General features: G+C 53.2%; 223 protein-coding genes, 7 tRNA genes, 1 other RNA gene and 1 riboswitch (1 of these 232 only partly in view). Of the genes, 151 read left to right on the top strand and 80 right to left on the bottom strand.

Features of this window, described 5'->3' with window-relative positions; all coding sequences use genetic code 11:
- The 16 genes from ELY33_RS09365 to ELY33_RS09290 form a co-directional block, all read left to right on the top strand.
- Positions 1-469 carry the 3' portion of a methyl-accepting chemotaxis protein gene (locus ELY33_RS09365; protein WP_244208594.1) on the top strand. The gene continues 848 nt to the left of window position 1, outside the view, so 469 of the gene's 1,317 nt are visible here — the last part of the coding sequence; the start codon falls outside the window, past its left edge; it ends in the stop codon at positions 467-469.
- Between the two features lie 58 nt (positions 470-527).
- Positions 528-2,690 carry a methyl-accepting chemotaxis protein gene (locus ELY33_RS09360; protein ID WP_126947115.1) on the top strand — a complete coding sequence of 721 codons (2,163 nt, stop codon included), beginning with the start codon at positions 528-530 and terminating at the stop codon, positions 2,688-2,690.
- Positions 2,687-3,559 (top strand): CheR family methyltransferase, encoded by an 873-nt coding sequence (locus ELY33_RS09355; RefSeq protein WP_126947113.1) that lies wholly within the window; start codon positions 2,687-2,689, stop codon positions 3,557-3,559. The genes ELY33_RS09360 and ELY33_RS09355 overlap by 4 nt, the downstream gene beginning before the upstream one ends.
- An 87-nt stretch (positions 3,560-3,646) precedes the next feature.
- On the top strand, positions 3,647-4,708 hold the full coding sequence (locus ELY33_RS09350) for a protein-glutamate methylesterase/protein-glutamine glutaminase (RefSeq protein ID WP_126947111.1): 1,062 nt from the start codon (positions 3,647-3,649) through the stop codon (positions 4,706-4,708).
- 43 nt (positions 4,709-4,751) lie between these two features.
- Complete coding sequence (locus tag ELY33_RS09345; protein ID WP_126947108.1) at positions 4,752-6,452, top strand: methyl-accepting chemotaxis protein; 1,701 nt, start codon at positions 4,752-4,754, stop codon at positions 6,450-6,452.
- Positions 6,453-6,525: 73 nt separating this feature from the next.
- On the top strand, positions 6,526-6,915 hold the full coding sequence (gene cheY / locus ELY33_RS09340; RefSeq protein WP_009097747.1) for a chemotaxis response regulator CheY: 390 nt from the start codon (positions 6,526-6,528) through the stop codon (positions 6,913-6,915).
- A 42-nt stretch (positions 6,916-6,957) separates the two neighbouring features.
- Positions 6,958-7,653 carry a protein phosphatase CheZ gene (gene cheZ, locus ELY33_RS09335; RefSeq protein ID WP_126947105.1) on the top strand — a complete coding sequence of 232 codons (696 nt, stop codon included), beginning with the start codon at positions 6,958-6,960 and terminating at the stop codon, positions 7,651-7,653.
- Between the two features lie 117 nt (positions 7,654-7,770).
- On the top strand, positions 7,771-8,937 hold the full coding sequence (flhB, locus tag ELY33_RS09330) for a flagellar biosynthesis protein FlhB (RefSeq protein WP_126947102.1): 1,167 nt from the start codon (positions 7,771-7,773) through the stop codon (positions 8,935-8,937).
- Positions 8,934-11,018, top strand: coding sequence for a flagellar biosynthesis protein FlhA (gene flhA, locus ELY33_RS09325; RefSeq protein ID WP_126947099.1), 2,085 nt, complete (start codon positions 8,934-8,936; stop codon positions 11,016-11,018). Before flhB ends, flhA begins: the two co-directional genes overlap by 4 nt.
- 52 nt (positions 11,019-11,070) lie before the next feature.
- Positions 11,071-13,281 carry a flagellar biosynthesis GTPase FlhF gene (gene flhF, locus ELY33_RS09320; protein WP_126947096.1) on the top strand — a complete coding sequence of 737 codons (2,211 nt, stop codon included), beginning with the start codon at positions 11,071-11,073 and terminating at the stop codon, positions 13,279-13,281.
- Positions 13,278-13,820, top strand: coding sequence for a hypothetical protein (locus tag ELY33_RS09315; protein WP_126947093.1), 543 nt, complete (start codon positions 13,278-13,280; stop codon positions 13,818-13,820). The genes flhF and ELY33_RS09315 overlap by 4 nt, the downstream gene beginning before the upstream one ends.
- Before the next feature lie 176 nt (positions 13,821-13,996).
- Positions 13,997-14,371, top strand: coding sequence for a flagellar protein FlhE (locus tag ELY33_RS09310; protein WP_244208591.1), 375 nt, complete (start codon positions 13,997-13,999; stop codon positions 14,369-14,371).
- Positions 14,372-14,414: 43 nt separating this feature from the next.
- Positions 14,415-15,116, top strand: coding sequence for an RNA polymerase sigma factor FliA (locus ELY33_RS09305; RefSeq protein ID WP_126947088.1), 702 nt, complete (start codon positions 14,415-14,417; stop codon positions 15,114-15,116).
- A gap of 40 nt (positions 15,117-15,156) precedes the next feature.
- Positions 15,157-15,972, top strand: a complete 816-nt coding sequence (locus ELY33_RS09300) for a motility protein A (RefSeq protein WP_126947085.1) — start codon at positions 15,157-15,159, stop codon at positions 15,970-15,972.
- Between the two features lie 4 nt (positions 15,973-15,976).
- A complete protein-coding gene (locus ELY33_RS09295; protein WP_126947082.1) occupies positions 15,977-16,648 on the top strand; it encodes an OmpA/MotB family protein in 672 nt (223 codons plus the stop codon).
- 23 nt (positions 16,649-16,671) lie between these two features.
- Positions 16,672-18,714, top strand: a complete 2,043-nt coding sequence (locus ELY33_RS09290) for a sensor domain-containing diguanylate cyclase (RefSeq protein ID WP_126947079.1) — start codon at positions 16,672-16,674, stop codon at positions 18,712-18,714.
- 9 nt (positions 18,715-18,723) lie between these two features.
- Here ELY33_RS09290 and ELY33_RS09285 read toward each other — a convergent pair whose 3' ends face one another.
- On the bottom strand, positions 18,724-19,293 hold the full coding sequence (locus ELY33_RS09285) for a hypothetical protein (RefSeq protein ID WP_126947076.1): 570 nt from the start codon (positions 19,291-19,293) through the stop codon (positions 18,724-18,726).
- 208 nt (positions 19,294-19,501) lie between these two features.
- On the opposite strand from ELY33_RS09285, the gene ELY33_RS09280 reads away from it, so the two are divergent.
- Positions 19,502-21,613, top strand: coding sequence for an adenosylcobalamin-dependent ribonucleoside-diphosphate reductase (locus ELY33_RS09280; RefSeq protein ID WP_126947073.1), 2,112 nt, complete (start codon positions 19,502-19,504; stop codon positions 21,611-21,613).
- Between the two features lie 55 nt (positions 21,614-21,668).
- Positions 21,669-22,463, top strand: a complete 795-nt coding sequence (locus tag ELY33_RS09275) for a ribonucleoside-diphosphate reductase (RefSeq protein WP_126947070.1) — start codon at positions 21,669-21,671, stop codon at positions 22,461-22,463.
- A 119-nt stretch (positions 22,464-22,582) separates the two neighbouring features.
- Here ELY33_RS09275 and ELY33_RS09270 read toward each other — a convergent pair whose 3' ends face one another.
- Together ELY33_RS09270 and uvrA are read right to left on the bottom strand one after the other, a co-directional pair.
- Complete coding sequence (locus ELY33_RS09270; protein WP_422822291.1) at positions 22,583-22,678, bottom strand: hypothetical protein; 96 nt, start codon at positions 22,676-22,678, stop codon at positions 22,583-22,585.
- Positions 22,679-22,729: 51 nt separating this feature from the next.
- Positions 22,730-25,579: an excinuclease ABC subunit UvrA gene (uvrA, locus tag ELY33_RS09265; protein WP_126947067.1), complete on the bottom strand. Its 2,850-nt coding sequence runs from the start codon at positions 25,577-25,579 to the stop codon at positions 22,730-22,732.
- Positions 25,580-25,750: 171 nt separating this feature from the next.
- Here uvrA and ELY33_RS09260 point away from each other — a divergent pair, with 171 nt between their 5' ends.
- From ELY33_RS09260 to ELY33_RS09245, 4 genes are all read left to right on the top strand, one after another.
- A complete protein-coding gene (locus ELY33_RS09260; protein WP_126947263.1) occupies positions 25,751-27,130 on the top strand; it encodes an MFS transporter in 1,380 nt (459 codons plus the stop codon).
- Between the two features lie 208 nt (positions 27,131-27,338).
- Positions 27,339-27,965 carry a single-stranded DNA-binding protein gene (locus ELY33_RS09255; RefSeq protein WP_126947064.1) on the top strand — a complete coding sequence of 209 codons (627 nt, stop codon included), beginning with the start codon at positions 27,339-27,341 and terminating at the stop codon, positions 27,963-27,965.
- A 55-nt stretch (positions 27,966-28,020) separates the two neighbouring features.
- Entirely contained in the window at positions 28,021-28,911 is an 891-nt protein-coding gene (locus ELY33_RS09250; RefSeq protein ID WP_126947061.1) for a sugar nucleotide-binding protein, read from the top strand.
- On the top strand, positions 28,908-29,663 hold the full coding sequence (locus tag ELY33_RS09245; RefSeq protein WP_126947059.1) for a lysophospholipid acyltransferase family protein: 756 nt from the start codon (positions 28,908-28,910) through the stop codon (positions 29,661-29,663). The genes ELY33_RS09250 and ELY33_RS09245 overlap by 4 nt, the downstream gene beginning before the upstream one ends.
- 94 nt (positions 29,664-29,757) lie before the next feature.
- Here the strand turns inward: ELY33_RS09245 and fabB are convergent, their stop codons facing one another.
- Together fabB and fabA are read right to left on the bottom strand one after the other, a co-directional pair.
- Positions 29,758-30,975, bottom strand: coding sequence for a beta-ketoacyl-ACP synthase I (gene fabB, locus ELY33_RS09240; protein WP_126947056.1), 1,218 nt, complete (start codon positions 30,973-30,975; stop codon positions 29,758-29,760).
- Positions 30,976-30,987: 12 nt separating this feature from the next.
- A complete protein-coding gene (gene fabA, locus ELY33_RS09235) occupies positions 30,988-31,503 on the bottom strand; it encodes a 3-hydroxyacyl-[acyl-carrier-protein] dehydratase FabA (protein WP_126947053.1) in 516 nt (171 codons plus the stop codon).
- 347 nt (positions 31,504-31,850) lie between these two features.
- On the opposite strand from fabA, the gene ELY33_RS09230 reads away from it, so the two are divergent.
- Positions 31,851-33,689 (top strand): putative bifunctional diguanylate cyclase/phosphodiesterase, encoded by a 1,839-nt coding sequence (locus ELY33_RS09230; protein WP_126947050.1) that lies wholly within the window; start codon positions 31,851-31,853, stop codon positions 33,687-33,689.
- Positions 33,690-33,709: 20 nt separating this feature from the next.
- Here the strand turns inward: ELY33_RS09230 and ELY33_RS09225 are convergent, their stop codons facing one another.
- From ELY33_RS09225 to ELY33_RS09185, 9 genes are all read right to left on the bottom strand, one after another.
- Positions 33,710-34,228 carry a DUF2878 family protein gene (locus tag ELY33_RS09225; RefSeq protein WP_126947047.1) on the bottom strand — a complete coding sequence of 173 codons (519 nt, stop codon included), beginning with the start codon at positions 34,226-34,228 and terminating at the stop codon, positions 33,710-33,712.
- Positions 34,229-35,497: an SAM-dependent methyltransferase gene (locus tag ELY33_RS09220; RefSeq protein ID WP_126947044.1), complete on the bottom strand. Its 1,269-nt coding sequence runs from the start codon at positions 35,495-35,497 to the stop codon at positions 34,229-34,231. It lies immediately after the preceding gene.
- Positions 35,494-36,258 (bottom strand): DUF1365 domain-containing protein, encoded by a 765-nt coding sequence (locus ELY33_RS09215; protein ID WP_126947041.1) that lies wholly within the window; start codon positions 36,256-36,258, stop codon positions 35,494-35,496. Before ELY33_RS09215 ends, ELY33_RS09220 begins: the two co-directional genes overlap by 4 nt.
- Entirely contained in the window at positions 36,255-37,622 is a 1,368-nt protein-coding gene (locus ELY33_RS09210) for an NAD(P)/FAD-dependent oxidoreductase (RefSeq protein ID WP_126947038.1), read from the bottom strand. Before ELY33_RS09210 ends, ELY33_RS09215 begins: the two co-directional genes overlap by 4 nt.
- Positions 37,619-38,404, bottom strand: a complete 786-nt coding sequence (locus tag ELY33_RS09205) for an SDR family NAD(P)-dependent oxidoreductase (RefSeq protein ID WP_126947035.1) — start codon at positions 38,402-38,404, stop codon at positions 37,619-37,621. The genes ELY33_RS09210 and ELY33_RS09205 overlap by 4 nt, the downstream gene beginning before the upstream one ends.
- A 61-nt stretch (positions 38,405-38,465) precedes the next feature.
- On the bottom strand, positions 38,466-38,897 hold the full coding sequence (locus ELY33_RS09200; RefSeq protein WP_126947032.1) for a nuclear transport factor 2 family protein: 432 nt from the start codon (positions 38,895-38,897) through the stop codon (positions 38,466-38,468).
- A gap of 104 nt (positions 38,898-39,001) precedes the next feature.
- A complete protein-coding gene (phrB, locus tag ELY33_RS09195) occupies positions 39,002-40,414 on the bottom strand; it encodes a deoxyribodipyrimidine photo-lyase (protein ID WP_126947029.1) in 1,413 nt (470 codons plus the stop codon).
- A gap of 114 nt (positions 40,415-40,528) precedes the next feature.
- On the bottom strand, positions 40,529-41,449 hold the full coding sequence (locus tag ELY33_RS09190; protein WP_208644220.1) for a MerR family transcriptional regulator: 921 nt from the start codon (positions 41,447-41,449) through the stop codon (positions 40,529-40,531).
- Between the two features lie 218 nt (positions 41,450-41,667).
- Positions 41,668-42,732 carry an NAD(P)/FAD-dependent oxidoreductase gene (locus ELY33_RS09185; RefSeq protein WP_126947023.1) on the bottom strand — a complete coding sequence of 355 codons (1,065 nt, stop codon included), beginning with the start codon at positions 42,730-42,732 and terminating at the stop codon, positions 41,668-41,670.
- A 188-nt stretch (positions 42,733-42,920) separates the two neighbouring features.
- On the opposite strand from ELY33_RS09185, the gene ELY33_RS09180 reads away from it, so the two are divergent.
- Positions 42,921-43,823 carry a TIGR01777 family oxidoreductase gene (locus tag ELY33_RS09180; RefSeq protein WP_126947020.1) on the top strand — a complete coding sequence of 301 codons (903 nt, stop codon included), beginning with the start codon at positions 42,921-42,923 and terminating at the stop codon, positions 43,821-43,823.
- A 10-nt stretch (positions 43,824-43,833) separates the two neighbouring features.
- Here ELY33_RS09180 and rapA read toward each other — a convergent pair whose 3' ends face one another.
- Entirely contained in the window at positions 43,834-46,779 is a 2,946-nt protein-coding gene (rapA, locus tag ELY33_RS09175) for an RNA polymerase-associated protein RapA (protein ID WP_126947017.1), read from the bottom strand.
- Between the two features lie 114 nt (positions 46,780-46,893).
- Complete coding sequence (locus ELY33_RS09170; protein WP_126947014.1) at positions 46,894-47,697, bottom strand: TlpA disulfide reductase family protein; 804 nt, start codon at positions 47,695-47,697, stop codon at positions 46,894-46,896.
- 66 nt (positions 47,698-47,763) lie between these two features.
- On the opposite strand from ELY33_RS09170, the gene ELY33_RS09165 reads away from it, so the two are divergent.
- Positions 47,764-48,009 carry a hypothetical protein gene (locus tag ELY33_RS09165; RefSeq protein WP_126947011.1) on the top strand — a complete coding sequence of 82 codons (246 nt, stop codon included), beginning with the start codon at positions 47,764-47,766 and terminating at the stop codon, positions 48,007-48,009.
- A gap of 97 nt (positions 48,010-48,106) precedes the next feature.
- The gene (locus ELY33_RS09160) at positions 48,107-49,315 is read left to right on the top strand and encodes an ABC transporter substrate-binding protein (RefSeq protein WP_126947008.1); all 1,209 of its coding nucleotides are present in this window, start codon (positions 48,107-48,109) and stop codon (positions 49,313-49,315) included.
- A 90-nt stretch (positions 49,316-49,405) separates the two neighbouring features.
- On the opposite strand, the gene ELY33_RS09155 is transcribed toward ELY33_RS09160, so the two are convergent.
- The 6 genes from ELY33_RS09155 to typA form a co-directional block, all read right to left on the bottom strand.
- Complete coding sequence (locus tag ELY33_RS09155) at positions 49,406-50,731, bottom strand: branched-chain amino acid ABC transporter permease (protein ID WP_126947005.1); 1,326 nt, start codon at positions 50,729-50,731, stop codon at positions 49,406-49,408.
- Positions 50,731-51,735 carry a branched-chain amino acid ABC transporter permease gene (locus tag ELY33_RS09150; RefSeq protein WP_089040020.1) on the bottom strand — a complete coding sequence of 335 codons (1,005 nt, stop codon included), beginning with the start codon at positions 51,733-51,735 and terminating at the stop codon, positions 50,731-50,733. Before ELY33_RS09150 ends, ELY33_RS09155 begins: the two co-directional genes overlap by 1 nt.
- Before the next feature lie 16 nt (positions 51,736-51,751).
- Positions 51,752-52,480, bottom strand: a complete 729-nt coding sequence (locus ELY33_RS09145; RefSeq protein ID WP_126947002.1) for an ABC transporter ATP-binding protein — start codon at positions 52,478-52,480, stop codon at positions 51,752-51,754.
- A gap of 85 nt (positions 52,481-52,565) precedes the next feature.
- Entirely contained in the window at positions 52,566-53,336 is a 771-nt protein-coding gene (locus ELY33_RS09140; protein ID WP_126946999.1) for an ABC transporter ATP-binding protein, read from the bottom strand.
- Positions 53,337-53,389: 53 nt separating this feature from the next.
- Positions 53,390-54,826, bottom strand: coding sequence for a sodium-dependent transporter (locus ELY33_RS09135; protein ID WP_126946996.1), 1,437 nt, complete (start codon positions 54,824-54,826; stop codon positions 53,390-53,392).
- Positions 54,827-55,121: 295 nt separating this feature from the next.
- Entirely contained in the window at positions 55,122-56,948 is a 1,827-nt protein-coding gene (gene typA, locus ELY33_RS09130) for a translational GTPase TypA (protein WP_126946993.1), read from the bottom strand.
- Positions 56,949-57,111: 163 nt separating this feature from the next.
- Here typA and ELY33_RS09125 point away from each other — a divergent pair, with 163 nt between their 5' ends.
- The 48 genes from ELY33_RS09125 (at position 57,112) to ELY33_RS08890 (ending at position 93,083) form a co-directional block, all read left to right on the top strand.
- Entirely contained in the window at positions 57,112-58,095 is a 984-nt protein-coding gene (locus tag ELY33_RS09125) for a biotin--[acetyl-CoA-carboxylase] ligase (protein ID WP_126946990.1), read from the top strand.
- Positions 58,092-58,931, top strand: a complete 840-nt coding sequence (locus tag ELY33_RS09120) for a type III pantothenate kinase (RefSeq protein ID WP_126946987.1) — start codon at positions 58,092-58,094, stop codon at positions 58,929-58,931. Before ELY33_RS09125 ends, ELY33_RS09120 begins: the two co-directional genes overlap by 4 nt.
- A 138-nt stretch (positions 58,932-59,069) precedes the next feature.
- Positions 59,070-59,153, top strand: a tRNA-Tyr gene (locus ELY33_RS09115).
- A gap of 106 nt (positions 59,154-59,259) precedes the next feature.
- Positions 59,260-59,333: transfer RNA gene (locus ELY33_RS09110), tRNA-Gly, on the top strand.
- A 14-nt stretch (positions 59,334-59,347) separates the two neighbouring features.
- Positions 59,348-59,422 (top strand) — tRNA-Thr (locus ELY33_RS09105).
- Between the two features lie 146 nt (positions 59,423-59,568).
- A tRNA-Trp gene (locus tag ELY33_RS09100) sits at positions 59,569-59,644 on the top strand.
- A gap of 72 nt (positions 59,645-59,716) precedes the next feature.
- Positions 59,717-60,100 carry a preprotein translocase subunit SecE gene (gene secE, locus ELY33_RS09095; RefSeq protein WP_126946984.1) on the top strand — a complete coding sequence of 128 codons (384 nt, stop codon included), beginning with the start codon at positions 59,717-59,719 and terminating at the stop codon, positions 60,098-60,100.
- Between the two features lie 8 nt (positions 60,101-60,108).
- On the top strand, positions 60,109-60,642 hold the full coding sequence (gene nusG, locus ELY33_RS09090) for a transcription termination/antitermination protein NusG (RefSeq protein ID WP_126946981.1): 534 nt from the start codon (positions 60,109-60,111) through the stop codon (positions 60,640-60,642).
- A gap of 122 nt (positions 60,643-60,764) precedes the next feature.
- Positions 60,765-61,196, top strand: coding sequence for a 50S ribosomal protein L11 (gene rplK, locus ELY33_RS09085; protein WP_009098963.1), 432 nt, complete (start codon positions 60,765-60,767; stop codon positions 61,194-61,196).
- Between the two features lie 2 nt (positions 61,197-61,198).
- On the top strand, positions 61,199-61,891 hold the full coding sequence (gene rplA / locus ELY33_RS09080) for a 50S ribosomal protein L1 (protein WP_126946978.1): 693 nt from the start codon (positions 61,199-61,201) through the stop codon (positions 61,889-61,891).
- A gap of 324 nt (positions 61,892-62,215) precedes the next feature.
- Positions 62,216-62,719, top strand: coding sequence for a 50S ribosomal protein L10 (gene rplJ / locus ELY33_RS09075; RefSeq protein ID WP_126946975.1), 504 nt, complete (start codon positions 62,216-62,218; stop codon positions 62,717-62,719).
- A 112-nt stretch (positions 62,720-62,831) separates the two neighbouring features.
- A complete protein-coding gene (gene rplL, locus ELY33_RS09070; protein WP_126946972.1) occupies positions 62,832-63,203 on the top strand; it encodes a 50S ribosomal protein L7/L12 in 372 nt (123 codons plus the stop codon).
- Positions 63,204-63,544: 341 nt separating this feature from the next.
- Positions 63,545-67,621 carry a DNA-directed RNA polymerase subunit beta gene (rpoB, locus tag ELY33_RS09065; protein WP_126946969.1) on the top strand — a complete coding sequence of 1,359 codons (4,077 nt, stop codon included), beginning with the start codon at positions 63,545-63,547 and terminating at the stop codon, positions 67,619-67,621.
- A gap of 10 nt (positions 67,622-67,631) precedes the next feature.
- On the top strand, positions 67,632-71,846 hold the full coding sequence (rpoC, locus tag ELY33_RS09060; RefSeq protein WP_126946966.1) for a DNA-directed RNA polymerase subunit beta': 4,215 nt from the start codon (positions 67,632-67,634) through the stop codon (positions 71,844-71,846).
- A 198-nt stretch (positions 71,847-72,044) separates the two neighbouring features.
- Positions 72,045-72,419 (top strand): 30S ribosomal protein S12, encoded by a 375-nt coding sequence (gene rpsL / locus ELY33_RS09055; RefSeq protein ID WP_009098973.1) that lies wholly within the window; start codon positions 72,045-72,047, stop codon positions 72,417-72,419.
- A gap of 138 nt (positions 72,420-72,557) precedes the next feature.
- Positions 72,558-73,028, top strand: a complete 471-nt coding sequence (gene rpsG / locus ELY33_RS09050) for a 30S ribosomal protein S7 (RefSeq protein WP_009098975.1) — start codon at positions 72,558-72,560, stop codon at positions 73,026-73,028.
- 167 nt (positions 73,029-73,195) lie between these two features.
- Positions 73,196-75,319, top strand: a complete 2,124-nt coding sequence (gene fusA, locus ELY33_RS09045; protein ID WP_126946963.1) for an elongation factor G — start codon at positions 73,196-73,198, stop codon at positions 75,317-75,319.
- A gap of 29 nt (positions 75,320-75,348) precedes the next feature.
- Positions 75,349-76,542, top strand: a complete 1,194-nt coding sequence (tuf, locus tag ELY33_RS09040; RefSeq protein ID WP_126946960.1) for an elongation factor Tu — start codon at positions 75,349-75,351, stop codon at positions 76,540-76,542.
- A 160-nt stretch (positions 76,543-76,702) separates the two neighbouring features.
- Positions 76,703-77,014: a 30S ribosomal protein S10 gene (rpsJ, locus tag ELY33_RS09035; protein ID WP_007112007.1), complete on the top strand. Its 312-nt coding sequence runs from the start codon at positions 76,703-76,705 to the stop codon at positions 77,012-77,014.
- Positions 77,015-77,166: 152 nt separating this feature from the next.
- The gene (gene rplC / locus ELY33_RS09030) at positions 77,167-77,805 is read left to right on the top strand and encodes a 50S ribosomal protein L3 (RefSeq protein WP_126946957.1); all 639 of its coding nucleotides are present in this window, start codon (positions 77,167-77,169) and stop codon (positions 77,803-77,805) included.
- A 15-nt stretch (positions 77,806-77,820) separates the two neighbouring features.
- On the top strand, positions 77,821-78,426 hold the full coding sequence (gene rplD, locus ELY33_RS09025; protein ID WP_126946954.1) for a 50S ribosomal protein L4: 606 nt from the start codon (positions 77,821-77,823) through the stop codon (positions 78,424-78,426).
- A complete protein-coding gene (gene rplW / locus ELY33_RS09020) occupies positions 78,423-78,719 on the top strand; it encodes a 50S ribosomal protein L23 (protein WP_009723902.1) in 297 nt (98 codons plus the stop codon). Before rplD ends, rplW begins: the two co-directional genes overlap by 4 nt.
- A gap of 17 nt (positions 78,720-78,736) precedes the next feature.
- Positions 78,737-79,567, top strand: coding sequence for a 50S ribosomal protein L2 (gene rplB, locus ELY33_RS09015; RefSeq protein ID WP_030074210.1), 831 nt, complete (start codon positions 78,737-78,739; stop codon positions 79,565-79,567).
- 33 nt (positions 79,568-79,600) lie between these two features.
- Positions 79,601-79,876, top strand: coding sequence for a 30S ribosomal protein S19 (gene rpsS / locus ELY33_RS09010; protein WP_009098993.1), 276 nt, complete (start codon positions 79,601-79,603; stop codon positions 79,874-79,876).
- Between the two features lie 18 nt (positions 79,877-79,894).
- On the top strand, positions 79,895-80,227 hold the full coding sequence (gene rplV, locus ELY33_RS09005; RefSeq protein WP_010626471.1) for a 50S ribosomal protein L22: 333 nt from the start codon (positions 79,895-79,897) through the stop codon (positions 80,225-80,227).
- 11 nt (positions 80,228-80,238) lie between these two features.
- Positions 80,239-80,940 carry a 30S ribosomal protein S3 gene (rpsC, locus tag ELY33_RS09000; protein WP_030074209.1) on the top strand — a complete coding sequence of 234 codons (702 nt, stop codon included), beginning with the start codon at positions 80,239-80,241 and terminating at the stop codon, positions 80,938-80,940.
- 15 nt (positions 80,941-80,955) lie between these two features.
- Positions 80,956-81,369 carry a 50S ribosomal protein L16 gene (gene rplP, locus ELY33_RS08995; protein ID WP_007112000.1) on the top strand — a complete coding sequence of 138 codons (414 nt, stop codon included), beginning with the start codon at positions 80,956-80,958 and terminating at the stop codon, positions 81,367-81,369.
- Positions 81,369-81,560, top strand: a complete 192-nt coding sequence (gene rpmC, locus ELY33_RS08990) for a 50S ribosomal protein L29 (RefSeq protein ID WP_126946952.1) — start codon at positions 81,369-81,371, stop codon at positions 81,558-81,560. Before rplP ends, rpmC begins: the two co-directional genes overlap by 1 nt.
- A gap of 1 nt (position 81,561) precedes the next feature.
- Entirely contained in the window at positions 81,562-81,822 is a 261-nt protein-coding gene (gene rpsQ / locus ELY33_RS08985; protein ID WP_009723897.1) for a 30S ribosomal protein S17, read from the top strand.
- 50 nt (positions 81,823-81,872) lie between these two features.
- Entirely contained in the window at positions 81,873-82,244 is a 372-nt protein-coding gene (gene rplN / locus ELY33_RS08980) for a 50S ribosomal protein L14 (protein WP_009723896.1), read from the top strand.
- A 14-nt stretch (positions 82,245-82,258) separates the two neighbouring features.
- The gene (rplX, locus tag ELY33_RS08975) at positions 82,259-82,573 is read left to right on the top strand and encodes a 50S ribosomal protein L24 (protein ID WP_009723895.1); all 315 of its coding nucleotides are present in this window, start codon (positions 82,259-82,261) and stop codon (positions 82,571-82,573) included.
- A gap of 18 nt (positions 82,574-82,591) precedes the next feature.
- Entirely contained in the window at positions 82,592-83,131 is a 540-nt protein-coding gene (rplE, locus tag ELY33_RS08970; protein WP_126946949.1) for a 50S ribosomal protein L5, read from the top strand.
- Between the two features lie 10 nt (positions 83,132-83,141).
- The gene (gene rpsN, locus ELY33_RS08965; RefSeq protein ID WP_009723893.1) at positions 83,142-83,447 is read left to right on the top strand and encodes a 30S ribosomal protein S14; all 306 of its coding nucleotides are present in this window, start codon (positions 83,142-83,144) and stop codon (positions 83,445-83,447) included.
- Positions 83,448-83,479: 32 nt separating this feature from the next.
- Positions 83,480-83,872: a 30S ribosomal protein S8 gene (gene rpsH, locus ELY33_RS08960; protein WP_009723892.1), complete on the top strand. Its 393-nt coding sequence runs from the start codon at positions 83,480-83,482 to the stop codon at positions 83,870-83,872.
- A 9-nt stretch (positions 83,873-83,881) separates the two neighbouring features.
- On the top strand, positions 83,882-84,412 hold the full coding sequence (gene rplF, locus ELY33_RS08955; RefSeq protein ID WP_126946946.1) for a 50S ribosomal protein L6: 531 nt from the start codon (positions 83,882-83,884) through the stop codon (positions 84,410-84,412).
- 9 nt (positions 84,413-84,421) lie between these two features.
- Complete coding sequence (gene rplR / locus ELY33_RS08950) at positions 84,422-84,772, top strand: 50S ribosomal protein L18 (RefSeq protein WP_008959159.1); 351 nt, start codon at positions 84,422-84,424, stop codon at positions 84,770-84,772.
- Positions 84,773-84,783: 11 nt separating this feature from the next.
- Positions 84,784-85,284, top strand: coding sequence for a 30S ribosomal protein S5 (gene rpsE / locus ELY33_RS08945; protein WP_007111990.1), 501 nt, complete (start codon positions 84,784-84,786; stop codon positions 85,282-85,284).
- Between the two features lie 6 nt (positions 85,285-85,290).
- On the top strand, positions 85,291-85,473 hold the full coding sequence (gene rpmD, locus ELY33_RS08940; RefSeq protein ID WP_126946943.1) for a 50S ribosomal protein L30: 183 nt from the start codon (positions 85,291-85,293) through the stop codon (positions 85,471-85,473).
- Positions 85,474-85,476: 3 nt separating this feature from the next.
- A complete protein-coding gene (gene rplO, locus ELY33_RS08935; RefSeq protein ID WP_126946940.1) occupies positions 85,477-85,911 on the top strand; it encodes a 50S ribosomal protein L15 in 435 nt (144 codons plus the stop codon).
- Positions 85,912-87,243 (top strand): preprotein translocase subunit SecY, encoded by a 1,332-nt coding sequence (gene secY, locus ELY33_RS08930; RefSeq protein WP_126946937.1) that lies wholly within the window; start codon positions 85,912-85,914, stop codon positions 87,241-87,243.
- A gap of 28 nt (positions 87,244-87,271) precedes the next feature.
- Positions 87,272-87,385 carry a 50S ribosomal protein L36 gene (rpmJ, locus tag ELY33_RS08925; RefSeq protein WP_031384759.1) on the top strand — a complete coding sequence of 38 codons (114 nt, stop codon included), beginning with the start codon at positions 87,272-87,274 and terminating at the stop codon, positions 87,383-87,385.
- Positions 87,386-87,508: 123 nt separating this feature from the next.
- Complete coding sequence (gene rpsM / locus ELY33_RS08920; RefSeq protein WP_096650776.1) at positions 87,509-87,865, top strand: 30S ribosomal protein S13; 357 nt, start codon at positions 87,509-87,511, stop codon at positions 87,863-87,865.
- A 52-nt stretch (positions 87,866-87,917) separates the two neighbouring features.
- Positions 87,918-88,304: a 30S ribosomal protein S11 gene (gene rpsK / locus ELY33_RS08915; protein ID WP_009723883.1), complete on the top strand. Its 387-nt coding sequence runs from the start codon at positions 87,918-87,920 to the stop codon at positions 88,302-88,304.
- A 12-nt stretch (positions 88,305-88,316) separates the two neighbouring features.
- Complete coding sequence (gene rpsD, locus ELY33_RS08910) at positions 88,317-88,937, top strand: 30S ribosomal protein S4 (RefSeq protein WP_009723882.1); 621 nt, start codon at positions 88,317-88,319, stop codon at positions 88,935-88,937.
- A gap of 125 nt (positions 88,938-89,062) precedes the next feature.
- Positions 89,063-90,058 carry a DNA-directed RNA polymerase subunit alpha gene (locus tag ELY33_RS08905; RefSeq protein ID WP_126946934.1) on the top strand — a complete coding sequence of 332 codons (996 nt, stop codon included), beginning with the start codon at positions 89,063-89,065 and terminating at the stop codon, positions 90,056-90,058.
- 39 nt (positions 90,059-90,097) lie between these two features.
- Positions 90,098-90,484 (top strand): 50S ribosomal protein L17, encoded by a 387-nt coding sequence (gene rplQ, locus ELY33_RS08900; RefSeq protein WP_030074204.1) that lies wholly within the window; start codon positions 90,098-90,100, stop codon positions 90,482-90,484.
- A gap of 202 nt (positions 90,485-90,686) precedes the next feature.
- On the top strand, positions 90,687-92,108 hold the full coding sequence (locus tag ELY33_RS08895) for a serine hydrolase (RefSeq protein ID WP_244208590.1): 1,422 nt from the start codon (positions 90,687-90,689) through the stop codon (positions 92,106-92,108).
- 99 nt (positions 92,109-92,207) lie between these two features.
- Entirely contained in the window at positions 92,208-93,083 is an 876-nt protein-coding gene (locus ELY33_RS08890; protein ID WP_244208589.1) for a DMT family transporter, read from the top strand.
- 130 nt (positions 93,084-93,213) lie between these two features.
- Here ELY33_RS08890 and thiE read toward each other — a convergent pair whose 3' ends face one another.
- The 4 genes from thiE to ELY33_RS08870 form a co-directional block, all read right to left on the bottom strand.
- Positions 93,214-93,822, bottom strand: coding sequence for a thiamine phosphate synthase (thiE, locus tag ELY33_RS08885; RefSeq protein ID WP_126946931.1), 609 nt, complete (start codon positions 93,820-93,822; stop codon positions 93,214-93,216).
- On the bottom strand, positions 93,812-94,621 hold the full coding sequence (thiM, locus tag ELY33_RS08880; protein ID WP_126946928.1) for a hydroxyethylthiazole kinase: 810 nt from the start codon (positions 94,619-94,621) through the stop codon (positions 93,812-93,814). The genes thiE and thiM overlap by 11 nt, the downstream gene beginning before the upstream one ends.
- A 24-nt stretch (positions 94,622-94,645) precedes the next feature.
- Positions 94,646-94,741: riboswitch (TPP riboswitch) on the bottom strand.
- Between the two features lie 55 nt (positions 94,742-94,796).
- The gene (locus tag ELY33_RS08875; protein WP_126946925.1) at positions 94,797-95,141 is read right to left on the bottom strand and encodes a hypothetical protein; all 345 of its coding nucleotides are present in this window, start codon (positions 95,139-95,141) and stop codon (positions 94,797-94,799) included.
- A 155-nt stretch (positions 95,142-95,296) separates the two neighbouring features.
- Complete coding sequence (locus ELY33_RS08870; RefSeq protein ID WP_126946922.1) at positions 95,297-95,671, bottom strand: DUF2237 family protein; 375 nt, start codon at positions 95,669-95,671, stop codon at positions 95,297-95,299.
- Positions 95,672-95,931: 260 nt separating this feature from the next.
- Here ELY33_RS08870 and gloA point away from each other — a divergent pair, with 260 nt between their 5' ends.
- Both gloA and ELY33_RS08860 read left to right on the top strand, forming a co-directional pair.
- The gene (gloA, locus tag ELY33_RS08865; protein WP_126946919.1) at positions 95,932-96,465 is read left to right on the top strand and encodes a lactoylglutathione lyase; all 534 of its coding nucleotides are present in this window, start codon (positions 95,932-95,934) and stop codon (positions 96,463-96,465) included.
- Between the two features lies 1 nt (position 96,466).
- Positions 96,467-96,832 (top strand): DUF6164 family protein, encoded by a 366-nt coding sequence (locus ELY33_RS08860; protein WP_126946916.1) that lies wholly within the window; start codon positions 96,467-96,469, stop codon positions 96,830-96,832.
- Here ELY33_RS08860 and ELY33_RS08855 read toward each other — a convergent pair.
- The 7 genes from ELY33_RS08855 to ELY33_RS08830 form a co-directional block, all read right to left on the bottom strand.
- On the bottom strand, positions 96,829-97,545 hold the full coding sequence (locus ELY33_RS08855) for a cupin domain-containing protein (protein WP_126946913.1): 717 nt from the start codon (positions 97,543-97,545) through the stop codon (positions 96,829-96,831). The two genes, ELY33_RS08860 and ELY33_RS08855, sit on opposite strands and share 4 nt — an antisense overlap.
- A 120-nt stretch (positions 97,546-97,665) precedes the next feature.
- Positions 97,666-98,721 (bottom strand): metal ABC transporter solute-binding protein, Zn/Mn family, encoded by a 1,056-nt coding sequence (locus ELY33_RS08850; RefSeq protein ID WP_126946910.1) that lies wholly within the window; start codon positions 98,719-98,721, stop codon positions 97,666-97,668.
- Positions 98,722-98,755: 34 nt separating this feature from the next.
- Complete coding sequence (locus tag ELY33_RS08845; RefSeq protein ID WP_126946907.1) at positions 98,756-99,646, bottom strand: metal ABC transporter permease; 891 nt, start codon at positions 99,644-99,646, stop codon at positions 98,756-98,758.
- The gene (locus ELY33_RS08840; RefSeq protein ID WP_126946904.1) at positions 99,630-100,364 is read right to left on the bottom strand and encodes a metal ABC transporter ATP-binding protein; all 735 of its coding nucleotides are present in this window, start codon (positions 100,362-100,364) and stop codon (positions 99,630-99,632) included. The genes ELY33_RS08845 and ELY33_RS08840 overlap by 17 nt, the downstream gene beginning before the upstream one ends.
- Positions 100,361-100,510 (bottom strand): hypothetical protein, encoded by a 150-nt coding sequence (locus tag ELY33_RS17865; RefSeq protein ID WP_167470068.1) that lies wholly within the window; start codon positions 100,508-100,510, stop codon positions 100,361-100,363. Before ELY33_RS17865 ends, ELY33_RS08840 begins: the two co-directional genes overlap by 4 nt.
- A 357-nt stretch (positions 100,511-100,867) precedes the next feature.
- A complete protein-coding gene (locus tag ELY33_RS08835; protein ID WP_126946901.1) occupies positions 100,868-101,182 on the bottom strand; it encodes a hypothetical protein in 315 nt (104 codons plus the stop codon).
- 277 nt (positions 101,183-101,459) lie between these two features.
- Positions 101,460-102,395: an alpha/beta hydrolase gene (locus tag ELY33_RS08830; RefSeq protein ID WP_126946898.1), complete on the bottom strand. Its 936-nt coding sequence runs from the start codon at positions 102,393-102,395 to the stop codon at positions 101,460-101,462.
- Between the two features lie 144 nt (positions 102,396-102,539).
- Here ELY33_RS08830 and ELY33_RS08825 point away from each other — a divergent pair, with 144 nt between their 5' ends.
- A complete protein-coding gene (locus tag ELY33_RS08825) occupies positions 102,540-103,565 on the top strand; it encodes an acyltransferase family protein (RefSeq protein WP_126946895.1) in 1,026 nt (341 codons plus the stop codon).
- Between the two features lie 62 nt (positions 103,566-103,627).
- On the opposite strand, the gene ELY33_RS08820 is transcribed toward ELY33_RS08825, so the two are convergent.
- The gene (locus ELY33_RS08820) at positions 103,628-104,218 is read right to left on the bottom strand and encodes a hypothetical protein (RefSeq protein WP_126946892.1); all 591 of its coding nucleotides are present in this window, start codon (positions 104,216-104,218) and stop codon (positions 103,628-103,630) included.
- A gap of 471 nt (positions 104,219-104,689) precedes the next feature.
- Between ELY33_RS08820 and glnA the strand changes: the two genes are divergently transcribed.
- The 4 genes from glnA (at position 104,690) to glnG (ending at position 109,431) form a co-directional block, all read left to right on the top strand.
- Complete coding sequence (glnA, locus tag ELY33_RS08815; protein WP_126946889.1) at positions 104,690-106,096, top strand: glutamate--ammonia ligase; 1,407 nt, start codon at positions 104,690-104,692, stop codon at positions 106,094-106,096.
- Positions 106,097-106,219: 123 nt separating this feature from the next.
- Complete coding sequence (locus ELY33_RS08810; protein ID WP_126946886.1) at positions 106,220-106,753, top strand: DUF4124 domain-containing protein; 534 nt, start codon at positions 106,220-106,222, stop codon at positions 106,751-106,753.
- 192 nt (positions 106,754-106,945) lie between these two features.
- Positions 106,946-108,004, top strand: coding sequence for a nitrogen regulation protein NR(II) (gene glnL / locus ELY33_RS08805; protein WP_126946883.1), 1,059 nt, complete (start codon positions 106,946-106,948; stop codon positions 108,002-108,004).
- Positions 108,001-109,431 (top strand): nitrogen regulation protein NR(I), encoded by a 1,431-nt coding sequence (glnG, locus tag ELY33_RS08800; protein WP_126946880.1) that lies wholly within the window; start codon positions 108,001-108,003, stop codon positions 109,429-109,431. Before glnL ends, glnG begins: the two co-directional genes overlap by 4 nt.
- Positions 109,432-109,465: 34 nt before the next feature.
- Here the strand turns inward: glnG and ELY33_RS08795 are convergent, their stop codons facing one another.
- From ELY33_RS08795 to ELY33_RS08770, 6 genes are all read right to left on the bottom strand, one after another.
- On the bottom strand, positions 109,466-110,311 hold the full coding sequence (locus tag ELY33_RS08795) for a ChaN family lipoprotein (RefSeq protein WP_126946877.1): 846 nt from the start codon (positions 110,309-110,311) through the stop codon (positions 109,466-109,468).
- A gap of 13 nt (positions 110,312-110,324) precedes the next feature.
- On the bottom strand, positions 110,325-110,501 hold the full coding sequence (locus ELY33_RS08790; protein WP_126946874.1) for a DUF6435 family protein: 177 nt from the start codon (positions 110,499-110,501) through the stop codon (positions 110,325-110,327).
- Positions 110,502-110,585: 84 nt separating this feature from the next.
- Positions 110,586-111,110, bottom strand: a complete 525-nt coding sequence (locus tag ELY33_RS08785) for a YqiA/YcfP family alpha/beta fold hydrolase (RefSeq protein ID WP_126946871.1) — start codon at positions 111,108-111,110, stop codon at positions 110,586-110,588.
- A gap of 5 nt (positions 111,111-111,115) precedes the next feature.
- Positions 111,116-111,394: an entericidin A/B family lipoprotein gene (locus tag ELY33_RS18310; protein WP_340148109.1), complete on the bottom strand. Its 279-nt coding sequence runs from the start codon at positions 111,392-111,394 to the stop codon at positions 111,116-111,118.
- 812 nt (positions 111,395-112,206) lie between these two features.
- On the bottom strand, positions 112,207-112,746 hold the full coding sequence (locus tag ELY33_RS08775) for a phosphatase PAP2 family protein (protein ID WP_126946868.1): 540 nt from the start codon (positions 112,744-112,746) through the stop codon (positions 112,207-112,209).
- Entirely contained in the window at positions 112,709-113,920 is a 1,212-nt protein-coding gene (locus ELY33_RS08770) for a glycosyltransferase family 4 protein (RefSeq protein WP_126946865.1), read from the bottom strand. Before ELY33_RS08770 ends, ELY33_RS08775 begins: the two co-directional genes overlap by 38 nt.
- A 184-nt stretch (positions 113,921-114,104) precedes the next feature.
- On the opposite strand from ELY33_RS08770, the gene ELY33_RS08765 reads away from it, so the two are divergent.
- Entirely contained in the window at positions 114,105-114,770 is a 666-nt protein-coding gene (locus ELY33_RS08765; protein ID WP_126946862.1) for an SDR family oxidoreductase, read from the top strand.
- 7 nt (positions 114,771-114,777) lie between these two features.
- On the opposite strand, the gene ELY33_RS17860 is transcribed toward ELY33_RS08765, so the two are convergent.
- The 5 genes from ELY33_RS17860 to ugpB all read right to left on the bottom strand — a co-directional run bounded on the left by ELY33_RS17860 (position 114,778) and on the right by ugpB (position 119,373).
- The gene (locus ELY33_RS17860) at positions 114,778-114,918 is read right to left on the bottom strand and encodes a hypothetical protein (RefSeq protein ID WP_167470067.1); all 141 of its coding nucleotides are present in this window, start codon (positions 114,916-114,918) and stop codon (positions 114,778-114,780) included.
- 215 nt (positions 114,919-115,133) lie between these two features.
- A complete protein-coding gene (locus tag ELY33_RS08760) occupies positions 115,134-116,186 on the bottom strand; it encodes a sn-glycerol-3-phosphate import ATP-binding protein UgpC (protein WP_126946859.1) in 1,053 nt (350 codons plus the stop codon).
- 2 nt (positions 116,187-116,188) lie between these two features.
- Positions 116,189-117,031 (bottom strand): sn-glycerol-3-phosphate ABC transporter permease UgpE, encoded by an 843-nt coding sequence (gene ugpE / locus ELY33_RS08755; RefSeq protein WP_126946856.1) that lies wholly within the window; start codon positions 117,029-117,031, stop codon positions 116,189-116,191.
- 31 nt (positions 117,032-117,062) lie between these two features.
- Positions 117,063-117,947, bottom strand: a complete 885-nt coding sequence (ugpA, locus tag ELY33_RS08750; RefSeq protein WP_126946853.1) for a sn-glycerol-3-phosphate ABC transporter permease UgpA — start codon at positions 117,945-117,947, stop codon at positions 117,063-117,065.
- A 100-nt stretch (positions 117,948-118,047) separates the two neighbouring features.
- A complete protein-coding gene (gene ugpB, locus ELY33_RS08745; protein ID WP_126946850.1) occupies positions 118,048-119,373 on the bottom strand; it encodes a sn-glycerol-3-phosphate ABC transporter substrate-binding protein UgpB in 1,326 nt (441 codons plus the stop codon).
- 216 nt (positions 119,374-119,589) lie between these two features.
- Between ugpB and argE the strand changes: the two genes are divergently transcribed.
- Complete coding sequence (gene argE, locus ELY33_RS08740) at positions 119,590-120,759, top strand: acetylornithine deacetylase (RefSeq protein ID WP_126946847.1); 1,170 nt, start codon at positions 119,590-119,592, stop codon at positions 120,757-120,759.
- A 125-nt stretch (positions 120,760-120,884) separates the two neighbouring features.
- Here argE and ELY33_RS08735 read toward each other — a convergent pair whose 3' ends face one another.
- Positions 120,885-121,196, bottom strand: a complete 312-nt coding sequence (locus ELY33_RS08735; protein WP_126946844.1) for a hypothetical protein — start codon at positions 121,194-121,196, stop codon at positions 120,885-120,887.
- Between the two features lie 154 nt (positions 121,197-121,350).
- Here ELY33_RS08735 and ELY33_RS08730 point away from each other — a divergent pair, with 154 nt between their 5' ends.
- From ELY33_RS08730 to ELY33_RS08705, 6 genes are all read left to right on the top strand, one after another.
- Positions 121,351-121,824, top strand: coding sequence for a YchJ family protein (locus tag ELY33_RS08730; RefSeq protein WP_126946841.1), 474 nt, complete (start codon positions 121,351-121,353; stop codon positions 121,822-121,824).
- Positions 121,817-122,086, top strand: coding sequence for a GIY-YIG nuclease family protein (locus tag ELY33_RS08725; protein ID WP_126946838.1), 270 nt, complete (start codon positions 121,817-121,819; stop codon positions 122,084-122,086). Before ELY33_RS08730 ends, ELY33_RS08725 begins: the two co-directional genes overlap by 8 nt.
- Positions 122,087-122,377: 291 nt before the next feature.
- Positions 122,378-122,722, top strand: coding sequence for a hypothetical protein (locus ELY33_RS08720; protein WP_126946835.1), 345 nt, complete (start codon positions 122,378-122,380; stop codon positions 122,720-122,722).
- Positions 122,723-122,754: 32 nt separating this feature from the next.
- Positions 122,755-124,455 carry a VRR-NUC domain-containing protein gene (locus tag ELY33_RS08715; protein ID WP_126946832.1) on the top strand — a complete coding sequence of 567 codons (1,701 nt, stop codon included), beginning with the start codon at positions 122,755-122,757 and terminating at the stop codon, positions 124,453-124,455.
- Positions 124,452-126,755, top strand: a complete 2,304-nt coding sequence (locus ELY33_RS08710; protein WP_126946829.1) for an ATP-dependent DNA helicase — start codon at positions 124,452-124,454, stop codon at positions 126,753-126,755. The genes ELY33_RS08715 and ELY33_RS08710 overlap by 4 nt, the downstream gene beginning before the upstream one ends.
- 16 nt (positions 126,756-126,771) lie before the next feature.
- Positions 126,772-127,554 (top strand): sulfite exporter TauE/SafE family protein, encoded by a 783-nt coding sequence (locus tag ELY33_RS08705; RefSeq protein ID WP_126946826.1) that lies wholly within the window; start codon positions 126,772-126,774, stop codon positions 127,552-127,554.
- A gap of 456 nt (positions 127,555-128,010) precedes the next feature.
- Here the strand turns inward: ELY33_RS08705 and ELY33_RS08700 are convergent, their stop codons facing one another.
- The 3 genes from ELY33_RS08700 to ispB form a co-directional block, all read right to left on the bottom strand.
- Entirely contained in the window at positions 128,011-128,919 is a 909-nt protein-coding gene (locus tag ELY33_RS08700; protein ID WP_126946823.1) for a homocysteine S-methyltransferase family protein, read from the bottom strand.
- 206 nt (positions 128,920-129,125) lie between these two features.
- Positions 129,126-129,202, bottom strand: a tRNA-Pro gene (locus ELY33_RS08695).
- A 111-nt stretch (positions 129,203-129,313) separates the two neighbouring features.
- Positions 129,314-130,318, bottom strand: a complete 1,005-nt coding sequence (gene ispB / locus ELY33_RS08690) for an octaprenyl diphosphate synthase (protein ID WP_126946820.1) — start codon at positions 130,316-130,318, stop codon at positions 129,314-129,316.
- Positions 130,319-130,604: 286 nt separating this feature from the next.
- On the opposite strand from ispB, the gene rplU reads away from it, so the two are divergent.
- The 4 genes from rplU to proB all read left to right on the top strand — a co-directional run bounded on the left by rplU (position 130,605) and on the right by proB (position 133,758).
- Entirely contained in the window at positions 130,605-130,916 is a 312-nt protein-coding gene (rplU, locus tag ELY33_RS08685; protein ID WP_030071396.1) for a 50S ribosomal protein L21, read from the top strand.
- 30 nt (positions 130,917-130,946) lie between these two features.
- Complete coding sequence (gene rpmA, locus ELY33_RS08680) at positions 130,947-131,204, top strand: 50S ribosomal protein L27 (RefSeq protein WP_009097313.1); 258 nt, start codon at positions 130,947-130,949, stop codon at positions 131,202-131,204.
- 141 nt (positions 131,205-131,345) lie between these two features.
- Complete coding sequence (gene cgtA / locus ELY33_RS08675; protein ID WP_126946817.1) at positions 131,346-132,536, top strand: Obg family GTPase CgtA; 1,191 nt, start codon at positions 131,346-131,348, stop codon at positions 132,534-132,536.
- A gap of 61 nt (positions 132,537-132,597) precedes the next feature.
- The gene (proB, locus tag ELY33_RS08670; protein ID WP_244208593.1) at positions 132,598-133,758 is read left to right on the top strand and encodes a glutamate 5-kinase; all 1,161 of its coding nucleotides are present in this window, start codon (positions 132,598-132,600) and stop codon (positions 133,756-133,758) included.
- Positions 133,759-133,773: 15 nt separating this feature from the next.
- Here the strand turns inward: proB and ELY33_RS08665 are convergent, their stop codons facing one another.
- Both ELY33_RS08665 and ELY33_RS08660 read right to left on the bottom strand, forming a co-directional pair.
- Positions 133,774-134,775 carry a DUF1853 family protein gene (locus ELY33_RS08665; RefSeq protein ID WP_244208588.1) on the bottom strand — a complete coding sequence of 334 codons (1,002 nt, stop codon included), beginning with the start codon at positions 134,773-134,775 and terminating at the stop codon, positions 133,774-133,776.
- A 208-nt stretch (positions 134,776-134,983) separates the two neighbouring features.
- The gene (locus tag ELY33_RS08660; RefSeq protein WP_126946811.1) at positions 134,984-135,463 is read right to left on the bottom strand and encodes a PepSY domain-containing protein; all 480 of its coding nucleotides are present in this window, start codon (positions 135,461-135,463) and stop codon (positions 134,984-134,986) included.
- A 135-nt stretch (positions 135,464-135,598) separates the two neighbouring features.
- Between ELY33_RS08660 and ELY33_RS08655 the strand changes: the two genes are divergently transcribed.
- From ELY33_RS08655 to ELY33_RS08615, 9 genes are all read left to right on the top strand, one after another.
- On the top strand, positions 135,599-135,973 hold the full coding sequence (locus tag ELY33_RS08655; protein WP_126947250.1) for a PepSY domain-containing protein: 375 nt from the start codon (positions 135,599-135,601) through the stop codon (positions 135,971-135,973).
- Positions 135,974-135,984: 11 nt separating this feature from the next.
- A complete protein-coding gene (locus ELY33_RS08650) occupies positions 135,985-136,659 on the top strand; it encodes a winged helix-turn-helix domain-containing protein (protein WP_126946808.1) in 675 nt (224 codons plus the stop codon).
- Entirely contained in the window at positions 136,656-138,020 is a 1,365-nt protein-coding gene (locus ELY33_RS08645) for a sensor histidine kinase (protein ID WP_126946805.1), read from the top strand. The genes ELY33_RS08650 and ELY33_RS08645 overlap by 4 nt, the downstream gene beginning before the upstream one ends.
- Before the next feature lie 8 nt (positions 138,021-138,028).
- The gene (locus ELY33_RS08640) at positions 138,029-139,972 is read left to right on the top strand and encodes a metallophosphoesterase family protein (RefSeq protein ID WP_244208587.1); all 1,944 of its coding nucleotides are present in this window, start codon (positions 138,029-138,031) and stop codon (positions 139,970-139,972) included.
- A 143-nt stretch (positions 139,973-140,115) separates the two neighbouring features.
- Entirely contained in the window at positions 140,116-141,093 is a 978-nt protein-coding gene (phnD, locus tag ELY33_RS08635) for a phosphate/phosphite/phosphonate ABC transporter substrate-binding protein (protein WP_126946802.1), read from the top strand.
- Between the two features lie 90 nt (positions 141,094-141,183).
- Complete coding sequence (gene phnC / locus ELY33_RS08630; RefSeq protein WP_126946799.1) at positions 141,184-142,053, top strand: phosphonate ABC transporter ATP-binding protein; 870 nt, start codon at positions 141,184-141,186, stop codon at positions 142,051-142,053.
- On the top strand, positions 142,050-142,877 hold the full coding sequence (gene phnE / locus ELY33_RS08625; RefSeq protein WP_126946796.1) for a phosphonate ABC transporter, permease protein PhnE: 828 nt from the start codon (positions 142,050-142,052) through the stop codon (positions 142,875-142,877). The genes phnC and phnE (ELY33_RS08625) overlap by 4 nt, the downstream gene beginning before the upstream one ends.
- A 31-nt stretch (positions 142,878-142,908) precedes the next feature.
- The gene (gene phnE, locus ELY33_RS08620; RefSeq protein WP_126946793.1) at positions 142,909-143,724 is read left to right on the top strand and encodes a phosphonate ABC transporter, permease protein PhnE; all 816 of its coding nucleotides are present in this window, start codon (positions 142,909-142,911) and stop codon (positions 143,722-143,724) included.
- A gap of 221 nt (positions 143,725-143,945) precedes the next feature.
- Entirely contained in the window at positions 143,946-144,425 is a 480-nt protein-coding gene (locus tag ELY33_RS08615) for a C40 family peptidase (RefSeq protein ID WP_126946788.1), read from the top strand.
- A gap of 51 nt (positions 144,426-144,476) precedes the next feature.
- Here ELY33_RS08615 and ELY33_RS08610 read toward each other — a convergent pair whose 3' ends face one another.
- Complete coding sequence (locus ELY33_RS08610; protein WP_126946785.1) at positions 144,477-145,097, bottom strand: putative metalloprotease CJM1_0395 family protein; 621 nt, start codon at positions 145,095-145,097, stop codon at positions 144,477-144,479.
- Between the two features lie 117 nt (positions 145,098-145,214).
- Here ELY33_RS08610 and ELY33_RS08605 point away from each other — a divergent pair, with 117 nt between their 5' ends.
- From ELY33_RS08605 to ELY33_RS08585, 5 genes are all read left to right on the top strand, one after another.
- Positions 145,215-145,442: a DUF2835 family protein gene (locus ELY33_RS08605; protein ID WP_126946783.1), complete on the top strand. Its 228-nt coding sequence runs from the start codon at positions 145,215-145,217 to the stop codon at positions 145,440-145,442.
- 8 nt (positions 145,443-145,450) lie between these two features.
- Complete coding sequence (locus ELY33_RS08600; protein ID WP_126946780.1) at positions 145,451-145,837, top strand: hypothetical protein; 387 nt, start codon at positions 145,451-145,453, stop codon at positions 145,835-145,837.
- Between the two features lie 126 nt (positions 145,838-145,963).
- Positions 145,964-146,542: a putative antibiotic biosynthesis monooxygenase gene (locus tag ELY33_RS08595; protein WP_126946777.1), complete on the top strand. Its 579-nt coding sequence runs from the start codon at positions 145,964-145,966 to the stop codon at positions 146,540-146,542.
- Between the two features lie 232 nt (positions 146,543-146,774).
- Positions 146,775-147,446: a glutathione S-transferase gene (locus tag ELY33_RS08590; RefSeq protein WP_126946774.1), complete on the top strand. Its 672-nt coding sequence runs from the start codon at positions 146,775-146,777 to the stop codon at positions 147,444-147,446.
- 86 nt (positions 147,447-147,532) lie between these two features.
- On the top strand, positions 147,533-150,061 hold the full coding sequence (locus tag ELY33_RS08585; RefSeq protein WP_126947245.1) for an EAL domain-containing protein: 2,529 nt from the start codon (positions 147,533-147,535) through the stop codon (positions 150,059-150,061).
- A 57-nt stretch (positions 150,062-150,118) separates the two neighbouring features.
- On the opposite strand, the gene nhaD is transcribed toward ELY33_RS08585, so the two are convergent.
- The gene (gene nhaD, locus ELY33_RS08580; RefSeq protein ID WP_126946771.1) at positions 150,119-151,597 is read right to left on the bottom strand and encodes a sodium:proton antiporter NhaD; all 1,479 of its coding nucleotides are present in this window, start codon (positions 151,595-151,597) and stop codon (positions 150,119-150,121) included.
- Positions 151,598-151,910: 313 nt separating this feature from the next.
- Between nhaD and ELY33_RS08575 the strand changes: the two genes are divergently transcribed.
- On the top strand, positions 151,911-152,888 hold the full coding sequence (locus ELY33_RS08575; RefSeq protein WP_126946768.1) for a TAXI family TRAP transporter solute-binding subunit: 978 nt from the start codon (positions 151,911-151,913) through the stop codon (positions 152,886-152,888).
- An 88-nt stretch (positions 152,889-152,976) separates the two neighbouring features.
- The gene (locus tag ELY33_RS08570) at positions 152,977-154,779 is read left to right on the top strand and encodes a TRAP transporter permease (RefSeq protein WP_126946765.1); all 1,803 of its coding nucleotides are present in this window, start codon (positions 152,977-152,979) and stop codon (positions 154,777-154,779) included.
- On the opposite strand, the gene ELY33_RS08565 is transcribed toward ELY33_RS08570, so the two are convergent.
- Positions 154,741-155,319 (bottom strand): hypothetical protein, encoded by a 579-nt coding sequence (locus tag ELY33_RS08565; RefSeq protein ID WP_126946762.1) that lies wholly within the window; start codon positions 155,317-155,319, stop codon positions 154,741-154,743. The two genes, ELY33_RS08570 and ELY33_RS08565, sit on opposite strands and share 39 nt — an antisense overlap.
- 166 nt (positions 155,320-155,485) lie before the next feature.
- A complete protein-coding gene (locus ELY33_RS08560) occupies positions 155,486-156,454 on the bottom strand; it encodes a LysR family transcriptional regulator (protein ID WP_126946759.1) in 969 nt (322 codons plus the stop codon).
- Positions 156,455-156,588: 134 nt separating this feature from the next.
- On the opposite strand from ELY33_RS08560, the gene ELY33_RS08555 reads away from it, so the two are divergent.
- The 3 genes from ELY33_RS08555 to ELY33_RS08545 all read left to right on the top strand — a co-directional run bounded on the left by ELY33_RS08555 (position 156,589) and on the right by ELY33_RS08545 (position 160,999).
- Entirely contained in the window at positions 156,589-157,530 is a 942-nt protein-coding gene (locus ELY33_RS08555) for a sodium-dependent bicarbonate transport family permease (protein ID WP_126946756.1), read from the top strand.
- A gap of 504 nt (positions 157,531-158,034) precedes the next feature.
- Complete coding sequence (gene nhaC, locus ELY33_RS08550) at positions 158,035-159,567, top strand: Na+/H+ antiporter NhaC (protein ID WP_126946753.1); 1,533 nt, start codon at positions 158,035-158,037, stop codon at positions 159,565-159,567.
- A gap of 169 nt (positions 159,568-159,736) precedes the next feature.
- Positions 159,737-160,999, top strand: a complete 1,263-nt coding sequence (locus ELY33_RS08545) for an NAD(P)/FAD-dependent oxidoreductase (RefSeq protein WP_126946750.1) — start codon at positions 159,737-159,739, stop codon at positions 160,997-160,999.
- A 667-nt stretch (positions 161,000-161,666) separates the two neighbouring features.
- Here the strand turns inward: ELY33_RS08545 and ELY33_RS18235 are convergent.
- On the bottom strand, positions 161,667-161,795 hold the full coding sequence (locus ELY33_RS18235) for a hypothetical protein (RefSeq protein ID WP_279629877.1): 129 nt from the start codon (positions 161,793-161,795) through the stop codon (positions 161,667-161,669).
- Here ELY33_RS18235 and ELY33_RS08540 point away from each other — a divergent pair.
- The 7 genes from ELY33_RS08540 (at position 161,794) to ELY33_RS08510 (ending at position 169,052) form a co-directional block, all read left to right on the top strand.
- Positions 161,794-162,909, top strand: a complete 1,116-nt coding sequence (locus tag ELY33_RS08540; RefSeq protein ID WP_126946747.1) for an endonuclease/exonuclease/phosphatase family protein — start codon at positions 161,794-161,796, stop codon at positions 162,907-162,909. The two genes, ELY33_RS18235 and ELY33_RS08540, sit on opposite strands and share 2 nt — an antisense overlap.
- A 347-nt stretch (positions 162,910-163,256) precedes the next feature.
- Entirely contained in the window at positions 163,257-164,552 is a 1,296-nt protein-coding gene (locus tag ELY33_RS08535) for a tyrosine-type recombinase/integrase (RefSeq protein WP_126946744.1), read from the top strand.
- A gap of 130 nt (positions 164,553-164,682) precedes the next feature.
- Entirely contained in the window at positions 164,683-165,444 is a 762-nt protein-coding gene (locus ELY33_RS08530) for a hypothetical protein (protein ID WP_126946742.1), read from the top strand.
- Positions 165,445-165,540: 96 nt separating this feature from the next.
- Complete coding sequence (locus ELY33_RS08525; RefSeq protein WP_126946739.1) at positions 165,541-165,732, top strand: helix-turn-helix transcriptional regulator; 192 nt, start codon at positions 165,541-165,543, stop codon at positions 165,730-165,732.
- Positions 165,732-166,664, top strand: a complete 933-nt coding sequence (locus ELY33_RS08520; RefSeq protein WP_126946736.1) for a toprim domain-containing protein — start codon at positions 165,732-165,734, stop codon at positions 166,662-166,664. Before ELY33_RS08525 ends, ELY33_RS08520 begins: the two co-directional genes overlap by 1 nt.
- Entirely contained in the window at positions 166,654-168,603 is a 1,950-nt protein-coding gene (locus ELY33_RS08515) for a DUF927 domain-containing protein (protein WP_126946733.1), read from the top strand. Before ELY33_RS08520 ends, ELY33_RS08515 begins: the two co-directional genes overlap by 11 nt.
- Positions 168,600-169,052, top strand: coding sequence for a hypothetical protein (locus ELY33_RS08510; protein ID WP_126946730.1), 453 nt, complete (start codon positions 168,600-168,602; stop codon positions 169,050-169,052). Before ELY33_RS08515 ends, ELY33_RS08510 begins: the two co-directional genes overlap by 4 nt.
- On the opposite strand, the gene ELY33_RS08505 is transcribed toward ELY33_RS08510, so the two are convergent.
- Positions 169,036-169,302, bottom strand: a complete 267-nt coding sequence (locus ELY33_RS08505; protein ID WP_126946727.1) for a hypothetical protein — start codon at positions 169,300-169,302, stop codon at positions 169,036-169,038. The two genes, ELY33_RS08510 and ELY33_RS08505, sit on opposite strands and share 17 nt — an antisense overlap.
- Before the next feature lie 315 nt (positions 169,303-169,617).
- On the opposite strand from ELY33_RS08505, the gene ELY33_RS08500 reads away from it, so the two are divergent.
- On the top strand, positions 169,618-171,312 hold the full coding sequence (locus ELY33_RS08500; RefSeq protein WP_126946724.1) for a DMT family transporter: 1,695 nt from the start codon (positions 169,618-169,620) through the stop codon (positions 171,310-171,312).
- Between the two features lie 753 nt (positions 171,313-172,065).
- Here ELY33_RS08500 and ssrA read toward each other — a convergent pair.
- Both ssrA and smpB read right to left on the bottom strand, forming a co-directional pair.
- Positions 172,066-172,445, bottom strand: a transfer-messenger RNA (tmRNA) gene (ssrA, locus tag ELY33_RS08490).
- 44 nt (positions 172,446-172,489) lie between these two features.
- Positions 172,490-172,981, bottom strand: a complete 492-nt coding sequence (gene smpB / locus ELY33_RS08485) for an SsrA-binding protein SmpB (protein WP_009723766.1) — start codon at positions 172,979-172,981, stop codon at positions 172,490-172,492.
- Between the two features lie 126 nt (positions 172,982-173,107).
- Between smpB and ELY33_RS08480 the strand changes: the two genes are divergently transcribed.
- Positions 173,108-173,542 carry a type II toxin-antitoxin system RatA family toxin gene (locus ELY33_RS08480; protein WP_126946718.1) on the top strand — a complete coding sequence of 145 codons (435 nt, stop codon included), beginning with the start codon at positions 173,108-173,110 and terminating at the stop codon, positions 173,540-173,542.
- Entirely contained in the window at positions 173,532-173,843 is a 312-nt protein-coding gene (locus ELY33_RS08475; RefSeq protein ID WP_126946715.1) for an RnfH family protein, read from the top strand. Before ELY33_RS08480 ends, ELY33_RS08475 begins: the two co-directional genes overlap by 11 nt.
- A 1-nt stretch (position 173,844) precedes the next feature.
- Here the strand turns inward: ELY33_RS08475 and ELY33_RS08470 are convergent, their stop codons facing one another.
- A complete protein-coding gene (locus tag ELY33_RS08470; protein WP_126947242.1) occupies positions 173,845-174,315 on the bottom strand; it encodes an outer membrane protein assembly factor BamE in 471 nt (156 codons plus the stop codon).
- Positions 174,316-174,387: 72 nt separating this feature from the next.
- Here ELY33_RS08470 and fur point away from each other — a divergent pair, with 72 nt between their 5' ends.
- A complete protein-coding gene (gene fur / locus ELY33_RS08465; RefSeq protein WP_126946712.1) occupies positions 174,388-174,840 on the top strand; it encodes a ferric iron uptake transcriptional regulator in 453 nt (150 codons plus the stop codon).
- A gap of 159 nt (positions 174,841-174,999) precedes the next feature.
- Here the strand turns inward: fur and recN are convergent, their stop codons facing one another.
- Positions 175,000-176,673 carry a DNA repair protein RecN gene (gene recN / locus ELY33_RS08460; RefSeq protein WP_126946710.1) on the bottom strand — a complete coding sequence of 558 codons (1,674 nt, stop codon included), beginning with the start codon at positions 176,671-176,673 and terminating at the stop codon, positions 175,000-175,002.
- 201 nt (positions 176,674-176,874) lie between these two features.
- On the opposite strand from recN, the gene grpE reads away from it, so the two are divergent.
- The 8 genes from grpE to greA all read left to right on the top strand — a co-directional run bounded on the left by grpE (position 176,875) and on the right by greA (position 187,627).
- Positions 176,875-177,504 carry a nucleotide exchange factor GrpE gene (gene grpE, locus ELY33_RS08455; protein ID WP_126946707.1) on the top strand — a complete coding sequence of 210 codons (630 nt, stop codon included), beginning with the start codon at positions 176,875-176,877 and terminating at the stop codon, positions 177,502-177,504.
- Between the two features lie 168 nt (positions 177,505-177,672).
- Positions 177,673-179,607, top strand: a complete 1,935-nt coding sequence (dnaK, locus tag ELY33_RS08450; RefSeq protein WP_126946704.1) for a molecular chaperone DnaK — start codon at positions 177,673-177,675, stop codon at positions 179,605-179,607.
- A gap of 110 nt (positions 179,608-179,717) precedes the next feature.
- Complete coding sequence (gene dnaJ / locus ELY33_RS08445; protein WP_126946701.1) at positions 179,718-180,872, top strand: molecular chaperone DnaJ; 1,155 nt, start codon at positions 179,718-179,720, stop codon at positions 180,870-180,872.
- A gap of 178 nt (positions 180,873-181,050) precedes the next feature.
- Positions 181,051-181,332 carry a DUF2218 domain-containing protein gene (locus ELY33_RS08440; RefSeq protein ID WP_126946698.1) on the top strand — a complete coding sequence of 94 codons (282 nt, stop codon included), beginning with the start codon at positions 181,051-181,053 and terminating at the stop codon, positions 181,330-181,332.
- Positions 181,333-181,464: 132 nt separating this feature from the next.
- Entirely contained in the window at positions 181,465-182,271 is an 807-nt protein-coding gene (gene dapB / locus ELY33_RS08435) for a 4-hydroxy-tetrahydrodipicolinate reductase (protein WP_126946695.1), read from the top strand.
- Positions 182,272-182,694: 423 nt separating this feature from the next.
- Entirely contained in the window at positions 182,695-183,852 is a 1,158-nt protein-coding gene (gene carA / locus ELY33_RS08430) for a glutamine-hydrolyzing carbamoyl-phosphate synthase small subunit (RefSeq protein WP_208644222.1), read from the top strand.
- Between the two features lie 71 nt (positions 183,853-183,923).
- A complete protein-coding gene (gene carB, locus ELY33_RS08425) occupies positions 183,924-187,154 on the top strand; it encodes a carbamoyl-phosphate synthase large subunit (protein WP_126946692.1) in 3,231 nt (1,076 codons plus the stop codon).
- Positions 187,151-187,627 carry a transcription elongation factor GreA gene (gene greA, locus ELY33_RS08420; protein WP_126946689.1) on the top strand — a complete coding sequence of 159 codons (477 nt, stop codon included), beginning with the start codon at positions 187,151-187,153 and terminating at the stop codon, positions 187,625-187,627. The genes carB and greA overlap by 4 nt, the downstream gene beginning before the upstream one ends.
- Before the next feature lie 133 nt (positions 187,628-187,760).
- Here the strand turns inward: greA and yhbY are convergent, their stop codons facing one another.
- Complete coding sequence (gene yhbY / locus ELY33_RS08415) at positions 187,761-188,087, bottom strand: ribosome assembly RNA-binding protein YhbY (protein WP_126946687.1); 327 nt, start codon at positions 188,085-188,087, stop codon at positions 187,761-187,763.
- Positions 188,088-188,201: 114 nt separating this feature from the next.
- On the opposite strand from yhbY, the gene rlmE reads away from it, so the two are divergent.
- From rlmE to ELY33_RS08335, 16 genes are all read left to right on the top strand, one after another.
- Positions 188,202-188,849 (top strand): 23S rRNA (uridine(2552)-2'-O)-methyltransferase RlmE, encoded by a 648-nt coding sequence (gene rlmE, locus ELY33_RS08410; protein ID WP_126947236.1) that lies wholly within the window; start codon positions 188,202-188,204, stop codon positions 188,847-188,849.
- Between the two features lie 241 nt (positions 188,850-189,090).
- Positions 189,091-191,100, top strand: coding sequence for an ATP-dependent zinc metalloprotease FtsH (gene ftsH / locus ELY33_RS08405; protein WP_126946684.1), 2,010 nt, complete (start codon positions 189,091-189,093; stop codon positions 191,098-191,100).
- Positions 191,101-191,206: 106 nt separating this feature from the next.
- Positions 191,207-192,121 (top strand): dihydropteroate synthase, encoded by a 915-nt coding sequence (gene folP, locus ELY33_RS08400; RefSeq protein WP_126946681.1) that lies wholly within the window; start codon positions 191,207-191,209, stop codon positions 192,119-192,121.
- Positions 192,121-193,470: a phosphoglucosamine mutase gene (gene glmM / locus ELY33_RS08395; RefSeq protein WP_126946678.1), complete on the top strand. Its 1,350-nt coding sequence runs from the start codon at positions 192,121-192,123 to the stop codon at positions 193,468-193,470. Before folP ends, glmM begins: the two co-directional genes overlap by 1 nt.
- Before the next feature lie 129 nt (positions 193,471-193,599).
- Entirely contained in the window at positions 193,600-194,349 is a 750-nt protein-coding gene (gene tpiA / locus ELY33_RS08390) for a triose-phosphate isomerase (RefSeq protein WP_126946675.1), read from the top strand.
- A 4-nt stretch (positions 194,350-194,353) separates the two neighbouring features.
- The gene (gene secG / locus ELY33_RS08385; RefSeq protein WP_126946673.1) at positions 194,354-194,713 is read left to right on the top strand and encodes a preprotein translocase subunit SecG; all 360 of its coding nucleotides are present in this window, start codon (positions 194,354-194,356) and stop codon (positions 194,711-194,713) included.
- A 33-nt stretch (positions 194,714-194,746) separates the two neighbouring features.
- A tRNA-Leu gene (locus ELY33_RS08380) sits at positions 194,747-194,833 on the top strand.
- A 191-nt stretch (positions 194,834-195,024) separates the two neighbouring features.
- Positions 195,025-195,101, top strand: a tRNA-Met gene (locus ELY33_RS08375).
- Between the two features lie 296 nt (positions 195,102-195,397).
- Positions 195,398-195,859, top strand: coding sequence for a ribosome maturation factor RimP (rimP, locus tag ELY33_RS08370; RefSeq protein ID WP_030074116.1), 462 nt, complete (start codon positions 195,398-195,400; stop codon positions 195,857-195,859).
- Between the two features lie 70 nt (positions 195,860-195,929).
- Positions 195,930-197,444, top strand: a complete 1,515-nt coding sequence (nusA, locus tag ELY33_RS08365) for a transcription termination factor NusA (protein WP_126946669.1) — start codon at positions 195,930-195,932, stop codon at positions 197,442-197,444.
- Positions 197,445-197,470: 26 nt separating this feature from the next.
- On the top strand, positions 197,471-200,062 hold the full coding sequence (gene infB, locus ELY33_RS08360) for a translation initiation factor IF-2 (RefSeq protein ID WP_126946667.1): 2,592 nt from the start codon (positions 197,471-197,473) through the stop codon (positions 200,060-200,062).
- Between the two features lie 17 nt (positions 200,063-200,079).
- On the top strand, positions 200,080-200,508 hold the full coding sequence (rbfA, locus tag ELY33_RS08355; RefSeq protein ID WP_126946665.1) for a 30S ribosome-binding factor RbfA: 429 nt from the start codon (positions 200,080-200,082) through the stop codon (positions 200,506-200,508).
- Positions 200,508-201,428 (top strand): tRNA pseudouridine(55) synthase TruB, encoded by a 921-nt coding sequence (gene truB, locus ELY33_RS08350; RefSeq protein ID WP_126946663.1) that lies wholly within the window; start codon positions 200,508-200,510, stop codon positions 201,426-201,428. Before rbfA ends, truB begins: the two co-directional genes overlap by 1 nt.
- Positions 201,429-201,547: 119 nt before the next feature.
- Positions 201,548-201,817, top strand: a complete 270-nt coding sequence (gene rpsO, locus ELY33_RS08345; RefSeq protein ID WP_009723734.1) for a 30S ribosomal protein S15 — start codon at positions 201,548-201,550, stop codon at positions 201,815-201,817.
- A gap of 136 nt (positions 201,818-201,953) precedes the next feature.
- On the top strand, positions 201,954-204,116 hold the full coding sequence (gene pnp, locus ELY33_RS08340) for a polyribonucleotide nucleotidyltransferase (protein ID WP_126946661.1): 2,163 nt from the start codon (positions 201,954-201,956) through the stop codon (positions 204,114-204,116).
- Between the two features lie 84 nt (positions 204,117-204,200).
- A complete protein-coding gene (locus tag ELY33_RS08335) occupies positions 204,201-205,370 on the top strand; it encodes an MFS transporter (RefSeq protein ID WP_126946659.1) in 1,170 nt (389 codons plus the stop codon).
- A 91-nt stretch (positions 205,371-205,461) separates the two neighbouring features.
- Here the strand turns inward: ELY33_RS08335 and ELY33_RS08330 are convergent, their stop codons facing one another.
- From ELY33_RS08330 to dksA, 11 genes are all read right to left on the bottom strand, one after another.
- The gene (locus ELY33_RS08330) at positions 205,462-206,640 is read right to left on the bottom strand and encodes an acetyl-CoA C-acetyltransferase (RefSeq protein ID WP_126946657.1); all 1,179 of its coding nucleotides are present in this window, start codon (positions 206,638-206,640) and stop codon (positions 205,462-205,464) included.
- A 208-nt stretch (positions 206,641-206,848) separates the two neighbouring features.
- Positions 206,849-207,229 carry an aspartate 1-decarboxylase gene (panD, locus tag ELY33_RS08325; protein WP_074397685.1) on the bottom strand — a complete coding sequence of 127 codons (381 nt, stop codon included), beginning with the start codon at positions 207,227-207,229 and terminating at the stop codon, positions 206,849-206,851.
- A gap of 26 nt (positions 207,230-207,255) precedes the next feature.
- Entirely contained in the window at positions 207,256-208,125 is an 870-nt protein-coding gene (gene panC / locus ELY33_RS08320; RefSeq protein WP_126946655.1) for a pantoate--beta-alanine ligase, read from the bottom strand.
- A gap of 55 nt (positions 208,126-208,180) precedes the next feature.
- The gene (panB, locus tag ELY33_RS08315) at positions 208,181-208,972 is read right to left on the bottom strand and encodes a 3-methyl-2-oxobutanoate hydroxymethyltransferase (protein ID WP_126946653.1); all 792 of its coding nucleotides are present in this window, start codon (positions 208,970-208,972) and stop codon (positions 208,181-208,183) included.
- 135 nt (positions 208,973-209,107) lie between these two features.
- Positions 209,108-209,629, bottom strand: coding sequence for a 2-amino-4-hydroxy-6-hydroxymethyldihydropteridine diphosphokinase (gene folK / locus ELY33_RS08310; RefSeq protein WP_126946651.1), 522 nt, complete (start codon positions 209,627-209,629; stop codon positions 209,108-209,110).
- 7 nt (positions 209,630-209,636) lie between these two features.
- Positions 209,637-211,022 carry a polynucleotide adenylyltransferase PcnB gene (gene pcnB / locus ELY33_RS08305; protein WP_126946649.1) on the bottom strand — a complete coding sequence of 462 codons (1,386 nt, stop codon included), beginning with the start codon at positions 211,020-211,022 and terminating at the stop codon, positions 209,637-209,639.
- An 884-nt stretch (positions 211,023-211,906) separates the two neighbouring features.
- Positions 211,907-213,295: a sigma-54-dependent transcriptional regulator gene (locus ELY33_RS08300; protein ID WP_126946647.1), complete on the bottom strand. Its 1,389-nt coding sequence runs from the start codon at positions 213,293-213,295 to the stop codon at positions 211,907-211,909.
- Positions 213,273-216,218, bottom strand: coding sequence for an ATP-binding protein (locus tag ELY33_RS08295; protein WP_126946645.1), 2,946 nt, complete (start codon positions 216,216-216,218; stop codon positions 213,273-213,275). Before ELY33_RS08295 ends, ELY33_RS08300 begins: the two co-directional genes overlap by 23 nt.
- Positions 216,208-216,384 (bottom strand): hypothetical protein, encoded by a 177-nt coding sequence (locus ELY33_RS17855; RefSeq protein WP_167470066.1) that lies wholly within the window; start codon positions 216,382-216,384, stop codon positions 216,208-216,210. The genes ELY33_RS08295 and ELY33_RS17855 overlap by 11 nt, the downstream gene beginning before the upstream one ends.
- A 1-nt stretch (position 216,385) precedes the next feature.
- Complete coding sequence (gluQRS, locus tag ELY33_RS08290; protein WP_126946643.1) at positions 216,386-217,285, bottom strand: tRNA glutamyl-Q(34) synthetase GluQRS; 900 nt, start codon at positions 217,283-217,285, stop codon at positions 216,386-216,388.
- 203 nt (positions 217,286-217,488) lie between these two features.
- On the bottom strand, positions 217,489-217,926 hold the full coding sequence (dksA, locus tag ELY33_RS08285; RefSeq protein WP_126946641.1) for an RNA polymerase-binding protein DksA: 438 nt from the start codon (positions 217,924-217,926) through the stop codon (positions 217,489-217,491).
- A 186-nt stretch (positions 217,927-218,112) separates the two neighbouring features.
- On the opposite strand from dksA, the gene ELY33_RS08280 reads away from it, so the two are divergent.
- A complete protein-coding gene (locus ELY33_RS08280; RefSeq protein ID WP_126946639.1) occupies positions 218,113-219,273 on the top strand; it encodes an aminotransferase class I/II-fold pyridoxal phosphate-dependent enzyme in 1,161 nt (386 codons plus the stop codon).
- A complete protein-coding gene (gene sfsA / locus ELY33_RS08275; RefSeq protein WP_126946637.1) occupies positions 219,270-219,998 on the top strand; it encodes a DNA/RNA nuclease SfsA in 729 nt (242 codons plus the stop codon). Before ELY33_RS08280 ends, sfsA begins: the two co-directional genes overlap by 4 nt.
- On the opposite strand, the gene ELY33_RS08270 is transcribed toward sfsA, so the two are convergent.
- The 6 genes from ELY33_RS08270 to ELY33_RS08245 all read right to left on the bottom strand — a co-directional run bounded on the left by ELY33_RS08270 (position 219,995) and on the right by ELY33_RS08245 (position 224,627).
- The gene (locus ELY33_RS08270; protein ID WP_126946635.1) at positions 219,995-220,456 is read right to left on the bottom strand and encodes a DUF4426 domain-containing protein; all 462 of its coding nucleotides are present in this window, start codon (positions 220,454-220,456) and stop codon (positions 219,995-219,997) included. The two genes, sfsA and ELY33_RS08270, sit on opposite strands and share 4 nt — an antisense overlap.
- 47 nt (positions 220,457-220,503) lie before the next feature.
- A complete protein-coding gene (gene metW, locus ELY33_RS08265) occupies positions 220,504-221,097 on the bottom strand; it encodes a methionine biosynthesis protein MetW (RefSeq protein ID WP_126946632.1) in 594 nt (197 codons plus the stop codon).
- The gene (gene metX / locus ELY33_RS08260; protein WP_126946629.1) at positions 221,097-222,308 is read right to left on the bottom strand and encodes a homoserine O-succinyltransferase MetX; all 1,212 of its coding nucleotides are present in this window, start codon (positions 222,306-222,308) and stop codon (positions 221,097-221,099) included. The genes metW and metX overlap by 1 nt, the downstream gene beginning before the upstream one ends.
- Positions 222,309-222,370: 62 nt before the next feature.
- On the bottom strand, positions 222,371-222,964 hold the full coding sequence (locus ELY33_RS08255) for a YggT family protein (protein WP_126946626.1): 594 nt from the start codon (positions 222,962-222,964) through the stop codon (positions 222,371-222,373).
- 29 nt (positions 222,965-222,993) lie between these two features.
- Positions 222,994-223,818, bottom strand: a complete 825-nt coding sequence (gene proC / locus ELY33_RS08250; protein WP_126946623.1) for a pyrroline-5-carboxylate reductase — start codon at positions 223,816-223,818, stop codon at positions 222,994-222,996.
- A gap of 104 nt (positions 223,819-223,922) precedes the next feature.
- Positions 223,923-224,627, bottom strand: a complete 705-nt coding sequence (locus ELY33_RS08245) for a YggS family pyridoxal phosphate-dependent enzyme (RefSeq protein ID WP_126946620.1) — start codon at positions 224,625-224,627, stop codon at positions 223,923-223,925.
- Positions 224,628-224,661: 34 nt separating this feature from the next.
- Between ELY33_RS08245 and ELY33_RS08240 the strand changes: the two genes are divergently transcribed.
- Positions 224,662-225,705, top strand: coding sequence for a type IV pilus twitching motility protein PilT (locus ELY33_RS08240; protein ID WP_126947233.1), 1,044 nt, complete (start codon positions 224,662-224,664; stop codon positions 225,703-225,705).
- A 29-nt stretch (positions 225,706-225,734) separates the two neighbouring features.
- Here the strand turns inward: ELY33_RS08240 and ELY33_RS08235 are convergent, their stop codons facing one another.
- On the bottom strand, positions 225,735-226,877 hold the full coding sequence (locus ELY33_RS08235) for an anhydro-N-acetylmuramic acid kinase (protein ID WP_126946617.1): 1,143 nt from the start codon (positions 226,875-226,877) through the stop codon (positions 225,735-225,737).
- A gap of 116 nt (positions 226,878-226,993) precedes the next feature.
- On the opposite strand from ELY33_RS08235, the gene tyrS reads away from it, so the two are divergent.
- Entirely contained in the window at positions 226,994-228,193 is a 1,200-nt protein-coding gene (tyrS, locus tag ELY33_RS08230; RefSeq protein WP_126946614.1) for a tyrosine--tRNA ligase, read from the top strand.
- The last annotated feature ends 241 nt before the right edge of the window (positions 228,194-228,434 follow it).

Here is a 228,434-nt window from a genome sequence, read left to right as displayed (position 1 = left end):
CAGTGCCAATGCCGCCAAAGAAATTCGCACCTTGATTAATGCATCGCTTGGCAAAGTGGACGCGGGCACCCAGCGAGTGAACCATGCGGGAAAAACCATGCAGGATCTTGTCGCTGCGGTGCAGCGGGTCAACGATATTATGGATGAGATTGCGGCTGCCTCTGAGGAGCAAAGCAACGGTATCGGACAAGTTAATCAAGCGGTTGCCCAGATGGATCAGGTCGTTCAACAAAATGCCCAGCTGGTTCAACAGGCGGCACGCAGCGCCAATGAATTAGAGAGCGAAGCGGCGCGCCTTAGAGAAGCAGTCGAGCGCTTTCATGTGATGCCTTCCCAGGAAACCGGGAAGACCGCGTCTGATTATGCTTTGCCGCCTCGCGCACTTCAGCAAGCATCTACCGCGTCAACGTCGTCAGCTAAGAAAACCCCCGCTCGCAACACGGCAGCAGATGAGTGGGAAGCGTTTTAATTCTTGCGGTTTAGGCTCATTACCTCCTCGGCTTCAACACGAAAAATAAGGCATGCGAATGCGTAATAACCAGCCAGTCACTCAGCGTGAAGTTGAACTCCAGAGTGATGATTTTCTCGTTTCGCGTACGGATCTTAAAGGGCGCATTACCTACGCAAACCCTGCGTTTATCCAGATAAGTGGTTTCCAGCACGAAGAGCTGATAGGCGCCCCCCATAATTTGATTCGCCACCCTGATATGCCGCCAGCAGCATTTGAAAACCTATGGCAGACCGTGAAAAACGGTGAGACATGGCAAGGACTGGTTAAAAACCGTTGTAAAAATGGCGACCACTACTGGGTAAGTGCCAGCGTGACGCCGATTGTCGAGGACGACCACGTGGTTGGTTACGCCTCTGTCAGGGTGCAGGCATCCAGAGAGGCGATTGCTCACGCGGAGCAAGCCTACGCGGAAATACGTGAAGGCCGTAACAAGCACCTTTATTTAGACAAGGGGCGGCTGCGCAAGAAAGGCCTAACGCAAGGCCTCAAACGGATACGGCTGGATACCATTCGCGCTAAGTTGGTTGGCATGATTGTGGTGGCTGGCGCGCTGCTGCTGCTGAGTGGTGGCCTTGGTTTGTATGGTCTTAATGTTGCGGGAGAGCGGTTAGCGGCGCTCAATAATGATGGCCTGCAAGATGTTATTCGTTTACAGCAAATTGATCAGACCATTGCGCAAACGCGTCAAGCGATGATTGAACCAGAGCGGATGGAGCTGATTCAACAGCGCTTTGAGATGGGGGACATGATTGCCACTAGTGCGGCAGGAATTGAGTCCGCTTGGCAGCAATACTACTCCCGAGACGTAAACTCGTCAGCACTTGCCACCTCCTTCAATGCCCAGCTGGAATCATTTTTAGATAATGGCATGTACCAGGCGGAAGCCGTCCTGAAAGCAGAAGACACGTATTTAGTGTTTACCGGCTTGGATGCCGTCATCAGTGTAATGAATAACCAAGGGCGCGAACTTTCTTCGATGGTGAATCAGCTCATCGCTCAAAAGCAAACCGCCGCCGAGGCAATGGCTGTCGATGCTGAGCAAGCTCAAGCCCGTATGCTCAGCGCTCAAGCTGCTGTTCTGGGCGTTGGTGTGCTGGCGCTTATCTTACTGGGAGTGATTACGCTGCGTTCCATCGTTCGGCCATTAAAAAGCGCCTCCCGTTTTACTTTGCAAATAGCAGGCGGAAATTTAGCCGCAAAAGTACCTCCCCACCAGCGTGATGAAGTTGGGATGCTGATGGAGTCGCTTAATACCATGCGGAAAAGCTTGAGCAGCATTATCAGCGATGTAAAAGGCGGTATTCATGTCGTCACCCCCGCCGCTCAGGATATCGCCAGTGGTAATGAAGCGCTATCGTCTCGTACTGAGCAACAGGCAGCATCGCTACAGCAAACGGCATCCAGCATGGAAGAAATGACAACGACCGTTCGTCAAAACAGCGATAACGCTCAAGAAGCGAGTCGCCTTGCCGATAATAATGCTAAGCAAGTGACTCAGACCGGAGAGCTCATGTCGCAGTTAGTCGAGAATATGCAGCGAATTACCCAAAGTTCGCAAAAAATGACTGACATTATCAATGTGATTGATTCGATTGCCTTCCAAACCAATATTTTGGCACTTAACGCATCGGTAGAAGCTGCCAGGGCAGGAGAGCATGGCCGCGGATTTGCCGTGGTGGCTGAGGAAGTGCGTAAGCTGGCAGGAAGAAGCGCAAGCGCTTCACAAGAGATTCGCGTGTTAATCGACGGCTCTAATCAAGAAATAACGGTTGGCGCTGGGCTGGTTAAAAAAGCCGAGGTAGCGATTAGTGACGTTGCCAACGCGGCGCGCAATGTTACGCAGCTCATGCACGATATTTCGTCGGCTTCGCAAGAACAGAGTCACGGCATCGCCGAAGTGAATGAAGCCGTTGCCGAAATGGATCAAGCGACACAGCAGAACGCCGTGCGCGTTCAGGAAACGGCCCGCGCCGCCGTAGCATTAGAGCAGCAAGCGAGTCTATTAGCCTTGTCTGTTGAAGCGTTTCGTTTAAATCAACAGGGCTCGCCAAACACTGCGCTTACCCCCCCACCTATTGGCAATCGGACGTATGCTCAGTTGCCAGACAGCCCAACTAAATCGCCTTCGTCGTCAACTACACGGCAGCTGGCCTCGGTAGAGGAGTGGGAAGAATTTTGATCGACCAACGCGAGCGGGGAGTTGACGTCGGCCAGTGGGCATCGGGCGGGCAGATCGAACGTGATCTGGTGTTAACCGATGCCGACTTTGCGCGCATACGGGAATTAATTTACTTGCGCGCCGGAATAGTACTTGCTGAACACAAACGTGAAATGGTCTATAGCCGCTTAGCGAAGCGACTGCGTCACCATGGTATTACGCGTTTCACCGACTACCTGTCGCGGCTAGAGCGTCAGCCGGACGCTAAAGAGTGGGAAGCGTTTACCAATGCGTTAACCACCAACCTCACTGCTTTCTTTCGTGAGGCACATCACTTTCCGCTACTCGCTGAGCACATCAATAAACAGCAAGGCCCTATTACTATTTGGTGTTCAGCCGCGTCCACAGGGGAAGAGCCCTACTCGATTGCCATGACGCTGTTAGAAACATTGGGGGCTAAAGCCAGCCAGGCCAAGGTTATTGCCACCGATATCGACACCGACGCACTAAGTAAAGCGCGCGCAGGCGTCTATCCGCTTGAACAGGTGCGTAAATTAGATGAAGGGCGTGTTAAACGGTTTTTTCAGAAAGGCACCGGTGGACATTCAGGTTTGGCGCGTGTAAGGCCCGAAGTGTCGGCACTGGTGGAGTTTTTACCGCTTAATTTGCTGGCGTCCCAGTGGTCGGTAAAAGGCCCTTTTGATGCCGTTTTTTGCCGCAACATTATGATTTATTTCGATAAAGATACCCAGGCTAAGATTTTAAAACGGTTTGCTCCGCTAATGAAGCCGGACGCGTTACTGTTTGCGGGACACTCGGAAAATTTTTCGTATATCAGCGATGCATTCAAGCTGCGCGGGCAAACGGTTTATACCCTCGCAAAAAAATAAATCGGTTACGTGTGTTTACTCCTGTTGGCAATCGGCCTACTGGAGTGGGTTAACACACAGATGGCTACCGTATAAAGGAGGCGTGCTTTGAGCGCAGCCAACATCAAAGTGTTGTGCGTCGATGATTCGGCGCTGATTCGTGACTTATTGACGGAAATAATCAACTCTCAACCAGACATGGACGTCGTCGCTGTCGCGCCAGACCCCATTGCCGCAAGGGATTTGATCAAACAACACAATCCTGATGTGCTGACACTGGACGTGGAAATGCCGCGGATGGATGGTCTTGATTTCCTTGAGCGGTTAATGCGGCTTCGCCCCATGCCGGTACTCATGGTGTCATCGCTAACCCAGAGTGGCTCAGAGATTACCCTGCGTGCGTTAGAGTTAGGCGCATTGGATTTTGTGGCCAAGCCCAGCTTGGGTATTCGTAGCGGCATGATGGAATACGCGACTGAAATTACCGACAAGATTCGCGCCGCTGCGCGCTCGCGTCCTCGTCAAGCCCGTCATAAAAATGCGCCGCCGCCCACGCAGCTAAAAGCGCCCATGGTGTCGAGTGAAAAGCTGATTATCATTGGCGCTTCTACTGGCGGCACAGAAGCGATCAGGTCGGTGCTTGAGCCACTTCCCGCGAATGCGCCTGCCATCTTGATTACCCAGCACATGCCGGGTGGCTTTACCCGCTCCTTTGCTGAGCGGCTAGATCGGCTGTGCCGAATTAGCGTAAAAGAAGCCACCGATGGCGAACGTGTTTTGCCAGGCCATGCCTACATTGCCCCAGGCGACCAACACCTAGAGCTTGGCCGCAGTGGTGCCAATTACGTCGTGCGCCTTAACGATGGCCCGCCGGTTAATCGACACCGTCCCTCTGTTGATGTGCTGTTTCACTCTGCTTCCAAGCATGCTGGTAAAAACGCCATTGGAGTGATTCTGACCGGCATGGGTAAAGATGGCGCCGCAGGGCTGCTAGAAATGCGCGACGCCGGCGCAGCCACCCTTGCGCAAAACGAAGAAAGCTGTGTGGTGTTCGGTATGCCAAGAGAAGCCATTGCAGTAGGCGGCGCAGTAGAGGTGGTTGCGTTAGACGATATTCCATCGCGTTTGATGGCCTTAATTGCCGCTTCAGGGCGTGCCCAGCGGGTATAACCACCCCACCCATTACGCTAATAAATAAGGGGAACCAAAAAACATGACACGCTCACTGCGTCACATCAGTATTCACGCTGCGGTTATTGTTGCGTTGGCAAGCTTTGTCACGCTGATAGTGGTGTTAGCCGGTATCAGCTTTATGGCAGACCGTAACGCACAGGCTAACCTATCAACCTTTAGCCAGATCAGTAATGATCAGCTCAACGAAATTAATCGCGCTGACTCGCTGCTCAACCAGGCGATGCTGGCGATGGAAACAGCCTCCAATTTCTTAATGGTAGGCCAAACCCAGCAATCCAATGCGCAGGTCGACATCGCCCTGAATCGAATAGAGCGCGCCGAAAGGCGTTTTGAACGTTTCGCTGCGACGCCTCGCACGACGCAGGGCGACGCTCTGGGAGAAGCATTAGCGTCAGATTTCCGTGCAGCAATGAGCTTAGTCAAGCAGCAGCATGCGACGTTTGAAACCATGGATATTAATACCTTCAATCGGCTTCGAGGGGAGCTGGCTGAACCATTGGAGAACTTATCCAACAGTGTCACGGCGTTTGTGCAATATGGTTTTCAGCGGGTGGAAACTATTCGCGACGAAGCTGAAGCACAAGGCGATGTGTTCATGTTGATCAATGCACTTGCCGTGGCGATTGCACTGCTGGTGACAGTGCTGATTTATATGGCGTTACGCCGCACCGTTATTGCGTCGCTAAATGACGCGGTAAGACGCCTAGACAAAATTTCCCAGGCTGATTTGACCGAGCCCGTTCCCGAATCAGGCAAAAATGAAGTGGGTCAGCTTTTTGCAGCGATGGGCATGATGCAGCAAAATCTGACGGCGATCGTGATGCGGGTACGTGAAGGCAGTAGTGAAATCCATCACGGCACCCGAGAGATAGCGAGTGGCAATGCGGATCTGTCGTCACGCACAGAGCAGCAGGCTGCGTCGATTGAGGAAACCGCAGCCAGCATGGAGCAAATGACGGCAACGGTTAAGCAAAATGCCGATAATGCACGTCAGGCAAGCACGCTGGCAGCAGACGCCTCCACTACCGCCGAGCAAGGAGGCCAAGTGGTCGAGCAGGTGGTGCAGACCATGCACGGTATCTCTACCAGCTCCCAGAGAGTGGCAGACATCACCAGTGTGATTGATTCCATCGCTTTTCAAACCAATATCTTGGCACTAAATGCTTCGGTAGAAGCGGCCCGCGCTGGTGAGCAAGGGCGTGGCTTTGCGGTCGTCGCGGGTGAGGTTCGCAACCTTGCCAGCCGCAGTGCTGATGCGGCGAAAGAGATCAAAACGCTGATTGATGCATCTGTTGCACAAATCAAGCAAGGCTCTACGCTGGTAGAACAAGCGGGCACCACCATGTCCGATGTTGTTACTGCCGTGCGTCGGGTGACCGATATTATGGATGAGATATCTGCTGCATCTCAGGAACAGAGCGATGGCATTGAGCAGGTAAGCCAAGCGGTCGGGCAGATGGATGAAGTGACTCAGCAGAATGCGGCACTGGTTCAGGAAGCCTCCGCAGCAGCAACGTCGCTTGAAGAACAAGCAAACAGGTTAGAAGAGGCGGTGGCTGTTTTTGCTTTGTTGAATAGCCAAGAGAGTACACCGCGTCGCGCATTGCCAGCGAGTAGCCTCGGGTCAAATGTGCCTGCTGCTGGGTCGCAGGCAGCCACTGCGCCCGGCAATCGCCGAACCCCAGCGCCTAGCCACCACGACGAGTGGGAGGCGTTCTAGGTTTTAAGAACTAGTTTTAAGAACCGTTTTTAAGCATCGTTTTTTAGCAATAATTTGATTGAGAGGATGACCAATGGCCGATAAGAACATGAGTTTTCTGGTAGTTGACGACTTTCCCACCATGCGTCGGATCGTTCGCAGCCTACTAAAAGAACTTGGCTTTACCAATGTCGATGAAGCGGAAGATGGCCAAGACGCCCTGAATAAGTTGCGTGCAGGTAACTTCGAGTTCGTCGTCTCTGATTGGAATATGCCCAATCTAGATGGCTTAGAAATGCTTAAAGAGATCCGCCAGGATGAGGCGCTGAAAGGGCTACCCGTACTGATGGTGACGGCAGAAGCCAAAAAAGAAAACATCATCGCGGCCGCCCAAGCGGGCGCAAACGGCTACGTCGTCAAGCCGTTTACTGCCGCTACGCTTGAAGAAAAACTGAATAAAATCTTCGACAAGATGGGTAAATGAAGCGGCTGCGCCTGAGTGCTCGGTTAACGAGGAGACAACACGATGAGTCAGCATGAGCAGGATAGCGCTAATCAGCTATCCGAAGAAGCCGCTGAAGACCTGATCTTTCGCATCGGCAAACTTACCCGCATGTTGCGCGACAATATGCGAGAACTGGGCCTGGATAAAGAGATCGAGAAAGCGGCGGAAGCAATTCCTGACGCGCGTGACCGGTTGCATTACGTCGCTACCATGACGGAGCAGGCAGCAGAACGTGCGTTGAACGCCATTGATCGCGCTCAGCCGTTGCAAGACCAGCTTTCTGACCGTGCTGAAGCGCTTGATAAGCGCTGGGCCGAGTGGTTTGAAGCGCCCAAAGAACTGGACGATGCCAAGGCCTTGGTACAAGAAACGCGTACCTACTTAAGTGACGTGCCAACCATAGCCGCAGCAACTAATAAAGAGCTGCTCGACATTATGATGGCTCAAGATTTTCAAGACCTTACCGGCCAAGTCATCAAGAAGATGATGGATGTCATCCGAGAAATTGAGCACCAGTTGGTGCAGGTGTTGATCGATAACGTGCCGGGTGCGCAGGTACGAGAGTCGATGCAGCGCAAGGCTGAAGACCAGTGGAAAAATGACAATGCGCGTCGCAACGAAGAGTTGCTGAATGGCCCACAGGTTAAGGAAAGTGCACCTGATATTGTTACTGGTCAGAATCAGGTAGACGACTTATTGGACGAATTGGGCTTTTAATGCGTTGTTATTAAGCCATTGTGAAAAGCAGTATCTGGCACTATAGACATTTGTTCAGCCGTCCCTAGGGGCGGCTGAATTTATGATACGCCACGCAAGATACCGCCGGATGGCCGCATGGCAGATAACGACAGCGATCAGGAAAAGACGGAAGAGGCCACGCCCCGACGCTTAGACAAAGCGCGGGAAGAGGGCCAAGTACCCCGCTCCCGAGAGCTGGCGACCTTTTTGCTGCTATTAGGTGGCGTTATTGGGTTATGGAGCATGGGGCAAATGCTCTATGACCAGTTGGGCATGGTGATGGAGCAAGCTTTCCTATTTGAGCGCCGTCATGCCATGGAAAGCACCCCAATGCTGGTCAATGCCCTTGATCTAGGGCAGCGCACGCTGTTTGCCATGATGCCGTTATTTTTGTTGCTGACGGTGATTGCCTTGGTGGCGCCCGCGTTATTGGGAGGTTGGTTAGTTTCGGCAAAATCAATGCAGCCCAAACTGTCAAAGCTCAACCCGATTAAAGGGTTAGCGCGTATTTTTTCGTCACAGGCATTGATTGAATTAACTAAAGCGATTGCTAAATCAATCCTGGTCGGTGGTATTGCCTCGGCGTTTTTGTATGCCAACCTTGGTAAGTTTATGGGGTTGATGAATCAGCCCGTGCAACAAGCACTGGCGACCGCATTGAATATGTCGGCGCTCGCCGCTGGCTTGATGGTCTTATCGTTAATTGTGGTTATCTTGATTGACGTGCCTTTTCAGCTTTGGAGCAATGCGAAAAAGCTGCGTATGAGCAAGGAAGAAGTTAAGCGAGAGCATAAAGAGTCGGAAGGCGACCCCCAGGTAAAAGGCCGTATTCGCCAGCAGCAGCAAGCAATGGCCAGGGGGCGAATGATGAGCAAAGTGCCAGACGCCGACGTCATTATCACTAACCCAACCCACTATGCAGTGGCCCTGTCGTATCAGGAAGGTAGCATGGGTGCCCCACGGCTGGTGGCCAAAGGAGCCGATGCAGTGGCCGCGCGCATCCGCGAAATAGGGTTAGATGCCGGTGTGCCGCGATTGGAGGCAGCGCCTTTGGCGCGCGCCCTATATCACCACGTGGATTTAGACGCTGAAGTGCCAGCAGAACTTTATACCGCGGTTGCTGAAGTGATGGCCTGGGCTTACCGCTTGAAGCAGGTTGCACAACAAGGAGGCGAGGTGCCCCCAACCCCTGATAATTTATCCGTTCCTCCCGATATGGAACGTTCCAGTCGAGATGCCGGTGGCAGTGAGGCGCAATCATGAAAGGCTTAAGCCAATTGATCAATCAGCGCGATTGGATGGGCGGTGTGCGCATGCAGTTGCTCGCAGGGCCGCTGCTGATTCTGATGATCTTGGGCATGATGATTCTGCCCTTGCCGCCTTTCGCGCTCGATTTACTGTTCACGTTTAATATCGCGTTGGCCATTATGGTGCTGTTGGTCAGCATGTTTGCGCAAAAGCCACTCGACTTTGCCGCTTTTCCTGCGGTGCTGTTATTTACCACGCTATTGCGACTATCACTCAATGTGGCCTCGACCCGTGTTGTGCTTATGGAAGGCCATCAAGGCGGAGATGCCGCCGGCAAAGTCATTGAGGCGTTTGGTACCTTTCTGGTCGGCGGTAATTTTGCTGTTGGCTTGGTGGTCTTTTTGATCCTTGTCATCATTAACTTCATGGTGATTACCAAGGGGGCTGGTCGTATTGCCGAAGTAGGTGCCCGCTTCATGTTGGATGCAATGCCTGGCAAGCAGATGGCGATTGATGCGGACTTAAACGCTGGCATGATTGGTGAAGAAGACGCTAAAAAACGGCGTGCTGAAGTCGCCCAGGAAGCAGATTTTTATGGCTCCATGGATGGTGCGAGTAAGTTTGTACGTGGCGATGCCATGGCTGGCCTGGTCATTATGGTGGTCAATATTATTGGTGGGTTGCTGATCGGTATGATGCAGCACGATATGGGCTTTTCTGACGCGGCCCGTACCTATACGTTGCTAACGATTGGCGATGGCCTGGTGGCTCAGATCCCCGCGCTGGTAATCTCAACCGCCGCTGGTGTCACTGTATCGCGGGTCAATACTGACCAAGATGTCGGTCAGCAAATGATTAGCCAACTGTTTATTAACCCTCAGGTCATGATCCTTTCTGCGATGGTGATGGGGTTGCTGGGCATGGTGCCAGGAATGCCCAATTTGGTGTTTCTGATTTTTACCGCGCTGTTGGCGGGCTTGGCTTGGTATTTGATCCGCCAGAAAGAGCAGGCGCTGGTAAAAGAGGAGATATCAGCAGCGCCGCTGCCCCAACAAGAGTCGCCAGAGGCCAGCTGGGAAGACGTGCAACTGGTAGATACGTTGGGGCTTGAGGTAGGGCATCGCCTTATTCCCCTGGTGGATTCCCGCCAAAAGGGCGAGTTGCTGGGGCGCATTAAAAGTGTGCGCAAGAAGTTTGCCCAAGAAGTTGGGTTTTTACCGCCCGTGGTGCACATACGCGACAACCTAGAGCTGCCTCCGAATACCTACGTACTTTCTATGAAGGGGGCGGAAATTGGTCGCGCTGAGGCTCAGCCGGGTAAATGGCTGGCAATCGACCCAGGTCAGGTATCGGGAGAATTACAGGGAACGCCAACCCAAGACCCCGCCTTTGGTTTGCCCGCTATCTGGATTGATGCCAACCAGCGTGAACATGCCCAGGTGTACGGTTATACCGTGGTGGATGCCAGCACGGTCATTGCAACGCACTTAAACCACCTGCTGCATCGCCACTCACCGGAAATGCTGGGGCGGCAAGAAGTACAAAAGCTGCTCGATAAGCTGGGTGAGGATCAAAAGTCACTAGTCGAAGAGGTGGTGCCGAAAGCAATTTCGCTCACCGTATTGCAGCGTATTCTGCAAAACCTGCTGGATGAAGATGTCTCGATACGTGATATGCGTTCGGTGCTGGATACCCTGGCAGAACATGCTGGGCAGCAGAAAGATGCCAACGAACTGACCGCACTAGTGCGCATGGCGTTGGGGCGTGCGATTACCCAGCAGTGGTTCGCTGGCCAGGAAACGCTCAATGTGATTGGGCTTGATGCCCAGTTAGAGCAAGTACTAATGCAGGCCATGAATGGTAACGGCGCCATGGAGCCAGGGCTTGCGGAGACGCTCATGACCCAGGCGCAAGAGGCCCTGGAGCGCCATGAAGGTAGCGGCGAAGCGCCGGTGCTGGTTGTGCAGCACTCACTGAGGGCGGTGCTGTCGCGCTTTTTGCGTCGGCGCATGCGTCATTTAGTGGTCATGTCCCAGGCAGAAATACCAGACGACCGTACCTTGCGAGTCACCACGGTAGTAGGAGGGCGGGCATGAAATTGACGAAAAATACCCGCTTCAAACCATCAAGCAAAGGCACAGGTAACGCATGAGCGTGAGACGATTTGTTGGAGCAAACAGCCGCGATGTGATGCGCCAAGTGCGCGAAGCATTAGGCGATGACGCTTTAATTGTCGCCAATCGCCGTACCGAGGGGGGGGTTGAAATACTGGCGATGGCGGATGAAGCGGTCGATCATTTTGAGCCTTCCCCCCCATCACCTCCACCATCGAGCCCTACTTCTGAAGTTGCTTTTCCAGCGCGAGATTCAGATCCGCTCCAGGAAATGAGTGAGCGCTTGCTGCGCGAGATGCAGGAAATGCGGGAACTGCTTTCCCAGCGGCAGTCAACTACCGATGCGCCCACCTCCGCAGCCGCTGACGATTCCTACTCCCGTTTGCGCCAGCAACTGCTCAGCGTTGGCTTCAGCCAAGAGCTAAGCGAGGAAGTGTTGGCAGAGCTGCCGACATCGTTGGCTCAGCCAGAGGCTGATAGCGCGCTCGTCATGGAGTGGCTTCGTGGACAGTTAATGGCCCGGTTACCCGTGCTGAAAGAAGAAACCGGCTTTTTTGATCAAGCGGGTATTGTGGCGCTGGTGGGGCCAACGGGAGTGGGAAAAACCACCACCACGGCGAAACTAGCCGCGCGTTTCGTGATGCGCCACGGCACGCGCCCTGTGGCCCTTGTCACTACCGATAGCTTTCGTATCGGTGCCCACGAACAGCTGCGAATTTATGCCCGGCTGCTTGATACCCCCATGTATGCCTTAGACGCCGAGCAGCCGATCGATGAACTCGTCGGACGACTGCAGGGTAAACAGTGGGTCATCATCGACACCGTCGGTATGAGCCAGCGTGACCAGCGTGTAATTGAGCAAATCGCCCATTTACAGGGTGGTCAAACGTCGGTGCGATTAGTGCTGCTGCTAAATGCTGCTAGCCAGCCTGAAACGCTCGAAGAAGTCGTGTTGCGGTATCGCCAAGCGGCACGGGCTGCGGGCGCTGAAATAAATGACTGCATTATTACCAAGCAAGACGAAGCCGGTCGTTTAGCCCCAGTGCTTGATATTGTTATGCGTCATGGCCTGCGTGTGTTATTTGGTTCATACGGGCAGCGTGTTCCCGAAGATATGGCGGTTGCCGACCCTGCCGCGCTGATTAATCAAGCCCTGAGTACTCCGTTAGGCCAAGAGCGAGATTCCGCCGCCGCTGGCCGCCCGCCCGGGGCTCACTCGGTGAGTTTGCCGCGCTGGTCCCGAGACGTGCTGGGCCAAGGACGTCGCCTTAGTTCTGTGCTAACACGGCTACGTGAAAGAATTGTCGGTTTTTCAGCGCTAGAGTCGGTATGGGATATCGCCTCTTTACCGGGGGTGCTGCACGATAAGCGCCTGGATGCACTACTGGCTAGCGAGCCCTGTGCGGGTAAGGGGCTGGGCATGGCATGGTATCCGCGCCGTAATGAGCGGGGCTGTGACTGGTCAATGCCCGATATTGGGTTAGATGTAGACGGCGGTTTGCTTGCGCTAACCAGCCTGCAGCACCGTCAACCCGCTGGCTGGCAATCCCGGCTGTTGCGTCAGGGTGAATCGATGGGGGCCGCTGTCCATCTGCTACCCGCGCTTCCCGACCCAGCCACGTTAGCGTGGTTAGAAGCTCAACACCTTACTTGGGTCACGCTAGTCGCTGCCAGTCAGCGGGTATATTGCCAGGGCGAGCGCTATGCCCTGCGTCAGCTGTTCACAGATAGCCCGCTCACTCATCACACCGACCTGCGTTTTCGCGGCCAAACAATGCAGCTATGGCACACCCATATGGCGGTGGAGGATGCCGCCGGTACCTCACTGTTGGCATGGTACGGCGAGGTTCGTGATCCTGAAAATAGCAAATGCATCGCACGTCGCTATTGGTTAACGCCTGCCCGATTAGGCGTAGACGTGCGTTCGCTTCTGGTTATCCAGCTCCAAAGTGAAGGGGTGTCTAGCCTTACCAAACGTGCTTGGCAGCAGTTGAAAGCTTCGGATGATGGCGAGGTAAGCACCGAGATACGCTTATTGATGGCTAGCGGTATCGCGGCAGTGGCGGTGCACTTAGACGTTGCTAATGATGCTGCTGCGATAGCGCTGCGCTCTGATTTGTTAAGGCTGTTGGGAACCACTCGCAAGCGGCGCGACACGGCAATGCTAGGTGCGCTTGTCCACGCGTTTATGGCCCGTGATGCTATTCGCCAACTTAGCAGCGTTAGCCGAGAGGGGCTGGTATGAGTGCCCACGATCAGGCAGCAGGCCTGCGTAAGTGGGCCGATTTACAGCGCCAACAGCATCAAACGCAATCAGCAGAAAGTGAGCCCGCGGAAGGCGTAGTAGCGGCTGAGCCACTGACAGCGCCGACCGATCCTTCGACGCTGTCCTCTGTGCCGCAAAAACCGCTGGTAGTGATTGGCATGCCCAACGGCGGAGATCTGCAGGTGGCTAGAGTAAAAGGGCGCTTAGCCCAGTGGTCAGCGTTGGGTCGGCGCTGGGCTGGCGATCCGGACGATTGGGAGATTCATATTGTCAGTGGCGATGCCGCTAATCTTGGCCAACTGAACGACCGCTTTTCGCGTTGGGCGCTATGGATTAATAGCGATGCCGATGCCTTTTCGCAGATGTATCGCTCGCTTCGGCAAATTAAGGAAAATGGCGGCCCTAGGCAGCTGTTAGCATTGCACGAACCTAACTTGCCGCGCCGAGGACTGCTCGATAACTTGCGGGAAGCCGCCAGTTATTATTTGGACATAGAGCTTTTACTGCTGGCGCGATGACGCTAGCCTGACGCAATATGGCTGTGTTTTAACAGAAGTTAATAAACGCTTCTATGAGGAACAACAATGTCGATGCCCGCTGGTTTCAAGACGCATTATTGCAACATGGTTGTTACCCAAAAAGTTTCAACATAATGGGCTGTTTCAAGGTCGGTAGGTTGCTTAAAAGCGCACTGATGGTCGCACTAAGCGCCATTACAATGAGTGCTTATGCGGCTACTGGCAGTTGGAGTACCGAGATGCCCAGCGTGCTGGTAGCGATGAGCGACCGAGCTGTTAGTAGTCAGCCCATTCACCCTCCGGCAGGGCTTCAAGTAGAGCATGCGGTGATAAAGCGTATTCATTGGCGCTTTCAAATGCCGGTCAACGCGCCGGTTAGTGCGTGGCTATGCCACCCGGAGCAGTGCGTGCTTTTGACCGCTATGCGAGGCTCAACCGCTGCGTTAGCCGGTAAACAGGTGAAGGGGCCGCTGCACTTTCGTTTTGCGTTAACGCCGGGCCAGCGTCCGGTGCGGGTGCAGGAATTACAAGTGATTGTGAACTATCAATGACCGTGAACTACCAGCGAACAGTGTTTAGCCGTGAGGCACGAGGATGTATACAGCACAAGGCAGAATTAAACAGAGCGAGCTGTTAACCCAATACATGCCACTGGTAAGACGTCAGGCCTTAACGCTGCAGGTAAGGTTACCCGCAAGTATTGAGTTAGATGATCTTATCCAAGCCGGCATGGTGGGTTTATTAGAAGCACTGGGGCGCTTTGATGCGACCCAGGGGGCAACGTTCGCTACTTTTGCAAGCCAGCGTATTCGCGGTGCCATGATGGATGAGCTGCGCACACGTGATTGGTTGCCTCGCAGTGTGCGCCGTTCCGCCAGAGCGGTAGATGATGCGGTGCGCCGCCTGGAGCAGCAACTGGGACGCCCGCCGGAAGAAAGTGAAATTGCACGCGACTTGGAGATGCCGCTCAGTGAGTATCAGCAATTACTTAATGATACGAACAGTGGTCAGTTGTTGCCCTTTGAAGAACTGGTGGCTGAAGGAGCTGAGCCGGCGAAAGAAGACGCCAGTACCCTGCCCTTTGATCAGTTGTTAGATCAACAGCAGCGCCAGTCGTTAATTGATGCGATTGATGCCTTACCTGAGCGTGAAAAGCTGCTGATGGCACTTTATTACCAAGAAGAGTTGAACCTTAAAGAAGTTGGGGCGGTGCTTGGCGTGACCGAGTCTCGTGTGTCCCAGCTACACAGCCAAGCGATTAGCAGGCTTCGCGCTCGCTTATATGACACTACCTAACCGCTACTATTAATCACGAATAACCGGCGAGGAGCCGTTGATGAACCCATCTACGCTGATTGGTATTTTTGCCAGCATGCTATTGCTGGTAAGCGTGCTGTTTTTTACTGCAGAGTCGCCAGAAAGCTTTATCAACTTGCCAGGGCTTGCCATCGTGGTTACCGGCACCTTGGCCGCTACCTTTATTAGTTATCCGTTGAAAGAAGTGCTACGCGTGGTACGCCTGGTGGGGTTGGTGTTTCGGCGTGAAAATACCTATGTACGTGACGATATTAACGAACTGGTCTCAATGTCGCGACTATGGTTTAAAGGCGATGTCAGGGCGGTTGAAAAGGCGTTAGAGCACACGCGTAACCCCTTTTTACGCACTGGGATTCAACTGGTGATTGCTAACACGAAAGAAGACGAAATTTTCGATATGTTGCGCTGGCGCATTGCGCGATTAAAAGCGCGGGAACATGCCGAAGCGCAGATATTTCGTACCATGGCCACTTACGCACCTGCGTTTGGTATGATCGGCACCTTGGTGGGGCTGGTCAATATGCTGGAAGTGATGGATGCCGGTGATCTTGACGTTATTGGTCCGCGCATGGCGGTGGCTCTGCTAACAACGTTTTACGGTATTTTGCTCGCCAATCTGGTGTTCAAACCGATTGCCGTCAAGTTAGAGCGGCGTACGGAAGAACGCTTGATTACTATGAACATGGTGCTGGAAGGTATTTCATTAATTACCAAGCGGCGCCTGCCTTCATTTATTGAAGAAACGCTAAATTCCTTTGTGGCTAATTATCATGATGAGATCCGCGATGCCTCTATAAAACCGCGGCCAACCGCTAGTTCTTCGGCAAAAGGGTAGCGTCATGCTAGATCGTGATTCACGCCACGTGCTGGAACTGCCCGCTGGGTCAGGCGAAGGCGATGAAGGCTGGCTAACGAGCTACTTAGACGTGTTAACGCTGCTAATCACGCTGTTTGTCCTACTGCTTGCGATGACGCCGCCGGGGGGTGGGGAAGCCGTTGACAGCGATAGAATGCGCTCGGCAAGCGCTATCACCTCGCTTCCGTTGGCCAGCTTGGCAACGGGTATTCATCCTCGACACAGTGGGCTGAAGCCGCGGATGGCTGAGCTTAATATCCCTGGGGTGAGTGTCTCTCAAGGAGAAGAAGGTGTTACGCTGCGCATCGACGACAGCTTGCTCTTCCCTAGTGGCGACGCCGTGCTAACGGCCGAGGGGCAAGATGTGTTGGAGAGCCTTTTGGCAGTGCTAGCGTCCTTTGAAGGTCAAATTTCAGTCGAGGGGCATACGGATAATATTCCCATTGCCACCTCACGCTTCCCCTCGAATTGGGAGCTCTCGACAGGACGCGCTATTGCAGTCGTCCGGCATCTTGAGCGCCAGGGAGTTGCTATTTCACGTATGCGGGCAGTCGGTTATGCCGATACCCAACCCATGGAAAGTAACGCGACGTCGGAAGGCCGGTCTGCCAACCGACGCGTCGAGCTGTTGCTAAGGCAACAGGCTGAGGGGTAAAGCAATTTCTTGAGGCTATCTTTGTGTCGAAGCATCACTCGCTACTACAGTCGTTCGGTGCATTACTGGTGCTCGATGCCGACAGCCGACGCATACAGGCAATGAGTAGTAACGTTGCTGTACTACTGGGTATAAGCCTTCCTAACGGGCGCCTCCCAACACTATCCAGCGTTCTAGGAAAGCGTTTAGGTCAGCGCGTGCGCTACGAGCTACAAGGTCAGCAGCGTTTGCCTGGGCCGCTCACTTTTAAATGTCCCGCTCGACCAAACCGCTTCCAACTACATGCTTACCGGGCAGGCTCGCATGTGTTGATCGAGATCGAACCTTTACACACGCTTGGTAAGCAGCGTTTGCTTGGCACAGTGAATGAACGCTTGATGCGTCTAGCGGAAGCGACACATCAAGAAGAATTGCTTGATTATCTGGTGATAGCAGTACAACAGTTGACGGGGCATGATCGAGTATCTGTGTGCCATTTCGATAGTGATTGGCATGGGATAATCGTGGCGGGGTCGTTAGCGACAGAGCGGGCTTTGCCGGGTGCCGAGTTGCCGGTAGGTCGTTTGCCTGACTTGTTAGGGCAGCGCTTTCCTGCTAAGGACTTTCCTATCGCACTTCGGCGCTCCTACGAGCGTCATCCGGTGCGGCTTATCCAAGACGTGATGGCACCTTGCGAGCACTTGCTGCCGAAGGAAGTGGCAGTTGATGTAAGCGATTGCTTCTTGCGTGCACCGGCCCCTGAACGGCAGCAGTATTTGCAACGCCTTGGAGTACGCGGTGCATTAAGCGTAGCCATGCAGGGAGATGCCGGCCTATGGGGACTACTATTTTGCCACTCGGCGTCGGCCCACCCGGTGACGCCGCCCGTGCGCGATGCGGTGCGTACCTTGGTACAAATGGCCACCCAGCGGCTTTTATTGTTGAGAGCTCGACAAGAAGCGCGTTATTTGCAGCGCGTGCAAGATAGCCTGGTGCTTTCAACCAATAACCGTTTGAAGCCTCAGGGCCCCTATCAGCTGTTTACTGAGCATGCCGATACATGGAGGTCTCTTTTCCGTGCTAATGGTGTTGCGTTATGGGTGAAAGGCAGTGTCTATCAATCAGGCAATACGCCCAAACCGGAAGTGATCAGTCAGTTAGTTACGCGGATTGAAAAAGCCCACGTCCATAGTGGGCCTTGGTGTACTCAGGAGACAGCCAAAGAGCCATTGACGTCTTCTTTAGATCTTTTGGAGCAGAGCGGTGTGCTGGCGGTGCCGTTACCTACTGACCCTACCCAGCGCGGCTGGCTGATGTTTTTCCGCCCTGAACAAGTCGAAACGCTCTACTGGGCAATGCAGCCTTCTTCAGTACCTTTGCCACCCATGATGATGTCGCCTTCTGACGCCTGGTGCGAAGAGGTCACAGGAAAAAGCGAAGCATGGCAACGGGTCGAGCGGCTAGCCGCAATGGATTTGGGGGAGGATTTAACGCTGGCCATTTCTGCTTATGAGATCAGCACGCTCAATATGCATCTGGAGCGCGAGCGCAAAGCCCTGGCAGAAGCGAATCAGCGGTTAAAACAGTTGGCACATTTTGACCCGCTCACTCAGGTGTGGAACCGCTACCGCATCGAGCAGGCCATTGATGCAGAGCTGGTAGCGGCAAAGCGTTATGGAGCCGCTTTTTCCGTGTTGTTATTCGATGTCGATCATTTTAAACAGATCAATGACACGCTCGGCCATAGCGTAGGTGATGATGTATTGATTTCGTTAGCCCGCCTGGTGGAAGGCTCACTGCGTGGTTGTGATCATTTAGGGCGCTGGGGAGGGGAAGAGTTTGTGGTATTGGCGACCCACTCCAATATGGAAGCTGCAGAAGGACTTGCTGAACGATTGCGTGGCCTAGTGGCCACGCTTGAGGTAAATGGCCTGGTTCAACCGATAACGGTCAGCATCGGCGTCACCGTATGGCAACCCGATGACAGTTGCAAAACCATCATCGCCCGAGCCGATGCAGCGATGTACCGAGCTAAACGTAATGGGCGTAATCGTGTTGAAATCACTAAAAAAGCGCTGCAGGAATAGCCTTCTTCGTTACCCGTCGTCGCGGTTACATAAGCGCTGCATTCTGTGAAGGGCGTTATCAGCACCGTCAAGGCTAAAGGTCATGTACCAAGGGTCGCTATCCTGTTGGTCGAAGCCGATAAACAGCTGTTCGCCCTGGCTCATTTGATCTATTAAGGCTTGTAGGTCGTTCAGGTAGAAGTGCGTATAAAATCCATCATCACCACGCTCGGTAATAAACTCTGCCATGGTATCGATGATTGGCCTGTCATCTACCCGGATTCGGGTGGGCACTAGGTTAACCGCGCGACTTTCGCCTTGCTGCTCAGCCAAGGTGACCCGCATTTCCAGCCACGGTAAGTCGCACACCCCCTTAGTTGCGTTCACGCTCAATGTGGCATCCGAATAACTGTGGGTTTCCACGGCGCGAAAGTGCCGCTCGTCGCCCAGCGTTAGCGCCATTGACTGCCAATGACGATGAGGCTGTGTGGCATCAATATTGAACGTTGCAGCCAAACTAGGCAGCGCGGCGCTGGACAGTACGGCGCTGGACAGTACGGCGCTGAAAGCCGCTAACGATAAACGCTTTAAAGTAGGCATATAAATAGCACCACACAAGAAAACCATTAGCCTATCGTTTGTTTAAGGTAAGCAAAAGGTAACGCGCTGATTTTTCTATATGTAGTAGTCTTTAACAAAGAAAATGCCGCATATAGTGTAAAGTCAAGTCTATACTTCATCACCGCAGGACGTATAATCGCTTCGATTTGAGCGCTATATTCACCCCGTTGTGAAGGAGTTTCGCGATATGAGCACCGCAGCAAAGGCTATGAAAACATCGAATGATGTCCCATTACAGGTTCCGTCAAAAGACATCTGGGATGCTAAATATCGGTTAAAAGATCGCCATAGCCAACCTGTGGATCAGGATGTGGGTGCCACCTTTGAGCGTGTCGCGCAGGCATTGGCGGCGGTCGAAGGCGACCACGCCAGTGAATGGCTGCCAAAATTTCGTTGGGCATTAGAAAATGGCGCCATTCCTGCTGGGCGAATTCTTTCCAACGCGGGCGCTGAGGCCTACAAACCCGCGGTCAGCCTGATCAACTGTACGGTCTCCCGCACTATTCGCGACTCTATGCGCGATATTCTCGATTCGGTCGTTGATGCAGGCATGACATTGAAGTCTGGCGCCGGCATTGGTTATGACTTTTCGACACTGCGCCATAAAGGCGCGTTTGTGTTTGGCGCTGGCGCCGGCACTAACGGGCCGTTGGCGTTTATGGATATCTACGACAAGATGTGCTTCACCGTGGCATCCGCAGGTGGCCGCCGAGGCGCCCAGATGGGTACCTTCGACGTCGGCCATCCAGATGTTCGTGAGTTTATTCAAGCGAAGCGTGAAGCCGGTCGTCTACGTCAGTTCAACCTGAGCCTGTTGATTACTGACGAATTTATGGAAGCAGTGAAGCATAACGCCGATTGGCCGCTGGCGTTCCCCTTACATCCTGGTGAAAAAGACGATGTAAAAGCGGGTGATTTGATTTACCGCGATTGGCCCGTCATTGAAGAGGGGTATACGGTAGATGACCAAGGCCGCGTAGCGTGTCGCGTCGTTGAAGTCATCAAAGCTCGCGAGCTATGGGACACCATAATGTCCTCGACTTACGACTATGCCGAACCTGGGTTTATTCTGATTGATCAGGTCAATCGCATGAACAATAACTGGTTCTGCGAAGATATCCGCGCGACCAACCCCTGTGGTGAGCAGCCGTTGCCGCCGGAAGGTGCCTGTTTGCTTGGATCGGTCAACCTGACCAAGTTTGTGATTGAGCCGTTCAGTGACAAGCCGCGCTTTGATTGGGAGCGCTATCGCAAGGTTGTGGCGATCTTTACCCGCATGCTGGATAACGTGGTGGAAATTGCTGGCTTGCCACTACCACAGCAGCAGCGTGAGATTGAAGCCAAGCGCCGCCATGGCATGGGCTTCTTGGGGCTTGGATCAACCATGACCATGCTTAAAATTCCCTATGGCTCACAAGCCTCGCTAGCCTTTACCGAAGAAGTCAGCCGCCACCTCGCGCTAGAAGGCTGGAAGCAAGCGCTAGAGCTGTCTAAAGAGAAAGGCATGGCACCTGTGCTTGAACAAGAGCACACGATTACGCCGAAGATGATGCGCGAGCGGCCCCAGCTAGCGGCTGATGGCTATGAAGTGGGTGATAAAGTGCCTGGGCGTATTCTTCATGCCCGCTATAGCCAATACATGGCGAAAGTAGCTGAGCTCGAGCCTGAGCTGGTAACACAGCTGGCTGAGCATGGTGCGCGTTTCACCCACCACAGCTCTATTGCGCCTACCGGTACGATTTCACTATCGATGGGTAATAATGCGTCAAACGGCATTGAGCCATCGTTCTCGCATCGTTATTTCCGCAATATCATTCAATCGGGTAAGAAAACCAAAGAGCAAGTTGAGGTTGTCTCGTTCGAGTTAGCCGCTTACCGTCACTTTATTGCCGCCGATGCGGTGGAAAGCGATTTGCCCGACTACTTTATTACCGCGGACTCGGTGACGCCTGAGCAGCATGTGGCCGTACAGGCGGCCGCTCAGCAGTGGATCGACTCAGCGATCTCTAAAACAGTTAACGTGCCAACAGAGTTCCCGTTTGAGAAATTCCAGGATCTCTATTTACAAGCGTATGAAAGCCGCTTGAAAGGCTGCACCACGTTCCGCTTCAATCCAGAAGCGTTCCAGGGGGTTCTGGTACGTGAAGATGATTTAAAAAACACCACCTACGTGTTTGAGCTGGAAAATGGCGAAACCTTAGAGCTGACCGGCGACGAAACGGTGGTCTACGACGGTGAAGAGCATAACGCCGCCAACTTGTTTGATGCCTTAAAAGAGGGCACCTACGGCAAATGGTAAGGGCTATGCCTTGCTAAGAACATCGCCCGACACCCTTTGCTAAGTGGAGAACACCATGGCTGTAGAAATTACCTCAAAAATCGTTGGTTACCGTATCAAGCAGCAGGAGCAGGCAGCGCCTGCCCCTGAACTTCCAGAAGAAGACCCGCTAACGGTCAGGATTCCCTCGCGTCCAGAAGGAACGCTAGAAGCGGTCTCCGAAAAGATCTCTTATGTGGGGGCAGAAGGCCGCAAAAAAGTCTACCTGCTGGTCTCTTTCATGCCGGTAGAAGGCGTGGTGGGTGGCCGGCGTGTGGTTATTGAGCGCCCGGTCGAGTTCTTTTTCCCGTCAGGGCAGCTGTCCAGCGAGCACCAGTGGATTACGGCTACCATGCGTAGTCTTTCCCTTGCTGCACGTGGGGGCTATGTAACCCAAGCGGTGGCTGACCTGCGTAAGGTCGCGTGGGATAAAGGGCTAGTGCGTTGTGGTATGAACCGCTGGAGCAAGCCGATGTTCCACGATTCTGAAGTGGCGGCGATTGCTTGGTCGATCCAGCAGATTCTTTATCGGCGCGGTTTCCTGGATCAGGATGGCAACCAAGTGCCGGTAGAAATGCTGGTAGAGCGCTATGCCCACCGCATGCAACATGGCCATGCCTGGCAACCTCCGGTCGACGAGCCAGACACTAGCTTGGCGACCGGCGCTGTAGAGCCGATTGGCGGTAACGCTGAGCAAGGAAGTGCCGCAAAAAAGCCTAAAGGCAGTGGCCCGGCAACCGTGGGTAACTGTCCTGAATGTCGTGGTGAACTGATCATGATGGATGGCTGCCCAACCTGTTACGCAGGTTGCGGCTGGTCTAAGTGCGGCTAAACTCGGCTGGCTAACCAGAGCCAACCAACAACGCCGCGTGGCCTGAATGGCCACGCGGCGTTGTTGGTTTTGGAAACGAAAATTCCGCCGTTGATTTAGGCGCTGAGTAACGACCTAGGTTATCGGTCAGGTAGCAGGCGTCGAACAATAATGACGTGATGGCAGTCGTGGAAGACCAAGCCACCTTCACTCAACGCACTAAAGGTGCGGCTCAGATGAAGAGGGCTTAAGCCTAAAATGTTCGCCAGCTGCTCCTGGGAGCAGCGTTAGGAAGGTTTTTTGGCACGATTGCCGCGCTTAAGCAACGGGGCAAGGAAGCGACCAGTATGAGATACGTCTTGCTTGGCAATCTGTTCTGGGGTGCCTTCGGCGATAATTTGCCCACCGCCAGAGCCCCCTTCTGGGCCAAGATCAATAACCCAGTCAGCCGTTTTGATCACATCCAGATTGTGCTCGATCACCACAATGGTATTGCCGTGGTCACGCAGGCGGTGGAGCACCGTGAGTAGCTGGCGGATATCCTCAAAATGCAGGCCGGTGGTTGGTTCATCCAGAATATAAAGCGTTTTTCCGGTGTCGCGCTTGGCTAGCTCTCGGGCTAATTTGACACGCTGCGCCTCGCCGCCGGAGAGGGTGGTGGCACTTTGCCCAAGGCGAATATAGGAAAGGCCCACATCCAACAGGGTTTGCAAACGACGGGCAATCGCCGGCACTGGGCTGAAGAATTCCAGGGCGTCCTCTACCGTCATGGCCAGCACTTCGTGGATCGTTTTGCCTTTATAGTGAATATCTAGCGTTTCGCGGTTATAGCGTTTGCCTTTACACACATCGCAGGGCACATAAATATCCGGCAGGAAGTGCATCTCTACCTTGATCATGCCTTCGCCCTGGCACGCTTCACAGCGGCCGCCTTTCACGTTAAAGCTAAAGCGGCCTGGCTTATAGCCCCGCGAACGCGCTTCTTGAGTGCCCGCAAACAACTCACGAATCGGCGTGAAAATGCCGGTATAAGTGGCTGGATTTGAGCGCGGTGTTCGGCCGATGGGGCTTTGATCGATATCGATTACTTTATCAAGCTGATCCAGCCCTTCAACTTTTTGATAAGGCGCGGGGGTGAGCGTGGTGGCTCGGTTTAACTCACGGGCGGCGATCGGCATCAACGTGCCATTAATCAGGGTTGATTTACCCGAGCCGGACACACCAGTGATCGCGATAAATAGCCCCAGCGGCAAGCTGATGGTGACGTTTTGCAGATTGTTACCTGTTGCGCCGCGTACCACCAACTGCTTATCGGGATTGCCAGGAATACGATAGGGGGGAACGGCGATTTCTCGTGTTCCCGATAAGTACTGGCCCGTCAGCGAATTAGGGTTGTCCATGACGTCTTGGGGAGTGCCCTGAGCGACGATTTCACCGCCATGTACACCCGCGCCTGGGCCGATATCCAGAACATGGTCAGCCGCACGAATCGCGTCTTCGTCATGCTCGACGACAATCACCGTATTGCCTAAATCTCGCAGGCGCTCCAAGGTTTTCAATAGGCGGTCGTTATCCCGCTGATGAAGGCCGATAGAGGGCTCGTCAAGAATATACATAACCCCCACCAGGCCCGCACCAATTTGACTGGCGAGGCGAATACGCTGTGCTTCACCGCCTGAGAGCGTATCAGCGCTACGTTCAAGGTTCAGGTAATTAAGCCCAACATTGACCAAAAACTCTAAACGGGCATGAATTTCACTAACGATCTTATCGGCAATTTCGCCTTTGCGCCCCGGTAGGGAAAGCTCGGCGAAGTAGCGCCACGCTTCACCGATAGGTAAATGCACAATGTCGGCAATGTTGTGGTCATCAACAAACACATGGCGCGACTCTTTGCGCAGCCGCGAGCCACCACAGGTAGCGCAGGGCTGCACAGCGATATATTTGGCCAAATCGTCACGCACCATGTTGGATTCGGTTTCCCGATAGCGACGCTGCATATTGGGCAGTACGCCTTCAAAGGCGTGCTCGCGGGTCACCTTGCGGCCACGGTCACCCACATACACAAAAGGAATCTGTTCGCGGCCACTGCCGTTTAAAATAATCTCACGCTCATGGTTTGCAAGCTCAATCCACGGCGTTTCAAGCTCAAATTGATAATGTTTGGCGAGCGCTTGCAGTTGGGTAAAGTAGTAAATGTTGCGACGATCCCAACCTTTAATGACGCCTTCTGCCAGCGATAGCTCTGGATGGCTAATCAACTTGTCGGGATCAAAATACTGCTGAACACCTAAGCCGTCACAGGTGGGGCAGGCGCCCGCGGGGTTGTTGAACGAAAACATCCGCGGTTCAAGCTCAGAAAGCGAATAGCCGCACACCGGACAGGCAAAACGCGATGAAAAGGCGAGGTCTTCCTGGTCGCCATCCATAAAGTGGATCATCGCCGTGCCGTCGGTGAGGTTGATCGCGGTTTCAAACGATTCTGCCAGGCGCTGGGCAATGTCATCGCGTACTTTAAAGCGGTCAACCACCACGCTGATATCGTGTTTTTTGCGTTTGTCCAAAGGGGCGATATCGTCAAGTTCTAGCACCTGACCATCAATCAGTACCCTGACGAAGCCTTGAGCCCGCAGCTCTGCCAGTAGCTGTAAATGCTCCCCTTTACGACCTTTTACCACTGGCGCCAAAAGCATCAATTTGGTGCCTTCGGCCAGGTTCATGACTTGGTCAACCATCTGGGAAATGGTTTGCGCTTCCAGTTCTTCACCGTGCTCTGGGCAACGGGGCGTTCCTGCCCGGGCAAACAGCAGACGCAGGTAATCGTAAATCTCAGTAATCGTGCCGACGGTAGAGCGGGGGTTGTGGGAAGTGGATTTCTGCTCAATAGAGATCGCAGGCGAAAGCCCTTCGATGTGATCCACATCGGGTTTTTCCATCATCGAAAGAAACTGACGCGCATAGGTGGAAAGCGACTCCACATAGCGGCGTTGCCCCTCAGCGTAGAGCGTATCGAACGCCAGCGACGACTTACCCGAACCGGAAAGGCCGGTAATAACGATAAGTTTGTCGCGGGGCAGCTCCACATCGATCTGCTTGAGGTTATGGGTGCGTGCACCCCTGACCAGAATGCTGTCCATCAACACCTCGAATCGCGTGGCAAAAGCGTAATTATACGTTTGCTGTACCCTTCCCGGCAAAACTCCATATTGAGATGGGGTCAGCGCTCGGCGTTTCCAGCGTGGGTACAAAGCGCTAGAATGAACGGTTATCTCGAGATGTTCAGCCTCTTTATTGACCACAAGGGTATTATGCGCAAGGTTTCCGCACTGCTGCTGGCCACTGAACGTCGTGCAATCAGCGGCTTAGCCGGGCTTTATGCATCTCGTATGCTGGGATTGTTTATGGTGCTGCCGGTGTTGGCGCTTTACGCCGACACCTTAAGTGGCGCTACTCCTCTGCTCATTGGTGTCGCACTGGGTATCTATGGGCTAACTCAGGCAACGCTGCAGATACCTTTTGGCCTGCTGTCAGACCGTATTGGTCGTAAACGTGTCATTGCCATGGGGTTACTGATTTTCGCTGCAGGTAGCGTGGTTGCAGCCATGGCAGATTCCATTAGTGGGGTTATTTTAGGCCGTGCGCTTCAAGGCTGTGGGGCCATTGCTGCCGCAATTATGGCACTGCTGGCCGACCAAACCCGTGAGCAGGTGCGGACGGCAGCAATGGCCACCATCGGCCTTTCCATTGGCGTATCGTTTGCCATTGCCATGGTTCTCGGCCCTTGGCTGGCAGCCTGGAAGGGGCTGGCGGGGGTTTTTTGGTTTACGGCGCTGTTAACGCTCGTTGGCTTGGTTGTGCTGTGGCGATGGGTGCCACCCGCGCCGCGCCGCTTGCGCCACCGAGATGTAGGGATGGATCGCCAGCAGTTTAAACGTATTATTATGCGGCCTGATTTATGGCGGTTAGATCTGTCGATCTTTTCGCTGCATTTGGTGCTAATGGCGATCTTTGTTGCTGTCCCGTTTCGGTTATTAAATGCAGGGGTCGCTATTGAGTATCACGGGCTGGCTTACTTGGCGATTATGGCGCTGTCGTTTATTGCCATGGTGCCGCTGGTGATCGTGGCTGAGAAACGCCAGCGCATGAGATTAATGTGCCTGCTGGCTATTGGCGCCATCGTGATCAGTTTGAGCAGCCTCAGCCTGCCATTCTCCCAGCAGAGCTGGCTGCTCGCATGGCTATTTGTTTTTTTTACAGGATTTAACTTGCTCGAAGCTACGCTGCCATCAATGCTCAGTAAGTTGGCGCCCGCGGGCGCTAAAGGTACTGCGATGGGCGTGTACTCTACCAGCCAGTTTTTGGGCGCTTTTTTAGGGGGTACGCTGGGTGGTTTGTTGTCGAATCTGTGGGGACTCGACGCGGTGTTTATCGGCTGTGCGGGGCTTGCCCTGCTGTGGTGGCTGGCGATGTGGCGCATGCCGTCGCCACCGCCTCTCTCCAGCGAAGTAGTGGCATTGCACGATACTCAGCCGGATGCATTAAATCTGTTGATGGAGCATCTTGCAGATGTGGTGGGTGTGGAAGACGTGATGGTGGTGCCAGAAGAGCGGTTGATGTACCTAAAAGTAAATCGTAAAGAGCTCGACCAGGCAGCACTGACGAGGTTGCTGTCACCACCCAAGACTTAACACGTCTGGGTCGTTCCCGTTCCTAACGACAGCAAACGTTCGAACATTTACATTCTGTTCAACATCTATATTTAGAACCTACGTTTAAAGCATACCGAAGCTGTAATACACATTTGCTGCATGGCATTCAGGCCTGGCAGACGTATCAGTGATACCCTTGACGGCACTGATATCGATATATATGACCGATTATTGAAAGGAGCGACCTATGGCGCGCGGTATTAACAAAGTCATCTTGATTGGTAACCTGGGCCAAGACCCGGAAGTACGCTTTACGCCCTCGGGAACGGCGGTAGCAAACCTGAACCTAGCGACATCCGACACATGGATGGACCGTCAGAGTGGACAGCGCCAAGAGCGTACCGAGTGGCACCGTATCGTGCTGTTCAATAAAACTGCCGAGATTGCCCAGCAGTACCTAAAAAAGGGCTCTAAAGTGTACATTGAAGGACGCCTGCAGACCCGAAAGTGGCAAGACCAAAACGGTCAGGATCGTTACAGCACGGAAATTGTCGCCAACGACATGCAGATGCTCGATAGCCGTGGTGGCGATTTCCAGGGTGGCGGTGCCCCTCAAGGTGGGTACGCGCAAAACAATCCTGCGCAAAGTGCTCCTGCCCAGCAGCAACCCGCGCCTCAGCACGCTGGCACGCCTCAGAACAATCAAGGCGGCGGTATGCCTCAGCAGGGGGGGTATCCTTCTCAAGGCGGTGCTCCTCAGCAGCCTGCGCGTGGCCCACAACAAAACCAGCCAGCCCCCGCCAATCAAAATAGCAATTATGGTGCCCCTGATCCTGGCAACTTCGATGATTTTGACGACGAAATTCCATTTTAAGTATGGGCTAAAAAAGTTGTCATATTCCTGGGGTTAGGTGAGAGAGGGGTCCGTCTTGAAGCTGCTGACATTAGATGCAGGGCACTGCTTAAGTTTGGCATTAGCCCGAGAGGCCAGTCGTCGAACGGATACTGAGCTAATTATTGGCCAAGGTAGTACGATTACCTCCGCTCAGCTCCAGGCGATAACACCCGATGCGGTGATTATCCCGCCGTTGGCGCACCCGCTTAGCATGGCACCTGCCGATGTAATGGCGCATGCTGATGCCGTTGATGCCTGTATGGATGCTTGTCAAACACAAGGTATCGCGTTGGTATGGTGTGTTTCAGACCAGCTTTACGAAGACGGTTTTGAGATCCCCATCGATGAACACGTAGTACCTGCCCCAAGGGATGAAAGCCTGCGTCGCTTAGTGCAAGCAGGTGATCGTGTTCGTGCTGAGTATCACCGGCATCTCATTGTCCGTTTAGGCCCCTTGTTTGCGCTGGAAGGCAGTCATGCGTGGCTAAACGAAATAATCGATAGCTTGATGATAGGAGAGCCTGCGCGTGCCGCTGAAGATGTCATTTTTTGCCCTACGTCTGCTGATGCTGTCGCCATGGCGTTAATTGGCATACTTCAGCAGCAGTCCTGTGGGGCAAACGCTTGGGGAGCTTACCACCTAGCGGGCACTGAGCCTGTTAGTGCGTTCACCTTTACCTCAATGGTGCGCACCCAACTGGCAACCCATTTGGAGGGGCGCGGTGAACGTGTGGCGCTTGGCATTGTGCAAGCACTCAATCATCACCATGACGCCAAGTTGCGGCGAGTCTTAAATTGCCGGCGTGTGCTGGATGTATTTGGTGTACATCAAAAGCCATGGCGGCTGGAGGTAGGGCGAATGCTGGATGCTTGGTGTGTGGCGCGGGAACAACAGCAGGGTAAAGGGACAGGAGAGTTGGCTTGATCAATTTGGTTCGCAGCTTGCTTTTTTATGCGGGTTATTTTTCTGCTATGCTGCTGATTGGTGTGCTTTTTTTGCCAATTGCACCGTTTCTACCGTTGGCTGCCCGTTATCGGTTGTTGAATCTTTATAACCATTTTTTAATGGTGTGGTTCAAGGTGGCATGTGGCGTTCGTTATGATATTCAGGGGCAAGAAAATATTCCGGCTGGCCCCTGCGTGATTCAGGCAAATCACCAGTGTGAGTGGGAAACGGTGTTTCTGCAGGTGATGAAGCCGCCAGTTTGCACGGTCTTAAAACAGGAGTTATTGCGTCTCCCTATTTTTGGTTGGGGGTTGCGTTTATTGCGACCGATCAGTCTAGATCGTTCTAAACCTGCCCGCGCCATGAAACAGGTGTTGAAGCAAGGTGTCGCGCGTCTGGGGACTGGGCTTTCAGTGCTTATTTTTCCAGAAGGAACACGTGTCGACCCAGGCATCCGTAAGCGCTACAACAAGAGTGGTAGCGTGGTGGCCTGCCGAGCAGGCGTACCCGTACTGCCAGTGGCGCACAATGCGGGTGAGCGCTGGCCTGGCCGTCATTGGGTCAAGCGCCCCGGTGTGTTGAGGGTCCGTATTGGTGCGCCGATAGAAACAGCAGGCCGCACCCCTGACGAAGTGCTGGTTGATGTTGAAGACTGGATTGAAGGACAGCTTCAAGAGATTTCAGACGTGCCAAGGCCAACCACTCGTTCAACAACCTCACGCTCACTATAAAAAACGGCGCCTCAAGGCGCCGTTTTTTACATCATATTGCAGCTACATCATATCGCAGCTACACCGTATTGTAGCTATGCCGCATTATCTGGCATCAGCCATTAAAGCGCTGAAAAACCAGGCAAGCGTTAGTGCCGCCAAAACCAAAACTATTGGAAAGCATACGGTCGATGGTCACGCCGTCACGTCGTTCTCTAACGATGTCGAAACCATCCGCCTGCTCATCGAGATGCTCGATATTGGCCGAGGCAGCAACAAAGTCGTGCTGCATCATTAGCAGCGAATAAATCGCCTCTTGAACGCCAGTTGCGCCTAACGAGTGGCCGGTAAGCGATTTGGTTGAGCTCATGGCAGGAGTCGTATTACCAAAGACTTCACGGATTGCTTTTAGCTCAGCAACATCCCCCACTGGTGTAGACGTGCCGTGGGTGTTGATGTAGTCAATATCACCCTGAACCGTCGCCATTGCCTGACGCATGCAGCGCGTCGCACCTTCACCGGAAGGGGCAACCATATCGTGACCGTCAGAGGTAGCGCCGTAGCCAACCAATTCGCCATATATCTTGGCACCCCGGGCTTTAGCGTGCTCCAGCTCTTCAAGTACTAACATGCCGCCACCGCCGGCGATAACAAACCCATCACGAGCTTGATCATAAGGGCGAGAGGCTTTTTCTGGCGTCTCGTTGTAATGGGTTGAAAGGGCACCCATCGCATCGAATAAGCAAGAAAGGGTCCAGTGCTCTTCTTCGCCACCACCGGCAAACACGATATCCTGTTTGCCTAGCTGGATTTGCTCCATTGCACTACCAATACAGTGAGCAGAGGTCGCACAGGCGGACGAGATAGAAAAGTTGACACCTTTGATCTTGAACGGCGTTGCCAAACATGCTGACACGGTGCTGCCCATTGTGCGGGTAACTCGGTACGGCCCCACACGGCGTAGGCCTTTTTCGCGCATGACATCCGCTGCTTCTACCTGATTTGCACTCGATGCCCCGCCAGACCCGGCAATCAACCCAGTCCGCTCGTTGGACACCTGCTCTTCAGAGAGCCCGGCATCTTCAATCGCCTGTGCCATAGACACATAGGCATAAGCGGCAGCGTCGCCCATAAACCGGCGAAGTTTGCGGTCAATGAGGGAATCAAGGTCGATGTCGACGCTGCCCGCTATCTGACTACGGAAGCCGCGTTCGGCGTACTCTTCCTTAAAACGAATACCGCTACGCCCGTTTTTAAGCGCGTCTAAGACCTGTTGCTGGTCGTTGCCTAAGCACGACACAATGCCAAGGCCGGTGACTACCACTCGTCGCATGGGAGCCTCCTGTCAGAAATTCGCAGTGGAGGTGAATAGGCCAACGCGCAGATCATTAGCCTGATATATATCGCGTCCGTCGACGGTTACAGTGCCGTCGGCGATGCCTAGAATAAGCCGACGAGTAATAATGCGTTTCACATTAATGTGATACGTCACTTTTTTCGCGTCGGGTAAAATTTGGCCGCTGAATTTAACTTCGCCACAGCCCAGGGCACGTCCACGACCTGGGTGACCAAGCCAACCCAAGTAGAAGCCCACAAGCTGCCACATGGCGTCTAGCCCTAAACAACCGGGCATAACCGGGTCACCGGGGAAGTGGCAATCAAAAAACCACAAGTCGGGGGTAATGTCCAGTTCGGCAATCAGCTCGCCTTTACCATGCTCACCACCTTCTTCGTGAATGTGGATGATGCGGTCAAGCATTAGCATGTTGGGGGCCGGAAGCTGTGCGTTTCCAGGGCCAAATAGCTCGCCGCGCGAGCAGGCCAGCAGTTCTTCGCGATCAAAGGAATGTTGCTTGGTCACTGAATAGTTCCGAGTATTAAAAGGATAATTGTGCCTAGTCTACTTCCCGAAACCTCTGAATGCACGTCGTCGGGCACTTATCGTATTTTTCTTCAGTTTTTTATCTACTTGCCGATAACAGTTATTATCATTTTGATGGTTCATGTGATGGTTCATGTGATGGTTCATGTGATGGTTCATGTGATGGCCATGTAATAGTTCATGTACTAGTTCAAATGTGCGATTTTGCACAATAAACGCCCTATTGACGTAGTATGTTGTATCCGTGTTTTTTTGTTAGGCGGCATGATGCTATATCTGTTATCCATGCCCCTGTTTGACTCATTTATTGGACACACTAAATCGCGATGTGGCTGCCTGTTTCTCTTAATCGTCCGCTGGTGTGGATGGCGTTAATAGCGCTACCCGCCTGTGTGTGGGTTCCTGACGCCGCGCTACGTATGGTGTCGGCCAGTTTGGTCGCATTTGGCTTGTGGGATGCCTGGAACCAAATACGTCAACAATACTTGCGGCTTCAGCTTACTCAAGATGCCATAAGGTTGGCGAGCGACGCCATTGTGATCAGCGATGTGCACAACCGTGTGTTGACGGCTAACCCTGCCTTTACCCAAATCACAGGCTACGAAAGCCAAGAAATGATTGGCCGAAAGCTCGAAACGTTAGCTGCTCAGCGTCACGATAAAGCGTTTTATCAGTCGTTTTGGAGTACGTTAAAGTCGACTGGCCGTTGGGAAGGTGAGATGTGGAATCGCCGCAAGCACGGTGATGAGTACCCTGAGTGGCTAAAAGTTCGTGCGGTTACCGACAGGCGCGGCAAGATTACTCATTTCATCAGTTTGTTTACCGATATTTCCTCCCAAAAAACACGCGAGCGTGATTTGCGTCGAATTGGCTATGAAGACCCGCTTACGGGACTGCCAAACCGGCGACGTTTACATGATCTGATGTCTTCTCGGTTGCGTCATTTGCGTGCAGGTGAAAGTTTGGATATGGCGTTGATTGATATCGATGGACTTAAATCGGTCAACGACAGCCTAGGGGTAGAACAGGGTGATCGTTTGCTAGCTCGCTTTGCTCAGCGGTTAACGGGTTATATGGCTGGCAGTGTAGTGGGCAGGCTTGGTGGCGATGAATTTATGGTAATTCGCACGACCACTTTTGATGATCATGATAAATGGGTGGCAACGCTTCGTGAGCACATGAGTCGCCCTTTCGAAATAAAAGATCAATCACTGCGCTTGGGGTTAACGATTGGCAGCAGCCGTGCCCCTGAAGATGGAAGTGATTCGGGTGTGCTTTTTCAGCGGCTGGAGTCTGCTTTATATAGCGCTAAGCGCTTGGGACGTAACCACAGCCAGCGGTTTCGCCCCGCGCTAGATAAACAAGATAACCCCCAGCTCGCCCTGGTGAATGATTTACGGGCTGCGCTGATATCCGGCGACCAACTAGAGCTGCACTACCAAACTCAGCATCATCCAGTAACTGGCGACTTGGTAGGCATGGAAGCGCTGCTACGCTGGCGACATCCTCAGGACGGCATGATTTCGCCGGGTGATTTTATTCCGCTGGCTGAACGCCACGGATTGATGTCTGAACTCGGTAGCTGGGTTATCGAGAAAGCCTGTGCTCAGCAAGCGCACTGGCAGAACAGCGGTATGCCAAATGTGACGGTGTGGATCAATATTTCCGCGTTGCAGCTTTTTCAGGGAGATCTCGAAACCCAGCTGTCTAGTTGTTTGGAACGTTATCAGCTTACACCGTCTCAAATTGGCCTCGAATTGACGGAGTCTGTCTTGTTGGACGAGCGTGCTGGGGATATGGGGCCTCGTCTGCAGGCGCTGCGTAACCAAGGCTATGCGATAGCAATTGATGATTTTGGTACCGGCTACTCATCGCTGGGTTATTTGAAACGACTGCCGGTAGACAAAATCAAGCTAGATCGTGCGTTTATTCGCGAACTGCCCCACGACCAAGCAGACGCGGCTATTGTAACGGCGGTATTAGCGATGGCAGAGGGTATGGGGCTAGACGTAGTCGCCGAAGGCGTAGAAACACAAGCGCAATGCCAGTTTCTAATCAACGCTGGCTGTACATTAGTGCAAGGGTTTTATTTTGCCAAGCCGCTATCTGCAGCGGAACTTGAGCAGCGATGGGCACCGCCGATACCGGCTGAAGAAGTGTCTTAGCGAACGCTAGAAACAGTGTCTTAGCTAACGCTAGAAACAGTGGCTTTGTGGTTGGCGTAACGACTGATGCCAAAACATAGCGCTGCCCAAATAAGGGCCTGTGCAGGCAGTAGCCAGGGTGCCATGCTAACGCCAGTGAGCGCAGCGCCGCCAACATAGGACAGCGGCCCGCTGATCGCACCACAAACTGCTGCAATGAGCGGATATCGCCACAGCCAAGCAAGCGAGTGAAACACCATCGTGGCAAACAGTGGCCACAGCATCCAGAGCCACAGTGGTAGCAGACCGGCCACCAAAGCTTGTTCCCCGAAGTTGAAACCTCCCACCACATGAAGGCCGCCGTCTAGCGCCAACCCGAGCAGTGCGAACACACCAATAAAGCGCCATTCGCCAGGCAACGCGCAGCGCCAAAAGTGCCAGCCGAGTAGTACACCCCCTGTAATAGCAGCTACCCACGAGCCGCCCAGGACGCACAACAACCAACCTGCTTCGAAGCGCAGTGCATTGAACAGCAAGCCTTGCCAGCGTGGGCTAGCCATTTAGAGTGCGCCTATTAACGGTTCGGGTTTTGCGGCGGGTTTCGCCAGCAATAAGTGGCACGTACCAATGGAGCGCTCAATAAAACCGCCTTCGCAGTAGCACAAATAGTAACGCCACATGCGAATAAACCGCTCGTCGTAACCCTGCTGCCTTATCTGCTCCAGGCTGGCTTCAAAGCGATGACGCCACTCGCGCAAGGTGCGGGCATAGTGCTGTCCGATTTCGTCAAGCGCTACTATGTTCAGTGAGGTTTTGCGCATGACGCTGGTTAACATGGCGTGATGAGACGGTAAAAAACCACCGGGAAAGATATAGCGCTTAATAAAGTCCATGTCCCGTTTGGCTTCTTCAAAGCGTTGGTCACGGATAGTGATGGCTTGCAGCATGGCCTGACCATCGTCAGTCAGCAGGCTGTCGACCTTCGCAAGGTAAGTGTTCAAATATTGGTGGCCGACGGCTTCAATCATCTCAACAGAAATCAGTCGATCATAGCGCCCCGTCAGTTCGCGATAATCCTGCTTCAGCAGGGTGATTTTCTCATCGAGTCCCTCTTCTTGAATGCGGCGCGCGGTGTGCGCGTACTGCTCTTCAGAAATGGTAGTGGTAGTGACATGACAACCACGGGTTTTGGCGGCGTGTATTGCAAGCCCCCCCCAGCCAGTACCAATTTCCAGTAAATGGTGTTCTGGCTGTACATCTAGCTTCTCGAGCATGATGTCGAGTTTATAGGTAGACGCCTCTTCTAGGCTGGCTTCCGGATAGGGGAAAACAGCGCTTGAGTACATCCAGTGGCGTCGATCAAGAAACGTAGCAAACAGGTCATTGCCGATATCGTAGTGCGCCGAGATGTTGCGCTTTGAGCCGGAAAGGCTGTTACGTTGGAAACGATAGGCAGCGCCAAGCAGCCAGCGAGTGATGCGGGCGCTTCCGTTTTCCATGTTGCCGTTTACGTGGTCAAGGTTGGCCGCAAACAAACGTACCAGAGCCACCAGGTCATCAGCGTCCCAGTCGCCATCCATGTAAGATTCAGCTGCGCCCACCGTGCCGCCAAATGCGAGCCTTTTCCAGGCGCGGGAGTGGCGAATCACGACGGACACTTGAAGCGGTCCTTCTTGGCCCAAATGGTGACACTGATTGCCTTCGATTAAGGTAATACGGCCACCTTGAAAGGCATCTAACTGAGCCATTAAGCGAGGTTTTAGCCAGCGAGTGAAACGATCCTGGTTAACCGGTTGTATTTCAGGGGGCGTAGAACGCAGGGTCGTCATTTTGAAGTCTCCTTGCGCTTAGGGTGGTTATAAACGGGGATACGCTTCAACCAAAGGCGAAACGCTTCAAAATGAATCCCCGCGATTGTTTTCAGACTCATCCAGGGTTGACGTGCCAGCGTTGTTAGTAAAACGCCGCGTGTCGCTGGCGCAGCGTCAAGCGTGAGCGTGGCGTCGAAATGGCGCTGCCCGCTTTGCCAGTTTTCCATGTGAAGATAGAGTTGTTCGCCGGGAGCGTTAAACTTCCAGCGGTAGGTCATTTCCATGGGGTTGAATGGGGATACATGCATGGCTTTATCAAAACTTGCATGATGGCTATGGCGAGTCGTATCGACTTGGCAGGCATAGCAGATACGTTCCTTCCAGGGCATATTGGTGACCTCGCCAACGACAGCCGCTAACTTGCCTAAGTGGTCATAGGCGTAATACATCGAAACGGGGTTAAAGACGCTGCCAAATGTGCGTAACTGGGTGAGTACGTAAATTTTGCCATTGGGTGCGCTGCCCAGCTGGCGAATCAATTCCTCACGTACCGCCGTGCGTAGTGGTTTATCGCTAGGGCCGAGATAATCGTCGCGACGAAAGCGCGCTAGTGCCGGTCTTCGAGCACTAAAGCAGGGCACGCCGTCAAACAGTGTCGGCAACTCATCTAAGTCGAGCCACGCCATCCAAATACCATAGCTAAAGGCGTGCTCTTTAGGTGTGAAGCGACGGTGACGCAGCGTGCCACGATAAATACGTGAGCGAGGGGCGGCAATCATCCAAGCCCCTCCCCAATACTATTCCCAATGCTATTGGTAGGCATAAGATCATGGGCCGGTAACGCCGTCGGCGTCGATGGCGGTTCGGCTGCCTCATCACAACCGAGTGCTTGAGCAACACGTAGAGCGCTCCATACGCCATCTTCATGAAAACCGTTGCGCCAATAAGCGCCACAGAAGTGAGTGCGTCGAGCAACTGACGATATCTCGTCATGGCGCATTTGTGCAGCTTGCCCTTCCAAGGTGAACTGTGGGTGGGCATAGCAGTAGCGTCCGAGCACTTTAGAAGTGTCAATACTGTTTGAGTCGTTAAGCGTAACGCAGAACGTTGTGTCGGCCTGTTCCAATCGCTGCAGAATATTCATGTTGTAGGTCACTGACACCCGCTCGTCTGCTCCTCGGCCGTCTAAGCGATAGTTCCAGCTAGCCCAGGCGCGCTGACGCCGTGGCAGCAGCGATGTATCGGTATGCAGCACTACCTCGTTATCTTGATAAGGCATGGCAGCAAGAATATCTTGTTCGGCGGGTGTTGGATCACCCAGCATCGCCAGCGCCTGATCAGCATGGCAAGCCAGCACCACGTGATCAAATCGTTGCGACCCCTGTGCGGTCGTTATCATCACGCCTGTCGCGTCTCGCTCAATGCGTGTTACGGGCGTATTAAGATGAATGCGCGCTGCGTAAGGCGCAGTCATGTTGGGAATGTAGCTTTTCGAGCCGCCAACTAAGGTATGCCATTGAGGCCGGTGATTGACCGATAGCAGGCCATGATTACGGAAAAAGCGAACGAAAAATGTCAGTGGGAAAGCGCGTAGATCGCCAATGCTGGCAGACCAGATGGCTGCTCCCATGGGTAGCAGGTAGCGTCGCTGAAAGGCTTCACCGTAGCCATGTAAGTCAAGGTACTCGCCAAGTGTCATGTTGCTGGGAAGGCGCTTGCTTTCTAGGTCGGCTGTGGCTTGTTTGTTAAAGCGCAAAATATCGCGTAGCAGACGATAAAAACGCGGGCTAAGCAAATTGCGCCGCTGGGCAAACAGTGAGCTTAGTGTATGACCGTTATATTCAAAATCCATATCGGTTTCATGCACTGAAAAACTCATTTCGGTGACTTGGCTAGGCACACCGAGTGTTTCGAGCAGGCGCTGGAAATGCGGATAGGTCCAATCATTGAAAACGATAAAGCCCGTATCGATGGCATAGGCCTTACCTTCGACCTCCACGTCCATTGTGGCCGTGTGCCCTCCAAGCCGCCCCTCTGCTTCAAACAGAGTGACTTCATGTTGGGTGGATAAATACCAGCCTGCTGCCATACCGCTAATACCACTGCCGATAATGGCAATACGCTGTGAAGCCCTGCTGCTCATTGTTGTTCCTCTTGACGTCTTGTCATGCGTAGGCCGATAAGACGACGCAGCGCAGGCGGTAAAACGCCTAAACATTTCACAAGATAAGTGAAGCGACGTGGAAAATGAATATCGAGCTTTCCTTTGATAAGACCGGCAATAATTGCATCAGCCGCTTGATCTGCAGTGACTTGCATGGGCATTGGGAAGTCGTTGCGATCGGTCAAAGGTGTTTTAACAAATCCAGGGTGAATTAAGCTGACATCAATGCCTTCTTGATCGAGATCGAGACGTAATGATTCAAAAAAGTAGCTGATAGCCGCTTTCGAGGCACCGTATGCTTCAGCGCGGGGCAGTGGGAAATAGGCAGAAGCACTGGAGGTAGCCGCAAGCCGTGCGGGTTTGCCCTCCTTTCGGGCCGCTCTCAGTAGTGGTAGTGCTGCTTCCACGCCATACAGGGTGCCAAACAGGTTAGGTGTAAAAACACGTTCCACCAGAGCCATATCAAAGTGCTGAGCATCGAGATATTCACAGGTGCCTGCATTGAATAAGGCGATATCCAGGGCGCCAAGCCAGGTGTTGATCTGTTGACCTGCCGCCAACACTGCCTGGCGGTCACTGACATCAAGGGGCAGTGAATAAGCGTTAGAATGTCCGCCACATAAAGTTTCAAGCGCTTGTTGGTTACGGGCACTCAATACAACATGATGACCTTGGGCGATGAGTTTTTTGGCAAGTGCTTCACCTATGCCTGACGTAGCACCTGTTAGCCAAATACGTTGGGGCGTTTTCCATGTGCTCATCATGTTCTCCTATGGCGGCCTGTTAGCATGCAGCCTGCATGCAAATGAACGGGTCGGATACTCAGCTAATACGCCGTTTCAACCAACGTATGATACGTCCCATTACTGGTAAGTGTTCATATAGCATGGCCCCTGCATCAAAATAATCGCGGTGCTTTGAAACCCGCCCATCTTGTTCAAACGTTAGCGCACTGCATCCTGCGACACTGATCGGTTTGCCATGGGCCAAACGCGGATGAACAAACTCCATTGTCCACGTTACAAATGCTTGATTGGCCAGCTGTTGTTGCGTGTGGTAAGTAAATTGGCAACGTTCAACGTTCTCATACATAGTGGCAAAATAACGTTCTAATGCCACACGCCCCTCAATGTGGTGCAGTGGGTCGTTGAAGACAATTTCCTCAGTATATACCTCGTATAGTTTTTCTGTACAGGTGTTGTCTAGTTTATTAAAGAAGGCGCAAAAATTCGCCAAAGCTTGGTCGTTAGGCATCATCTGGTCCTGTGGCATCTAAGATAAATAAGAAAGCGATGAGGCGAAGAAAAAGCAGTAATTGGTTAGCATCGCCGCACCATGGGCGATGCAAAAGAGGGCTGTTATTTAGAGAGGGCTTTAAAAGCATCCAGGGCGCGCTGGCGTGCTGCTTTATGATCAACGATGGGAGCCGGGTAATCCGTTGCGTTCAGCATGTCTTGAGGCGGTGCATGACGAGCTTTTGCGGGCAGTGGCTGAAGCGCAGGTAGCCAGTGGGCAATAAACTCGCCATCTGGATCAAAGCGCGTTGACTGGGTTGTTGGGTTGAAAATGCGAAAATAGGGGGCGGCATCCGTGCCGGTTGATGCCGCCCACTGCCAACCGCCGTTATTGGCGCAAAACTCACCATCGATTAAATGGCGCATAAAAAACGCTTCGCCACGACGCCAGTCAATCAGTAAGTGCTTACTTAGAAACATGGCGGTGATCATGCGCAGGCGATTGTGCATCCAGCCAGTGGCCACTAGTTGGCGCATGGCCGCATCGACAATTGGATAGCCAGTACGGCCTTCACACCACGCTTGGAAGTCTTTGTCGTCGTCACGCCAATTGAGCTGTTTGGTGTGTTCTTGAAAAGGCTGGTGGCGGCAGACCTGGGGAAACCCTACCGCTACATGCTGATAAAACTCACGCCAAATAAGCTCATTTACCCAGGTGGTTAGCCCTGCATCGCCGTCGGCGAGGTGGCCACCATTTTCGCTCATCACTGCTTGAAGGCATTGGCGATAGGAGATCATACCTAGCGCCAGGTACGGCGAAAGCTCGCTGGTGCCGCGCACCTTCGGGAAGTCTCGCTGCTGCTTGTAGTGCCGTCCACGAAAGCGTAAAAAACGTTCGAGATTGTCACTAGCAGCGTCTTCCCCAGCGGGCCACAGGCGTTCATCAACCGGTTCGTTACCAAGAGATGGAAGCGCGGGGAGTAGGTCGCTATCAATCTCTAGCGGAGCTTGCACCCCCGGGGTGTCTCGTAAGGCAAGCTGCTCGGTCGTCACCTGTTTATGCCACGCTTTCGAAAACGGTGTAAATACGCCGTAATAATCGCCTTTTCCGGTCAATAAACTGCCGGGGGCGAAGGCAACCGCGTCATGGTGGCCCTGGGCGGTTATCCCTTCTCGTTGAAAAGCGTCAAGTACAGAATGATCGCGATGCTGCTCGTTCAGCGCGTATTCATAGTTAAAGTGGAGCTGGGTAATCTGGTGCTCGCGGGCAATATCCAGCAATACCTGGGCTGCTTCATCATAGTGATCGATATCGCGGTGCAAGAGTGGAATATTCAACCCGTTCAGCGACGTTTTTACCGCAGCAACACCTCGCCCCCAGAAGTCGAGTTTAGTTGCACCGTGGTCATGCTCTTGCCACTGAGCCACACTGCGCAAAAATACGGCCACAACGGGGCCTTTAGCAGCCGCGTCGGCAAGCGCAGAGTTATCGTGGATGCGTAAGTCGCTACGCAGCCAAACAAGCTGCAAATTCATGCTATGTCCTTACCCGCGGTAATTTAGATGACATCCGATAGCTCTGAAAACAGTTCTGAGAATAGCTCTGAAAACTGTTCTAAGAATAGTTCTGAGAACAGTTCTGAAAATAGCTCAAAGAATTCCTGATTCGCGCAGCAAAGGACGAAGCCTTGCAATGGCTTGCGGTAAGTCGTCGCCCAACATGTTTACAGGACCGTCACGCAGATCGTTTTCTCTTAATCTTGCGACTTCTCCGCACACCCCAATAGGAACATTGAGTGCTTCTGCTGCCTGAGGAAGCGCATGACTAATATAGTCGTCATCTTCCCGCTGGCCGCTGGAGAACAATACCATCGACGAATGTAGTCGGGTGACGGCTTGGGGAAGATCATCTAGGGCTAGGGAATGGTCAAACATTTGTACGCGATAGCCTTGCTCGCTGGCCAATAGCGCGCACATCAGAACCCATAGTGGGCCAGGATCATCAGGCATCGCGCTGAGTAGGATTAGCGGGCCGCGCGTTGCCTGATTGGCATAATGAAGGCGGATGCCTACCTGACTTCGAAAAAAAGCTTCAAAGGTACGACGTACAAGATCGTCAGGCCGGTCTGCCCATTTGGCTTCCAGTGCCAAAATAACGGGCTGCCAGAGTTCATTAATCGCAATGCTCAATGGATACAGCGCCAGACTCTCGTGGTACAGCGCTTCCAGCTTGGGAAGATCAATCGCTTCTATGGTGGTCTTCAGTAACTGCTGCTGACTTGCCCAGTCGCCAGAATCCGCCGTTGGCGTCTCTACCGTTTCAGGTTGATCCAGTAAATCGGCGACTTGGCTGACCGGAACACCGCGGTTCAGCCATTGTAAAATGCGTTCAATACGAGCGATGTCGTCTTGCGCGTATAAACGATGACCTTTCGGGGTGCGCTGTGGACGAATTAAACCGTAGCGACGCTCCCAGGCACGAAGAGTGACTGAGTTTACACCCGTTAAACGGGAAACTTCCCTAATCGGATAAAGCGGGGTGTCGGGTGGGTGGGTCGCCTTGTTGCTCATGGGCGCCATTGCCTCTTGGTTGCCTGCAAATAAGAGTGCAGGGATCTGTCAATAAGTGCCGTGGCGATTTTCAGCGCCTGACAGGCGTTTTGCCACATAATCGGGTCGTCATTAATCGTGTAGATAGCTGGGTGCTATTATAGCCATCTTTGTACAACTTGTGGCTTCTGGGTACAACCTTTCACGTATGCATGAAAGGTTAAGCATCATTTCCTGTTTTAGAATGACCGGCCTGTTAACGCTCTACCCAACTCATCGCCTGATAACCAAGCATCTTCGACGCGACTGCCCTTAAAGCTGTCGCCACAGAGTGCTAATCCACGTGTGCTGTATAAGTACGATTGATTACCCGCCTGTGCTGGCTGGGCGTAGCGCCAACGGTGCGCGCCAAGTTCAATGATGTTCGGCAAGTTTGTGTTACCGGGCAGCAGCGACACGAATGCTTCAAGCAATTGTTGGGCAACGCTTTCGCTGTCACTCTCAATATGGTCATCGCTCCAGTCCAGTTGAGCAAGTAAACTGATGCTTTCTGGCTGGTGCTCTCGCCCTGGCTTAGTGTGATTGCGTGATGCGAGACGAAGCACCGGATGCTGTGCGTGAACGGTGTGCCATGCCGATGCCACCTTCGCCATTGGCGGTAACGGCTGCTCAAAAATAACCCAGGCTGACCAACACCCTCGTTGGGGGTTTGCTTCACAAGCAGCTGCAAGCGTTGGTTCCCACTCTGCTAATAATGCATTGGCCTGAGGCGGCGGGGCGCTGATAACTACCATGTCGAAAGGCCCGTGTATTGTGCCGTGGTGGTCTTGAAGCTGCCAGCCAGCGACCGTTTTATTCAATGCAATTATGTGGGTTTCAAGCGTGATGGCGGCATTGGGCAAAGCATCAAGCGTGTCGGCTAAATGACGGGTTATTGAGCTCATGCGAGGTGTCCCGGTGTAGCGCAATTGATCGTCATCGTGTGTTTGCCAGCCGGATGCACTAGCCTGATAACGAGACGTGGGCCAAGTAGCAACACAGCCAGCACTTTGCCACTCGGCGACTTTATTAGCGAATCGATCATGCCGTACAGTAAACGCTTGTGCGCCTAGGTCTAGTGTCGCTAATGGACGACGTTTACTTGACATACGGCCGCCGGCGCCACGTGCTTTGTCAAATAACGATACCTTAACTCCCTGGCCAGCAAGCTGATGCCCGCAGGCAAGGCCAGACAGGCCTGCACCGATGATGGCGACTGAATGAGCATCGGAGAGCGTTAAAGGCACAGGCAATTGTTCAGGCATAGTCACTCGCGAGGGCTAATTGAATGTGTAATGATCAACGTGTAGCGTTTGTGTATAGATATCGTACAATAAATTGCTATGCAATGTTATTTTCAACAATTGCTGTTCCCAGCGACGCAGCTTAGCGCCGATGCGGACATAATCTACCCACTTTATTAGGCCATATTTGTTAGGCCATAGGAGACACCATGCGGGTATTGATCACCGGAGGTAGCGGCTTTGTTGGACAGCGACTCTGCCAACAACTCCTCACCCAAGGGCACGATGTTCAGGTGGTTTCCCGTGCACCACATCAGGTGCGTGGCCGGTTGCCGAAAGCCTGCGATATTCGTGATAGCGCCCAGGCATTTATGGATTCCCCGCCGGAAGTATTAATTAACCTTGCCGGTGAGTCGATTGCTGCAAAGCGCTGGAGCGCCAGTCAAAAAGAGACACTTATTCGCTCTCGCGTTGACAGTACTCAGCAACTGATTACGCTTTGTGAGCAGCTCGAAGCCAACGGTCAGGCATTACCGAGCGTAATGATCAGTGGCTCTGCTATGGGGTATTACGGTAATCAAGGCGATAAGATGGTAGATGAAACGACGTCGCCTCACGATGAGTTTGTCCATCGGCTTTGTGCCCAGTGGGAAGCGGCCGCTAAGCCGATTGAAGCGATGGGCGTTCGCTTAGCGATACTGCGAATCGGTTTGGTGCTTGAGGCGGGGGGCGGTACGCTACAGAAAATGCTGCCGCCGTTTAAACTTGGGCTGGGAGGGCGTTTCGGTAGTGGCGAACACTTCATGCCCTGGATTCATCGCGATGATCTCGTGGCGGCGATTATTTTTTTGATGAACGAATCGACGCTCTCAGGCGCGTTTAATGGCAGTGCCCCGCACCCAGTGACGAATGCTGAGTTTACAAAAACGTTGGCTAAGCAGCTCCACCGACCGGCCATTTTTCCCGTGCCTGCTTTTTTACTAAAAGCTGGCTTCGGAGAGATGTCGCAATTATTGCTGACGGGGGCAGATATGCGCCCTGCACGCCTGACCGAGGCCGGGTTTACTTTTCAGTATCCGACGCTCGATAAGGCGTTAGAGGCAATTCTTTAACTTTCCAACGTCAGTCGTTGGGGTCGACAGTGATGATCACCCGTACGGAATCAAGCCGTAAGCGGGTGTTCTCTATCGCATCACTAAGTGCTTGGCGCTCTTGTTTCAGTGCCTCAAGTTCTTCACTACGAACGGCTGGGTTGTGCTCTGCCAGAGCAGTCAAGCGGGCAAGCTCTGCATCCAACTGGGCCCGCATACGTGTTTCAGCGTTTTCTACGATGCTAGGCAGTTCACGTTCGGCTTCACCTTCCCCCTGAATAAGCAGTGCGCGAAGCTGGTCATGGCGGCTTTTGATTAAGTCCCGTGCCAGTGACTTGTTCACTTTCTGCAGATTTTTGCCAAGACCCGTGAAGGAGATTTTGCTGGTTAGGTTCGCGCCTGACTCATCGAGCAGAACGCGCACCGCTGTGGGTGGCAAGAACCGGTTGAGGTGAAGTGATTTAGGCGCAGGGCATTGGGTGCGGAACACCAGCTCGGCCATTAAGCGGCCGCTGGGAATAGCTGGATGGCGCAATAGTGCCAAGGCGGTGTTGCCCATTGTGCCATCTAAAATGCGCTCCATCATTTCGCGCAGCAATGGGTGTTCCCAAGAGAGTCGCTGAATATCGTCCCGCGCAAGCGCCAGTGAACGGCTGTAAGTAGCCGAAAAGCCCTCTTCACCCTTCACTAGCCCTGGTAGGCCGTCCAGCATGTGCTGACTGGGCTGTAAATAAAGCAGGCCATTGCCAATCTCTTGGCTGTCTACTCCAAAAATATCCAGTGCCCGTTCTACAAAGCGCGGCAACGCTGGGTCTTCATCCAACTCACGCACGGCATCAATCACCTGCTGAGCACGGGCAGGGCGGCAGGCGTTTAGTTCCAGTAGGCGGTTACGGCCAGCGTCCCGTTCAGCCAATTTGGCGGTGAACATTTCGCGGGTTTCGTCGATGATTTCATTGAGCATCTCATCGTCGAGTAACGCATCGGCCAGCGCATCGCCAAAGGCATCAAAGAGGTCGCTGCCAATGCCGTGAGGAGCGCTGAAGGCATCCATGCCTTCGTGGTACCAGCGCAGCAGGCGCTCGCCTGGGCTACCTGTGAAGGAGGGCACATGGAGTTCAATAGCGTGGCGCTGTCCTATCCTGTCGAGGCGGCCAATGCGCTGTTCTAATTGGTCGGGATGCTGGGGCATATCAAACATCACCAGATGGCGGCAGAACTGGAAATTGCGACCTTCTGAACCAATTTCAGAGCACACTAGCACTTGGCAGCCGTCTTCTTCATCAGCAAAGGCGGCAGCGGCGCGGTCACGCTCTACGAGTGATAACCCTTCGTGGAACACCGGCGCGTAATAACCACCTAGTACGCGCAGCCCTTCGGCAAGCCCTTCAGCGGTTTCTCGATGGTGAGCAATGATCAGTACTTTGTCGTTGGCGAAGCCGCTTTCGCTATCGTCGCTTAGCTTTTCCAGCAGCCAGTTTACCCGTGGGTCGATATGCCACCAGGATTCGGTGTTCAGTGGGTCGTTGCTGAGCTCGCGGTACATTGTGTCTGGATAGATCAGCACGTCCGGGTGATCCATGCCCGTTTCAATCAGTAACTCATCCAGGTAATCGTCATCGCGTTCCAAGCGACGCAGTACGCGCCGATAGGCCGAGGGGAGTTCCAGCTGGGCTAGATGCAAGCGACGTTCCGGAAAACCACCCACATGCCGGCGACTGTTGCGGAACATGACGCGCCCCGTACCGTGACGATCAAGCAGCGCATCGCGCAACTGCGCGCGAGCAGCATCTTGCTGTTCGGCACTCGCTTCTGGGTTGCACAAGGTTGCTAGCAACGCTTGGCTGTCGCGGTCATCTGCCACATTATCGACGCGTTCACGCGCTTCAGCGGTCGTGGGTAGCTCATCCAAGGCATCAATAGCGCGGGCGACGGCAATGTAATGATGTTCTTCGTCTTTAAAGCGTTCGATGTCGTGGTAGCGTTCGGCATCCAGCAAGCGAAGACGGGCGAAATGGCTCTCAACTCCCATCTGCTCTGGCGTGGCAGTTAACAGCAGTAAGCCAGGAATGTCAGCGGAAAGCTGCTCGACACACTGATAGCCCGGACCGCTGCCGTCAGGGCTCCAGTCGAGATGATGAGCTTCATCGACGATAAGCAGATCAAAGTGGCTGGCCAGCGCTTGCTCTTGGCGGTGAGTGTTGGCAAATAGCCAACCCTGGCTGGCCAATACGATTTGGGCACTTTCAAACGGGTTGGCGTTGCCGTGGGCTAGACTTTGCTGCTCATCCAGCAAGCTTACCTTGAGCGAAAAGCGGCGCAAAAGCTCTACTAGCCATTGGTGGGTCAGGCTGTCGGGTACCAGAATCAGTGCCCGTTCTGCTCGGCCAGCCAGTAGCAGGCGGTGCAGAATCAGCCCTGCCTCAATCGTTTTACCTAGCCCAACTTCGTCCGCAAGCAGGACGCGCGGCGCATGGCGGCCTGCTACTTCGTCAGCGATGTAAAGCTGATGAGGGATCAGGTCGATACGCGGCCCAGCAAAACCCAGAGCGCTGTGCTGTTCAATGCGCTGATAGTGGTGCAGCGTGCGAAAGCGCAGGTCGAACCAGTCGTTGCGGTCAACCTGGCCGGTGAGCAGCCGGTCACGAGCTTGATCAAACTGCATAGTGTCGGCGAGCTTAGCCTCAGATAGTTCACGAGGGTTACCCTCACTATCTTCGCCAATGTAAGTAATTAAGCCGCTGGTCTCTTTGCTATCGTCCACGATCATCTGCCAGCCATCCGCAGAGATCACGCGGTCACCGCTGCCAAACATGACGCGGGTTAAGGGGGCTTGGCGGGTGTTATACGTTCGGGTTTCCTGGCTGGCACTGAACAAAATGGTAACGCTACGGGCGTCGCAGTTAAGCACGGTGCCGAGTCCAAGCTCAGCTTCGCCGTCGCTAATCCAGCGCTGGCCGGGAGAAAAATCGCTCATGATGCCTCGAGGAAGTCTACAGGAACAGGTTGTATGCCACCGGGGCAGGTATCCGGTGGCAACAGGGCGGAGGATTCTAACGCAAAGGAGCGGGGGGATTAAGGTCTATCGTGGTCAATCTTTTAACCAGCGTTCCAGGTGGGCGCGGGTTAACTCACCGACGTGAACATCCAACGTGTTGCCCTGACGATCAAAAAGCACGGTGGTGGGTAGGCCTGGGGCCTGAAATTGCGCCATTAGCGTTTGGCTTGGGTCGCGCAGTGCGTAGCGAAAATCCAGTGTTTGCGCGTCTAAATAGCGCACGATGGGTAGTAAGTCTTCCCCTTGATTGGCGACCACCACGCTGACACCCTCGCGCTGCGCCGCCTCTTCAAGCAGCGGCATTTCCCGCAGGCAGGGCGGGCACCAGGTCGCCCATAGATTAACGATAATAAGATCGCCGCTGTCGGCCAGCGAAGGTAGATACACCGGGTTGCCATCTACATCGTCGAGGGTTACCTCTGGCAATGCATCAATGGCAAAGTCATTGCCTAACGGGGCAAGCGTGATTAAGACCAGCCACAGGCTGGCCGTGCCGACCAACATGGCAAGACCGCCAATGAGCGCCAACAGCCGTGCGCGCAGCGCCCAGGCTGTCCAAATCAACCCCGCAACTAAGCCCCCCAGCGCATTGTAGCCGGGCTGCCATACCTTGAGCGCCTCTAGGGGTTGCGCACTGTAGCTTTCCCAATTAAGTGCTACAAACACCATCCGGGCCGCTACCAGCCATACCACCAGCAGCCCATTGAACCAACGCCCATGCTGTGAGGAGGTTAGTCCCAGCAGGTAGCGACTAGCCAATAACAACAATAGTGCGCAGGCTAAGGCATACAGCCTAGGGGTGGAGATAAGCAGTGGGCCAATGGCAATCGCATTCATAATTTTTCCGTTAAGCAGGTAAACTGGTGAACCATACCACGCACGTTAAAAATTACGGAGATGTCTATGCCACAACCCGCTTTCGACATGCTGCGGGCGCTGGCCATTGGGTCACAGGCGCTGGGTTTAATACTGATCATTACGTTGGAAACCGTGATGGGCGATGCTGCCCGTCCTTGGCAGGGAGCAGTGCTGGCCGCCATGGTTGCATCGGCGCTGGTGATTGCGCTGGTTCGGCTATACCGAAATAAGCGCTACCAAAAGCAGCTTGCGGAGCGCCAGCGGAATGCTGCCGAAGAAAGCGAACGTTAGAAAGCGTTGCTTGTGTTTTTGGCGTTACGGTTCCAGATTAAGAGAAGCCCCGTGCTGGACAGTCGGGGCACTTAACATACTGGGAGCGACCAATAATATGATTAATAAGCGCACATTAGCCACCGCCGTTGCGGCCTCATCACTCGCGTTAGCGGGCATGGCCCAGGCAGAGGTCAAAGTTGGCTTCTTGGGCGGTTTTACCGGTGGAATTGAAAGTCTAACGCCACCTATTTTTGCGGGTGCTCAGCTTGCCGTAGCACAGGTGAACGAACAGGGTGGTATTTTGGGTGGACAAACGCTAGAAATGCCGTCCGGGGATACAACCTGTTCGGATGCCTCTGCTGCGTCTAACGCCGCAGATCGCATGGTGAACTCTGAGCAAGTCACCGCGATTGTCGGCGCTTTGTGTACAGGGGCGACGATTGCTGCTGCGAACAACGCAGCGATTCCAGGGGGAGTATTGATGGTCTCGCCGGCGTCAACGGCTCCCGCGGTTTCTGAGTTGGACGACAACGACTTGGTTTTCCGTACTGTGCCGTCGGATGCCTTCCAAGGCGAAATGCTTGCCAAGCTATTGCTTGATAAAGGCATCGACTTTGTTGCGGTGACTTACGTTAACAACGACTATGGTCGTGGCTTGTCGGATGCCTTTAGTGATGCGTTTGAAGCGGGCGGTGGCGAAATAGCAGAAAACCTCGCCCATGAAGACAACCGTGCCGACTACCGTTCCGAGCTTGGCTCACTTTCTGTGAGCGGTGCTGACACGCTGGTTGTGCTGGCCTATGCTGATACCTCTGGCCAAACGGTACTACGCCAAGCCTATGAAGGCGGCATGTTTACCCAGTATGTGGGTGCCGATGGCATGGTGGGCGATAGTCTAGTAGAAGCGATTGGTGCTGACATACTGGATGGCATGATCGCGACGCGCCCCGGTAGCCCTGATCTGCCTGGCACGGATATATTCACCGAAGCGGCTGAAGCTGCTGACATTGATCCCAGCGCGGTATTCGCAGCCCAGGCGTATGACGCGGCGTTTCTAGTGGCGTTGGCCATTGAACAAAACGGCAGTGCCGAGCGCGAGGGACTTTCTGAAGCGCTCCGCAGTGTTTCTAGTGCTCCAGGTGAAGTGATACTGCCAGGTGAGTGGGAGAAAGCGGTCGAGTTAATCGCGGCAGGTACTGAGATTAACTACGAAGGCGCCTCTGGCTCTCATGAGTTTGATGAAAACGGCGATGTACCAGGCGTTGTTGTGGAAATGGTGGTAGAAGATGGCTCTTTCACTAGCAAAGGCCTGGTTGAACTTTAGTCGAAATAGCGATGATTAAGTGTTAACCAAAACGCCCCAAGCGATCAAATTGAGCCTGGGGCGTTTTCGGTTGGGATCGATGGAGCATTTTTAGCCGTGGGTTTTGATTTTCTCAGGCAGCAGGCCTTTGGGGGCGAAGCGCAGTACCAGGGTGATCAGCATGCCAATCACCAGAACTCTAGCTTGTAGTGCTCTGCTATCCATATTGTTAGGTGCATCCCAGCCAAAGACACCCTCACCAAACGCAACGGCTAGTTGCATTAAAAATAGCGCCAACGGTTCCGACATAATCCAAATAATGTAAACCGCCACGGCACCAAAGATAGTGCCAAGGTTATTACCTGGGCCACCCAAAATCACCATTACCAGCACCAGGAAGGTGTGGTTGAGAGGCAAGTAGCCTTGTGGGTCAAACAGGCTGTTAAAGGTGCCTAGCATACCGCCGCCAAGGCCCATCAAGATGCAACCTAATACAAAAATCTCCAGGCGCCGCTTATTGATATCTTTGCCCATCGCCGCTGACGAGACTTCGTTATCACGAATCGCACGAATCATTCTTCCCCAAGGAGCGTGGTAAGCCCGGTGGAGTAGAAAGAAAACCACCGCTATGACGACCGCCGTTACCGAGAGGTAAATCGCCCGGGAAAGCGTAAAGCCAATGTCAGCCGGGCCGGGGGTGGGCCAGGGAAGTGGTGATACTGTGGCAGTTCCGCGGGTCAGCCAGTCGGAGTTTTTCAAAAACGCTTTGATGATTTCAGCGATACCCAACGTGGCAATGGCAAGATAGTCGCTGCGCAGGCCAAGGCAAACATGGCCAATAAAATAGCCAACACCGCCAGCCAGTGCGCCACCTACCACCCAGCCTACCCAGGCAGGTAAGCCAAAACCGCCAATAAAGCCCGCCTGAGACTGTATTTGACTGGTCACATCGCGAAGCAGGCTGATAACAACTAAATAGAGCACGACACCGATGACGATAGCGAGCACGGTGCGGAGCTTTTTCGGCACACCGAACCGGTCAAGCTTCGTGGCACCCACGACAATCAGGGTTGCCGCAATGCCATAAAGCAGCACTTTGCCAAGTTCGCCTGGAAGCTCAGTACCCCAGAATGCATCATTCACCGGAACACTAAACAGCATGGCGCAAAAGCCACCCAGCGCGACAAATCCCATGACACCCGCGTTAAACTGCCCGGCATAGCCCCACTGAATTGTTAGGCCCAGAGCAAGAATGGCGTAACAAGCGGCCTCTACCAGCATGCGGGTGCTGTATGCTGCGCCCATGATAGCGTAAACCGCTAGCACAGCGGCTAACAGCGCGCCGAAGAGCACTAGTTCACGTAACGGAAAGCGCCGCTCAGGAGTGGCATCGTTAGGCGTGTAGTCAGGATTACGGTTTTTTGTGGAATGGCTCATTAGATCACCTTGCCTTTAAACAGGCCGGTAGGGCGCCACACTAAGATGGCCACCAAAATAAAGAACGGCACCACAATCTTGTACTCAGTGCCCACAAAGGCCAGATTGGAGGGAAGCTCCAGCCAAGTAGGCAGGCTGTCGCGGAAGGGGCGCAAGAGAACATTCCAGTTAAATACCGCTAGGGTTTCTGCAAAGCCGACGACAAACCCCCCAGCAATGGCACCGTATGGATGGCCTACGCCACCGACAATGGCTGCTGCGAAGATAGGCAGTAGCAGGAAGAAGCTCAAGTCAGGTTTAAACGTCACGTCCAGTGACAGTAGGGTGCCAGCAATGGCCGCGAGGGCACCCGCAATCACCCAGGTGACAGCGACAATGGTGTTGGTGTTAATGCCGGATGCCTGGGCAAGTTCGGGGTTGTCGGACATGGCGCGCATTGCTTTGCCTAACCGCGAGCGATTTAGAAACAGATGTAGGGCGACCACGGCCACTAGCGTAATCACAAACAGATAAATCTGTGGTTCGGTAATGACGATAGGTGCCCTAACCCCTTCGAAAGGCAATGCGATGCGGAAAATTTCTTTGCGGTCATCGACATATAAACTTTGACCGCCGGTGCCGGAAAATAGCCGAATAAGCCCTTGGAGCATAAGTGTCACGCCCAGTGAGCCAATCACCATCACGATAGGCTTGACGCCATGGGCACGCAGCGGCTTATAAAACGCCTTATCAATACCCACTGCCAACGCTGCGGTAAGCAGCATCGCTAACGGCAGCATGACGAGTGCCGTCGGTACGCCAATACTGGCACCTACCGCTGGGAAAGCGGTAGTCAGCAGCAGTACCATGAAAGCACCAAATGTCATGATGTCGGCATGGGCAAAGTGGGCAAAGCGCATAATGCTAAAAATCAACGTGACACCAATAGCACCAATGGCATAAATAGAGCCAGTGACGCTACCTGCAATCACTACGTTATTGATAAAAAAGACCAGTTCGTTCACACGTTTCTCCCCCGGGCTAGCCGCCCAAAAAGCTTTTGGCGACGTCAGGGTCAGCTAGTAACGCAGCCCCGGTATCTGTAAAGCGGTTTTGTCCTGCCGCCAGCACAAAGCCTTTATCGGCAATGGCTAAGGCCTGCTTAGCATTCTGTTCCACCATCAAAATACCTACGCCTGCGGCGTTAATTTTCTTAACCCGATCAAAAATTTCGTTCATGTAAAGCGGCGACAAGCCTGCTGTTGGCTCATCCAGCAGCAGTAGAGTGGGCTCGGCCATTAGTGCCCGGCCCATGGCGACCATTTGGCGCTGACCGCCGGAAAGCTCACCTGCTGGCTGGTGGCGCTTTTCAACCAGCGGCGGGAAAAAGTCGTAAACTTGCGCCAGCATGCGCTTGACGTTTTGGGGTTTAAGATAGGCACCCATCTCCAGGTTTTCTTTAACCGTCAGGCTGGGAAAAACATTTTTCTCCTGAGGTACAAAGCCCATGCCACGTTCAACTAACTGGTTCGGAGGCAAGTTATGGATTGGCTGACCGTTAAGCAAAATCTCGCCCTGATTAACGTTTAATAGCCCAAACACGGCCTTTAGCATAGTGGATTTGCCAGCACCGTTAGGGCCAACAATGACACCGACTTCATCGGCATACAGAGTCATATTGACTCCGTTCAGGATATTCATACTGCCATAGCCGCCGTGCACATCGCGTGCCTCGAGCAGTGGCTGGGAAGATGACGGTGTGGATGGCATAAACGCGTCTCGGCTGGGTCGCACTGGGGTGGCCAATGGCGACCATGTTGTTGTGGCTATTTTTTAGGTTTCAGGCACTGTGTTGTCAGGCGGCATCCGTGCCGAAATACGCCTCGATAACGGCCGGGTTGTTTTGTATTTCTTCAATTGAACCTTCAACCATGACGCTGCCTTGGGCCAGCACAATCACCGGGTCGCATAGCCGCGAAATCATATCCATATCGTGCTCAATTACCAGAAAGGTATAGCCCATTTCACGATTTAAACGCTCAATGTTGCCCATTAAGTCGCCAAGTAGCGTTCGGTTTACGCCGGCGGCAATTTCATCTAATAACACCACTTTGGCATCGGTCATCATGGTGCGGCCAAGTTCGAGCAGTTTTTTCTGGCCACCCGATAAGTTGCCCGCAAGCTCGTTTCGTACGTGGTACAAGCCAACAAACTCAATCACTTCTAGTGCACGGTGGCGTACCTCAGCCTCTTGTCTGCGCACCAGGGCTGGCTTAAACCAAGTATTAAACAGACGTTCCCCAGCTTGATTGGGAGGCACCATCATCAGGTTTTCCAGTGCGCTCATCTGGCTGAATTCGTGGGCGATTTGGAAGGTGCGCAGTAAGCCTTTGTGAAAGCGTTGATCGGCGCTTAGCGAGGTAATGTCTTCGCCATCCAATAGAATACGGCCGTTATCTGGCGTAAGTGCACCCGCAATTAGGTTGAAGAGAGTGGATTTCCCCGCCCCGTTGGGGCCTATCATGCCGGTAATAGAGCCTTTTTCAACACGGATTGAGCAGTCATTAATAACGTGCAGCCCGCCGAAAGCTTTGTTGACGTGTTGTACTTCGATAAGGGGAGTCATCGTGTCCTCGCGACGCAGGCGGCCTACAGGCCGCCTGCGTTATTAGAATTATATTAGGCAGCAGATTTACGCAGCCGCTGACCCAAGGCAAATGCACCCACAATTAACACTGCGCCGAGGGTTGGGATTACGTAGCCTTCCACCTGGGGAATGGTGCGTAAAAATACGAACGACACGGCAGCAGGGCCAACAAAACGCACCAGAATCCGCCAGGTTTTAAACCAGGTAATGTTGGTGCCAAGCTCTTTCATGACCTCGCTTTGGGTCAGTGCCCAACCTGCGAACAGCGCGATCAACAGCCCGCCCAGAGGCATAAAGATATTGGTCAACAGTTCAATGAACTCAAAAGCGCTGCGGCCAAATAGGGCGTGGAAAATTGTCCCTTCGGCCCATACGTTGAAGCTCACCACTGTCAGTAAGCCCATTGCCCAAGCTGCAATGACCATAATAGTGACGGCTTGGGGGCGGGTCATATCAAAACGCTCAACCAGAAAGGCTGCGACTGGTTCTATCAACGAAATAGACGAGCTAACCGCTGCCCCTAGCACCAGAATAAAGAATACCCCGCCCACCAATGCACCAAACGGCATGTCGGCAAACGCTAGCGGCAGAGTGACAAACATAAGGCCAGGGCCTTGGCCGGTTTCGAGCCCCGCGCCAAATACCAGGGAGAAAATTGCCAGCCCTGCCACCATGGCAACGGCGGTATCTACAAATGCAACGGCGATAGCGGTACGGGTTAGTGAGGCTTCGCTAGACATATAGGCCCCGTAGGCCATGATAGCGCCCATTCCAAGGCTCAGGGTGAAGAAGGATTGCCCCATCGCATGTAACCAACCTTCTAAGCTGAGATCGGCAATATTGAAGGTAAACAGGAAGCGTGCTGCTGCTCTTACGTCGCCATTAATGATGCCGTAGATAAGCACCACGATCAGAATAACAAACAGCGCTGGCATCATAATGCGCAGCCCTGATTCAATTCCTTTGTGAATGCCCATGGCGACAATTAATGCGGAGAAAGCGATAAACAGCGTGTGATAAAGCGTCATCAGGCCCGGAGATGCTAGCAGCGCATCAAAGCCAGCGCTTATCGTTTGCGCATCGGCACCGACTAAGGAGCCGGTTAGCATCAACCATGTGTAGTGCAGCGCCCAGCCAGCAATGACCGAATAAAAACTTAAAATCAAAAAGGCGGAAGCAGCGCCCAACCAACCAATAGATTCCCAGGCACGGGAAGTCTTATGGGTTTTAGTTAAGTGTCGCATACCCATAATAGGACTTTGACGACTGGTTCGCCCAAGCATTGTTTCAGCAATCAGAATGGGAATGCCAACGGCAAAAATAGTGAGCGCATAAACTAATATAAATGCGCCGCCGCCGTTTTCTCCAGTGAGATAGGGAAAGCGCCAGAGGTTGCCCAAGCCAACCGCTGAGCCAACCGCCGCTAGCAAAAATGTGCCTTTGTGAGTCCAGACGTTATGACCGCTCATGTGGAGGAGTGTCCATGTCGTGGTGCAAGGATTGGGGTAAATATCCAAACACCTGTATGAATTGTAGGTTGCCAATAGCCTGAGGGCGAACTGATAGTAGCGATACTCTGCGATAGAACGCCTACGCTTTCCAGCCTGCTAGCGTTAAGGCTGCGTTTATGAAGCGGCTTGGCGTGTGGCGCGGGACGTGAGGGGGATACAGTGCCAGGAAATGAGCTGAGGACGTTCGTTGTCAAAAGCCATAAAAAAGAAGCCCGCTCAATGGCGGGCTTCTGAGGACTTGCCTAACAAAGGTTTACTTCTTGCTAGAACGCTTACGCTCGTTTTCAGTCAGGTGCTTCTTACGCAGGCGAATATGGCTAGGTGTCACTTCTACCAGTTCATCGGAATCCAAGAATTCGATGGCTTGCTCAAGAGTGAACTTGATCGGCGGCGTTAACACGATGTTTTCATCGTTACCTGTTGAACGCATGTTATCGAGCTTCTTGCCTTTGGTCGGGTTAACGACCATGTCGTTGGCACGATTATTAATACCAATCAGCATGCCTTCGTAGACTTCAGTGGCGTGATCGATAATCAACTTGCCGCGTTCTTGCAGAGCGTAAAGCGCATAAGCAAGCGCCTTGCCGCCAACCATGGAGACCAACACACCATTGCGCCGCTCGATTGAAGCATCAGGCTTTAGCGGACCGTAGTGATCAAAGCGGCTGGTCAGAATGCCGGTGCCGGAGGTCAAGGTTAAGAACTGACCACGGAAGCCAATCAAGCCACGTGCCGGAATGATAAAGTCCAAACGAACACGACCCTTACCATCGGGGTTCATGTTGGTCATCTCGCCCTTGCGGTAGCCAAGCTCTTCCATGATCGAGCCTTGATGCTGCTCTTCACAGTCGATGATGACTTCTTCGTAAGGTTCCTGCTTAACGCCGTCGATTTCTTTAATGATAACTTCTGGGCGACCCACCGCCAGCTCAAAGCCTTCACGACGCATGGTTTCAATCAGTACTGACAGGTGAAGTTCACCACGGCCAGATACTTTAAACTTCTCAGGTGTTTCGCCCTGCTCCACGCGAAGTGCCACGTTGTGGATCAGTTCTTGCTCCAGACGATCTTTAATGTTGCGGCTGGTGACGAACTTGCCTTCTTTGCCGGCGAACGGTGAGTCATTGACCTGGAACGTCATCGAAACGGTCGGTTCATCAACTGATAGCGGCGGTAAAGCCTCAATGGCGGCTGGATCACACAGCGTGTCAGAGATCGCTAGGTCTTCAATGCCGGTAACACAGACGATATCACCTGCGGTAGCTTCCGTTGTTTGGACGCGCTCAAGACCCATGTGGGTCATGACTTGGCCGATCTTACCCTTACGGGTAGAACCATCAACGCTGATTACCGAAATTTGCTGGTTAGGCTTCACTGAGCCACGCTTGATACGACCAAGGCCAATAACGCCCACGTAGCTGTTGTAATCCAGTGCGGAGATTTGCATCTGGAATGGGCCATCGATCTCAACCGCAGGCGGTTCAACGATATCAACAATCGCCTGGAACATAGGGTCCATGTTGTCGGCCAGCTCATCGGGGTCCATGCCAGCAATGCCGTTTAACGCTGAACAGTAGATGATTGGGAAGTCAAGCTGGTCGTCGGAGGCGCCCAGATTATCAAACAGATCAAATATCTGGTCGATAACCCAATCAGGGCGAGCGCCGGGGCGGTCAATTTTATTAACGACCACAATCGGCTTCAGGCCCTGGGCGAATGCTTTCTGGGTAACGAAGCGCGTCTGCGGCATAGGGCCGTCAACGGCGTCTACCAGAAGCAGTACCGAGTCCACCATGGACATAACCCGCTCAACCTCGCCGCCAAAATCGGCGTGACCGGGGGTGTCCACGATGTTGATATGGTAATCCTCACCGTTGCCATCTTGCCATTGTATAGCAGTGTTTTTGGCCAGGATGGTAATGCCACGCTCTTTTTCCTGGTCATTGGAGTCCATGATGCGCTCTTGGCCTTCGGCCTTTCGGTCGAGCGTTCCAGACTGGCTTAATAGCTTGTCTACCAAGGTAGTTTTACCGTGGTCAACGTGGGCGATGATGGCAATGTTGCGAAGATTCTCGATCACGACGCGATCCTGCTAGAAAAATAGGGCGGCATTATAGGGTCTGGGGGCGGGTCACTACCAGCACTGTCTTAAATAAAGGTGCAAGTCAATAACCTAAACGCTGCAGTTTTCGCTTCTGCGGTGCTTCCGTTAAGATAGGCGTTTTCCCAGTTGGGGCAAGCACATGACCATCGGTAACCTGATGCGTTTGTTAAGTGATGGCGAGGTTCATTCCGGTGAGCAACTAGGCGAAGCGCTTGGCGTTTCCCGGGCCGCCGTATGGAAACAGCTAAAAAAATTAGACGCACTGGGCGTTGAGCTGGTGGCTGTCAAAGGTCGAGGTTATCGTCTTGCCTATCCGTTAGAGCCTCTTGAGGGAGCAAAAATTGTAGAGCGCTTGCCAGCAAATGCTCGCCATCTCTTAACCCGACTATTTATTGAAGACCAACTGCCGTCTAGCAATGAATATGTGCGTGAGCGCTTTGTTCAGGGGGCAGGGCACGGCGAGGTATGTTTTGTCGAACTACAGACCGCAGGTCGTGGCCGTCGTGGGCGAATATGGTCTACCCCATGGGGACAAAGCTTGATGCTTTCACTTGGATGGCGTTTTGAGTCTGGCGTTAACGCCTTGGAAGGATTGAGCTTAGCGGTAGGTGTGGTAGTGGCTCAAGTGCTCGAGCAGTACGGGGTTTCACCAAAATTAAAATGGCCAAACGATATTTTGTTAGCTGAAAAAGACAGTGAGCTTGGCAAATTGGCTGGCATTTTGATTGAAGTCACTGGGGACGCAGCAGGTCCCTGTGAGGTGGTTATCGGCATCGGTATGAATCTGTCGCTACCCGATAGCCTGCGTGCCACTATTGATCAGCCTGTGGCAGCGTTGTTTGATGCTAAATCGGGCCTTTCGCGAAATCAGCTAGCCGCTGATATGGTAGCTGGCTTGCTGGATATGCTGGCGGATTTCGAACGTGAAGGGTTTGTCCCTTGGCGAGACCAATGGAATGACCGTCACGCCTACGCAGGGTTGCCGATCCGTATTATTCAGGGTGAGCGAACAAGTGATGCAGTGGCTGGAAAAGTAGATGAGAGTGGTAATCTATGGGTTACCGAAAATGATCACTCGCGACGCCTGTCGGGCGGTGAGATCAGTGTACGCAGGCGCCTATGATTTTGGATTTGGATATCGGCAATACGCTTTCGAAATGGCGGTTAAAAGATGCCGAAAGTAGCGAAATACGTTCACGAGGTGCTGTGTGGACACGGGAGGAGTGGCGACCAGGGGCAGATATTCCGAATCTTGACGTAGTAGAAGCGGTGCGCATTTCTAGTGTCGCTAGAGCTGCCGTGCTAGAGGAAACCGTAGCGTTGCTGCGTCGCCAAGTGCGTCAGGTATATGTAGCGCGTTCTACGGTTGAAGCGTTAGGTGTGGTTAATGGCTATGAGGAGCCAGGGCGATTGGGCGTGGACCGCTGGATGGGCGCGCTGGCAGGCTATCAGTTGGCGGGAGGCTGCTGCGCAGTCGATTGCGGTAGTGCAATCACTATTGATTTTGTGTTGCCTGGCGGTGTTCATCTTGGTGGATTTATCGTGCCAGGGCTACGATTGATGAAAGAGAGCCTCAAATTAGGCACTAGAAATGTAGCGATTGATCCCGAAAGTGAAACTGATGCGTTATTGGAACCGGGGCGGCGTACGGTAGATGCTGTTAATCATGGTATCTACATGGCGGCGGTCAGTGCGATTAATCGAATTTACAGCGAGGTATGCGATCAGCAGGGGATCGCGTTGCCGGTGCTATTGACCGGTGGTGATGCCAGGGTGATTTCGCGCGGTGTTCAAGTGCCCCATGCGGTATGGCCGGATATGGTGTACGGGGGATTGGAAGCCAGTTTTCCGCTGACCTTTGCTGAGCGCGCTGGAAAAATGTCAGGGGCTCCTGGAGTGCTTGAGCCGGTTTCGTTAGAAAAAATCCGTGCAAGCCTTGCATTCTCAATGCTGCTTTGACAAAATGCAGCGCGTTCCAAGGCGTAAGTCACGTTAGGTGGCAGCGCTTAAGCTTTGAAAAGCAAACAAACTTCGATATATGAAAGGTTTGTAGGCTTGACACAGTCTTGGAGGCTGGCATAATGTGCCGCCACAGCTGGAGAGGTTCCCGAGTGGCCAAAGGGAGCAGACTGTAAATCTGCCGCGAAAGCTTCGAAGGTTCGAATCCTTCCCTCTCCACCAGTTTTTATCGAGCAATGAGCTGTTCATTGCTTGGGAATGAAAGGCCGGTAAGCGGGCTTAGATACAGAATCTCGTACACTGGATTGTCATTCTAAAGGCAAGTTCAGCGGGCGTAGTTCAATGGTAGAACCTCAGCCTTCCAAGCTGATGGTGCGGGTTCGATTCCCGCCGCCCGCTCCAGTTTGATGTATTCAGCTCATGTAGCTCAGGGGTAGAGCACACCCTTGGTAAGGGTGAGGTCGACGGTTCAATTCCGTCCATGAGCTCCATATTGCATAAAAGCGAGCAGCGCTCGCTTTTTTTGTTTTCACTTGTCAGTTTTGATGGGTGCTAAGGGTTGTCATACGGGATGTTTTTCGCTAATATGACGCCCGCTGTTGTGCACGTGCTTATTCATTCGTGCGCAAGACGATACAGGCCAGTAGCTCAATTGGCAGAGCAGCGGTCTCCAAAACCGCAGGTTGGGGGTTCGATTCCCTCCTGGCCTGCCAACCTTCCCCAGGTTGGTATGTCTTTTCTAGAATTCCTTTGTCGCTCGCTGCACCCTTGGGAGTCTCGTTTTTATGAAGCCTAGTTCCGTAAAACATGGCGAAGAGGTGCAACAGTCGCGCCATGACGGGCTCAAGTGGGCGGCGGTTGTGGCGCTGCTTGTTGTTGCAGTTGTTGGTAATACCTATCTCGCTGATATTGGCCTGCTCTACCGCGTATTGGGTGTGGTGGTGTTGTGTGCGATTGCGGGTCTGATCGCGCTGACCACTGCTAAAGGTCGCGATTTAGTAGAGCTTGCCGTAAGCGCCAAGAAAGAGATACAGCGCGTTGTATGGCCGACTCGACCCGAGACTATTCAGACCACGGCCATCGTGCTGGCGGCAGTAGTAGTGGTGGGGTTGATGTTATGGTTGATTGATACTCTTCTTGGCTGGGCGATGTCCGGCGTCATTGGTTAGGAGCTTTCATGTCCAAACGTTGGTATGTCGTCCACGCTTATTCCGGCTTTGAAAAGCATGTCATGCGGTCGCTTGTCGAGCGCGTGAAGATGTATGGCATGGAAGATCGCTTTGGCGAAATTCTGGTGCCGACGGAAGAAGTAGTGGAAGTGCGTGACGGTAAACGCCGTAAAAGTGAGCGTAAGTTTTATCCAGGTTACGTATTAGTCGAAATGGAAATGGCTGATGAAACGTGGCATCTCGTCAATGAAACGCCTCGTGTAATGGGCTTCATTGGTGGCACGAAAGAAAAGCCTGCGCCAATCACATCGCGTGAAGCAGATGCTATTTTGCGTCGCGTGAAAGACGGTACCGACAAGCCGCGGCCTAAAACCATGTTCGAGCCGGGTCAGTCGGTACGCGTTGTTGATGGCCCATTTGCTGACTTCAACGGTGTTGTTGAGGAAGTAAATTACGACAAGAGTCGTTTACAGGTCAGTGTACTGATCTTTGGGCGAGCAACGCCTGTGGAGCTTGAATTCTCTCAGGTAGAAAAAGAGTAAACTAATTAAGAGGTGGGATGGTGTGTATATCACGCCATCCCTGCATTATATGAAGCAGTTAATCACTGCTTTGTACGCACCGGGGAGCCGTAAGGCGCTATCACCCAACGGGAGTATCTAGCATGGCCAAGAAAGTACAGGCTTACATCAAGCTGCAGGTTGCTGCAGGCAAAGCCAATCCAAGTCCGCCCGTCGGCCCTGCGTTGGGTCAGCACGGCGTGAATATCATGGAATTTTGTAAGGCGTTTAACGCAGCTACTCAAGAGATTGAGCCTGGTCTGCCGACGCCAGTCGTGATCACTGTCTACTCTGATCGTAGCTTTACGTTCGTCACCAAGACGCCGCCTGCTGCCGTACTGCTTAAAAAAGCAGCGGGTATAAAGTCTGGCTCTGGTGAGCCGAACAAAAAGAAAGTTGGTACTGTGACGCGTGAGCAGCTCGAAGAGATCGCTAAAACTAAAGAGCCAGATATGACGGCTTCTGATCTCGATGCCGCGGTGCGCACCATCGCTGGCAGCGCTCGTAGCATGGGCCTAAACGTGGAGGGTCTTTGATCATGGCTAAACTAACTAAGCGCGCGAAAGTCATTCGCGAGAAAGTGGACCCGAACAAAGCTTACTCCCTTGAAGAAGCGGTTGCGCTGCTTGCTGAGCTGTCTACCGTTAAATTCAATGAATCTTTGGATGTAGCGATTAACCTCGGTGTCGATCCGCGTAAATCAGACCAGGTTGTACGTGGTGCTACTGTTATGCCTAACGGCACCGGCAAAGACGTACGCGTAGCAGTCTTTACCCAGGGTGCTAACGCCGATGCTGCTAAAGAAGCTGGCGCTGACATCGTTGGTATGGAAGATTTGGCTGAGCAAGTCAAAAAAGGCGTCATGGATTTTGACGTTGTAATCGCCTCTCCGGACGCTATGCGCGTGGTTGGTCAGCTGGGTCAGATTCTTGGTCCACGTGGCTTAATGCCAAATCCGAAAGTTGGCACCGTTACACCAGACGTTGCCACTGCGGTTAAAAATGCTAAAGCAGGTCAGGTGCGTTTCCGTACCGACAAAAATGGTATTATCCACACAACGCTGGGCAAGGCTGATTTTGAAGTATCCGCTGTTCTGGGTAACCTAGAAGCATTGGTCGCTGACCTTAAGAGACTTAAGCCTAGCTCCTCTAAAGGCATCTACGTTAAGAAAGTCACTCTGTCCACTACGATGGGCCCTGGTTTGACTATCGACCACTCTGCGTTTGTATAAGCAGGTACTTGAAAGCTTCAAGTAGTAGTTGATCAAGCAAGAACTGATCAAGCAAGAACCGAGCAAGAACTTTGCGGTCCCCTGAAAATGCGTAAGCCAATCAGGGCATCGTCAAAGACCGCAGGTGCCGTACCTTTAAAGGGTACGGCTTAATCGCCCTAAAAGCGCCTGCGCAGATGGTGTGGCCGCCAGTTGGTTGAGGTTTTTAGCCAAACCGCTTTCTGGTGAGCACCATCCCCCAAGGCTTCCAGCGTTATTAAGCGACTGGAAGAGATGGTAACCACCGGAGCCTGTTGTGGGTTCCGGCACGAAGGAGTGATCACTGTGCCACTAGCACTTGAAGGCAAGAAAGCGATTGTTGCCGAGGTCAGTGAAGCGGCCAAGGGCGCACTCTCCGTCGTAGTTGCCGATTCTCGCGGCGTTACAGTCGGTAAAATGACCGATCTGCGTAAGCAAGCGCGTGAGAATGGCGTCCAGTTGCGTGTTGTTCGCAACACTCTGGCGCGCCGCGCCCTCGAAGGCACTCAATGGGAGTGCTTAACCGAGAGCTTTGTTGGTCCTACTCTGCTGGCCTTCTCTACTGAACACCCGGGCGCTGCTGCTCGTTTGTTCAAAGAGTTCGCAAAGCAAGATCAGAACTTCGAAGTGAAGGCGCTGGCCTACGAAGGTGAGCTGATTCCGGCTGCTGACATCGATCGTCTGGCAACCCTACCGACTTACGACGAAGCAATTGCCAAGTTGATGTCGGTAATGAAAGAAGCCTCCGCTGGCAAGCTGGTTCGTACCCTGGCCGCCCTGCGCGATCAGAAGCAAGAAGAAGCTGCATAAGCAGGCCTTTTTGCAAGCAGTTTGCGCTGCATAAGCAGAGCGCTGCTTGAACCATGCAATGAATCCTGAGCACTCGGTCGACCGAGGCTCCCGCAAAGTTAGGAACGAGACAATGGCACTGACCAAAGACGATATCATCAATGCTGTAGCCGACATGTCCGTAATGGAAGTTGTCGAGCTGATCGAAGCAATGGAAGAGAAATTCGGTGTTTCTGCCGCCGCAGCCGTTATGGCTGGCCCGGCTGCAAGCGGCGAAGCAGCTGCTGAAGAACAGACTGAGTTTGACTTGGTACTGAACGCTGCTGGTGACAAGAAAGTTAACGTCATCAAGGCAGTCCGTGAAATCACTGGTCTTGGCTTGAAAGAAGCTAAAGGCGCAGTTGATGGCGCACCGGCTACTATCAAAGAAGCAATGTCTAAAGAAGACGCTGAAGCTGCTAAAGCCAAGCTGGAAGAAGCGGGCGCAAGCGTCGAGCTCAAGTAATTCTTGTGCCGACGGCTTTACGCGCTGCGTAGGCTTCCACGGCTGGCGGCGGGCTTATCCCGCTGCCGGCCTTTTTCTGTTGTATCATGAGTGTTACGGCAGGAAGGCTGCGGTAAAAAGCAGCAAAACAGTAAGACCGTTGTTGTGAAGCGTAAGTTGTGAAGCGTAAGTTGTGAAGCGCGAGTATAACGAAGCGCTAGCAGCGCTACTGTAACACTGTTATCTATCAAGATTTTTGACGGCGAGCTACCGATTTAGGAGCTTGCTGTCTGCGTCTGAAACGCCCGCGGGGCAGATGACCACGCATCGGTCACCCATGGTGAACAAGCTGGGGAATACAGATGGCTTACTCATATACTGAGAAAAAACGCATCCGCAAGGATTTCGGCAAACTGCCCCAAGTGATGGATGTGCCTTACTTGCTGGCCATCCAGCTTGATTCCTACTACGACTTTCTCCAGCAAGATCGTTCGCCCGACGAGCGCCACGAGATTGGTCTGCACGCGGCGTTCAAGTCCGTGTTCCCAATTGAAAGCTTCTCTGGGAATGCGGCGCTGGAGTATGTCAGCTACCGCTTCGGCACGCCGGCGTTCGATGTGAAGGAATGTCAGCTGCGTGGCGTGACCTATTCCGCCCCGCTGCGTGTCAAGGTTCGCTTGATCATCTATGATCGCGACTCTTCGAACAAGGCAATCAAGGACATTAAAGAGCAAGAAGTCTACATGGGGGAAATCCCCTTGATGACTGAGAACGGTACCTTTGTTATCAATGGTACTGAGCGGGTTATCGTTTCTCAGCTCCACCGTTCGCCTGGTGTGTTCTTCGATCACGATAAAGGCAAGAGCCACTCCTCTGGTAAATTGCTCTACTCCGCGCGAGTGATTCCTTATCGTGGTTCTTGGCTAGACTTCGAGTTCGACCCTAAAGACAACGTCTTTGTACGTATTGACCGTCGCCGGAAATTGCCTGCTTCGGTGTTAATGCGTGCCTTGGGAATGAGCACCGAAGAGATCCTTGGAGAGTTCTTCGAAACCAGTAAGTTTAGTATCGAGAAAGCTGGCTTCTTCGTTGAGCTGGTACCGTCACGTTTACGCGGTGAAACGGCTACCTTCGATATTAAAGATCACGAAGGTAATGTGATTGTTGAAGAAGGGCGTCGTATTACCCAGAAGCACATCCGTCAGCTTGAAAAAGCGGGTATTGAACGTCTGGAAGTGCCGATGGAGTACCTATTCGGTAAAACGTTGGCTAAGGATCAAATCGACTCTAAAACAGGCGAGCTGATCTGCCCGTGTAATACCGAAATTACGCCAGAAGTCCTGGAACGCATGGCGCAGGGTGGTATTACCCACATCGAAACGCTCTACACTAACGATCTCGACTGTGGTTCATTCATTTCCGATACGCTAAAGCTGGATTCCACAGGCTCAGCACTTGAGGCGTTGGTCGAAATTTACCGCATGATGCGTCCGGGCGAGCCGCCCACCAAAGAAGCGGCTGAGACGCTGTTTAATAACCTGTTCTTCAGCGAAGATCGCTACGACCTGTCAGGCGTCGGTCGTATGAAGTTCAATCGCCGTCTGCGTCGCGATACCGACACGGGCTCTGGCGTGCTGAATCGTAAAGACATTCTTGATGTTCTGCGCGAGCTGATCAATATTCGTAACGGCTTCGGTGATGTTGACGACATCGATCACCTGGGCAACCGCCGTATTCGTTGTGTTGGCGAAATGGCTGAAAACCAGTTCCGCGTTGGTCTTGTACGTGTAGAACGTGCGGTTAAAGAGCGTCTTTCCATGGCGGAAAGTGAAGGTCTGATGCCGCAAGATCTGATCAACGCTAAGCCGGTAGCGGCAGCGGTGAAAGAGTTCTTCGGTTCTAGCCAACTATCACAATTTATGGACCAGAATAACCCGCTTTCCGAGGTTACCCACAAGCGCCGCGTGTCTGCACTCGGTCCGGGTGGTTTGACTCGTGAACGTGCTGGTTTCGAAGTGCGCGACGTACACGCCACGCACTATGGCCGTTTGTGCCCAATCGAAACACCGGAAGGCCCGAACATCGGCTTGATCAACTCGTTGGCGACGTACAGTCACACCAACAGTTACGGTTTCCTCGAAACGCCGTACCGTAAGGTCAATTCCGGTCAAGTAACGGACGATATCGTTCACCTCTCGGCGATTGAAGAGGGTGACTTTGTTATTGCCCAGGCCTCTGCTGCTGTGGATGAGTCCAACAAGCTGAGCGATGACTTGGTGCAGGTGCGTCACCGTGGTGAAACCACCTTTATGCGTCCTGAGCAAGTTACGCTAATGGATGTGTCGCCGCGTCAGGTGGTTTCGGTGGCGGCCGCACTGATTCCGTTCCTGGAGCACGATGATGCTAACCGCGCCTTGATGGGTGCGAATATGCAGCGTCAGGCGGTACCTACCTTGCGTGCTGATAAGCCGCTCGTAGGCACCGGTATGGAGCGTTTCGTTGCCCGTGACTCTGGCGTTTGTGCCGTGGCGCGTCGGGGCGGTGTCATCGACTCGGTTGACGCGCGTCGAGTGGTGGTACGGGTTCATGAAGACGAAATCATCGGTGGTGAAGCCGGCGTTGATATCTACAACCTGACCAAATATACCCGTTCGAACCAGAACACCTGTATGAACCAACGCCCCATTGTGCGACCTGGTGACAGCGTGGCCCGTGGCGATATTCTTGCCGACGGCCCGTCTGTTGACATGGGTGACCTGGCGCTAGGTCAGAACATGCGCATCGCGTTCATGCCCTGGAACGGTTACAACTTCGAGGACTCCATCCTGCTGTCTGAGCGGGTAGTTCAAGAAGACCGCTTTACCACAATTCACATTCAGGAACTGACCTGTGTATCTCGCGATACCAAGTTAGGTTCGGAAGAGATCACTGCGGATATTCCCAACGTGGGTGAATCCGCGCTGGGTAAGTTGGACGAAGCAGGCGTTGTGTATATCGGTGCTGAAGTTGGCCCTGGTGATATCCTAGTCGGTAAGGTGACGCCGAAGGGTGAAACCCAGCTGACACCGGAAGAGAAGCTACTACGCGCTATTTTTGGCGAGAAAGCGTCTGACGTTAAAGATACCTCGTTGCGTGCACCGACCGGTATGAAAGGTACCGTCATCGACGTTCAGGTATTTACCCGTGACGGCGTTGAAAAAGATCCCCGTGCGCTTGCTATCGAACAGATGCAGTTGGACGAGGTGCGTAAAGATCTTCAGGAAACCTACCGTATTGCTGAGGACGCCACCTTTGAGAGACTGAAGCGCACTTTAGAAGGTCAAGCCGTCAATGGTGGCCCGCAACTGACGAAAGGTGATGTGCTTGACGAGGCTTACCTTAACGAGCTTCCACGTCAGCAGTGGTTCAAACTGCGCATGCAGGATGAAGCCTTTAACGAGCTGCTGGCCCAGGCCGATGAGCAGCTTGAAAACCGCCGTAAAGAGATGGACGAGCGCTTTGAAGACAAGAAGCGCAAGCTAACCCAAGGCGATGATCTCGCACCAGGCGTGCTTAAAATCGTCAAAGTTTACATGGCGGTTAAGCGTCGCATTCAGCCCGGCGACAAGATGGCAGGCCGTCACGGTAACAAAGGTGTTATCTCGGCGATTATGCCCATCGAAGATATGCCGTTTGATGAGAAGGGCGAGTCGGTTGATGTAGTGCTGAACCCGCTGGGTGTACCGTCGCGGATGAACGTTGGTCAGATTTTGGAAACCCACTTAGGGATGGCTGCCCGTGGTTTGGGTGTCAAGATCGACGCGATGCTACGTGACGCCCGTGGTCAGCAAGTTGCTGAAATTCGTGACTTCCTTGGCCAGATATACAACACGCCCGGAACCCGTATTGAGGATATCGATTCGTTAAGCGATGAGGAAATCATTGCGCTAGCGAAAAACCTCAAAGGCGGTGTGCCTATGGCGACGCCGGTGTTTGATGGTGCTAAAGAGCACGAAATCAAACATCTGCTGAAGCTTGCTGACATTCCTGAGTCTGGCCAGATGACGCTGTACGATGGCCGTACTGGCGATGCGTTTGACCGCTCGGTGACCGTTGGCTACATGTACATGCTCAAGCTGAACCACTTGGTAGACGACAAGATGCACGCGCGCTCTACCGGCTCTTACTCGCTAGTGACTCAGCAGCCGCTGGGTGGTAAGGCGCAGTTCGGTGGTCAGCGCTTTGGTGAGATGGAAGTGTGGGCGCTGGAAGCCTACGGTGCCGCGTATACGCTGCAAGAGATGCTCACCGTCAAGTCGGACGACGTCGAAGGCCGCACCAAGATGTATAAAAACATCGTGGATGGCGACCACACCATGCAGGCAGGCATGCCGGAATCCTTCAACGTACTCGTGAAGGAAATCCGCTCGCTGGGCATCGATATCGAGTTAGAGAGCTAGGAGCCGTTCCATGAAAGATTTGGTGAAAGTACTCAAATCGCAATCTCAGTCCGAAGAGTTTGACGCGATCAAGATTACCCTGGCGTCGCCGGACATGATTCGCTCCTGGTCGTTTGGCGAGGTGAAGAAGCCTGAGACCATCAACTACCGTACCTTTAAGCCGGAGCGGGATGGTCTGTTCTGCGCCAAGATTTTCGGCCCAGTCAAAGACTATGAGTGTTTGTGCGGCAAGTATAAGCGCATGAAGCACCGCGGCATCATTTGTGAAAAGTGTGGCGTTGAAGTCACTAAAGCTGCCGTGCGCCGCGAACGCATGGGCCACATCGAACTGGCTTCGCCGGTTGCGCACATTTGGTTCTTGAAGTCGCTGCCCTCGCGTATCGGCATGTTCCTCGATATGACGCTGCGTGATATTGAGCGCGTACTGTACTTCGAAAGCTTTGTTGTCATCGATCCCGGTATGACCACGCTGGAGCGTGGTCAGTTACTCAACGATGAGCAGTATTTTGAAGCACTAGAAGAGTTTGGCGATGACTTTGATGCCCGTATGGGTGCTGAAGCTGTCCAAGAATTGCTGAAAGATATCGATCTTGAAGAAGAGATTAATCATTTGCGTGAAGAGATTCCGCAGACGAACTCTGAAACCAAGATTAAGAAGCTTTCTAAACGCTTGAAGCTACTTGAAGCCTTCTATCATTCCGGTAACGCGCCGGCGTGGATGGTCATGGAAGTGCTGCCCGTGCTGCCACCGGATCTTCGTCCGCTGGTACCGCTCGATGGTGGCCGCTTTGCGACCTCAGATCTGAACGACCTTTATCGTCGCGTCATCAACCGTAACAACCGTTTGAAGCGTCTGCTTGACCTCAATGCGCCGGATATTATTGTTCGCAACGAGAAGCGCATGCTGCAAGAAGCGGTTGATGCGTTGTTGGATAACGGCCGCCGTGGCCGTGCCATTACTGGCTCTAACAAGCGCCCGCTGAAATCCCTTGCCGATATGATTAAAGGTAAGCAGGGCCGTTTCCGTCAGAACCTTCTGGGTAAGCGCGTCGATTACTCCGGTCGTTCGGTAATCACCGTTGGTCCGACCTTGCGTCTGCACCAGTGTGGTCTGCCGAAGAAAATGGCCCTTGAGTTGTTCAAGCCGTTTATTTACTCCAAGCTGCAGTCGCTGGGCTACGCCTCAACGATTAAAGCTGCCAAGAAGATGGTTGAGCGTGAACTGCCAGAGGTATGGGACATCCTTGCCGATGTTATCCGTGAGCATCCGGTACTGCTTAACCGTGCGCCGACGCTTCACCGCCTTGGTATCCAAGCGTTTGAGCCGCTGTTGATCGAAGGTAAAGCGATCCAGTTGCATCCGTTAGTATGTGCTGCCTACAACGCCGACTTTGACGGTGATCAGATGGCGGTACACGTGCCGCTGACGCTGGAAGCTCAGCTTGAAGCGCGCGCGCTGATGATGGCCACAAATAACGTGCTGTCGCCAGCCAACGGCGAACCCATTATTGTGCCGTCGCAAGACGTTGTTCTGGGTCTGTATTACATGACCCGTGAAAAGATTAACGCTAAAGGCGAGGGCATGGTGTTCTCCGACCTTAATGAGGTGGAGCGCGCGTTTGGAACTCAGTCGGTATCGCTACATGCTCGTGTGAAGGTGCGGCTGGACGAAGTAGACGTCGAAGAGGAAACCGGTGAACGTAGTTTCCACCGTCGCATCTACGACACTACGGTTGGCCGTGCGCTGCTTTTCCGCATTTTGCCAGAAGGCGTGCCGTTCTTACTGATCGACCAGCCGATGAAGAAGAAGGCGATCTCCAACCTGATCAACGAGGTGTACCGTCGTGCAGGTTTGAAGCCTACGGTTATCTTCGCTGATCAACTGATGTACACCGGTTTCCGTTTGGCAACGTGGTCGGGCGCTTCTATCGGTGTTAACGACTTTGTTATCCCCGATGCGAAGACTGAGATTGTCGACGCTGCAGAAGCAGAAGTTAAAGAGATCGAAGACCAGTTTTCTTCTGGCCTGGTAACCGCCGGTGAGAAGTACAACAAGGTTATCGATATCTGGTCAAAGGCTAACGATAAAGTCGCCAAGGCGATGATGGTGGGTATCTCTAAGGAGACCGTCATTGATCGTGAAGGCAATGAAGTCGAGCAAGACTCGTTCAACAGCGTCTTTATTATGGCTGATTCCGGTGCGCGTGGTTCTGCCGCCCAGATCCGCCAGTTGGCAGGTATGCGTGGCCTGATGGCCAAGCCGGATGGCTCGATTATCGAAACGCCGATTGTCGCCAACTTCCGTGAAGGTTTGAACGTACTTCAGTACTTCATTTCGACCCACGGTGCACGTAAAGGTCTTGCGGATACGGCCCTAAAAACAGCCAACTCCGGTTACCTGACCCGCCGTTTGGTTGATGTTGCTCAGGACTTGGTCATCACTGAGATCGATTGTGGCACCGATAAAGGTCTGACGCTGCACCCGATCATCGAAGGTGGCGACATCATTGTACCGCTGTCTCAGCGTGTACTTGGTCGTGTTGTCGCGATTGATGTTTTTGATCCGAGCAACAACGAAGTGCTTATCCCGCGCGGCACGTTGCTAGACGAAAAGTGGTGTGCATCGCTAGATACTATGGGCGTCGACGAAATTATCGTTCGTTCTACCATTACCTGCGACACTGCTCACGGGGTTTGTGCCTCCTGTTATGGCCGTGATTTGGCACGTGGTCATCAGGTCAACATTGGTGAGTCTGTTGGCGTTATCGCCGCTCAGTCCATCGGTGAGCCGGGTACCCAGCTGACCATGCGTACGTTCCACATCGGTGGTGCAGCATCGCGCTCATCTGCTGTAGACAGCGTTCAAGTTAAGCACGGCGGTAAAGTGCGGCTGCATAACATCAAGCATGTAGAGCGTGCTGATGGCAAGCTGGTGGTTGTATCTCGCTCCAGTGCGCTTGCTGTCGCTGATGACCACGGTCGTGAACGTGAGTACTACAAGCTCCCTTACGGTGCAGAGCTGTCAGTTCGTGACGGTAAAGTCGTGGATGGTGGTGCGATTGTCGCCAAGTGGGATCCGCACACGCACCCGATCATTGCCGAAGTAGAGGGTAAAGCACAGTTCCTCGATCTTGACGAGGGTGTCACCATGCACCGCAGCGTCGATGAGATGACTGGCCTATCGTCTATTGAAGTTATTGAGTCGGCAGCTCGCCCAATGGCCGGTCGCGACAAGCGCCCGATGGTGATGCTGAAAGATGCGGCTGGTGAGTATGTTTCGGTGTCTGGCTCGAATACACCGGTACAGTACCTGTTGCCAGGCAACTCTATTATCTCCGTCGATGATGGTTCTACCATTGGCGTGGGTGAAGTCGTTGCACGTATTCCAGTTGAAGCGTCTGCTAACAAAGATATTACCGGTGGTTTGCCTCGCGTTGCCGACTTGTTTGAAGCGCGTAAGCCGAAAGAGTCTGCGATCTTGGCTGAAATCAGTGGTGTTATCAGCTTTGGTAAAGAGACCAAGGGTAAGCGTCGTTTGACGATTACGCCAGAGTCTGGCGACCCGTTTGAAGCGCTGATCCCCAAATGGCGCCAAATCGCTGTTTTCGAAGGCGAAAAGGTCGAGAAGGGTGAAGTGATTTCGGATGGTCCAAGCAATCCCCACGATATCCTGCGCTTATTGGGCGTGGCGGAACTGGCCAAATACATTACTGCCGAAGTACAAGATGTTTACCGCCTGCAGGGGGTAGGCATCAACGATAAGCATATCGAAGTCATTGTTCGTCAGATGCTGCGTAAGGTAGAGATCTCTGATTCAGGCGACTCTGACTTTATTACTGGCGACCAAGCCGAGCTCGTGCGCGTGCTAGAGCAAAATGCACGTCTTGAGAAAGAAGATAAATTCCCAGCTAAGTATCAACGCTTACTGTTGGGTATCACTAAGGCCAGCTTGGCTACTGAGTCGTTCATTTCAGCAGCGTCGTTCCAGGAAACGACGCGCGTATTGACCGAAGCAGCAGTTACCGGCAAGCGCGACTATCTGCGCGGGCTGAAAGAAAACGTGGTGGTTGGGCGTCTGATTCCGGCAGGTACCGGTCTGACTCACCACGCAGAACGTCGCCGCAAACGCGAAGACGTTGAGCGTCTGTTTAACCCCTCGGCTACCGAAGTTGAGCAGGAGCTTGGTGCTCAGTTAACCGCCCTTGATTCAGACGACGAACTGTAATCGACGGTAAAGGAAACGAGTAACTACGAGTCGCTGGCCCTTATGGCGCAGTCTTGCTGGTTAAACCGCCAGCAAGACTTGACGCCACCTAGGGTCAGCCTTTAGAATGCGCAGCCTTTAACAGTGGGGTGGGTGCGCCCGCATCTGCTGCCCGTATTTGTTGAAAGGCTAGGCAACCATTGGAGTCAGCTAAACACCATGGCAACGATTAATCAGCTAGTGCGTAAGCCGCGCAAGCGCCCCGTCACTAAAAGTGACGTACCTGCGCTTCAGGCATGCCCGCAGAAGCGTGGCGTTTGTACGCGCGTTTATACTACTACCCCTAAGAAGCCGAACTCGGCCCTTCGTAAGGTTTGCCGTGTGCGCCTTACCAACGGTTTCGAAGTGTCTTCTTATATCGGTGGCGAAGGTCACAACCTGCAAGAGCACTCTGTTGTTCTGATTCGCGGCGGTCGTGTAAAGGATTTGCCAGGTGTGCGTTATCACACCGTTCGTGGCGCCCTTGATACCTCTGGCGTACAGAACCGTAAGCAAGGTCGTTCTAAGTACGGTACCAAGCGTCCGAAGTCCTAAGGCGTTTTGCTGCGGCGTTTTACGACGCGGGTTGTTACCTTTACGAATATGTCGGTCTGATAAGAGTAAGGTCGGGCGGCGCCATCGGCGCATATGAGTCCCGGGTTTACCTGAAGGATCCTTAATTGAGGGCTTATCATGCCTAGAAGAAGAGTTGTAGCTAAACGCGAAATCCTGCCAGATCCTAAGTTCGGAAGTGAGCGTCTGGCGAAGTTCATGAACCACCTGATGGTCAGCGGCAAGAAGTCCATAGCTGAGCGCATCGTCTACGGTGCGTTGGACAAGGTTGCCGAGCGTAGTAATGAAGAGCCGCTGGAAATCTTCGATAAAGCGCTGGAAACCATCCAGCCTATGGTCGAAGTTAAGTCGCGCCGTGTCGGTGGCGCGACCTATCAGGTGCCGGTCGAAGTTCGTCCTTCGCGTCGCCAAGCCCTAGCAATGCGCTGGTTGGTTGACGCTGCGCGTCGCCGCGGTGAAAAAACGATGGTTCAGCGCCTGGCAGGTGAAATGCTGGATGCCGCTGAAGGCAAAGGCTCGGCTGTTAAGAAGCGTGAAGATGTGCACCGTATGGCAGAAGCCAACAAGGCCTTCTCTCACTATCGTTTCTAAGCTCGGCGTTTCTAGTTCTGTGTTTGTTTTTGCGTGTTGTGCTGTGTTGAAGAATTTTTTCGCCATGCTGCAACACATTGTCGCTATCGTTGTCGATGGCGACAGTGACATACGTAAAATGAACACTGTCGAATTAACGAGCATCGCCAACTATCGGGAGCTTCACTGTGGCACGCAAGACTCCACTTAATCGTTATCGCAATATCGGTATCGTCGCTCACGTTGACGCGGGTAAAACCACGACAACTGAGCGCGTACTGTTCTACACCGGTCTTTCCCATAAAGTGGGTGAAGTACACGACGGTGCGGCGACCATGGACTGGATGGAGCAGGAGCAGGAGCGTGGTATTACTATCACCTCAGCTGCGACAACCTGTTTCTGGCAGGGCATGGATAAGCAGTTTCCTGAGCACCGTATCAATATTATTGATACGCCTGGGCACGTTGACTTCACTATCGAAGTTGAGCGTTCTTTGCGTGTTCTGGATGGCGCTGTTGTCGTTCTGTGTGGCTCTTCCGGCGTTCAGCCGCAGACCGAAACTGTTTGGCGTCAAGCCAATAAGTATGAAGTTCCGCGTATGGTGTTTGTCAATAAGATGGACCGCACCGGCGCTGACTTCTTTATGGTTGTAGACCAGCTTAAAGAACGCTTGGGGGCCAACGCTGTGCCGATCCAGATTAACTGGGGCACGGAAGAAGACTTCAAGGGCGTTATCGACCTGATTCAAATGAAGGCTATCTTGTGGGATGAGGAAAGCCTGGGTATGAATTTTGATCTTGTCGAGATTCCTGCGGAGCTTCAAGAGGCTGCCGAGAAATACCGCGAGCAAATGGTCGAAGCCGCTGCCGAAGGCTCAGAAGAGCTAATGGATAAGTACTTGGAAGGCGGCGAGCTTACGATTGAAGAAATCAAGGCTGGTCTTCGTGCGCGTACGTTAGCGAATGACATTGTCCTAGTTACCTGTGGTTCTGCGTTTAAGAACAAAGGTGTTCAGGCAGTGCTTGATGGCGTTATTGAATACATGCCTTCGCCGACTGAAGTTAAGGCGATTGAAGGTGAATTGGACGATAAAGACGGCACCGTTGACACGCGTGAAGCGGATGACAGTGCGCCGTTCGCGGCGTTGGCGTTCAAAATCGCAACCGACCCCTTCGTTGGCACCTTGACCTTTATTCGCGTCTACTCGGGCGTTTTGAAATCTGGTGATGGTGTTTATAACTCCGTTAAGCAGAAAAAAGAACGTGTTGGCCGTATCGTTCAGATGCACGCCAATTCACGCGAAGAGATCAAAGAAGTACTTGCTGGCGATATCGCAGCATGTATCGGTCTGAAAGACGTGACCACGGGTGACACCCTGTGCGACATCGATAACAAAATCGTTCTCGAGCGCATGGAATTTCCGGATCCAGTTATCTCGGTAGCTGTTGAACCGAAGTCGAAGGCTGATCAGGAAAAGATGGGTGTTGCTCTGGGTAAACTTGCCCAAGAAGATCCTTCCTTCCAGGTTAAGACTGACGAAGAAACCGGTCAGACGATCATTTCCGGTATGGGTGAGCTGCACCTGGATATCCTTGTCGACCGTATGCGTCGCGAGTTCAAGGTTGAAGCCAATATCGGTAAGCCTCAGGTTGCCTATCGCGAAACGATTCGCGGCAACATTGAGCAAGAAGGCAAGTTCGTGCGTCAGTCAGGTGGTCGTGGTCAGTACGGTCACGTTTGGCTGCGTATTGAGCCGCTGAGTGCTGCAGAAAAGGGTGAAGGTGAAGACGAGATTTTCTTCAAATTCAACTCTGAAATCGTGGGTGGTGCGGTTCCTAAGGAATACGTGCCTGCGGTTGAGAAGGGTGCCTACGAACGGCTCAAAAACGGTGTCATCGCGGGTTACCCGATGATTGACGTTAAAGTAACGCTGTTTGATGGTTCCTTCCACGACGTGGACTCAAACGAGACTGCGTTCAAGATTGCTTCTTCTATGGCAGTGAAAGAAGGTGCCAGGAAGGCCAAGGCCGTGCTGCTGGAGCCGGTGATGAAGGTCGAAATCGTGACCCCCGAAGAATTTATGGGTGACGTCATGGGCGACCTGAGCCGTCGTCGCGGTCTGGTGCAGGGCATGGATGACTCCTCTTCTGGTAAAGTCATTCGTGCAACGGTGCCACTGGGTGAGATGTTCGGTTACGCAACCGATCTACGCTCACAAACCCAGGGCCGCGCGAGCTACTCTATGGAGTTCGCGAAGTACGAGGAGGCGCCCTCCAGCGTCGTTGAAGCCGTCATCAATCAAAACGGTTAACCGTTAGCTAACGTAAAGAGGTTATAGCAGTGGCTAAGGAAAAATTTGAACGTTCCAAACCGCACGTCAACGTCGGCACCATTGGTCACGTCGACCATGGTAAAACGACTCTGACTGCGGCCCTGACCCGCGTGTCTGCAGAGGTTTTCGGCGGCGACTGGCGTGAGTTTGATACCATCGATAACGCTCCTGAAGAGCGTGAGCGCGGTATCACTATCGCCACGTCTCACGTTGAGTATCAGTCTGAGCAGCGTCACTACGCGCACGTTGACTGCCCAGGACACGCTGACTACGTCAAGAACATGATTACGGGTGCTGCGCAGATGGACGGCGCAATCCTGGTATGTTCTGCCGCCGACGGTCCGATGCCGCAGACGCGTGAGCACATCCTGCTGTCTCGTCAGGTTGGCGTTCCGTACATCGTTGTGTTCCTAAATAAAGCGGACATGGTTGATGACGAAGAACTGCTTGAGCTAGTTGAGATGGAAGTTCGTGAACTCCTTGACGAGTACGATTTCCCGGGTGACGACACGCCGATCATTACTGGTTCCGCGCTGATGGCGCTAAATGGTGAAGATGAGAACGGCATGGGCACTACCGCCGTCGCAAATCTGATCAAAGCTCTGGATGACTACATTCCTGAGCCAGAGCGTGCTATCGACCAGCCGTTCTTGATGCCAATCGAAGACGTGTTCTCTATCTCTGGCCGCGGTACTGTTGTTACTGGTCGTGTAGAGCGCGGTATCGTTAAAGCAGGCGAAGAAGTGGAAATCGTTGGTATTCGCGACACCACTAAAACTATCGTCACCGGTGTTGAAATGTTCCGTAAGCTGCTCGACGAAGGTCGTGCAGGCGAGAACGTTGGCGCCCTGCTGCGTGGTACTAAGCGTGATGACGTCGAGCGTGGTCAGGTTCTGGCTAAGCCGGGCACCATCAACCCGCACACTACCTTCGAAGCCGAAGTGTATGTATTGTCGAAAGAAGAGGGTGGTCGTCACACGCCTTTCTTCAAGGGCTACCGTCCTCAGTTCTACTTCCGTACTACTGACGTAACTGGTACCTGTGAACTGCCTGAAGGTGTGGAAATGGTTATGCCGGGCGACAACGTTAAGATGGTTGTTACCCTGATCGCTCCGATCGCTATGGACGATGGTCTGCGCTTCGCAATTCGCGAAGGTGGTCGTACCGTTGGTGCTGGCGTTGTTGCAAAAATCATCAAGTAAGCTTACTTGATTGATTGATCAAGGGGGCTCTCGCGAGCCCCCTTTTCTGCGCACCAATAGCAAATGTTTGACATGGGCTCTTGGCGTGCCTATAATGCGCATCCTTTGAATGCGTGGGTAGACGGCTCGCGCCGTCGACATCCATTGGAGTTTAGGGCAAATGCAGAACCAAAAGATTCGCATTCGGTTGAAAGCGTTCGACCATCGCCTGATCGATCAGTCCACAGCGGAGATCGTTGAAACCGCTAAGCGTACTGGGGCTCAGGTTCGTGGTCCGATTCCGCTGCCGACCAATCGCGAGCGTTACACCATTCTGATTTCACCGCACGTCAATAAAGATGCGCGTGACCAGTATGAGATTCGTACGCACAAGCGTGTGCTCGATATTGTTGAGCCAACTGAGAAAACTGTTGATGCGTTGATGAAGCTCGATCTCGCCGCTGGCGTAGACGTGCAAATCAAGCTCAACTAATTACACTAGACACTTTGCGGCCCAGCGCTCATTAATTTTTTAGGATGAGCAGCAGCCGCCGCGCCGTGAGGCGCCACACAATGTGCTAGTGGAATGCTCTGGAAAGGGCAGCCATAGCGGGTGATAGCCCCGTACACTATAGGAGACTGAGTATGACTATCGGTTTAGTCGGTAAAAAGGCCGGGATGACCCGTGTCTTTACCGAAGATGGCGCTTCCGTGCCCGTGACCGTTATTGAAGTAGATCCTAACCGTGTGACGCGCGTTAAGACTCTTGAGTCTGACGGTTACGCAGCGGTACAGGTCACTACAGGTTCTCGAAAAGCCAAGCACCTTACCAAGGCGCAAGCGGGTCAGTTTGCCAAGGCGGGTGTTGAGGCTGGTCGTTCGCTGATGGAATTCCGTCTTGTAGAAGGCGAAGAATCTCCTGAAGTGGGTGGCGAACTCACCGTATCCCTCTTCGAAGCTGGTCAAATGATTGATGTGACCGGCACCTCTAAGGGTAAAGGCTTCCAGGGTGCTGTTAAGCGCTGGAATTTCCGTACCCAAGACAACACGCATGGTAACTCCCTGTCGCATCGCGCGCCGGGCTCTATCGGCATGTGTCAGACTCCGGGTCGCGTATTTAAAGGTAAGAAAATGGCCGGTCAGATGGGTAATGCCCGTTGCACCGTACAGAGCCTTGAAATCGTCCGTGTCGACGCCGAGCGTAACCTGCTGCTGATCAAAGGTGCTGTTCCGGGCGCGACCGGTAGCGATGTTGTCGTTCGCAGCGCCGTGAAAGCTCGCTGAAGGGGATAATTACCAATGAATCTGAATCTTGCTGCAGGCACGGGTACCGTTGAAGTAGCCGACGCCACTTTTGGCAAAGAATTCAACGAAGCGCTGGTTCACCAGGTGGTAACCGCCTATTTGGCTGGTGGCCGTCAAGGTACTCGCGCTCAAAAGAACCGTTCCGACGTTCGTGGTGGTGGTAAGAAGCCATGGCGTCAGAAGGGTACCGGTCGTGCACGTGCCGGTACTATTCGCTCACCGCTGTGGCGCAGCGGCGGCGTAACTTTCGCGGCGCGTCCTCAGGACTTTTCCCAGAAAGTTAACCGCAAAATGTACCGTGCGGCGATGCGTTCCATCCTGTCTGAACTTGTACGTCAAGAGCGTTTGATTGCTGTTGAAGAGTTCAGCGTTGAAGCGCCGAAGACCAAGCAGGTAGCTGCCAAGCTGAAAGAGCTCAACCTTGAGAAAGTGTTGATCGTCACTGAAGAAATTGACGAGAAGCTTTATTTGGCCGCACGCAACCTTCCCCACGTTGACGTGGTGGATGTCGCTGCAGCTGATCCGGTGAGCCTAGTGGCCTTTGATAAGGTTCTGGTCACTGTCTCCGCCCTGCGTAAATTCGAGGAGAAGCTGGCATGAACCAGGAGCGCGTATTTAAGGTTCTGCTTGGACCGCACGTGACCGAAAAGGCCGCGATGGCAGCCGAGCGCAACCAGTACGTTTTCAAGGTGGCATCCGATGCTACCAAGCCCGAGATCAAGAAAGCCGTTGAAGCACTTTTCGGCAAGAAGGTCGGCAGCGTTCAAGTATTGAACGTGAAGGGTAAAACAAAGCGTACTGCTCACGGTGTTGGCCTGCGTAAGGGTTACCGCAAAGCGTATGTGACCCTGGCTGCGGGTGAAACGCTCGAAGACTTCTCTGGCGCCGAATAAGGGCAGGAGTACGGATAATGGCAATCGTCAAGACCAAACCCACATCCGCCGGTCGTCGCCACGTCGTTAAGATCGTTGGTGAGGAACTGTACAAAGGCCGTGCGTATGCACCGCTTTTGGAGAAGCAGTCTAAGTCCGGTGGCCGTAATAACTACGGTCGCATCACCACCCGCCACGTGGGCGGTGGTCATCGTCACCACTATCGGTTGATCGACTTCAAACGTACCAAAGATGGCATTCCTGCCACCGTTGAGCGTCTGGAGCACGACCCGAACCGCAGTGCGCACATTGCGCTGCTTAAGTATGCTGATGGCGAACGTCGTTACATCATTGCACCGAAAGGTGTCAGCGCGGGTGACGTGCTGGAATCTGGTGTTAACGCGCCCATCAAGAAAGGTAATGCTTTGCCGCTGCGCAACATCCCGCTAGGTTCTACCGTTCACGGTATTGAACTGAAGCCGGGTAAAGGCGCGCAGATTGCTCGCAGTGCCGGTACTAGCGCCCAGTTGGTCGCTCGTGAAGGTAATTACGCCACCTTACGTCTTCGCTCTGGCGAAATGCGAAAAGTGTTGGCTGAATGCCGCGCGACTCTGGGTGAGGTGAGCAACTCTGAGCACAGCCTGCGTCAACTTGGCAAGGCCGGTGCGAAGCGCTGGAGAGGCGTGCGTCCGACTGTTCGCGGTGTCGCGATGAACCCAGTCGATCACCCGCACGGTGGTGGCGAAGGCCGCACCAGTGGTGGTCGTCACCCGGTATCCCCATGGGGTGTGCCGACTAAGGGTCACAAGACGCGTAAGAACAAGCGCACCGACAAGCTGATCATTCGTCGTCGTAATAAGACGCGTTGATCTAAATTGCCAAGACATTAAGAGGTAACGGCTGTGCCACGTTCACTAAAGAAAGGTCCCTTCATTGACCTTCATCTTTTGAAGAAGGTAGAGGCTGCAGTGGAGAAGAATGATCGCAAACCAATTAAAACTTGGTCGCGTCGTTCGATGATCCTGCCAAACATGGTAGGCCTCACAATCGCTGTCCATAACGGTCGCCAACACGTCCCGGTGCATGTTTCCGAGGAAATGGTTGGTCACAAGCTGGGCGAATTCGCTGCTACTCGCACTTATCGCGGGCATGCGGCGGACAAAAAAGCCAAACGGTAAGCCAGAGAGGATTGAGAGATGGAAGTCACAGCTAAGCTGCGTGGCGCTCGTTTATCCGCCCAGAAGGCCCGTTTGGTGGCTGACCAGGTGCGCGGTAAACCGGTCGCCGAAGCACTCGACCTGCTGACCTTCTCACCGAAGAAGGCTGCCAAGCTAGTCAAGAAAGTGCTGCAGTCCGCCATTGCAAACGCGGAAGAAAATAACGGCATGGATATAGACGAGCTGCGTGTCTCGACCATCTGCGTCGATGAGGGCATGACGCTCAAGCGTATCAAGCCGCGTGCCAAGGGGCGTGCGGATCGTATCTTGAAGCGCACCTGTCACATCACCGTCAAGGTAGCCGAGAAGTAGGAGTCGACCAGATGGGTCAGAAAGTCAATCCAACAGGCATTCGACTGGGCATCGTCAAAGACCATGCTTCTGTCTGGTATGCCGAGCGCGGCGCCTATGCCGATAAGCTCAATAATGATCTCGAAGTGCGTAGCTTCTTGGAACAGCGTTTGAAAAACGCTTCCGTAAGTCGCATTCACATCGAGCGTCCGGCTAATAATGCCCGCATCACCATTCACACTGCCCGTCCGGGTATCGTGATTGGTAAAAAAGGTGAAGATGTCGACCGTTTACGTCGTGATCTAACCGAGATGATGGGTGTTCCGGTTCATGTGAACATCGAAGAAGTTCGCAAGCCGGAGCTGGATGCCAAGCTAGTCGCTGCTAACGTAGCGGGTCAGCTTGAGCGTCGCGTCATGTTCCGTCGTGCTATGAAGCGCGCGGTACAGAACGCAATGCGTCTTGGCGCTGGCGGCATTAAGATTCAGCTGTCAGGTCGTCTGGGTGGTGCCGAAATCGCACGTACCGAATGGTACCGCGAAGGTCGCGTTCCGTTGCACACGTTGCGTGCGGATATCGACTACGCCACTTACGAAGCTCACACCACCTACGGCGTCATCGGCGTCAAAGTGTGGATCTTCAAGGGCGAAATCCTCGGTGGTATTGAGGAAGTACGTGCCAAGGCTAAACAACAGCCTGCCGGCAACGCGCCCAAGAAGAAAGGTTCCAGGTAAGGGGAGAGCGAGTCGATGTTACAGCCCAAGCGTATGAAATTCCGTAAGATGATGAAGGGCCGCAACCGTGGCCTAGCACATCGCGGAAGCAAGATCAGCTTCGGGGAATACGGTCTCAAAGCTACCGGTCGTGGCCGCATCACTGCGCGTCAGATCGAAGCTGGCCGTCGTGCGATCACACGTCACGTTAAGCGTGGCGGTAAAATTTGGATCCGCGTCTTCCCCGATAAGCCGATTTCCAAGAAGCCGCTCGAAGTCCGTATGGGTAAAGGTAAAGGTTCCGTTGAGTACTGGGTAGCCCAGATCCAACCGGGTCGGGTCCTGTACGAAATTGAAGGCGTATCCGAAGAGTTGGCCCGTGAAGCATTCGAACTGGCCGCACAGAAGATGCCCTTGTCCACCACCTTTGCTAAACGGACGGTGATGTGATGAAAGCCCAGGAAATTCGTGAAAAGTCCGTAGGAGATCTGCAAGAGCAACTCCTCGAGCTACTCCGCGAGCAGTTTAACCTGCGCATGCAGAAGGCCACTGGCCAACTGAGCCAGACTCATCTGCTCAAGCAGGTCCGCCGGGATATCGCCCGTGTGAAGACTATGCTCAACGAGAAGGCAGGTGAATAAGATGGCCGAAGAGAAAAAAACACGTACGCTCACCGGTAAAGTGGTGAGCGATAAGATGGATAAATCCATCGTCGTTATGATCGAGCGTCGTGAGCGTCACCCGATCTACGGAAAATACGTCAAGCGCTCCACCAAGCTGCACGCCCATGATGAGGCGAACCAAGCTAAGGCAGGCGATACGGTTTCCATTCAGGAGTGCCGTCCGCTTTCCAAGAAGAAAGCTTGGACGCTGGTCGAGGTGGTCGAGCAAGCGAAGGGTTAATTCCCTAGCCTGTTTAACCAGTGCAGTCAGATTAGGTTTGGAGAAAACCGATGATTCAGACTCAGACAATGCTGGATGTCGCCGACAACAGCGGAGCGCGCCGGGTGCAATGCATCAAGGTGTTAGGCGGTTCACACCGTCGCTACGCTCGCGTTGGTGACGTCATTAAGGTAACGGTGAAGGAAGCGATTCCGCGCGGTAAGGTCAAAAAAGGCCAAGTGCTGAAAGCGGTAGTCGTTCGCACCCGTAGTGGCGTCCGTCGTAGTGACGGTTCGCTGATCCGTTTCGATGGAAATGCGGCAGTTTTGTTGAATAACACCAACGAACAGCCGATCGGCACGCGTATCTTCGGGCCGGTAACTCGTGAGCTTCGTAATGAGAAGTTCATGAAGATCATTTCCCTAGCGCCTGAAGTGCTGTAAGGAGCGAGGCGGATATGCAAAAGATCAAACGTGACGATGAAGTCATCGTCATCGCCGGGAAGGATAAAGGCAAACGTGGTACTGTTAAGCGGGTATTAGAAAACCGTTTCGTGGTGTCCGGTGTGAATATGATTAAACGTCACACCAAGCCAAATCCCATGGCGGGAAATCAGGGCGGTATCGTCGAGCGTGAGGCTCCGATTCACGCGTCCAACGTAGCCATCTTCAATTCGGAGACCGGTAAGGCGGATCGCGTCGGCTTCCAAGTTAAGGAAGACGGTACCAAGGTACGTATCTACAAGTCGACGCAGACGCAGATCGACGCCTAACGCGAGTCGGGTAGCAAAATGGCGAACTTGAAAGAACGTTATCAAAACGAGGTCGTAGCTCAACTCAAAGAGCAGTTCAGCTACGCCAACGTAATGCAGGTACCCCGGATCACGAAAGTGACTCTGAACATGGGTGTCGGCGAAGCGGTCAGCGATAAAAAGCTGATCGACAATGCCATCGGCGACTTGGAGAAACTCTCCGGTCAAAAACCGTTGGTGACCAAAGCACGCAAGTCCATCGCGGGCTTCAAGGTGCGCGAAGGTTGGCCGATCGGTGTCAAAGTTACACTACGCTCAGCGCGTATGTGGGACTTCTTGGACCGCCTGGTGAACATTGCGATTCCCCGCGTGCGTGACTTCCGTGGTCTCAATCCGAAGTCTTTTGACGGTCGCGGCAATTACTCAATGGGTGTGCGTGAGCAGATCATCTTCCCGGAGATCGAGTATGATAAGATCGATCGCATCCGGGGGTTGGACGTCACTATCACTACTACCGCCAACACCGACGAGGAAGGTCGTGCGCTATTAGCGGCACTGAACTTCCCGTTTAAGAAATAAGGGTTGGATCATGGCTAAGAAAAGTATGATAGAGCGTGAGCTCAAGCGTACTCAGCTAGTCGAGAAGTACGCGGCTAAGCGCGCAGAGCTCAAGAAAATCATCTCGGACGTGAACGCTTCTGAAGAAGAACGTTTCGAGGCGACGCTAAAGCTGCAGCAACTGCCGCGCGACTCAAGCCCGGTGCGCCAGCGTAATCGCTGCCGCGTAACTGGCCGTCCGCACGGTTTTTACAACAAGTTCGGCCTTGGCCGTAACAAGCTGCGTGAAGCCGCCATGCGTGGCGACGTCCCTGGCCTGAAAAAGTCCAGTTGGTAACGTCACGTCGATTCATCAGGAGCGCACATTAAATGAGCATGCAAGACACTCTAGCGGATATGTTTACCCGTATCCGCAATGCGCAGATGGCCACCAAGGAGACGGCTACCATGCCGTCCTCCAAGCTTAAAGTGGAAGTGGCCCGCGTGTTAAAAGAAGAAGGCTACATTACCGACTTTACGGTGGCTGAAGGCGTTAAACCCGAGCTTACCGTTACTCTCAAGTACTTTGAGGGTAAGCCGGTCATTGAGCACATTCAGCGGGTTTCCAAGCCGTCTCTGCGCCAGTATAAAGGCAAAGACAACCTGCCTAAGGTCGCCGATGGTCTGGGTATCGCGATTGTCACCACCTCTAATGGTGTCATGACCGATCGTGCCGCGCGCCAAGCAGGCGTCGGTGGCGAAGTCATCTGCACCGTATTCTAGGAGGCTGGAATGTCCCGCATAGCGAAATATCCGGTTAAAGTGCCTGCTGGTGTCGAGATTAAAATCGACGCCAGCCAGCTGACCGCCAAAGGCGACCAGGGCACGCTATCTATGACCATTCACCAAGATGTGGTGATTGGACAAGAGGATGGCCAGCTGACCTTCGCCCCGAGTGAGTCTGCCAAGAGCTGGGCAATGGCCGGTACTACCCGCGCCTTGGTTCAGAACCTGGTAACGGGCGTATCCGAGGGTTTCACAAAAACTCTCGAAATTGTAGGCGTCGGTTATCGTGCCCAAGCTAAGGGCCAGACGCTCAATCTTTCACTGGGCTTCTCGCACCCGGTCGACTATGAACTGCCTAAGGGTGTCTCAGCGGAAACGCCGAAGAACACCGTGATCGTGCTGAAAAGCGCGGACAAGCAGATGCTCGGCCAGTGCGCCGCGGAAATCCGCGCCTTCCGTCCCCCTGAGCCGTATAAAGGCAAGGGTGTTCGGTACGCCGACGAGCAGGTGCGTCGCAAAGAAGCCAAGAAGAAGTAAGGCAGGGTTATGAACGCGAAGAAAGAATCTCGTCTCCGTCGTGCCCGCCGCGCTCGCGCAAAGATCCGCGAGCTGGGCGTGTATCGCCTGTGCGTCAACCGTACCCCGCGTCACATCTATGCGCAGATTATCTCGCCGGATGGTGGCAAAGTGCTAGCCAGTGCTTCTACGCTGGATAAAGCACTGCGTGAGGGTGCGACCGGTAACTCAGATGCCGCCTCTAAGGTGGGTGCTCTGATTGCCGAACGCGCTAAAGAAGCAGGCATCACCCAGGTGGCCTTCGATCGTGCTGGCTTTAAGTATCACGGTCGCGTTAAGGCTCTGGCCGACGCCGCTCGTGAAGGCGGCCTGGAATTCTAAAGGGTTTTACGATGGCGAAGAACGAACAGCAAAGCGGTGATCTGCAAGAGAAATTGGTGCAGGTTAACCGCGTCGCCAAGGTGGTCAAAGGTGGTCGTATTTTCGGCTTCACCGCGCTGACCGTCGTTGGTGATGGTAAAGGTCGTGTCGGTTTTGGTCGTGGCAAGGCGCGTGAAGTGCCGGTTGCGATCCAAAAAGCGATGGATCAAGCTCGTCGCAACATGGTCAAGGTGAACCTTGCAGGCCATACGCTTCAGTACCCTGTAAAAGCCCGTCACGGTGCTTCTAAGGTGTATATGCAGCCGGCTTCTGAGGGTACCGGTATCATCGCAGGCGGCGCCATGCGCTCTGTACTAGAGCTCGCTGGTGTCCATGATGTACTGGCCAAGTGCTACGGTTCCACCAACCCGGTTAACGTGGTTCGGGCGACTGTTAAAGGTCTCTCCTCCATGCAAGCACCGGAAGACGTGGCCGCAAAACGCGGTCTGTCTGTCGAAGCGATCACGGGGTAAGGCACCATGGCAGCAACGATCAAGGTTACCCAGATCCGCAGCACCATCGGCGTTTTGCCCAAGCACAAGGCTAGTATTAAGGGCCTGGGTCTGCGTCGCATCGGTCATACGGTTGAGCTGGAAGACACCCCTGCCGTACGCGGCATGATCCACAAGGTTAATTACCTTGTGCGCGTTGAGGGAGAGTAATCCATGAAACTCAATACCCTGAGCCCGGCACCGGGCTCCAAACACGCTGAAAAGCGCGTTGGTCGTGGTATCGGTTCCGGTCTTGGTAAGACCGGCGGCCGTGGCCACAAAGGTCAGAAATCTCGCAGTGGCGGTAGCGTCAAGCCTGGTTTCGAAGGCGGTCAGATGCCGCTACAGCGTCGTTTGCCGAAGTTCGGTTTTACGTCTGCTAAGTCGCTTGTATCTGAAGAAGTACGCCTGGCTGAACTTGCCAAGGTTGCTGGTGACGAAGTCACTATGGAATCTCTGAAGCAAGCCAACGTGCTAAAGGATTCGACGCTTCACGCGAAGATTATCCTTTCTGGCGAACTGAACAAGGCGGTTACCGTTCGTGGTATCAAGGTCACCAAAGGTGCCCGTGAAGCGATCGAAGCCGCCGGCGGCAAGGTAGAGGACTAAATGGCCAAGTCAGGAAATATGCCGGCGATGGGCAGCGGTCTGAGTGAACTGTGGGCGCGTTTGCGCTTCGTGCTCCTCGCCATCGTGGTGTACCGTATCGGTGCCCACATTCCCGTTCCCGGTATCAATCCTGACCAGCTTGCTGCCTTGTTCAGGGAGCAACAGGGCACCATCCTAGGCATGTTTAACATGTTTTCGGGTGGCGCCTTGGAGCGCATGAGTGTCCTCGCCTTGGGCATAATGCCCTATATTTCGGCGTCGATTATCATGCAGCTCATGACTGCGGTCTCCCCTCATCTTGAACAGCTCAAGAAAGAGGGTGAGGCTGGCCGCCGCAAGATTAGCCAGTACACCCGCTACGGCACGGTGCTACTGGCTCTTGTCCAGGCTACCGGTATGTCCGTCGGTCTGGCTAGCCAAGGCATCGCATACAGCGCTGACTTCAGCTTCTTTTTCACCGCCGTGATCACGTTTGTATCGGGTGCGGTGTTTATGATGTGGCTAGGTGAGCAAATCACCGAGAAGGGTATCGGCAACGGTATTTCGTTGCTGATCTTCGCGGGGATTGTCGCTGGGCTGCCCAGTGCCGTTGGTCAAGCGTTTGAGCTTGCCCGTAACGAAGGTGCCTGGAATGTTCTTCCGCTGTTAGCGCTGTCAGTGCTAGGTATTGCTACCGTAGCGTTTGTGGTATTCATTGAGCGCGGTCAACGCCGCTTGAAAGTGAATTACCCGAGGCGACAGGTCGGCAATAAGATGTATGCAGGCCAAAGCAGCTACCTACCTTTGAAAGTGAATATGGCTGGTGTTATTCCAGCGATATTTGCTTCCAGTATTTTGCTCTTTCCGGCCTCTATTGGTCAGTGGGTTGGTGCTGGTGAGGGAATGGAGTGGTTGCAGCGTGCATCGCAAGCGTTAGGCCCTGGCCAACCGCTTTACATCTTGCTTTTCGCGGCGGCAGTGGTATTCTTCTGCTTCTTTTACACAGCGCTGGTCTTCAACCCCAAGGATGTGGCTGACAATCTTAAAAAGTCAGGCGCTTTCCTGCCGGGCATTCGCCCCGGCGAGCAGACCGCTCGCTATATCGACAAAGTAATGACTCGTCTTACTTTGTTCGGTGCCTTGTATATCACTGCGGTTTCCTTGATGCCCCAGTTTTTGATTGTCGCGTGGAACGTGCCGTTTTTCTTCGGTGGTACCTCGCTTCTAATCGTGGTGGTGGTGATCATGGACTTCATGGCCCAGGTGCAATCGCATCTCATGTCGCATCAGTATGACTCGGTGATGAAGAAGTCCAACCTGAAAGGCTACGGTAGCGGCGGCATCATGCGCTGAGGCGCGCCGTTGCGAATTGGAGAGAACGATGAAAGTTCGAGCTTCCGTAAAGAAGATGTGCCGTAACTGTAAGATTATTCGTCGCAATGGCGCTGTCCGCGTCATCTGCACCGAACCACGGCACAAACAGCGTCAGGGTTAATTCCTGAGTTGTTTTTAAGCGGGTGCCGGCATACCCCTTGCCGTAAGGCTTATGAAGGGGTATGCTGTTGCGCCTTTTGTAGATGAATAAACGAGCAAGCCGCTCAAATTTCGGAGTAAGCTGATGGCCCGTATTGCAGGCGTCAATATCCCGGACAACAAGCATGCGGCGATCTCGCTGACCTATATCTTCGGGATTGGCCGTACTCGCGCTCAGCACCTTTGTGCTGCTGCCGGTATCGCGCCTACTACCAAGATCCAGGATCTGTCTAGCGATGAGCTGGATACCCTGCGTTCTGAAGTTGGTAAGTACACCGTAGAAGGCGACCTTCGTCGTGATGTCACGCTTAACATTAAGCGTCTCATGGACTTAGGTTGCTACCGTGGTCTGCGTCATCGTCGTAGTCTTCCGCTGCGTGGTCAGCGGACTAAGACTAACGCGCGTACCCGTAAGGGCCCGCGTAAGCCGATCCGCAAATAATACGCAGGCTCTTTAATAGAGAGTTGACGTAAAGACAGGAATAGACATCAACATGGCTAACCCGCGTAGTAACCGTAAAAAGGTTAAAAAGCAGGTAGTGGACGCCGTAGCGCATATCCACGCTTCTTTTAACAACACGATCGTGACGATCACAGACCGCCAGGGCAATGCTCTTTCTTGGGCAACAGCCGGTGGTTCGGGTTTTCGTGGTTCTCGTAAGAGCACCCCGTTCGCTGCTCAAGTGGCAAGTGAACGTGCAGCAACTGCTGCAGCCGAGTATGGTGTGAAAAACGTAGACGTGCTGGTCAAAGGCCCCGGTCCCGGCCGTGAATCCGCCGTGCGCGCTCTCAATGCCGCCGGCTTCCGCGTGCAAAGCATCACTGACGCGACGCCCATTCCCCATAATGGCTGCCGTCCGCCTAAGAAACGCCGCGTTTAAGGAGACAGATTCATGGCTCGTTATATTGGACCGAAGTGCAAACTGTCTCGTCGTGAAGGCACCGATCTCTTTTTAAAGAGCGGTGTTACTCCCTTCGAGAAAAAGTGTAAATCCGAGCAAATTCCGGGTGTACACGGCCAGCGTCGTCAGCGTCTTTCCGACTACGGCTTGCAGCTTCGCGAGAAGCAAAAAGTACGTCGTATGTATGGCGTACTCGAAAAGCAGTTCCGCAACTACTACAAAGAAGCCGCTCGCCTGAAAGGTGCGACGGGTGAAGTATTGTTGCAGTTGCTTGAATCCCGACTGGATAACGTCGTCTACCGCATGGGCTTTGGCTCGACTCGCTCTGAAGCGCGTCAGCTAGTCAGCCACAAGGCGATTTCCGTGAATGGTCGCACCGTTAACGTTGCTTCTTATCAAGTGAAGCCCGGTGACGTTGTTTCTGTTCGCGAAAAGGCGAAGAACCAAGCGCGTATTCAACACTCGTTGACCATTGCGGCCAACCGTGGCGACATCGCTTGGATCGAAATCGACGCCAAGAAGATGGAAGGCACTTTCAAGGCTCTGCCTGAACGCGGTGACCTGACTGCCGACATCAACGAAAACCTGATCGTCGAGCTGTACTCCAAGTAAGCAGTTTGATTTAAATTTCTGCTTCTTGAGACCTGGGCGGGGTAGCGAAGCTAACCGCCCAGATGCTCTTGAGTATTGTTCTCTAGAGTACTCAGTATCCGTTTGGCAGCCTGAAAGGTGTTCATATGCAGCGTTCAGTGACAGAGTTTCTTCGCCCCCGCGATATCAAGGTAGAAGAAATCAGCGCACATCATGCCAAAATCGTTCTCGAACCGTTCGAGCGCGGCTTTGGTCACACCCTGGGGAATGCACTTCGACGCATTCTGCTTTCATCCATGCCCGGCGCTGCCGTGGTAGAGGCTGAAATTGCCGGTGTAGAGCACGAATACAGTGCAATCGAAGGGGTGCAGGAAGATGTCATCGAAATCCTCCTGAATTTGAAAGATGTTGCGATCAAGATGCACAGCCGCGATGAGGCGGTGCTCTCGCTGAACAAGCAGGGCCCAGCTGTCGTCACCGCAGGCGACATTGCGCTTGATCATAGCGTCGAAATCGTCAATCCGGATCACGTCATTGCTCATATCAATGAAGGTGCCGAGCTGAAAATTCAGCTTAAGGTAGCGCTGGGTCGTGGTTACGAACCGGCTGACGCTCGTGGCTCTGATGAAGAGACACGTGCTATTGGCCGCCTGCAGCTGGATGCCACCTTCAGCCCTGTTCGCCGTGTTTCCTATTCGGTCGAGGCCGCTCGTGTTGAGCAGCGCACCGACCTCGATAAGTTAATTATCGATCTGGAAACCGACGGTACACTGGATCCGGAAGAGGCTATCCGTCGCAGTGCGACCATTCTGCAAGAGCAGCTGGCCGCCTTCGTCGACCTGGAAGCTGATAAAGAACAGGAAGTCGAAGAGGAAGAGGATCTTGTCGATCCTATCCTATTGCGCCCCGTAGACGATCTTGAGTTGACAGTTCGCAGCGCTAACTGCCTGAAAGCCGAGAATATCTATTACATTGGTGATCTTATTCAGCGTACTGAAGTTGAGCTGCTGAAGACACCGAATCTTGGTAAAAAGTCTTTGAATGAAATCAAAGATGTACTGGCAGCGCGCGGCTTGTCTCTCGGTATGCGGCTGGAAAATTGGCCACCCGCTAGCCTGAAGGACGATAAGGCCTCCGCGTGAGTGTCGACTCGAGTCCCAGTTTGGTAAGGAATCACAACCATGCGTCATCGTAAGAGTGGTCGTCATCTGAATCGTACCAGCTCGCATCGTCAGGCCATGTTCAAGAACATGTCTGTCTCGCTGGTCGAACATGAAGTCATTAAGACAACCCTGCCTAAGGCCAAGGAACTGCGTCGCGTTATCGAGCCGCTGATTACCCTGGCTAAGCAGGATAGCGTTGCAAATCGTCGTTTGGCGTTTTCCCGTACGCGTTCCAAAGAAGCCGTCGGTAAACTGTTTAACGAACTTGGTCCGCGTTACGCCGAGCGTCCGGGTGGCTACATCCGTATTCTCAAGTGCGGCTTCCGCACAGGTGACAACGCGCCCATGGCGTTCGTTGAGCTTGTTGACCGCCCGGTTGTTGAAGAAGCAGCGGCAGAAGAGTAAGTTTCTGCGCTGTTTTTCAACAAAATGAAAGCCGACTCTTTTAGAGTCGGTTTTTTTTGGTCTAGTCATCGTGTTTTCATTTTATATAAACTGCTTTCTTAATTCACTTGCCGGGCTACCGTGCTAGTCTTAGATATCTGGCACTGCAAGTAGGGTAATTTTTGGTCGTGTTATATCACCGCAAAATAAAAAAGGGGCATGTATGGCAACTAGGGAAATGTGCGCAGCGATAGTCGCACGTCGGTGGCTTGCGCTGTCTTTCATAGTATTGCTGCTGGGGGCAGTATCAAGTGCTCATGCAAATCCACGTTATGCGGGCATCGTTGTGGATTTGGAAAATGGAGAGGTGTTGTACGCCGATAATGCCGATGAGCGTCGCTATCCCGCATCGTTAACTAAAATGATGACGCTTTACCTTACATTTGAAGCGCTGGAAAATGGTCAGCTCAGCTTATATCAGCCACTTGCGGTGTCTGCTCAAGCCGCTGCTATGCCCGCTGTAAAACTTTGGCTCTCTGCGGGCAGTACTATCCCTGTTGATTCTGCTATTCGTGCGCTGGCGGTTCGCTCTGCTAATGATGTAGCAGTAGTAGTTGCTGAAGCGTTAGGGGGTAGTGAACAACGCTTCGCACAGTTGATGACTGCTAAGGCTCGTGAGTTAGGCATGCATGCCACTACGTTCAGGAATGCCTCTGGTCTGCCTGATGGCCAACAGATCACGACGGCACGGGATATGGTGACGCTTTCCGTTCGAGTGATGCAGGACTTCCCTCAGTATTACCACTACTTTGGGCTTCAGGAATTTACTTATCGTGGCACTCGCCACACTAGCCATAACCGCCTAGTGAAAAACTATCCCGGGGCTGATGGGCTTAAAACAGGTTTTATTCGAGCCTCTGGCTTCAACGTTGCGACAACAGCAGTTCAAGGAAATCGTCGTTTGGTTGGGATTGTAATGGGCGGCTTTAGTGGTGCCTCTCGCGATACGCACATGGCGAACCTGTTAGACCGTAGTTTTGCTCGCGCTGCGCTGCGTGACCAGCAAACATGGCTGGCAAATACTAATTTCTCTCGCGATTTTATGGCTTTTTCTGGCCCTTCTGCCCAGCCATTGTCTCGTCCTGTTGCATCACCGCCGGTTACTTTGCCGCCTGTTTCTAATCGCACTGCGATGGCAAATAACGTCACAGCGACAAATAATGTAGCGGCAACAACGTTGTCTCCTTCATCGACCTCTGCGTCTGCTGTTGTTGAAGAGCGTTTGGCGCGTTCTATGGAGGTATCAGCAGAAGCTCCTGTTAACAATGCACGAGACCCGTTAAATGCTTTTATCGAACGTGAGCGCGAGATAGCGACTGCGCCTCAGCAAGTCGTTTCTGTTGGTAGCTGGGGGATTCAGGTTGGTGCATTTAGCCAAGCAGCGCGAGCAGAGCAACTGGCGCGTCAAGCAGCCCAGCGGCTCCCTTACGAGGTTGGCGGTCGTGTTGCCATTGATACGTTAGGCGGGCAAACGCCTGTGTTCCGGGCCCGTGTTGTTGCTTTAGACGAAGCACGCGCCAGGCGGGCTTGTAGAACGCTCCAGGCACAGGGGATGGAGTGCATGGTGGTCAACGCAAGTTTGTAAAACACGCAACTTCCGTGACCCCGCCAGTGACACATTGGCGGGGTTTTTTATTAGTTGTTAAATCCCGGTTAACGTTTACGTAGGGTAAAGGAGAGCGTCGTGACAACGTCGTTAAAAGGCATCCTCTGTATGTGTTTAGGGGTTTTGTTCTTAGCGCTTGGCGATGCGGTAGCGAAGTGGCTGGGAGAAGTGCACTCGCCGCTGCAGATTATTTTTTTTCGAACGTTAGTGTCGTTACCACTCATCGCGTTGCTGGCCTATTTCGCGGGTGGGCTAAGTAAGTTGCGCACCAAGCGTCCTGGTGTGCATCTCTTAAGGGGACTGATTTATACCGCCACAATGGTGTGTTTTGTATGGGGGTTAACGCTGCTGCCGCTCGCCGAGGCCACGGCGATTGCATTTGTGGCACCGCTGTTTGTGACGCTGCTGTCGGTGCCAATGCTTGGCGAGCGGATTGACCCACCGGTATTGATCGCGTCGTTAGTTGGTTTTGCCGGAGTGTTGATTGTAGTGCGTCCCGGTGGCGATGCATTTCAGCTTGGCACGCTAACGCTCTTAGGAGCGGCGTTTTTCTATGCGCTGATGATGATTACCGCACGACGCTATGGTGCTCGAGAGCACCTATGGGCAATGGTGTTCTACATGACGCTAGTGCCATTTGTTGTCACTACCTTGAGCTTGCCCTGGGTTTGGCAAACGCCAGAGCCCTGGCACTGGCTTGGGTTTTTGGTTGCCGGTGTTTTAGGTATAGGAGCGACTGCGTTTATTACCCTGGCATTTCGCTTTGCCCCTGCCGCGATAGCCGCGCCGTTTGATTACACGGCGATGCTATGGGCGGTGCTACTCGGCTGGTGGTTCTGGGGAGAGCTGCCTGATCTGTGGGTGTGGATAGGCAGTGTGTTGATTATAGGTAGCGGCTTAGCGATTGCCTACCATGACCGCCGGACAACCCTGAAAGCTCGTCCGAGCGCTTAGAGTAACTCTTCACCAAGGCGCTTTTAATGCGTGACCTTAGGCCTGCTAGGATTATGGTAGCTGTTTAATTCCGTTCGCCTGCCGCTTGCTGGGCGCTGTAAAACACGTTTGGCTGTACTTAATAACGATCCTAAGAAAATGCCTGTGCGGCTAGGCGCGGATCTGGCTGGCCGCAGATAGCAGAGATAACCGCAATGCCGTTTGCTCCAGCGGCTTTCACCTGGGCAATGTGTTCAGCTTTTAGCCCGCCAATCGCGACGCTGGGAAGTTGGCAAGCAGTGGCAAGCTGTGCCAACCCGTCAAAGCCAATGGGCTGGGCATGGTCTTGCTTGCTGACAGTCGCAAAAACAGGCCCTATGCCGACGTAATCCAGTAGCTCAACAGGTGCGCCTTGCAGTTGGGCCAGTGTATTAATCGAAAGCCCAAGAATGGCATGCGGCCCTAATGCATCTCGTGCTTCGTGAATGGCCATATCGCTTTGCCCGACATGTAAGCCATCGGCTTGGCTGGCTAATGCCACATTCAAACGATCATTAATAATCAGTGGAACACCGCTACCTGCCAAGATTGCTTTGAGGCGTTTGGCTTGGGCGATCATGTGTTCGTCGCTAGCGTCTTTATCACGCAGCTGCACCATAGTAATGCCGCCTTGCACAGCGGCTTCCACCGTTTTTTCAAGGCCGATTTCAGCACATAGCTCAGCATCGGTGACTAAATAGAGCGAGAGATCAAATGGCATGCACCGCCTCCAATTGAGCAAGAGTCGAGAGGTCGTCGGGTGTCAACTGGTACAATGCGTCTAATAGCGCTACCTGGAAACTGCCAGGGCCTTCGGCCTGATCTCCAGCACGGCTGCCGGCGATGCTAAAACATGCCAGAGCGGCCAAGCAGGCTTCCAACGGCTGCTCGCGGTTTGCAGCGACAAAGCTTGCTACCAGCGCACTCAAACCGCAGCCCAAGGTAGTCACGCGTGGCATCAGCGCGTGCCCACCGTTAAGCCGATAATGATCAGTGCCGTCAGTGATGAAATCGGTCTCGCCAGTCACTGCTACCACACAGCGATGTTGTTGTGCGAGTGCAATCGCTGCCGCTGTGGCTTCTTGGGTGCTAGCCGTCGTATCAACGCCCCGACCTTGGTTGGCCAAGCCGTTAAGAGCTTGAATTTCAGAAGCATTACCACGAATAACGCTAGGCTGATAAGCCAATAATGTCTCACAAAGACGCTGGCGAAATGCGGAAACACCCACCGCGACAGGGTCGAGTACCCATGGAATACCACTTTCATGGGCAGTGCGCGCGGCAATTGTCATGGCGTCACCCCAGGGGGAAGAAAGGGTGCCAATATTGATGGAAAGCGCGCCAGAGATAGCCGTGAACTCAGCCACTTCCTCTTGGGCATGCAGCATGGCGGGAGACGCACCTATCGCCAATAACACATTAGCAGTGCTATTCATTGCCACGTAGTTAGTAATGCAATGTATCAGCGGTGTAGAAGCGCGCAGAGCGTTAAGGTAATCGCCAAGTGGGCGTGAAGGCATAATATCCTCCCGGCTGGGAGGTGATGCAGCAGCACCACGACTCCCTACGCCGGTTTTATCCGGTTCAGGTTCAAAGGGTGCATCTCAGCCCACTAAGTGTGGGCGCCCCTGTCGTGATGGTACTATCCTTGGCTTAGAGCAATCTGTAAAGCCTAAGGCGCATTACCGGTCGTTATTAGCGAAACGAAATGCGGGTCCCGTAAGCAAGCATTTCATCTGGCGTAATCGCTTTACCTTCCACACCAATCATTTCGTCGCCACACTGGTCGGCAAAGGTAAGCACCCCATGGGTGAGGCCCAGCTGGCCAAGCGTATCGCGAATTTCACCAGTCCCTAAAAAAGTGCTGACATGGCCCTTAGCATTGGTTAAATCAGAAACTCCGTTAGCGTGATGGAATCGGACCTTGTAAATACCATCCATCGATTCAACTTCCACAATCGGTGAAAAGCCATTTTGAATGGCGCGGGCCAACTGCTTTAACGTTAGGTGGTCGCCGAGGGTCATATCAATCGCGGTCATGACAAGCTCCAGGTGGACGCCTTAGTGGGGCATCGCATTGTTCTCTATGAAAAAGCTACAGGTGATGGAAGTGGCTTGATTCCACTGTTATAAAGATGGTGATCTATTAGCGTAGAAGGTTTGCATAGAAATTCCAGGTATCACAGGAAATGCAGTTAATGTACGGCGTCGAGCGCATGCTGCTTCAGCGTAATAAGTGAAATGATCTCTAACGTTTTCTCATGGGTGCCTGACAGCACAATGGGAGGGGCTAGCCCAACCTGAGCAGCTTCTTGCCAACGGCTAGCACAAACGCACCATCGATCACCGGGTTGCAGGCCTGGAAACCCATACTCAGGGCGTGGTGTCACCAAGTCGTTACCTTGGGCTCTTGAAAACGCTAGGAATTCTTCGGTTACCATGGCGCATACTGAATGCGTGCCTGCATCATCAGGTCCTGTGCGACAAAAACCGTCGCGATAAAAACCGGTTTTAGGTTCATGGCAGCAAGGGGTTAACGGTTCACCCAGCACGTTTCGGTCACGAGACATATTAACTCCTTTAGCTAATTTCTAGGCTTGCTAAGTTCTAGTATTGCTAAGTTCTAGGAATTTCGGGTCTAGCCATGTTGAGGCTAGAATGTTCTGAGCGATCTGCCTATAGAAATATTTACAGATAACGCATGTTGAAAGTACACAGTTCACTGTAAAGAATCCAAGTTTTGTACAACTTTTAAAGTGCGTCAACGTATTTGTGTGAAATGTGCACGTAGGTGTGCTGCGTGTTTTTCAGAGAAAGATAGGAGAGCTTCATGACGTTTCAAGGTGAACAACATCCAGGTCTCGCACCTGCTGCGCCACAGACCCAAGGGTTTCGCTTAAATCACACAATGCTCCGGGTGAAAGATCCTGAGCGTGCGCTAGCATTTTACTCCAAGGTATTTGGTATGCAGGTGCTGCGCCGATTGGATTTCGAAGAAATGCAATTCTCGCTCTACTTTTTAGCCAATTTGGAAAGCAGCGATCACGTGCCGGAAGAACCCCGAGCACGCACCGCCTGGACCTTTAGCCAGAAAGGCTTGTTAGAGCTGACGCATAACTGGGGCACTGAAGATCAGCAGGATTTTGCTTATCATGACGGTAATGCTGACCCCCAAGGGTTTGGTCATATTTGCTTTAGTGTGCCTGACCTAGAGGCGGCTCAAGCATGGTTTGACGAACATGAGGTTACCTTCGTTAAGCGTGCCGATCAGGGCAAGATGAAAGACGTTATTTTCGTCAAAGATGCAGATGGCTACTGGATTGAAGTGATCCAAGCTGATCGTATGGCGGCTAAGGGCGACTAATATGGCCCATTTGCTGTTCCGGCTGCGCCATGTAACAGACGAAGAGGCGTTGGAAGTTCGCCAACTGTTGGATGAGCAAAGCTTTGATATCTATGAAACCCAGGCGGGCTTTTTTCGCCTGGGTGTCGATGCGATTTGGCTGCGTGACACTTCGCAGCGCGAGGCCGCGGAAGCTGCTTTAGCAGCGTACCAGGAAAACCGTCAAGCCAGAGTGCGGCGAGAGCACGAAGAAGCCGTTGCCAGTGGCAATGCACCGACGCTATGGCGGCGCTTCCTTGCCCATCCGGTGAAGGTCGTATTGGTGATGATAGCCGTGGTACTGATTGCCCTATTAACGTTGCTGCCGTTTATTAGCTTGGTTGGCTAGTTTGTTTGATTAGCTGGTTGATTAGCGGGTTGGGTAACTGCCGCTAAATGTCCGCGTTTTAGATAAAGCTGCACGCCTTCGCTACCCGCCCTCAACTTAGGTGCTGCACCTACCGGGTAGCGACACCAACTGCCGGTTTTATATTCCTGCCCGTCACTAAGTAAAGAGCCCTCCAGCACAAACAGCTCTAAGCCGCCGGAAAGCGATAGATACGTCACCAGGGTATCGCTTTCCCATCGTTCCAGGCTGACTCGCTCAGGGCCATAATGTTCTGAACTATAGGTATGCAGCATTTTATAAGTAATACCGGTCCGTCGATCGGGCTGCCAGGGTAGGCGGTGGGCAGGCACTGCCAACTGAAGAAGATCATCTTCATCAAACTGATGTAGCTTAACCAGAATAAGCGCTCCTTCTTCACCGATTTGCGGGGTATGGCCGGTGCCGATTGGGTTGCGTAGGTAGCTTCCCGCTGGGTAGCGGCCATGCTCATCGGCAAAGACCCCATCCAGCACCAATATTTCCTCACCACCGCCGTGAGTATGCCGGTTGAACTGGCTGTTCGGCGCGTAGCGTACCAAGCTGGTGGCTCTGGCTACTTCGTCGCCAATGCGGTCAAGCATCATGCGCTCCACACCAGCGCTGGGGGAGTTCACCCAACGATACTGATCCGGCGTGATACAGACAAAGTGGCTAAAATCGGCGTTAAGGCGCATGGTGTGGGCTCTTTGCAGGGGTGAAAATTCGCAGCAGTAGTGCAAGTCTCCCATCCTTGGAGCAAAATGCAACGCAAAAAAATACCGCCAGACGGCGGTATTCAATAGTTAACTTTTTACTTAATGGTCATGGCCATGATCGTCGTCATGGGCACGGTCGTCATGCCCCGGCTTAGCCAGTGCAGTATGCAGCACGTTCGCATTATGGCGCATCATGCCCAAGTAAGTGCTGGCGTCACCTTCACTGGCCAGCGCATCCGCATACAGCGTGCCAGCAATTGGTAGACCGGTTTCCTCGGCAAGCTGATTGATGATCGCCTGATTGGTCATGTTCTCATGGAACAAAGCCTGCACATTTTCCTGCTCGATAACATCCACCAGCGCGGCCATGCTGGCGCCACTTGGGTCAGCTTCGGTAGAAAGTCCGACGGGCGACAGGAAGTTAACGCCGTAAGCACTGGAAAAATAACCAAAGGAATCATGACCCGTAATCACGCTGGCAGAGGCAGGAATGTCACTCAGGATATCGCGAATCTCGCTGTCCACTGCTGCTATCTCGGCCAAATAGCGTTCCGCGTTGGCCTGATAGCTTTGCGCATTTGCGCTGTCGGCTTCCATTAATCCATCACGAATATTGGTCACGTAGACCTGTGCCTGCTGCAGATCCTGCCAGGCGTGAGGATCATCATCACCGTGAGCGTGTTCGCTGTGATCGGCTCCGTCGTGGCCATGTTCATCATGATCGGCTTCGTCGTGGCCGTGTTCGTCGTGGCCGTGTTCGTCGTGGCCATGTTCGTCGTGACCGGATTCGTCATGGCCAGCCTCGCCCAAGGCGCGTGGCTGAAGGCCGTTTGTGGCGGTAACCAGCGCCCCGTGGTAATCACTGGATTCGATCAAGCGCTCCATCCAGCCCTCAAACAGCAAGCCGTTAAAGACCACCAGGTCGGCTCCTGCCAATGCACGGGCATCGCCCGGGCTAGGCGAGTACATATGGGTGTCACCGTCAGGGCCGACCAATGAGGTCACCTCGACGTGCTCGCCACCCACATTTTCGACCATATCCGCCAGAATCGAAAAGCTGGTGACTACCTGGACACGGTCATTAGCCATCGCTGCTGGCAGCGCCAGCATGGCAGAAACGCCCACTAGCCAGCGTGAAGAAGAGGAAAGCGACATACTGTGCTCCTTAAAAATAAATAATAACAAACCGTTATGACGACTGCTCAAGCGCCAGCGGCGTTGTCTTACGCCGTAGCTTGGCGGCCAAGCTGTGATAGCGGCCGAACAGTGCCGACAATAGATAACCCAGCCCGGCCAGCAAGATAATGCTTGGCCCAGACGGCGTATCCAGATGAAACGAAAGCAACAGCCCACCGGTGCTGGCGACCATTGCTAATAGCACGGCAATACCGATCAACCCTTCCAACCGTTTACTCCAAAACCGCGCCGCAGTGGCAGGCAGCATCATCAACCCCACGGCCATTAACGTGCCTAAGGTTTGGAAGCCCGCGGTTAAATTAAGCACCAATAGCCCTAGAAAGACGCTATGCACCCAACCGCTACGGCGGCTTTGTCCACGCAAAAACAGCGGGTCTAAACACTCCACAACCAACGCGCGGAAAATAATCGCCAGAATAATCACAATCAGTGTGCTGATAGAGGCAATAAGCAGAAGCGCTGTGGAATTGATCGCTAAAATCGAGCCAAAGAGTACATGGGTTAAGTCCACGCTGCTGCCGCCCATGGAAATCAGCAAGACCCCCGCAGCCAACGAAATAATAAAAAAGCTCGCCATGGCAGCGTCTTCCCGCTGGCCGCCCATTTTCGAGACTGCCCCCGCAAGCAGGGCCACCATCACCCCAAACAGCACGCCGCCAACGCTCATTATCGGCAGAGAAAAGCCCGCCAGCAGAAAACCTATTGCCACCCCAGGCAATATCGCGTGGGCCATGGCATCGCCAATCAGGCTCATGCCCCGCAACACCAAGAAAACCCCAAGTGGCGGCGCGGCCAGTGAAAGAGCTAACCCACCGACAACCGCGCGGCGCATAAAGCCATATTCGAAAGGCGCAACCAACCAGGCATCAAGCAGTGCCAGCATGACGCCCTCCTAATGAAAACGGCACCACTTTTGAGGGTGCATGCGGGTGGTTTAGTGCACTAGGCGCGACCCAGCGGCCATGGCCACCACTCAGCATCAGCACCTCATCTGCCAGGCGGCTCAGGTGATCCATATCATGCAGCACAACCACGATGGTGGCGCCGTCATCGGCCATCTGGCGCAGGATACGGATCAAAATATCCACGGTATCGCTATCCACGTTGGCAAACGGCTCATCCAGCAGCAAAAGCTCCGCTTCCTGCATCAAGGTACGGCCAATTAGCGCTCGCTGGCGCTGGCCACCGGAAAGCTCACCCAAAGGGCGGTGGGCCAAATGGGAAATACCCAAGCGCGCCATGATGTCGCGACCTTTGCGATAATGCGCAGCGCAGTAGCCTTTCAATGCCCCATGGCTTGGCCAGCTACCGGTCATCACCAATTCTTCCACGCTCATCGGAAAGGTAAGGTCGAGGGCTAGCTGCTGCGGCAGCCACGCGCGACGCGCTTTATCAACTGTGCAGACCACTTCACCGCTAATGGGTCGTAGTTCACCCATAATTGCCTGGATAAGGGTGCTTTTCCCCGCGCCGTTAGCGCCAATAAGCGCCGTGATAGCACCGGGCTTTATGTCACCATCGACATGCTCAAGCACTGTGCGCCCGCCTTGGGCAAGGTGCAGGTCATGCAATTGTAGGCGTGAAAGTGAACGCTCACTCATAGCGGCCACCCGCTTGCCCACATAACTAACCCCCACAACGCCAACAGCGGCAATGCCACCAAGCCCAACCGCTTCGCAGCAGACAGCGACATCAGCGAAAAATGGCAGGGGCCTTCTTTGTTATGGCGATGCATATGCTCACTCATAAAGTGTCCTCGCTAACCAATAAATAAGTTATAACATAACAATTGGTAAAACAAAAAAAGAGGACGACATTCTACGCACTCCGGGAGCACTGACAATCCTGATGTACTGACAATGTTAAACCGTGCTGCCGCGCCGATGTGCTGTGTCCGAATTTGCAGCTCATTAATCAGCGCGCCGCCCAGCGCCAGCGCAAAAGCCGCCAACACATGAAACATCGGCATAACGAATCACCAACATAAGAAAAAATAATGCGAAGCGTAGCACGTTGCGCCTAAGGCGTTAGCGTGGAATGGGAGTGGGCTTAAGGTCTGTGCGCGGGTTTGCCGCGCACAGTAGTGGGGCGTTTTCTGAAGTCGTTACTCTTTTTCGTCCTCGTTGTCTTCCCAGTTTTCCATGGCACGTTTGTCATCCGGAAGTCGCACGATATCGCCTAAACTAAGCTTGTGGTGGGTGTCGTGGTGGTGCCCTTGACGGTCTAGTATGGCGGCGACGCTGCCGATGCTGACGGCATCTTCTTCGCGGTAGGCTTCTACTTTTACGCGCACAATGCGGCCTTGATACCGGGCAGAGAGCATGGCACCTGGGTAGGGCGGTTTATGGTCTGGGTCATTTTTGAAAAATTCTGCGACGCTTGCACTGCCTGGTTCATCCCATTCAATGTGTTGATGCATTGTCAGTGTCCTTTTGCTGAGCGGTATCACATAGCGTGAGGCTTAAGTGTAGTGTGTGTTAATACAATAGGGCCAATGCGCATACATACGGCCGTGGTGGGCGCTTAGCGCGGTTGTTCAGATGACCGTGGAGAAGCGTTGGTGGCCAACCACCATGCGCTATTTGAGCAGTCGGTGACACTGTTTTTTGTCGTTGGGCGTTCAGTGGGTAGCCCGCTTAATGTGCTGACCAAGCGATGTACGCTGCCAAAGCCCGTGGGCGTCATCAGGTGGTGCTTTATTCGGTAGCGTCATCGTCAGGTTGGCCGATATGCTGAAACATAAAGTTTAAGGCGGCAGGTAAACTGGCTCGCCACACGCGCCATGTGTGGCCCCCTGGATAAAGATCAAGTCGCACGTTGTTTGGCTGAATGCGCTCCATGGCTTGGCGCAACAGGCGGGCGTGGAACTCTGCATCATAAACATCACTGCGCCCAGCACTGATATAAAGCGGCACTGGCGATATTTCACGCTCTCCCGTTGTTCGCGGTGTGACTTGCAGCCGATAATTCTCTAGGTGGGTCGTGTAATTGAGCGCTTCCCAGCGTTCGCGATCAAATTGGCCGTGTTCATTTGAAAATGCTGGATGGCGGCGTGCCGATGAATGGGAAGGTGGTGCTGGCGAGTAGCTAGCGGGGCTTAGGGCGGCAACGGCGGCAAACAGTTCGGGTCGCTCTAGGGCAAAATTAAGCGCGCCGTAACCGCCAGCGGATGATCCCGCTACGCCTCGCAGGTGGCGTTCGCCCCCAGCATGATAGGTGCTTTCGATATGCGGCAGTAAGTCGTTGAAGAAAGCGCTGCGCGCTGCTTCGTTGTATCCATCTACCCACCAACTGCGGCTGCCGGGCATAATAAATACCGTGGGAGGTAAGTGGCCTGCTGCGATTAAGCGGTTTGCTGTTTGGGGAAGGTTGCCCCGTGTCACCCAATCTCGCTCATTTCCAAACGATCCGTGAAGTAAATAAACCACTGGATAAGGCGTAGACGCATCCGTGTCATAGTTATCGGGTAAATACACGGTATAAGGATAGTTATGGCCTAAGGTTGGCGAGAAAAATTGTTGATAGGAAACATTGCCTGCCAAAGCGTGACTGCTTAATAAAAGCCAGCTAACAAGTCCTGCAATATGCCGTGTTAGCAACGTGACGCGTCTTGCTGTTGATGTACCAAACACGAAGCCTCCTGGAATTTATTAGCGTTGCGACAATCGGACAGCGCAGAGCGAGCCCCTGTTCATTTTATTGAAAATAGCGGTCAATGGTCGAATGCCTAGGGTGTAAATGGTAGGGGTTCAGCGCCAAACAATCAGAGAGAGCTGATGCAAAAACTTGAGGAAATTTATTGGCTGCGTGCTTACGGCTGTATCGCGGTGTTTTTATTTCATTGGTTAGACTATTTGAATCAGCGCGTTGATAATGTAGTCACCGACTTAATGCGACTCCCGCTGGTGCTTGGCACGCCCATTTTTTTGTTTATTTCGGTGTTTGTCTTTGCCGTGCGTTACGACAAACAGGTCCCTCCTGGCTTCCTTCTTCAGCGCGTTAAATACGTCATGTTGCCTTATTTGGTATATGGCTTTATTTACTCGACAGCGGAATGGGTGCGGTTGGCGAATAGCGACAATCCTGTCGGTTTTATAAGCAACGCCAAAGAGTATTTTATTTATGCGGGATGGCATGGCTATTTTTTGATTATTGCCATGCAGTTTTATGCGGCTTATTGGTGCTACACCCATTTTCGGCTGTGGCGCTTTAATCCTGTGCCGTGGCTTTGGGGTGGCTGCATAGTCAGCATGGCGTACTGGGGGCTAGCGTATTGGTTAGGCATTGAGCCCCCTGGGTATTTGCTATGGATCGCGCCGTTGGGGTGGATATACCTATTTTTTCTGGCGTTGGTGTTGGTTCGCTATTATCCGCTGGCACCTCAAGCCGAACAGTTTGAACCACCTAGCTGGATGCAAAGGTTAGCGTCGCCTTATTGGTTGCTTGGGTTTGTGGCGTTGATCGTTGCATTCACGTTTACTGGTCGGTTAGCTTTTTCTTCAAAAGAGGTGTGGGTCATCCCCTTTTTTGTGTTGTTTACACTTTGGTTAATGCATTACTTAAAAGGTCGTAAAGCGCCACGTTGGGTGCGCTATATCAATGCGTACTCGTTTGGTATTTATTTGGCCCACCCTATGTTTTTCGCATTGACCGATGCCATTGTAGAGCCTTTCACATTGCCACTTTTCATCTATGCCGTGCTGTTAATTCTTGTAGGTGGTGTTGGCTCTATTGTGTTGAATAACATAGTTAACACTACTACCACGGGAGCGATGCTATTTGGCAAGCGTTTGAACGTTTAACCAACATGCAGCTTCTTGCATAAGGCGATATCACGTGCCGTATGCGAGGTGGAAAGAGATCGTTAGCGTTTGTCACTCCTTGACGGAGAGTAGCGAGTAAGACCTGGTGCCTCGAGGCTGAACGTTTGTAATCGTGTAGGGCATGCATAAAGGCGCTGTAGTAAATCGGCAAGCGCTGCTTCGTCTAGTTCGGGGTCTAAACCTCCTAAACGTTCTAGCCATGTGCGCCTGATGGCTATGTAAGGAGGAACCGCTACATCCGCACCTAAGAAGCGTTGGAGCAAACGTTCGGATAGGCGGGGAGGTTGGCTGCCAACCAGAACAGCATCCAGCGTGTAAGTGTCCAGTTGGGGGTAAAGTAAACACCACAGTTTGGCCTGTAGCGCTTGCTGCTGCATCGCAATCAGTAACCAATCAGCTTGGCTGATATACGCTGCTTGGTTGATCCTTGCACCCAACGGCAGGGAAGGCGTAACCAAAAAGCGAACACGGTAATGTTGCTCAATCCGTGTGATGCGCGGGTCGCTGGTAGAGCCTGTGACGATAATGGGAAGTAGGTGATCTGCTAAGCCTGTTTGGCGAATAGCGCGCAGGTGTCGTGGCAATCGGGCACCTGTGACTGACGCATCAACAATAAAGCAGACCGTGCCCATGCAAGCGGCTTCCTGTGTTGTGAAACCCATCTGTTATAAAGTCTATCTATTTGTAAGTAATTGTAGGTGTGAGTTTCTTTTGGCAGCAAGCTAAAGTTTACGATGATGAGTAAAATAGGAGTCGCTTATTTTGCACCATATTAGTGCTTGCTAGGTTTGCTTTGTTTGTTATTGGTGCGACTTTATGAGCTGTGTGGCTGTTTTGGGCGGAGTACGTCCACTCACACACGATATGCGACATGAAGAAGCATTTATTTTTATTTTTAAAATTATATAAAACAATATCTTGTAATTTTTTTATGCCATATTGGTGCAGGATTGGCATACTCTGTGCTTAGTATTAGCCAGCGGCTAGCGGGTCGTAGGCAGATGCCTCTCGGCGTGCTAAAACAATAGCCGGTTTGTTTAATGACTCTTTTATCGGTAGCTTACTGTGACAATCTTTAAGCCACGTTCATACCGGAGGACACTATGTCAGCTAAGACTCTCGCGCTAATTGAAGAACATGATGTTAAATGGGTAGACCTGCGTTTCACCGACACGCGCGGTAAAGAGCAGCACGTCACCGTACCGGCACGGGACGTGGACGAAGAGTTTTTCGAGAACGGTCAAATGTTCGATGGTTCCTCCATTGAGGGCTGGAAAGGCATTAATGAATCCGACATGATTCTTCGCCCTGAAGACGGTACTGGTTACCTCGATCCCTTCACCGAAGACGCTACCCTGATCCTGCGTTGCGACATCATCGAGCCTGCTACTATGCAGGGTTATGATCGCGACCCGCGTTCCATTGCTAAGCGCGCAGAAGCTTATCTGCAGTCCACCGGCTTGGGCGACACCGCTTTCTTTGGCCCTGAGCCTGAGTTTTTCATTTTTGACGAAGTTCATTGGAAATCTGATATTCAGGGTTCCATGTACAAAATCACCTCTGACGAAGGCGCTTGGGCGACCAATAGCCAAGTAGAAGGCGGCAACTTAGGCCACCGCCCGCGTGTGAAAGGTGGTTATTTCCCGGTTCCCCCGGTTGATAGTTTCCACGATATTCGTGGTGCGATGTGTAACACCCTTGAAGCGATTGGTCAGACCGTTGAGGTTCACCACCACGAGGTTGCTAACGCAGGTCAGAATGAAATCGGTGTTAAATTCAACACGCTGGTGAAGAAAGCTGACGAAGTTCAGGAAATGAAATACGTGATCCACAACGTGGCCCACGCTTATGGCAAAACTGCTACGTTTATGCCGAAGCCGCTAGTAGGCGACAACGGTTCTGGTATGCACGTACACCAGTCGTTCTGGAAAGATGGTCAGAACCAGTTCGCAGGTGACGAGTACGCGGGTCTTTCTGAAATGGCGCTTTACTACATTGGCGGTGTTATCAAGCACGCCCGTGCTCTGAACGCCTTCACTAATGCGTCTACTAACTCGTACAAGCGATTGGTGCCAGGTTTTGAAGCGCCGGTAATGCTGGCCTACAGCGCTCGTAACCGCTCTGCCTCGATCCGTATTCCGTACACCGCTAGCCCGAAAGGTAAGCGTGTAGAAACGCGTTTCCCTGATCCGACTGCCAACCCGTACCTGGCGTTCTCTGCCTTGTTGATGGCGGGTATCGACGGTATTAAAAACAAGATTCATCCTGGCGATGCCATGGATAAGAACTTGTATGATCTGCCGCCAGAAGAAGGTAAGTCAGTACCGACCGTTGCTAACAGCCTGGATCAAGCGCTGGAAGCACTCGATGCGGACCGCGCATTCCTGACCGAAGGTGGCGTATTTACTGATGATATGATCGATGCTTACATCGACCTCAAGATGGAAGAAGTGGAACGTATTCGTATGACTACTCACCCGATTGAGTTTGATATGTACTACAGCTGTTAAGAACGTTTTTTGAGAATGGTTTTTAAGAACAGCTGCTAACATCACCCTTGCGGTGTGATTAGCCTAAAACCCCGCCTTGGCGGGGTTTTTTTTATGGTAGCAAACTGAGAAGGTGTGCCAGTGATGATGAGTGGTCGACGTTTGCAGCACAAAGTGTGTTTACCCGCAGGAGCTGCGCTACTGCTGTGCCTGTGGGTAAGCGCTGCGCAGTCACAAACGGTGTACCGTGTGGTAGATGAGCAGGGCAACGTAACCTTTACCGATAACCCTGAGCGCGGAGGCGAAGCGATGACGCTGGCTCCACTGCCTGGCGTCTCCACGTCGCCGCCTCTAGGCGCTGTTTCACCGCGTCGTCAGGGTTATCCTGGAAAACCGTTTATGCCCTACGACCGTTTTGCGATTGAGGTTCCCCAGGCGGATGCGACGCTTCGAAACGACCATACCTCGGTCGTCGTGGACGTTGCTCCCCCGCTTCGAGAAGATCATCGAATACAACTGCTGGTAAACGGCGAAATAAGTCAATCGGCGCTGCACAGTGATGCTTTCTGGCTGGCCGGTTTATCAGCGGGCCAACATCAGCTTCAAGCCGAACTAGTAGATAGTGGCGGGCGTGTTCAGCACCGCACTGATCCGGTAAGTATTTTTATTGTCGATTAACCAGGTGCACTATAATGGTGCGCTAAATGATGAGATTACCACTCGAACTGCGCTACAACGACTCGCTATATCCCCACCTTCTGCTCAATAGCCGTGCAACTGGTCGTTTATGCGTTATTGGCGCGCTTTTTGCAGTTCCTCTTTCAAACACTCGTTAACGTTATTTTTTAAAGCAACGCTTCAGGACACGCCATGTACCAGCGCTTACTTGAACATCTCACCACTGCAGTCCTGCTGCTAGACGGTGAACTCCGCGTTCGCTGGATGAACCCAGCTGCGGAAGCGTTGCTAGCGGTGAGCTTTAGCCGTGTGCAGGGCATTAGTTTAGACACGCTATTAGGGGGCGATGAGAGTATTGATGATGTCCTTGCCAAAGCGCGAGATGCGTTTCATCCCTATACGCAGCGTGAAGCACGTATTACGCCGCTGAACAGCGAGTCATTAACGGTGGATTATACCGTGACGCCGCTCTCAGCCGATGAGTTGTTGTTGGAAGTAGAGCCCCGTGATCGGCTGATGCAGATTTCCCGCGAAGAAGCGCTAACCACTCGGCAAGAGACCATCAAGGTGCTGGCGCGGGGCTTGGCACATGAAGTTAAAAATCCCCTGGGCGGGATTCGCGGCGCCGCCCAGTTATTAGAGCGCGATTTGGACGACCCAGCACTGCGTGAGTTCACTCATATTATTGTAGAGGAGGTAGATCGTCTCAAAGATTTGGTCGACTCTATGTTGGGCCCTAATCGCATTGTTAAACATGAGCCTGTCAATATTCACAAAGTGTTAGAGCGAGTGCGAACACTGCTGATTGCCGAGCACCCACAGGTTGAGATTCGGCGCGATTATGACCCGAGTTTGCCTGATCTTTCTGGCGATGAATCTCAAATGATTCAAGCGTTATTGAATGTGGCACGCAACGCGGTGCAGGCCATGAGCGATGCGGGTACACCTTCGCCGGAGCTTATCCTGCGTACTCGCGCGCGCCGCCAATTTACGTTGGGGGCCGAACGCCATCGTTTAGTCAGTGAAGTGGGGGTTATTGATAATGGCCCGGGCATACCTGAAACATTACGTGAAACGCTTTTCTATCCCATGGTTTCTGGGCGCGCTGAAGGTAGCGGCCTAGGGCTTTCGATTGCTCAATCGATTTTGCACCAACATCAAGGATTGATCGAATGCGACTCACGCCCTGGGCGTACCGAATTTCGTTTATTGATTCCATTGGTTGTTAATTTCACCGGAGAAGCGTCATGACTGAGGCGACACAAGCCGATGTGGCACGAGTGGTTATTGTCGATGATGACCGCGCCATCCGTTGGGTATTAGAGCGGGCGTTAGCGCAGCCAGACCTGGATGTTGAGTGTATTGAACGCGCCGACACGGCCCTTGAACGTTTGCTTGAAAACCCACCCGATGTACTGGTGACGGACATTCGAATGCCCGGCATTGATGGGCTGGATTTAATGTCTCGGGTACGCGATGCGCACCCTGACCTGCCTGTGATTGTCATGACCGCGCATTCGGATCTCGACAGCGCCGTAGCGTCTTATCAAGGCGGCGCATTTGAATACCTGCCTAAACCCTTTGATGTAGACGAAGCGCTAGCGCTGGTCCGCCGTGCGGTGGCGCATGCAAGAGAGCGTCAGCGTCCGGTTAGCGTGCCGGAGGGGTTAAGCGCAGAAATTATTGGTGAAGCGCCTGCTATGCAGGAAGTGTTTCGTGCCATCGGGCGGCTTTCCCACTCCCACATCACGGTATTGATTAACGGTGAGTCGGGCACTGGTAAAGAGCGGGTCGCCCAGGCGCTGCATCAGCATAGCCCGCGGGCAGGTAAGCCGTTTATTGCGCTGAACATGGCAGCGATTCCCCGCGACTTGATTGAGTCTGAACTGTTCGGCCATGAGAAGGGGGCGTTTACCGGGGCGACGCAACAGCGCCAAGGGCGATTTGAACAGGCTAACGGTGGAACGCTGTTTCTGGATGAAATTGGTGACATGCCCGCCGAAACCCAAACGCGCTTGCTACGCGTGTTAGCCGACGGTGAGTTTTACCGCGTTGGCGGCCATACGCCGGTAAGGGTTGATGTGCGCATTATTGCGGCGACCCACCAGAACCTGGAGTCATTGGTCGATGATGGGCGTTTTCGGGAGGATTTGTTTCACCGTTTAAACGTGATTCGCGTTCATCTGCCGCGCCTTTCCGAGCGGCGGGAAGATATTCCGCGGTTAACGCGTCATTTCCTAGCGGAAGCCGCCAAAGAGCTAACAACAGATATCAAAGTATTAACGCCCGAAGCAGAAGCGCACCTTACGCGTTTGCCTTGGCCGGGTAATGTTCGCCAATTAGAAAATAGCTGCCGTTGGTTAACGGTAATGGCCTCTGGTCGCGAAATTCTAGTTGAGGACTTACCACCGGAACTGCGCGCTATCAATGCGTCTGAAAGCAGTGTTCATGGCGACTGGCGTTCCGCGTTCAGGGATTGGGCTGATCACGCCCTTGCAGAAGGCCATACCCATTTGTTGGAAGAAGCGGTGCCGGACTTCGAGCGTATTCTGATTGAAACAGCGCTAAAACATACCGGTGGCCGCAAAGGAGAAGCCGCTGAATTACTCGGCTGGGGACGCAATACCCTTACCCGTAAGTTAAAAACACTGCTGCCCGCACTGGCAGATGACACCTAACTGGTTATTCTGTCAGCGGCAAAACGGTTGGTGGTTACTCTGCTGGTAGCACAAAAACCGCATCGGCTAGTCCAGAATCGGGTGGTTCACATGCCTCTGCTGACCAGGGCAGTAAACTAAAGGTGTCAGCTATTCCAAGGCCATTAAGTTGATGTGGTACACCGTCGTGGTAAATGACATGCCCCAAACCCATTAAGCCAACGGCTAAAGTGCCTTCTGCGGCTGCGCTAGCAAGTCCTTCAGCCATAGCGACGTCCCAGCTAAGTTGAGCCTGTAAAAAGCGTCTCAGCATAGCGGGGTCGTCTTTCCCCATAGCGTGCTGGTCAAATACTTCTTTTAAGCGCATTTCATAGCCAGCACTTGGCGGTAACGGCGCAGGAAGGTGATGGCGCTGTTCGGCAGGTACGTTGGAGAAGCCTTCACTAGCCAAACGCTGACGCAGTTCGGGAGTGATGTTCAGGGCAATTAGCGGGATCTGTTGAATACGAGCAAAATGGAAAATAGGTAAGTAGAGATCAGCATCAAATCCCCAGGTTTCTTCCCAGCGGGATTGCTTTAACAGTTCTTCTTCTGACAGCAACCCCGCCACCCAATCATCGAGTACAGGTTGTACTTCTCGGGGCAGCATTTCTAACCCAACGACCATATCATCACGTAGCGCGTATAGCCCCGCCAGAGCATGCAGCTGCCAGCGATGGTGGTCAACGTCATCGTGTTGCTCGCCCAGGAGGACAACCTGATGTTGCGTTGCTTGAGCTAAAATCGCGCTATTAGAAACAACCTGCTGCGATTGCCACCACTGGCCGGGAAGAGGGCAGCTAGCGTGGGCAGCCAATGGGAGCGAGCTAAGTGCGACAGCAGCGATGAAGTGATGGCGCATGGGCGTTTATGTCCTAGTGTTCTTCTGCTTTAAGGCGGTTGATCTCAGTAAGAATAGCTTCTGCTTCTTCTGTTAGCGTGGCGTTAGCCCGCATGTCGCCATTGCGTGAAGCTTCCATCGCCGCCTGTAATTTGCGTTCGTAATCTTGCTGAAGCTTTTTCTTAGGGTCGCGCTTGAATAGTCCAAACATTATCGATCTCCTTTCGTGTGTATACTATTTGTATAGGTTTGTTTAATGTATGTCGACTATTTGTTGTAACACTTTGTTAGCTTTTCAGAACGTTGGCTCTGAAAGACATAAATCTAAAAACCGTTCAAAGTCGGAAAGTATCGTATCGAGGCTGTTATGAAGACGGTGGTCATCGTCAATCATGCGCAATGAAAGTCGCTGGCAGCGGGCATGTTCAATTACTGGGCCAGGTGGCACGACATCGTCCCGCCATCCATGAATGATATGCGTATGTTGAGCTTGCAGTGTGAGCGAAGTTTGCGGGTAATCTGGCAGGCCAAGAGCAGGGGCTAATAAAAAACAACCTAGCACGGGTTCTTGAGCACTCACTGCCGCACTTATCCAACCGCCAAGACTTGAACCCGCCATAACACAGTTAGCAAGCGTGTCGTTTCGCTCGGCAATTACCGCAAGCAAATGTTCTAAACGCGCCCGAGGCTCCTTTATACCCCGGTAGTCCATTACTACGGGTTCACAGTTATCTAGCTGCTCAGCAACGCCTTTTAACGCTTGTACTTTCAGAGCGTCAGGCCCGCTTTCTAGGCCATGTGAAAGGTAAACGGTCATCATAGCCATTAACGTGTAGAGCGTTGAATAGCTTCGCCGCCGCGCTCAAGGTCTTCGCCAGCGCCGCGAATAGTATTGCAGCCACTTATAACTAGAAGCGTCATTATTATTAATAAACTGATAACCATTGCACGTTTCATTTGAGGATTTCCCATTACTGGTGGTTTAGATAGAAAGGCTAGATAGAAACGTTCTGGGTAGACAGCTTCTAGGTACGCTGTATTAAAAATAATCGTTACGGACGGTTGGTGCCATCGAATTTCCATCGATTGAGCATCCGTGGCCATGTAAATTTGTCGCATGTGTCAGTTTTAGCCATAAAATAGCGTTGTTTACGTCGATGCTTGGCATTGCGTTTTTTTATAAAATATTGTTATTAATGATTTTTTTTATTTAAAATGGCACTTGGCCTATTGTCTGCAAGTAGTTAGATGTAGTCGCAATGCTGTTACTCTTAAATTTTAAGTGAAGTTGATCGCCAAACGTTTAGCAGCAATAAGTAAACAGCGTGAGCAGGCTGACAGGCAGTTAGGGAAGGCATGGAGCCATATCAGCAAATGGACGTGAAAGGACACTCAGCCTGCTCATCTTTGTCAGTGTAAGGAAACGCTGATCATCACCGCCATGGAGCGGTATCGATGCAAAATCACCATCTCGTGAAAGCGAGGTGGTTTTTTTGTGTTAATTGTTATTTTTTAACAGTTTGATTTTTTAATAGTTTGTTTTCTTTGAATATTTAATTTTGCCTAGATTTTATGAACAGTTTTTGCATCAATAGTTGCGGGATTTTGGTCTATTCTCTGGTGTAAACCAAAATTCAGCGGTTAGAAGACGTCAACGTAGCAGCCGCATATTACCAGGGACAAGCGCTATGGCGATGGTATTGATGTTATGCATGTTTGTGCTGTTTCTAGGTTTTTCGGGCGTCGGCCTGTATATGATGTATAAGACATCATTTATGACCACAATAGAGGATCGTGACGATACGCCTCCCCGTAAGTAAATAAGAAAACGATAATCGGTTAGTTCTTTCAAAAGCTACCTACGTTCGCGTTGGTGGCTTTTTACTTATCGTTACCTGTCGTAGAGCGGCTAGAAATTATCCCATCCAATAAAGACTCAGTAGCGCAAAACCATAGCCCATGGCTGCACCGGCAAGGACATCACTAACATAGTGCAGCCCAAGCCCCACCCGTGAAACGGCGATCAGTAAGCTAAGGGGGATCACAATAGGCAGCAGCCAAGGGGTATGAGCGGCCACCAACACGCTAAACATAACCGCATGCATGGTGTGTCCACTGGGAAAGCTGTATTTGTCCCGGGCAGGTTCGCCACAGTGGACGCCGCCTAGGTAAGTGATAAACGGGCGTTCGCGACAAAGCCGCGTTTTTACCAACTTATAGATAGCAACCGCGAACAGCGCGATGGCACTGTACTGCGTAATGCGCCAAGTGCCATTAGGCTGTAACCAGGGCTGTGCGGCGATTAATACGACCCAGGCAGGCCAGTCTCCCAGCCTACTTGCCGTTTGCAGCACTAACCGCCAGGGGCGATAAAGCGTTAGGTGCGTTACCCGTTGGCAAAGCTGCCATTCCAGTACATCAAGACGATCGAATACGACAAGCGGACGCGGACGCATGGTGGGTCTCCTGGGTGTTTTGCAAATAGCGTAAAAATCGCTCTGCGATCCCCAACCAGCTTTGCTCTAGCGCACGCAGGCGGGCAATTCTACCCAGGCGAGCGTACTCTGCAGGGTGCTGACATAACTCAACGGCAGCCTGTTGAAAGGCAAGCGTGTCGCCAGGGGGAACGGTGATGCCGTTGTATCCGCTTTTAATCAACTCAGCGCTGGCGGCGTGGTGATAAGCCACGACTGCCAGCCCGCTGGCCATGGCTTCGGTCACCACGTTTCCCCATGTTTCCGATTGAGAAGGGAAAATAAACATATCGGCACTGGCATAGTGGTGTGCTAACGCCTGTTTATTCACAAAACCAGTAAAATGAGCATCTGGTAGCGCTTTTTGCAACTGAGCGCGGCTTGGGCCATCACCGACAATGACGTGTGCCATATCGGGACGCACGTCACTCATGGCCTGCAGCGTTTCTTGCAGTAACGCCAGGTTTTTTTCTGGGGCTAAGCGGCCCACATACAGGGCAACAGGTTGATGTTCGCTAACTCCCCACTGCTGGCGTAGGGCATCGTCGCGGTGTGACGGTGAAAAGTCATCGCCATCAATGCCGCGCGAGAGCACCTGTACATCGTGGATACCCTGAGCAAGGAGAGATTCGGCCTGTTGGTGAGTGGGCACAAGCGTAAGGCCGCAGCCGTTATGGAAGTAGCGTAAATAGCGCCGTGTAGCGGCAGCTAGCCAGGAAACCCCATAATCATGGCAGTAGTGGTCGAAATTGGTATGCCAGCCCGCCACCAGCGGTATGTTCAGTTGGCGCGCCGCCTGACGCGCTGCCCAGCCTAACGGGCCTTGGGTAGCCAAGTAAATCGCATCAGGACGCTGCTGTTGCCAGAAGTGGCGCAGTTTTCTAGGGCTGACAAGCCCAATTTGAACACCGTGATAACCGGGTAGCGCGCAGCGCCGTACCAGAAGCCCTTGAGACAGCCCTTGAGACAGCCCTTGAGACAGCCCTTGAGACAGCCCTTGAACACTACTGGTGGCGTTACTAGTCACCTTGGGTGCAGGGCGAATAACATCTACGATTGATCCCAGCCGCGTGAGTTCACGACATAGCCTGCTCAAGGTATGCGCGACACCGTTTATTTCTGGTGCCCATGTTTCGCTAACGATACAGAGCCGCATGAGCGATTCATCCCTTTAACTATCACGTTTTAACCACTATGCGCAGCGCCAGTGACACTGCCAAGACAGCGCGGTGAACATGGGATGACAAGCGGCGTCGCATTGCCTAACGTCGCTTATTTGACCTGCACGCTGAATTCAGTTTCGCTAGGTGACCGTACTGGAACTCACTATGGAGACTCCCATGACATCTACTGTTGTAATCACTGGCGCTAACCGAGGTGTAGGCCTTGCACTCGCGGAGCACTACCATCAGGCCGGCTGGCGGGTGATCGGTGTTTGCCGTGAGTCGTCGGATGCACTGCAGGCAGCGGCGGAGCGCGTCATCGAAGGCATTGATGTGACGCAGCCAGAAAGCGTCGCTTCGTTAGCCAACGCGCTGCGAGACGAAACGCTGGATGTATTGATCAATAATGCGGGGCTTCTTCAGGATGAGTCCCTGGGCAGCCTGGATTTTGACAGCATTCGAACGCAGATGGAGGTCAACGCCTATGCGCCGCTGCGGGTCTGTGAGGCGCTGTTGCCACGGCTGAAAAAGGGCAGCAAAATTGCCAATATCACCAGCCGTATGGGTTCTATTGCCGACAACGATTCCGGCGGGCGCTATGGTTACCGTGCTTCCAAAGCAGCGCTGAATGCGTTTGGTAAATCGCTGGCGATGGATTTGAAGCCTCAAGGCATTGCCGTGGCCCAACTGCATCCAGGCTATGTTCAAACCCGAATGGTTAATTTCGGTGGCCATATTTTACCCCAAGAAGCGGCTGCTGGAATCGTGGCTCGTATCGAGGCGCTAACGCTCGAAAATAGCGGTAGCTTCTGGCACTCCAATGGTGAATTACTGCCTTGGTAAAGCGTGTTCAGTCTAACGGTTTCTTCGCCGCCGTCGCTTGGCGTTTTTTTTCTCGACGACGCTGCTTGGCTAATGCATTGCCGTTAGCCAGTTCCACTAAATAGGTGATTTCTTCATCGCTCAGCGGCTTGCGTGGTTGATTCGCCATTATGGTCACCGTGTTATTGGGCCTTTATGGCACGCTAACGATGAACGATGACATCAATATGAACGTGGCTATGAAGATGGACATCGTTATGCACATGAACGTCGTTATGCACATGAACGTCGTTATGCTTAAAGAAGAGAGCGCTATAAGTGCGCATGACAGGGCGGGCAGCAAGCGCTACCCGCCTAATGCATCACGTGTTTTAGGTCACCGTCTTAACCACCGGTACGCTTTCTCGTGGCGCTATTAAACGGATGCAGCGCATCGCGTGTTACATAAAAACGTAGCATTTCACCTTCACGAACGGACGGCTGGCCTGAGGTGCGAATCACCGTGGGTTGTTCACTGCCAGCAAGATTGACGTAAAGGTGACTTTCCGCGCCTGCCGCCTCAAAGAGCATTAGCGTGGCATCGATAGCCAAGTGCGGTGCATCGGGTGCGGTTAGGCGCATATCGTCTGGGCGAATGCCGAGAGTGTCAGTGCCTTCGGGAAGGTGTTCCAGCACGCTACTGCCTTGAGTGTGCAGGTAGTCCAGCGGCAGCATATTCATCGCTGGGGAACCAATAAACTCCGCAACGAACATTGTGGCCGGTCGGGCGTAAATCTCCATCGGTGTGCCCACCTGCTCAATTTGCCCGGCGTTTAGTACCACTAAACGGTCGCCTAGCGTCATGGCCTCAAGTTGGTCGTGGGTGACGTACAGGCTGGTCGTTTTTAGGCGGCGTTGCAGCTGTTTAATCTCAACACGCATTTGCACGCGCAGCTTGGCGTCCAGGTTGGAAAGCGGTTCATCGAACAAGAATGCTGACGGTTCGCGCACCAGCGCACGGCCCATCGCTACCCGTTGGCGCTGGCCGCCGGAAAGCTTGCGGGGTTTGCGCTCCAGAAAGTCTTCGATTTCCAGCATCTTGGCCGCTAGGCGAACGCGCTTATCGATATCGTCTTTTTTGAAACCGCGATTCTTTAAGCCATAAGCGAGGTTTTTATAGACGGTCATGTGCGGATAAAGCGCGTAGTTCTGGAATACCATGGCGATATCGCGCTCGGCGGGTTCCAGCTGATTCACCACGCGGTCGCCAATTTTTAGCGTGCCTTCGGTGATGGTTTCAAGCCCGGCGACCATCCGCAGCAGGGTCGATTTACCGCAGCCGGATGGCCCGACGAGTACCACAAATTCGCCGTCCTCAATCTGTAGGTCGATTCCTTTGACCGCCGCGACGTTGCCTGCATAGGTTTTTTTCAGCCCTTCCAGGGTAATGCTGGCCATCGTTATTTCTCCGTCTCGGTCAGGCCTTTTACAAACAGGCGTTGCATAAACAGAATCACCAGTACCGGCGGTAGGGCAGCCATTACCACGGCGGCCATAATCAGGTGCCACTGGGGGTTCTCTTCTGAGGTCATACGCTGAATACCCATCACGATGGTGTAGTAGTCAGGATCGGTGGTGATCAGCAGTGGCCACAGGTATTGGTTCCAGCCATAAATAAACATGATCACAAACAGTGCTGCGATATTGGTGACTGACAGCGGCATCAGAATGTCTTTAAAGAACTTTAGCGGGCCTGCACCATCGACTCGGGCTGCTTCCAACATCTCTTCCGGTATCGTCATAAAGAACTGACGAAATAAGAACGTCGCCGTTGCCGAGGCAATCAGCGGTATTGAAAGCCCCGCAAAGCTGTTCAACATATTGAGGTCTGCGACGACCTGAAACGTCGGAATAATACGGACTTCGACGGGCAGCATTAGCGTGATGAAAATCAGCCAGAAGAAGAACATCCGAAAACGAAATCGGAAGTAAACAATCGCAAACGCTGACAGCAGTGAAATAGAAAGTTTTCCTACGGTAATCGCCATGGCCATGACAAAGCTATTCCACAGCATCATGCCCGCTGGCGGCGCGCCAGCGTTGGAAACGCCGGATTGCCACATGCGCGTAAAGTTTTCGATGCCGTGGGCACCAGGCAGCATCGGTAGCGTGCCGCGCAGCAAATCCCCTGGCGCCTGAGTGGACGCCACCAGCGCCACATACACCGGGAATACCACCACGGCGACGCCAATCATCAACGTCAGGTGGGCAAAAAAGTTTGCCCAAGGTCGGTTTTCAACCATGAAAGGTCTCCCAAACAATTAGCCATCAAAGTTAGTAATTCACTCGGCGCTCGATAAAGCGGAACTGAACGACCGTTAGTGCGACCACAATGGCCATTAAAATCACCGACTGAGCGGCGGAAGAGCCTAAGTTCAAACCCACGAAACCATCGGCGTAGACTTTGTAGACCAGCGTGTTAGTGGCCTGGGCAGGGCCGCCCTGAGTGGTCGCGTGAATAATGCCGAAGGTGTCAAACATGGCGTAGACCACGTTAACCACCATCAAAAAGAACGTCGTTGGGGTGAGTAGTGGAAAAACGATGGTCCAAAAACGCTTCATGGGGCTCGCACCATCAATCGCGGCCGCTTCGATAAGCGACTGAGGGATCGATTGGAGACCCGCGAGGAAAAATAGGAAGTTGTAGGAAATTTGTTTCCAAGCGGCGGCAAGAATCACCAGCGTCATGGCGTCCGCACCCGAGGTGCGGTGGTTCCACCGGTAGCCGACCATATCCAGTATGTAGGGCACAATGCCAATCGAGGGATTGAAGATAAACCACCACAGTACACCGGCAATGGCGGGGGCTATCGCATAGGGCCATACCAGCAGTGTGGTATAGGTGCTTCGTGAACGGATCATGCGGTTAACCGTACTGGCTAGCAGCAGCGCAACCGACATGGAAAGTAGCGTGGTACCTACCGCAAACACCACCGTTACAGAGAGCGAGTTAAGATAGGCGCCATCACGAAAGAGACGCGCAAAGTTTTCCAAGCCCACAAACGTGGTGCGTAGCCCAAAGGCATCTTCCCGCAGCAATGATTGGTAAAGCGCCTGGCCAGCAGGCCAGATAAAGAAAATCAGTGTGACAATGACCTGAGGAGCCAGCAGGGCGTAGGGCAGAAAGCGCCCTGGAAAGGTCATACGTTTGGTTTGCATAGGCGACGTGTCCTGCGTCTATAAACGGCACCAATAAGCTGGGCACTTAAAAACAGGTTCGCCGCCTGCCCAGGGGGCAGGCGGCGGAGCGGGTGCATACTTACTGGTTGGCGGATTGGAAGTCGCGTAGCAACATGTTTCCACGTTCAACCGCTGAATCGGCAGCTTCTTGGCCAGATTTAGCACCGGTCATCACGGCTTCCATCTCTTCGGAGATGATGTCGCGAATCTGTACAAAGTTACCAAACCGCAAGCCCTTCGAATTCTCCGTCGGCTCGTTGAGCGTCATCTGCTTCAGAGAAATGTCGGCACCTGGATTCTCATCGTAGTAGCCCTGTTCTTCGCTCAAGTCCCATGCTGCTTGAGTGATTGGCAGGTAACCGGTTTGCTGGTGCCACTCAGCCTGTACGTCAGGTTGCGAGAGGTACTCGAAGAAAGCTGAAACGGCTTCATACTCGTCATCGGTGTGGCCTTGTAGCGCCCACAGGGTAGCGCCGCCAATGATGGAGTTCTGTGGTGCACCGTCTACGTCGTCATAGTAGGGCTGCATGCCAAAACCGACTTCAAAGTCGGAATTAGCAGCGACATCCGCACGAGAGGCAGAAGAGCCAAAGAAAATCGCACACTCTTGTGAATAGAACAGCGGTTCAGAGTCTGGGCCGGAGCCAGGGCCACCCCAATTAAAGGCGTCGGCATCCTGCCAGATTTTTAAGTTATCCCAATGGCGGGCGACCAGCTCATTATTGAAGTTGAACTCTGTTTCTATGCCGCCAAAACCATTTTCTAACGTGCCTAGCGGCATGTTATGCATGGCCGAGAAGTTTTCCAGCATCACCCAGCTTGGCCACGAGGTGGTGAAGCCGCAGTTGGCGGCACCCGATTCGGTAATTTGAGTAGCGTACTCCGCGACTTCGTTCCAGGTTTGCGGCGGCTGCTCAGGGTCTAAACCTGCCTCCTCAAACACGTCACGGTTGTAATACATAATCGGCGTAGAGGAGTTGAACGGAAACGACAACATGTTGCCGTTAGTATCAGTGTAATAACCAACCACCGCTGGCAGGAAAGCGTCGCGATCAAACGCCCGGCCATGATCTTCCATGAGCTGGTATACCGGATAAATGGCACCATCAGCATTCATCATGGTGCCCGTACCGACTTCAAATACCTGTAGAATGTGAGGCTGTTCGCCTGCACGGAACGCCGCAATGGCACCGGTCATCGTTTCGGTATAATTGCCGCGATAGCTAGGCGTTACGCGGTAATCATCCTGGGAGGCGTTAAATTCCTCCGTCATTTCTTCAAGTATTTCACCAAGCTGGCCTCCCATGGCGTGCCACCACGTTACTTCGGTCGCGGAATGGGCAGAAAGGCTAAACGTGGCGGTCGCCACCCCTAGGGCAAGCGCGTGCAATGTGAAACGAGGCATAACGGCTCCTTGTGGGTCGTGCGCAGTACGTTTATTGAGTTGTTGGGTGCACTGAACAGTAAAAAGTGTAGATGACGTTTTCATGAATGCACGATGAACTCGACATGACAGTCAACGTTTAGCGACCAGCAAGCCTGCTGAGTAGGAAAAGGCGAATGGCGGTGATAGGGTTAACTGAGATAGGGTGATAGTAAGCGATTAACTAACGAGAGCCGTATGATTGACGTGACCACCTTGCTGGCGAAGCTAGTAGCGTTCGATACCACTTCAAGTGAATCGAACTTAGCCTTAATTGAGTTTGTAGAGCGCTACTTAGCCGATTATGGAGTTGCTTCAGAGCGGGTGATGAGCCCGTGTGGCACCAAGGCCAACCTGATTGCCCGAATAGGCCCTGACGCCCCTGGCGGTGTCATGCTTTCCGGGCATACCGACGTGGTGCCGGTGGCAGGTCAGCCATGGTCGAGCGACCCATTCACCCTTCGTGATGGTAGCGATGGCCGCCTTTACGGGCGTGGCACTTGCGATATGAAAGGCTTTATTGCCTGTGCGTTAGCCATAGTGCCTGATTGGGCCAATGCGCCACTTAAGCAGCCCATCTATTTCGGGTTTTCTTACGACGAAGAGATCGGCTGTGTAGGCGCGCCAAGCCTGATTAAACGTTTTTATGAACACTATTCAGCCACGGCACACGTAATCGTTGGCGAGCCTACTAGTATGCAGCCGGTGGTCGCGCAAAAAGGCGCGACTAATTTGCGTACCACGGTGATTGGCCGCGAGGCCCACAGCAGTCAGGTGAATCAGGGCACCTCTGCCATTCACGTCGCGGCAAGGCTAGTCACGTTTATTGAAGACACGATGGCGGCATTGGTGGAAGAGGGACGGGTCGACGAGGCTTTTAATGTGCCTCACACCAGCCTTCATGTTGGCAAAATAAAGGGCGGCACAGCGATCAATATTACGGCGCGTGAGTGCCAGTTCGAATGGGAAATTCGCCACCTGCCAACGGAGTCATTTGCCGAAATATATGCGCGCTTTGAAGCATATTGCGAACAGCTTAGCAAAGAGCTAACCGCAAAAGGTAAAACGCTAGAAATAGTCACAGAGCCGTTAAACGTAACGGTACCAGGGCTGGCCGACCAAGATAACGATCAGGTACTACGCTTGGCCAAAGACCATTTGCCCAGCAGTTGCTGCCAACATGCCGTTGCTTATGCCACCGAGGCTGGGCAGTTCCAAGGGCAGGGGCTGCAAACCATTATTTTAGGGCCAGGCAGTATCGCCCAGGCGCATCAACCCGATGAGTATATCGACACGGCTCAGTTGCATGAATGCACAGCGTTTATGCAACGGTTAGGAAAGGCACTAGAAACACCCTTTTCGAGTTGAAAGCTGTTAATTTGCACTTAATAACGACATGGGCTTAATAAACGTATAGCCCGCAATAAAAAACACCCGCCAATAGTTAAACGGGCGGGTGTTCTTATAAAACGTTTCTTAGATACTTAGTACGATTAATGCTGGTGTTGCTCTTCATATAGCTCTGCTTTCGCATGGCGCATCACATCTTCGCAGGCCTGTTGGCGGGCAAGCTGGGTTAGCAGCCGCTGGGTCACTTCAAACCCTTTCCCCAAACAGGTATCAACTTCGTCTCGGCTAATTTGCGGAGAGACGTTGCAGTCGATTTTTACCGTACGGCCACCGCCTTCCATCCGGTCAGCGATTTGTCTAAGCCGCCACGCGATTCGCTCTTTCCAGGTTGATGATTCTACCGCGCCTTCGTTTACGCTAAACGTGCACTGCCATTCGGGTTTGTAAACCTTCATAGGAGAACCTCCACTGCGTTTGGAAAGAATGATCGATCGTGTGTCGTACTCCGTCTGTCTGATGATGTAGCTCTGTTACTATACCTAACTCTGTGCCAATACCGAAACAAAATGTATACCAAATCGATAAACCAAAGAATACAGAGCCTTCTATATGACGCTTTCAACGCCAGTCTCAACGTTAGCCAACTGCCCTTGCGACAGCAGTGCGGCATACACGGCGTGTTGCCAGCCTTATCACCAAGGTGCAGCGGCGCCTACGCCAGAAGCACTAATGCGCTCACGTTATTCGGCATTTACCTTGAATGTGAGTGATTACTTACTCGCCACTTGGCATGTTTCAACGCGCCCAGCGCAGCTATTGCTCGACCCAGCCACCCAGTGGAAATCACTCACGATTGTGGCGGCACCGCCGGCAAAAGAGGGGCAGGGCACGGTACATTTTTTAGCTTATTTTCGTGAACAAGCCCGCTGGCATGTGCTGGAAGAAAACTCGCGGTTCGTGTTTGAAGAGGGGCGCTGGTGGTATGTGGATGGCGTGCCGACCATTGAGCGGCTCAAGCCACGCCGAAACGAGCGCTGCCTATGTGGCAGCGGCCGAAAACTAAAGAGTTGTTGCGGTGAGTAGCTCTGACACTCAGTGGTACCTATATTTACTCGAGTGCAAACGCGGCACCTATGTGGGTATTACCAATAACCTAACAAAACGTTACCAAGCGCACTGCAACGGTAAAGGCGCACGCTATACCCGAGCGAACCCGCCGCAGGCACTGCTCGGCGCGCAACCTTTCGCAGACCGCGCCGCAGCCAGCCGCGCTGAATACGCGCTGAAGCGTCAAACGCCCAGCCGAAAGCGTGAATGGGCTAATCAATGGTCTTATACGTTATAAGATAGGCGTCACTATGGTGACGTTATTTTTCAGCACGATGACACTATTGCTTTAGGCAAGCGTTTGGCCGACGTGGGGCTGCCTTGTTTATTTTTAATGGAAAAGGGCTATGCCGTGGAGGATATTGGTGTCAATGTGGTGTACCTTTCAAGTGTTTGATCAGGGGCAGTGTTAGCAGCACGATGATTAGATGACAACAATCTCAAAATCGGGCAATCTAGCGCCTTTTTTAGCAAGTGTTTATGGGCAAAGCTCATTAAATTTTAATTACCATTCAGCATGGAGTGCAGTGTGGCAGTTTACGGCGGTATTCAGGCGCATGAATTGGAGCGTTGGTTAAATGCATTGACCAACGCGGCCTATGATAGACGCTGTCCACTTTCCAAAGTGCACGGCGGCAATGCCCGTGCCCGCACCGCTCGCCAAGATTTGCTGCATCTCGCCCACGCTTTTCGTAGCGGTGAACGCATTCGCGATGATGTGGCTGCCGACTTAGGCCGCTGGTGCCAGTACTACCTGACAGAAGCGGAATGGTTTGTGTTGGTGGGCGGCCGCAAATCTGCCGCCCAATCAAAGCTATCATCAGTGAGCGATGACGACGCGTTGGATGTGCTCTATCACCATCGTGTGGGTTAACCTGCTCCATCAAGCACTGTTACAATGGATGAATGAACAGTGCTCCTGTCGTATCAGCGACCGCCTCCTTAGATGACCCTTTCTACTACTTGACGAATTTTCGTTACGTATTGTCGTGGGTAGATTCTCGCCACCACGGTCTGTTAAATGCTGCCGAGCGCGATGCTATTGGCTATTTTAAGACGCTACCCCAAGCCTCCCAAGCATTATTAGTGCGCATGGTGATGCGCAAAGGAGAGCTGTTTCGGCTAGACAAACTGGCGTATGCGGAAATCGGAGATGTTGAGCAGGCTTTGGCGCCGCTGGTAGCGCTTGGTTGGGTAGAATGTGCCCCGTTGTTAAGCAGTCGCGAGCTATTTCGCTTATTGCGACTGAGTGAACTGCGCCAAGCGTTGGCAGGTGAAATCACCAACGCAGGCCTAGCACTCAACAGCACTAAAGCCGCGCTTCAAGCGGCATTGGAAGAGCTGCTGCAAACGTCCGCGCCCCTTCAACAGTGGTGGCCAGCGGCGACAACCCAGATTGTGCGGCTAACGGTGATGGCGCTTTGCGACCGCCTACGGCTGATGTTTTTCGGCAACCTACGCCAGGATTGGGCAGAGTTCGTGTTGGCCGAGTTGGGCTTGCAGCGCTTTGAACAAGTACCGCTGACTGCAGAATCGCGCGCGTTCCAATGCCGCGATGAAGTAACTACTTACTTAACGCTTCACCGATTGCGCGAACGCTTGGACGACGGTGAGCCGCCGCAAGCGCTTTCCGTCGAGATGCCACCTGCTTCCAGCAACCGTTGGTTAGCCTCTCGACGGGCACGGCTGTTGCTTACCATGGGGCGGGAAGCCGAGAGCGGTGGTGATGCAGAGCTTGCCTTAACGCTTTACGCCGCCGCCAACAGCAGCGATGCGCGTATTCGCAGACTGCGCGTATTAGAGCGCTTGGGCCGTTATTCAGACGCCTATGAACTCACGATTAGCGCGCTGGGCAGGCAGCCAAACGAGGGCGAACTTCAAGCCCTTATGCGCTTGTTGCCGCGGTTGGCGCGCAAGTTAAACCACAACGTTGGGCACTCTGCTGGGCCTGATAAACAAGCGGCCCAGGTGCTTACCTATGTGCTTCACTTGCCAGGCCCACAGCCAGTGGAACGCGCCGTTGCTGAACGGTTGGCAACCCCTGATGCACCGGTGTATTACGTTGAAAATAGCCTGCTGACCGGGCTGTTTGGTTTGCTGTTTTGGCCGGCTATTTTTAAACCGCTGCCAGGGGCATTTTTCCATCCGTTTCACAGCGGGCCAGCGGATTTATACCGAGAGGATTTTGTTCTCCAGCGCCAAGCTGATATCGATGCCTGCCTAGCGCAGCTGGATGATGGCCGCTATCAGGAGACGATACTTAGCATGTGGCACGCCAAACAGGGCATCGCATCGCCATTTGTTCACTGGGGAATCGTCAGTGAAGAGCTGTTAATGATTGCGCTTAAGTGTTTGCCGCCTGCCCATTTACGTGCCTGTTTTAAGCGGCTGCTCAATGACCTTAAGCATAACCGTGCGGGTCTGCCGGACCTGATCCAGCTGATACCAGCTGCCCCACCCGACAAGCCACGCTATCGAATGATAGAAGTGAAAGGGCCGGGGGATCGCCTGCAAGATAACCAGCGCCGCTGGATCGATTTCTTTTGCCGCCACGGCATGCCCGTTGAGGTGTGCCATGTGCGCTGGCAATCAGAAGGAGTCGAATGAGTCGTTACCGGGTAGCGGTTCGCACGCTGTGCGATTTCACCGCACGGGAAGGCGACCTTGACCATCGCTTTACACCAGCACCCAGCGCTCAGGAAGGCATCGAAGGCCATGTGTTAGTGGCTAGCCGCCGAGGCGAAGATTATCTGGCCGAACTGCCGCTTTCAGGTGAACATCAGGGGCTTCGCGTGGTGGGTCGCGCTGATGGCTTTGATCCTAGCGCCAGCCGTGTGGAAGAAGTCAAAACCTATCGTGGCAATCTAGATCGCATGGCGGCCAATCAGCGCGCGCTGCACTGGGCGCAGGTGAAAATATACGGCGCGCTGCTGTGCGCCGAACGTCGCCTTGAGCGGGTTACGTTGGTGTTAGTGTATCTGGAGATTACCAGCGGACAGGAAACGCTGCTTACCCAAGAGGCTAGCGCAGCCGACCTGCAGGCGTTTTTTGCTGATCAGTGCCAGCGTTTTTTGGCCTGGGCGGAGCAAGAGTCTGCCCATCGGCAGCGGCGCGATGAGTGGCTAGCGTCGCTCACGTTTCCCTACCCGGACTTTCGCGCTGGCCAGCGGGCGCTGGCCGAAGATGTGTACAAAGCGGCCAGCACTGGGCGGTGCTTATTGGCTCAAGCGCCTACTGGCATTGGCAAAACCCTTGGCACGCTGTTTCCGATGCTCTCAGCAATGCCTCGTCAACAGCTAGATAAGGTGGCCTTTCTGACCATGAAAACGCCCGGTCGCCGCTTGGCGCTGGATGCGCTGGCTCGTCTTTCTATCCCTATTTCACCTTCTCCCGCTTCGTCGTCACCCGCGGTGCCGCTGCGCGTGTTGGAGCTGGTAGCCAGGCAAAAAGCCTGTGAATACCCAGGTACTGCCTGCCAAGGCGATGCTTGCCCGTTAGCGGCCGGTTTTTATGATCGCTTGCCCGCTGCTCGCCAAGCCGCCGTGGCACGGCGCTGGCTTGACCGCGACGGACTGCGTGAGGTGGCGCTTGACCACCAAGTGTGCCCGTATTATCTGGGCCAAGAGCTAGCCCGCTGGGCCGATGTGGTGGTGGGCGATGTAAATCACTGGTTTGATAGCCATGCGCTGTTGCATGGCTTGGCCAAAGCCAACGACTGGCGGGTAGGTTTGCTGGTAGATGAGGCGCACAACTTAGTTGAACGAGCGCGGGGTATGTACAGTGCCGAGCTTTCCCAGCAGCGCTTGAGCCGCCTGCGGCGCCGCTCACCTGCCGCACTGGCTAAACCGTTAGCCCGAGTCGGCAGGCAGTGGCAGGCGCTAACCAAGGAAGTGACCACCGACGCGGTTGCGTCGCAGCGTTACCATTTGCTTGATGCGCTGCCCAGCAAGCTGGTGGCCGCGTTGCAAACGTTGGCTGGCGCAATCACCGATTATTTGGTTGAGCATCCCGACGCCTCAAGCGTTGAGCTTCAAGAGCTGTTGTTTGAAACACTGGCCTTCTGCCGGTTGGCGGAGCGATTTGGTGATCACTCACTGTGTGATCTTGCCATTTATGGCCGAGGTGACGCAGTACTTGGGCTGCGCAATATTATTCCAGCAGATTTTCTAGCGTCGCGCTTCAAAGCGGCGCACAGCGCCGTTTTGTTTTCAGCCACGCTAACCCCGTTTCACTACTACCGCGATTTACTAGGGTTGCCGGAAAACAGCGTGTGGCGGGAAGTCGCCTCACCGTTTGCCGCCCGTCAGTTGGACGTGCGCATTCGAGCCGATATTTCTACGCGTTTTCATCACCGTGAGGCCTCTATAGTGCCTATTGTGAGCACTCTGGTCGATCAGTATCAGCGTCAACCTGGCCACTATTTGGCGTTTTTTAGCAGCTTTGCTTACCTGGAACAGGTGATGACGCAGTTCCAGCACGCACATCCTGATGTACCGACGTTTGCCCAAACCCGTGGTATGCAGGAAGCCGAGCGCGACGCTTTTCTGGCGCGTTTTACCCCAGGCGGTAAGGGAATCGGCTTTGCAGTACTGGGCGGGGCTTTTGCCGAAGGAATTGATCTTCCCGGCGAACGCTTAATCGGTGCGTTTATCGCCACCTTAGGCTTGCCGCCGTTTAACGACGTTAACGAAGCGCTAAAAGCGCGCATGAACACCCGCTTTGGCCAGGGTGACGATTACACCTACCAGATACCCGGAATGATCAAAGTGGTGCAAGCCGCTGGAAGGGTGATTCGCACCCCCGAGGATAAAGGGGTTGTGATATTAATGGATGATCGTTTTGCCCAGCCAAAGGTGCGCGCATTGCTGCCCCGCTGGTGGGGGCTAGGCAACCACTCAACTTCTTAAGGGCCATACACGAGCAATGACGGATTTACTCTGGTACCAGTATCTTCTCATCGGGCTTATTTTTGCCTGGAGCGGTTTTGTCCGCACTAGCCTTGGCTTTGGTGGTGCCGTGCTGGCGCTGCCTTTTCTACTGCTAGTGGTGAACGAGCCGCTGGTCTTCCTGCCGATTGTGGCCATTCATCTGCTGATTTTTTCCAGCTGGATTGCCTGGAACGGCCATCGCCAAGTACAGAAAGCGGGTGTGGGGAGCGAATCCCCAGAAAGTAATATCGATTGGGGCTATTTAACCAAAGCCTTGAAAATCATGATCGTGCCCAAGCTGATCGGGGTGGTTGGGCTGTTAACGCTGCCTACGCAGATCATGACCAACATCATTTTCGGCATTGTGATCATTTATGCCATTGGCTACGTGCTGAATAAGCCGTTTAGAAGTAACAACAAATACGTTGATGTCGTGCTTCTTGCCCTCGGTGGCTATGTCAGTGGCACTTCGCTGATTGGCGCGCCGCTGATTGTCGCGGTATTCGCTACCCACGTCGCCAAAGAGCAGTTGCGCGATACGATGTTCGTGCTGTGGTTTATCCTGGTGGTGATCAAGATGGTGTCGTTCATCATCGCTGGCGTCGACCTCCAGCTAATTCATCAACTATGGTTGTTACCCTGCGCATTTATCGGCCATTTGCTTGGCGAAAAAGCCCATCGCTACATGCTAAAAGCGGACACTGGGCTGTTCTTCCGCGTGCTGGGGGCGGTGCTGATTCTAGTCAGCGTGGTGGGGTTGATTCATCCACCCGGGTAGCTATGGTTCGCGGGAGCTTAACTGCAAGCCCACCCGATCGATAAAAAAGCCCAAGCTCCCCGCAAAGCTCCAGATAAATAGCATCGTCAGCAGCAGTTTCCTTGCAATGCTATCCCACACCCAGCGACTGGCTCTGGTCTGGTTACCCTCAGCATGGGCTTTGCCAGCCGGGAAATTGTAAATTTGGAAAGTTAGTTTCTCATCGCTGCTTAAAGACGCCGACGATGCACTCTAAGAAGCTAAACGAAGTGGGCGCAACCGAATTAACGGCCTTCAGAAGGGCTCTGAACGTTAGGGGTAGCTCAGATGCCACTCCAATGAAACACCTCGGTTTATTGCCACCCTAGACTTACCGCCATTTAACGACGTTAACGCAGCGCTGAAAGTGCGCATTAACATACGCTTTGCCCAGCCCAAGGTGCGCGCATTGCTGCCCCGCTGGTGGGGGCTAGCCCCCTAGTGGGTTGCCAGCGTGTAGCCAGCATTCATTAAACGCGTGGCAATGGCCGCAATATGGGCAGGGCCAACTTCACAGCAGCCGCCAACCACCGTCGCGCCTTGTTCCACCCACTGAAGCGCGTAATCAGCATACGCCTGCGGGCCAAGATCCTCTCGCGCCGTTAATGTATCTACGGTGCCCCCTGGCTGAAGCGCCGCGATAGAGGTAAACCCATTAGCGAAGCCACCGAAGGCAACCTCTTCGGCTGCAAGCACGCCCATGGCCGTGGTCACGGCTTCCGGCACCGAGCAATTCACCAGTATCTTTTCCGCGCCAGCAGCGGTCACCGCCCGAGCAGCCTCAACCAAAGATTCTCCCGAGCGTAAGCGAGTACCATCGCCATCGTCTGCGGTGAAGGCCACCCACACACGCATGTCGCTTTCCACTGCGGCACGCGTAGCTGCTAACGCCTCGCGGGTTAGCGACATGGTTTCACAGATGAACAAGTCTACCCCAGACTGCACCTCCACCAACTGGCGATAGCTGCCGAGGCAGGTGGCGTCGTCAGGGACAACCTCATAATGATAGCTGGCTACCAGTGGTGGTAAGCAGCCAGCAATCAGCACGTCTCGGCCACTGTCATCACGTGCCTGCATGGCGGCTGCCAGCGCTGCCTGATGCAGGGTGGCGAATAGCGCTGGGTCGCCATCGCGGGCTAACCGTTGCGGGGTGGCGCTATAGTTATTGAGCGTGATGATGTCTGCCCCGGCCTCTATGAAGTCGCGGTGAGCAGCGGTGACCAGGTGCGGCTCATCGAGCATGACCTGCGCCGACCATAAGGCCGAGGCAGGATAGCGGCTGCGTTTGCGCAGCTCCTGTCCCATGCCACCATCGAGCAGGATTATCTGGCGTTCTTTAGCGCTCATCTACGCATGCCCCTTTCATCGGTTTAGTGCTACTGGGTCGCTGGTACCACGCCTAACGATACTAGGTTTTAATGACCACCATCTCAAACCCGTTTATGCTAAGCGCTATTTTTAAGCACTATTTTTAAGCGCTATCTATCTATGCTTTTGGCCAAAAAAACGGCCACTTGCTGTATTAGCTAAGTGGCCGTTTTTAATAGTATTCTTGGTCGGAATAGCAGGATTCGAACCTACGACCTCTGCCTCCCGAAGGCAGCGCTCTACCAAGCTGAGCTATATTCCGAACGTTGTTAAAGCAGCGTGAAGCAGTGTTTAACAACGGAGCAAATAATACGCAGGCAAAGGGGGTTTTTCAAGCCCCTTTTTACGCGCTGGGCGGCTTTGTCGCGCAGAATTATGCTTTGCGATCAACCGCTAACCGAGCGATGTTCGCCATACTATCGCGGTAGGGGCTGGGTGGCAGGGCGTTCAGTTCGGCCAGGGCTTTATCGGCCATCTCATGGGCGCGTGCGCGAGTGTATTCTAGCGCGCCGGTGGCGTTGATAATTTCAAGCACCTCATCAAGCTGTTCCAGCCCGCCCTTGCGAATCACTTGGCGGATAAGCTTGGCTTGTTCAGGCGTGCCGCGTTCCATGGCGTGAATTAGCGGTAGAGTAGGCTTGCCTTCCGCCAGGTCGTCGCCGACATTTTTGCCCATGGCCTCGGCGTCGCCTTGATAGTCCAGCAGGTCATCAATCAGCTGGAAAGCGAGGCCTAAGTAGCGGCCGTAATACTGCAATGCGCGCTCTTGCTCAGGGGAGGCGTCGGCAAGCACAGCACCGCTGTGGGAGGCGGCTTCAAACAGCATCGCTGTTTTACCCAGAATGGTGTCAAAGTAATCCGCTTCAGAAATGCTAGGGTTGCCGATGTTGGTTAGCTGCAGTACTTCGCCTTCGGCAATCACGCAGGTTGCGCCGGATAGGATCGCCATAATACGCATCGATCCTACGTCCACCATCATTTGAAACGAGCGCGAATAAAGGAAGTCGCCCACCAGCACAGACGGTGCGTTGCCCCAGGCATCGTTGGCGGTTTTTTTGCCACGCCGCATGTGCGATTCGTCGACCACGTCGTCGTGCAACAATGTTGAGGTGTGCATAAATTCGATCAGCGTGGCCAGGCTGATGTGCTTATCGCCCTTATAGCCCAGCGAGCGAGCAGCCAGCAGCACGAGTAATGGGCGCAGGCGTTTGCCGCCGCTTTCAATAATATATTGGCCGATGGTCTCTACCAGCGGTACCTTGGAGTTCAGCTGCGCGACAATGGTGCGGTTTACGGCGTCAAAGTCATCGGCCACCACGGCGTGCAGCGGTGAAGGCGTTGGGCTGGCAGGCGGGGTTTGAGAGACGTTGGCTGTCATGGGTTCCGTTCATCGCGGCGGGTGATATTAGAAGGGTCATGCTATGGGGCTGCCTGTGAGGCGTCAAGGTAGCGGTAGACGTTCGTGGTGCAGCGTATGATTGACAGTGCCCTGTAGTCTTGTGGTGAACAACGATAGTCGCTATAATTCGCGACCCACTCATCATGCTCCCTGTCAGATGGCTGCCAAAAGGGGCGCCACTCGCAGCAGGTCGATAAGAGCGGAAGGCGATGAGCGTTGGTTACGCGGGGCGTAATCGGCATTAACGACAAGTCCGGAGAGCGACATGTACGCAGTTATTAAAAGCGGTGGCAAACAGTACCGCGTTCAAGAAGGTCAAACCCTTAAGCTCGAAAAAATCGAAGTCGCTACCGGCGAAACGATCGAGTTTGATGAAGTGCTGTTGGTTGCAGACGGCGATGACGTCAACGTTGGCGCACCTTTAGTAAGCGGTGCCAAAGTGTCCGCTGAAATAGTTTCCCACGGCCGTGGCGATAAAGTAACTATTATCAAGTTCCGTCGCCGGAAGCATCACATGAAGCGTCAGGGCCACCGTCAGTGGTTCACTGAAGTCAAAATTACCGGAATTTCTGCGTAAGCAGTCGATTCCCTTAAGGAGGATTTTGCAATGGCACATAAAAAGGCAGCCGGCTCCACGCGTAACGGTCGCGATTCTGAGTCCAAACGCTTAGGTGTGAAACTCTTCGGTGGCCAAGCAGCCAGCGCGGGTAGCATCATCGTTCGTCAGCGTGGTACTCGTTTCCACGCAGGCACTGGCGTTGGCCTGGGCCGTGATCACACGCTGTTCGCTCTGAACGACGGCTTCGTGAAGTTTGAGACCAAGGGTCCGAACAACCGCAAATTCGTTAGCATCGTTTCTGCCTAAGCAACCGTTGTTGCGCAGGACGAAGATGACGAAATAAAAGCCCCGCCATGGCGGGGCTTTTTTGTCTTTTCGATCCCTTTTGCCGGTTATTAACGGGCGGGATATTGCAGTTAGGGCGGCGGAAGCGGCCGGGAGAATCCAATGCAGTTCGTCGATGAAGCCTCGATTATTGTTGAGGCAGGTAAAGGCGGCAATGGCTGTCTGAGCTTTCGCCGCGAAAAATATGTGCCCAAAGGTGGCCCCGATGGTGGCGATGGTGGCCATGGTGGCAGCGTCTACTTGATTGGTGACGATTCGCTGAATACCTTGATTGACTTCAAGTTCCAACGTTTTTATAAAGCTGAAAATGGCCAGGGCGGCATGGGCCGCCAGATGAGCGGTAAAGCGGGTGAAGACCTGCATGTAAAAGTGCCGGTGGGTACCACGGTGATCGATGAGGATACCCTTGAGGTGATCGCCGATGTCACCGATATCGGTCAGGTCGTACTGGTGGGCCAAGGGGGTCGCCGTGGGTTGGGGAATATTCACTTTAAATCCTCTACCAACCGTGCGCCTCGCCGCACCACCCCGGGCACCGAAGGCGACCGCCGCAACCTGCGCCTGGAAATGAAGGTAATGGCTGATGTCGGCTTGCTAGGCATGCCGAATGCGGGCAAGTCCACGCTGATCCGTTCGGTCTCGGCGGCCAAACCTAAAGTGGCGAACTATCCGTTCACTACCTTGGTGCCTAACTTGGGTGTTGTGAAGTTGGGTATGCATGAGCATTTTGTGATGGCCGATGTGCCAGGGCTAATTGAAGGTGCGTCTGATGGCGCGGGCTTGGGGCTACGTTTCTTGAAGCACCTGACCCGTACACGTCTACTGTTTCACGTGGTGGATGTGGCACCGTTCGATGAGTCGGATCCAGTGGAAGCGGCCCAGGCGATTATTCACGAGCTAGGCCAGTTCTCGCCAGCGCTTTCTGAACGGCCGCGTTGGCTGGTGCTGAATAAGTTTGACCTGTTGCCCGAAGAGGATCGCGAAGCCCGCGCCCAGGCGATTATCCAAGCGCTTAACTGGGAAGGCCCGGTGTTCCGCATTTCGGCCATTAGCAGTGATGGCACCGACAAACTGGTGCAGGCGGCGTATCGCTGGCTGAACGAGCAGCAGCGCCTGGAAAATGAAGATGAAGAAGCCCATGCCCGCGAGCAGGAAATGCGCCGTCGCATGGAAGAGGAGTCGGTGGCCCGTACCGAAGCGCGTCTTGGTCGTCGCCGTAAGCGCGATGACGATGAAGATGACGACGACTTTGACGATGATGATTACGATGTCGAAGTTGAGTACGCCCCGTAACTGATTGGTCGTTCGAGCGGGAAGCGTCAGCAGGGTTAGCGGAATCAATCGCGTGAGCGGAATGGCTTGGGAGAGTCGCGACGTGGAAAGCAATGAGCAGTTGCCTGGCCGCGAGGCGTTAAGCAGCGCCCGCCGGGTGGTGGTTAAAATTGGTAGCGCGCTGCTCACCAATGATGGTCGTGGCTTGGATGAGGCGGCCATCGGTGGCTGGGTCGACCAAATTGCTACGTTGCATCAGCAGGGCAAAGAGGTCGTGCTGGTATCTTCTGGTGCGGTAGCGGCAGGCATGGTGCGGCTGGGGTGGCAAGCGCGCCCCAGTGCTGTTCATGAGCTTCAAGCTGCTGCAGCGGTAGGCCAGAATGGTCTTACCCAGTGCTACGAGCAGCATTTCGCTCGCCATGGGATGTTGACGGCTCAGATTCTGCTTACCCACGATGACCTTTCTAACCGTAAGCGCTATCTCAATGCGTTGTCGGCGTTGCGTACTTTGGTTGAGATGCGCGTGGTGCCGGTGATCAACGAAAACGATACCGTGGTCACCGACGAGATTCGCTTTGGTGATAACGACACCCTCGGTGCGCTGGTCGCTAACTTGTTAGAAGCCGACGCACTGCTGCTGCTTACCGATCAAGAGGGGCTGTTTGACGCCGACCCTCGCCACGACCCCAATGCTAAGCTGATCGCGGAAGGCCGTGCCGACGACCCACGCTTAGCCGCTGTTGCAGGCAGTGGGGGGGCCTTGGGGCGCGGCGGTATGAGCACCAAAATACGCGCTGCACAGTTGGCTGCCCGTTCTGGGGCAGTCACGGTAATTGCCAGTGGTCGCCAGCCGGAGGTTATTTCCCGCGTCATGGCGGGCGAGTCGTTGGGCACCTTATTATGGCCTGATCAAGCTCCTATCGCTGCTCGCAAACGCTGGCTAGCGGGTCAGTTGCAGGTGCGTGGCACCTTGGTGTTGGATGCCGGGGCTGTGAATGTACTGCGAGGCAAAGGCTCCAGCTTGCTAGCGGTGGGCGTGCGCGACGTGCAGGGCAGCTTTAAGCGCGGCGACATGGTGCTGTGTGTGGATGAACAAGGCGCACGCGTAGCCAAAGGATTGGTCAACTACGGTGCTGATGAAGCCCGGCAGTTAGCGGGTCAGCCGAGCCACCAGATTGAAGCAATTCTGGGTTACGTAGAAGCTCACGAGTTGATCCATCGCGATAACTTGGTGGTTGTCTAATGGCGAGCAGGCTGCTTAACCGCGAGGGCGGGGTGGTAGCGGCACTTGGCGAGGCCAGTCATCGGGCACGATGATAAGTCGCTCAAGTGGTTTTCCCCCTGCGAGCACTTTTTCCTTTGGGTCGTACAGCATCACCTGCTGCGGCCCATAGCGATGAATAAGCGGCATCACGTCTGCCATGCGTTCCCTGGCAGAGTAAAACGTATCTAATGGCGGCGGTGCTAGCCAATGAGGCTTTTCAAGCCAGACCATTTTTAGCGCCTCGCTTCGTTGGGCTGCGAGCTGCGGCCAATTCCTCAAATGACACCACTTGCCGCGCCGATGGTCGGCCGTCGCCCCTATGGGCGGCGGCATAGCCGTGTGCCAGGGATAAAACAGCACGCCTGGCATGGCTAGGCGTTGCGTCAATGGCTGATGGGGGCGTGGGGTTGGGCCGATGTCTCTAGGAGATAGCCAGTGGGCAATGATCGCTTGTGCGGTGGCGGTGCTTGAAATCGGTAACTGATGGTAACGCAGATGGCTGCATTTCAGCGCTAGGCTGTCTAGCCCGCCAGGGCCAATCCAGCGGCTTTGGCAAGTGGCATCTCCAGGCCCTTCTGGTAACCCAAGGTAGAACTTTATGGCGACTTCCAAATGAACAGGGTTGGGGTTGTCTCGCGTTCGATAGAGCATATCTAGCTCGCCCAGGGTATTGCGACGCTGGGTAATGCGCAGGTTCTTGGCCAGTAGACGCGTGTTGGGCGCGTTATCTAGCATCAGGTGCCACAGTCGCTCATGGTAGTGCCCCATGCGCGTCGCCAGTTTGCCGTCTAGCGCATTCACCAGTGGCGAAAGTGTCGCCAACCAGTCGTCAACAGCCTCTACTAGGCCAAGTTCTAGGCGTGTGGGCCTGCCTGGATAGGCATTAGGCCCCGGTAGTTCAACCAAATCGGGGGTGGCTAGTAACCACGCAAGATCACGCAGTACCGTGTGCGCTAAACGGTCGCTTACGCCTTCTGCAGTGGAGGAACGCGTCAAAGGCATCTCCTAGCGGTACATAATTAACGGCTATTAATGATGCCTACCACATTACAGCGCGTTGTTAGCAATGTCCCACTGAGCCAATGAAAAACATAACTTACGTGGCTTATGTGTCGTGTCGAGCAATACGAAATGCCAAAAAAGCGGACCTTACAGTGGCTCGCATGATCGTTAGCGTCGGTTAATGCTGGGGTTTGCTATCCGTTTAGTCGCGCTCAACGTCGCTTACTTGAAACGAGCCTTGGCGTAGGCTGATTTCCAATTCACGGCCATTTTCATCGCGGCCTTCAATATTAATCATGCCGGTTTTATCAATCTCAATCTCTTCAAACTCGGCCATACCTTCTGTCTGCGCCGCGTTGAGTGCTTGGCGAACGTCGTCTTCACTCATGCCCCAGGCACCAGTAATCAACCGCTTGCGTTCTTCCTTGAGGTTTTCACCGTTATCGACCGAAAACTCAATGTCAGCGTACCACTCGTCGTCAAGCCAGCCTTCTACTTCCGTGCGCCCACGGCTTTCCACTTTAATTTCTTCGTAATGAGTGAAGCCATAATTAGACGCATGGGTCAGAATGTCGTCAATGCGATCAATCGCGACATAATCATCGGCTTGGGCGCTACCCGCAGCAGCGGCAAACAGTAACGCTGAGGTCGGGATCAGTAGCATTTTTTTCATAGCGTTCATCGCAAATTCCTTCTTGGTGTATTGAATGTAACAACACACTTATAACATCGTGGTTCTTTCCGTAAGCTGACAAAGCTGTTCATCTAACGTTCATGTTGTTTTTGGCATCCTAGTAAGATGAAAAATATGCCCTTCATGCTAACCACTTCACGTTATTGGCAGCGCCTAAAGCGGATGCGCTTGCGTAAGACGGTGCCTATGAGCGTTGCTGTAGCGGTGCTTGCTATTGCCCTGGCCGGTAGTGCCATTGGTGATCAGCCCTGGGAAGCGTTGCACAGTGAAGTGCGGCGGGGCGAAGTCGTGTCTTTAGAGTCTATTCTGGATTGGCTTGAGGCTAATTATATCGGCGAGGTATTGGAAGTAGAGATAGAGCGTGAGGATGGCCACGTGGAGTATGAAATCAAACTGCTGGGTGCTCAGAATCAAGTGGTTGAGTTTGAGTTTGATGGCCATACCGGACAGTTAATGAAAATAGAAGGTGTGCGTATTAATGAGATGCGCCGCCAATAAGGCAGCTATTCATGAAGTGTTTACTGGTAGAAGACGATCAGGCGCTCGCCCGCGAGCTAATTCAAGCGCTACGGGAGGGTGATTGGCTGGTAGAGCACGCTGAAAATGGTCAGGAAGCAGATTTTCTGGTGCGCACAGAAGTCTACGACACAGTAATCCTCGATGTGGGGCTACCCGATGGTGAAGGCACGCGTTGGCTCTCCGCTTGGCGAGAAGACGGTATTGATCTACCGGTATTGATTTTAACTGCACGCGAGCGCTGGGCCGATAAAGCGGCGGGCTTCACCGCAGGGGCCGATGACTATGTGACGAAACCCTTTGAGCCCGCCGGAGTCATGTTTCGCCTGCGCGCTTTGGTGCGTCGTAGCCATGGCCATGCCCATCCAATCCTGAAGGTGGGTGAGTTAAGCCTGGATACTCATACCCAGCATGTCACGTTGGCGGGCAGGCCGGTGAGCATCACCGTTCAGGAAACGCGTCTGCTTAGTTACTTAATGCATGCTGCTCCCCGGGTGGTTAGCCGCAGCGAACTCTCTGAACATGTTTATGACCGTGATCATGAACCCGACTCCAACGTGATTGATGTTCAAGTGAGTCGGCTGCGGCGTAAATTAGGGGCGTGGCGGATTGCTACGCTGCGTGGTCAAGGGTATCGGTTACTCGCTGAAGAGCCTTCCGACGCATGAAGCCAGTTATGACCCGCTGGGCTAAGCGTTGGGCGACCCGCTCAATTAGGTTGCGCCTTCTGCTGGCGGCACTGTTAATGGTGTTACTCGCGTTGCCACTGGCGGGTTGGCTACTCACCCATCATTATCGTACGTCAGCCATTCTTGCCTTCGATGAACGCTTGGAGACAACGCTAAACGTGATCATTGCGGGCGTTACTTATGACCCTATCGCCCAGCAGATAAGTTACGAACGATCACTGGGTGACCCGCGTTTTGATCAGGTTTATTCCGGCTGGTATTGGCAAGTCACCAACTACGATCACCTTACGGCGACGTCCCGCTCGTTGTGGGATCAGCGCCTACCGGTTATCGATGATAAAAACGTATCCGCACGCACATTAACAGGCCCGAGAGGCCAGCAGTTGCGGATTGTCGAGCGCGATATTTATCTTGCTCCACTGGAGACACCGCTGCATGTTAGCGTGGCCGCCCGAGATGATGCGCTGCGAGAAGATATCCAGCAGTTTCAGCAGACATTATGGCTGGGGCTAATGGGCCTGGGTGTGCTGCTGTTAGGCGTACTGGCGCTGCAAGTGCGCTGGGGGCTAGCACCGCTGCGGCGCATGAATGTGAACCTTCGTGATGTTGAGCAAGGGAAAGTTGACAAGCTCGACACCCTTCTGCCAGATGAACTAGCCACGCTGGCGGAATCAATGAACGCCGTGCTTGCCCGTGACCAGCGTATAATTGACCGCGGTCGCCATACCGCAGGTAATCTTGCCCATGCGCTAAAAACCCCGCTGAGTGTCATGCGGCTACTGGTTAAGCAATTGCCCAGCGAAAGCCGTGCTCATTGGGAGGTTGAGCTTTCGCGGATCGATAACGCGGTGCGCCACCACCTAGCTCGGGCGTCCGCTGCTGGAGAGGGCGCGCGCTTCGCCCCCATTGCCGTGCAGGAGACGCTGGCGGCGTTGATTGCGGGGCTTACGCGCCTGGGTCAGCGTCGTCATATTCGCCTGCAACAAAACGTAGAAAGTAGCGTGCGCGTTCATATGGATGGTCAGGATCTTCAGGAAATCGTTGGCAATCTACTGGATAATGCACTTCGCTGGGCGACAGCCGAGGTAAGCATTAGTTTGCAAGCCGATGGCCAACGGCTGTTGCTGCGGGTGAGCGATGATGGCCCAGGTATGACTGCGCAGGAGTGCCAAGCCGCCATACAGCGGGGTAAGCGCCTCGATGAACAACGCTCTGGGAGTGGGCTTGGTTTAGCCATCGTGACGGATCTTGTCGCGCTTTATCAGGGCCAGATGAATTTGCAACGTGCCCAGACGGGTGGATTAGACGTGATGGTTGAATTGCCTGTAGTTGCTAGGTAGTACTCTGCATGACCCAACAAAGAGGCGCTGACATGACGCAAACCGCCAAGACATTGCCAGACGTGCTGGTGGGGCCACTGCTGCGCCGCCTTTCGCCTTCACGGCTAGTGCTGTGGCTAGTCGCGTCGCGCCCGCTATCCATGCAACTGGTGCTTTACCCTGAACAAGTGGAGGCCCAGACGCACCCATTGGATAAGTCGCATCAATGCGTGGCGATTGGCCAGCACGCCTATATCCACTTTATTGACCTTGCCTTACCGAACGCGCTGCCCACCGACGAGCGAATTGCTTACGACCTGCAAATACAGTGTACCCAGGGGGAGTGGCAACGCCTGCCGGATTGGGCGCCATGGTTATGTCATGACGACGAGGCGTACCCTGGCTTTGTGCTGGCCTCTCGGCATCACCGGCTAATGCACGGTTCATGCCGTAAACCTCATCACGACAGTGCCGATGGCTTGGTGCGGGCAGACACGTGGTTAGCCGAACGCCAATCAACCCCGCAAGAATGGCCTGCTTGGCTGCTGATGACGGGTGATCAGGTCTATGTTGATGACGTCGCTGGCCCAATGCTGCGCGCTGTTCACGCCCTGATTGAGTGTTTAGGGTTAGTAGATGAACAATTGGAAGGTGCCACAGTAGACGATAGCCAAGCACTTTACGCTGCTCCCGAAAGCTATTACCACCGTGAAGCACTGCTACCGGACGTGACGAGTAATGCGGCGCTGCGTGAGCGTTTTTTTGGTGGCGTTAAAAAGCCCGTCTTTACCTCGGCAAATGCGCAAAACCACTTAATGACGCTGGCGGAAATGCTCGCCATGTACTGTCTGGTATGGTCACCAACGCCCTGGCAGCTCATTACCTTTGAGCCGCCCGTGCTAGGTGACAAAGAAGCCGACACCTACCGGCAAGAGCAGGCGGTGATTGATGACTTCGTGACCGGGCTTCCCCAGTGTGCACGTCTCATGGCTCACCTTCCTAGTTTGATGATTTTTGATGACCATGATGTTACCGATGACTGGAACCTGACCGCTGACTGGGAACGCTGCGCCTACGGCCATCCGTTTTCAAAGCGTATTATCGGCAATGCGTTAGTCGCTTATTCACTTTGCCAGGGGTGGGGCAACGCCCCTGATAAGCTCAATCCTCTGCTGCATCAGGCTTCGACGCTCTTTGAAGGGGGTGGGCGGCTTAACCCGAGCGCCCAGGATAGTTTTATCGAACGGCTACTGCGCTTTCAAGGTTGGGAGTACCAAGTGCCTGGCACTCCAGTCCTGATCGTGCTGGATACGCGCACCCGCCGTTGGCGCAGCGAACGTAGCCCTAATCGCCCTTCGGGTTTGATGGACTGGGAAGCGCTGATGGAAATGCAGCAGGCGTTACTGGGTACCAAAAGCGCTGTCATCGTTTCCTCGGCCCCGATGTTCGGGGTCAAGCTGATCGAGACTATTCAAAAGCTATTCACCATGGCAGGCAAACCGTTGGTGGTGGATGCTGAAAACTGGATGGCACATCGGGGTGCCGCCAATGTACTGCTGCACATTTGGCGGCACTCAAAAACGCCGGGTAACTTCGTGATTTTATCGGGCGACGTTCACTATTCATTCGCCTACGATATTGTTGTTCGCCGTCAAAAGCAGGCGCCACACCTTTGGCAAATTACTTCCAGTGGAATCAAAAATACGTTTCCAAAACAGTTGCTGAACATCTTTGACCGTTTGAATCGTTGGCTCTATGCACCCTTATCGCCGCTCAATTGGTTCACCAAGCGTCGTAAATTGAGTATTCACCCGCGAGATCCAGACCGGGCCAGCGCCGGAGAGCGGCTATGGAATGCAAGCGGGATTGGGCTGGTCAGCTTGGATGAGCAAGGTCACCCAACGGATATTCGCCAGCTAGACGTGGATGGAAACGACGTAGTGTTTCCTGAGCCAGATTTGCCATCTCAATAGCACTTTTACTGGGTAGTCGTGTGTTGTTTGACTGTCATCAAGCGGTCACTAATTCGTTACCGGCTTGTCATGGCAGTGTCCCTTCACTGTCATGGTTGAGCATCACCATAGCGGCATTGTTAACCAACCCGCTAAGGTGATGTATGCAACCCCTCTGTCTGTCTCAATCGTTTACTCGTACGTTGGTTAGTGCTGCTGTCGTTAGTACGTTTGCGTTTGCAGCGGTTAACGCCTCTGCCGACCTCTCTTCGCGCTATGTTGATAATGACGGTGACATGGTTGCCGATGCACCGACTGATGAGTCTCAGTGGGTCGACCCAGCTACCTTGGTTTTTGCTTATACGCCGGTTGAAGACCCCGCTGTTTACGCGGGGGTGTGGTCCGACTTTTTAGATCATCTAAGCGAAGCAACCGGCAAACGGGTTCAGTTCTTTCCCGTGCAGTCTAACGCTGCCCAGCTCGAGGCACTGCGCGCTGGACGTTTGCATGTCGCTGGTTTCAATACCGGTAGTACGCCCGTTGCTGTGAACTGTGGCGGTTTCCGCCCCTTTACCATGATGGCCGCTGAAGACGGTAGTTTTGGTTATGAGATGGAAATTATCACATACCCCGGCAGCGGCATTGAGTCAGTGGCAGACCTAGGGGGTCGTCAACTCGCCTTTACGGCTGAAACTTCAAACTCGGGCTTTCGCGCTCCTTCTGCGCTGCTGCTGTCTGAGTATGAGCTAAAGGCGGATGAAGACTATGAAACTGCGTTCTCTGGCTCTCACGATAATTCCGTGCTTGGTGTCGTCAACAAGGACTACGAAGCAGCCGCCATTGCGAACTCTGTGGCCACTCGAATGATCGCCCGCGGTGTAGTCAATGAAGGCGATTACGACATTATTTACACCTCTGAAACGTTCCCCACTACCGCTTACGGGTTGGCTAACAACTTGAATCCTGAGTTGGCCGAGAAAATTCAGGATGCGTTTTTCAGCTATGACTGGGAAGGCACCGCCCTTGAAGCCGAGTTTGCTAACTCCGGCGAAGCGCAGTTCATCCCGATTACGTACCAGAAAAACTGGGCGGTCATTCGCACCATCGCTGATGCCAACGGTGTGACCTACGACTGCGATTAATACGCGGCAGTTCTGAAACCCCATCGGCCAGGAAGGCAGCTTTCTGGCCGAATTGCTCTGCACCTGAATATTCGTAAATGAGGCATTCTCATGTTGACGCTTACCGACGTTGGCAAACGTTACCCAACTGGGGATCGTGCGCTAACCGATATTCAGCTGACGCTACCCAAAGGCCAAGTAATGGCGCTAATCGGGCCATCTGGGGCGGGTAAAAGCACGCTGATTCGTTGTGTGAACCGTTTGGTAGAACCCACGCAAGGCAGCATTCGCTTAGAAGATATCGAGCTGACCAAGCTATCCGGCAATCGTCTGCGTCATGCACGCCGCTCCATGGGGATGATTTTTCAGGAGTATGCGCTGGTTGACCGATTGACCGTGATGGAGAATGTGTTGTCTGGCCAGCTTGGTTATGTGGGGTTTTGGCGCAGTTTCTTGCGCCGTTACCCCCAAGACGCCGTGGCCGAAGCCTTTCGCTTGCTGGAACGGGTTGGTTTGCCTCATGCCATTGATAAGCGTGCTGATGCGCTTTCCGGAGGGCAGCGCCAGCGGGTTGGTATTGCTCGTGCGCTGTTACAAAGCCCCAAATTACTTCTGGTTGATGAGCCCACTGCCAGCCTTGACCCGAAAACATCGCGCCAGATCATGCGCCTGATTCGTGAATTATGCGCCGAGCGAGAGCTGGCCGCGATTATCAATATTCACGATGTCGCCCTGGCGAGGCAGTTTGCTGACCGTATTGTGGGCTTGCGGGCTGGGGAAATCGTCTTTGACGGACAGCCGAGCGAGCTGACCAGCGAGATTCTTACAACTATTTATGGTGAAGAGGACTGGGATACCACGCCAGAGCCAGCCGACGATGAGGAAACCGACGAGCAAGAAAAAGAGCGCGAAGCACATCGCTATCAATCTGGCCGAGACCTACGTCGGTTAGCCAGCCTAGCGGATGGGGGCGTGCGATGAGCAGCACCGATTCACTGGCGCGCCAACAGGCGGCGCGTAAAGGCTATTGGCGCCGATTGCCGCTGATTGATAACCCGCGTGTGCGCTGGGGGCTGGTGTTAGGCGCGATGGTTTATCTGGTACTGGCACTCGCTTCTGTGGAAGTGAACTGGGCACGCGTCGCTGAAGGTGCCGGGCGCGCGCTGAATTTCCTAGGCGCGTTTTTGCAGCCAGACTTTGTTAGCCGTCAAAGCGATATTCTCGCGGGTCTGCTGGAAAGCTTAACCATGACACTCACTTCTACAGTCATTGGTGTGCTGTTGGCCATTCCTGTGGGCTTAGGGGCGGCGCGCAATATTTCGCCCTTGCCGGTTTATGCCGTATGCCGTTCGATTATTGCCGTTTCGCGCACCTTTCAGGAAATTATCATCGCCATTCTGTTTGTGGTGATGTTCGGCTTTGGACCGTTTGCGGGCATGCTAACCCTGGCCTTCGCCACCATTGGCTTTATGGCCAAATTGCTGGCAGAGGATATTGAAGATCTTGACTGGCGGCAGGTTGAAGCCGTACGCGCCACTGGAGCGAGCTGGTGGCAAACCATGAACCACGCCATTCAACCCCAGGTAATGCCGCGTTTAATTGGCCTCTCGATGTATCGGTTGGATATCAATTTCCGCGAGTCATCAGTGATTGGCATTGTCGGCGCAGGCGGTATCGGGGCCACGCTAAACACCTCATTGAGCCGCTACGAGTACGGCACATCCGCCGCTATCTTGCTGATTATCATTGCTATTGTACTGATGAGCGAGTATGCCTCGAGTTACGTTCGCCGCTGGACACAGTAACCGTACGCCGCTTGTCATAAGAGGAAATGTTATGCCTGTTTCAACATCCCCCCAAGGGGCGCCGATTTGGCAGCGGCGCACCACCCGTGCCCAGTGGCTGCAGTTCGTTGCCTGGCTTCTAGGTCTCAGCCTATTTCTGCTTTGCTGGAAAGCGATTTCTGACAACACCATGTGGGTGTTTGTTGAAGATGCTGGCCGTCAGGGTAGCGACTTGATCAGCCGCATGATGCCGCCACGTTGGGAGTACGCCAACGTGTTGTGGAAACCAATGTGGGATACCCTGAACATTGCCACGTTGGGCACGGTACTGGGCATTATTATGGCGTTTCCTGTCGCGTTTTTAGCGGCACGCAACACCACGCCACACCCGCTGGTGCGCAGCTTGGCGCTCACTATTATCGTCTCATCGCGCTCTATCAACTCACTGATTTGGGCCATGCTGTTGGTCACTATTCTTGGCCCTGGTGTCTTGGCGGGCATTATCGCTATTGCGCTACGTTCGATTGGCTTTGTGGGCAAGCTGCTTTATGAAGCCATTGAAGAGATCCACCCAACCCCTGTTGAGGCGATTAGCGCTACCGGCGCCAGCCGCCTGCAGGTGATGAACTACGGCGTGTTGCCTCAGGTAATGCCTGCCTTTGCGGGGATAAGCGTGTATCGCTGGGACATCAATATCCGTGAATCTACGGTGCTGGGCCTTGTCGGCGCTGGTGGTATTGGCTTGCAGCTCAATGCCTCAATCAACAGTCTCGCCTGGAACCAGGTTAGCGTTATCTTCGTGATGATTTTTGCCACGGTTTTGGTATCCGAGTGGGTTTCTGCTCGCGTGCGCCATGCGATCATCTAGTCAGTCTGTTGAGGAAAAAAAGCATGCGTTTTTACAAATATAGACATCACCACCGTTGATATCATGCGCTATAAGCGCCACGCGCTGGGCGAAGCCGCGTTTGTTGAATAGATAGGATGCCTAGCTAGCCCGTTGGTAATAACAACCAACGAATCAGTAGCGGATAAGCTGCGCATAGGCCATGATAAACGCATTGCTAACGCGCTGAGCCGGAGCGATGTATGCCGTTTATCCGCCTGACCCCACTGTTAACGTTATTCACGCTGCTGCTATTAGCAGGATGTGCCAGCAAAGAGATAGCCACGGCTCCTTCATCAGGCGCTCAAACAGGTATTTCGATGGAGCGCGCGCTGATTCTCTCTCATGCCCAGCAAGCCATTGGCACCCCGTATCGCTTTGGTGGCAACTCACCGGAGGGGCTGGATTGCTCGGGGCTTGTTGAAATGACCTATCGTGCTGCGGGCATACGCGTACCACGCACCGCTGACGCTCAGTTTCGCGCGTTGCCACAGGCAAAGGCGCCTCGTCCAGGCGATTTACTGTTCTTTGGAGAGGGTGGCAAAGCCACACACGTAGGCATTTATGGCGGAAACAGACAGATGATTCATGCACCTGGCAGCGGTCGAGCCGTGGTCAGTGTGCCATTGGATATCGATTACTGGAATCAGCGCTTCTTAGGTGTGGCTTCACTAGCACCATAAGCGACATTAATAGAATGAGTAGCGGCAAGCCGATGTGGGAAAGCCATTTAATTAGGCTGCCTGCACATTAGGTGTTGATGACACCTCTCCCGTGGTTGCCTCCCCTGCGCGACGCGCCATGTTCATCTCGCTCTGCTCCATAGCCGCTTCTAATTTAGCTTCTAACAAATATTGCCTAGCTTGAGCAGCGACCTGTAAATCTTTAGAAGAGGGCTCTGCAGGCGCTAAGGCTGCGGCTATGACCGTTTGCATTTTTTCAATGGTAGCCGTGGGGTCGCCAGGCACTGGGCCGTAATCAATGGGGACTTCACCCGCAACCGCATATCGTTTGCCGTCTGGGCCCAGTTCGTACTCGTAGCTGGCGCCACCGGTGTAAGGGCCGCCTGCCGTTTGGTGGGCCATTTCATGCTGGCGAACTTCTCGGTCAGTTTGCTTGAGTTGCTCGAGGTGTTGAATTTCTTCTGGCGCTAACGGTGTGCCGTCGGGGCGGGTGGGCCCGGTCGTTTCGCGACTGGCTGGCGCATCCGTTTCTTCACTTGCTTGTGCAGTCGTCTCAGAGGAACGAGCCTTTTGCTCCTCTGTGTTCACCTGAGCCGTATGGGTATTGCTCACGACGGGCTGTTGCCAAGTAGGTGAAGAAGCTGAAAAAAGAGTGAGTGAGGAGAGATCCATGAGCAATTACCGAAGAATAAGCTGTTTGGGTTAGCATAGTGCATCTACGAGTGAATCACAGCACGTATTCATCGTGCATCAAATGACCGCTTAGCTATTGTTTGGTTAATCACCACTATGCCCACTATCGATGTTGTTATCCATCTTTCAAAAAGCGAGTGCTTAGCGCATTACGAAGGGCTCTACACGAACGTGCGTACACGCAGTGTCGATGGTCGATGGGTTATTTTTCCCGCTGAAGCGCTGCGCCGCGTGGTAGGGCAAGAGGGAGTTCATGGCGTTTATCGGTTGGCGTTTTCCGATCAGGGTCGTTTTATCAACATTCAGCCGCTTCCAAGGAGTTGACTTGGCATATGCACTATCGTGATGCAGATTTAACGCTCCATGAACTGATTTATTCCGTTATACCCAATCTAAACAGCGCAGAAAAATTAGTACTCAATACCTCGGAAAGCCTGATTGAAGCGGCAGAAAACCCCCTGGATGCGTTTAAACGAAACGAGCAAAAGCACGCATTCTCTCTAGAGGTACACCGTATACGCATCAACATAGAGCATCTTCTAGAGCGCTATCGTGCTGATGTAGATAGTATTTTGCGCGCCAGTGGGGAGGTGAAAGGGCCTGTCGTAGAGCCAGATGCCCAAGAGGCTGATGCGATTCGCAGCGCCATTGATATTTACTTACACGTTAGGTCTTTCCAGCGTGGTGAACGTCGCCAGCCAATTCCTGGCCGCTCGTGATCACCTTGTCACCACATGGCATCATCATTGCTTGTATAATGTGATCGCCGCTTTTGGGTTTACCCACCTGAAAGCAATCAGCTTGCTTACCCGGCAATGCGCTGTGACCACATTAGGAGATATACCATGTCTACCTCACCTGTCACGCTAATGGTAGCTCGCCGAGTGGCGAGTAGCCGTTATCACGATTTTAACCGTTGGTTAAACGAAGGCCGCGACTTGGCGGCTGATTTTCCTGGCTATTTAGGCTCTGGTGTTTTGGCGCCGCCTAAAAGCGATAACGAATATCAGATCATTTTCCGCTTTAGTAGCAGTAATACGCTCAGCGCTTGGGAGCATTCAGCTTCAAGAAATGCATGGCTTCAGCGGGGCAAGGGATTATACAACGCGCCCCATGAGCACCGCGCCACCGGTTTAGATGCTTGGTTTCAGTCTAGCTCGGGCATCACGCCTGCGCGTTGGAAACAAGCTGTCGCCGTGTGGTTGGCTTTTTTCCCGGTATCACTGTTGTTTAATTGGCTATTTGGCAATGCATTGGCGGATTGGCCAATGGTCCCCCGCATTTTGGTGAGTACGATGATGCTAACGCCTGTCATGGTGTTTTTATTTATTCCACTTTCAACGCGTGTATTAGCCCCCTGGTTAGAAGGAAAATGGTCGCCATTTGATGTTTTGTCACGCTGGTTTAATGAGCATAGAACGTAATAAACGTCAGGCTAATAACATGGCTGAAGTATTAAAAATATTTAAAACAATGGTTTAGGTTTTGCCTGATAATAGTTGTAGTCGTGCCGTTAGCTTTTGATTCATAAGTTGAATAATTACTGAGCTTCATGGGGTTCAATGCTGCAATAGTGCTAAGCTAAACACGCTTGTAGTAAAAGGATAACTGACGCTGGCGCAATGCTAGCGTACTGAGTCGCCCCATGGAGTAGTTATGATCCGCGTTCACCACCTCGAAAAATCCCGCTCACACCGTATTTTATGGCTTCTTGAAACGCTTGGTCTCGATTATGACATTGAGGTTTATCAGCGTGACGCTAAAACTCAACTGGCCCCGGAATCACTAAAAAAAATCCATCCGCTGGGTAAATCACCGATAATTACCGACGGCGAACTGACCATCGCTGAGTCAGGGGCAATTATTGATTACCTCGTCAACTGCTATGGTGAAAGTAAAGACCCGCTCTGCGAAGAAAATCGTAGCGAGTGGGTGAATTATCGCTACTGGCTTCACTACGCAGAAGGCTCGCTAATGCCGCTTTTAGTAATGGGGTTAGTATTTGGCCAACTACCTAAACAGTCGCCGTGGTTAATTAAGCCGTTGGCGAAAGGCATTAGCTCAACAGTGCAGCAGCGATTTATCCAACCTCAATTGAAACAACATCTAGCAATTATCGAATCACACCTAGGTAAAAGAAGTAATTTTGCGGGTGAGTGGCCAAGCGGTGCCGATATACAAATGAGTTTTCCGCTACAGGCCATTGCTGCGACGCAGTCATTGAAAACGTATCCTGCTATTGCGGCATTTGTAGCGCGCATCGAAAATGACCCTGCCTGGCAACGGGTTGTTGAGCGCGCTGGCCCTCTTACAATGCCTGGTGAGTAGGTTTATCTATGTCCCAGACGTTGAGCTGCTTTGGGCCTCGCTCATCTTCTGCGCAAAAAGCAGGGTTGCGCGTTCTGGCTCGCTTTATGTCAGGCATATTACTGCTGGGCGGATGTTTAGCAGCAACGCCCTTATCGGCTGAGACACTTCTGACGGTTGGTGTATATCACAATCCGCCGAAGCTATTTGCTGACGACGAAGGTCGCCCACGAGGTGTGCTGGGCGATCTTTTGCAGGCGATTGCCAAAGAAGAGCAGTGGCAGCTCGAAAGCCTTCAATGCGACTTTCAGCATTGTCTTACGTTATTAGAGCAGGGCGACATCAACTTACTTCCCGATGTTGCCTGGAGTGAAGAGCGCGCCCAGCGCATCGTCTTCCATGAAGAGCCGGTAATGCATAGTTGGTCACAGCTTTACCAACGTAAAGGTCTTAAGATCGGGGCTATTTTCGATCTTGAGCAGCAGCGTGTAGCGGTGGTTGCGGGTTCTGTTCAGCAAAGCTATCTGGCGGCGGTAACCGAGCGCTTTGATATCAATGTCACTTGGCTACCCGTGAGTAGTTTCGCGAGAGGATTTCAGGCCGTTGCCGATGGTGAGGCAGATTTGGTTGCTGCTAATCATCTATTCGGTGACTGGCGGGCTCACGATTATGGGTTGAGCGATACGCCTGTTATCTTTCAACCTGCTAGGTTGTTCTATGCAGCATCACCGCAACTGTCCAGTGAAATACTTAATCAAATTGATAATGTTTTACGGCGCTGGAAGCAGGATAACAGCTCTATTTATTATGAAACGTTAGGCGGGTGGCGAGCTAAGCCGAGCCCATCTCAATCCACCCCCACGTGGGTATGGTGGGGAGTTGGGTTACTTATTTTACTGCTTGTTTCAGCGCTTATCGGCAATGTGCTGCTTAAGCGCCGTATGAACGTTAACCGAGAGCAGTTAAGTAATAATGAAACGCTATTGGCGACTATTCTGGATAGCGTAGATGCATATATCTACATTAAATCGCCCTCACTAAAATACCGCTATGTGAATCGCCGTATTAGTGAACTTTTTAACCTGCCCGCAGAAAAGATTGTTGGCAAAGATGATAATGAATTTTTTGATGCTGTTAGCGCGGAGGCAGTAAGAATAGTAGATCAGAATGTTTTAGATTCTGGCAAGAAAGTCACTATTGAAGAGCGTAGTAGACTGCAAGGTGAGGCGCATGTGCGCACTTTTTTTTCAATTAAGATGCCGTTAACCATGGCGCCAGGTGAAGCGCCTAGCTTGTGTGGTATTTCAACGGAGCTTACTGAGTATCTGGAAATGCAGTCCAGAACTCATCGCTTAGCATTTTATGATGCATTAACAGGTCTGCCAAATCGTCGACGTCTCATGGAGTTATTAGCGGATGTCACTGATCAAAACAAGTGCACAACAAGCTTCAGCGCTATCTTTATTGTTGATTTGGATGATTTTAGATTGGTAAATGACATTCAGGGCCATGAGAGTGGTGATCAATTACTGATCGATGTTGCTAACAGGTTACAAAGGCACTTGCCCCAGGAAGCAACGGTTGCCCGCTTTAGTAGTGATGAGTTTGTCGTGCTCTTACATACATTAGGCGAGCAGCAAGGCAAAGCAACACATAAGGCCGAACGCCTTGCACGACAGCTCTTAGAGACAATTGCTACGCTGCGTAACGACCGTGCGTTGCCGATCACTGCCAGCATTGGAATTTCACTGTTTACGTGTTTAGGGTTGAGCGTGAACAGTGTTTTGCAACAAGCAGACATGGCGCTACAACAAGCAAAAGCGGTTGGCGGCAACACGTTGCGCTTTTTTAATATGGAAATGCAAACCAGTGTTCTAGAGCGTGCCAAGCTTGAGGGTGACCTGCATCAAGCCCTGGAACGTAATGAGCTGTCACTACATTATCAAGTGCAGGTCGATCATCACGATATCACGACGGGCGTTGAGGCGCTGTTGCGCTGGTATCATCCCCAGCGAGGCTGGGTATCTCCAGCCACCTTTATTCCCCTAGCGGAAGAGAATGGGCTGATCCTGCCTATTGGTTTCTGGGTGCTGAAAACAGCCTGTGAACAATTAGCAAAATGGGCGCTGCAACCTGCATACGCAGCACTTACTATCTCTGTTAATGTGAGTTCAGTGCAGTTCCAACAGCCTGATTTCGTGCGCACTGTGGAAGGTTTGTTAGCACAAACACAGGCGCCGCCTAGCCGTTTGGTGTTGGAAGTAACGGAGAGCTTGTTGATGAGTGAGCCCACGCGAGTACGCAACACCATGTTGAAGCTTCGTTCTCAAGGGATTCGCTTCGCGCTGGACGACTTTGGCACGGGCTATTCATCGCTGAGTTACTTAAAGCGCTTACCGTTGGACGAGTTAAAGATTGATCAGTCGTTTATTCGCGAATTGTTAACGGACAAGACTGATGCGGCGATTGTCGACACCACGATTCTTTTGGCGGCGAGTCTTGGCTTAACCGTGGTCGCTGAAGGTGTCGAGAAAAAAGAGCAGCTTGATTGGCTAAAAGGCCATGGCTGTTATCACTATCAGGGCTACTTGTTTGGCCGCCCGACGCCAATTGAGTATTTATTTGAGGCGTATTAAAAAGCCCGCGCAGCGCTTGTGAGCGCTGAGCGGGCTAATAATTATTGCGGCGGCTCGTTAGCCAAAGATGGCAAAGCTGTCGGCATTAAGCCACATATGCACAATGATACTAGCAACGTAGCCGATAAAAATAACCGGCGCCCAGCGCAGGTGGCCCATAAAGGTGTAAGCGCCTCGCGCTTGGCCCATCACAGCTACCCCCGCTGCCGAGCCAATGGAAAGCAAACTTCCCCCCACACCAGCAGTCAGCGTAATCAGTAGCCAATGGCCGTGGGACATTTCTGGTTCCATGGTTAGTACCGCGAACATCACCGGAATGTTATCGACTACCGCCGAAACAAGTCCCAATACAATATTGGCCCAAGTGGCGTTCCAGCCGGTGTAAAGCGCTTCGGAAAGCAGTCCAAGGTAGCCCATAAAACCAAGGCCGCCCACGCACATAACGACCCCATAGAAGAACAACAGTGTGTCCCACTCGGCACGAGCGACACGGTTGAAAACATCAAATGGCACCACACCACCTAACTGCTCAAGTTTCTTATTGTCCCCGCGGCGGCTGTAGCGTTCACGCTTGCGCTCCAGCGAGCGTGGTAGGCTGCGACGCAGGTAATAACCGAAAAACTGCAGGTAGCCAAGACCGGTCATCATGCCGAGTACGGGCGGCAAATGCAGTAACGTATGACACAAAACAGCGGTGGCGATGGTGAACAAAAACAGCGCAATAATCCGGCGTGCACCGCGCTTTAGCCATACGTCTTCGTAAACGCTGCTTGGCTTCTGATCCTTGATAAAAAGGCTCATAATGACGGCAGGAATCAAGAAGTTAACCAAGGAAGGCAGGAACAGGATAAAAAATTCCTGGAACTGAATAATGCCCGCTTGCCATACCATTAGCGTGGTGATGTCGCCGAAGGGGCTAAAGGCTCCGCCGGCATTGGCGGCAACCACAACGTTGATACAGGCGAGATTGATGAAGCGTTTATCACCTTCCGCAACCTTGGTGATCACTGCGCACATTAGCAGCGCCGTGGTTAAGTTATCGGCAATCGGTGATAACACAAAGGCAAGGCCACCGGTTAGCCAGAACAGCTGGCGGTAGGTAAAGCCTTTACGCAACATCCATGAGCGAAGTGCATCAAATACCCGGCGCTCCTCCATAGCGTTGATATACGTCATGGCAACCAACAGGAACAGCATTAGCTCGGTGAACTCCAAAAGCGTCACACGAAACGCATGCTCTGACGTATCGGACATGCCGTTTTGGACGTACACCCAGCCAATGAGTCCCCAAATAATACCGGCAGCAACCAGTACCGGCTTAGATTTGCGCATATGGAGTTTTTCTTCGGCCATGACCAGTGCATAGGCCAGCACGAACACCGCAACAGCAAAGAAGCCAACTGCAGAAGTGGTGAGGTCAATATCGCCTACGACGGCATAAGCGGGCGTGCAAAGCAAAGGTAGCAAAGCTGCCAATAAAAAAAGCCAGCGACGATAAGATCGTGGCTGGCTAGAGTCATGATGCAGAGTAAGCATGCGACGTTATTCCCCATAGTCAAATGAATGGAATTGGTGTAAAAGCCGGCATATTGTAACAGCCCTTATTGCGACGCAATATGTAATAAAAGCGAATGAACTAGCCATATAAGGAGTGAAAAGAGATTTTTTTTGTAAATTGTTCGTTTCGCTAATAGCAATGTTCTGAAATCAGTGTACAGAGATTGATGACAAATTGGTTGTTGACTGGCATCAATGATGTCAGGGTTCGACTTTCATCTTTTGATTAATATTTTTAGCCAATAACAAATGAGGCCACATCGTTGGCCGCTGGACACGCTAAGGAATTTATATGCATCACTCAGTTCGCTTACTTCGTCGCACGTTGGGCGTCACGACCGCTACGCTTGCCCTTGCCGCGGCTGCAATGACAGCCCATGCAGAAACACGAGTTACCTATAAATCAGCATCGGCGGGAACCGCCTATTACCAGATGGGCGTTGAGCTCTCTGAAGCAGTCCGTCAGGGCACTGACGATGCCATTATCCTGACGTTGGAGGAGAGCCAGGGCTCGGTGCAGAACGTGATGGAGGTGATGGCTCGGCAAGGTAACTATGTATTTACGACGCCACCAGCCTTAGTTGAGCAAGCCATGGCAGGGGAAGGACCCTTCGCTGAGCGTCAAAATCCTCGCTTTCAAGAAATTCGCGGTCTGTTTCCTATTCCTTCTATCACCATGCATTTTGTGATTGCAGGCGATGGCGGCGTGACTGATATGGCTGCGCTGGAAGGTAAGCATATCTTAGTTGGTCGCGGCACCTTTGGCGCTCGGGAAGCCACTCGGTATCTGGCGTTGTTTGGGCTGGAAGAAAAAGTGCGTATTGCTGATGCTTCCATTGGGAGCGGGCCGGATGCATTAAAAAACGGCCAGATTGATGCCTTCGTGACAGCTAGTTCTTTCCCAACACCTAACGTTATTGAAACCGCTGCCAGCATGCCAATCACCCTGGTCAGCTTTAGTGATGAGCAGATAGCGCAAACAGGTGCTGCTCGCCAGACGATTCCCGGCGGTACGTACCCAGGTGTGGATCAGGATGTACAGACCACGTCACTGCCTGTTATTGCTTATACAACCACGCAAATGGATGACGATACCGCATATACCTTAACCAAAACTTTCTGGGAGCGTCGCGATTCCATGGCCGAAGAAGCGGCTTGGTGGAGCAGTATCACGCCGGATATGCTGAGTAATATGACGGGTACACTGCACCCAGGTGCGCTGCGTTATTATGAAGAAGCGGGAGTCGATGTGTCTGACAGCCTTCGATAACGGCTGCATTAGCAGCGCTTTTTGGGCATTGGTGATACGCAACGGTCTATAGGCCGTTGCGTTGTTTTATAAGGATAGGCAATTCGGCATGCATGCGCTTTCTTCTTCTCAGACGGCTGATAACGCTGCACCTAATGCGGTGGCATCTCCAGGTTGGATTGCGCTAGGCGCCATTAGCGTTGGGTTTCATTTAGGGCTTATTTTTTATGGTTTAACGCCCGCCCTGGTGAGTAGGCCATTGCATATGGCGCTACTGCTACCCTGGGTATTGATTTATATGGCCAAAACCCCTTTTCAACGCATTAGCGGCTGGGGGCTAACGCTGTTGGGTGTGGCAGCATGCGGCTATATCGCGCTTAACGAAGCAACACTTGCGAGCCAGTACGGTTTTATTGATACCCATCTGCAGATGGTGATTGGTCTTTTCCTCATCATGCTGGCTTTGGAGGCAGGACGGCGTGCAATAGGCTGGCCACTGCCGTTGGTTGCGCTATTAGCACTTGTTTACGGAGCTTTCGGGCAGTATGTGCCGGGTGCGTTTGGCCACCCTGGTTTGCCGCTGCAAAGCATGGTGGGCTCACTGACGATTGCGGAAGGGGGGCTGTGGGGCTCGTTGACGGGAGTCAGTGTTGGCATCGTGGCGATATTCGTTATCTTTGGTGCAGTGCTTAATGCTGGCGAAGCTGGCCAAGGCTTCATGAATTTGGCCAGTGCGGTTGCCGGACGTTTAACCGGTGGTGCGGCTAAAGTATCGGTGATTTCGTCGGCGCTGATGGGGTCCATTTCAGGTTCAGCGTCGGCGAATGTTGCCTCGACGGGGGCAATTACGATCCCCTCCATGGTGCGTTTACGCTACCCGCGCTCCTTCGCTGGCGCGGTAGAGGCCGTGGCGTCTTCAGGCGGGCAAATAATGCCGCCGCTGATGGGAGCCGGGGCGTTCGTTATGGTTGAGTTGACCGGTACGCCTTACACTCAGATCATGGCAGCAGCGACGCTGCCTGCCGTGCTCTATTTTTTGACGGTTTGGGTGGGGATTAATGCCTACGCAACCCGTCATGACTTGCAGCCGATTGATGCCAGCGAGCAGCCAGCCGCCAAAGAAGTGCTGATCACCTCACTATTTTTTGCGGTGCCGTTTGTACTCCTGTTGGAGCGCATTTTTAACGGTGGCTACACGCCTCAATATGCAGCGAGTATCGCGATCTTCGCCGGTGCGGCACTGCTGCTGTTCGATGTCACGCTGCGCTTCTCACTAACGGGGTTTGCAAATCGCTTAGCGGATGCCGTGGTTACCGCAGGACGTCAAATTGCCACTATTGGTGCAATTATCCTTTGTGCCTCACTGGTAATTGGCGTGCTCTCGTTAACGGGCCTTGGCGTCAAGATAACGTCGGGTATCCTGTCGCTTTCTAATGACCTCCTATGGCCAGCACTACTGTTAACCGCGCTTGCTTGTCTGATTTTGGGAATGGAGGTACCAACAACAGCAGCTTATGTGATTTGTGTGTCGGTTGCGGGGCCCGCCCTTATATCACTCGGGTTAGAGCCGCTATTGGCACACCTGTTTGTGTTTTGGTATGCGCTACTTTCAACGATTACGCCGCCTGTCTGTGGCGGTGTGTTTATCGCGGCTGGCATGGTAGGTGAAAACTGGCTGAAGGTAGCGCTTAAAGCCATGGCCTTGGGGATCGGGCTGTACATTATTCCACTGGCGATGGTCGCAAACCCAGATATTATCCAACTTGCGGTTAATCCCGTTGGCGCTCTGCTTGATGGCTTAAAAATAGCCGCTGGGTTAACGGCTATCTCGTTTGGTGTCATCGCCCGTAAAGTTATTTGGCTGCGCGTCATCTTAGTGGTGGCGGGCGTTGCTATTATCTTTATCGTTTAAAAACAACGGCGACGTGGTCGGTAACGGAATGGTGGCATACACCACCCAGGTATCTAGCGCAGGCCCCAGCGACTGTACTAGCGCAAGTTGCTCAGGTGCTTGATTGACGACGTCTTCAGCGCAAATGCCTGCTTCAAAGGTACCCGCCAGCAAGCCTTCCGCCACGGCAACCGTTGTGGGTGCCTCGATAATATCGCTAAAGCAGCTCAAATCCGTGTAGTGGCGGGTGGCTGGCTGAATGGCTACGTGGCGAGGCGTAGCGATACTGCGCTGGGCAACTAACGCCAAGGGCTTGCTGCCCGCAATAAAGACATCGACGGGGTAGGCTCGGCGCATGTAGCGGCCCACGCAATCGCTATGAGAAAAGTGGGCGGTGCACTGAAGTACGTGGCTCACTCGCCCCTCAATAAGCGCTTCAAACGCCGTTTCAAACTGCTCGAAAAGATGAAGGTGGGTGGCTGGCTGGCCATGCTTTGCTAAATAGCGCAGCGCAATTAATTCATGGTTGTTGCCGCTAGGGCCGAGGGTGGCAATCTGCACAGCGAGGTCCTTAAAAATAGTCATGCTGAGTGCTAGCTAGCAACAGGCTAGCCACTTAGCAACGCGCCTTCTTAAACATATTCTTATTTTACAGACATCATCTCACCAACATGGACTTCAAACACTAGCTAGGATTACGGCGTCTGCAAGCCAATTTATTGAAGTCTTATCCACGCAAAGGAAACGACGGATAAGCGTTCAGCAGGGTGTCTAATTCATTGCACACAAAGCGCGGTTCAATCCACTGGGCTAAGTGTTCGTGAACGTAGTGAAGAAAGCGCTGTGCCGACTGCGGGAGGCGCTGGTCATTGCGCACAATAAATTGCCAATGGCTTTCAATAGGCAGTCCCTGAACGGGTAGCACCATCAGGTCAGGATGTTCATTGGGCAATACGTGCTCGGATAACACAGCAACGCCCATATTGGCCGCAACGCTTACTCGTATGGCCTCATTACTGGCCATTTGCAATGTTTTTTGCATTGTCAGGCCGTGTTCTTGAAGCCAGCTGTCTAATAGCATGCGTGTGGCAGAGCCAGGCTCACGCAACAGTAAGCGTTCACTTAATAGCTGTTCCATGGTGACGGCTGCCTGTTGGGCAAGGGGGTGGTCAGCTGCGGCAATCGCAACTAAGGGGTTGCGCATAAAGCGTGAAGCGACCGCATGAGCGAGCGCTGGTGGGTGGCTAAAGATATAAAGATCATCTTCTTGGCGCTCAAAGCGTGCCAATACTTGTCGGCGATTGCCGATATGCACGGTGACATCCACATCAGGAAACGCTTGGCTAAAAGGGCCTAACAAGCGTGGCAAAACGTACTGGGCGGTATTCACTAGGGCAATACTAAAGCGACCCTTACTACCATGCTGTAAATCATTTAACTGGTCGGAAAAGTCATCGAAGCGCCCCAGTACATCCCGACTGGCTTGATAAAGGGCTTGCCCTGTGGCGGTCATCGTTAGCCGCTGGGCATGCTGTTCTAGTAACGGGCTGCCTATTGCTTCTCTGAGTCGTTTCAACTGCTGTGACACGGTTGGCTGGGTAAGGTGAAGTTGCCTTGCGGCTTCGCTGATCGAGCCATACCTAACGACGGTCACGTATACCTGCAGTAACCTAAAGGTCAGATGGCGAATATTCATAGCAATCGAAGCTCCTAGAGTTAATAAATTTTACTGATAGATAATTATCTATGGTTTTCTTTCAATATATTATTAGTTATCTACTGGCATCGCTCGCAAAATGCAGCCTCTTTTGAGCCTAAGGAGCAATGGTGATGCCAGATATCGTGGTGATGTTTTTTTTGTTGGGGTTAGTCGCGGGAGCGGTGAAATCGGATCTTCAAGTTCCTAAAGCCACTTACGACACCCTAAGCCTGTTACTGATGCTCACCATTGGCTTGAAAGGGGGAATGGCGCTGCATGGCAATATTCATTGGGGGTTGGTTCCAGAGCTTGCTGGCGTAGCACTGCTATCAGCGTTTATTCCGCTGATGTTGCTGCCTGTTTTGCGCCACTGGGTGCGCCTTTCCGCTGCCGACAGCGCTAGCATTGCCGCCCATTATGGCTCGGTTAGTGCGGGTACGTTTGCGGTTGCGCTGGCTTATGTCGAAGCACGCCAGTTAGCGGTAGGTAGTGAAGTGACGCTCTACTTAGTTGCTATGGAGCTGCCAGCGATTATGGTCGCGATTGCTCTGTTTAGACGCTATCAAGGCGCTGCTGTTAAAGAGAGTGCCAGCAAGCTGTGGCATGAAACCCTAACCAACCGAGGCGTTATTCTGTTGGCTGGTGGGGTCGTGATTGGCACGCTATACGGCCCGTTTCAAGGGGAAGAAGTCACCACACTGTTTACCGGGGCTTTCAAAGGCGTACTGGCGTTGTTCTTGTTAGAAATGGGGTTAACCGCGGCGCAAACGCTGCGCCCAATGCCCTGGCATCATTGGCGCTTAGTGACCTTTGCTCTGGTCACGCCCTTGTTGCTGTCGTTGCTGGGGATTCTAGTGGGCGCGCTAGTTGGGTTGCCGGTGGGTTCTGTGGTGATTCTAGCGGCGTTAGCTGCGAGTGCCTCCTACATCGCTGCACCCGCTGCGATGCGTGCTGCTATTCCGCAAGCTAATATTGGTTTAGCCATGCTCGCATCACTTGGCATTACGTTCCCACTTAACGTAATGCTTGGTATTCCGCTTTACCATAAGCTGATTGAACGTTTGATTAGCTGATAACGGGGTCGTGCTATCACGTCGATTTGATCAACTCTTATGGTATATCTTTTGGTTATTAGAGTGCTTTACCTATGTTTCAACTGCTTATTAAAACTATTTAATTAAAAGGGATGGTTTAAGTGGGCTTTTTTAGATTGCGCAGAGGGTTTTTTAGATTACTCAGAGGGTAGTTGTCTACATTAATTAAAAAAAGTTACCTATCGAATCTCGTGTATTTCCCCTGAATGCAGCATGAAAAGCCGAGGAATAGACACGTTAAATTATCGTTACCCTCGTATTCTTTTGTTACAGGGACGTAATCGCAATATCGTTAAAGTGTTGAAAGCGCGATGACGCATTGTGATTAATTAGCTGATATAGATAAAAGGGCAGGGTAGTAGAACCCTAGAAAGGATGTCTACTGCTAATGTCTTAGATGATAAATCTAAGAAACTCTTGTTGAACGACAATAATTGCTGCTGATAAACCAATCAAAAGCTCAATAATAACGAGGTCTATAAGATGGAAGAAAAACCAAAAAGGGTCCGTCAAAAACCCAGTCTCGGGCTTGCCCTTGTGCCCGTTGTGCTGACACTGATCGCCATTGGGGTGCAGATTTTCTATTTTGGCGACTTTACCCCGCATATTCCGCTGGCCATTGGCTTGGCAATAACCTCACTAGTGGGTGTTAAGCTTGGTTTTCGGTGGAAACGTATTGAAGATGGGGCATTCCACGTTATCAACGTGTCGCTGCCATCGGTTTCGGTGTTGATCTTAGTGGGCATGATTATTGGCGTCTGGATTGCCAGCGGTACCGTGCCCAGTCTGATCTATTACGGCCTACTTATTTTATCTCCTGCTTTCTTCCTTGCTGCGGCAATGTTGATCTGTGCGGTGGTCTCCGTTTCTTTGGGGACTTCCTGGGGTACCGTTGGTACGGTAGGGTTGGCGCTGGTTGGTATCGGTGCTGGGTTTGAAATACCAATTTACTGGACGGCAGGCGCGGTGGTTTCCGGTGCATTCTTTGGCGACAAGGTGTCTCCGCTTTCCGACACCACTAACCTGGCAGCGGCGGTTACTGGCAACGATGTGTTCTCGCATATCAAAAACATGATGCCAACGACGATTCCGGCCATGTTGATCGCATTAGTCATCTATCTGGTGGTGGGCTTCACCATGATCGATGATCAAGCGGCCTCCTTTGAGCGTATTGACGCCATCACTGCGTCACTAGACGAACACTTTACTATTTCTGTCTGGTTGCTGTTGCCAGCGCTGCTGGTTATTGGCTTGGCCGTTAAGAAAATGCCGCCGATTCCTTCTCTGTTCGCTGGCGTAATGGCGGGTGCGGTCACCGCCATGGCGGTTCAGGGTGTTGGCCTGCACGATATCGTCACTTACGCTAACTATGGTTACTCCATTGAAACAGGCGTGGAAGCCATGGACAGCCTGCTGAACCGCGGCGGTATCCAGTCAATGATGTGGACTATTTCGTTGATCCTGATCGCCCTGGGCTTCGGTGGAGCGTTGGAGAAAACAGGCTGCCTGGAGACCATCATTAAAGCCATTATGGCCAAGGTGCGCTCGTTCAAAGGTGTTCAAACGTCTGCGATTGCTACCTCCTTTGCCACTAACCTGGTGGCGGGTGACCCCTACCTATCCGTCGCGTTACCAGGCCGTATGTATGCACCAACCTACCGTGGTTTGGGCTACTCGACGCTTAACCTGTCGCGTGGTGTTGAAGAGGGTGGAACGTTGATGTCACCGCTCATTCCCTGGAACGCAGGTGGTGCCTTCGTTATTAGCGTATTAGGGCTGGGTATTGGTGAAGGTAACGTTGAGAACCTGCTATATATTCCGCTGGCCTTTGCCTGCTGGTTGTCGCCGTTGATCGGTATTATCTACGCGCAGACGGGTTTGTTCTCGCCTAAAGCGACCGATGAAGAGCGTGCGCTGTGGGATAAGCAGGGAGAAGCAATTGCATCTACCGAAGCATTGGGTGCTGCTGCGGGCGCAGCTGTTACTAGCCCGACGCCTGCTCCTAGCTCAAGTTGATCGCCATTAACCGTTAATAGCTTTACCGATGAGACAGCACCCCGACCTGTGAAAGGCGGGGTGCTTGTCTTTATAACGTTAGGCATTTTCTTAAGCTTTATGCCAGGCAACTGAAGCGCTATTGGCTTAGGTTTAGCAAGCATGGCTAAGGAAAATCAGGAGGATACTAATGACTACAACGCATCCAACCGTGGTAATCGGTGGTGGAATCGTTGGTATTTGCTGTGCACTATATCTGCGGAAAGAGGGGCTCGATGTAACGCTTGTAGAGCCTGCTAAGGCTGGCGATAGTACGGCTAAGTGGAGCTGCGGGCAGATCGCGGTTAGTGAAATTATTCCACAGTCCAAGCCGGGCATTATTAAAAAAGTGCCTGGATGGCTGCTGGATCAAAGGGGGCCGCTTGCACTTCGGCCATCCGCATTACCTGGGCTGCTGCCTTGGATGCTGCGCTTCATCACCCACGCGCGGCGATCGCGTATCGACACTATCGCCCACGAGTTAGCATCGTTAACACGCTGTTCCTTTCAGGATTATGCACCCTTGCTGGCGAAGTGCCGTCGTGATGATCTGATTGGCCATCAACCAACGCTCGAGCTGTTTGATGATGCAGCTGGTCTAGCCCATGAACAAACTTACGTGGAGCTACGCCGCTCGCTAGGATTCGTCTCCGAAACCCTCAATGCTGAACAGATTGCAGCCATGGAGCCTGCGTTGGCGGGTCGCTTTTCTCACGGTTTGTTGTTGTCGGATTGGCGCACAGTGTGTGATACCGAAGCCTTCCTGACCGAGCTCACCCACAGTTTTGTAGAGCAGGGCGGCAACGTTGTTCAGGGTAGCGTGGCTCGCATTGAGAGTCAGGGGCGTCGTGCTATTGGTGTGACATTGGCCACGGGTGAGATGCAGCCAGCCGAGCAGGTGGTCGTCGCCGCCGGTAACGGCAGTTCGGCATTTTTTGAAACATTGGGCATTAAGGTGCCGTTGATTAAAGTCGGTGGCTATCAGGTATTGCTGCCCAATCCCGGCGTCGATTTAACCCACGCCACTTTTTATGCAGACGGTGGTTTTGGTCTGATTCCTATGGAACGAGGGCTGCAGATCGGCGGCACCATCGAGTTTGCTGGCAAGCATGCCGAACCGAATTTCAAGCGTGCGGAGATCATTCTTGAAAAAGCTAAAACGCTGCTGCCATCGCTGAATACGACAGGTATGGAATTTGGCGCTGGCTGGCGACCTTTCCTACCCGACACCAAGCCTGTGATTGATAAATCGCCATTGCTGGAAAACGTGGCGATGGCATTTGGCCATGGACAACTAGGGTTAACAGTTGGTGCCACAACAGGGCGTCTGGTGGCCGATATGCTGCAAGGGCGTGATAGCCAGTTGGATAGTCGCCCCTTTAGCGCATCGCGGTTCGCCCTGACGGGGCGTTAATTGCCGTCAAGCAATGCTGCAAGCAAGCAGGAGCGCCCGTCTCATTAATGTGCGGCGGGCTTTTTTATCGCTATTTAGTTAGGGCTTATTAGTTAGGGCTTATTAGTTAGGGCTTAGCGTACTCAGTGTTGTAATCATGTGCACGGAAGTAATCATGGTGTTGCACATGCTCTGCAAATCACGTTCGCTATGAACATATTCCGCACTTAGCTCCCAGTTTCCTGAAGGCTTTTTCCTCTGGTTCCAGTATCGCTAATACCGTGTCAGCCAGCGATCGGCACTTAATTTCGCAGCGCTTTATGACTTGTATCCCACTGGTTCACATTTTCGTAATGCATACATACAGGCATACACAGTGTGCAATGCTGCATGGGGTTATGCCTCCAAATATGGCCCCATTTTTACGAGCTTTTGTATTGGGCGGTTCGCCGCATGATTTTCTGTTTAGGCGAACCTTATTCATGCTATTTATTTTATTAAACGTAATATAGTTTAGAAAAAATGATGCTTTGGGAAGCCTAGTGGCCGTTCAAAACACTAATATGAATATGTGTTTCGACCTATGTGCCCAATTTTAAATTCCGCGCCAGATGGCCATCGGGCAGTCACTCGTTCATCGAAAGCGACAGGAGATAATTGGTTTGGCGGCCAACGGGGATGAAGCGGCTCATGGCAACGTTCCAGTAGTGGCCGTATGATGCGAGTACCTCACGACGTTATCGAAAGTCCGACAGGCTGCTAGGTCGGTATAATCGGGATTCTCTCGGTTACCGCTGTTGCGTTTGAGAGGTTTCATGTTGTTAAAACTCCTTCTCACGGTCATCCGGTTGTTGTTACTTTTCATGGTGGCAGTGGCCTTGCTGCCATTAATACCTAGCGGTCAGTGGTGGATCAGGCTATGGGATTTTCCACGATTGCAGCTAGCGGGTGCGTTGCTCTTGCCATTACTGCTGCTGGGCCTGCACGCGTGGATTAAGCGCCCACGAAAAGAGCACGCCGTGTGGGTAGTGGTGATCTTTGCGATAGGAGGATGGCACTTGTCTCACATCCTTCCGTTCACATCGGTTTGGTCGACAGAGGTGCCCAACGCTGAGATACAGCCTGGCGAAAACCAGACGACGCTAAAAGTGCTGACGGCGAATGTCACTTACACGAACGACCACTACGCAGAGGTAATGGCGATGGTTCGGCGTGAGGATCCTGATCTACTGCTGCTAATTGAAGTTGATAGCGATTGGGCCGAGGAGCTGGCACCACTTGATGAGGACTATCCCCATCGGGTGGGAGAGGTTCGCGGTGAGGGGCTTGGGATAGTGTTATGGTCACGGATTTCGTTGCTCGAGCAGAAGGTCGAGTATTTAGTCTCTGAGCGTCGGCCTTCGATTTTCGCAACGATTGACGTGCCAGGCATCGGGCCGGTGCGCTTTGTTGGCGCTCACCCAGTCCCCCCAGGGCTGCAGGAAACAACTGTTAGCAACGAGGATGAGCGTCGGGACAGTCGTGAACGCGACGCAGAGCTCATGCTTATTGCTCGCCATGTTGAAAAAGACCCGGACAACCGCTGGATCGTCACCGGTGACTTTAATGACGTTGCGTGGTCTGGTACCACTAAGCTTTTCGCTGACTTGAGCGATCTAAAAGATCCCCGCCGTGGCCGGCGATTGCTTAGCACCTACCACGCGGATTACCCATTGTGGCGTTACCCGATTGACCATCTGTTCGTTTCTGACGGCTTCCACCTTATTGATATCGACAGAGTGAAAGTGCAAGGCTCGGATCACTTCGGACTCTCTACTACGCTAGCTGTTGGACGGAAAGATCAAGGAGAGCCTGAGGCTTCAATAGAAGCGGAGAAAAAAGCCGAAGAGATGGTCGAGGAGGGTGCCGAAGACGCCGCCAAGCATGATTAGCTGGGGCAAGGTCTCCCTGTAGTTGCGACGCCATACCCCCATTGATGCCCCCATAAAGAGTGGGGTGTCAACGTAACGAGCGAGAACGCTAGACAACAAAAAAGCGCCCTGAGGCGCTTCGTTGCTGGTTTCTTGGGAGGTCTTAAGAACTCTTGAAACCTTTTGTGTGGTGGAGGCGGCGTCCACCTTCCCAACATATCATGCTATATCACTGAGTGTCTATAACCTATTGAAAGCCGCGTGGTTGCTGGCTTTGGTTATCTTATCGTGTATCGCCTAATATCACCCTATGCTATTCTTTATGGCTAATAGGTTGGCTAATGGGATGGCGTATAGGAGCAAAGGCGATGCCCAAGGTAGCGAAAGAATTAAGCGCGGCTGAAGTGAGGCGTATAGACCGCCCTGGCTTTCACCCCGTTGGGGGGGTTCCCGGCCTGCTGTTACAGGTTAGCCCCGGTGGTGGGCGCTCGTGGGTATTGCGCGTGATGGTAGGTAATCGGCGCCGTGGCTTTGGTCTGGGGAGCTTCCCCACCGTTTCCCTTGGTGATGCCCGTAATAAGGCCCGAGAATTGCGCGAAAAGCTGGCGCAAGGTATCGACCCGGTAGCAGAGCGCCAAGCCGCCCGCGCTGCGCATATTGCCGCCCAAGCCAAGCGCCTGACGTTCAGGGAAGCGGCTGAGCAGTATCACGCCACCAAAGAAAAAGAGTTCCGAAACGCCAAGCACCGCAAAGACTGGATTGGCTCGCTAAAGCGTTACGCCTTCATCCATATAGGGGAAGTGCCGGTTGGTGATGTGGAATTGCCCCACGTCCTGAAAGCGTTAGAGCCAATATGGGAAACCAAAACGGAAACAGCGACCCGCGTTCGCCAGCGTATTGAAAGCGTGCTGGCGTGGGCTGCTGTGCGTGGCTATCGCAACGGCGATAACCCGGCCCGCTGGCAAGGTAACCTTGATGCAGTGCTGGCCAAGCCCGCCAAAGTAGGGAAGGGCAAGCGACACTTTCCAGCATTGCCTTGGCAGCGCGTCCCCGAGTTCTTGCAAGACCTACGCACCCGTGAAGGCATGGGCGCCCGAGCGCTAGAGTTCGCCATCCTGACCGCCGCCCGGTCTGGTGAGATACGCGGCGCTACTTGGGAAGAAATCGACCTGAGCGCCAAGGTGTGGACTATCCCGGCTGACCGCATGAAAGCAGGCAAGCCCCACCGGATACCGCTATCACCCGCCGCCGTTACCCTGCTGGAAGCGTTGCCCCGTATGGAAGGCCAGCCATTGGTATTCCCAGCGGTGCGTGGTGGCAAAATAAGCGACGTGACCATATTGGCCACCGTGAAGCGGATGAACGCCACCAAAGAAAAAGAAGGCGGCGAACAGTACACCGACCCCAGCGATGCCCGCCCCGTAGTGCCCCATGGTTTCCGCAGTGCGTTTAAGGATTGGGCGCGTAACCGTTCAAGCTATCCTGATGAAGTCAGCGAGTTGGCGCTTGCCCACGTCAATAGCGATGCGACCCGCGCCGCCTACGCGCGTGATGAACTACTGCCCCAGCGTACCAAGCTGATGAAGGCCTGGGCTGACTACTGCGCAGAACCGGCCAAGGCTGGCGCCAGCGTGACTTCGATCCGTCAAGAGGCGCAATCGTAGCAAGTCGGGCCAAATGATGACGTGCAATATCAGATGGTGCCGGCCTCGGTTTTGCATTAGAGGTTGCCAGCCCCATAGCATATTATCGTGGATCACACGGAGTGATTTCACAGATGCTAATGAGGCATAAATGGTTTATTCAGCAACGCTTTTGAAACGTCGCCAATGGCATACCTTGAACACAGCAGCTCATTGCTTGAGCATGATGTTGAGTGAGGAAGTGACGGTTGCTCAAGTGGTCGAGCTTGCTCAGTCTGGTGACATACCAATATTTGTTGAGCTTTCAATGCCAGCATGGCGGCTGGTTGAAATTGGCACTGTGCCAGAATTCCACCTCAGCTTTTCTGTGCAAGAGCACCCGGTTCCTCACTCGCCTTTACTCGGAATGAAGGTTGATACTGCCGACACCGACTGTGTGTTGATGGGCAAATATCAGTTGCAGATACCTTCAACCTTCGCGCAAATGGGTGAATGGTATGTGAAAGACCCGGACAATGACGAAGCCTTTATTCCTGGGCACCGGTTTAGGAGTTTACCAAGTGGAAAGAGCTTTCCTGAAAGGCCGGCCAGGCCAGCGCCAGAAGAGTGGCTTTTCAAAAGAGATGACTTGGAAAGTTTCGCTTCAAAACTTCGCTCCGAAGCGGGGGAAGGAGAGAAGCAGCATCGTTCCAGTGATGAGGTGAAAGCTCTGGAAGCGCTTGGGCTTCTCACAGAAGTGATTGCCTATACTGGTACAGATAAGCATAAATATCAGTGGGGGGAGAAGCCGAATTGTACTCAGATCGCCAAGGCTATGGAAACTCAGGCTGGCAATGTTTCAGGCATGAGTGAGGAAAAGCTTAAGCGGTTGTTGGGTGAAGCATTAGCTGCTTATGCAAAAAGTTACCGGTGATTATTTAGTACATTTTACATAACTGTATTTACACCAAAATGATCGACTGAAGCTTCACGATTCACCTCGTACTCACTAAATACGAGGTGAATCATCATGACAGCCAGTACCTTCCTTACAGTTCGTCAAGTGGCAGAACGCTTGGCAATTTCAGTCCCAACCGTATGGCGCTGGTCCCGTGAGCGCTCTGACTTCCCGAAGCCAAAACGTCTTGGTCCGGCAGCTACACGCTGGCGCTTGTCAGAACTTGAGGCCTGGGAAGCAAGCCAGAACGGGAGGGCTTGCTGATGTGTACCCAAAGCACTTCTGCGCATTCAACTCCTGCGAAATTAGTACATAGCACCATTGAGGCCGCCCTGGCTGAAGCCTTGATTTCCTATGGTGTGACGCTGGTGCCCAAGGCTTCAGGGCAGTTTGAGCGATTCGATGCTCCCGATAAGTCCAAGGGTAACGGCAACGGCTGGTATCGCATCCATAGCCCCCAGGCGGCGAGCTTTGGCATCTGGCACCTGGACGTTTCCGAGGTGGTGACGCTTCACGGCGCCAGCGATCCCGAGGCCGCCGCTCAAGCCCGGTTGGACGCCATGCGAGAGCGTGACCGCCAAGACCGAGAGCGCCATCAGCAAGCGGAAATGGCCGCCGACAAGGCCCGGCACTGGTGGGCCGAGGCTGGCCCCGGTGATCCGGCCCACCCCTGGCTGGTCCGCAAACGTCTACCGCCCCACGCTTTGCGCCAGCGCGGTGAGATGCTGTTGATGCCCATGTTTTATGAGGGCGAACTGGTCAACTTGGAGCGGATCTTTCCCGACGGCAGCAAACGCACATTGAGCGGGGGCCGCGTCAAGGGCGTGGCGAGCTTGATAGGTCGTCTGGCTGGCGCTGGGCGCGTACTGGTGGCCGAGGGATGGAGTACCGCCGCTGCCTTGCATGAGGCCATGGGCACCACTGTGGTGGTGGCCCGTAATGCCGACAATCTGGCCCCGGTTGCACGGCGCCTTCGCCAACGGCTGCCGGTTGAGGTGGCCATTATCATCTGCGGCGACGATGACCGCCACCTGACGGCTCAGGGCAAGCCCAACAAGGGCAAGGTAGCCGCCCGCCATGCGGCGCTGGCCATTGGGGCCGAGCTACTGATGCCGCAATTCTGTGAGGACTGCGAGGGCTGCACCGACTTTGCCGACGTGCGCCTTTGCCGGCTGGGAGGTAGCCATGGTGAGTGAGTACCGTGACCCTGATACCTACGATGTGTTCGGTCAGTCGCCGGCACCTGAGCTGGTTCCTATCCCTACCCCTACCCGTTTGGACGTGTCCCACCTGTCCCACGTGTCCCTCCCCAGCAATGACGCGACTTCCAGCCGGGACACCACCGGGACACCATCTGACCCAGCGTGTCCCATCGCCCGCGAGGTGGACCCCAGCGAGGCCGAGCCGGTCAAGGTGAAGGAGCCTAGGCGCCCCACCTTCGTCTGCTACCTGCACCCTAGCCAGTTCGGGCCGCCGGGACTGTACTACCACGGCCAGCGCCAGCCCAAGGGCGACGGCGACCCTGTCCCTTTTGACGTGTGGATATGCAGCCCCGTCGAGTGCCAGGCCGCCACCCATGACGAGCGCGGTGACAACCATGGGCTGCTGCTGCGTTTTAAATCGCCCTATGGGCCGTGGCGCCAATGGGCGATGCCGTTGCGGCTGCTGAAGGGCAGCGGTGAAGAGATGCGTGGTGAGTTACTGGACATGGGCGTTCGGATCAATCCCGACGGCTTTAAGCCGCTGCACCGTTGGGCGTCCCAATGTCGGCCCGAGGAGGTGGTGGTGGCCGCAACCCGTGTGGGCTGGCACCGCATCGAAGAGGCGTTAGCGTTTGTCATGCCCCGGCGCACCATCGCCCAGGGAGATCTGGCGCGTCGAATCACTTTCCAGAGCGAAGTGGCCGGTCAGGACGAGTACGCCACCGCCGGTAGCCTGGAGAGCTGGCGCCAGCATATCGGCGTTCTATGCAGCGGTAACCCGCTGATGGTGCTGGCCGTATCCACAGCCCTGGCCGGACCGCTGCTTCACCTGTGCCACCGGCAGACGGCAGGCATCCATCTGGTAGGCGATAGTTCCAATGGCAAAACCACACTGCTGGAGGTCGCGGCGAGCGTTTGGGGTGGTACCGACTTTAAGCGCACCTGGCGCGCTACTGGCAATGGGCTGGAGGGCGTGGCCGCCGCTCTGAGCGATACGGCGCTTATACTAGACGAGATAGGCGAGGCCGACGGCCGGGAGATTGGCGCCACTGTCTACGCTTTGGGCAATGGCACCGGTAAGGCGCGCGCCAGTCGCAACGGCAGCGCCAGGCGACCCCAACGCTGGCGCATCGCCGTACTGAGCAGCGGCGAACGTACCCTGGCCGCCCACATGGCAGAGGCCGGAAAGCGTCCCCATGCCGGGCAGGCGGTCCGGCTGCTGGATATACCCTCCAAGCGAGCGTACGGCGCCTTCGACCATCTGCATCACTTAGACGATGGGCGCGCCTTCTCAGATCACCTTAAAAGCGAGGTGACGCGCCACCATGGCTACCTTGGGCCGATGTTCATCGAGCGGTTGGTGGCCGAGGAGCGCGATCTGGCTGCTGAGGTAGATCGCTTCGCCCAGATAGATGGCTTCGCCACGTCCCGCCCGCTGCAAGGCCGGGCCGCCAAGGTGCTGGCGCTGATCGGCGTGGCCGGCGAGCTGGCTACTGAGTATGGGCTTACGGGCTGGAAAGAAGGCGAGGCCATGGGCGCCGCTATCGAGGCATTCCATGCATGGGCCGCTGGGCAGGGCGGTGTTAGGTCTGAGCATGAGCAGATACTGGCCAGCGTGGCCGGCTTCATCGAACGACACGGCGATGCCCGTTTCAGCAGTGTCGAGGGAGATCCGGCCCGTACCCCCATGGTACGCGACCGGGCCGGCTGGTGGCGCGATGGTGCCGAGGGCCGCACTTACCTATTCAACGGTGAAGGGTTGACCGAGGCGCTGGGCGGCTTCGACGTGAAGCGAGGCACTGAGGCCCTGGAGGTGGCCGGCTGGCTAGTCGAACGTGATGCAGGGGCGCGTTCCGTCCGCGTGCGGATTAACGGCAGCCGTCGCCGCGTCTATGCGATCCGCCCGGCTGAGGGCGAGGAGGGCGCGGCATGAGCCTAGCCGACGTTTACCGTGCCTTCGCTGGGACACATCAGGACACCACTTGTCCCGCATCTGTCCCGGCGCAAACCGGCATGGTTGAGCCGTCTGGACATGTGGGACATCACAAAAGGCAGGAAGTGCAAGACAAGGCAGGGCCGGCGCATGAGGTCGAGACGCTGTTGGCTGCCCTGGCGGATGCAGGCCGCGATCTTGGGCCGGACCTGAAGCGCCAGCTACAACAGCGGCTGGCGCCCCTGAGCAGGCAGATACGGGCCGAGCTGGTGGCCGTGATAGACGACGCTTTCGAGGTGGCGCCCAATGTTGGGGCCGCCCGCCGGCAGGCCCATCACTTGCTAAACAATGCTAAGGCGCTGGAGGCTGCCAAGGTGGTTTGGCCGGCCTACCCTGAGCAATCAACCGGCCTCTGCGGGCAGCGCGGCGCCTTTAGCGGGGCGCGTTGAGCCCCTGGCCCCATGGCTGGCGCATATTGCGCGCGACTGCGAGCTGGTGCCGGATGACCGCCGCTACTTGCTGCACCACCTGGCTACCCGGCCCGAAGCTGAGGCCATGCGCCTGGCCCATCGCTACGTTGAGACGTAGGCCGCTGCCGAGCCCCACCGCCGCGCCAATGCCAGCCGGCGGGCCGCTAAAGCCTTCCTGAGATGTGCGACAACATGAGGAGACGTTACCCCAAGCCCAGATAGGCCACACGGGACTTAACGGCAGTAAGCGGCCAGGCCTTCTAACTCCACTGTCCACGTGCAATATCGGATTCTGCTATACCGAGATGCCCGGCAGCGGCTCAGCTAACAAACTGGCCTGGATGGAGCGAAAAGAGGTGCTAGTGCGGGATGATGCTTCGATGGCGAGAACCGAATAGGTAGAATCCAGGAATTTCAGAGTATTTGCGAAGCAGGGCTTCGTGACCAGCGAGTTTGGCGTTGACCAGCCCGGAAATAGGTGTTTACACTCCCTGCCTTCAACACCTCTTCCAAACTATATAGATCACAATGCCGGACGCGATGCATGCCATATCTTCCTGTCTTATTCATGCTGACGTCCATCTTTCTGTACAGCCTGTTTCCGCTGGTAGGTGTGTTCGGTACGGACGAGGTTTCGGGCTTCGCCTTTGCCGGTCTGAGTCATCTTCTTTCTGCCATCGTCTCGGTCGTGGGTGCAGTTTGTCTATCGCGCAATTCGGGCTGCTACAATTTGACATTGTTGGTGCGTGACTTCTGGCAAGACCGCATTGCGCTGCGCCAGGCGGTCGCGAGTGGCGCGGTTAACTACCTCAGCCATGCATTCCTGTTCGTATCATTTGCTTACATCTCCAAGCCCTCGGCAACCGTGGTTTTTGAGTCATGGCCGGTATTAGCGGTGTTCTTCCTCGTAGCTCTGGCACGTAATTTCCCGAACACTGCAGAGAAAAAGCGCAGGGAGCCGATTGGTGCGCGGGTCTACTTTCTGTCGCTGGTCGCCTTTCTGGGATTGATTGTGATCATGGCAGGCGACCTGCAAGCCATGAGTAGCACCGCTGGGTTTGCCGAAATAATTAATTCCCGCGACGCGCAGATCGGGCTTGTTTTGGCGATCTTATCGGCGGTCTTTATGTCATATTCGGTCGCTCTTGGGCGCAACACACGGGTTTTCGTCGAGCACAGGTACGGCAATTGTGAGGGCAAGGGGGCTGAACTGAACCGTGCTCTAATAGCAAGTGCCGCGACCAAGGTCTTCGGCGCACTGGGGTTTTTACTTACCATCCCATTTGTGCCCGGAATATTACCGTCGATGGCTGCGATGGGAGCCGAGAGCTGGGGCTGGGTGGTGTTGAATGGGGTGATTATCGTCACAATCGGTTCGCTGACTTACCGTGAGGCTCTAGCCCGTACTAACCGGGTTGAGCTGGCGATACTATGGTATACGACGCCTGTGTTTGCGCTGATGTGGCTATGGTTGATCGGTGGCGAAAGCCTTACCTCTGCGGTAGGGGTGGGTGCGCTCCTAATTGTCAGTTCCAACGCGCTGCTACATATGCGGGCTGATACCACGCCCGCCTTCGTCGGCGTATTTCTCAGCGTCGGCATAACCGGCGTGATCGTAATCATGACTGCGCCCATTTCAATGCAAGAACTCGTCAATGACGTCTCATTATTGGACTTGGTTGCACTGCCGGTGGGGTTCATCGGTATCTTAGGCGGGTTTCTGTTGCAGCGTATCAGCATGCTTCATGCCGACGCACGCCACAGCAGCCTGTACCTGATCGACCATCTGACCACGAATCGGTCCCGGGTACACGTTCGGGATGTGCTGGCCCTGATCGAGCACCGGCCTGCTGATCTGCCGGTCGAGGTACAAAATCACGTCCGGCAATTACGGCTGGCTCAGTTCCCAGTAATCCGGCCAGGAGAGCTTCTGGTGATGTGGACGCTGGGTTTGTTATCGGTCGTGTGTATTACGCTGTTTCGTGCCGAAAGCGTGATCGGCGATGCGCTGGCTGTGATGACCAATGCGTCATTGGTTTATATAGTGCTGCATTTGTCCTTCGATGCTAGGGTTCGTCTTGAACAGGTGATCGACACCATGCTTCGCAAGGAATACGACACAGAGCTGAAAATGCAGAACATCTGGTCGATGATCGTTATCGTGGTCGTCAGTGTGGCTATCCTCGTGATCAGTTACTTCGGCCACTTAGACGCCGTACCGCCTACCATGCTGCCGTAGAGGGAACGCGTCGTTGTCCATGCTACTTGCATCACTCCAAATCCTTCGCACTCACTGCTGAGGCCACGGTTAACCTTTGTCATTTTATCGAAATCAAACTGCGCAAAGCTGATTCCAGAGGGGGGCGGTCCAGCTTGGGAAGCCACCATTGATCCAACCAAGACCACCGACTAGGCCAACCGCTATGCTCCCAGTGGCGGCTGCACCAAGAAGCTGAAATCGTGGAAGTTTTAGATGCTTGCGTGTTTGTGTTTCGATAATGAGCCAAGTCAGTCAGGCCAAAGCGAACGTCGCTGCTATTAAGAGCCAGAAGACCCACTCAGGTTCGCCCTCGAAGAGGCGAATTCGTGCAAAGGCGAATATGGGTTGGTGCCAGAGGTAGGCGCTATAGCTGATCAGGCCGATACCGACCAGTACACGCAGGCTGAGCAGGCGGCCGATCCACATCCATTCAACCACTTCATCCCTCTTCGGTGGGAGGGGGGGCGAGAAATTAGAGGAAGCAGGGAAATAGGGACATCGCTTGCATGAGGGATTCGGCTAGCTTGGTTTGTCCTGCAAACTTCCACGTACTGGTTTAGCCCGGAATCGAACTGATGTCCTTGGTAGGGGAAACGAAGAGCACCGGCCAAGGGGCTATGCCTGCCTGTATGAAGGCCAGAATCAGGTGTTAGATACCAATTCGAGGGATGGCTAATAGGTTGGCTAATAAACAAAAAAAGCACCCGTAGGTGCTTGATTTGTTTCATAAGGTGGTGGAGGCGGCGGGAATTGAACCCGCGTCCGCCAGCACGCGCCTATTGGCTCTACATGCTTAGATTTCGTCATTTGCTTTAACGCAACTGACTCCGACGATCAGGATTCAGCCACGCGAGCCTTCTAAAGTTTAACGATTGATGAGAAGACACCAACAACCGCGATCCTATCAGCTTTAGCTCGTATCCCATTAGCGATGAATAGGCACATCACCTTTGGGCCAGACAAGAAGCTAACAGTGTTTAAGCTGCTAGCGCGCCTTGAGCGTAGTTTTCGTCATTTGCGACTATTTTTCGTGATGTGGGATTTACGAGATACATCACGCTCTCGGCATGCACCGCAAGGGTTGTCACCAGCGTCGAAACCATGTCGCCCCCTGATTGCAGTGGGCATTCTAACGTGCTCAAAGCCAATTGACCAGTTATGCCTTGTTATGTTCCCGCATTATCCGCCCTTTCTGACGGCTCCAGTCGCGATCTTTTTCAGTGGCGCGCTTATCATGCAACTGTTTACCGGTTACCAGTGCCAGTTCGCACTTGACCTTATTGCGTTTCCAATAGAGCTTTAGCGGTACGCAAGTGTGGCCTTTGTCTTGAGTCACCGAGAAAATTTTGGCAATTTCCTTGCGGTGCAGAAGCAATTTGCGTGTGCGAGTTGGGTCAGCAATTTCGTGGGTGCTTGCCGTGTTCAGCGGCATGATATGGCTACCTAGTAAAAAAGCCTCGCCGTTGCGAACCAAAATATAGGTGTCGGTAAGCTGTGCTTTACCAGCGCGAAGGCTTTTAACTTCCCAGCCTGCGAGTACCAAACCTGCTTCTAAGGTTTCGTTAATATGGTACTCAAACCGAGCCTTCTTGTTTTGGGCAATAACGCTGCTGCTAGGGCCCTTACTGTTACCTTTTTTAGTGGCCATGGAACCTCATCGTTGATCTGTCAGTAGCACCCCCTTCGTTATGTGGGGAGGCGTGATACCATTTAAGGTCTACAAAAATGTTTCTCATGATACGCTTTGAGCACTGTGAAGTCAGCGGAGAGGTCAATGCCAACCGTTAATCGTACCGCTTTAGTGCGGCACACCCCCCAACAAATGTTCGATTTGGTAAATGACTTCGAACGCTATCCCGAGTTCCTGCCGGGGTGTCGCCGTGCGCGCCTGTTAACGCATGACGAGGAGCATCTGATCGGCGAGATGACCCTTGGTCGTGCGGGCGTGGAACAAACAATCACGACTCGAAACGATTTATATGCACCTGAGCGAATTGAGCTGTCGTTAGTAAAAGGGCCGTTTAAGCAGCTCAAAGGGCGTTGGCTGTTTATCCCAATGGGTGAAGACGCCTGCAAAGTGAGTTTGGAAATGGAGTTTGTATTTGCCAATCGCTTGCTCAGCATGGCATTTGGCAAATTATTTCAGCAGATTGCAGGGCAGCTTGTCGATTCCTTCACTAAGCGCGCTGACGAGCGCTATGGCCGCTGATACATTCGCGGTGGAGGTAGCCTTTGCCTTGCCGCACAAACAGCGCATAGTGGCCGTAGAAGTGCCTCAAGGCACGACTGCGCGACAAGCTGTGGTAATGGCAGACCTGCCAAGCCTGTTCCCCGAGATCCCTAGCGACACCTTTGAACAGGCGCCGCTGGGAATTTTTGGTAAAGCACTGCGCCAGCCTGAAAAAGAAGCATTGCGCTTAGGTGACCGCGTTGAGGTCTATCGCCCATTGGAGATAGACCCCAAAGCTGCCCGCCTAGAGCGGGCGAAGCGTCAAGCCAAAGGCGAGTAAGTTACTCGGTAGGCATTACGGGTTGAGGCGTTGGCGCATTTTCTGGCGTTGTTGCTCGTTGGCCAGGAGTGGCGTTGCCGGTGATTGGGTCTGTTGTTTCTGTTGCAGGGCCTGCGCTGGTGTCTGTACTGATCGGCAGGTCACCCGAGAAATCACCTTGTTGCGCAACGTTCATCAAACGCCCCGTGTTGTCGAACGTGAGGGTCACCCGTCGCTGCTCGACACCAGCGTATGCTTTATCAAGACGATAAACGTAATCCCATTCCCGCGTATCGAACGGGGCTTCGAGTAACGGGCGACCCATCACATAAGTGACTTGCTCTTGGGTCATTCCTGGCTGTAATTGGCTGACCATTTCTTGGGTCACCAAGTTGCCCTGGGGGATGTCACGTTTGTAAACGCCAACGTAACTACAGCCGCTAACAACGGTTAGGGCAACGGAAAGAGTAATGATACGAGTCAATTTTTGCATTTGAGCCTGTTCTTCACTATCGTGGTTTCGGTCGATCATACCCGACCTAACCTGTTACTGCGAAGAGCAACCATGGCCGATCAGAACCATGAACTACGCAAAGCCGGGCTGAAAGTGACCCTGCCGCGCGTCAAGATCCTTCAGATTCTCGAAAATGCTTCGGGTCAACAACACCTTAGCGCAGAAGAAGTGTACAAAACACTGATTGATGCGGGCGAGGATGTTGGCTTGGCTACCGTGTACCGCGTGTTGACTCAATTTGAATCAGCAGGCTTGGTGATCCGTCATAATTTTGATGGTGGCCATGCGGTGTTCGAGATGACTCAAGAAGACCACCACGACCATATGGTGTGCTTAGAAAGTGGTGAAATCATTGAGTTCGTCGATGAAATCATCGAGCGTCGTCAGCAAGAGATCGCCGAAGAGCATGGCTATGAACTTGTGGACCATGCCCTGGTGCTTTACGTACGCCCCCGTGGGTCGGACGTGACGCGGCAGGACAGTGGTCCCACAAATAGAAAATAGTCGCGCTAAATGAAACGCCCCTGGGGCGCGAGTGATGTTTCATTCGCGCCCCAGGGGCGTTTTTATCGTTTTTATATGGCTATTTTATATAGCTATTTTGTGTAGCTTGTTTTTTACAGTTTGTAGTGCTGGCTAGCGCTTGGCGATTGGAAAAAGCGCCTAGTGCGGTGGCCGTTGGCTAGCGTGGAGCATTTCTCTGGCGTGGGCGAGTGTTTGGTCGGATAAGGTTACCCCTCCCAGCATGCGGGCGAGTTCACTGATTCGTCCACGTTCGTCTAGCAACGCCATGTGAGTCAGCGTGCTATCCCGTTTGGCGCGCTTTTCAATATGCAAATGCTGATGCGCCTGAGCGGCGACCTGGGGCAGGTGGGTAACTGTCATCACTTGGCCGTTTTCGCCGAGCTTACGTAGCAGTTGACCAACAATCTCGGCTGTCGCTCCTGAAATGCCCACATCCACTTCATCGAAGATCAAACTGGGAATGGTGGAGTGGGAGGCAGCCACTACTTGAATAGCAAGACTAATGCGCGAAAGCTCACCGCCTGAGGCCACTTTGGTTAACGGCCTGGCGGGCTGGCCTGGGTTAGCGCTAATCAGAAATTGGACGTGGTCTAGGCCTTCTGGTGTTGGCGTTTCACGCGGGGTGACCTCTACTTCAAAGCGCGCTTTATCCATGGCCAGGAAAGTCAGCTGTTGCTGCACTTCTTTGCCTAAGCGCAGGGCTGCTTTTTGTCGTGTCTCGCTCAATTGCTTGGCGTCACTACGATAGCGTTCGCGATATTCGGCTACTTGACTGCTTAATGACTCTAGGTCGTCGTCGCTGGCTTCCAGTAGTTCGACTTCTTGACTGAGCTGAGCGTGTAGCGCGCAAATCTCTTCGGGAGCAACATGGTGCTTGCGGGCAATACGGTGTACATCGCCCATGCGCTCTTCCACCCAGGCCAGGCGCTCCGGATCAAGTTCTGTAGTGCTAGCGAGACGATTAAGCTCGCTAGAGGCTTCCTCCACTTGAATGCGCGCATCGCTAAGCATGGCAATAGTATTGGCCAGTGTGCCTTTGTCACTGCCGGGTAGAGCGCTTAAATGGGCATAAGCTTGGTTAAGTAACGACAAAGCGCCGCCTTCATCGCTAGCGCAGCAGTTGGCGGCAAGCTGGGTTTCACGTAGCGTCTCTTCCGCATGGGCGAGAGTGTGCTGCTCTTCTTCAAGCGTTTGCAGCTCTCCCTCTGCCAATCCTAGTTGATCTAATTCCTCTACTTGGTAGCGCAAAAGCTGGCGTTTTGCCTCAACTTCGCTACCTTCTTCACTAAGTTTTTTTAATCGCCGGCGGGCACTGCGCCACTCGCGGAACGTTTCAGCTAATTGCTGGCAGGGATCGCGCAGGCCAGCATAATCATCTAGTAGGGCAAGGTGAGTCTCTTCACGCATGAGTGCTTGATGAGCATGCTGGCCATGGATTTGAATTAACTGTTCACCCAGTGATTTTAGATCGGCGATAGTGGCAGGGTGGCCATTAATCCATGCTTTAGAGCGACCGCTGGCGGTAACCACGCGGCGCAGTAAGCACTCTTCTGCGGGTAGCTCACGAGCAGTCAACCACTCACTGGCAGCGGGCAGGTGTTGAATATCAAAACGAGCGGAAAGATCCGTGCGTTCGCTACCGTGGCGCACGCTGCCAGCATCGGCACGCTCACCCAAACAGAGACCAAGGGCGCCGAGTAAAATCGATTTCCCTGCCCCGGTCTCTCCGGTAATCGCTGTCATGCCGCGGGTTAGGTCGAGTTCAAGGCGGTCAACAATAGCGTAATCTTGGATTGCTAGCTGGGTGAGCATAAGGCCTCCTGAGGCGGTGCAGCACAGAAGCTGGATACTTATCCAATAATTGTTGTTTTATACAGTAGTCTATAACTCACTTCAATGCCCCTCTTGAGATGGCTCTTATGGCCCCCATATAGCGTTTATACGTGGTTAATACTCGTTACTTAACCGAGGTGGCCGTTAATGTCACCGCTGCATATTTTTCAGGAGCTAGGCATGGCAAAAGAACCGCAAACCCCATTAGAAGACGAGCTGGCCCGCCAAGAGCAAGAAGCGGAAGTTACCGAACAAGCGGCTGAAGAGCGCCTAGTCGAGGGCGAATTGGAAGGGTTAATCGAGGAAGATGCTGCGCAAGAAGGCGGAGTGGGAAACCCGGAAGCCGATATGCTAGCTGCCCAGGTGGAAGAGCTTGAGCAGAGTTTAGCGGAAGCGAAAGACCAAGCGCTGCGGGCTGCCGCTGAAGCTCAGAACGTGCGTCGCCGTGCTGAGCAAGAGGCTGAAAAAGCGCGTAAGTTTGCTTTAGAAAAATTTGTTAAAGAGCTGCTGCCCGTCGTGGATAGCTTGGAAAAAGCCTTAGAGAGCATGCAGGAAGGTGCCTCTGACGTGCACCGCGAGGGCGTTTCAATGACCCTTAACATGCAGCTGGGTGTACTGACTAAATTTGGCGTGGAAAGTGTTGAGCCTCAGGGTGAGCCCTTCGACCCGCAGGTTCACGAAGCAATGGCGATGGTGCCGAATCCCGAGCTTGAACCCAATACCGTCATGGAAGTGATGCAGAAGGGATATTTGCTTAACGGACGCCTTGTTCGCCCTGCAATGGTAGTGGTTAGCCAAAAAGCTAATTAAGCATTGGCTGACACAAAGCAAAAAAAGCCCCTTGAAATGCTGTAAGCGGCCCCCAGATATAGGGCAACCCGCGGGAAAACCCGCAAACGCTATGAGTTTCAAAAAGCAACTTTTTGACATCAGCTTTCAAACATCAGTTTTGTAACAACCGAATTCGAGGTTTTTGCTATGGGACGTATTATTGGTATCGATCTGGGCACCACCAACTCTTGTGTGGCAGTGCTCGATGGTGACAGCGCAAAAGTAATTGAGAATGCCGAAGGTGGCCGTACTACGCCTTCCATTATCGCTTACACCGACGATGGTGAGACGCTAGTTGGTCAGGCGGCAAAACGTCAGGCCGTCACCAACCCTGAGAACACCCTTTACGCGATCAAGCGCTTGATTGGTCGTCGCTTCAAAGATGATGTCGTACAAAAAGACATCAAAATGGTGCCTTACAAAATCGCCGAAGCAGACAACGGTGATGCCTGGGTTGAAGTGAAAGGCAAAAAAATGGCACCGCCGCAGGTAAGTGCGGAAGTGCTGAAGAAAATGAAGAAAACCGCCGAAGACTACCTCGGTGAAACGGTGACAGAGGCGGTTATCACCGTACCGGCGTACTTTAACGACAGCCAGCGCCAAGCCACTAAAGATGCTGGCCGTATCGCTGGTCTAGACGTTAAGCGCATCATCAACGAGCCGACTGCTGCCGCATTGGCCTACGGTATGGACAAATCTCGCGGTGACAAAACCATCGCGGTATACGACCTGGGTGGCGGTACTTTCGATATTTCTATTATCGAAGTGGCAGATGTTGACGGTGAAACTCAGTTTGAAGTGTTGGCTACCAACGGCGACACGTTCCTGGGCGGCGAAGACTTTGACTTAGCGCTGATCAACTACTTGGTTGACCAGTTCAAAGCGGACAGCGGTATGGATCTGTCTGGCGACAACCTCGCTATGCAGCGCCTAAAAGAAGCGGCCGAGAAAGCGAAAATTGAGCTTTCAAGTGCCCAGCAGACAGACGTTAATCTGCCCTACATCACCGCTGACAACACTGGCCCGAAACACCTTAATGTGAAGGTGACGCGCGCCAAGCTGGAGTCGCTGGTTGAAGATCTGGTACAGCGTTCGCTCGACCCGTGCAAAATGGCGCTGAAAGATGCTGGTTTGTCTGCGTCTGAAATTGATGAGGTGATTTTGGTCGGTGGCCAGACGCGCATGCCGATGGTGCAGAAGAAAGCCGCTGATTTCTTCGGCAAAGAAGCACGCAAAGACGTCAACCCAGATGAAGCAGTTGCTGTGGGCGCGGCGATTCAGGGCGGTGTTCTTGGTGGCGACGTTAAAGACGTATTGCTGCTGGACGTGACGCCACTGACCTTGGGTATCGAAACCATGGGCGGTGTAATGACTTCGCTGATCGATAAGAACACCACGATTCCGACCAAGAAGACACAAACCTTCTCAACGGCGGATGACAACCAAACAGCGGTGACGATTCACGTTGTTCAGGGTGAGCGCAAGCAAGTGTCGCAGAATAAATCGCTGGGTCGTTTTGACCTTGCTGATATTCCGCCAGCACCGCGTGGTGTACCGCAAATTGAAGTGGCCTTCGACCTGGATGCTAACGGCATTCTGAACGTATCGGCCAAAGACAAAGCGACCAACAAAGAGCAGTCGATTGTCATTAAAGCGTCCAGCGGTCTTACGGATGATGAGATCGAGCAGATGGTACGCGATGCTGAAGCTCACGCGGACGAAGACAAAAAGTTTGAAGCGCTTGTACAACTGCGTAACCAAGCAGACGGCATGATTCACGCCACTCGCAAAACCGTGCAGGAAGCAGGCGACAAAGCGACCGATGACGAGAAACAGGCCATCGAGACCGCTATTAGCGAACTGGAAGAAGCGGTGAAGACCGATGATCAGGATGCAATTCAGCAAAAGCTGGATGCGCTGACTGAAGTCTCTGGTCAGCTAGCGCAGAAAATGTACGCCGAGCAGGCAGAAGCTGCTCAGCAGGCGGATGGCGAAAGTGCTGAAAATGCCAGCACCAAGCCAGAGGATGACGTGGTTGACGCTGAGTACGAAGAAGTCAACGACGACAAGAAGAAGCAGTAAATCACCTCTATCTGCTGAGGAATGCGGTGACGCGGGAGGCAACTCCCGCGTTGCTGTTTCCGAAGCAGACGCCTAATAAAGTGCGTAGCTAACCAGGAGGCGTAGGGCCTATGTCCAAGCGCGATTATTACGAAGTCCTGGGTGTCGAAAAAGGGGCTGATCAGAAAGAGATCAAAAAGGCCTACCGCCGCTTGGCGCAAAAATTCCACCCTGATCGAAACCCGGACGATAACACCGCTGCGGAAAAATTCCGTGAAGTGTCAGAAGCTTACGAAGTCTTGAGTGATGGCGAGAAGCGCGCGGCGTATGACCAATTTGGTCATGCCGGTGTTGATGGCCAAGGCGGCGGCTTCGGTGGTGGCGGGTTCGGCGGTGGTGGCGCTGGCGATTTTAGCGACATCTTCGGCGATGTGTTTGGCGATATCTTTGGCGGTGGTGGCGGTCGTCGTCGCGGCCCTAACGCCCCCGCTCGTGGCAGCGACCTGCGCTACAACCTTGAACTTGATCTGGAAAACGCAGTTTCCGGCACGACCGTTGACATCCGCGTACCACGCCATATCGAGTGTGACCGCTGCGACGGTGAAGGCGCCGAGCCAGGTTCAACCAAGGAAACCTGCCCAACGTGCCATGGCCACGGCCAAGTGCGTATGCAACAGGGTTTCTTCGCGGTTCAGCAAACCTGCCCGACCTGTCACGGCAGTGGCCAGCACATCAAGGTGCCGTGCCATAAATGTAACGGTGAAGGCCGAGTGCGGGAAACGCGCACGTTGTCGGTAAAAATTCCGCCGGGTGTCGATACCGGTGACCGCATTCGTCTGAACAGCGAAGGTGAAAGTGGTGTTAACGGTGGCCCACCTGGTGATTTGTACGTTCAGGTGTCGATCAAGCCGCACCACATCTTCCAGCGCGATGGCAAGCACTTACAGTGTGATGTGCCGATCAACTTTGTTGATGCTGCGTTAGGTGGCGAGCTGGAAGTGCCCACACTAGATGGCCGTGTGAAGCTAAAGATTCCACCGGAAACTCAAACCGGCAAACTCTTCAGGCTGCGCGGTAAAGGCGTGAAGCCAGTACGCGGCGGTGCCGCTGGCGACTTGTTGTGCAAAGTGGTGTTGGAAACGCCAGTGAATCTCAACGACGAGCAGAAAGGCCTGCTTCGCCAGTTGCAAGAGAGCTTTGACGGCAGCAATAGCCACAGTCACTCACCGAAGAAAACAGGCTTCTTCGACAGCGTGAAGAAGTTTTTTGAAGAGATGAAGCCGTAACGGCGACTCACTCCACCGCAAATCAACGCCCCGGCACTTGAAAGTGCCGGGGCGTTTTTGTAGCTGGCGACCAGTTAGAACATACTGTTGAAAGGAAGCCTTATTTCTTGCCTTGCGGTTTCTAGTGTGGGGATTACGCTAGTAGGCGCTAACTTGCTACCTTTGCGGAGAAAACACGATGCCTTTGTCCCGTGCTGAAATCGTAACGCCTTCTGGCGAGCATTTGATGAACCGCTTGTGCGAACACTGGGCGCATAAGCTTGAGGTCGAACATAACGAGCAGGAAGCTAAGATTGTTTTTGCCAGCGGCACCTGCTTGATGCATGCCGGACCGGATCGCTTGGTCGTTTCCCTTGAAGCCTTGGAAGAAGAGCATTTGGATCAGCTAGAAGGTGTATTGGAAAGCCATCTTTTACGGATGGCAAAAGACGAACCGCTGGTAATTGTCTGGGAGAACTAATCCGTTTGCAGTACTGAGTGTTGCCTATAGCGCCGCATCATTAAGAGGGGTCTGTTATAATCTAGACCACTTTTTTATCCTTGTTTTCTTATATTAAGCTTGGTGCCGAACGGCGCACGCGCAGGAGTTTCCATGACCCGAATTGCCATTGTAGGCGTCGCTGGCCGTATGGGCCGTACGTTAGTAAATGCGGTAGAACAGCAGGCGGATGCCTCGTTAGCAGGCGGTATTGTTGAGCCTGGTAGTTCCTTGGCAGGTGCGGATATTGGTGAGCTGGCAGGCGTTGGCAAACGCGGCGTCGTGGCGGTAGATTCCCTCAGTGCGATAGTGAATGACTTCGACGTTCTGATCGACTTCACCGCGCCGCATGTCACCTTGGCAAATTTGGCATTCTGTGCCGAGCATGGCAAGCGCATTGTGATTGGTACCACCGGCATGAACGATGACGAACTGGTTGAGCTGGATAGCTACCGCGATAAAGTTGCCATGGTATTCGCACCTAACATGAGCGTTGGCGTTAACCTGACCCTCAAGTTGCTTGAGACTGCTGCAAAAGCCCTTGGTGATGAAGGCTACGACATTGAAATCATTGAAGCGCACCATCGCCATAAAGTGGATGCACCTTCCGGTACGGCGATTAAGATGGGTGAAGTGGTTGCCGAGAGAATTGGCCGCACGCTAAAAGAACATGGTGTCTTTGAGCGGGTAGGACAGTGTGGCCCACGCACCGACAAAGAGATCGGTTTTGCCACCGTCCGGGCTGGTGACATCGTTGGTGAGCACACGGTGATGTTTGCTACCGAAGGCGAGCGTATCGAAATTACTCATAAAGCTTCTAGCCGCATGACCTTTGCCAAAGGCGCGGTTCGTGCTGCTCGCTGGGTCGATGGCAAAGCGCATGGTCGTTACGATATGCAGGATGTGTTGGAGCTGAACTGACGCGCCGTTGAGGCTGCTTCTGGCGCTAACTTGGTAATAAAGGGCTAGCCTAAAGTCGGTAAGTCCTGTAACATTCCAAAAATTTTGGCTCAGTGGCTGCAAAAAGCAGCAAACTATCTGCATTAAACGTGTGTCTGTAACCGGATGCATATTTGTAGTTGGACGCACATCTGTAGATAGAGAGAAAGCACCGCGCTTGTTGCACTGGCCCTCAGGTTAGAAAATATAGTCAGCTAAGTGCTGCGCCGTGGATTAGCCACGGAAGAGAACAACAAGCGGGATGAAACCGATTTTTTTACTATCGGCTTCGTCCCGCTTTTTTACGACCCGACGTTTGCACGCAAACGCCGACAAACCGGATCGCCGAGCCTGCGCCCACAGGCTCCCACCAGCATGGGAGAACGTGTTTTGAATAACCCCGCATTGAGCAAACCCGCGATATTGGCCCTGGAAGATGGCAGTGTGTTTCATGGAATTGCCATTGGCGCGGATGGCGTCACAAGCGGTGAGGTGGTGTTCAATACAGCCATGACCGGCTACCAGGAAATCCTCACTGACCCTTCTTACACCCGTCAAATCGTCACGCTGACCTATCCTCATATTGGCAATACCGGCATTAATTCCGAAGATGTGGAATCCGCATCGATTGCCGCAGCGGGCTTGGTGATTCGTGATCTTCCTCTGTTAGCCAGCAGTTTCCGTTCTGAGCAAACCCTTTCTGATTATCTGAAAAGCCAAAATGTGCTGGGCATTGCGGATATCGATACTCGCCGTTTAACGCGCATTCTACGCGATAAAGGTGCGCAGAATGGTGCGATTTTGGCGGGGGCGGAAGCCGAGGGCGATGATGCAGTAGAGCGGGCGCTGGCGGCAGCGAAAGCATTTCCAGGCTTGAAAGGCATGGATCTGGCCAAAGAGGTCTCGTGCAAAGAGGCTTACGAATGGACGCAAGGCGAGTGGACGCTGGGCGAAGGTTATGCGGATACTGCCGGCCCTGATGGAAAGGGCGAGGGTGCTTACCACGTGGTGGCGTACGACTTCGGTGTGAAATTTAACATCCTGCGCATGCTGGCCGCGCGGGGCTGCCGATTGACGGTGGTGCCAGCGCAAACGCCGGCGGCTGACGTATTGGCCATGAAACCGGATGGTGTCTTTTTGGCTAACGGCCCTGGCGACCCTGAACCTTGTGACTACGCCATCAAGGCGATCCAGGAAGTGCTGGAAAGCAACATGCCAGTCTTTGGTATCTGCCTGGGTCACCAGTTGCTGGCGCTGGCCTCCGGCGCGAAAACAGTCAAGATGAGCCATGGCCATCACGGCGCTAACCACCCGGTGCAAGATTTAGACACTGGCACGGTAATGATCACCAGCCAAAACCACGGCTTTGCTGCCGATGAAGCGAGCCTGCCGGATAACGTGCGCGCGACGCATCGTTCGCTGTTTGATGGCACGCTGCAAGGGATTGAGCGTACTGACTACCCGGCGTTCAGCTTCCAGGGTCACCCAGAAGCTAGCCCAGGCCCGCGCGATGTAGCGCCGCTGTTTGATCGCTTTATTGCCATGATGCAGGCGCGTCGCTAACGCTGCCCATTATTACCGCCATGTAACGCCATTTTTTGTCGCTCATCGTCACCTATTTTGCGGGAACCGTTATGCCTAAGCGTACCGATATCAACAGCATTCTTATCATTGGCGCTGGTCCGATTGTCATCGGCCAGGCCTGCGAATTTGACTACTCCGGCGCCCAGGCGTGTAAAGCGCTGCGCGAAGAAGGGTTCCGGGTTATTTTGGTTAACTCGAACCCAGCCACGATCATGACCGACCCGGCCATGGCGGATGCGACCTACATCGAGCCAATTACCTGGCAGGCGGTCGAAAAAATCATCGAAGTCGAGCGCCCAGACGCGATTCTGCCCACCATGGGTGGACAGACAGCGCTGAACTGTGCGCTAAACTTGGAAAAATACGGTGTACTGGATAAGTACAGCGTCGAAATGATTGGTGCCAACGCCGATGCGATTAACATGGCTGAAGATCGCGATCTGTTCGATCAAGCCATGAAGCGCATTGGTTTGGAGTGCCCAAAAGCGAAAGTGGCGCACACCATGGATGAGGCCTGGGAAGCTCAGGCCGAACTAGGTTTTCCAGCCATTATTCGTCCTTCTTACACCATGGGCGGCTCCGGTGGCGGCGTGGCATATAACAAGGAAGAGTTCGAAGAAATCTGTACCCGCGGTTTCGAACTTTCTAACAACCACGAGCTATTGATTGATGAGTCGCTGCTGGGTTGGAAAGAGTACGAAATGGAGGTGGTGCGGGACAAGAACGACAACTGCATCATTGTTTGTGCGATTGAAAACTTTGACCCCATGGGCGTTCACACCGGTGACTCAATTACCGTCGCGCCAGCGCAAACGCTGACCGATAAAGAGTACCAGATCATGCGTGACGCCAGCCTTGCGGTGCTGCGCGAGATTGGTGTGGAAACCGGCGGCTCCAACGTACAGTTTGGTATGGATCCGAAAACCGGCCGTTTGGTGGTTATCGAGATGAACCCTCGGGTGTCGCGCTCGTCGGCGCTAGCATCTAAGGCCACAGGCTTCCCGATTGCCAAAATCGCCGCGAAACTGGCGGTAGGTTACACCCTAGATGAGCTGCAAAACGATATTACCGGTGGCCGCACGCCCGCGTCGTTTGAGCCGTCCATCGATTATGTCGTTACTAAAATCCCGCGCTTTACCTTCGAAAAATTTCCGCAAGCAAATGACCGTCTGACCACTCAAATGAAATCAGTGGGCGAAGTCATGGCGATTGGCCGTACCTTCCAGGAATCCATGCAGAAAGCCCTGCGTGGGCTGGAAACTGGCAACGATGGCCTTGATCCGATTATTACTGATTTCACGCCAGACAACATGACGATCATTCAGGGTGAGCTGCAGGCTGCCGGTGCTGAGCGTATCTTCTATATCGCTGATGCCATGCGCGCTGGCATGAGTGTTGATGAGGTGTTTGCGTTAACCAATATTGACCCTTGGTTTCTGGTGCAGTTGGAAGACTTGGTGCTGACTGAAAATGCCGTCGCTAAGCGTTCCCTGGCCGACTTCTCTGCTAATGAGCTTTATCAGCTTAAGCGTAAAGGCTTTGGCGATGCGAGACTGGCCAAGCTGCTTGGCGTGTCGGAAAAAGCGTTCCGCAAAACCCGCCAGGCAGCGGGCATACGTCCGGTTTATAAGCGTGTTGATACCTGCGCTGCGGAATTTGCCTCTGACACCGCTTACATGTACTCCACCTATGAAGAGGAGTGCGAAGCACAGGTGACAGATCGCCAGAAAATTATGGTGCTTGGCGGTGGCCCCAACCGTATTGGTCAAGGTATCGAATTCGATTATTGTTGTGTTCATGCTGCCTTCGCCATGCGCGATGACGGCTATGAAACTATCATGGTCAACTGCAACCCGGAAACCGTTTCTACCGACTATGACACCTCGGATCGTCTCTATTTTGAGCCGGTAACGTTGGAAGATGTGCTTGAAATTGCTGATAAAGAGAAGCCGGTAGGCGTGATTGTGCAGTTTGGTGGTCAAACGCCGCTGAAGCTCGCCCGTGAGCTGGAAGCGGCAGGCGTGCCGATTATCGGTACCACGCCAGACGCCATTGACCGCGCTGAAGACCGCGAGCGCTTTCAGGTAATGATCGACAAGCTAGGTCTGAAGCAACCGCCCAACGCTACCGCCCGTAGTTTTGAAGAGGCGTTTTCCAAGGCTGAAGCCATTGGTTACCCATTGGTGGTGCGCCCAAGTTACGTATTGGGTGGGCGAGCAATGGAGATTGTTTACGATGCCTCCGAGCTTGAAAACTACATGACCAATGCGGTGAAGGTGTCTAACGACTCTCCTGTCTTGCTTGACCATTTCTTGAGTGCGGCGGTCGAAATTGATATCGATGCTGTCTCTGACGGTCAGCAGGTGGTGATTGGCGGCATTATGCAGCACGTTGAGCAAGCCGGTGTTCACTCTGGTGATTCTGCCTGTGCGCTGCCGCCTTACTCGCTGCCTGCTGATGTGCAGGATGAAATGCGCGAGCAAGTCAAGAAAATGGCGGTTGAACTTGGTGTTAAAGGCCTGATGAATGTGCAGTTGGCGTGGCAGGATGGCGAAATCTATGTCATTGAGGTCAATCCCCGTGCTTCACGTACCGTGCCGTTTGTGTCTAAGTGCATTGGTATCTCGCTAGCGCAGATTGCTGCCCGCTGCATGGCAGGTAAGACACTGGCTGAACAGGGCTTTGAGCGTGAAATCATCCCGCATTTCTATAGTGTGAAAGAAGCGGTCTTCCCGTTTAACAAGTTCCAGGGCGTTGACCCAATTCTTTCGCCTGAAATGAAGTCAACGGGCGAAGTGATGGGCTCTGGCGATACGTTTGCAGAAGCCTTCTTTAAGGCGCAGCTTGGCGCTGGCGAAGCCATTCCCGCATTAGATGGTGAACGTAAAGCGTTTCTTTCGGTGCGCGAGCCAGATAAGCAGGGGATTATCGAAGTGGGGCGTTCTCTGCTAACATTGGGCTTCACACTATGTGCAACGCGAGGGACAGCGGCGGCACTTGAAGCTGCTGGACTGGAAGTGGAGCACGTCAATAAAGTCTACGAAGGCCGTCCCCATATCGTCGATCTGCTGAAGAACGACGAAATCGCCTACATCGTGAACACGACTGAAGGTCGTCAAGCTATTAACGACTCTTCAATTATTCGCCGTACTGCTCTCGCGCGCAAGGTGCCTTATGCGACCACCTTGGCGGGCGCTAATGCTGTTTGCATGGCGCTTGAGTACGGTAGGGAGATTACGGTGCGGCGCCTTCAGGATCTGCATGCAGGAGCAAGTCAATGAACAAGGTCCCGATGACGGTAGCGGGAGAAAAAAGTCTTCGCGAAGAGCTTAATCACCTGAAAGGCGAAGCTCGCCCTCAGGTTATTGCTGCGATTGCTGAAGCGCGTGAACATGGTGATCTCAAAGAGAACGCTGAGTACCACGCTGCTCGCGAACAGCAAGGGTTTATTGAAGGCCGTATTCAAGAAATTGAAAGCAAACTTTCAGGTGCTCAAGTCATCGATGTTACCAAGCTGCCGAGAACTGGCAAAGTGATCTTCGGCGTAACTGTATCGTTGCTGAATCTCGATAGCGACGCCAGTGTTACCTATCGAATTGTTGGTGAAGACGAAGCCAATATTAAAGAGGGTCGCATTTCCGTGACCTCGCCTATCGCTCGCGCAATGATTGGGAAAGAAGAGGGCGATGTGGTGGTGGTAAAAACCCCGGGTGGCGACGTTGAGTACGAAATCGAGAGTGTTGAACACCTCTGATTCGTTGCTGTAAAGCTGCGGCGTAAGCGTCTATGTGGCGCTTACATCCCGTTATCCAGGCAAACTAAAAGGCCCGCGGAGGTACTGACGCGGGCCTTTAGATTCACTAATGATTTAACGTTGCTCGTTTGGGTCAATGCCGCCCGTGGTGGTTTTCAAAACGCGTGATGTTAGAAAGCTTAGGATTTACCTTTGGATTGCGGCGATAGAACAGCGCCATCTTACCAATGGTTTGTACTAGCTCAGCGTTGCTGTCGGCGATCAGCTCATTGATCATGGCGACACGGTCGTCGCGTTCTGGAATTGCGAGCTTCACTTTGATCAGCTCATGATCGTTGAGCGCGCGGCTGAGTTCTGCGAGCAGGTTTTCGGAGACGCCGTTCTCAGAAACGGTGACCACGGGATTAAGGTGGTGGCCAATGCTACGAAATGCTTTCTTTTGTGCCTGTGACAAGCTCATGGTATCTTGCGGTATCCCGGTTAGCGCTTAACGCTCCATCTTACGGTGAAATGCCGTTAAGTGAAAGCAATCGCTTAAATGCGCCCATCTCTTATTCCAGTGTTAGATTCCCACATGCAGCAAAAACCCCCAAGCCGTAAACACTCAGTGAGCAAGACCAGCAGCAACTGGAAGAAAGAACATTTCGATGATCAGTATGTGAAGCAACGTTGGCAAGATGGCTATCGTTCCCGTGCAAGCTATAAGCTGCTTGAGCTGGATGAAAAGGATAAACTGTTGCGCCCAGGTATGACGGTTATTGATCTCGGCGCCGCCCCAGGCGGATGGAGTCAAATTGCCGCAGAAAAGGTGGGGCCTGAAGGTGTTGTGATAGCGTCAGACATATTAGAAATGGATGCACTGGCAGGTGTTGACTTTGTTCAGGGCGATTTTACCGAGGAGAGTGTGCTCAACGCGATCCTTGAGCGATTAGGAAATCGTCAGGTAGACCTTGTGATGTCCGACATGGCCCCCAATATGAGTGGTATGGCGGCCATTGATCAGCCCCAGGCAATGTACCTTGTCGAACTCGCTTTGGAACTTGCGCGAGAAACGCTGCCGCCGGGTGGGTGCTTTTTAGCCAAGGTGTTTCAAGGTGAAGGGTTTGATAACTATTTGAAAGCGCTTCGAAGTAGCTTTGATCGTGTCGTGACTCGCAAGCCGGATGCTTCAAGGGCGCGCTCACGGGAAGTTTATTTTCTAGCGGAAGGATTTCGTGGCTAACGAGAGGCGGCTCTGTGCTAGCGAATACCAACAATCGTGTTAGCGAGTAGTAATAGCAAATATTTATCACCACGATTGCCAGACAGGCAGGCGTAAATTGTGTCACATTATGCACGTTGGACGAGCGTGACACAGATGGCCCAAAGTGAAATGTGCTTTGGCAATGGTTGAACGTTAAGCTCTAGTGTATGGTCTGAGTATTAGCGGTTAACTGACGGATTCTTGTAATGAGGGTAGCCCCTTGAACGATATGGCGAAGAACTTGATTCTGTGGTTGGTCATCGCGGCCGTTCTACTGACAGTGTTCAATAATTTCAGTACGGAAAGCGCACCGCAAACCACCAACTACTCCCAGTTTGTGCAGCAGGTGCAAAATCAGCAGATACGCAGCGTCACCATTGATGGTTATACCATCACGGGCGAGCGTACGGACGGCTCTCAGTTTCAGACCATTCGCCCAGCGGCGGAAGATCCGAAGTTGATGGATGATTTGCTAAGCAACAGCGTCGCCGTTGTTGGTAAAGCGCCAGAACAGCAAAGTATTTGGACGCGCTTACTGATCGCGAGCTTCCCGATTCTGCTAATCTTGGCCATCTTTATGTTCTTTATGCGCCAGATGCAGGGCGGTGCCGGTGGCGGAAAGGGCGGCCCGATGAGCTTTGGTAAATCCAAAGCTAAGTTGCTTTCTCAAGACCAGATCAAGACTACGTTTGCCGACGTCGCAGGCTGCGACGAAGCGAAAGAAGAAGTTGAAGAGCTAGTGGATTTTTTACGCGATCCTACTAAATTCCAACGTCTGGGTGGCACGATACCTCGTGGTGTCTTGATGGTAGGTCCGCCAGGAACGGGTAAAACGCTGCTGGCTAAGTCCATTGCGGGCGAAGCTAAAGTGCCGTTCTTTTCTATCTCGGGTTCAGACTTCGTCGAAATGTTCGTCGGTGTTGGTGCCTCTCGTGTTCGTGACATGTTCGAGCAAGCTAAGAAACAAGCGCCGTGCATTATCTTTATCGATGAAATCGACGCGGTAGGCCGTTCACGCGGTGCTGGCATGGGCGGCGGTAACGATGAGCGCGAGCAGACACTCAACCAGTTGCTGGTAGAAATGGATGGCTTCGAAGCCAATGAAGGTGTCATCGTTATTGCAGCAACTAACCGTCCAGACGTTCTCGATCCTGCGCTATTGCGCCCAGGGCGTTTTGACCGTCAAGTAACGGTTGGCCTGCCGGATATTCGTGGTCGTGAACACATTTTGGGTGTCCATCTTCGCAAAGTGCCTTTGGCCGATGATGTTAAACCGCAGTTGATTGCGCGTGGTACGCCAGGCTTCTCTGGTGCGGACCTTGCGAACTTGGTCAACGAAGCCGCATTGTTTGCAGCCCGTCGTAACAAGCGTTTGGTTGCTATGGAAGAACTGGAGCTTGCTAAAGATAAGATCATGATGGGCGCTGAGCGCAAGTCGATGGTCATGACGGACAAAGAGAAGCTCAATACGGCGTATCACGAATCAGGTCATGCCATTATTGGCTTGGTAGCGCCTGAGCATGATCCTGTTTATAAAGTGACGATCATACCCCGTGGCCGTGCGCTTGGTGTCACGATGTTCTTGCCGGAAGAAGATCGTTACAGCCTGTCGCGCCAGCAAATTCTCAGCCAAATTTGCTCGCTGTTTGGAGGCCGTATTGCTGAAGAGATGACGTTGGGTGCTAACGGTGTTACCACCGGTGCCTCAAACGATATCAAGCGCGCCACGGAGCTCGCCCACAACATGGTCGCTAAGTGGGGGCTGTCGAATGAAATGGGCCCGATCATGTACGACGAGGATGAGTCCCATCAGTTCCTAGGTGGCCCTGGTCAGGGTGGCGGCAAGCTAAAGTCTGGCGAAACCACCTCTCGTCTCGATAAAGAAGTTCGTAAGATTATCGATGAGTGTTACGAGCAGGCGCGTCAGATTTTGGAAGATAATCGTGACAAGCTAGACGCTATGGCCGAAGCGCTGATGAAGTACGAAACTATCGATGCCGACCAGCTGAAAGATATTATGGCAGGGCGCGACCCGCGCCCGCCTGAAGACTGGAACGAAGGTGATTCATCTGGCGGCGGCACGCGTGCCAATGATGACAAGCCCGAAGAGAAGTCTGGAGAAAAGGCAGGTGGTACACATCCCGGTGCGTCTGGCGACGACGGCGAAGAAGATGACGACGAGCCACGCCGCCGTCCTTCTGACCCGCTAGGAGGCCCTGCAGGCCCATAAGATACGCAAACGCTAGTGATGTTAGGAAAGGCGTCCCATAATGGGGCGCCTTTTTGTTATGCTGTCGATCAATTGCAAACACGCTTTTCTTTTAGTAGGCCGCAGCATGAAACCGATAGTTGACTCTTCATCGCCTTCCTGGGCAACGGATAGCGCATATCACCTGCGCTGTGGACGTCATTCGCTGGATCTTTCGTTTCCACGGGTAATGGGTATTCTGAACGTTACGCCGGACTCCTTTTCTGATGGTGGGCAACATGTTGGCTTAGATAGTGCACTGCACCATGCTGAGCGAATGTTGGCAGAAGGTGCTGCGATAATTGACGTGGGGGGGGAGTCGACTCGTCCAGGGGCTGGTTCTGTATCGGAGCAAGAGGAATTAGACCGCGTGGTGCCTGTGGTTGAAGCGTTAGTGCGGGAGTTAGATGCACTGGTCTCAGTGGACACCAGCAGCCCTGCTGTTATGCGCGAAGTAAGTGCACTTGGCGCTGGCATGATTAACGATGTGCGAGCGTTGGAACGCCAGGGTGCGCTGGGTGCTGCGGCAAGCACTGGCCTGCCGGTTTGTTTAATGCATCGCCAGGGTGAACCCCAGGATATGCAGCAGTCGCCGTATTACGGCCAGCCAGTTGAATTAGTGGTAGCCAGCTATCTGGCTGAACGGGTAGCAGCGTGCGAGGCTGCTGGAATTCATCGTAGCCGTTTGCTGGTAGATCCTGGCTTTGGTTTTGGCAAAACTATTGAGCACAACCTGCGCCTGCTGAAGTACATGGATGAGCTTCAGACGTTGGAGTTGCCACTGTTAGTAGGCATGTCGCGGAAGAGCATGATCGGCAAAGTATTGGGTCGTCCGGTGGAAGAGCGTTTGGCTGGAGGGCTTGCGCTAGCCGCCATGGCGGTCGAGCGTGGTGCCAATATCATACGTGTACATGATGTCGGCCCCACGGTAGATGCCGTTAATATGGCATGGGCGGTGCTTCAGGAAGGCTGCGAGCCATCGTTAAATAAGGAGATAACTTAATGACGCGACGTTATTTTGGTACCGACGGCATTCGCGGCTCGGTCGGACAAGCGCCGATTACTGCCGACTTTATGCTCAAGTTGGGTTGGGCGGCGGGGCAAGTACTGCGCCGTGAAAAAGGCCGTACCCGCGTTTTAATTGGAAAAGATACGCGTCTCTCAGGCTATATGTTTGAGTCCGCGCTTGAAGCGGGTTTTTCCGCTGCGGGTGTCGATGTTTCGCTATTGGGGCCGATGCCGACGCCAGGTATTGCCTACCTAACGCGAACCTTCCGCGCTGACGCAGGCATTGTGATTTCTGCCTCCCATAATCCGTTTGACGATAATGGCATTAAGTTTTTCTCTGCTGAAGGAAAAAAACTGCCTGACGAGATCGAAGATCGTATTGAGGAAATGCTAGAAGCGCCTCTGTCAACGGCAGGCGCTGCTCAGTTGGGTAAGGCAACCCGTATTGATGATGCGGCTGGGCGCTATATCGAATTTTGTAAATCAACATTGCCAGACCGCCTTAGCCTGCATGGCTTAAAAATTGTGCTGGATTGTGCTCATGGCGCGACCTACCACATTGCGCCAAACGTGTTTCGAGAATTGGGCGCTGACGTTAGCGTGATAGGTGCTTCCCCTGATGGCTTGAATATTAATCATCAGGTAGGGTCTACCCATCCTGCGGCACTGCGCGCTGCGGTGATACAGCAAGGCGCGGATCTGGGTATTGCCTTTGATGGCGATGGTGATCGCGTACTTCTAGTAGATGCTGATGGCCGTGAGGTGGATGGCGACGATATTCTTTATCTTATTGCCCGAGATCGTCATGAGCGGGGGCTGCTTGAGGGCGGCGTAGTAGGCACCCTGATGAGTAATTTCGGGCTTGCCATGGCGCTGGAGCGGCTGGGAATTCCCTTTCAGCGTGCGAAAGTTGGTGACCGCTTCGTCATGGAAATGATGGCTGCCAACGGCTGGGAGCTTGGCGGAGAGTCTTCAGGCCACATTGTATGTGGTCATGTTCAGTCGACCGGTGACGGAATCGTTTCAGCGTTACAAGTGCTGGCACTGATGATACGAGAGCAAAAGCCACTGCTATCTCTACTGAAGGGGTTAGAGAAGGTGCCTCAGTCGCTGGTCAACGTTAGGCTGCCTGCGGGCACCAATGCAAAAGATGTCATGACGGCAGAGCCGCTAATGAACGCAGTGGCTGCGCTTGAAGATGAGTTAGGTGACCAAGGCCGTGTGCTGCTTCGGCCATCGGGCACTGAGCCGCTTATTCGTGTGATGGTAGAAGGGCGTGCTCACCTGGATGTTGATCGTTTAGCGCATAAATTGGCGGATCAGGTTCAGGCATTGCTTAGCTAACCTACTAAGGGAAGCTTAATAAGTCAGTGTGCTCAATAACTACATCCAACTAATGAAGCTGTATAACAGCGGTTGTCTTGACAAGGCCGCTCCTATACCATTTCGCTCCATCTTGAGTGAGGATAATCGATGCGTACGCCATTAATTGCCGGTAACTGGAAAATGAATGGTTCCACGGCGTTGATTCAAGCGTTTGGAGACGCCTTCAGCGCGGCCAAACTGTCTAATGATATTGACGTTGTGATTATTCCGCCGTTTCCCTATTTGGAAGCAGCACGCAGTGCGTTCCAAAACACGCCGTTACAGTTAGGGGCACAGACGCTCAATCCTCAGCATTCGGGTGCGCATACGGGTGAAATTAGTGGGCGCATGCTTAGAGAGTTTAATGTGGCCTACGTGCTGGTCGGCCACTCCGAGCGCCGCCAGCTTTATAGAGAAGGTGACGAGCAGGTGTTTGACCGCTTGGTCGCCGCGCTTGACGTAGGTCTAACACCGATTCTTTGTGTTGGTGAAACCCTAGAAGAGCGAGATGCCGATAGCACGATGGATGTTGTGTTGCGGCAAGTTGGCTATACAATGGCGCGTTTAGAGCCAGCGCAGCGGCTTAAAATTGTGATTGCCTATGAGCCTGTATGGGCAATCGGGACAGGGCGCACAGCAACACCTGATCAAGCTCAGGAAGTGATGGCCGGTATTCGTACCTACCAAGCAGGGTTTGATAAAACGCTAGCCGAGCAGCTTAAATTGCTTTACGGCGGCAGCATGAATGCAAACAATGCGGCTGAGTTACTCGCTCAGCCGGATATCGACGGCGGTTTAGTGGGCGGTGCTTCGCTCAAAACCGACGATTTCTACGCCATTTGTCAGTCAGCAGGATAATCCCATGCAAGTTGCAATTCTTATGGTTCACGTGGTGATTGCGATCGCCTTGGTTGTGCTCATCCTGCTTCAGCAGGGTAAAGGTGCCGAAGCCGGTGCTGCCTTTGGTGGGGGAGCATCGCAGACCGTTTTTGGTTCGCGGGGTAGCGGTAACTTTTTGTCGCGTGCAACGGGGCTTTTAGCAGCCGGATTTTTTGTCACCTCGATGGCGTTAGCTTATTTTGCGACCCAGGCAGTACAAGCGCCTGAAGCCGGTATTCCTGACTCTCGCTTAATTGAGCAGCAACGCAATATCCCAACGCTTGACGATGGGCCTGCTAGTATGGATAATACCGCGCCAGTGCTAGAGGAAAGCAGCGAGTAACATATTGATACTGCTTTTTTAGCCTCCCCTGTTGCCGAAGTGGTGGAATTGGTAGACACGCTATCTTGAGGGGGTAGTGACCGTATGGTCGTGCGGGTTCAAGTCCCGCCTTCGGCACCATCTGTTTCGCTGGCTAGCCAGCCTTCCAGAGTTTTTTGAAAGCTTTTTTCAAAGAGTCTTTCGTCAAATAAGTTTTTGCGAAAGAAAGTATTGATTGAAAGCAGTGATTAAAAGTAGGGACTGGCACTGTAAGACGAAAAGAGTTCTTGACGTAAGTGTTTCAAGTGCCTATTATCGTCGACCTAGATTGATGCGGGGTGGAGCAGTCTGGTAGCTCGTCGGGCTCATAACCCGAAGGTCATCGGTTCAAATCCGGTCCCCGCTACCATTTATTAGTAGCATGGATAGTCGTTCAAACGGGTCTCAATTCTTGTTAGTCTTGACCTAGATAGAACAGCGGCAGTTGCCGAGCATGGTGCTAAATGGTACTACAGGTTTCTTTCGAAAAGCCCCTTCCTGTGAAGGGGCTTTTTGTTAGTAGCTTTTCGAGAGCCAAGAGTGTCTCCAGAGCGGATGTCTTCCGAATTGCCAGAGACACATTTCCGGGTAACGCCAATCAGCCACCTAGCTTTTCATTCAACTCCTGGTCAGGTGCCTGATGCAACGGCTATAGGAGCTTTGTCTGTGGCCACAAAACACGCTGCGCTTCACGCGCTGATCGAACCTGTCGTAGCCGCCATGGGTTTTGAGCTATGGGGGATCGACCATCTTTCCCAGGGCAAGCATTCGCGGCTAGTAATTTATATTGAGCGCGAAAGCGGCGTCAGTGTGGAAGATTGCGCTGATATTAGTCGTCAAGTCAGTGCTGTCATGGATGTGGAAGATCCTATTCCCGGCGAGTACCGCTTGGAAGTTTCGTCGCCCGGTATGGCACGTCCCTTATATACCCTGGATCAATTTATTCGTTATCAAGGCCACCATGTTGCTCTTAAACTGCGTGTGGCTTTTGATGGACGGCGTAAATATCAAGGACTTCTCGCCGGTGTCGAAGGCGATGAGGTACTGCTACAGCTGGATGGCGAAGAGTACTGTTTTCCAATCGAAAGCATCGATTCTGCGCACGTCGTCCCGCAATTCGACGAATAAACGGGTGGCGGCTTCCGGCAGGCTGCCGGGATGATGCACAAAAGGACAGGTTTTCTGGCGAGGCAAACGCATGAGTAAAGAAATTTTAATGGTCGTGGACGCGATCTCTAATGAAAAAGGCGTCCCCCGCGATGTTATTTTTGAAGCGGTTGAAGCCGCGCTAGCTAGCGCGTCACGCAAGCGTTTTGATCAAGAAGAAGCCAACGTACGCGTACATATCGATCGCCGCACAGGCGATTACGATACGTTCCGTTACTGGACCGTTGTCGAAGATGACGAATTTGAAACACCAGATTATGAAATTAAAGAAACCATCGCTGAGCAGCGTGATCCGCCGCTTAAACTAGGCGATGTGGTTGAGAAAAAAATTGAAAATGCCGTTTTTGGTCGTATTGCTGCGCAAACTGCCAAGCAGGTTATTGTCCAAAAGGTACGTGAAGCCGAACGCGCTGAAGTCGTTCGTCAGTACGCTGACCGTGAAGGCGAACTGGTGGCAGGTATTGTCAAGAAAACCACCCGTGACGGTTTGATCATTGACTTAGGTGAAAACGCTGAAGCGTTCTTGCCACGTAATGAAATGATCCACGGTGAACGCTACCGTATGAATGAACGGGTACGCGCATTGTTAGTGAAAGTTGATCCAGACGCGCGTGGTGCACAGTTACAGCTGTCACGTACCTGCCCTGAGTTCATCATTGAGTTGTTCAAAATTGAAGTGCCAGAAATTGCTGAACAGCTGATTGAAATTAAAGGCGCGGCGCGCGACCCAGGCTCACGAGCCAAAATCGCTGTTAAAACTAACGACCGCCGTATCGACCCTGTTGGGGCGTGCGTTGGTATGCGTGGTTCACGCGTACAGGCAGTATCGTCAGAGTTACAAAATGAGCGTGTCGATATTGTGCTGTGGGACGATAATCCGGCGCAGTTGGTGATAAATGCCATGGCACCTGCCGATGTGGCATCTATCCTGGTTGACGAAGATGCTCATGCCATGGACGTGGCCGTTGCTCATGATAACTTGGCTCAGGCCATTGGTCGTAGCGGTCAGAACGTGCGCTTAGCCTCTGAGCTAACGGGTTGGCGCATTAACGTGATGACTGAAGATGAAGCTGAGTCAAAGCGTGAGCAGGAAATTGATAGCTTGGTGGATTCTTTTGTTCAGCATCTCGAAGTGGACGAAGACGTTGCCCGCCTATTAGTAGAAGAAGGGTTCACCACCCTTGAAGAAGTTGCCTACGTGCCGCTTGAAGAGATGCTCGAAATCGAAGAATTCGATGAAGATTTGATTGAAGAGTTGCGTGCACGAGCGAAAGACGAGCTGCTGACGATGGCCATTGCCTCGGAAGAAGCGCTAGACGGTGCCCAACCAGCAGCCGACCTGCTGGACATGGACGGCATGGAGCGCCACCTGGCCTTCATTCTGGCTAGCCGAGGCATCGTCACCATGGAAGATCTCGCCGAGCAGTCTGTCGACGATCTGGTCGATATCGAGGAGTTGGACGAAGCGCGCGCAGCGGCACTGATCATGACTGCCCGTGCGCCCTGGTTTGAAGACGATGGCGTATCGGATTCGAACACACAGTAAAAGGTCACGGGTTGAGGAGGGTCACTATGTCAGATATGACAGTTAAAGATTTTGCAGTAAAGGTGGGCCGTGATGTGCCCCGCCTATTGGAACAGATGAAAGAAGCAGGTTTAAAGCATGCGTCAGAAGGCGACGCAGTGTCTGAAGACGATAAGCAAACGCTGCTAAGCTTTTTGAAGAAAAGTCATGGCGGCGGTGATAGCGATGCTAGTAAAAACCGCATTACGCTGACGCGCAAAACCCGCAGCCGTATTAAAACTGGCGAGCGTGGCAAAACGATTGAAGTGCAGGTACGTAAGAAGAAAACGTACGTTAAGAGCGCTGAGGACGATAAGCCAAAAGCTCCCGAGCCGAAGCACTCTGGCCCGCGTCAGTTGGTAGGTGATATGGCTGAAGCAGAAGCCGAGCGTAAAGCTCGTGATGTCCGCGAAGCAGAGGAAAAAGCCGCCGCACAGAAAGCCCGTGCTGCACAGGTAGCTGAAGCGACTGCGCGCAGTAATAAAGAAGCTGAAGCAGCGCGTAGTCAAAAAGAGATTGATTCAAGGCCTAGAACAGCCAAAGCGCCGGCGAAATCTGATGTCGCGGTGCCTGAGCTTCAAATCGACGACTCGCCGGCACCTGATGATTTACCGCCAGCGCCGCCTAAAGAAGGCCGCACGGATCGTCGTACAGCGCCTCCTAAAAAGGCAGCGGCTAAGAAAAAGGGCCGTGATGACGAGGATGATCGTGGTGACCGCGAAGAGCGTAAGCGCGGTGGTGGCGGTAAGAAAGTAAAACGTGCCGAGCGCCGCGGCGGTCGTCGTAGTGGTGGTGCCACCAAGAGTGGCAACGGCAAGCATGCTTTCCAAAAGCCGACCCAGCCAATCGTACGTGAAGTCTCGATTCCCGAGTCGATCAGCGTTGCTGAACTGGCTGACAAAATGTCGATCAAGGCCAATGAAGTCATCAAAGCCATGTTCAACATGGGTGCGGCAGTGACTATCAACCAAACGATTGACCAGGATACAGCGGCCATCGTCGTTGAAGAGATGGGCCACAAGGTTAAGCTGGTTAAAGACGATGCGCTGGAAACGGAAATGCTGGAAGGCATCTCCTACGAAGGCGAAGAGATCACCCGTTCACCGGTGGTCACCGTTATGGGTCACGTTGACCACGGTAAAACATCGCTGCTGGATTATATCCGCCGCGCCAAAGTCGCTACAGGCGAAGCTGGCGGTATTACCCAGCACATCGGTGCTTATCACGTTGAAGACAACCACGGTGGCGTAACCTTCCTGGATACTCCTGGCCACGCGGCGTTTACCGCGATGCGTGCCCGTGGTGCGAAAGCCACTGACGTTGTCATCCTGGTCGTTGCTGCGGACGACGGCGTGATGCCCCAGACGATTGAAGCGATCGAGCACTCCAAAGCTGCTGAAGTACCGATGGTAGTGGCGGTGAACAAGATCGATAAGCAAGGCATTGATCTGGATCGTATCAAGAACGAGCTTTCGCAACATGGCGTGATCTCAGAAGAGTGGGGCGGCGATACTCAGTTTGTACATGTGTCCGCACATACCGGCGAAGGTATCGAAGAGCTGCTGGAAGCTATTCAGCTAGTGTCTGAAGTGCTTGAACTGACGGCTGTGCCTTCTGCACCTGGTAAAGGTGTCGTCGTCGAATCGCGTCTTGATAAAGGCCGCGGTCCAGTAGCCACTGTACTCGTGCAAAACGGAACGCTGAAGAAAGGCGATATCGTTCTTGCGGGTCTGCATTACGGTCGCGTTCGTGCGCTTACCAACGAACTGGGCAAGCAAGTTGATACCGCTGGCCCTGCTATGCCGGTTGAAATCCAAGGTCTGGATGGTACGCCGGACGCGGGTGATGACTTCATGGTCGTTGCTGACGAGAAGAAAGCCCGTGAAGTGGCTAACTTCCGCCAAGGCAAATACCGTGAAGTGCGCCTAGCACGTCAGCAGAAGGCCAAGCTGGAGAATATGTTCAGCCAGATGGGCCAAGACGAAGTGGCCAAGGTCAACATCGTTCTGAAGGCTGATGTTCAAGGTTCGCTGGAAGCGATCAAAGGTGCCCTGGAAGAACTCTCCACGGGTGAAGTTGAAGTTGCCGTGGTCTCCTCGGGTGTTGGCGGTATCACCGGCACCGATGCCAACTTGGCGCTTGCTTCTGAAGCGATTGTTGTAGGTTTCAACGTCCGTGCTGACGCCGCTGCTCGTGAAATCATCGAACGTGAAGGCTTGGATCTGCGCTACTACAGCGTTATCTACCAGCTGATCGATGAGGTTAAGCAGGCAATGAGCGGTATGCTCGCGCCCGAGTGGAAAGAAGAGATCGTCGGTGTTGCCGAAGTGCGCGACGTGTTCCGTGCGCCGAAAATTGGCGCGGTGGCCGGCTGTATGGTTGTCGAAGGCTCCGTTTCGCGCAACAAGCGTATCCGCGTGCTGCGTGACAACGTGGTGATTTACGAAGGTGAACTCGAGTCGCTGCGTCGCTTCAAAGATGACGTTCAAGAAGTGCGTAACGGCATGGAGTGTGGCATCGGCGTGAAGAACTACAACGATGTTCAGGTTAACGACAAGATCGAAGTCTTTGACCAAGTGAAGGTCGAGCGCAGCCTGTAAGGCCGCGAGGAGCAATCATGCGCGAATTCAAGCGTGCCGACCGAGTTGCTGACCAGCTCCAAAAGGAGCTGGCAGTACTGATCCAGCGCGAAGTAAAAGACCCGCGTTTAGGCATGATTACGGTGAGTGGTGCGACCGTTAGTCGTGACCTTGGCTACGCCGATATCTATGTCACCTTATTGGGTGAGCAAGATCCTGCGCGTATCAAGGAAAATCTACAGGTGCTAAAGCGCGCTGGAGGTTTTCTAAGAAGCCAAATTGCCAAACGTATTAAGCTGCGTCACGTACCTGAACTGCGCTTCCATTATGATGAAAGCGTGGTGCGCGGCCAGCACCTCTCATCTTTGATCGACGAGGCGGTGTCAACTGATCGCGCCCGTCAACACGACGATGATGAGGCTCGTGAAAACGATAGCGAAAACGGCAATGGTGAGGAGGCGCGCTAATGGCACGTCGCCGCCGCGGATTGCCTGTGAATGGCGTACTGCTGCTGGATAAGCCGAAGGGTATTTCCAGCAACCATGCGCTGCAGCGTGTGCGCCGTCTGTTTGAGGCGCAAAAAGCCGGTCATACCGGCACGCTGGATCCCATGGCAACAGGTTTGTTACCTATTTGTCTTGGGGAAGCCACAAAGTTCTCTGCGCACCTGTTGGAAGCCGACAAGATGTATCGCACCCGCGTAGAGTTGGGGGTGATCACCGACACCGGCGATGCCGAAGGCACGGTCATTGAGCGACGCGAGGTTCCTGGCTTAACGGCCGAGGATGTCGCGTCAGTCTTAAACCGCTTTCGCGGTGAGATTGATCAGGTGCCGCCGATGTATTCGGCATTAAAGCATCAAGGTAAAAAGCTCTACGAACTGGCCCGCGAGGGTAAGCACGTTGAGCGTGCAGCGCGACGAGTAAGCGTGTATGATGCGCGGCTGCTTGCATTCGAGGGCACGGCCTTCGAGCTTGAGGTCAGCTGTAGCAAAGGCACGTACATTCGTACATTGGCTGAAGATATAGGCCTTGCGCTAGGCTGTGGTGCCCACATTAGTCAGTTGAGAAGGCTTAAAACCGGGCCTTTTAACGGCGATGCAATGTGGACACTGGAAGGCCTGGAGGCCTTGGCAGACCAAGCTGATCGCGAGGCTGAACTGATGCCTGTAGATGTGCTGGTCGATCATTTGCCGTCGCTGACGGTAGATGAAACCGCCTTTGGGCGTCTCGCTCACGGTCAGTCGGCTAGCTTAGCTATCGGTGCACTTGCACCCGATGCACTAGCGAGACTGTATCATGCTGAGACGTTTATTGGCCTCGGTGTTGTAAAAGGGGGTCAGGAAGTGGCTCCTAAGCGGCTGTTAAGTACGGTCGCCATTTCGTAAAACGTTGCAAGGATGTGACGATTTGCGCGAAAATTGTACGTGAAGATAGTCGCATGAGACTGCAAATATGCGTGGTCTCAACCATTCATTTTTAGGCATATTGCTTACTGGAGAGACAGATGGCATTAACCGCTGAGAAGAAGGCCGAGATCGTCAACGAATACGGCCGCGGCGATAACGATACCGGTTCCCCTGAAGTTCAGGTTGCACTGCTAAGCGCCAACATTAATGGCCTGCAGGACCACTTCAAGACCAACAAGCAGGATCACCACTCTCGTCGTGGTCTGATCCGCATGGTAAACCAGCGTCGTAAGCTGCTGGATTACCTGAAGCGTAAAGATTTTGAACGCTATCAGTCTCTGATTCAGCGTTTAGGTCTACGTCGTTAAGCGTTAACGGCAACGATCAAAAACGGGCAGCCCCTTGTGGGCTGCCCGTTTTTTTGTTTCTGGTAGCCGTATGGCGCCACAGCGCCTAGAATGGTGGCGAGTCAAAACGACCATGCGAAAAGACAAGTAGATATTAATGTTAAAGGAAGTCGCCGTGAATCCGGTAAAAAAAACGTTTCAATACGGTCGTAGCACCGTCACCCTAGAAACTGGGCGCATTGCTCGCCAAGCCACTGGCGCCGTTATGGTGACCATGGATGAAACTGTCGTACTGTGTACGGTGGTGGCCAAAAAAGAAGCAAACCCTAATCAGCCTTTCTTCCCGCTCTCGGTACACTACCAAGAGAAAACCTACGCAGTAGGCAAGATCCCCGGCGGCTTCTTCAAACGTGAAGGGCGTCCTACTGAGAAAGAAACCCTAACCTCGCGCCTGATAGACCGCCCGATCCGTCCGCTGTTTCCTAAAGGGTTTATGAACGAAGTGCAGGTCATCTGTACCGTTCTATCGACTGACCGTAATCATGATCCGGATATCGCGGCCCTGCTGGGCACCTCAGCGGCGTTGAGTATTGCTGGTGTGCCGTTCAATGGCCCGATTGGCGCGGCACGCGTGGGCTTTAATGAAGAGCAGGGTTACTTCCTAAACCCAACGGTTGAAGAGTTGACTACCTCTGAGTTGGACATGGTGGTTGCCGGCACCGAAAACGCCGTATTGATGGTGGAGTCGGAAGCCCAAGAGCTGCTTGAAGACGAAATGCTGGGTGCCGTGCTGTTTGGTCACCAGGAAATGCAGGTAGCCGTTAGTGCGATTAAAGAGCTTGTCGCAGACGCCGGCAAACCGCGTTGGGACTGGCAGCCAGCGGAAGAAAATGTAGCGCTGAAAACAGCCATGGCTGATGCCTTTGAAGCCAAAGTAGGTGACGCATATCGCATTACTGACAAAATGGCTCGCCAAGATGCGTTGTCAGCACTGAAAGATGATGCTGTCGCACAGCTAGTTGCTGCTGAAGGCGAAGAAACAGAAGGTAAGTTCAGCAAAGATGATGTGAAAGGTGCGTTTGCCGGCCTTGAGAAGCGCGTTGTGCGTTCTCGTGTTGTAAAAGGCGAACCACGCATTGACGGCCGCGACAACACCACAGTGCGTCCGTTAGCGATTGAAGTGGGCGTATTGCCTAAAACACACGGTTCAGCAGTATTCACCCGTGGTGAGACCCAGGCAATCGCGATCGCTACCTTGGGCACTCTACGTGATTCCCAGTTGATCGAGTCCCTGGAAGGTGAGCGGAAAGACCGCTTTATGCTGCACTACAATTTCCCTCCCTACTGTGTTGGTGAAGCCGGCTTTTTTGGCGGGCCGAAACGCCGTGAAATCGGTCATGGTCGCTTAGCACGCCGGGGCGTTCAAGCGATGCTGCCGTCAGAAGACGTTTTCCCCTATACCATCCGTGTGGTATCGGAAATCACTGAATCTAATGGTTCTAGCTCCATGGCGTCGGTGTGTGGCTCCTCGCTCGCACTAATGGATGCTGGTGTACCGCTAAAAGCACCGGTGGCAGGTATTGCCATGGGCTTGGTGAAAGATGAAGACGGCTATGCGGTATTGACCGATATTTTGGGTGACGAAGATCACCTGGGTGATATGGACTTCAAAGTTGCCGGTTCTGAAGAGGGCGTTACTGCTCTGCAGATGGACATTAAGATTGAAGGCATCAATGAAGAGATCATGGAAAAGGCGCTGCAGCAGGCTTACGATGCCCGTCTCAGTATCCTTGCTCAGATGAACGACGTGATCAGCCAGAGCCGCACCGATGTGTCGGAAAACGCCCCGTCCATGGCCACTATTAAAATCGATCCGGATAAGATTCGTGATGTGATTGGTAAAGGCGGCGCGATGATTCGCAAAATTTGCGAGGATACTGGCGCTTCCATTGATCTGGATGACGATGGCACCGTACGCATCTACGCTGAAGATAAAGCCGCGGCCAAAAAAGCCATTGATACCGTGCTGGCAATTACCGCAGAGGCGGAAATTGGCAAGCTTTACAACGGTAAAGTAGTGCGCATTGCGGACTTCGGCGCTTTCGTTAACATCATGCCCGGTACCGACGGCTTGGTACACATCTCGCAAATCGTGGCCGAGCGCGTTAACAACGTGCGCGACTTCCTAAATGAAGGCGATGATATCATTGTAAAAGTATTGGATATCGATAACCGCAACCGGGTGAAACTCTCAATCAAAGAGATCACCGAGGAAGAGAAAGCAGCTTTCGCCGCTGCTGAGGCGGATGTCGCTAACTAAGTAGCGATGCAGGCGTAACAACCGCCCCCGCAACTTTCAGTTGCGGGGGCGGTGTCGTTTTATAGGCAGTATAGGAAAAGCGCCATGGAGCAGGAACAAGCGCCGCGTTGGTGGGCGGTGATGGCCGTGATGATGGGTATTTTTTTATTGGTGACGGCTGAGCAACTGCCGATTGGACTGCTGTCTCAGGTGGCGTCATCAATGGGTGTTACGTCTGGCATGGCAGGTCTCATGGTGACCGTGCCTGGGGTCGTTGCCGCTTTCTCAGCGCCGCTGTTGCCGGTAGCGGTAGGTCGGTTAGATAGACGCATCATGCTTACGTTGATGATGATTGTGATGGTGATTGGCAGCGTGCTTTCAGCAGTGGCCAGTAATTTTGGATTTTTACTGGCGGCTCGGGTGCTGGTGGGGATCAGTATCGGTGGATTTTGGGCCATTGCGGGCAGTATTGCCCCGCGGCTGGTGCCCGGCGATCAAGTTGCCAAGGCCATGACGATTATTTTCAGCGGGGTAGCCGCTGCATCAGTCTTGGGGGTGCCGCTAGGAACGCTACTGGGAGATTTGAGCAATTGGCGAGTAGCGTTTGGGGCGCTGGGTGGGCTGAGCCTGCTAACCGCGATTGCGCTGTGGTATTGGTTACCGCCATTGCCACCAAGAGAGCCGGTACGATTACGTATGTTAGCGCAACAGTTTAGTAACCGTGGTGTGCGAGTCGCGGTATTAACTACTGGCTTCGTCGTTGTGGGGCACTTTGCTGCTTACACCTTTATTAGCCCGATTCTGCAGGAAATTAGCGGCGTCGCTCAGCGTCATGTTGGCAGCTTGCTGCTGTTGTACGGGGCGGCGGGTATCCTGGGGAATATCGCAGCAGGCATCTTTGCTGGGCGTCACCCTTACCGGGCGGTGTTGGCTATTCCTAGCCTCTTACTGCTCGTCGTGGCTGTATTCCCGCTGTTGGGTGTTCAGCCTACCAGCGGCATACTGCTGCTAATGGTATGGGGGGCTGTTTTTGGCAGTGTGTCAGTGAGTATTCAAACTTGGATTATACGCACGGCACCTAATACTGAAGCTGCTACCGCGTTGATGGCATTTACCTTTAATATGTCGATTGGTTTAGGGGCAATGTTTGGTGGGCGTATCGTCGACGGCGCTAGCCTGCCTATTGCCATGTGGGCAGCATCGGGGTTATTCCTGCTGGGGACGCTGTTGGTATGGCGAACGCCTTCGGGCATTGTAGGCGAGAAGCGTCGCTAGGGCGTTGCAACCTAAACTGTGAAAAATAAGCTATCAAAAATGCCCCCGCTATTAGCGGGGGCATGGTGTTTAAACGAATTAAAAATTGCGGTTAAGGGCGTTCTATCGCCAGTGCGACGCCTTGGCCGCCGCCGATACATAGGGTGGCAAGACCTTTCTTAGCATCACGCGCGATCATCTCATGCAGCAGGCTGACCAAGATACGACAGCCGGAAGCCCCGATCGGGTGACCTAACGCAATAGCACCACCGTTAACATTCACCTTGCTGACATCCCAGCCCAGCTCTTTGTTGACTGAAAGCGCCTGAGCTGCGAAGGCTTCGTTAGCTTCTACCAGATCTAGATCGTCCAGACTCCAGCCCGCTTTTTCGAGACAGCGGCGTGTGGCCGGTGCCGGGCCAATGCCCATAATGGCAGGGTCAACACCCGCGTTAGAGTAAGCGGCAATACGCGCCAATGGCTCTAGGCCAAGTTCCTTGGCTTTTTCTGCTGAACAGAGCATCACCACCGCAGCGCCATCGTTTAACGATGAGGCGTTACCGGCGGTAACGGTGCCGTCTTTCTTGAACGCGGGGCGCATACCACCCAGCTTTTCAGCGCTGACTTCCCGTGGGTTCTCATCCGTATCAAACACCACTGGGTCGCCCTTGCGCTGTGGAATTTCCACTGGAACGATCTGGCCTTTGAATTTTCCATCGCGGATAGCTTGTGCGGCTTTCTGCTGAGAGGCCGCCGCGAACTCGTCCATCGCTTCGCGGGTGATACTGTATTTTTCCGCCAGATTTTCCGCGGTGATACCCATGTGATAGTTGTTGAACGCATCCCATAAGCCGTCGTGAACCATAGAGTCAATGGCTTTCCAATCACCCATGCGCTGGCCATTACGCGAGTTAGGCAGAAGATGGGGAGAAGCAGACATGTTTTCCTGGCCACCCGCCAGAATAATCTCAGCATCCCCACAGCGAATGGCTTGAGTCGCTAAATGCAGTGCTTTAAGACCCGAACCACACACTTTGTTAATCGTCATGGCAGGTACGGATTCTGGCAAGCCAGCCTTGATAACTGACTGGCGCGCGGGGTTCTGTCCCACACCCGCTGTCAGCACTTGGCCTAGCAACACTTCATCAATTTGCTCTGGGGCAACGCCGGTAGAGGCGAGAATGTCTTTAATAACCAATGCACCTAAATCGCTTGCTGGAATGCCAGCGAGTGATCCACCAAAACTTCCTACGGCGGTGCGGCGAGCGGCGACAATAACCACGTCTTGCATATGATGACTCCTTGGGTAAGTAACGCAACGTTCCGAATGAGGATAGAAGCTTCTGGGAGAGCTGACTATCCATTGTTATTAGCATGTTGTGTCAAACTCACCTAATAGCATAGGGGAAGGTTGTGCGTTGCGGCAATACGCCTTTTTAGGCAAATAAAAACGGGCCGATAAACGGCCCGTTAAATAGGTGCTTACTCAACGGCTTGGCTTACGCTAACTGAACAGGAATCGCGTTGCTGGTGTGGCTAACGTGGTTACCTTCTTGCAGATACACAAGCGCAGGCTGGTGGTTGTCGAGCTCTGCTTCGGCGTAGTGAGCGTAACTACAAATAATGATGCGGTGTCCCGGAGCGGCTAAATGTGCGGCTGCGCCATTGATGGAAATTAGCCGAGAGCCTTCTTCTCCACGAATCGCGTAGGTGGTGAAACGCTCGCCGTTTTCCACGTTATAGATTTGGATCTGCTCATTTTCACGAATACCGGCCATATCCAGCAGTTCACCGTCGATAGCGCAGGAACCTTCGTAGTTGAGTACCGCGTGGGTAACGCGAGCCATATGCAGCTTGGCTTTAAGCATAATCGTGTGCATAGAAACTCCTAAATAGCGAAACTAGCCTACAGGCTAGTGTCAGAGGCAGCGTTTGGGAGCTGCACGCTGATATTGTCAATAAGTCGAGCAGGGCCTAGCTTAGCCGCTGCTAATAACACGGCATTACGTGTCGAACTGCTCACAGGAGCAAGCGTCGTGTCACGTAGCTCAAGGTAATCAGGCGTAAAGCCAGCATCATACAGGGCTGTTTTCCCCTGTTGTAGTACCTGTTCGGTGGGGGTGCCGCGCACTAACGCATCGCGCAGTTCGCACAACGTGCGATACAGCAGGGGGGCTTTTGCGCGTTCAAACTCGTTTAAATAACCATTACGAGAGGAGAGCGCCAGACCGTCATCGGCGCGCACAATCGGTACGCCGATAATCTCGATAGGCATGTGTAGATCATTCACCAGCTTACGAATGACCGCCAGTTGTTGGTAATCCTTTTCGCCGAAGCAGGCCACATCCGGCTGCACCAGGTTTAACAGCATGCTGACGACGGTAGAAACACCATCAAAGTGCCCAGGGCGCGACCCTCCGCACAACCCTTCGCCTACCTCGGGAACATGCACGCGGGTTTGGCTGCCCAAACCGTTGGGATAAAGCGCACTGACAGTGGGAGCAAAGAGGATATCGCAGCCTGCATCTGTCAATTGCGCCTGATCCGCCTCAAACGTGCGTGGGTAGGCGTCCAAGTCTTCACCAGGACCGAACTGCATCGGGTTCACGAACAAGCTTGAAACGACGACGTCCGCGTGCTGACGGGCATTGGTCACAAGTGCCAGATGACCTTGATGCAGATTGCCCATTGTGGGCGCTAAAGCAACGCGTTGGCCACGCTGGCGAATCTCGCTAAGCGTTTTACGTAATTCGTTGATATCTCTTAACGTGCGCATAAAGAAGTCGCTGCCGTTCCAGATGGTGCTTAAAGATAGTGCTTAAAGATGGTGCTTAAAAACAATGTTCAGTTGCAGGGAAGGCACGGGTTTTAACCGCTTCATGGTAGTGTTCAAACGCGCTTTGAATACTGTCAGCCTCGGCCATGAAATTTTTGACAAAGCGCGGTGTACGTCCGTGGGTGACACCGAGTACGTCGTGCATGACTAAAATTTGACCATCGGTATCAGGGCCAGCGCCAATGCCAATCACCGGTACATCCAGGGCCTCAGTAACCGCTTTACCAAGGCTTGCTGGCACACATTCCAGCAGAATTACGGAAGCGCCAGCCTCAACGAGCACTTTAGCATCACTAATAATTTGTTCGGCTTGGGCCGCTTCGCGGCCTTGCACTTTATAACCGCCTAACTGGTAAACAGTTTGCGGGGTTAGCCCTAGGTGGGCGCATACCGGAACGCCGCGCCGGGTCATCTCACGGATACCGTCGGCCATCCATGCTTCGCCTTCAACTTTTACCAGTTCAGCGCCAGCACGCATTAATGCGGCAGAATCTTCTAGCATGCGTTCCGTGGTGGCATTGCTCATGAAAGGCAAGTCCACCATGAGCAGGCTATGGCCTTTACCACGCGCTGCGCAGCGCGTGTGGTAGCAAATATCCTCAATGGTCACAGGGAGCGTACTACTGTGTCCTTGTAACACCATGCCCAGGGAGTCGCCGACTAGCAGAACATCGATTCCTGCAGCGCTGGCAGCATGGGCAAAAGAGGCATCGTAAGCGGTCAGGCAGCTGAACGTTTCGCCGGCGCGCTTGTACGCCTGCAGAGTGCTCAGAGTGACAGTTTTCATGGCGTGCTCTCGTAGTTTCTAAGTGGGCCGATGCAACGTGGGCAGCCGACCATTATAAACGTTGCGTCCTTGCAAGCGTGAAGTAGTGTAACTGGTAATTGTTACCTAAATAGAGGCTTGGTGTCGAGATTTGTGTCAGACGGTAGCAGTCGAGGTGGCATCTGGAATGCTCAACCGTTGTATGTCGCTTTGCTCAAGGTGCTTCAGCCAGTCTTTAAGCGGCTGTTGGTAAAGAAGTATTGGCTCAGGTTGAGCGGCCAACACCAATTCTTCAAGAGGCGCTAATACAAAAGCGCGTTTATGCATATGGGGGTGAGGAACCGCTAACCTGGGGTGCGTGATCGTGTCTTGATCATAAAGCAGCATATCTAAATCCAGCGTGCGCGGCCCCCAGTGACGCAATCGTCGACGGCGGTGGCGCTGTTCTAGCGCTTGAAGCTGATCCAGCAGTGCAAGCGGTGACAGCTTAGTTTTAAGGGCAGCCACGGCATTAATAAAGTCAGGCTGATCTTGTGGTCCCACTGGGCGTGTTGCATGTAGAGACGAGTGAGCAACAAGCTGGCAAAGAGGCAATTCGCCAAGCTCTCGTAAGGCCTGAAGAACGTGCTCGAGCGGGTTATCCAGATTGCTACCTAAGCCAATATAAGCAAGTGACATTACGCTCTCACTGCTCGGTTTTACGAGGTTTACGGCGCTTTTTACGGCGACGATCACCCTGGCTTGCCGGATCGCCTCCCACTTTTTGCAGGAGCCGGAGCTGTTCGTGTTCATCGCCTTGCTGGAATGCGTTCCACCAATCGCCTAAGCCGCGCGGTATTTCGCCCGCTTGCTCACGTAACAGCAGTAGATCGTAGGCTGCCCGAAAGCGTGGGTGTTCGCGAGTTTGAAATGCCCGCTTGCCTCGGCGTAGTGGAAGACGTGCCTGTAGCTCCCAAATATCGCGCATTGGCATGCCGAAGCGCTTGGGAATCGAAATATGCTGCAACTGACGTGATGCCACCTGTTGCGCAGCAGTCTGTAACGCTGGAATGGCGGGCATGCCTTCTCGTTCAAGCTCTGCTTGTCGATGTGCTACCGGTGCCCACAAAAAGGCAGCTAACAGGAAGGCCGGCGTGACTGGCCGACCTTCTGCAATGCGCTTGTCGGTGTTGGCGAGCGCTTGCTCAATCAGCTCTTCGGCCCAGGCGGCATCCGCCATGGCTTCTTCCGATTCGGGGAACAACATACCAAACAAGTTGTAGTGACTGAGTAGGCGGAAAGTAATTAAACCGTGCCCCGACATGAATAGTTTGAGCACTTCATCAAACAAACGGGCGGGAGGGATTTGTAGTAACAGCGGCGCCAAGTCGTACATTGGCTCTTCGGTGGTAGACTCGATGGTGAAATCAAGCTTGGCTGCAAAGCGTACTGCGCGCAGCATACGTACCGGGTCTTCTCTGTAACGGGTAATCGGGTCGCCAATGAGTCTCAGCGTACGCGACTCAATATCACGCGCGCCGTTAGCAAAGTCATGAATCGTGAAGTCAGCGATATTGTAGTAAAGCGCATTCACAGTGAAGTCGCGACGTAGGGCGTCTTCTTCGATGTTGCCCCACACATTGTCTCGCAATAGCAGGCCGTCATCAGACTGTTGGGCGATATGATCACCGTGCTCGTCCTGGGGCTTGCCACGGAAAGTAGTGACTTCAATGACTTCGCGGCCAAAGCGCACATGCACAATGCGGAAGCGCCGACCAATTAGCCGCGAATTGCGGAACAGATCCCGCACCTGTTCTGGCGTCGCATTCGTCGCAACGTCGAAATCTTTCGGCATTTTTCCCAGCAATGCATCGCGAATGCAGCCGCCGACCAGGTAGGCATCAAATCCGGCGCCATTGAGACGATAGAGGACTTTTAGCGCGGCCTCGCTGATTTGCTGACGAGAAACTGGGTGCTCGGAGCGCGGAATAATACGTGGAGTGAGCGCTTCAACGGCGCTCTCTGGGAAATCGAGCAGGGATTTCAAGTGCTCTCCCGGGCTATGTGATAAACGGGTAAATCCTTTAAACATGCGGCGGTATCGACTCGCAGGGTATCGAAGACAATATCGAAAACAGTATCGAAAACGTAGCGAGAAAATAACTGCATGATGGCGGTAAGCTGCTGAGTGTAGCCGACCCCTTGATGCTTGCAAAGCACTCGAACAAGGTTTGTAGAAGACGACTACCTTGAACGCGGAAAGGGGAGGCTATAAAAGCCTCCCCTATAAAGCAGACAATCAGCGTCCATGCTGCTGTTTTTATTCATGATGGCACATCGCTCTGAATACGCACCGCAGTCGGTAGGCGTAAGAACCAGTCTGATTCCGACCGCCTCGTATTCAAAACAATAATCCAACCGCGAACTTTTATCTCCCGGCGAATTGTTATTAGCTCCGGGGTGTACACACATGCTGCTGTTATTTTTGTTAGGAAGCAGATTCTTTGTGTACGTCGCGTCCTTTTTTGGGCACTTGCTGACTGTTGTTATTGTTCGCTGCACTTATTCTGCTCAGCGCTAGCAAGTAGTGAGACTCAAGCCTGTTGTTCTTGTTAGTACTATGATCTCTGCCTGGCCCTGTTGTTTTTATTTTGGCTCAGGTTGGGCGGCGTCATATTGTTTTTATTGGCGACGTCCGCGCTGCCCATTTTGTTTTTCTTACCCAGTAATACTGCACTTGCTGTGCCACCTATAATTTATTCTTTAAATTTCATTGTCTTGTAATTTATCTGCTGTGCCAAGGAACTAATCTCGGTGCATAGTGTTACCCGTTTTTAACCAATTTTGAGTCTTCGTTGTGTGGGAAGGTAACAGTGTCTGATGGAAATATTTTGACTATTTCTTATGCAAATCAATCTATTGGACGTTAGTCGTAGAGAGCGTGTGGCGAGCGGCTTATTTACGTTGTGCCACCACCTAAGTGGGGCGGCGAGCGGTTTTTTTACGGGGAATACCTAGGCGTTGGCGTCGCTCCCATAAATTTTTACGACTGATCCCCAGCTTTTGGGCTAACTCGGTTTCACTCATTTGATCCTGATGCTCTAATACAAAGTGCTGAAAATAGTCTTCGAGAGAGAGGTCGTCGTCATCTCCAGTTGGCGCTGACGCTTCATTCGCTAATACGGCGGTGCCACTACCTGCGGAAGAGTGAGGTCGGCTGGTAACAGGGGCAAGGCCAAGGTCATCTGGGTGAATTAAATGCCCTTCGGCGAGAATAACGCCTCTCTCAAGTGCATTCTCAAGCTCCCGTACGTTACCTGGCCAGGGATAGTCGCGTAGATCCTGCCGGGAAGCTCGTGACAAACGGAGCCCTTGACGGTCATGGCGTTTACACGCCTTATCTAACAGGATGTCGGCTATTTTCAATACGTCTTCTTCACGGTCACGTAGCGGTGGCAGTTCAATCTGCATAACGTTGAGGCGATAGTAGAGGTCTAGTCGAAATTCTCCGGTTTTTGACAGAGCGCGTAGGTCCCTGTGGGTGGCGGCGATCAGGCGCACATCTACATGGCGTGTTTCGACGGAGCCAATTTTGCGGATCTCACCTTCTTGAAGCACTCGCAGCAGTCGTGCCTGGGCATCCAACGGTAATTCGCCAATTTCATCTAGAAATAGGGTGCCACCGTCGGCGGCTTCGACTAGCCCGGTCCGGGCAGCGCTAGCGCCGGTAAATGCCCCTTTTTCATGTCCAAACAGTTCTGACTCAATCAGCGTCTCAGGTATTGCCGCACAGTTCACGCAAATCAGTGATGCTTTAGCTCGCTTGCTTTGCTGATGAATGGCACGGGCGACAAGCTCCTTACCTGTGCCGGATTCTCCTTGAATCAGCACGGTAACGTCTGCCGGGGCTGTTTTACGAATGCGGGTATAAACCTGCTGCATAGCAGTGCAGTCGCCGATCATGGTTTGGCGTCCACCACCTTTATCGGTGATATCTGGAGGCGTGCCTTGCAGCATCGACTGCTTGTGTAGGATACGTTCGACGGTTTCTAAAAGCTCGGTATGATCAAATGGCTTAGCGACATAGTCCACAGCCCCTTGCTTAAGCGCGTCGACTGCCGAGCGCATGCTGGCATAGCTGGTCATAATCAGCACTGGCGCGGGGGCGGCGGCCTCAATCAGGGCGGTGCCTGGATCACCAGGCAATCGCAGGTCGCTAATCACTAGATCAAACTCGCTAGGAGCCAGCGCACGTGCTTCTTCTGCGCTGGCAGCTTCGCTGACGATATAGCTGTGACGTTCGAGTAAACGCTTTAAAGCGCTGCGAATAATCGCTTCATCTTCAACAATCAGTATCCTGGGCATGAGGTAGGTGATCATCCTGTTGGTAAAGCGGTAGCCAAAGCGTAATGGCAGTGCCGCGAGGCTTTCCTGGAGGCGGTGACGCAACCTCTATTTTGCCTTGGTGCTCATTGATAATTTGGTAGGCCAACGAGAGCCCCAGCCCAGTTCCCTGGCCTGCAGGCTTGGTCGTGGTGAACGGCTCGAAAAGACGATGTTTCACGCTTGGGTCAATGCCATGACCATCATCGGTTACTCGCCACCAAGCATGGTTGGCCTGTTTGCCTGCTTCAATATGAACCGCGCCTTGAGTATCGCAGGCATCTTTGGCATTACTCAGTAAGTTGACCATGACCTGTGTTAATCGCTGAGGATCGCCACGCACCACAATGTCATTTGGACAATCGTTGGTAAAGCTCACATCCTCTCCTGAGCGCCCTAAATGGATCAAGTGCAGCGCGTCTTCGCTAATGGTGGAAAGCGAGGCGGGGGACGCCGGCAGTGGCAACGTCTGTCGGCCGCCGTGGGCAAAACCGACTAGCGAGTTAACAATTTTGGTGACTCGTTGAGTGAGCTGTTGAATTTGGTCAGCCGTTTCCAGTAGCGCTGGGTCATCGGTATCGTAGCGCAGGTTTTGGGCCAGTGATGAAATGCCCGTAATTGGGTTGCCAATTTCATGCGCGACACCCGCCGCAAGTTGCCCAATGGATGCTAAACGAGCTGCGTGTACAAGCTCTTCTTCTAACCACTTCATTTCAGTGTGGTCTTCTACCAGAATCACGCTGCCGCCACGGCTGTCGTGTCCGCTCAGCACGGCTTTATGAAGGGTTAGGAAGTAATCTTTACCATGTAGCGATACCGCTTGTTTATACAGCGGTGTTTGACTGGCATTGAGTACGCTACCCAGCAAATTGGGCCAGGGAGGGGGCAGGCTGTCTCGGCGTGAGCCAATCACGCTATCGCCGCTAATCCCAGAGAGCACTGAAAGTGCCTGATTCCACATTAGCAGTTCATCATCGTCGCCCAGCACGCACAAGCCTATGGGCAAGTAAGCCAGGGTTTGCCGGTGATGGCGGCGCAGACCATCTAGCTCTCGAGCCAGCCCAGTGAGCCGAGAGCGGTAAGCTTCAAGGCGGCTTTCCACAAAATGAATATCGTCAGTAACCGGTGCATCGTCGTGGCGATAGGGCAAATAGCGATCAACAATGTCCCGTGCGACAGAAGGCCCCATTAAACCGGATAAATTAGCCTGGATCCGGTCGCGCAGGCGGCGAAGTGCATAAGGGCGGCGCTCCTGTGGGGTCAGGTTTAGCGCCGTCAGAGCCCGGTCAACTTCACGGCTGGCAGCTTCATCACCCAACGCTTGGGCAAGGTAAGTGGGAAAGTCTCCCGCCGTGGCTGCTTCCAGTGGTAAGCGTTTTGAGCGAATAACGGCATCTACGGAACACGCTTCAGCCGCGGAGCGTTCACCTTCTGAAATACGCGTAAATAATGACACAATGATCAGTAGTAAAATATTAGCGGCTAAAGAGACCAGCGTAACGTTATACCAAATGGGCGCATTTGCAGACATCAGCGGTGTAAAGGGTAGCGATAACATGGGCATATCAAACAGGAGCGGTAGCCATAGGCCCCACAGCCAAATAATAATGCCGCTCATTAGCCCGGCCACCATGCCCTTGCGGTTTGCGCCTGGCCAGTACAGCAATGCCAGCATGCCGGGCAGGCACTGTGCCATGCCTACAAACGCAGCGAGCCCCAGGTTTGTCAGCGAATGGTAACGGCCGACGCTTTCAGCAAATAGCCATCCGCCCGCGATGACAGCGACAACTAGGCCGCGGCGAAGCCATAGTAGCCAGCCATATAAATCGCTACGCGCTTCAGGTGGGCGAGCCACCAGCACCACGTGATTCAGCACCATGCCTGATAGGGCTAGCGCAATCATCATCATGGTGCCACTGGCGGCAGCAAGACCGCCGATAAAAGCTAACGCTCCCACCCACCAGTGCTCTGTCATCAAGAAAGCAGCGTAGGCTGCGACCGGAATTGTCTCGTTTGTTGATTGTGCAGCCCACCAAATCAGAGGTATGGGAAGCGCCATCAGTAGCAGAAACAATGGTAACGTCCAGCTAGCTTGGAGCAGGGTGTGGCGAGAAAGGCTTTCTGCAAATGTGATTTGAAATAGGTGCGGCATCATAAAAGCGGCCGCAAAAAACAACAGTAGTAGGGTGCGCCATTGGGGCGCTTCAAGTTGTGGGGTTGCGGCTTGTGCAGCGGCTCCAGGCCCCTCTAGCCACTGCTGTAAACTGTGTGGCCCGTCAAATACCCACCATAGAGCAATGGCACCTAACCCCAGCAACGCCAATAATTTGATGATCGATTCAAAAGCAATCACGCTGAGCAGCGTGTCGTGACGATGTCGGTGGCTGTGGCGCGCGCCAAACCACACTGCAAAGCTTGCGATAATACCGCAGAAAAGCAGCGTTATCGCCGCACTGTAGCGGCTTCCGGTGAGCAGATAGATAGCATCGCTTAAGGTTTGTACTTGAATGCCCAGCAGCGGCATGACGGCCAACAAGCTAATCAAGGTGACTAGCGTGCCTGCCCAGCGGGAACGGTAGCGAAACGCAAACAGATCAGCGAGAGAAGAGAGTTGGTAAGTCCGGGTAATGCGCTGTATGGGCACGAGCAGGACAGGTGCGAGCAAAAAAGCCCCGGCTGCGCCTAGGTAGTATGCTAGATAGCCAAACCCAGCTTTCGCCGCAAGCTCAATACTGCCATAAACTGCCCAGGCGCTGGCGTACACGCCCAATGCTAGGGTGTAAACAATGGGATGACGCGTAATGCGCGCGGGCACCCAGCCGCGCTCGACGGCCATGCCGCAGGCAAATAGCAAGGCTAGATACCCTAAGCCAAGTAATACTACCCCTAAAAGCTCAACGCTCATCTAACTTCCTTTTTTGCTCAAGCCACAGCGTTAGCGCGATCAGACCACCCCAAATAGCAAACGGCCGATACCAGGCAACGCTTGGATCTCCCCAACCATTCATCAATAGCGGCGAAAGCAAATATCCGCCAAATACTAAGAACAGCAGTATGCGATAAACGTACATGTTAAAACTCTGGTTGATAGGGGCGGTGAACGGTGGCAACAAGCTGTTCAACAGACCAGTGTGCCACTGCCCAGCGTAGCTGCACTTCTGGTGGCTCTTGAGCCAATATATCAGGCGGCGCTTGGTCGAGTAGTTGCAGTGCTTGAAACAGCTGACGGCGAATGCCATCGGCGTCTTCGGCTAGTGCTGGGGCCAGGTTTTGCTTGGAAAGCTTTTGACCATCTTGAGTAACCACAAGGGGTAAATGTAGATAGCGGGGGGTTGGTAAACCAAGCGCTACCTGTAGCTGGCCTTGCCAAGGCGTGTTATCCAGCAGGTCATAACCGCGCACAATATCGGTAATGCCTTGATCAGCATCATCCACTACAACGGCGAGCTGGTACGCCCAAAGTTGGTCTTTGCGTTTAAGCACAACATCACCCAAAACGTCAGGGTCGAACTGTTGGAAGCCAAACAGCCGATCCTGCCAAGTGATAGGTCGCTTTGCCAAGTCGCTGCGCAGCCGCCAGGCAACTGGCTTTGTGGCATCACAAACGCTGTTGCGGCACCAGCCAGGATAAACTGAGAATGCCTTCCACTGTTTTCTCGAACAGCTGCATGGGTAAGCTAAACCTTGAGCAGCGAGTTGATCAAGCGCCTGTTGATAAGCCTCATGATGGTGACGTTGCCAGCGAATTTTCTCATCCCAGTGAAGCCCAAAGGCGTCGAGCTGCCGAAGAATGGTATCGCCCGCGCCAGTCGGGCAGCGTGGTGGGTCAATATCTTCGACACGAACCAGCCACTGGCCTCCAGCGGCGCGGGCATCTAGATAGCTGCCTAGAGCGGCCACTAGCGAGCCAAGATGAAGCGGCCCTGACGGTGTGGGAGCGAAGCGCCCCCGGTAGTGCGTGGTAGGGGTCATAACAGCCTGAATCGGTAGTTCATATAACGCCAGTGGTTAACAACAAGATCGTTGATGAGTGCGAATATAATTACGAAGTTAAATATAAATGTAAGTACAAAATTAAGTATAAGATGACAAACAAAAACGGGCACCTCAAGGGTGCCCGCTGGGCGCTTTAGCTGGTAGCGAACTAGCAACTCGTAGCGTATTGATGCCGATGGTTAGCCACCGAGCTGTTTCTCTTTAAGCTCTGCCAGCGTTTTGCAGTCAACGCACAGCGTTGCTGTTGGGCGAGCTTCAAGACGACGAATGCCGATTTCAACGCCACAGGCTTCACAAAAGCCGTAATCATCTTCATCGATTTTTTCGATGGTTTCGTTGATCTTTTTCAGCAATTTTCGTTCGCGATCGCGAGTACGCAGCTCTAAGCTGAAGCCCTCTTCTTGAGTAGCGCGGTCAGCGGGGTCGGCATAGTTATTAGCATCTTCTTGCAGGTGGCGTACGGTACGGTCCACCTCTTCCATGAGATCTTGTTTCCAGTTTAGAAGGAGCTGGCGGAAGTGCGCGAGCTGCTTCTCGTTCATATACTCTTCACCCGGTGCTGGCTCATACGGGGTGAAGGACTTGGACGCTTCCGGTTTCTTTTCCGCTACTGGCATGGGAGTGCCCCTTACGTATGTGACTGCTGATCGACCATGAGCGTGTGTCACGATCTCACGCCAAAGGGATGCTTGTTTAGCTGATAATTGAGCGCTATGCAAGCATAATAATGCATTTTCGACCATGGTCTTGTTTCTTCTACGACCTGCGTCATGATTTCTCTACCATTTAAAAAAGGTACCGCTATGGCCTGGAATTCTCGTGTGAATCACGTTGCGCCTTTTCGCGTGATGCATCTATTGGAAATGGCCCAGGCTCGAGAGGCCGAAGGCCACGATGTGATTCACTTAGAGGTCGGCGAGCCCGATTTTGCGACGCCTGCACCGATTGTTGCGGCGGGCCAGCAGGCATTGGCGACAGGAAAAACGCGTTATACACCGGCGGCAGGCTTGGCGGCGCTGCGGGAAGCAATTGCAGGCCATTACGCCGAGCATTTTAATGCCACTATTGATCCCAGGCGTATTTTGGTAACTCCAGGAGCTTCTGGGGCGCTGCTGCTGGCAAGCCAATTACTGGTCGAAGCTGGCGACCGCGTGTTGATGGCCGACCCTAACTATCCGTGCAATCGTCACTTTATGGCCTTAGCTGGCGCTGACATAGATGCCATTCCTGTGGGTCGCCAAAGTGGTTGGCAACTAACGGCGCCGTTGATTGAGCAGCATTGGCAAACTAAAACGTGCTTAGCCATGCTGGCCTCCCCATCTAACCCTACAGGACACACGTTGAGCGCTGAGGCTTTAACCGCAGTATTCAACACGGTGTCAGCGAAAGGCGGCGAGGTGATTGTCGATGAGATTTACCAAGGCCTAAATTATGACGATGCGCCGCTATCGGCAACCTCGCTTTCCGACCAAGCCTTTGTCGTTAACAGCTTCTCTAAGTATTTCGGTATGACGGGCTGGCGCTTGGGGTGGTTGGTAGCACCGGAGCATGCTGTCGAGCCACTTACCAGGCTGGCGCAAAACGTTTTCCTTGCCGCACCGACGCCTTCTCAGCATGCAGCATTGGCCGCTTTTACCCCAGAGTGCCGAGACATTCTTGAAGCGCGCAGGGCAACGCTCAAGCAGCGACGTGACGTATTGTTGAATGGGTTGGCGCAGCTAGGGCTTGCACCAGATCTGCCGCCTCAAGGGGCATTTTATCTGTGGTTAGATATTGCTCAGTATAGCCGTGATAGCCAGGCGTTCTGTGAGCAACTATTGGTAGAGGAGAACGTGGCAATCACTCCAGGCATTGATTTTGCCGTGGAGGGCGGTGAGCATCATGTGCGTATCGCTTTTACTAACAGCGTTGAGCGATTGCAAGAGGCCGTAGAGCGACTAGGTCGTTTCGTGAGCCGCCTATGACGACGAATTCTGCATTGGTCTCAGGGGTATTGTTGCGTCGCTACAAGCGTTTTTTGGCCGATGTGCAGTTGGACAGTGGCGAGGAGGTCGTGGCTCACTGCCCCAATACAGGCTCGATGAAGGCGGTGAATGTGCCCGGCTGCCGAGTGTGGTTATCGCGAAGTGATAATCCTAAGCGTAAGCTGGCCTGGACCTGGGAGTGGATTGCGTTACCGCAGCCAGATGGTTCTCAGGCATTGGCTTCTGTGCATACTGGCCGAGCCAACCGTATCGTGGAAGCGGCTATTTTGGCCGGTGATATTGCGCCACTGGCAGGCTATCAAACGCTCAAACGAGAAGTGAAAATCGGTGACGCAAGGCTCGATTTTTGGTTGAGTGATCCTGATAAGGGTGGGGTCTATGTTGAAGTTAAACAGGTCACTCTTAAAGAAGCCGATGGCCACGGTTACTTTCCTGACTCAGTCAGCGTGAGGGGGACCAAGCATTTGCATGCATTAACCGCGCTTGCCGAGCAGGGGGAAAGGGCCGTTCTGCTATTTTGTGTGGCTCATGAAGGGATTCACGATGTAGCCCCGGCGGCCCATATCGACACAGTCTACGCCGCGGCGTTAGCAAATGCGGTTAACGCTGGCGTTGAAGTGCTGGCTTACGGTATTACGCTTGATTGGAAGGCGGGAGCGCCGGCAGCGGTACGTTTATCACGGCCACTACCGATAAGACGTTAACGCTCGATATAAAAACGCTGAATAAAGCTGACGCGCTCAGGGCTAGCATTGCGGTCGTAGCGAACGTCTAAGTTGAAACGCATGGGCTCATCGTGACGCAGGGCAAAGGTGGCCAGGTGATAAGTAGCATCACCATCGTGGACCGTGCGAAAGCTTAGCGACTCTTGAACGTCGGTGAGGCCTGTTACATGGCCCTGAACGCTGGCGTTAACGGCGCGAGTGCTGCCGTCCTCCTGACGTTTGCGTACGCTTATATTGACCAATCCGTGCCCCGCGCTGCGCTGAATGCCATGCGCTTGGGCAACTTCTGGAGTGAGAAAGCTGGTGGCTACGGCACTGTAATGGATCTCGTAGTCACCTATCCGTGTTAGCTGCTCAGCTGCCGCGTGAGCGGCGAGGAGCAGCGAGCAAAGCATTGTGGCAAGCAGGGCCGTTCTACGTAACACTCGATAAACCATGGCAGGTCTCCTCTTACGGGTCGAGATGGCTAGTCAACTAGAATAAATTAACGTCGACGTACTCTAAAAATGGCAATTTCACCGAACAGATTAGGCCACCATTTTGATGACCAGTGCCCTTTGTGATCACCAACCCCCACCGCGCGGTCAACAATTACCAGTCCCTTTTCACGACACAGGTGTTCGAAATCGTTAAAGGTAGAGAGGTGGATGTTGGGTGTGTCATACCAAGCATGGGGCAGTGATTTGGATACCGGCATATAGCCGCGAAGGCCGAGATGAATTCGGTGTCGCCAATAAGCGAAGTTAGGAAAAGTGATAATACCTTCCTCGGCGACGCGTAGCATTTCATCAAGCATTTTATCCGGGCGGCGCAGCGCCTGTAGCGCTTGTGTCATGATGACTTGATCATAGCTGTTGTCGCAGAAACTACCCAAACCATCATCTAGGTTATGTTCAATAACGTTCACACCCCGAGAGACGCATTGGGTAATACCGTCGGGGTCGATCTCTAAGCCGTAGCCGGTAACATTTTTTTCCTGTGCTAAGCGCTGAAGCAGAACGCCGTCACCGCAGGCTAAATCCAGCACGTGAGCTCCCTGGGGCACCCAGTCGTAAATCAGTTCAAGATCCGCGCGCATTACAGGGTCTCCTCCCTAGCCGTTTCGTCGATAGCCATTTCGTCGATATTCAGCTCGCGGGCGATGCGGGTCATAAATGCGTTGAAAAGGGCGTGGTAGCGCGGTTCGGGTAGCAAGAAAGCATCGTGCCCGTGGGGGGAGTCGATATTGGCATAGCTAACCGCCTTCCCAGCGCGGGTGAGCGCGTCAACGAGCTCTCGCGAGCGAGCAGGCGGGAAGCGCCAGTCGGTGGTAAAGCTGACTACCAAAAAAGGGCACTGCGCCGGCGCTAGCGCGCTGGCTAGGTCACTTGATTGGGCGGCGGAGGGGTCGAAGTAGTCAAGCGCCTTGGTCATTAACAGATAGGTGTTGGCGTCAAAGGCGGTAGAAAACATATCGCCCTGATAGCGCAGGTAAGACTCAACCTGGAACTCGACATCAAATCCAAAGTTCAAATCGGTACTACGTAAGTCGCGGCCAAATTTACTGCCCATCGCATCTTCGGACAAATAGGTAATGTGGCCCACCATGCGTGCCAGTTTCAAACCGCGTTTGGGAACCGTGTCGTGTTCTGCATACCAGCCGCCGAAAAACTCAGGATCAGAGCGGATCGCCTGACGAGCCACCTCGTTAAAGGCAATGTTCTGTGCGGAAAGCCGAGGTGTCGCGGCAATCACCACGGCATTGGCGACGCGTTCAGGATAGGTCATTGTCCACTGAAGCACCTGCATGCCTCCCAGGCTGCCGCCCACTGCGGCGGCCCAGCGCTCAATACCTAACTGGTCGGCTAGTCGTGCTTGGCTGACAACCCAGTCACTGACGGTGACCATGGGGAAATCTGGCCCCCATTGGCGGCCTGTTTCAGGGTTGTGGCTAACGGGCCCTGTGCTGCCGTGGCAGCCACCCAGATTGTTTAGCGACACCACAAAAAAGCGGTTGGTATCGATAGATTTGCCGGGGCCAATATGGGCATCCCACCAGCCAGGTTTGCGGTCTTCGCTACCATGATAGCCCGCTGCATGGTGGTGCCCTGATAACGCATGGCAGATCAGCACAGCATTATTGCGCGCAGCGTTAAGCGTGCCGTAGGTTTCGTAGATAAGCTCGTACTCAGGCAGCACCTTGCCACAGGCAAGCGGTAGCGGCGTATCAAATTTCGCGATATGGGGTGTGACGAGACCGACGGAGTCCGCCGGCCGGTCAACGAAAGCAAGAGTGTCTGAATCAGGCATCGAAAGCGCTAGTCCTGCAAAAAATAAATCCTGCTAAAAAGAGGCCCTGGAGAATGTTGCGCTTACAGCCCAACCAATGCACCAGAGATACCCGCAGCGCGGATCAAAGCCCCCACGACTAAGCCATCCACCAAATTGATCGCAATAAACACCACTATGGGCGATAAATCGATCATGCCCAATGGAGGAACGACTTTGCGAACAGGGGCCATAATGGGCTCGACTAACTGCATCACCAGCAAAGCGCCTGGGTGGCTAGCATTCGGGGCTACCCAGCTCAAAATAATCATCACAATCATGGCAAAGAAGTAAATCTTTAATATGGCGTTAGCCAGAGCAGCAATGCCTGCAATCAACAGCCCTGGAATGGGTGGCATGCCAACGCCTACCACCATGAAAATTGCCACCATACTAATCACTTTCAGCACAAAACCAGCGGCCAACGTGGCAAGATCAAAGCGCCCGGCGACAGGGCCTAAGAAGCCCTGAAATAACCCCACAACAGGCTGGGTGATTTTAACCACTGATTGGCTAAGCGGATTGTAATAATCTGCCCGCGATGCTTGCAGCAAAAAGCGCAGCATCAGTAAGAATAAATAAATATTGATTAACGTGTTAACTAGCATTAATCCGGCACTGCCCACTTGACTGCCCATTGCTGCCTCTCCGTTGCAAAGTTATGTATTTAGTTGGCGCTAAGTTCCTTGGACATTGCTTCTGCACGCTGGGCGCAGGCCTGCATGGCGTCGGCGATGGTAGCGCGTAGTTGGGCATCTTCCATGTGCTGAATAGCCCGTTCTGTTGTGCCGCCCGGCGACATAACATTTTGTTTAAGCGTGGCTGGATCTTTGTCACTGCGCTGGGCCATTGTAGCGGCGCCTAACGCCGTTTGAATGGCCAAGCGGCGGGCCGTTGCGGCAGGCAAGCCAAGTTTTACAGCGGCTTCTTCCATCGCCTCAAACATTAAAAAGAAATAAGCCGGCGCACTGCCTGATACCGCCGTAACCGCATCTAGAAGGATCTCTTCTTCAACCCACTCCACAATACCAACCGCTTCCATGAGTTGTGTCGCTAGCGTGCGTTGCTCATCGCTAACTGCGTTGTTGGCATATAAACCGCTAGCACCAATACCGACTAATGAAGGCGTGTTAGGCATGCAACGAACCAACGCGTTATTACTGCCTAGCCATTGATCAATGGTGGCAGCATCCAGACCCGCTGCAATAGATATAATCAGCGGTGACTGCTGTTGCACGCTATCCCGCATTGCTTCACATACGCTGCGCATAATCTGTGGCTTTACCGCGAGCACGACCACATTGGCGTCTGCAACGGCTGCGTTATTATCGGTATTGGTGTTAATGCCTAACCGGGCTTTTTGAGATGCTAACTCATTTTCATTTGGGGCAGTGGCTGTGATGTCGCTAGGAGACACACCACTATCGATGAGGCCGCCGATAATGGCGCTGGCCATATTGCCTGCGCCAATGAAGGTAATCTTACTCGCCATGTGGGTATCCTTTTTTATAAATAAGCTGCATCAGGCAGCATGTGGTGTCGGTCGTTTTAATGCTATTCATTAAGAAGCACTATTAAGAAGCACTATTGAGCAAGTTATTGAGTGGTACGCGCGCCAAAAATCGCTGTCCCTAAACGTACCAGCGTTGCGCCTTCTAAAACAGCGGCTTCTAAATCGTCGCTCATCCCCATCGATAACGTATCCAGAGGGGCATCAGGCAGCGCTACCTGAAGGTCTGTCAGAAGTTGACGCAATGCTGCAAGTGGCGCCCGCTGTTCTGCAAGGCTGTCAGACGGAGCAGGAATTGCCATGAGGCCGCGTAGATTTAAACGTGGCAAGGCAGCTACTTCTTTTGCAAGTGCCATGACCTCATCAGGCATCACACCCGACTTAGAGGCTTCGCGGCTGATATTAACTTGCAAACAAATGTTGAGCGGCGGTAAATGCTCTGGGCGCTGTTCGCTGAGTCGCTTGGCTATTTTTAAGCGGTCCACGCTATGCATCCAGGCGAAATTTTCTGCTACTGCGCGTGTTTTGTTGGACTGTAGTGGGCCAATAAAATGCCACACGATACTCTCTAAATCAGCCAGTTCTGCTTGTTTTTCAAGTGCTTCTTGCAAATAATTTTCGCCGAATTCACGCTGCCCATGCTGCCAGGCTTGGCGAATCATGGAGGCAGGCTTTGTTTTACTAACGGCTAGCAGCATTGCGCTATCGAGTGGACGTTCAGCCATTTTTAATGCGTTAGTCAGGCGTTCGTGGGCCTGGGCGAGTGACTCGGGAAGCGCGATGTCTGTCATACTCAAGCACCTTACCGCTGCTGGGAAAAGAGAGATGGATATTACCGAACTGCTGGCATTCTCGGCAAAGCAGAATGCATCTGATCTGCACCTTTCTGCTGGGCTTCCCCCTATGATACGTGTTGATGGCGATATTCGTCGGCTTAATGTGCCGGCGATGGACAATAGTGAAGTTCGCCGCCTGATGTTTGACATTATGAATGAGCAGCAGCGCCAAGACTATGAAGCAAATTTAGAAGCTGATTTTTCGTTTGAAGTGTCCGGGGTGGCTCGTTTTCGTGTTAATGCGTTTCATCAAGCTCGAGGCGCGGGCGCGGTATTTCGTACGATTCCTAACGACGTGCTTACAATGCGTGATTTGGGGATGGGTGATGTGTTCGAGCGATTGGCAATGCTGCCGAGGGGATTAGTGTTGGTCACCGGGCCGACAGGTTCAGGAAAAAGCACCACGTTGGCAGCAATGATTGATTATATTAATGATCATCGTTTTGAGCATATTTTAACAATCGAAGACCCTGTTGAGTTTGTGCACACCAGCAAGCGCTGTTTAATCAATCAGCGTGAAGTTCACCGGGATACGCTCAGTTTTAATGCGGCATTGCGTAGCGCATTGCGAGAAGACCCTGATGTTATTTTGGTCGGTGAGCTAAGGGATTTAGAAACCATTCGGCTGGCGCTCACAGCCGCTGAAACCGGACACTTAGTGTTTGGCACGCTGCATACCACGTCTGCGGCGAAAACGATTGACCGTATTATCGATGTGTTTCCTGGGGAAGAAAAATCGATGGTGCGATCAATGCTTTCAGAGTCGCTTCAGGCGGTGGTCTCTCAAACATTGTTAAAGCGTCAGGGAAGTGGCCGTGTTGCTGCCCATGAAGTATTGATCGCCACTGCTGCAGTACGAAATTTAATACGCGAAGACAAGGTTGCTCAAATTTACTCAGCTATTCAGACCGGGGGCAATCTTGGGATGCAAACGTTAAATGCATCGCTTGCCAAGCTTGTTAAAGAGGGAGTGGTTAGTATGGAAGATGCGCAGTCACAAGCTAAAGGCACACTCTCGTTAAACGATGAATAACAAGCGTGTGCGGCGGGTGTTGACGTAAGTTAATGAGCGTAAATGCCACCTAGTACTCGCGGGCCGCTGGCGCCGGTGACCGAAGGTAAATTGCCGGGTAGATTATGCAAGCGTTGATGAGCAAGCCAAGCAAAGGCACCTGCTTCAATCCAATCCTCAGGCCAGCCTAAGTCAGCGGGCGATTTAAATGCCGCATTGGGTAGGTGCGTTGCTAGTCTTGCCATTAAATAAGCGTTATGAGCTCCGCCACCGCAGGCAATTAATGTCATTCGGTTACTGGCGATGGGCAAGTGCTGAATTCCCTGGGCAACGCTGATGGCCGTCAGCTCTGCTAACGTTGCTTGGACATCCTCGGCTGATTCATTGCCCGTTAGCTTGTTTTCTAGCCACGCCAAGTGAAATAGCTCACGACCGGTACTGCGCGGCGGCGGCTGATGAAAAAATGGCTCATTAAGCAAACGTGCTAGTAGGGCTTGATCAATCTGTCCACCAGTGGCCCACACACCATTTTGGTCAAAGCGTCCGTTATGGTGCTTTGAAAACCAAGCATCTAACAGCACATTGGCTGGCCCTGTATCAAAGCCAAGCGCAGGAATGCTTGTATCGCTGGGTAACCACGTTAGATTCGCAAAGCCTCCAAGGTTTAAAACAAGTTGCTCGCTTTGTTGGCGACCAAAAAGAGCTTGGTGAAATGCTGGCGCTAACGGCGCTGCTTGACCGCCTGCGGCTAAGTCCCGTCGGCGAAAATCAGCCACCACCGTACAGCCGGTTAGCTCGGCCAGCAGGCTGGGGTTGTCAAGCTGCAGTGTATAGGCTGGGCCGCCATGGTGGCCGCTGGGGGCATGCTCAATGGTTTGCCCATGGCTACCAATAGCATGAATTTGTGCTGGTGATATCTGTTGCTGAGCCAATAATGCGTTCACGGCGTTTGCTTGTAGCTGGCAAAATGCGCTTTCGGCTTCTGCCAGCGCTGCAAAGCTTACTTGCTTGGCGTGGCACAGGCTCAGCAGTAGATTATGAAGCGACTGAGGCATTGGCAATGCATAGGTGGCGATGAGCTTAGGTGGCGAGTGCGGCGTTATAGCAACCAGCGCGGCATCGATGCCATCCAGGCTGGTGCCCGACATTAAGCCAACATAATACGACGGTAACGTAGGGGGGGGCGTTTTCATATGCGGTTTATCCAAAACTAAGTGAAGGCTCAACCAGGGCGATAGGGCATGGTAACATCGCCCATTATTTAATATCTGACGCCTATGAAGGCATATATTACATGGAGAGAGAGGCAATGAGTGAGGTGGATCAGGCGTTAGCGCTACTGTCACGAGGTACGCATGAAATCCTGGTAGAGGATGAGCTAAAGAAAAAGCTGGCGTCTGGCCGTAAGCTGCGGATTAAAGCAGGGTTTGATCCGACAGCACCTGATCTGCACCTTGGGCACAGTGTGTTGCTGACGAAAATGCGCCAGTTCCAGGATCTCGGCCACACCGTTATATTCTTGATCGGCGATTTCACTGGTCGTATAGGTGACCCCACGGGCAAGAACGTCACTCGCAAGCCGCTTACTGAAGCCGATGTAAAAGCGAATGCGCAAACCTATAAAGAGCAGGTATTTAAAATCCTTGATCCTGAAAAGACGGAAGTGCGTTTTAACGCCGAATGGTTTAGTGAGCTTTCCGCCGCCAAAATGATCGAGTTGGCAGCGCAAAGTACAGTGGCGCGGATGTTGGAGCGTGATGATTTTGAAAAACGTTATAAAGCTAACCAATCTATCGCGATTCACGAGTTTCTTTACCCGCTCGTTCAAGGCTACGACTCAGTAGCGCTTGAAGCAGATGTTGAGCTAGGGGGGACCGATCAGAAATTTAACCTGCTGATGGGCCGAGAAATTCAAAAGCATTTCGGCCAAGAGCCCCAGGTCGTGATTACTATGCCGTTGCTCGAAGGTTTGGACGGCGTGCAGAAAATGTCAAAGTCATTGGGTAACTACATAGGTGTCGATGAAGCGCCGGGCGCTATGTTCAATAAGCTGGTTTCTATGCCGGACAGTTTGATATGGCGTTATTTCGAACTGCTGTCCCTCAAGTCCAATGAAGAGATTGACGCACTCAAGCAGAGCGCTGAGCAAGGTGCGAACCCGCGTGATATCAAAATGGAACTGGCTCGCGAGTTGATTGCCCGCTACCACGGTGATGAAGCTGCCGCTAATGCACATAAGTCGGCGGGTAATCAGTTAGCGGATGGCGAACTACCGGAAGACCTGCCTGAAGTGGAGGTGGATTTTGACGCTGCTGAGCAGGCACCGATAGCCGCTGTGCTTAATCGTTCCGGCCTGACCAAAAACAGCGCCCAGGCCAAAGACATGCTGAAAAACGGCAGCGTTAAAGTCGATGGCGACGTCGTTGCCCAGGACACGATGCTGGCAACGGGTAGTGCCTACATTATCCAGGCAGGCAAGAAACGGTACGCCCGCGTGACGCTCACCTAACGTTTTTTGATAATTTTCTTTCAAAACCACTTGCCAACGCGGCAGCGAATCCGTAGAGTACGCATCCGCTGCCGGGGACGCACAGCGTTACCAGCGGNGTTTATTTGTCAGTTCAAAGGTGGAAACCTTTGGTTTGTCAGAGGGTTAGAAATACGGTTGTGGGCTACAAGCTTCGCTCGCTTCGTTAATTTTCTCGCTCCCTTCACTAAAACAGTGATTGACAAACACCAGGAAATGCGTA

It is taken from the genome of Vreelandella andesensis (genome assembly GCF_003989795.1).
In the GTDB taxonomy this organism is placed as follows: domain Bacteria; phylum Pseudomonadota; class Gammaproteobacteria; order Pseudomonadales; family Halomonadaceae; genus Vreelandella; species Vreelandella andesensis.
This window is presented reverse-complemented; position numbering and strand designations above follow the sequence as displayed.

Bases quoted from the DNA above. Each gene is read 5' to 3' on its own strand.
- rpsO (WP_009723734.1), top strand. From the start codon at position 201,548: ATGGCATTAACCGCTGAGAAGAAGGCCGAGATCGTCAACGAATACGGC.
- ugpE (WP_126946856.1), bottom strand. From the start codon at position 117,031: ATGGTTGAAAACCGACCTTGGGCAAACTTTTTTGCCCACCTGACGTTG.
- ELY33_RS08595 (WP_126946777.1), top strand. From the start codon at position 145,964: ATGTCTACCTCACCTGTCACGCTAATGGTAGCTCGCCGAGTGGCGAGT.
- ELY33_RS08790 (WP_126946874.1), bottom strand. From the start codon at position 110,501: ATGTTTGGACTATTCAAGCGCGACCCTAAGAAAAAGCTTCAGCAAGAT.
- ELY33_RS08905 (WP_126946934.1), top strand. From the start codon at position 89,063: ATGCAGCGTTCAGTGACAGAGTTTCTTCGCCCCCGCGATATCAAGGTA.
- uvrA (WP_126947067.1), bottom strand. From the start codon at position 25,579: ATGGACAGCATTCTGGTCAGGGGTGCACGCACCCATAACCTCAAGCAG.
- cgtA (WP_126946817.1), top strand. From the start codon at position 131,346: ATGCAGTTCGTCGATGAAGCCTCGATTATTGTTGAGGCAGGTAAAGGC.
- rpsM (WP_096650776.1), top strand. From the start codon at position 87,509: ATGGCCCGTATTGCAGGCGTCAATATCCCGGACAACAAGCATGCGGCG.
- phrB (WP_126947029.1), bottom strand. From the start codon at position 40,414: ATGAATTTGCAGCTTGTTTGGCTGCGTAGCGACTTACGCATCCACGAT.
- phnC (WP_126946799.1), top strand. From the start codon at position 141,184: ATGTTGACGCTTACCGACGTTGGCAAACGTTACCCAACTGGGGATCGT.
- rpsE (WP_007111990.1), top strand. From the start codon at position 84,784: ATGGCGAAGAACGAACAGCAAAGCGGTGATCTGCAAGAGAAATTGGTG.
- ELY33_RS09120 (WP_126946987.1), top strand. From the start codon at position 58,092: ATGATTTTGGATTTGGATATCGGCAATACGCTTTCGAAATGGCGGTTA.
- glmM (WP_126946678.1), top strand. From the start codon at position 192,121: ATGACGCGACGTTATTTTGGTACCGACGGCATTCGCGGCTCGGTCGGA.
- flhA (WP_126947099.1), top strand. From the start codon at position 8,934: ATGAAAGGCTTAAGCCAATTGATCAATCAGCGCGATTGGATGGGCGGT.
- ELY33_RS09165 (WP_126947011.1), top strand. From the start codon at position 47,764: ATGCCACAACCCGCTTTCGACATGCTGCGGGCGCTGGCCATTGGGTCA.
- ELY33_RS08705 (WP_126946826.1), top strand. From the start codon at position 126,772: ATGACGGATTTACTCTGGTACCAGTATCTTCTCATCGGGCTTATTTTT.
- ELY33_RS08300 (WP_126946647.1), bottom strand. From the start codon at position 213,295: ATGCCCAGGATACTGATTGTTGAAGATGAAGCGATTATTCGCAGCGCT.
- dksA (WP_126946641.1), bottom strand. From the start codon at position 217,926: ATGCCAGTAGCGGAAAAGAAACCGGAAGCGTCCAAGTCCTTCACCCCG.
- ELY33_RS08330 (WP_126946657.1), bottom strand. From the start codon at position 206,640: ATGCAAGACGTGGTTATTGTCGCCGCTCGCCGCACCGCCGTAGGAAGT.
- ELY33_RS17860 (WP_167470067.1), bottom strand. From the start codon at position 114,918: ATGGCGAATCAACCACGCAAGCCGCTGAGCGATGAAGAAATCACCTAT.
- ELY33_RS09305 (WP_126947088.1), top strand. From the start codon at position 14,415: ATGTATACAGCACAAGGCAGAATTAAACAGAGCGAGCTGTTAACCCAA.
- pnp (WP_126946661.1), top strand. From the start codon at position 201,954: ATGTTAAAGGAAGTCGCCGTGAATCCGGTAAAAAAAACGTTTCAATAC.
- ELY33_RS09360 (WP_126947115.1), top strand. From the start codon at position 528: ATGCGTAATAACCAGCCAGTCACTCAGCGTGAAGTTGAACTCCAGAGT.
- ELY33_RS08255 (WP_126946626.1), bottom strand. From the start codon at position 222,964: ATGGGCAGTCAAGTGGGCAGTGCCGGATTAATGCTAGTTAACACGTTA.
- panC (WP_126946655.1), bottom strand. From the start codon at position 208,125: ATGCGCACGTTAAGAGATATCAACGAATTACGTAAAACGCTTAGCGAG.
- ELY33_RS08525 (WP_126946739.1), top strand. From the start codon at position 165,541: ATGACAGCCAGTACCTTCCTTACAGTTCGTCAAGTGGCAGAACGCTTG.
- ELY33_RS08765 (WP_126946862.1), top strand. From the start codon at position 114,105: ATGACATCTACTGTTGTAATCACTGGCGCTAACCGAGGTGTAGGCCTT.
- rapA (WP_126947017.1), bottom strand. From the start codon at position 46,779: ATGAGCGATTTTTCTCCCGGCCAGCGCTGGATTAGCGACGGCGAAGCT.
- ELY33_RS09315 (WP_126947093.1), top strand. From the start codon at position 13,278: ATGAGTGCCCACGATCAGGCAGCAGGCCTGCGTAAGTGGGCCGATTTA.
- ELY33_RS08770 (WP_126946865.1), bottom strand. From the start codon at position 113,920: ATGCGGCTCTGTATCGTTAGCGAAACATGGGCACCAGAAATAAACGGT.
- ELY33_RS18235 (WP_279629877.1), bottom strand. From the start codon at position 161,795: ATGAAACCTCTCAAACGCAACAGCGGTAACCGAGAGAATCCCGATTAT.
- ELY33_RS08810 (WP_126946886.1), top strand. From the start codon at position 106,220: ATGATGAGTGGTCGACGTTTGCAGCACAAAGTGTGTTTACCCGCAGGA.
- rplU (WP_030071396.1), top strand. From the start codon at position 130,605: ATGTACGCAGTTATTAAAAGCGGTGGCAAACAGTACCGCGTTCAAGAA.
- ELY33_RS17865 (WP_167470068.1), bottom strand. From the start codon at position 100,510: ATGAGTGAGCATATGCATCGCCATAACAAAGAAGGCCCCTGCCATTTT.
- ELY33_RS08590 (WP_126946774.1), top strand. From the start codon at position 146,775: ATGATCCGCGTTCACCACCTCGAAAAATCCCGCTCACACCGTATTTTA.
- infB (WP_126946667.1), top strand. From the start codon at position 197,471: ATGTCAGATATGACAGTTAAAGATTTTGCAGTAAAGGTGGGCCGTGAT.
- ELY33_RS09300 (WP_126947085.1), top strand. From the start codon at position 15,157: ATGAACCCATCTACGCTGATTGGTATTTTTGCCAGCATGCTATTGCTG.
- ELY33_RS08700 (WP_126946823.1), bottom strand. From the start codon at position 128,919: ATGAGCGCTAAAGAACGCCAGATAATCCTGCTCGATGGTGGCATGGGA.
- ELY33_RS09135 (WP_126946996.1), bottom strand. From the start codon at position 54,826: ATGAGCGGTCATAACGTCTGGACTCACAAAGGCACATTTTTGCTAGCG.
- ELY33_RS08870 (WP_126946922.1), bottom strand. From the start codon at position 95,671: ATGTCTCGTGACCGAAACGTGCTGGGTGAACCGTTAACCCCTTGCTGC.
- ugpA (WP_126946853.1), bottom strand. From the start codon at position 117,947: ATGCAAACCAAACGTATGACCTTTCCAGGGCGCTTTCTGCCCTACGCC.
- ELY33_RS09210 (WP_126947038.1), bottom strand. From the start codon at position 37,622: ATGAGCAGCAGGGCTTCACAGCGTATTGCCATTATCGGCAGTGGTATT.
- ELY33_RS08650 (WP_126946808.1), top strand. From the start codon at position 135,985: ATGAAGTGTTTACTGGTAGAAGACGATCAGGCGCTCGCCCGCGAGCTA.
- ELY33_RS08655 (WP_126947250.1), top strand. From the start codon at position 135,599: ATGCTAACCACTTCACGTTATTGGCAGCGCCTAAAGCGGATGCGCTTG.
- ELY33_RS08475 (WP_126946715.1), top strand. From the start codon at position 173,532: ATGGCCGCTGATACATTCGCGGTGGAGGTAGCCTTTGCCTTGCCGCAC.
- ELY33_RS08440 (WP_126946698.1), top strand. From the start codon at position 181,051: ATGCCTTTGTCCCGTGCTGAAATCGTAACGCCTTCTGGCGAGCATTTG.
- ELY33_RS08555 (WP_126946756.1), top strand. From the start codon at position 156,589: ATGCCAGATATCGTGGTGATGTTTTTTTTGTTGGGGTTAGTCGCGGGA.
- gluQRS (WP_126946643.1), bottom strand. From the start codon at position 217,285: ATGACCCCTACCACGCACTACCGGGGGCGCTTCGCTCCCACACCGTCA.
- rpmJ (WP_031384759.1), top strand. From the start codon at position 87,272: ATGAAAGTTCGAGCTTCCGTAAAGAAGATGTGCCGTAACTGTAAGATT.
- ELY33_RS09295 (WP_126947082.1), top strand. From the start codon at position 15,977: ATGCTAGATCGTGATTCACGCCACGTGCTGGAACTGCCCGCTGGGTCA.
- smpB (WP_009723766.1), bottom strand. From the start codon at position 172,981: ATGGCCACTAAAAAAGGTAACAGTAAGGGCCCTAGCAGCAGCGTTATT.
- rpmC (WP_126946952.1), top strand. From the start codon at position 81,369: ATGAAAGCCCAGGAAATTCGTGAAAAGTCCGTAGGAGATCTGCAAGAG.
- rpmD (WP_126946943.1), top strand. From the start codon at position 85,291: ATGGCAGCAACGATCAAGGTTACCCAGATCCGCAGCACCATCGGCGTT.
- carB (WP_126946692.1), top strand. From the start codon at position 183,924: ATGCCTAAGCGTACCGATATCAACAGCATTCTTATCATTGGCGCTGGT.
- ELY33_RS08730 (WP_126946841.1), top strand. From the start codon at position 121,351: ATGACGCTTTCAACGCCAGTCTCAACGTTAGCCAACTGCCCTTGCGAC.
- ELY33_RS08710 (WP_126946829.1), top strand. From the start codon at position 124,452: ATGAGTCGTTACCGGGTAGCGGTTCGCACGCTGTGCGATTTCACCGCA.
- rpsH (WP_009723892.1), top strand. From the start codon at position 83,480: ATGAGCATGCAAGACACTCTAGCGGATATGTTTACCCGTATCCGCAAT.
- rplD (WP_126946954.1), top strand. From the start codon at position 77,821: ATGAATCTGAATCTTGCTGCAGGCACGGGTACCGTTGAAGTAGCCGAC.
- ELY33_RS09200 (WP_126947032.1), bottom strand. From the start codon at position 38,897: ATGCCTAACGACCAAGCTTTGGCGAATTTTTGCGCCTTCTTTAATAAA.
- ELY33_RS08245 (WP_126946620.1), bottom strand. From the start codon at position 224,627: ATGACAGACATCGCGCTTCCCGAGTCACTCGCCCAGGCCCACGAACGC.
- ELY33_RS08715 (WP_126946832.1), top strand. From the start codon at position 122,755: ATGAACAGTGCTCCTGTCGTATCAGCGACCGCCTCCTTAGATGACCCT.
- cheY (WP_009097747.1), top strand. From the start codon at position 6,526: ATGGCCGATAAGAACATGAGTTTTCTGGTAGTTGACGACTTTCCCACC.
- rpmA (WP_009097313.1), top strand. From the start codon at position 130,947: ATGGCACATAAAAAGGCAGCCGGCTCCACGCGTAACGGTCGCGATTCT.
- argE (WP_126946847.1), top strand. From the start codon at position 119,590: ATGATTGACGTGACCACCTTGCTGGCGAAGCTAGTAGCGTTCGATACC.
- secY (WP_126946937.1), top strand. From the start codon at position 85,912: ATGGCCAAGTCAGGAAATATGCCGGCGATGGGCAGCGGTCTGAGTGAA.
- ELY33_RS08540 (WP_126946747.1), top strand. From the start codon at position 161,794: ATGTTGTTAAAACTCCTTCTCACGGTCATCCGGTTGTTGTTACTTTTC.
- ELY33_RS18310 (WP_340148109.1), bottom strand. From the start codon at position 111,394: ATGGCCACGGATGCTCAATCGATGGAAATTCGATGGCACCAACCGTCC.
- ELY33_RS08615 (WP_126946788.1), top strand. From the start codon at position 143,946: ATGCCGTTTATCCGCCTGACCCCACTGTTAACGTTATTCACGCTGCTG.
- thiM (WP_126946928.1), bottom strand. From the start codon at position 94,621: ATGCCTTCACGCCCACTTGGCGATTACCTTAACGCTCTGCGCGCTTCT.
- ELY33_RS08560 (WP_126946759.1), bottom strand. From the start codon at position 156,454: ATGAATATTCGCCATCTGACCTTTAGGTTACTGCAGGTATACGTGACC.
- dnaK (WP_126946704.1), top strand. From the start codon at position 177,673: ATGGGACGTATTATTGGTATCGATCTGGGCACCACCAACTCTTGTGTG.
- ELY33_RS08570 (WP_126946765.1), top strand. From the start codon at position 152,977: ATGCATGCGCTTTCTTCTTCTCAGACGGCTGATAACGCTGCACCTAAT.
- rpoC (WP_126946966.1), top strand. From the start codon at position 67,632: ATGAAAGATTTGGTGAAAGTACTCAAATCGCAATCTCAGTCCGAAGAG.
- rpsQ (WP_009723897.1), top strand. From the start codon at position 81,562: ATGGCCGAAGAGAAAAAAACACGTACGCTCACCGGTAAAGTGGTGAGC.
- metW (WP_126946632.1), bottom strand. From the start codon at position 221,097: ATGCGCGCGGATCTTGAACTGATTTACGACTGGGTGCCCCAGGGAGCT.
- rpsC (WP_030074209.1), top strand. From the start codon at position 80,239: ATGGGTCAGAAAGTCAATCCAACAGGCATTCGACTGGGCATCGTCAAA.
- proC (WP_126946623.1), bottom strand. From the start codon at position 223,818: ATGGCGAGTAAGATTACCTTCATTGGCGCAGGCAATATGGCCAGCGCC.
- truB (WP_126946663.1), top strand. From the start codon at position 200,508: ATGGCACGTCGCCGCCGCGGATTGCCTGTGAATGGCGTACTGCTGCTG.
- ELY33_RS08845 (WP_126946907.1), bottom strand. From the start codon at position 99,646: ATGCTGGCACTGCTTGATGCCTGGTTGGTTGCGCCTTTCGAATATGGC.
- ELY33_RS08545 (WP_126946750.1), top strand. From the start codon at position 159,737: ATGACTACAACGCATCCAACCGTGGTAATCGGTGGTGGAATCGTTGGT.
- rplQ (WP_030074204.1), top strand. From the start codon at position 90,098: ATGCGTCATCGTAAGAGTGGTCGTCATCTGAATCGTACCAGCTCGCAT.
- rplF (WP_126946946.1), top strand. From the start codon at position 83,882: ATGTCCCGCATAGCGAAATATCCGGTTAAAGTGCCTGCTGGTGTCGAG.
- rplK (WP_009098963.1), top strand. From the start codon at position 60,765: ATGGCCAAGAAAGTACAGGCTTACATCAAGCTGCAGGTTGCTGCAGGC.
- ELY33_RS08840 (WP_126946904.1), bottom strand. From the start codon at position 100,364: ATGAGTGAGCGTTCACTTTCACGCCTACAATTGCATGACCTGCACCTT.
- ELY33_RS08270 (WP_126946635.1), bottom strand. From the start codon at position 220,456: ATGGTTTATCGAGTGTTACGTAGAACGGCCCTGCTTGCCACAATGCTT.
- pcnB (WP_126946649.1), bottom strand. From the start codon at position 211,022: ATGTTTAAAGGATTTACCCGTTTATCACATAGCCCGGGAGAGCACTTG.
- ELY33_RS09225 (WP_126947047.1), bottom strand. From the start codon at position 34,228: ATGGCTAGCCCACGCTGGCAAGGCTTGCTGTTCAATGCACTGCGCTTC.
- tyrS (WP_126946614.1), top strand. From the start codon at position 226,994: ATGAGTGAGGTGGATCAGGCGTTAGCGCTACTGTCACGAGGTACGCAT.
- ELY33_RS09345 (WP_126947108.1), top strand. From the start codon at position 4,752: ATGACACGCTCACTGCGTCACATCAGTATTCACGCTGCGGTTATTGTT.
- ELY33_RS09125 (WP_126946990.1), top strand. From the start codon at position 57,112: ATGACCATCGGTAACCTGATGCGTTTGTTAAGTGATGGCGAGGTTCAT.
- ELY33_RS08510 (WP_126946730.1), top strand. From the start codon at position 168,600: ATGAGCCTAGCCGACGTTTACCGTGCCTTCGCTGGGACACATCAGGAC.
- ELY33_RS08520 (WP_126946736.1), top strand. From the start codon at position 165,732: ATGTGTACCCAAAGCACTTCTGCGCATTCAACTCCTGCGAAATTAGTA.
- ELY33_RS09170 (WP_126947014.1), bottom strand. From the start codon at position 47,697: ATGAATGCGATTGCCATTGGCCCACTGCTTATCTCCACCCCTAGGCTG.
- ELY33_RS09255 (WP_126947064.1), top strand. From the start codon at position 27,339: ATGGCGCGCGGTATTAACAAAGTCATCTTGATTGGTAACCTGGGCCAA.
- rplO (WP_126946940.1), top strand. From the start codon at position 85,477: ATGAAACTCAATACCCTGAGCCCGGCACCGGGCTCCAAACACGCTGAA.
- ELY33_RS08295 (WP_126946645.1), bottom strand. From the start codon at position 216,218: ATGAGCGTTGAGCTTTTAGGGGTAGTATTACTTGGCTTAGGGTATCTA.
- ELY33_RS08875 (WP_126946925.1), bottom strand. From the start codon at position 95,141: ATGACCGCGATTGATATGACCCTCGGCGACCACCTAACGTTAAAGCAG.
- ELY33_RS08825 (WP_126946895.1), top strand. From the start codon at position 102,540: ATGCAAAAACTTGAGGAAATTTATTGGCTGCGTGCTTACGGCTGTATC.
- nusA (WP_126946669.1), top strand. From the start codon at position 195,930: ATGAGTAAAGAAATTTTAATGGTCGTGGACGCGATCTCTAATGAAAAA.
- ELY33_RS09160 (WP_126947008.1), top strand. From the start codon at position 48,107: ATGATTAATAAGCGCACATTAGCCACCGCCGTTGCGGCCTCATCACTC.
- rplW (WP_009723902.1), top strand. From the start codon at position 78,423: ATGAACCAGGAGCGCGTATTTAAGGTTCTGCTTGGACCGCACGTGACC.
- secG (WP_126946673.1), top strand. From the start codon at position 194,354: ATGCAAGTTGCAATTCTTATGGTTCACGTGGTGATTGCGATCGCCTTG.
- fur (WP_126946712.1), top strand. From the start codon at position 174,388: ATGGCCGATCAGAACCATGAACTACGCAAAGCCGGGCTGAAAGTGACC.
- nusG (WP_126946981.1), top strand. From the start codon at position 60,109: ATGTCCAAACGTTGGTATGTCGTCCACGCTTATTCCGGCTTTGAAAAG.
- ELY33_RS08515 (WP_126946733.1), top strand. From the start codon at position 166,654: ATGGTGAGTGAGTACCGTGACCCTGATACCTACGATGTGTTCGGTCAG.
- gloA (WP_126946919.1), top strand. From the start codon at position 95,932: ATGACGTTTCAAGGTGAACAACATCCAGGTCTCGCACCTGCTGCGCCA.
- proB (WP_244208593.1), top strand. From the start codon at position 132,598: ATGGCTTGGGAGAGTCGCGACGTGGAAAGCAATGAGCAGTTGCCTGGC.
- rpoB (WP_126946969.1), top strand. From the start codon at position 63,545: ATGGCTTACTCATATACTGAGAAAAAACGCATCCGCAAGGATTTCGGC.
- ELY33_RS08480 (WP_126946718.1), top strand. From the start codon at position 173,108: ATGCCAACCGTTAATCGTACCGCTTTAGTGCGGCACACCCCCCAACAA.
- ELY33_RS08470 (WP_126947242.1), bottom strand. From the start codon at position 174,315: ATGCAAAAATTGACTCGTATCATTACTCTTTCCGTTGCCCTAACCGTT.
- phnD (WP_126946802.1), top strand. From the start codon at position 140,116: ATGCAACCCCTCTGTCTGTCTCAATCGTTTACTCGTACGTTGGTTAGT.
- ELY33_RS09220 (WP_126947044.1), bottom strand. From the start codon at position 35,497: ATGACGACCCTGCGTTCTACGCCCCCTGAAATACAACCGGTTAACCAG.
- ELY33_RS09140 (WP_126946999.1), bottom strand. From the start codon at position 53,336: ATGACTCCCCTTATCGAAGTACAACACGTCAACAAAGCTTTCGGCGGG.
- ELY33_RS09155 (WP_126947005.1), bottom strand. From the start codon at position 50,731: ATGAGCCATTCCACAAAAAACCGTAATCCTGACTACACGCCTAACGAT.
- ELY33_RS08855 (WP_126946913.1), bottom strand. From the start codon at position 97,545: ATGCGCCTTAACGCCGATTTTAGCCACTTTGTCTGTATCACGCCGGAT.
- ELY33_RS09205 (WP_126947035.1), bottom strand. From the start codon at position 38,404: ATGAGCACATGGAAAACGCCCCAACGTATTTGGCTAACAGGTGCTACG.
- ELY33_RS09190 (WP_208644220.1), bottom strand. From the start codon at position 41,449: ATGAGCAACAAGGCGACCCACCCACCCGACACCCCGCTTTATCCGATT.
- rplC (WP_126946957.1), top strand. From the start codon at position 77,167: ATGACTATCGGTTTAGTCGGTAAAAAGGCCGGGATGACCCGTGTCTTT.
- rplP (WP_007112000.1), top strand. From the start codon at position 80,956: ATGTTACAGCCCAAGCGTATGAAATTCCGTAAGATGATGAAGGGCCGC.
- dnaJ (WP_126946701.1), top strand. From the start codon at position 179,718: ATGTCCAAGCGCGATTATTACGAAGTCCTGGGTGTCGAAAAAGGGGCT.
- ELY33_RS08785 (WP_126946871.1), bottom strand. From the start codon at position 111,110: ATGATGACCGTTTACCTTTCACATGGCCTAGAAAGCGGGCCTGACGCT.
- rplN (WP_009723896.1), top strand. From the start codon at position 81,873: ATGATTCAGACTCAGACAATGCTGGATGTCGCCGACAACAGCGGAGCG.
- rplV (WP_010626471.1), top strand. From the start codon at position 79,895: ATGGAAGTCACAGCTAAGCTGCGTGGCGCTCGTTTATCCGCCCAGAAG.
- ELY33_RS08835 (WP_126946901.1), bottom strand. From the start codon at position 101,182: ATGCATCAACACATTGAATGGGATGAACCAGGCAGTGCAAGCGTCGCA.
- phnE (WP_126946793.1), top strand. From the start codon at position 142,909: ATGCCTGTTTCAACATCCCCCCAAGGGGCGCCGATTTGGCAGCGGCGC.
- ELY33_RS08735 (WP_126946844.1), bottom strand. From the start codon at position 121,196: ATGAAGGTTTACAAACCCGAATGGCAGTGCACGTTTAGCGTAAACGAA.
- ELY33_RS08640 (WP_244208587.1), top strand. From the start codon at position 138,029: ATGACCCAACAAAGAGGCGCTGACATGACGCAAACCGCCAAGACATTG.
- ELY33_RS09260 (WP_126947263.1), top strand. From the start codon at position 25,751: ATGCGCAAGGTTTCCGCACTGCTGCTGGCCACTGAACGTCGTGCAATC.
- secE (WP_126946984.1), top strand. From the start codon at position 59,717: ATGAAGCCTAGTTCCGTAAAACATGGCGAAGAGGTGCAACAGTCGCGC.
- sfsA (WP_126946637.1), top strand. From the start codon at position 219,270: ATGACGACGAATTCTGCATTGGTCTCAGGGGTATTGTTGCGTCGCTAC.
- ELY33_RS08820 (WP_126946892.1), bottom strand. From the start codon at position 104,218: ATGGGCACGGTCTGCTTTATTGTTGATGCGTCAGTCACAGGTGCCCGA.
- ELY33_RS08850 (WP_126946910.1), bottom strand. From the start codon at position 98,721: ATGTCGCTTTCCTCTTCTTCACGCTGGCTAGTGGGCGTTTCTGCCATG.
- ELY33_RS08585 (WP_126947245.1), top strand. From the start codon at position 147,533: ATGTCAGGCATATTACTGCTGGGCGGATGTTTAGCAGCAACGCCCTTA.
- ELY33_RS08535 (WP_126946744.1), top strand. From the start codon at position 163,257: ATGCCCAAGGTAGCGAAAGAATTAAGCGCGGCTGAAGTGAGGCGTATA.
- rpsD (WP_009723882.1), top strand. From the start codon at position 88,317: ATGGCTCGTTATATTGGACCGAAGTGCAAACTGTCTCGTCGTGAAGGC.
- ELY33_RS08335 (WP_126946659.1), top strand. From the start codon at position 204,201: ATGGAGCAGGAACAAGCGCCGCGTTGGTGGGCGGTGATGGCCGTGATG.
- glnA (WP_126946889.1), top strand. From the start codon at position 104,690: ATGTCAGCTAAGACTCTCGCGCTAATTGAAGAACATGATGTTAAATGG.
- rplX (WP_009723895.1), top strand. From the start codon at position 82,259: ATGCAAAAGATCAAACGTGACGATGAAGTCATCGTCATCGCCGGGAAG.
- ELY33_RS08610 (WP_126946785.1), bottom strand. From the start codon at position 145,097: ATGGATCTCTCCTCACTCACTCTTTTTTCAGCTTCTTCACCTACTTGG.
- folP (WP_126946681.1), top strand. From the start codon at position 191,207: ATGAAACCGATAGTTGACTCTTCATCGCCTTCCTGGGCAACGGATAGC.
- rpsJ (WP_007112007.1), top strand. From the start codon at position 76,703: ATGCAGAACCAAAAGATTCGCATTCGGTTGAAAGCGTTCGACCATCGC.
- rpsL (WP_009098973.1), top strand. From the start codon at position 72,045: ATGGCAACGATTAATCAGCTAGTGCGTAAGCCGCGCAAGCGCCCCGTC.
- ELY33_RS08600 (WP_126946780.1), top strand. From the start codon at position 145,451: ATGCACTATCGTGATGCAGATTTAACGCTCCATGAACTGATTTATTCC.
- ELY33_RS08860 (WP_126946916.1), top strand. From the start codon at position 96,467: ATGGCCCATTTGCTGTTCCGGCTGCGCCATGTAACAGACGAAGAGGCG.
- ELY33_RS09185 (WP_126947023.1), bottom strand. From the start codon at position 42,732: ATGCCTGAACAATTGCCTGTGCCTTTAACGCTCTCCGATGCTCATTCA.
- recN (WP_126946710.1), bottom strand. From the start codon at position 176,673: ATGCTCACCCAGCTAGCAATCCAAGATTACGCTATTGTTGACCGCCTT.
- ELY33_RS08530 (WP_126946742.1), top strand. From the start codon at position 164,683: ATGGTTTATTCAGCAACGCTTTTGAAACGTCGCCAATGGCATACCTTG.
- flhB (WP_126947102.1), top strand. From the start codon at position 7,771: ATGGCAGATAACGACAGCGATCAGGAAAAGACGGAAGAGGCCACGCCC.
- ELY33_RS08605 (WP_126946783.1), top strand. From the start codon at position 145,215: ATGCCCACTATCGATGTTGTTATCCATCTTTCAAAAAGCGAGTGCTTA.
- nhaC (WP_126946753.1), top strand. From the start codon at position 158,035: ATGGAAGAAAAACCAAAAAGGGTCCGTCAAAAACCCAGTCTCGGGCTT.
- rbfA (WP_126946665.1), top strand. From the start codon at position 200,080: ATGCGCGAATTCAAGCGTGCCGACCGAGTTGCTGACCAGCTCCAAAAG.
- ELY33_RS08575 (WP_126946768.1), top strand. From the start codon at position 151,911: ATGCATCACTCAGTTCGCTTACTTCGTCGCACGTTGGGCGTCACGACC.
- ELY33_RS08280 (WP_126946639.1), top strand. From the start codon at position 218,113: ATGGCCTGGAATTCTCGTGTGAATCACGTTGCGCCTTTTCGCGTGATG.
- ELY33_RS09230 (WP_126947050.1), top strand. From the start codon at position 31,851: ATGTGGCTGCCTGTTTCTCTTAATCGTCCGCTGGTGTGGATGGCGTTA.
- ELY33_RS08645 (WP_126946805.1), top strand. From the start codon at position 136,656: ATGAAGCCAGTTATGACCCGCTGGGCTAAGCGTTGGGCGACCCGCTCA.
- glnL (WP_126946883.1), top strand. From the start codon at position 106,946: ATGTACCAGCGCTTACTTGAACATCTCACCACTGCAGTCCTGCTGCTA.
- ELY33_RS09145 (WP_126947002.1), bottom strand. From the start codon at position 52,480: ATGCCATCCACACCGTCATCTTCCCAGCCACTGCTCGAGGCACGCGAT.
- flhF (WP_126947096.1), top strand. From the start codon at position 11,071: ATGAGCGTGAGACGATTTGTTGGAGCAAACAGCCGCGATGTGATGCGC.
- glnG (WP_126946880.1), top strand. From the start codon at position 108,001: ATGACTGAGGCGACACAAGCCGATGTGGCACGAGTGGTTATTGTCGAT.
- ELY33_RS09310 (WP_244208591.1), top strand. From the start codon at position 13,997: ATGGTCGCACTAAGCGCCATTACAATGAGTGCTTATGCGGCTACTGGC.
- rplL (WP_126946972.1), top strand. From the start codon at position 62,832: ATGGCACTGACCAAAGACGATATCATCAATGCTGTAGCCGACATGTCC.
- panB (WP_126946653.1), bottom strand. From the start codon at position 208,972: ATGAAAACTGTCACTCTGAGCACTCTGCAGGCGTACAAGCGCGCCGGC.
- folK (WP_126946651.1), bottom strand. From the start codon at position 209,629: ATGTCACTTGCTTATATTGGCTTAGGTAGCAATCTGGATAACCCGCTC.
- ELY33_RS09180 (WP_126947020.1), top strand. From the start codon at position 42,921: ATGCGGGTATTGATCACCGGAGGTAGCGGCTTTGTTGGACAGCGACTC.
- grpE (WP_126946707.1), top strand. From the start codon at position 176,875: ATGGCAAAAGAACCGCAAACCCCATTAGAAGACGAGCTGGCCCGCCAA.
- nhaD (WP_126946771.1), bottom strand. From the start codon at position 151,597: ATGCTTACTCTGCATCATGACTCTAGCCAGCCACGATCTTATCGTCGC.
- ispB (WP_126946820.1), bottom strand. From the start codon at position 130,318: ATGACAGCCAACGTCTCTCAAACCCCGCCTGCCAGCCCAACGCCTTCA.
- tpiA (WP_126946675.1), top strand. From the start codon at position 193,600: ATGCGTACGCCATTAATTGCCGGTAACTGGAAAATGAATGGTTCCACG.
- ELY33_RS09215 (WP_126947041.1), bottom strand. From the start codon at position 36,258: ATGATTGCCGCCCCTCGCTCACGTATTTATCGTGGCACGCTGCGTCAC.
- rpsK (WP_009723883.1), top strand. From the start codon at position 87,918: ATGGCTAACCCGCGTAGTAACCGTAAAAAGGTTAAAAAGCAGGTAGTG.
- rpsG (WP_009098975.1), top strand. From the start codon at position 72,558: ATGCCTAGAAGAAGAGTTGTAGCTAAACGCGAAATCCTGCCAGATCCT.
- rlmE (WP_126947236.1), top strand. From the start codon at position 188,202: ATGCAGCAAAAACCCCCAAGCCGTAAACACTCAGTGAGCAAGACCAGC.
- ELY33_RS08775 (WP_126946868.1), bottom strand. From the start codon at position 112,746: ATGCGTCCGCGTCCGCTTGTCGTATTCGATCGTCTTGATGTACTGGAA.
- ELY33_RS08235 (WP_126946617.1), bottom strand. From the start codon at position 226,877: ATGAAAACGCCCCCCCCTACGTTACCGTCGTATTATGTTGGCTTAATG.
- metX (WP_126946629.1), bottom strand. From the start codon at position 222,308: ATGCCTGATTCAGACACTCTTGCTTTCGTTGACCGGCCGGCGGACTCC.
- rplR (WP_008959159.1), top strand. From the start codon at position 84,422: ATGAACGCGAAGAAAGAATCTCGTCTCCGTCGTGCCCGCCGCGCTCGC.
- ELY33_RS08760 (WP_126946859.1), bottom strand. From the start codon at position 116,186: ATGGCCAGCATTACCCTGGAAGGGCTGAAAAAAACCTATGCAGGCAAC.
- ELY33_RS09285 (WP_126947076.1), bottom strand. From the start codon at position 19,293: ATGCCTACTTTAAAGCGTTTATCGTTAGCGGCTTTCAGCGCCGTACTG.
- greA (WP_126946689.1), top strand. From the start codon at position 187,151: ATGAACAAGGTCCCGATGACGGTAGCGGGAGAAAAAAGTCTTCGCGAA.
- thiE (WP_126946931.1), bottom strand. From the start codon at position 93,822: ATGCCATTTGATCTCTCGCTCTATTTAGTCACCGATGCTGAGCTATGT.
- ELY33_RS17855 (WP_167470066.1), bottom strand. From the start codon at position 216,384: ATGTACGTTTATCGCATACTGCTGTTCTTAGTATTTGGCGGATATTTG.
- cheZ (WP_126947105.1), top strand. From the start codon at position 6,958: ATGAGTCAGCATGAGCAGGATAGCGCTAATCAGCTATCCGAAGAAGCC.
- ELY33_RS09275 (WP_126947070.1), top strand. From the start codon at position 21,669: ATGGCTGTAGAAATTACCTCAAAAATCGTTGGTTACCGTATCAAGCAG.
- panD (WP_074397685.1), bottom strand. From the start codon at position 207,229: ATGCACACGATTATGCTTAAAGCCAAGCTGCATATGGCTCGCGTTACC.
- rplE (WP_126946949.1), top strand. From the start codon at position 82,592: ATGGCGAACTTGAAAGAACGTTATCAAAACGAGGTCGTAGCTCAACTC.
- ELY33_RS08500 (WP_126946724.1), top strand. From the start codon at position 169,618: ATGCCATATCTTCCTGTCTTATTCATGCTGACGTCCATCTTTCTGTAC.
- ugpB (WP_126946850.1), bottom strand. From the start codon at position 119,373: ATGCCTCGTTTCACATTGCACGCGCTTGCCCTAGGGGTGGCGACCGCC.
- rplB (WP_030074210.1), top strand. From the start codon at position 78,737: ATGGCAATCGTCAAGACCAAACCCACATCCGCCGGTCGTCGCCACGTC.
- yhbY (WP_126946687.1), bottom strand. From the start codon at position 188,087: ATGAGCTTGTCACAGGCACAAAAGAAAGCATTTCGTAGCATTGGCCAC.
- fabB (WP_126947056.1), bottom strand. From the start codon at position 30,975: ATGCGACGAGTGGTAGTCACCGGCCTTGGCATTGTGTCGTGCTTAGGC.
- rplA (WP_126946978.1), top strand. From the start codon at position 61,199: ATGGCTAAACTAACTAAGCGCGCGAAAGTCATTCGCGAGAAAGTGGAC.
- dapB (WP_126946695.1), top strand. From the start codon at position 181,465: ATGACCCGAATTGCCATTGTAGGCGTCGCTGGCCGTATGGGCCGTACG.
- ELY33_RS08660 (WP_126946811.1), bottom strand. From the start codon at position 135,463: ATGAACGCTATGAAAAAAATGCTACTGATCCCGACCTCAGCGTTACTG.
- ELY33_RS08795 (WP_126946877.1), bottom strand. From the start codon at position 110,311: ATGCGCCATCACTTCATCGCTGCTGTCGCACTTAGCTCGCTCCCATTG.
- rpsN (WP_009723893.1), top strand. From the start codon at position 83,142: ATGGCTAAGAAAAGTATGATAGAGCGTGAGCTCAAGCGTACTCAGCTA.
- phnE (WP_126946796.1), top strand. From the start codon at position 142,050: ATGAGCAGCACCGATTCACTGGCGCGCCAACAGGCGGCGCGTAAAGGC.
- ELY33_RS09280 (WP_126947073.1), top strand. From the start codon at position 19,502: ATGAGCACCGCAGCAAAGGCTATGAAAACATCGAATGATGTCCCATTA.
- ELY33_RS08895 (WP_244208590.1), top strand. From the start codon at position 90,687: ATGGCAACTAGGGAAATGTGCGCAGCGATAGTCGCACGTCGGTGGCTT.
- ELY33_RS08240 (WP_126947233.1), top strand. From the start codon at position 224,662: ATGGATATTACCGAACTGCTGGCATTCTCGGCAAAGCAGAATGCATCT.